Below are 226403 nucleotides of genomic sequence, written 5' to 3'. Positions count from 1 at the left end.
ACGGCGCTTGCGTATCGGCTTTGATCTCGCGCGCCTGCCGTCCGACGCCTTCTTGGCGGCAGCGGAGCGGTACAGGTTCATGAGGTCAATCAGGAGCCGAACAATGGCAATTGCAGTTGCAGCATCGAGCCAGCCCGCAATGCTGTTGAGCATCGGGATTGTTCTCCAAGCTTACGACGTGAAAGCGGTCGAAGGACCTTGGCGGCAGTGCTACTCTTCGCCTAGGCAGGGACTGCCACCTAATCGTTGTGGCACTCAGTTGCCAGCCACCATGACATGAAAAAGGCCTCCGAAGGAGGCCTTTGGATGGTGTGAGCGAGAATCTCCACCTAATAAATTATCCCACATTTTGTGCATGCAGCGCAAGCCGTTCGCTTGGCCAAGGCGCGCTTGGCGCCTTGATGCTTGGCAGCGTGACCGTCACCCCGTTCTTCAGGTGGTCGCTGTCGGCACTTTCAGCAGCCGCAATGCGATGTGATTGTTGGCGCCAAAAACCACCGCTTCACGTCGCTTCCGCGAAATGGATACTTGCAAGCACCAAGCGCAAGCTCATGAGGCAGAGGGTGTCGGACCGAGCGGGGTCTCATATTGTGAAACGCCGAACGGATCCCGGGTCCCTGGAATGGCGGCAGCAAAGGTTAGAGAGCCGCACTTCCAGGGAGGCTGGATCAATAGTCGTTGTTGTAATAGCGATCATCACAAGGCGCCGTGTAGATCCGGCCGCGACGGTCCTGGTAACGGCAAAGCTGTTCGCCGCGGCGCTGCGGCGTGGTCGACTGGCCGATGACAGCGCCGAGCAAGGCACCGCCGGCGGCACCCACGACCGTGCTTTCGGTGTTGCCGCCCAGTGCCTGGCCGGCGAGGGCGCCGACACCGCCGCCGATGAGTGCGCCTGTGGTTGCCCTCTGCTGCTGTTCGGTCTGAGTCGCGCAGCCTGCAAGTGCTGCAGTCATGAGCACGGCGGCAATGGTTTGTCTGATCATCATCTTGGAACTCCTTTGGAGCCCCAAACGCGGATCGGGGCGAATGGTTGCCAGTTGCTGGCGCAATGCGGCCAAACGGCGGCACGCCCGCTCACGAAATGAGACGTGGTTTCTCGGGCCTTGAAGACAATGGTTGCCAAACTGGAAACGGCTTGCGCGAACAGGTCGGTAGCGCCTCGGTTTGAATCCGTTGAGGAGCAGCTAGGCTGGCTCGTCGCGCATCGCCTTTTTCGCGGCGGCGGTCAGGAATCCGGACCGGCTATAGCCATGGCGTTCCTCATATCAATCTATCTGGTCGAGGACATCTTCGGGAATGGTGACGTTGACGCGCACCACCTTTGTGGTCTCGGCTTTGAGTGCTACCAGGACGGCGACCCGGCTGAGATTGTCATTGTTCGACATGACATCTTCCAGGGATGATGGCTCGGGAATGGCTTCGCCATCCTCGACAAGGCCTTCGAGATGGAAGGCCAGGGCCTCTTCGGCCAGGGCGCGGGCGTCGTCCAGGCTGGTGCCGGCGGTGACCACGTTCGGAAAATCGGGAAAGGATACGCCGAAGTCGCTGTCCGCTTGCTTGTGGATCAGTCCGATATAGTGACGCACGGGTCGGTTCCCCCAAGGAGCGGCTTCGAGGCTCGATCAGACATCGAGCCATTCGACACAAACTGTCGAGGTATTCCTAATGGGACGGTAGGAAGCTGCCTAGTAGGTTGGGCATGCCCCAGGCAGACATTGCCTGGGCAACGGTCGAGAGTGTGGGGAAAGTGCCAAAGATAGATGGCGGGAACCAGACTGTGCCTAGAGTTCGCGCCGCGCAGTACGTGCGCATGTCGACGGAACACCAGACCTACTCGATCGACAACCAAGCGGATGCCATTCGCGACTATGCCGATATCATGGCTTACGACATTGTCGCCACTTACGAGGACCTCGGTCGCAGCGGTTTAAACCTTGGAGGGCGCCCCGGTCTTCAGAAGCTGTTGGCCGATGTCGAAAGTGGGCGAGCCGATTTTGAGACGGTTGTGGTCTAGATGTAAGCCGTTGGGGGCGTTTTCAGAACATTGATGAAAGCGCAGCCTACGAATACCGATGCCAGATGGCCGGCGTGCGTATCGAATTTTGCGCCGAGCAATTCGCAAATGACGGCAGCATCGGCTCAGACGTCCTCAAAGCAATCAAACGGAGCATGGCTGCCGAGCAGAGCAGAATGCTCTCGCAAAAAGTCTTCATCGGCCAGGCGAGGTTGATCCGGCTGGGCTTCCGGCAGGGCGGGAAGGCCGGCTTTGGCCTGCGGCGCTTGCTTGTCGATCAACACGGCCGCTCAAAAGGCATCCTTTCATCCTACGAATACAAGAGCCAGCAGGCGGATAGAATAGTTCTGGTGCTCGGCCCGCCTGACGAGATTGCGACAGTGAAGTGGATCTTCAGTCACTTTGTCAGAACACGCAAGACAGAGCTGGAGATGGCAAGACTGCTCAACAAGCGCGGCGTGCTCAGCGATTTGGGGCGACCATGGACGCGGGAATCCGTGCACTCGGTGCTGACCAACGAAAATTACATTGGCAACAGCGTCTGGAACAAGCATTCGGCCCGGCTAAGAAGCCATCAAGTCCGCAATCCCCCCGAACAGTGGGTGCGGGTGGAAAACGTCCTGGAGCCGATCGTCGACAGCAAACTGTTCGATCGGGCGCAGATCGTGCTCAAGACCATCTATCGCCACATGACCAACGACGAGATGCTGGCCGCCCTTAGGGCGCTTCTGGCTCGCCGTGGCGCCTTGTCGTTGGCCATGATCGACGCGGATCCCGGGTGCCCGCCGGCCCAACGCTACCAGTGGCGTTTTGGAACCATTGTCAAAGCATATGAACTGATCGGATACGAGCCATCCAAGAACTACCGCTTCATCGGCGTGAACCGGCACCTGGAATCAATGAGGCTGCAGATTATCCGGGATCTTGTGGGCGCGATTGATAAGCAGGGCGGGGTTGCTGCCCATGACATGGCGATGGACCTCCTGCGGATAAACGAGGAGATCACGGTGGCGATTACAATGGGCCGATGCAGGGTTTCCGGCTTCGGCTATCCTCGCTGGTTTTCCAAGGCCGATAAACGGCCACTACCCGACATTTTCGTCCTGATCCGTATGAATCCCGGCGACCTGACCATTCGGGACTATTTGATTGCGCCTGCCCACGAGATCGCGGGTAAATCGGAACTGCATGCCATCAATGGGATACCGCTGGACAGCTATATTTTTCCCACGCTCGACCCCATTATCAGGTTGGCAGAGCGAGAGCCTGTCGGAGGCGTGGCTTGGTAGTCAAGCGCTTAGCCAAGGGCGCCGCCTACCGTGCGTTGGAAAACGGTGGCGACAGACATGCGAGCAATATTGTTGCTGGCGCATTAGGGTCCAAGAAGAGGCTTCGTTCACACGAATTTTTGGCGACCTACGATACGGAATGCAAACGCATGCGCGATTTCGTAACGCAAGCGGCAAAGTCTGAACAGAGCCTGGACCGGATAGTAGCGGCGCTCCACCTGATGATGCGCGACAAGCAATTCTGCGCCACGCTGGTGTCCGAGGGCTTCAGGACAATGCCAAGCCTACTGGCACATAGGTTGCGTGGCGCGACCCGCGAGCCGCAAATGTTCTGCTCTCCCGGAAAACCCGCTTCCGAGACAGGCGAGAACCGGAAAGCCGTTAACGGAATTTGCCCTGATGTCCTCGACCTGCTTCGGGACGCGCCGGTAAAAACAAAAATCTTCGGGTTGCTCCAGAAGGTGCTGCCAGCCAGGCAATTGGAGATTGCCCGGCTGATGGTGGCGATGGACCGGGTCAGGATCACCTACGCGAGACTACTCGTCGCTCTGACACCGCAAGCCCTGCTGGTCGAGGGTTTTAATCTCTCAACGATCACCACACAGGCGGAAGACCAGCGCGGCGCGATGGTGCTCGATGTCGGCGCGGTAAGCCTTGCGGTTCTCAGCGCCGCGGAACGTCATGGCCAGGTGGGCCTGGAGCTTGTCGCAGCCAACCGCTTTTTCGACCGGTTGATGGATAATTCCAGAGTGGTGCGGTATCTCGCCCGGACCTTTCCGGGGCATTTTGAAGAGTTTCACAGCTTCTCGATGCCATGCCTCGAACAGGGGCGCTAGATGGTCGGACGTCAACTCCTATAGAAACCGATAGCCGTCGCCGGGACGCAAACAACAGAACCAATGTGACTTCTGTCTATGCCTCGAAAAGCCAAACCCGCCGAGCTTGCCGCAGCCAGAATGCTCGCAAAGCGATTTTCGATCGGCTCTCGGCCGCGCGGAATCGCTGTCATGTCTTCGGCAAGCCGGCCCGGTTCGTTGCTCATAGCGGGTTGATCGGCCCAACGAGGCCGGGATGGTCGTTGGGAAACTTGTTGACGGCGCTGGTGTTCACCTCACGTCCAACGCGGTTGAACTGCAGCTGACCGTCGATGTCGTGGCTGAGAATGTCCTTGAGGCTGTCCTTTGGTGTCTCCGGGTCCAGCCAGGCGTCATAATATGCCTGGTCGAGAATGAGAGGCTGTCGATCGTGCAACTGCTTCATCGGTTCTGCGGCAGGCTCGGTGATGATGGTGCAGCTGGTTATGTCGAGATTGGAATTGTAAGCCCAAAGCCCGGCGAACGAGAAAGGCGCGTGGCCTGGCTGGTAGATGTGCCAAGGGTCTTTCTTGCCGTCGGCTGGCGATATCGTCCACTCGTAGAAGCCATCGGCAGGGATCAGGCAGCGCTTGGACTTGTAGGCGTCGCGGAAGGCGGGCGCTGTATCGATGCCCTCAATCCTCGCATTGAACATAGCCGCCTTGGGCATTTCCTTTGCCCAGAAAGGGACCAGCCACCAGCGCCCTTCACGGAGCCTGTGGTTGCCATCCTCACCGGCAGTGACGAATGGGACATCCTGAGTCGGCGCGATGTTGTACCGGGGCTCGTCGTTGCGGCCCGTCTCCGCCGGCGCAGTCAGGCGGTAGAGCCGGTGGATTTCCGACCACGACAGATATTTGGTGTAACGTCCGCACATCGCTCTGCCTCAGTTGCGCAGGAGTTCAGGCACGCTGAGCGGGCCAAGGTCGGAATTCTCCTATACTCGTCGCTGCGGCGCCAGACGCCGCGTATCTTGGCGGCGGTGACCGATTGATTGCCTTCGCCAGTAGCCTTGCGGAAGGCTCTGGGCGACCACAGAGTTCCCCTTGGTGTGCGCCGTGGAGGCAAAAAGGGCAAAGTCGACGACGATCATGCCATGTCCCTCTCACTGCGGACTTAGCAAAGGCTCTCGCAAGGAATGCCGTCCTTGTCGCGGTCGAGCTTGCCGCCCCAAGAGCAGTTGGCCAAATACCAGTTCGCCTCGTTGCATGAGCTGATCTGGGGACAGGTTCGCCGTGGCTGACAAGAATAGCTCTGCGCCACCTGCCCACTACGCATGATACCGAGTGGTTGTTTTGCTGACGGCCTGGTGGTGCCGTTCGCATGCTCTGCGCGCCAATCCCATGGCGCCTGAAACGCTCCAGCCCACAGACCGACCTTCGCCGCCTGGGCCTTCGCCTGCTGTCTTGCGTGGGCTCCGTGGCTGTAGCGCGGCCAATCTAGTGCCAAGCCCCGCTCGACAAGCCAGCTCTGGACGTTGCGACCGTCGGCGCGATCGCAATCCCCAACAAGCCGGCCGTACCGGTCTCGGTTAACAAAGCTGCAATGCAACGGACGCGATGCAGCCAGGAACTCGTCCAAGGCTTGGGCAGCATGGCGCCCGCAGGCGTATTCGAAGCCCTTAGCGTCTTCGCAATATTGCTTACTCTCGGGCGCATCGATGCCGTTGAAGCGGATGCGCTGTCCGTGGATCTCGATCGTGTCGCCGTCGATCACAGACGCGACACCGGCGATCGGCGCCGGCTTCGAGCCGAACCAATTCGATGCATTGATCTCTGGCAAACTTTCGCTGTGCTGGATGGCGGTTTGCGCGACCAGAGCGCCAGCCGCTACCGCAGTCACCAAAATCAGGCGCCGCGGCACATTCGCCCATCGGTGCGCACGGCTATGCTTGGCACCGGTTCGCTTTCGCCAGCGATCAGATCGATTGTCGTATCGGTATTTGTCCACGCCCTCTTCCCCGCAGAGAGGATGCGACTGTTTCAACGAAGAGTCCAGAAGACGAGACGCGCGGAATGCTAGCCCGGAAGCCGATGCGTGCCGACGCCCTCGACTTCGATCTCGGTTAAGGGGGTTCGATGACCTGTTGGGGTGCATTCGGCTGTCGGGCCTGACCGGCGCGCTCCCGAAGGTGCGTTCACGCGGGAAATCCGGCCTTTCTGAAGCCTGACGTGAAAAGCTCGAGGTCGACTTGGTCGGCGAACGGGAGACGTGAAATCAGCCGGATAGTCAGGTCATGTTTCCTCATCAGTGCTTCCTGAACTTCAGCACGCGCCTTCTGCGTCTCGCCCAAATGTGCGTACGCCGCTGCGAGAAAGGCATGAATGAAGAATTGGTCGCCGGCCTTCTGATACGAACCGACGGCCTCCGAGTACCTTCTTAGCAGGAAGAGGGAGCTGCCCTTCACCTCCCAGAACCATATTGGAGGTAACGGGTCGCGCAGCAGCGCAGATTCGAGCACGTTCAGCGCGCTCTCGGCCCGGCCGCCGTAGTTGAGCCAGCTTGCGTAGTCCCCCGCTATGTTCACGTCCAACGGGTTCAATGAGCGCGCTTGCTCGAAATGCACTCCCGCGTCGCTGTGCTGGCGCATGTGCGTAAGCACCAGGCCCATGCTCTGGTGACAGACGCCATCGCTCCTGTCGAGAGCGAGCGCCGTTCGTGCCGAGTCCCAGGCGTTCTGTAGCGTCCGCGGATCGTGGTCGTACCAAAATCTGCCGACGAGCGCCTGCGCGAGGAAGGCGTGGCCTTGAGCGAACGTCGCATCGAGCTCGACACACCGGACGAATAGGGGCTCGGCCATGTCCAGTTCATACCGGTAGAACTGTGCGCGCCCCTGCAGGTAGCAGTCGTATGCATCCCAATCGGCCGGAGGCTTGCGTCTGGTCCTGCTCGTCGAATCGGCCTCCGCTTGGCCTTCGACCATCGAGGCGATGAGAGCCGCAACCTCGTCTTGCAATGCGAAGACGTCGTCGAGGGCCCTGTCGTACCGTTGGGCCCACAGGTGGGTACCGGTGGTAGCGTCAATCAACTGTGTGGTGATCCGAATGCGATCACCGAGCTTTCGTATGCTGCCTTCGACGAGGTAGCGAACTCCGAGTTTGCGATGGACTTCGGCAATGTCCAATGCCGGATAGCGAAACTGAAAAGATGAATTCCGCGCGATGACAAGGAGGGAGCGGAACCTGGCCAGCTCCGTAATTATGTCCTCGGTTATGCCATCGCTGAGATACTGCTGGTCCTGATCGCCGCTCAAATTGGCAAAAGGCAGGACCGCAATCGACGGCTTGCCGGACCCTGGTATCGGTCTGCGGGATGCGCTCGCCACCGGCTCGACAGTCCCGATGAAGCGGTAGCCGACGCGAGGCACCGTGGCGATCCACTCGCCGCCGTTGTCAGCCGGACCGAGTGCCTTTCTCAGTGTCGCTATTTGGACCGTAAGGTTGCCTTCCTCAACGGCGGTTCCCGGCCAGGCAGCGTCCATCAGTTCGGCCTTGGTCAGGATCTCGCCGGGCCGGGCCGTAAGCGCAGCAAGCAGCGTCAGCCCACGATGCCCAACAACGATCGGGATCTGCTCTTTCAGGAGCGTCCCTACGTCGGGATCGAGTACGAACGGACCAAAAGCGATGCGTGTCCCCTGCATCTGGGCATATTAGACGTTCCGGCGGTTTTCGGAACAGTGTCGGCACCCCTTTAATCCCGGGGTCGCTTTCGAGGCCTATGCCCAGAACGCGGCCACCTGTCCATCGATTAGAAGATAGCGATCGGGCGCTGGCCGCTGCGCGCAAATGTCCGGAGTGGCTACCCCGACTGCGTATTGGCCTGCGCCGCTGATCAGAGATAGGGAACCGCAGAACTGACCGGAGCAAGGCTGGCGGTAAAGCATTGATATTGCTGTTGTGAATCTAGGGATTTTGGGAGGTACTCCCCAGCTTCGGAGAAAGATGGGCATTCGGAGAGCAGTTTGGGCGGGAACGTTGTGTCCGCTCTCCCCAGCTTTCGGCCGCACATCCCGCAAACGCCCGGCTTCCGGGAAGCCATGAAGGGATCGGAGAATGGTTAGGACCTCGAAGGTGGTAGAGGATCAAGAGTTCGAACCCTCCGGGATTATCTGCTTTTTAAAGAAATTTCCGCGTCTTCAGCGGCAGGTAGGCGCGGGAAGGATAAGCGACCCACACGGCACTCTCCTGCGCCCCGACGCTGATCTTCCAACCAGGGAGGAGTTGGACAAGCCTTCCGCTCTTGATGTCCTCATCCGCGCACCCTAACCTTTCTTCAATTCACGAAGCAGTAGCGGTTGTGCGGGGGCACGCCAGTATGACAAGCGAACGTCAGCACGAATACGAGTTGGGACATTCGGAAAGAGAACTGAGAAGGCTGGCGACGCAGGCGGCATTGGTTGACCCGATGACCCGGGATTACCTGCGGCGAGCTGGCCTTCGAGCGGGAATGCATGTCCTTGACGTGGGGAGCGGCGCTGGCGATGTCGCCTTTCTCGCGGCTGATATTGTCGGACCCACAGGTCTTGTTATCGGCTCTGACAGGTCGGCGGAGGCTCTTGACGCTGCTCGGGCGAGAGCCGCGCAACGTGGTTTGGAGAATGTAATCTTCCACCAGTGTGATCCTGCCACCTTCACTTTCGATATAGCGTTCGACGCTGTTGTTGGCCGATACGTCCTAATGTTCGCGCCCGATCCGGTCGAGATGTTGAGAGGGGTTGCGCGGCATCTTGGTCCCGGGGGCGTGATGGTATTCCACGAAGTCGACTGGACTGGCGCTGCCTCGTTTCCCTCCGTCCCAACGTACGACAACTGCTTTCGGTGCATTGTGGAGACATTTCGTCGTGTAGGGACCAACCCCAACATGGGCCTGCAGCTCCATGCGACCTTCGTAAAAGCCGGGCTGCCGGCCCCTAGCATGGCGGTAAGTGCTCTCGCCGGAGGTGGATCAGACAGTATGAGCGGCATTGATCTGATCTCCGATCTCGCAGCGACCATGGCTCCGGTCATGGAGCAGATGGGCGTTATCGCAGCTTCAGAACTCGGTCCCGAAACGCTGCAAGATCGAATTCGCGCCGAGGCTTATGCAAGCGGAAGCGTGGTGGTCGGCCGATATGAGGTGGGCGCCTGGTCACGACGAATGTAGGCACCACGGTCATGCGCCCGAGCTTCCCTCGTCCAGCCCGCTCGAGCTGAAATTAACCGCTCAACGATGGAGGCGGAGAAGGCGCACTAGAGCCGTCCGACCGCTGCAGCGATAGCGCCATCAAGACAGCGCTGCTACCTCAGGGCAGCAGGTGAATTGCCACAAGCTCGATGATCAGCAAAACGGCGCACACCACGCCCGCAAGGGCATAGCCTCTCCAATACGCGCGGATGTCCTGATCGGTTTGGAATGCTTCTAGCCAGAGCCCATCGGGGGAGACGCCAATGCAAATGGGGATAGGCATCGCGGCTGGCACGATTGTATTAGGTGCTAAAGCATCTCTGCCCAACATGCAGGCGGCTCTCTGACCGCGAAGCGCTAACTAATGGCGAAAGCCCCTCATGGAAATATCGCCGGCCTGTCCTGATTGTCTCTTTGGTTCTTTCAAACTGGGCAATGGCGTGTCGCCGCAGGAGAGCGGGACAAAGAACAACATCGTCGGTGTACGATCTGGAGCTCGCTGCCGACCAGGTCATAGCTGGCTCCGGCGCTGCCAAGACCTGGTGACACCGGTCTGGCCGCTGGCGAAAATATGCGATGCTGTTAAACTTAGCCCGTGTGAACACGCATGAACGGGGGCTTTGTGCCGGTATCATATGACCTCATTGGCAAGACAGCCGTCGTAACCGGCGGAGCAAAGAGTATCGGCAAGGCAATCGTAGAGCGCCTTGTAGCGTCGGGTGCTGCAGTGCACGTGTGGGATCGAGATCAGATCGAACTGAAGGGTGTGGTGTCTACGAAGGTCGATATTACCAGCCGCGATCAGGTAACCCATGCGATCAACATGATCGTCGGTCGTGGCCAGCGTATAGACGTTCTGGTTAACAACGCCGGTTATCTAGGAACCCTTCACCCGTTTGACCAACACGAACCTGCAGACTGGCGAAGCATCATCGAAACCAATCTGATCGGCACGATGCAAGTGACGCAGTTGGTTTTGCCCCACATGCGAAAATGGGGTGTTGGCCGCATTGTCAATATGGGCTCTTTGGCGGGCAAGGAAGGACTTGCCAACCTTGCCGCCTATTCAGCCTCCAGCGCAGGTATCGTAGTCTTCACAAAGGCGCTTGGGCGTGAGGTCGCCAATACAAACATACGCGTGAACTGCGTCGCTCCTGGGCCAATCGATACGGACATGATCCGAAACCTCGGGGTCGCAGCTGTCGAGACAATGATCGCCGATAGTCCAATGAACCGGCTCGGCCGGGTCGAAGAAGTTGCCCACATGGTGGCCTGGCTGTGCTCGGACGCCAGCAACTTCAATACCGGCGCGGTATTCGACATGTCGGGTGGGCGGGCGCGTTACTAAGCGACGACTGTCTCGGTGCTTTCAGGCGGCCCCGCGTCACCGTGGACCAAATATTCCCAACCCCTAACGCGGACCTATATGATCCCCTCATGGCAACTCTGCGGTACGAGGTAAGGCGGGAACTAGATGGGACGTGGACGGTGTTCGACGTGTTCACCGGGCTGCCGGCTATTGTAGCGGGCCACCCATCTATCGACCTTCCCGACATGGAGTATGCCGAAGAGCTGGCAGCCATCCTGAATGCCAACGACCTGAAGCAGAGGCTATCTCATGGGAGGTTCCCCGGAGGGTTCGCCTGACTAAGGTGGCATGACAAGTTAGCCATTCAACCAGCCTCCGTACTGCTCATCCAGGATGGCTCGTCCGATTCTGAACAAGTGTTTGTTATTGAACTGACGCGTAAATGGAAAAGTTCGTCCGTCGCAGCGCTCGGTGTGGATGGCTTCCCGCTGCCGACAGACGGCAAACGCCTTGGCGTCGAGAATGCCATCATCGACGGCGAAATAGTCATTCTCAACCAAGCCGGCCTTTCGGACTATCAGGCGCTGCGACAAGGCCATAATCCGCCGCCAGCATGAGCTGTACTTCGTCGCCTTCGATCTCCTCCACTTGAATGGTCACGATCTGCGGGACATGGACAGGACCGGCGTAGCCAGAGGCGAGGTAACTATGGACATCGACGAGTTCCGTGCGACCCTTCAGGGAGTAGAGCCCCCGGCGAATCTTGGGATGGCGCTCCACGCTCTATGGTGGGATAGACAGGGCGATTGGGAGCGGGCGCATGAGTGTGTGCAGGCCAACGAATCTGATCCGGCCTCTGTATGGGTTCATGCCTATCTGCACCGCAAAGAAGGCGACCTTTCTAATGCAGCCTACTGGTACCGCCGCGCCGGGCAGCCTGTGGCAACTGACAAGCTAGACGCAGAGTGGGAGTCGATTACAGAATCACTTCTTGCAGGATAGTGAGGGTCGCCCAAGGGGCAGCGTAGCGCCTCATCGCCCCCGTAGAGGCGAAACTCACCTCCGCCCATAGGCGGCGCGATCAACTGAGCCGACGACAGGTTCTCGGTGTTCGGCGAAGCCGTCGCCCCGCACAGGCCTCAAAACTTGGGTGGCAGTCATGCGCTGACTGGCTCACTGGGATTAGCGGGTCAAGTGGTGAGTTGCTCTGCAGCTTACTAGCTGATGTAGATCATCGTTGAACGTCGGCTTTTTGAAGTTGGAGAGCGTGAAGCTGCCAGTCATCTGAGCACACTGCAGGGTCTCATAGGTCGCACTTCAGGGTATACCCCCAGGCGACGTAACTTATCCGGCGCGGTCCAGCGTAACATTTGGGCCCGCCACCGCCCGTTGTGACATGATGGGCCAAGCCTAAACCTCGATGTACAATGGCGATAAGCTGATACCTATGTTCGGCCTTAAGCGACCGTCCGCTATGCGCGCGTCACGTCGGCCATAATGCAACTTCGCCTCTGTCCGGCAGCAGTTAGAGCAGAACAATGCAGTAGGGGCGACTGCGCAGGACATCGCCCTTGACCCTTCTGACTGACTGGTTGAGAAGCGCAAGCAATCAAGGCGCTACCACCGTGCTGCCCTGATCGCAGGGTCGCAGTGCCACCGACCGTCTGCAATTTCTTTAGATCTCGGATAGGTTTTGCCGGTATTTGTCGGGAAAAGGAGCCGAAGTGATGACCGACATCTGGCATTCACTCCTCGCCAACCTTGCCCTGGTCTCCATTCTCGTGGTCGCCTGGGACCTTGTGGCGGATTTCACCGGGCGTCTCTCGCGGCGGATGCAGTCGCTGCTTCTCGGCTTGGTCATGTGCGTTGGCGCGGTCATCTCCATGGCGACGGCCCTGTCCGTCTCCGGCTTCGTCGTCGATCTGCGCGCCGCCTTCATTGCTGCGGCCGCGTTCTTCGGCGGATGGCCGGCAATGCTCATCGCCACGGCCGGCTCCATTGTCTATCGCGCCCATCTCGGCGGGCAGGGTGCAGGTGCTGGTGTCATGGGTATCCTCATCACCGCAATCGTCGGCATCGCGTGGCACCACATGGTCGCGGCCCGATCGCGCACCATGTACGACATATTCGGTCTTAGCGTAACGGTCGCTCTCGCCGGGCTTATCACGCTCCTGGTCATCCCAGCGCAAGCGCTCACCGGTCTTGTGCAGCAGAGCACGTTCCCGTCCCTCGTGTTCCGCTTCCTAAGCACAATCATCATCGGCGTCCTGCTCGACCGGCAGCAGCGCCGGCGGGAGCTCTTGATGTCCAACATGACCTACCGGGCCATGGTTCGCGAACTGCCGGATTGCCTGAATATAAAGGATGTCGACGGCCGCTTCATCGCCGCCAACCCCGCCACCGCCGAAATGGTTCGCGCCGCTTCGGTCGACGATCTGATCGGCAAGACGGATTTCGATTTCTACCCCAGGGATGTAGCCGAGCGCTTCCGGCAAGATGAGATGGGCGCGCTGGAGGCCGGGCAGACGTTGCGGATTGACCAGCCGGCGCTTTTCCCGGACGGCCGGCAAGGTTGGCTCTACACGCTCAAGGCCCCCTTCCGCGACGAGGCGGGCAACATCGTTGGCGTCATCACCTACAATCGCGACATCACCGAGCAGAAGCGCACCGCCCAGCTCAAGAACGATTTCATTTCCACGGTCAGCCACGAATTGCGCACCCCGTTGACCTCCATCCGCGGCTCGCTTGGCCTGATCGCGGCCGGTATTGCCGGCGAACTGCCGCCGAAGGCCGCGAATCTCGTCAACATCGCCCACACCAATAGCGAAAGGCTGGTTCTCCTCATCAACGACATTCTGGATATCGAGAAGATCGAATCGGGCGTGATCACCTTCAAGATCAAGCAGATGTCTGTCCGTCAGGTGCTAGAGCAGGCCATTGCCGCCAGCTCCAACTACATGGCTGACAGCCGGATCAAGATCGTTCTGATCGACGATGCCCCACGCGCTGAGGCCAACATCGATCCGGATCGCCTGCATCAGGTGATGGCGAACCTTCTGTCGAACGCGATCAAGTTCTCGCATGCTGATGGCACCGTCACGGTGAAATTCCAGCGTCGTGACGGCGACATGCTGCGTATTTCCGTCATGGATCAGGGCACTGGCATCCCGGAGGCTTTCCGCGGCCGTATATTCGGAAAATTCGAGCAGGCGGACGCTTCCAGCACCCGTAAGGTAGGCGGCACCGGCCTGGGGTTGAGCATCGTCAAGGCCATCACCGAAAAACTGGGCGGAGCCATTTCGTTCGAAACCGAGGAAGGCAAGGGAACCTCGTTCCACCTCGACCTTGCAGAAGCACGCAGGCACCACCCAAGGCCGTATCCGCCACCGCACCTGACGCGGAAGCCCGATGGCCGCCTACGGGTTCTGATCTGTGAAGACGAATCCGACGTCGCCGCCGTGATTGCGGCACTCTTGGATGCGGAGGGCTTTTCCAGCGACATCGCACCCGATATCGCCACGGCAACGGCGCTTCTGAGGTCCCGCGAATACGTGGCCTTGACCCTCGACATCAAGCTGGCGGGGGAATCCGGTATCAAGCTCTTCCACGACATTAGGGCATCGCCGGTCAATTCCGACATCGCGGTCATCGTCATCTCCGCCGTTGCCGATGAGGCCAGGGGATCGCTGAACGGCAGCGCCGTCGGTATTGTCGACTGGCTGGAGAAGCCGGTGGATTCAAAGCGGCTTCACGCCGCCCTTGCCAAGATCCTTGCTGGCAGGACCGAGCAGAGGCCGAAGATTCTGCATGTCGAGGACGACGAGGGCGTGCTTGCGGTGATGTCGGAGGGGTTGGGTTCGGGTGTCTCAATCAGTTCTGCGAAGACCCTCAAGGACGCCCGGGAGGCGATCGGCCGGCATCGCTTCGATCTGGTGATCCTGGATATTGCACTCCCCGACGGATCGGGGTTGGACCTGCTGGCCGATCTGCCGCTCGAGACTGGGGTAATCGTGTTTTCGGCGGCGGAGCTAGACCAGAAACTAGGTGATCGCGTGCAGGCTATCCTGACCAAGACCAGGGCGTCGGAAATCGATGTGGCAAAGCTGGTCAGGAGCATGTTGGTTTCGTCCCGCACCCAACCTGCCGCGCACCCCAAGGAGTGACGCTCATGCCCGCAAGGATTCTCTATGTGGATGACGAGGACGATATCCGCGAAATCGCCCAGATGTCGCTGGAACTCGAGCCGGAGTTCGAGGTGCTGTCCTGCCCGTCCGGCGCGCAGGCGCTCGCCGATGCCGCCGAATGGCGACCCCACCTTATTCTGCTCGACGTGATGATGCCGGACATGGACGGACCAGAGACGCTGCGGCGCCTGGCCGAGTCTGGGGCGACGGCTTCGATACCCGTGGTGTTCATCACCGCGCGCACCCAGACGCATGAGGTCGAACGCTACTTGGCGATGGGGGCGGTAGGGGTTATCGCCAAGCCGTTCGACCCGCTTGCGCTTGCCGGTGAAGTCAAAAGATTGCTTCGACCGCGCGCCTGAGCCGACCTTTGGCTTGGGCACCGAGCGCAGCGTGGCAGCAGACTGAGCGACGCCGTTCACGGCTCCTATACCATGTCTCCTTATTCATCTACTGATTGTGCCGAGGTGCAGGCGTAGCGAATCAGGCGGTCTATAATCGCCTGGCATCGGCAGACGTCGATGAGAGTTGAGAACTGTTTCTCTGCATGAGCCACGTTGGCGGATGTGGTTCATGGATTGATCACTCCGGGGGGCGACGGAACCGGAGCAAGGCGGTTGAACGGAGCGAAGGCAAGAGTTCTGATTTGCGATGACGATCCCCTCTTGATCGAACTGATGGAATTCAGGCTCAGGGCAAAGGGATACGAGGTCATCAAAGCAGTAGACGGGGCGGAAGCGCTCTTGAAGGCGGAGCATGAGGCGCCCGATATTATCGTGCTCGACGCTATGATGCCCAAGGCCGACGGCCTGGAGGTTCTTGCCCGCATAAAGAGCGACCCGGCTTTGTCGGAAATCCCGGTGGTCATGCTGACCGCCCGCAAGGGCGAAAAAGACATCGTCTCGGCCCTTGAGAAGGGGGCCGACGACTACCTTGTGAAACCCTTCATTCCCGAGGAACTCCTGGCCCGGCTTGCGCGTCTATTGGCGCGGAAGAGCGGGAAGCGCTGATGAGGCGCGGCCGGTGCGCCATGGTTGCAGCATGCGTCTTCGTGGCGGTTGCGGCAGCGCCCGCCGCGACGCTGGCCCAGACGGTCGAGGAACTGTACGCCTCCGGCGTCAAGGCCAGACAGGCCCAGCATTTCGACGAGGCGGCGCAGCTGCTTAGGCGTGCGCTGGCGCTCAAGCCGGACAATGCCGACGCCCTGGTGCAACTTGGCTTCGCCGAACTTGGCCGCAACAATCTGCGGGCGGCGCGTGAAGCGTTTTCCAAGGCGCTTGCGATTGCGCCGGAATATCTGGATGCCAGCTTCGGCATGGCTCAGGTCGAGTTCCGGTCGGGCAATCTGGACGCTGCCCTGCCGCTGGCCGAAAAAGTCTCGCGTGCCCAGCCCGAGAATGCCGATGCGAGTACGCTTGTCGCCAGCATCCACAAGGCCCAGCAAGCCGGTAGCAGCAAAGCGAAGCCTGCGACCGTGAGGAAGAGGCTGCGTCCGCCGCGGCCGGATCCCGTCGCCGGACTGATGGAGAAGGGCCAGAGATTGCGGGCGGCGGGACAATTGCCCGAGGCGCAGAACGCCTACCGCCGAGCGCTGCGGCTGGCGCCGAAAAACACCGACATCCTGGTCGCCATGGGTCTCGTGGCTGGATCCCAACAGAAATTCGACGAAGCCGGGAATTTCTTCGACCGGGCGCTGGCCATCAGGCCCGGACTTCTCGATGCCCGCCTCGGCAAGGTGCGCGTGGCAATCTGGCAGGTCGACGTGCCGCGCGCCCGCACTATGATTGATGATGTGCTTGGCAATGTGCCTGGCAACGCCGAGGCGATCGCTCTCGACGCACGTGTTTCCCTAGTCGAGCAGGACTACACGCGGGCTGAGCAGTCGTTTCAGCGGGTGCTGGCGATCGATCCGCGCAATGCCGAGGCGCTGGTGGGAATTGGCGACCTGCGCCGGGAGCGCGGCGACGACAACGCTGCGCGCGACGCCTACCGGCAGGCGCTTGCTCTCGAGCCTGGCTCACCCGATATCGAGCAGAGGCTGGCCGCGCCACCGCCGCGCAAATGGCGGTTCGATCTGGGCAGCGAAGTGAGTGTGCTCACCGACGGCCTTGGCGAATGGACCGACAGTTTGGCCGGGGTTGCCTATCGGCTCACCCCGCGGATGACCATTTCCGGCCGCACCCGAGTGGCGACCCGTTATGGCCGCACCGACCTTCAGATCGAAGGCCGCATCGACCAGGCCTTTTCGCCGTCGGTTTCAGCGTATGCGCTGGTGGCCGTGACGCCGGATGCCGATTTCCTGGCGCGCTCCTCGATAGGCGCCGGCGCTTCATGGCAGATCCTGGCGGCCGCAAAGAGGTTCGGTCCGTTCTCGCTCAACATCGATACCCGTTATGACAATTTTGCCAACACCGAGATCACCACCATCTCGCCTTGGGTGCAGGCCTATGTCCTGGATGGCCGGCTCGGGCTTGCGGCGCGATGGGTGCACGCGGCCGACGATATCGGCACGCGCGCCGATGGTTATGTCCTGCGAGTCGATCTTGCAGTTACCCCTAGCGTCAATGTTTTTGGTGGTTTTGGGGATGCCCCCGAGATCTCCGACGGCACGCTGGTGCCTACGCGTACCGTCTTTGGGGGCATCTCCTTGGACGTTTCCGACCCGCTGACGCTGCGCAGTAGCTTCGCCCATGAGCAGCGCCCGACATTCGATCTAACCACATTCGGGCTCGGCCTGACTGCGCGGTTCTGATCATGTTGTACGTCTGGTACCTGTCCATCCTGCTCAGTGCCCTTTCCCTGGTGATCATGCTTCTGCTGATCGGGCGCCGGGTGCTGCACGAGCGCCGGGGGACGGCGGGCGCCGATCAGCGGCGCCTTCTTCTAACGGCGCTGATCGCCTTCACCGAAAATCGCGATCGCGAGGCATTGAAGACGGCGCTGCTTGCGGTGCCGGCAAGGGTGGCGATCGATGCCGGCTTCGAGTTTATCTCGCTGCTGCGCGGCGAGGAGCACGACGAGCTGCTTTCAGCCTTCAACGAATGTGGCCTGCCGACCCTTGTCGGCACCCAGCTTGAAAAGGGCAACGGCGCCGAACGCATCCACGCGGCCGAGATGCTGGGGGCGCTGCGTTCGGAGGACGCGGTGGCAAACCTGCTTTCGGCGCTCGATCGCGACCGGTCGCGCGAGGTCAGGATCGCCGTCGCCATTGCGCTGTGCGATATCGGCGCCCTGCCGCCGCTGATTATAACGCTACGCAAGATCGGCGTGGCGGGGCAGCGCTCGAGGCGCGTGATCGAGCTTTTCAGGCGCTTCCCGTCAAAGCGGTTCGACGAGCTTGAGGATTACGGCAGCCGTGAGGACGCAGTGCCTTTTATCAGGGCGGCGGCAATCGATGCGCTTGCTCGCAACGGAGGCCTCCGGTTTGGTGAGTTCTTTGCTCGCGCGGCTGGCGATCCGTCACCGGAGGTCGCCGCAGCCGCATTGCGGGCACTCGGCCTGACGGGACATGCCAATGCGCCGGCCATCCTGGCCAAGGCGATGGAAGATGGCGGCTGGGATGTGCGTGCCGACGCCGCCGATGCAGCGGGCCGCCTCGGCCTGTTTGAACTCGCCGCGCCCCTCGCTCAGCTGATGGACGACGAGGCATGGACCGTGCGCTATGCCGCCGCTAACGCATTGCGCTCGCTCGGCCAGCAGGGAGAACAGGTGCTGCGCGAGATCGCCGCCAGCGAGGTCTCGCGCCGCCAGCGCACGGCCTCACTGATCCTTGCCGAGGGGCCGGCCGCGTGATGTTCGACTGGAGCCAAGAGATCGTCCTGGGTGCCTCCATCCTGTCCTGGTTCATCATTGGGGCAGGGCTGGCGCAGACGGCGGTATACCTCCTGCAACTCATCATTGCCGCCTACGCGCTGTCCAAGCGCCCGCCGGTCGCGCGATCGGCCCTGCTGTGGCACCGTTACGGCGACGTCGCGCCGCCGATCGCGCTGCTGGTGCCTGCCTACAATGAGGAAGTTAACGTAGTCGAGAGCGTGCACTCGATGCTGGCGCTCGAATATCCGAATTTCGAGGTGATCGTCATCAATGACGGCTCGAAGGATCAGACTCTGCAGCGCCTTATCGAAGGCTTCAAGCTGGTGAAATTCCACCGGCCTTATGAGGACGCCCTGGCGCACAAGCCGATTCGTGGGCTCTATTCCTCGTTGATTACCGAACGGCTGTTCGTGGTCGACAAGGAAAATGGCGGCAAGGCCGATGCCCAGAATGCCGGTATCAATGTCTGCCGCGCGCCGCTGTTTTGCGTGATCGATGGCGATTCCATCCTCGAGCCCGATGCGTTGATGCGTGCCGCGCAGCCCTTCATCGACGATCCAGAGCGCACCATCGCCGTGGGCGGCACGATTCGGATTGCCAACGGCTCCAGGATCGAAGGTGGCAGGGTGCGCGAGGTCCGGCTGCCGCGCCGGCTATTGCCGCTGCTGCAGGTGGTCGAATATTTGCGGGCCTTTCTCATGGCGCGGCTTGCGTGGAGCCGCATCAACTCGCTGATGCTGGTGTCCGGCGCCTTTGGTCTGTTTCGCCGCACGGAAGTTGTGGCGGTTGGCGGCTTCACCAGTGGGTCGATGGGTGAAGATTTGGACCTCGTGATCAAGCTGCATCGGCACATGATGGACACCAAGCGAAGATACAGCATCCAGTTCATTCCTGAGCCGGTGTGCTGGACCGAAGCGCCGGAGTCGCTTCGCGTTCTGGCAAGGCAGCGTACGCGCTGGCAGCGCGGTGCGCTCGAATGCTTCTTCCGTTACCGCTCCATGCTCTTCAACCCCCGCTATGGGCGCGTTGGCTTCCTTGGGTTTGGCCACATATTGATTGTCGATGTGCTGGGGCCGATATCGGAGGTGCTGGGCTATGTGCTGATCCCGACCTTCTGGCTGCTCGGCATCCTTTCGACCGAATATCTCTTGGCATTCACGTCGCTGGTTTTCACCTACGGGGTTTGCGTGAGCGTGTGTTCGCTGGTCCTCGAAGAGGCCGAGCTTCGACGTTTTCCGCGCGCGCGGGATCTCGCCTTGCTCACGGCCGTGGCTGTGATCGAGAATTTCGGTTACCGCCAGCTCAACAATCTCTGGCGCGTGAAGGGATGGTGGCAATATCTGCGCGCCGACCAAAGCTGGGGCGAGATGACTAGGACCGGCCTGACTGGGCCGAAGAAGTGAGCCAGCCAGTTGAATCACCGCAGCGTCCGCTCGATTTCAGTTATAAGCGCATCGAGCGCGGCATGCACGGCTCCGTCATCCGCCCGCTCGATCAGCGATGTTTCCAGTGCCGATGCCTGCACGCTGACCTCCGCAAACCCGAAGGTTCCCGCGGCTCCAGCGAGCGAGTGCGCCGTCCCAATCAGCGAGTCGTTGGAGCCCTTCAAAAGGGCTGTGTGACGCGCCGCCTTCAACTCCGCTAATTGAGCGGCGCACCGGGCCAGGAAACGTTGCCGTAGGGGGGCGAAGGGATCTTCCAAAATGGGAGGCGCTCCACGGCAGGTTTCAGAGGTATTCAAGCAGAAAATTCGGTGGAGTGAAACGAGCTGCTTGGCACGTCAGAGCGGACTAGAGTGGGCCGTGCCCCAACAAACGGCAGCTTCGCGCCTCTTGTCGGCCGTTGAGTTGATCTTTGCTCTGCCCGATAGCAGACCTTGCTGGCGACCACCTTGGACATCGCAGTTGCGCAAACACCTGACATTGCTGTTTGCTACTGGAAGGTTGCGATCAAGCCCGCGCAGGCCCTTTGTAGAAGTGCCACCTGATGATTCTGACTACCGGCGACCCGTTCTATTAAAAATGTCGAGAGTCCGGCTGCCGATCTTCCTCGCTGCGAATGGAGGGCGGATCGATTGACCGTCGAGCGACCTAGTATTTCTACTGCCATTCTGCCTATGGTTCGCATCTCGACCTAGTGGGCAGCGCTGCGACCGAGGCCTAGAACCTGCATGCGGCAATCACACGACGAACTCGAAGCTAGGATTGGGCATCTCACGCGGGAGCTCAACGAAGCGCTCGAACGCGAGACGGCCACCGGCGAGCTGCTTCGCGTCATCGCCTCGTCGCCAACTGATATCAAGCCGGTCCTCGACGCCGTGGCGGCTAGCGCCGCCCGTCTTTGCGAGGCCTATGACGTAATCATCCGGCTCAAGAAGAACGATATGCTCCATCTCGGCGCGCATTCGGGCCCAATTGCGGTCGATGAGGCGCCGTGGCCACTGGAGCGAGACCGGGTAATGGCGCGGTCGGTGATCGATGCGAGGACCGTGCAGGTCGAAGACTTGTCCGAGGCTGGGACCGAATTCGCGGCAGGACGGGAAAAGGCCATTCAGTACGGCTTTCGCACCATTCTGGCGACACCTCTCGTGGGGGATGGAAGAGCGATCGGTGCGATTAGCCTGCGGCGAAGAGAGGTGAGACCGTTCAGCGACAGGCAGATCGAGGTTCTGAAGTCCTTCGCCGACCAGGCCGTGATCGCCATCTCGAACGTGGGGCTATTCGAAGAATTGCAGGCACGGACGGCCGAACTGACCGAAGCGCTTGCTCAGCAGACTGCGACCGCCGACGTGCTCAAGGTCATCAGCCGGTCGGCCTTCGACCTTGAACCCGTATTGCAGACGCTACTCGATTCGGCGATCCGCCTGGCAGGCGGTGATATGGGCTCGATCTCACTGCGCGATGGCGATTGGCTACGGGTCATGACCGGGACCGGTTGGACAGATGAACTTCGCGCTTATGAGAAGAGCCATCCACACCCGATCGGGCGTGGGACATTTCAAGGTCGAGCGGCCCTCGAAGGGGCAACCGTCCATGTGCCCGATGTGTCCAAGGATATGGAATACAAAAGGCCGGAAGCGGCGAGCATGGGCCATTTCCGCGCGGCCCTTTCGGTCCCCCTCAAGCGAGGCCGAGACGTGATCGGCGTCTTCGGCATGGCGAGACGGACCGTGGGGCCGTTCTCACAACGCCAGATCGAACTGGTGGAGACCTTCGCCGATCAGGCTGCCATCGCCATCGCGAACGTGCGCCTGTTCGAGGAGGTGCAGGCGCGCAATCGCGAAGTAACCGAGGCGCTGGAGCGGGAGACTGCGACGGGCTCTATCTTGCGCGTCATCGCCGCGTCACCGACCGACATCCAGCCAGTCCTTGACGCCGTCGCCGAAAGCGCAGCGCGCCTCTGCGACGCCTATGACGCGACGATCTACCTGCGACGCGCCGGTCGGCTGGCGGTGGGAGCCCATCACGGGCCGATCCCCGTCGACGACACGGGACTGCCGGTCGCCCGGGACGTGGTCACCGGCCGCGCGGTGCTCGATCGCGCGCCGGTGCATGTCCTTGATTTGCAGGAGGCCGGCAGGGAGTTTCCGGTCGGAGCCGAGTTTGCGCGACGGCTCGGATTCCGCGCGATCCTTGCGGCTCCGCTCCTGCGCGAGGAGGACGTCATCGGAGCGATAATGATCCGGCGCGCCGAGGCAAGGCCATTCACAGACAAGCAGCTCGAACTGCTGAAGACTTTCGCCGACCAGGCCGTCATCGCGATTGAGAACGTCCGCTTGTTCGAGGAAGTGCAGCAGCGGACGCGGGAGGCTACCGAGGCGCTAGAGTACCAGACGGCGACCAGCGATGTGCTTGGCGTCATCAGCCGCTCGCCCACTGATGTGCAGCCGGTGTTCAACATGATAGCGCAAAGTGCCGCCCGTCTGTGCGAAGCGCAGTTCTGCTTCGTCTACAGATATGATGGCGAGCTTCTGCATTTCGTAGCGCATCACGGCATCACCGAAGAAAGCGTTCATATCGTACGCAACACCTTTCCCGTGGCACCTACTCGCGGCAGCGCCGCCGAACGGGCGATCCTCTATCTTGACGTGGCGCAGATCCCAGACCTCACCTTGGACAGTGAATTCACGCACCGCGCCGCGGCGGCTTTTTCGGGCCTGCGCAGCGCTGTCGCCGTGCCGATGCTGCGTGACGGCCTGCCCATCGGTTGCATAGCAGTCGGGCGCGCTGAGACGGGCGTTCTTGCCGCCAAGCAAGTAGAACTTTTGAAGACCTTCGCCGATCAAGCGGTCATCGCCATCGAGAATGTCCGCCTGTTCGACGAGGTGCAGGCGCGCACCGAGGACCTGTCGCGCTCGCTGGACGACTTGCGCAAGGCCCAAGATCGACTCGTGCAGACCGAAAAGCTCGCCTCGCTCGGCCAGCTGACCGCGGGAATCGCTCACGAGATCAAGAACCCGCTCAATTTCGTCAACAACTTTTCCTCGCTGTCCGGCGACCTTATCGTGGAGCTGCGCGAGGCGCTGCAAGGCGCGGCGCTTGACGACAAGACCCGCTCGGAGATCGACGAGTTATCGGACATGCTGAAGGGCAATCTCGACAAGGTGGTACAGCACGGCAAGCGCGCTGACTCGATCGTCAGGAACATGCTGCTCCATTCGCGCTCGGGCTCGGGCGAGCACCGGCCGATCGACATCAATGCGGTCGTGGAGGAGAGCTTGAACCTCGCCTATCATGGCGCGCGCGCCGAGGGGAAAGGCTTCAACATCACCCTGGAAAGGAAATTCGATCCAGGCGCCGGCAAGGTCGATCTCTTTCCGCAGGAGATCACCCGAGTGCTGTTGAACCTGATCTCCAACGGCTTTTACGCGACAACGAAACGACGTGTGGCCAATGGCGAAACCGGCTACGAGCCGGTGCTGGCGGCATCGACGAAGAACCTGGGCGATGCGGTCGAGATCAGGATCCGCGACAACGGCACCGGCATCCCGCCGGAGGTGAAGGAAAAGATGTTCAACCCGTTCTTCACCACCAAGCCGGCGGGCGAGGGAACGGGGCTAGGCCTGTCGTTAAGCCACGACATCGTCGTGAAACAGCACGCAGGCACCATAGAGGTCGACACCGAGCTGGGTTCCTTCACCGAATTCCGCATCGTTTGCCGCGCGGCGCCGCGACGCTCGCCAAAGCTGGAGGAAGCGCTTGAGTCTGCTCATCCTGGTCGTCGACGACGAACCCGACATCGAGGTGCTTTTCCGGCAGCAGTTCCGGCGCGACCTGAGAGCGGGGCGCTTCGACATGGCATTCGCGCTTTCGGCGCCGCACGCTCTCAGCGTGATCGAGGCGGCGGAAAGTGCCTCGCTGATCCTCATCCTATCTGACATCAACATGCCGGGCATGAGCGGCCTCGAGCTCCTGCCGAAAGCGAAGGCGTTGCGTCCCGATGTGCCCGTGATCATGATCACCGCCTATGGCGACCCCGAGACCAAGCGGAAGGCGCTCGAAAACGGCGCCGAGGCGCTGTTGACGAAGCCCCTCGATTTCGTCGCGCTGCGCGGCGAGATCGACGCCCGCGTCGGGCTCGCGGCGTGACGGCGCTGATCCTCGTCGTCGACGACGAGCCGGACTTGGAGCCGCTCGTGCTGCAAAAGTTCCGCCGCCAGATCCGCGACGGGGCAGTGAGCTTTATCTTTGCCCGCGACGGCGTCGAGGCGCTGGACGTGATCGCCGCAAATCCCGGCATCGAAATGGTCGTTGCCGACATCAATATGCCGCGCATGGACGGTCTGTCGCTGCTTGCGAAGCTCCAGGACGCCGAGGAGCGTTTGTCGACCATCATTGTGTCGGCCTACGGCGACATGGCCAACATCCGCATGGCAATGAACCGCGGAGCCTATGATTTCCTTGTGAAGCCGATCGATTTCGCCGACCTGGAGACGACTATCGCCAAGACGCTGAGGCACCTTGCCCTTCTGCGCGACGCGCGGGGCAAGCAGGTGGCGGCCGAGCGCGCGCACGCCTCGCTGTCGCGTTACTTCTCGCCCAACCTCGCCGAGCGGCTCGCCAGCGACGCTGGCGAGCTTGCCGGGCAGCGACGCGAGGTGGCGTCGCTTTTCACTGACATCGCCGGCTTCACTGCGCTGGCTGAGACACTCGACCCGGCGGTACTGGGCGAACTGCTTAACGTGTACCTCGCCGGCATGACCGACATCGTTTTCCACCACGAGGGCACGGTGGCCAAGATCGTCGGGGACGCACTGCATGTGCTCTTCGGCGCGCCGGGCGACCAGCCCGACCGTGCCGCCCGCGCCGTCGCTTGCGCGCTTGACCTCGACGACTTTTCGGAAGACTTCCGCGCCGGCTGGCGCGCCAGGGGCGTGGCGCTCGGCCCCACCCGTATCGGCGCCCACGCCGGGCCGGCGATCGTCGGTAATTTCGGCGGCGCCCGCTTCTTCGACTACACGGCCTATGGAGACACCATCAACATCGCGGCGCGGCTGGAAGCCGCCAACAAACAACTAGGCACCCGTATTTGCCTGAGCGAGAGCGTCGCGAGGCAAGTTATGAATTTCCGAGGGCGGCCGGTGGGTGACCTCGTGTTGAGAGGACGAACGGAGTCGCTGCGCGCTTACGAGCCACTAAGGCCTGAGCAATGCGACGACCTCGCGACGAAGGATTACCTGGCGGCCTTCGCTAAGCTGGAAGCCGGCGACCCTAGTGCGGTCACCTCGTTCGCTGCTGAAGTAGGCAGGCGCGCAGGGGACCAGCTTGCGAGCTTCCATTTGAAGCGATTGCTGAACGGGGCAACAGGTCCGCGGATCAACATGGATTGATCGATTCGATGTTCAACGGCCGCTTCCTCTCCCTTCTATTTCTGAGGCTCGTTCCCAATTCTGCAATACGTGGACGGCACCGGCGGGCGCCTCGATCGTAGGATGACGCGCACCTGTAACATCCTTGGCCATCGATAAGCGACGCTGCAGCCGTCCGACTTGAGTGAGCTTCGGGCTGCCGCCCCTTCAGGCGAATATCTGCCCTTTCCATCTTGGCTGCGCAAACCGGACTGGCAGCCTTCGGCCCCAGAGCCGCCAGTCAGCAATGCGCCTCACCTCGGTCATTAAAGTTAACTGTGCCACTGCCTTTAAGCGGACATTGCCGGCGACCACGCTGGGCGTCGCGGGTGCGGCGATAGTCGCTTCGCGTCTGGGCAGTTTAGAATGGCGTTCCGCAAAGACCCCAAAATTGAATTTTCATGCAATGCGCCGGGGTGGAACAGGATTTTATTATCAGGGGCCACTTTGCGGTGCGTGGGACTTTTTCAACACTATCCGCCATTTGCCGACATTCATCGTGTTACAGAATCGGACGTGCGCCAAAGCACCCGCTTCCCTTCGCCCCGCTGCTTGCCCTCGTTTTGTCGTAACGTTTACTCCACCTTCTCAACGAATTGCAGGAACTCGACAGGTGGAAACAAGTTGAGTTTCTTAGCGACCTTCATGTTTACCAGATAGGCGAACTTCTCCATGGCGACGACAGGCATGTCGCCAGGCTTGGCACCCTCCGCCAGGATCTTGGCCACCTGCTCGCCGGCCAGCTTGCCGACGTCGTAGTCGCGGGCGGCCACCGACATCAGCGCCCGGGATTCGCTGACCAGATGCTCATAGGGGCTGAGCACCGGTAGACCATTTGCCACGGCAGCATCGGTGAAGACGTCCGCATTCTTTTCAAGGAAGGTGCTCGAGCCCAAGTAGACGAATTGCACGCCGGCCGCCTTCAGCTGAGCGACAGCCTGGGGGAGCTTGGCTGGATCCGGAGTTCCATCGGCAAGCGCCGGCAGTGGCAATGCGTCGAATTTGAACTTCATCTTTTCCGACAAAGCCGTCAGTTCCTCCGTCTTTTTCACCGAGTTGGGCTCACTGCGGTCGAACAGGAGGCCGAGATGATCGAAGCTCGGCAGGTAGCGCTTGATGCTCTTAATGTTGACGCTTTCGGGAACTCGGTTTCGGGTACCGGTCACATTGGCGCGGCCAGTCTTTTCGTAGCTTTCGATGATACCCGCACCGATCGGATCGGCTACCACGGTGAACACCACAGGGATGTCATTGAGAAGATCGCTGTTCTGCTGGTCTTTCAACGTGCCGACCATGCCTAGAGTAGTCTTGGTGCCCCAGGTGACCACCACGTCAGCCTTGCGGTCGCGTGCATCCTTGACAAAGTCGGGCAGCTTGCTCTTGTCCTGTGCCGCATCGTCGACGACGAAGCTGACATCAATTTTCTTTTCTTCAAGCGAGTCCTTGAGGCCCTTGCAGACATCCTCGCAGCCCAGCCACGTTATCATCACAACGGTCTTCTCCGCCGCCTCGACCCGAGGCGGAAGAACGAGGCAAGAAGCTAGCGCGGCCCCGGCCAACATAGGGTATGTCAATTTCATGCTTTCCTCCCTGCGATGATCGGCAAGCTGTGGCTTGCCACGTGGTAGATGAGATACGAGCCAACCCCGGCCAGCACCAAGATGGCGATGAAGCCCATTGCGGCGGAATAGCCAAAACTGCCAGCGACGCCGGCGATCGCGAAAAGGCCCACAACGCTGCCAATTCGGTCCATGACCCTGACAGCGCCAAGGACCCTTTCCGAACCGATATGGGCCAGCCTTCCTTCCGCAAGTTCCATCACCGTGGCCGTCTGCGGCCCGCTCACCAGGCCGTAGCCAAGGCCGGTGCCGATTGCGGCAACGACCATTGTCCAGCCGTTGGTAACTGCCGCTGCTGCGAGCAGCGTCACTCCGCCAAGCAATGCTCCGGCGACAGTGATGCCCACTGCCGAGATCCTGCCGGCAGGCAGTCGCCCATACAGTGACCCTGACAGGATCACCATCAGAAAGTAGATCATCATCAGGCGTCCGGTATCGGCCGTGGAGGCGCCTAACGCGTTCATCTGCAGCGACAGGAGATAGGAGATGAAGACCTGATCGAGGATCGTTTGGGGCAAGATAATGCCAAACAGCAGGGTCGCGAACTGGCCATCAGCAATTGTTCCAAGCAACTGCCGCAGCTTAGAGCGGCCGCCCTGCTCGGTGAGCGCCGAAACGTGGGTGGGGCCAGGGAGCATGCGCAAGATCATCGCTGCGGAGATAACGATCAAGACGGCACAAACCAGAAATACGCTGCGCTCGCCCAGACGGTCGGCAACCACGCCTCCCAGTGCCGTTCCAGCATAGAAGCCGCCAAACATCGCCACGTGGAACAGCCCTAGCGCTTGGGCCCGATGTTCCTTTGGGGCAGCGTCGATCACGTAGTCCTGGCAAGAGAGTGAAGCAAAAGCATAGCCAATGCCGCTGAACACACAGAAAAAGATAATTTCGAGCACATTGGTGGAAATGAAGAACCCGAAATTCGAGAGGGCCGCTGGGATGGAAGCAAACAGGAACAGGTTGCGGTGCCCGAAGCGTTTCGCCAGCGGACGCGCATAGGGCGAACCGAAGACAATGGCTGTGAGATAGGCGGCGAGCGGCAAACTGATAACGATGCCCGGGTTGAGCCAAGTCAGCGGATTGTCGGCATCCCGGACATAAAGCGAAAAGAACGACAGTGGAAATGAGTCAGCCGCGGCGATGAGGAAAAGCGGAAGTCGCACATCGCCTAGACTGCAAAATCTCATGATGAGCGGCCGGCCAGCCGGGATAATGAAGTCCGGTTCCAGTTGCACGGCACGGGTGCCCTTGGGTAGCTCCTGGGCGGCTGCCATCATTGCCGCAAGCCGCTCAGCACGCAAGGAAAGGGCTTGGCCCAGCCTATCGACGGCGCTAATCCCGCTCACCAGGATGCGGTGGGAGAAATCGCCGGCCGCCTGAAGCTTCAGGATGTAGTCGAGGCGGGTCAAGGGTCCGGTTAGCGAGTGATTGGTCATCACGGAGACCAGTTCAACCGCCAACAGAATTGTCACCAGCGTCACCACCAGGAGGTCGAGAATGAGATCGCGGAATTGACGCGAAAGGTATCCCGCGTTCTTGATTACGACGACATTGGCCACCAGCTTGTTGTCGACGACGATCGGCACAACGGTCCCTGCCTGTAGCATCACCGACGTCGTGGTGGGCGGGCGGGTGCCCATCTCCAAAATGGGTCGGTTGGTGACCAGCGCGAAGTAGGAAATTTCTGGAAAGTCGCGAAGCAGGGACGAGAAGAATTCGCGTCCACCGACCATCATATCGAGTGGCACACCCGCCTTTAGCGTGCGGGCAATAGCATCATTGGCAATGCTGCCAATAAGCCTCGTGCGCTTGTCGAGTTCGGGAGCAAAGGACTCATCGATGCTGCGGTAGGCGACAGTGCCGAGCGATACGGTGATCCCCAGCACCAGGACGGCTATGAGCGCCGTAAGCCGTCGCGACACCGTGACAGCCATGGGGCTATCGGGAACCGAGATGACGTCGGCACCCTGTGGCCACGCAGGTGGAGCTTCCGCGCGGTCTGCTCCAATAAGCGCAGCAAGTTTTGTCATTGCCAAACGGTATTTTGCGGTGCCTGCGGCGAGCGTCGCTCGAAAATCGGCAAAGTCGCCGGCAGTCAAAGTGCTGTCGTCTTCGGCATGGCTTGCGATATCATCAAGGGTGCGGATGGCCGGACGCAGACGATAGCGCAATGCGGCGTAAGCTAGGGTCGAGAATCCGGTCAGAAGCGCCAGCGCGGACAGCCAGATTTGCGAACTGATAAGGCGATTGTGGTTCCGCAATTCGTTCATCGGGTAGATAACTGCCAATGCAGCGGCCCGCTCGTCGTTCTCGTCCTTTATGGTGGCACCGCTGATCAGCGCGGTCGCAGTCTCAAGACCCCACTGGCTGTTGGAGCCCTCTTCCATCGCGCGACCCATTTGGCGCCCGCTAAATGGAACAGCAGTATCCGGCACAGAAAGGATAACTCCGCCGGCTGCATCAAGCAGAACAATGTTGGAAATCGTGGGGTCGGTCTGCCAAGCCCGGTTCAGCAGCTCTTGGGCATTGCGCACCGTCGCCACCGTGAGACCAAGTTCCGAGACTGACCGGAAGGGGGCGGCGGTTGCCGCTGCAATGACCGAAAGTCGTTGCCGCACAAGCTGCGAATACACCGCCTCGTTCTGTAGCTTAACCAGCACCGCTAACATAGTAACCACAATTGCCAGAACAACCGTCAACGCTAGCCATACGCGCACCAAAAAAGTCATTTGTACCCCTGCCGTTATCGCGGCCCTATGGCTGTTAACTATCCCTCGATACTTCGTCGTGATGTCGTCTTGCTCGCTTTCGAGGCGGCGGGGATCCCCTCAAAGATTACTACTAGATGTTTGCCAGCTCGGCGCCCACGCGCCAGCGATCAAATTTGAAATCGATCTGATCCCAAGCTAGTAAAACATTAGCACACCCTCCATTAGGAAGACAGCGAAGGGCTGGTTGCAAAACCAGGGACCTCGGCCCCGTTGCGGAAGCAAACGTCCGCATTGGGCCGATACTGTTGAAAAAGTCCGATCGCGGCTAACTACGGCATTTGCGTAGCGTGGCGTTCCGAAAAGACCCACAAGTGAATCCTGATTCCATGCAATGCGCCAGGGTGGAACGGGATTCTATTGTCGGTGGTGACTTCGCGGTGCGTCGGACTCTTCAACACAATCGGTCAGTTCACGTCGATGCATGGGGAGCGCCTGAATGTCCGCTTCTCACATTCCAGGCCTCGAAGCCGCAAGTCCGCAATCGGCCCCAAACCTGCCAGTCCGCAATGCGCCTCATTTCGGGCACTCAAGCAGGAATTGAGCACTTCCTGAAAGCTGTCTATCTCATTGGCTGGTTCCCGGTCCCTAATGGTTAGCGGCCCTGGAACCGAGGAGTCTGATGACGTGAGGGACGGTCTGCTACCCGGCCCGAGGGTCCACATTCCTTTGGTCAAGGCGTGCTGGGCGACAGCACCCAGGGAACTGCTATTGGGTTTGTGTGCCGAGCATTCGTAGGGGCGAAGCTGGGGAACCAAATGTGCGAACGGCCGACCGGTGGTTCTCCCGGGCTTGGCTTGGAGACCATTAGAGTGCTTGCTGCATACGGGGCTATCATCTGCGTGCCGCGCTTGACCCAATCGCCGCCCAAGCCGCTTTGAGCGGAATTGAAGGGGTAGAGGTCTGGCCCGTTGACCTGATCGATCAGGTTTCAGTCCAAACCTTTGCCACCACCTTTCGCGATCGCCGAAGACGACTTGATATCCTGGTCCTAAATGCGGGCCGGGCTTCACCAGATTACCGACCGGTCGATTTCGACGATGCGCGCCCGGCCGGTTAGCGCCATTGCCATCTCGAAGTCACGGCGAAGCAGGTTGACGCAGTGGGCTACCCCCTCGGCCCCAGCCGTTGCTAGGGCGTAGACATAAGGGCGGCCAATCATGACAGCGCTTGCCCCTAGCGCAATCGCCTTCAAAACGTCGGTGCCACGCCTAACGCCGCCATCGAGGACGATGGGGATCCGGCCGGCCACCCGTTCCGCGATGGCGGGCAGGGCGTCGATGGCTGCCGGCAGTGTGTCGAGGTTACGCGAACCGTGGTTCGAGACGACGATAGCATCTGCACCAGTTCCGATGGCTTGCTCGGCATCGTCAGGATCGAGGATACCCTTCAGGATAAGCGGCAGGGTTGTCAGCGAACGCAGCCAGGCAATATCCGCCCAGGTCGGCATGGCCCGCTTTTGCGCAGTGCCAACTTTAAGCACGCCGGTGTTCCGGTCCTTGAAGTACGGCGTTGCAATGCTATCGGGCATTTTGAAGCCTGCCCGGAATTGCCTGCGGCGATCGCCTGGCGTTGGCAAGTCGACCGTCACGCTGATCGCCTTTGCGCCCAGTGCCGCCATGCGAGATACGAGTTCGCCATTGAAACTGCGATCGCTTTGCCAATAGAGCAGGAACCATACTGGAGACTGGCTCTCCGCTAAGCAATCCTCGATTGCCGCCGTCGCCGTAGTTCCCACAATGAACACCGCTCCCGCCACTCCGGCGCCGCGCGCCGCGGCCACCTCACCTTCCGGATGCGCCAGCCGCTGATACGCTATTGGGGCCAGGATGATTGGATGGGGCAGCCTTTGCCCGAAGAGTGTGATCGCGGTATCAAGTCTTGTGACATCGCGCAGCACACGCTGCCTCAACTTGATGCGGTCGAATGCGGCTTCATTGTCACGCTTGGTGATTTCGTCGCCAGCACCCCCGGCAATGAACTCGTAAACCGCATGCGGCAACACCTCTCGCGCAGCTGGTTCAAAATCCGCCAAGCCGAGAAACCGGGATTCGATGTCAAGTGGCATTGACCAGTCCGATCGGTATCTCAAAAAAGTCGGCGATTTCACAAGCAACATTGCTGCAAATTGCTGCAATCCGCAAGGCGGCGCCACGACGCGCAGGGTCAGCGAGTTCCCGTCAACGGAGTTTCCGGGACATGATGCACATTTGTTGGCCGCTGGTTCCTCTCCATAAGATGTCGCGGCCAATCAAGACTTAGCGGGCGCTTCCGAGCAGCGGCGTCGCGGACCGTCATAGGAGGGCAGACGGCGCCCCGATGGCTGCCAAACAGGCTCCTGAGCCAACACTTTAAGACCCGCCACAGCTGAAGCGATGCTAGCCGAACGTTCAAGCCGCCGGGTTACACCCCCGGCGGCTTTTGGTGGCTCGACGGAACCACTCAGGGAAATGCGTTACGCAGCGATGAGCCAAGCTCCGTTCACCGGCTTTTTGTACATTAGCGGAACCTGAAATTTGGGAGCATGTTGATAGAACGGCAGCGAGTGGGTGTTCGCTGCCGGTCGAGGTCCCGCAAGACTCGGCCGGGCTCGCACCACCTCGCCGGTCGGTGCGAGCCCACCGTCGCGCGACCAAGCGAGCTTCCCATTCTCCGCCCCTATTTAATACTAGGGGACGGTGGTTTCACCATCACGCGCAATTGCATCTGGTCGATCGTTGCGACGATCGCAGCCGCCAGCGCTTCCGCCTCATCCATGAGCCCCGCCCCATAGAGACCGTTCACCGCTTCCTCGCTAGGCAGCACGCCGGGCGGGCAGTGGTCCTCGATTGTGCGCCGGATGAGCGTCAACGCTGCCCGACATTCGGCGGCTTCGATCTTCATAACCATTGAAACATTCACCTTAGCTAAAATGTTCCGGAACCGATTTCAGGCTGGCGGCTTGAGACGGTGAGGGAAGAACACTAGTCATGCCCATCAGACGAAAAGCCGTGGATGCCGGGATTTTTAAGCCTGCCGAATTGGCCTTGCTAGGGCGCGTTTTCGAGCAGCTTAAACTCGTCGACGACCAATCACCCGATGCGCAGGGCCGGTTGGCCTCTCGGATCATTGCCAACTACATGGCCGGGATAAAAGATGAGGCCGAACTTCTCTCGCTTTCGAAGCAGCCGTTAGGGCGGTAAGGTCGGGAAAGCTAGAGCTTCACCAGCCGCACAACATCAAACGCGACCGTCACCACCGGGCCACTCAGGCTGACCGTTACGGCGTCCTTCTCGACCCGTGTGGCGCTGCCGATCAGTTCGATGGTCTGACCTTTGACCACCTTCGTGGTGCTATCCCGAACGGAATGCGGAAATCCGTAGGTCGGTATCGACACGCTGATCCTGTCGTCAGTGACGCGTCGAATAATGGTGGCGTCGATCGCCACCTCATCGCCGATGTCGAGATCCCTAGCCATGCACTGGAGTCTGGTGCGTCCGTCTCACGGGTCAAGTAGCGGAACCTAATATGCGCTTTGATATCGGCTGATGAGCACACGCGGTATCAATTTCCTCGATCGCTGGATCGGTAACAATCTCCCCGAAACGGCGAAGGCCGACACGGTTTCGATCAGTGAGTACACACACAATTGTATGCCGACGCTAAGGCGCTGGGGATCAGGCGCGAAGAGATCGACGAAGAAGTTGACAGCCTATATCGAACGCTTGTCGATGCTGTGGCGCACTTTGATCCTGGCTTGACCGAATGAGTGTTCGCGGCAGGAAGTTTCGCGACAAATGGGTAGCCGAAAGTTGCCCATTATGGCGCGAGGCGATCCGATCGCCGCCAGCGGATTGGCAGAGGAGGCTCATGCCACCTGTGGGCAGCTGCTCATGCCCGCAGCCGATTTGACTGCCAACTGTGGCAGAAAAACAACTACCCCTAGCGGCGCGCTCTGCTACCAAAGGGCAGGTCAGGAGATGCCTATGAAGACGCTGCTTCTTGGTTTGTCGTTGTCTCTGATAGGGTCTTCGGCGTTTGCTGCCGATGCCGTCCTCGAAGAAGTCACCCCAGTTTTTAGCTGGACAGGTGGGTATATCGGTCTTCAGGCAGGCTACGCCCGGAGCGACGGGAATATACGCCAACGCAGCGGCCGGGGCTTGGTTGAGACAGATCCTGACGGGTTCCTTGGCGGTGTCTACGCCGGTTACAGCTATCAGATGCCGAGCAATATCGTCATTGGTGTGGAACTGGACGTCGTGTATGCGAATGTTGATGGCAGCGGCCAAATATTCGCGGCTCCAGGTCTCCCGGTTCCGGGCGGCATCGCGATCGAGGAACTGAATTGGAGTGGGGCGGCAAGACTTCGCCTAGGGTATGCCGTCGATCGCTTTCTGCCCTATATCGCGGGCGGCGTTGCATATGGCGGCATCGACACAAGCAGTAATACCGTCTCAGGTTCTTTCGGAGATACATTCACAGGATGGACGATAGGCGCCGGCTTGGACTACGCCATGACCGACAATCTTCTCCTGCGGGCCGAGTACCGCTATACTGACTTCGGCACTGAAGCGTTGCCAAATGGGAAGGTTGATTTGAAGACCAACGAAGTTCGCTTCGGCATAGCCTACAAATTCTAGTCCTCGCAATTCCCAATAGAAAAGCCTGCCGCTTGCCGCGACGGGCGTTTCTTTGTGCACCGTTAATTCGGGGGACCGTGGCATCTGCATGAAGATGGCCGGCGCCGCAATGGGAGCATTGCCTGATCAGCGCCGGCCGGGCGGTAAAATCAAATCAGGTCCGCCGCAACTCAATCGATAGCTGATTCTTGACGTTGGTAGTGTGCTGAGAGTTCTGCAAATTCGCTGAGAGAGGGCGGTTATGGCAGGCTGGTGATGTTCAACGTCACCGATTCCCTGGAAGGAACGCCACCATGACCAAGACAGAAGACCGCCAGCGCTGCCGTCAAAGACATTTTGCTTTCGAACCCGGATGGATTGCACGAAGTGCTCCGTGCGGTGATGCAGGAGGTGCTTGAGGCCGAGATGGACGAGGCGCTGGGTGCCTCGAAGAGCGAGCGCACGCCCGAACGGCTTGGCTATCGCTCGGGCTATTACGGCCGCACCCTTGTGACGCGGGTCGGCAAGCTCGAGCTGCGGGTTCCGCAGGACCGGGCCGGGCGCTTCTCCACCGAGCTGTTCGAGCGCTACCAGCGTTCCGAGCGGGCCTTGGTGGCGACACTGGCCGAGATGTATGTCCAGGGCGTGTCGACCCGCAAGGTGAAGGCGATCACGGAAGAACTGTGCGGCCATGCCTTCTCGGCCTCGTCGATCTCGGCCATCAACAAGCGGCTGGACGAGAGCCTCGCTGCCTTTGCCAGGCGCCCCCTTCAAGAGCCGTTTCCTTACCTCATCCTCGATGCGCGCTACGAGAAGGTGCGTGAAGCCGGTGTTGTCATGAGCCAGGCGGTGCTGATCGCGGTCGGTATCGACTGGGACGGAAGGCGCCAGATCCTGGCCGTGGAGATGGCCAATCGCGAGAGCCGCTCGGCCTGGAGGGACTTCCTCGTCGGCCTCAAGGCGCGCGGCCTCAAGGGCGTCGAGTTGGTTGTGTCCGACGATCACGCCGGCCTGGTGGCAGCGATCGGCGAGGTGATCCCCGAAGCCGCCTGGCAACGCTGCTACGTGCACTTCCTCAGGAACGCGCTCGATCATCTGCCGAGGAAGCACGGCGACGACTGCCTGCAGGAATTGCGCTGGCTCTACGACCGGCGCGATCTCGCAGAGGCCAGGGCTGATCTTGCCGCATGGCTTGCCAAATGGTCGGCACGCTATCCGCGCCTGACAGGCTGGGCCGAGGATGCCATCGAACAAACCCTGACCTTCTTCAGGCTGCCGAGACAGCACCACAAGCATCTCAAATCCACCAACATGCTGGAGCGGCTCAACGAGGAAATCCGCCGGCGCACCTATGTCGTGCGCATCTTCCCGAACGCCGAAAGCTGCCTGCGCCTGGTCAGGGCGCTGGCCGTCGAAACCAACGAAAACTGGATGGAGGCCAACCGCTATATCAACATGGATGATCTGCGCGAGCACAAGAAGCTCGCTCTGCGCCAAGCCGCATGACCAGCATCATGATCGCCCATTTTGCAGAACTTGACGCACACAACCTTGACGTTGCGTCAGGTGGGGTTCGGACTACTCCTTCTTCGCCCGTTTCGCCGCCGCCTTAACCTCAGCCTTCCGACCTAGACCAGACGCCTTCGCAAGGGCCGATCGCTTAGCGGCGTAGTTCGGCGCGACCATTGGGTAATCGTGAGACAAGCCCCACTTCTCACGGTATTCGTCGGGTGTCAGACCAAGTAGGCCAAGGTGGCGTTTCATAGACTGGAATTTCCGACCGTCTTCCAGGCTGATGATGTAATCCGGGAACACAGACTTTTTTGGATTTGCCGCAGGCACAAGCTCTTTCGCAGCCGGTGCGATCTGGCTGCTCAAACCTGACAATGAAGCGTGCACAGATGCAATCAGGTCGGGCAAGTTGGCAACCGGTAGTGGGTTATTGGCTACGTATGCGGAAACGACGTCCGCTGTAAGTTCCGCCAGTTCGACAGCATGGTTGTCTTCGTCAGTCATGTGGTGGTCCCTTGTCTTTGAGACCTCTCTAATGATCCAACTCTACGTGCGCAAGCTCACATGTGCCTGCGGTGAAGTTGCCACATTCCACGCTTGGTCACCGTATGAAATAGCGATATTGATGCGCTTATAGGTATCGCTCGCCCTCGTCGCGGTGCTTCAGGCAGAACCAGTGCGATAGCTGCCTCGGTCGGGCGAAGCCGAAGCCTCCATGCTCACCGCAGCCGGGGTGCCCGCACGCATGATTGTCGACCCGCCGTCGATCGCGCGGGGCCGCTGTCATGCCTCGGCAAGCCGTGTTGGTTCGTCGCTCATAGGGGGTTGATCGGCCCGACCAGGCCGGGATGGTCGTTGGGCAATTTGTTGACGGCGCTGGTGTTCACCTCACGCCCAACGCGGTTGAACTGCAGCTGACCGTCGATGTCGTGGCTGAGAATGTCCTTGAGGCTGTCCTTGGGCGACGCCGGATCCAGCCAGGCGTCATAGTATGCCGGGTCGAGAATGAGAGGCTGCCGATCGTGCAACTGCTTCATCGGGTCTGCGGCAGGCTCTGTGATGATGGTGCAGCTGGTTATGTCGAGATTGGAATTGTAGGCCCAAAGGCCGGCGAAAGAGAATGGCGCGTGGCCCGGCTGGTAGATGTGCCAAGGGTCTTTGTTGCCGCCTGCTGGTTCCGCGGGCCCGACTTGACGCTCACATACCGAGCGTTTGAGTGCTTCCGACAGGTCGAGCGGCCTCAGCGAACAACTCAGCCGCTGCCTGGACCTTATCAGCAGCCTCTTCGACCCGATCGAAGCGCGTCAACACACGACATTGGAGCATCGACAACCGCGCAGCGTGGTAGAGCTCACTCCGCTTGTGACCGTCCGAGTCCAAGGGTTGAAACAGCATCGTCATGGCGAAAGCCTCCCTCCGATGCCCGGCTCCCGTCGAAGTCGAGAGGCCGGGCCGTTAGACCGCGATCAATAGTCGGAGTCATAGTCGCTGTTGTCGTCCTGCTGGATGACAACGTGACGGCGGTGATGCATCGGACGGTTGATCGATCCGGTGACCACAACGTCGCTGGACCGATGATGATGCCGGCCCCAAGCGCGCTCGCCATTGTCGTAAAACGCCTGCTCGCCATGATGGCGGCGATGGAGACGGTGTCCGTTCCGATAGATGACCACACGGTCGTTATTGTTGTCGTCCCAAGAATGGCGGTGGTGGTGTCGGTGGGTCTGGATGACGATGCCTTCTTCTGCGGACGCGACCGCAGGGGCAGCCAAGCAAAGCGCCAATGCGCCCAGGATGATGGTCTTCATTCGAGTTCTCCAAAAACCTAAAACGCCCTTCGGTAGGGAAACTTTGCTCAAGGACTTTGGTTCCGACACCCATCGGGGCGTGCCCATGAGCGGCACGTCAGGCGATCGTCTTGAAAGACCTCGCAACCTCGTCAGACGCGCCGCGCTGGCGCCCGCACCTGTATGGACTCGGCAGGAGGCAAGCAAATGAACGCACCATCGAGCAAAGCCATTCACGCATTCGACGGCGCCATGACCTCGATCAATGCACCAGACGCGACTCGTTATGTCCCGCAGGAAGAAATGCGCAGGATGGAAGCTCGCGCCTTGATCGGCCGACATCAGCGCGGCGAGCGCCTCACACCAGACCAGGCAACGAAGGTGAATCGTGCGAGTGCCGGCCGGCAGACGACCTGCGAAGCCTTGATCATGGTCGTGTCCGACGCCACCAAGACGCTAATGGTCCGGGTGATGCTTCGGGTGGAGAACGAGATCTGCCGCAAGCTTTCGAACAACGAGATAGACCTGATCATCTTCGAAGTCGATCGCTGGGTCAAAGGCTGCGAGCCAGTGCTGCACTGATGCCGGGGGGAGAGATCTCAAAAGCTGCATAGAAGGATATGCGGTCTTGCCGCTACGCTCTGCCATGAGGCTCGTAGCACCTTCTCGCTTTTCGCCAGCCGGCCGCGACGGCCTCTGCTTCGCTGCAGAACCAGCGCTCGCCGTACTGAGGACTGATCTTCGTCTCCCAGTAATGCTCCTGCCCTGCGACGTGACAAATCCGCTCGCCGGTATTGATGGAAATGTCCCCCTTGACATCGCAGCTCGCCGCGCCGGCCGTGCGGGTTCCACTCAGCCAGCCAGTTGGGATGAGCCCGACGACCTTGTCGAGAGCTTGTCGGTTAACGGTGAAAAAAGCGGTCAAGGGAACCATCACCAGCGCCGGCAGTATTGCCATCGCCACAACCGCCGCCGCTTGGCGTTCTTGCGCCAGCGGTCGGCCTGGTTAGCCCCTCCATGACGCTGGACTTGCCCACGCCCTCTCTCCCCCCGTGCAAAGAACGCGTCCATTCCACGCTTGAGTCCATACATCAGGAGCCGCTAAACTTCGGGTGTTGTTCACGATCCGGGCTAGGCCATGAAAATACTTCGACCGAGATCCAAGCCTAAGAAGGCTTACCCGAACAGCGATAGGTTCGGTGACGACGGGCGGCGAATTTACAGCGCATACGCGGGTGCGGACGGGAAGAAGCCTGCCAATCGGCGCAAACAGCACCGCCGCCATGCTCATAGCCGGGGCATCAGTCGCTGCGGTTCTTAGCGCATTGTTTTACCTGATCGGGGCCGGCTAACCCGAGATCGCCATTCCGAAGCCAACACCCAGGCCTATGGCAGGCCAAGGAACAGCTTGTCGGCAAGATCAAGGGCCGAAGGCGCGGACAGGGCGCCAAGCATCCTGGCGGGGCTCTCTGAGGGCGTTGGCGATGTCATCGAAGATGGTTTCCATCGGTCGAGTCTAGATCGGAACGCCTCTGTGTATCCCCGGTTTGTTCGTCAAAGTCTAAGGATCGGGGAAGCGCCATGGAAAGCACGTGCAGTAACGGTTGATTCAACCATTGCTGGTAAATTGCGGAATGTGGGTGGCGGCTCCGACAGTTCGGGGTGGAACTCGATGCCAGAGCCGCCTGCGCAGCCAAGGTTGGGGTTGACCGCGCCGTCCTATTCTGGGACAGCGCTGTCAACGATTCGTTAAAACGCTCCGGAACTAATTAAGCACGCGCTAATTGACTGGCGGTCTCGGGAGTCAGTGCATGCGTGAAGTTCATTCCTCCGATGATGGAGCCGATTTTGGCGGGACAAGCCTCCCGAGGGCATTGGACAGCGTCACTTACCGGCCGCCGTTTTCGTCTTCCCTCTTCCTAGAGGTCCGCCATTCGTTAGGCGAGTGGGTTGTTCGCATCATAGGGAGGAACGGTGAAACGTATTCCCGAGCATTCGAAAATGAGGCAGATGCCGTCGCTTTCGCGGGCGATCAGTCTTCTCGTCTAGGATTGGAAGCTCCCCCAAGGCGAGCAACTTGACCGCCCTTCGCTGAACATCGAAAGCGCGGATCTGTGAATCCCCCTTGGAATATCGTCGCCTCGAAACACTTCGGGCGGTCGCACTGTTCCCATATCAGCGTCTCCCAAAACTGCCCACTACCTCAACGGCTGGTGGGCTTTTTTGTACGTTAGCGGAACCTGAAATTTGGGGGCTTGTTGATAGAACGGCAGCGAGTGGGTGTTCGCTGCTGGTCGAGGTCCCGCAAGACTCGGCGGGGCTCGCATCACCTGCCCCGGTCGGTGCGAGCCCACCGTCGCGCGACCAAGCGAGACTCCCCTGTGTCGGTCCCTATTTGATACTAGGGGACGGCGGTTAATCATCACGATGGTTTATGGCACGTTGTGTCGAACATGCCGAGCGCCGGGCTCGGGCTGCAGCAGGTGCTGGTCGATAGCGGCGGCCTTGAACGCCGCAAATGCTACGGCCGGACTGCAGCTTCCATCCTTGGCCTCCGCGATCAATCGGCACGCATCCCTATAGGCCGCCGCACCCTTATTTGGCCACTGCCCCTGGAGCGCTTCCTCGGCCTCACAGATAGAGGAAACCGTCATTGATTTACGGTCTACCAGCTTAACGAACAGCGGTAAAAAGGTGCCCATGGCACAACCTCCCGACCTTTTAGTGCGCCGAACGCAACAAGAGCTTTTTGGTTTCCATGCCTATTTGATTTTGGACCCATTTCAGCACGAGCCAATTGAATCGGCGGTTGGACCCATAGCAATGGCCGGTGCAGCCCCGCCACGTTTCGCCAAAACATGGATTAAAACTCAATTCAGCAGTCGAGCTTTTTGCGTCCTACGCGTCCAGTTCGAGCGGCTCGTGCTGCGGATCGGCATGATAGGTGACCTGGCGAAAATCGCGCATATCGATCTGTTGCCCGCAAACAGGGCAAGGGAGGAAATGCGCGAGTTCGCTCGCGGGCGGGCCTTCATGTCGGTGCCCGATCAGTGGTCTGCCGAGATCAGATAGCCTGGTCATTGTTTCCGCAGCGCCTTGGCTTCCCGCTCCAACGTCTCGCGTTGGTTGCCGTGCTTCGCAATCAACTCTTTGACCTGCTGGGGTGTGATGCCGGTCTTTGTTGCGAAATATTCAACTTCATAATCCTCGTCGGCTGAGACACGGTCCCGATCGCGGAAATCCCGCTTGCTCTTGTCATCGGCCATATCGTTTCCTCCTTCGCTCATCCCGCAACGTCGAGTTGACGTGTTTTGTTGCACCAAAAGCCGATTTCCGGTTTCGGAACCATTTCAGCACAAGCTAATTGAATCGCCGGGTGCGGGTGAGTTCATGCGTCTAAAGTTCGTCGAGCCTTTGCTGCCGACCTTGGTCGAGAAGCCTCCCGAAGGCGACGAATGGATTCACGAAGTCAAGTTCGACGGCTATCGCAGCCAAATCATCATCGATCATAACGTGCGCATCTTCACGCGCAACGGCCACAATTGGACGGCAAAATACAGGGATCTGGCCGGTGCCGCAAAACGCCTTGGCGTCGAGAATGCCATCATTGACGGCGAAATAGTCGTACTCAACGAAGCCGGCCTTTCGGACTATCAGGCGCTGCGCAAAGCCATCACCAGCCGCCAGCATGACCTCTACTTCGTCGCCTTCGATCTCCTCCACTTGAACGGTCACGATCTGCGGGACATGGATCTCGAAGACCGACGCGAAATCCTGGAAGGCCTCATCTTGCCTGATGACCGCATCCAGTTCAGCCAAGCGCTGCCCGGAGACGCTAAAGCCATATTCCACCTGATCGATGAAGCCGGCCTTGAGGGCATGGTATCGAAGCGACGTGACAGCAAATACCGCAGCGGCCGGTCGACAGCCTGGCTGAAGATCAAGAGCTACATGGTGGAAGAATACGACTTGCTCGGAGTCGAGCGGGAACCCGGTAAGCCGGCCTTTGCGCTGATGGCCGCTCGGAAGACCGGGGAGTATGTCGGCTCAGCGTTCATCAACTCCAGCCGGGCAATCCGCGAACGGCTATGGAAGCGCGTCCAGGAGCACGCCGGGCCGGCACCGAAGGGGATGAAGCGGCCGGCGACACAGTGGGTTAACGCCGATCACGTACCGGTCGTGAAGCTCTTCAATCCGCTCGACGAAGGAACCTGGCTCGCAACCGAGCTGAGTGCCGATGGTGACATCATGTTCGGTCTCGCCGGTCTCGGATATCCCGAGCAGGGCAGTTTCTCGCTCTTCGAGATGACGTCGGTCGGGCTGCCTATCCGCGTGGGCATCGAGCGCGATATCCTCTTTACCACCGACCTACCGATTTCGGTCTGGGCAGAGGCCGCCCGCCAGGCCGGAAAGCCTTCGCGACGCGGAACGCATCCTCTACCACGCCGCCCAGTCTGGCCGAGACGGCGCGTGAGATCTCAGCTTGAAATCCCCAATGCCGCAGATGCGCAAAGTCGTGTCTGCGGCCCTGTCGCCCTCCGGATTTTCGGTGTGCCGCGCAGTCCTCAGAGTGAGAGGGCTGCGCCCGTTTCTTTTGACGGGTTTGGAGGTCGAGAGAGTCTCGGCCGCCCGTCGCGGAGACAGTCCACATGGCTACGCCCAAGCAGAAGATCACCCTCAACGCTTCACGTGACATCCCCTTCAACAAGCTGGTGCTGAGCCAGGCCAATGTCCGGCGCATCAAGCGCGGGGAAACGATAGAGGACCTCGCCGCCTCGATCGCACGACGCGGCCTCTTGCAGAGTCTCAACGTCCGGCCAGTGCTGGATGGCGAGGGCAATGAGACCGGCATGTTTGAGGTGCCGGCTGGTGGGCGCCGCTATCGCGCGCTGGAACTGCTGGTCAAGCAGAAGCGCATGATCAAGACCGAGCCGGTTCCCTGCGTCGTCAGCGACGCCCACAGCGGGATCCCGATCGAGGAGGACTCGCTGGCCGAGAATTTTCAGCGCGAAGATTTACATCCCCTGGATATGTTCCGGGCCTTCCAGACCCTGCACGATCAGGGCGCCAGCCATGAGGAGATTGCGGCACGCTTCTTCGTGTCCGCTACCTTTGTCCAGCAGCGCCTGCGGCTCGCAAAAGTTTCGCCCAAGCTGCACGAGGTCTACGAGCAGGAGGGAATGCAACTCGAGCATCTCATGGCCTTTACCGTGACCGACGATCACGCCCGTCAGGAGCAGGTCTGGGAGGCGCTCGAGAACTCCTGGTCGAAGGAGCCGCAGCAGATCCGGCGCCTTTTGACGGAAACCACTGTGCGGGCAAGCGATCGCCGGGCGCTGTTCGTCGGTGTCGACGCGTATGTCGCTGCCGGCGGCATGGTGCTGCGCGACCTGTTCGAGGCCGACAATGGCGGCTGGCTTCAGGACCCCGCTCTGCTCGACCGCTTGGTCCGCGACAAGCTGAAGTCGATCGCCGACGAAATCGCGACGGAGGGCTGGAAGTGGATCGTGGTCGATGTCGATCTGCCTTATGGCCATAATCACGGTCTGCGGGCACTGGCCGGCACCCCCGTCGATCTGACCGACGCGGAGCGGGCGGAACGCGAAGCCCTGCGCGCGGAGTACGAACGGCTGGAAGCCGAGTATGGTGAATCCGACGAACTCCCCGACGCGGTCGATCAACGTCTCGGCGAGATCGAGTCTGTGCTGGAGGCGTTCGAGAGCCGCCCGATGAACTACGATCCCGCCGATATCGGCCGCGCCGGTGCCTTCATCAGCATCGACCGTGACGGTGACCTGGTCGTCGATCGCGGATATGTGCGCCCCGAGGACGAAGCGCCGGAAGCGGTCGACGGCGACGCCGCCGAGCCCGGCGGTGTGACCGGGAGCGAGGAGGGAAGCGACGATCCTTCGGTTCGCCGCGCCACCATCACCATCGGCGCGCAAACGTCCGAGCCCGATGAGGATGACGGCGACGCCATCAAGCCGCTGCCCGAACGCCTGGTGATCGAGCTCACCGCGTATCGCACGTTGGCGCTGCGCAATGCGGTGGCCGAGAACCAGCATGTGGCCATCACGGCGCTGTTGCATCGGCTCGTCCTCGACACCTTCGGTCATCGCTCCGCGACTGGCTGCCTCGAGGCGTTCGTCCGACATGCCCACTTGCCGACGCAAGACGCCGAGCTGAAAGACAGCCACGCGGCCAAGGCGATCGACGAACGCCATGAGGCGTGGAAGGGCGACATTCCGCTCGGTGACGATCAGACTCTGTGGGCTTGGCTCGACAGTCTCGATGAAGCCAGTCAGCACGCACTGCTGGCGCATTGCGTCAGCTATGGGATCAACGCGCTGTTCGAGCGACCTAACCCCTATGGCAGCGGCGTTTCCCAGCACGGGCTGGAGCAGCGCTTGCGCGAAGCCGACCGGCTCTCCCACGCCACCGGGCTCGACATGGTGGATGCGGGCTGGCGGCCGACGGTCGATAATTATCTCGGCCGGGTCACCAAGTCCCGCATCCTCGAAGCCGTGCGCGAAGGTGCCAGCGAGCAGGCGGCTCAACTCATCGACCACCTCAAGAAGGGCGACATGGCCAAGGAGGCCGAACGCCTCCTTGCCGATAGTGGCTGGCTACCCGAACCGCTCCGTCTGATCGATCATGACGCACGGCCCGCGCAGCCGGGCGAGGGCGAGGAACCTGACCTGCCCGAATTCCTCGCCGGCCATGACGAAGACGACTCGGCGGCAGCCGATGAGGTCATCGCACACGCTGTCGCTGCCGAATAGCACCCATCCACGGGGCGACTCCGGTCGCCCCGTTCCCCTTCACCCACCCTCATGGCCCGACGCCCTGTCGGGCCTTTTCGTTTCAGGAGACATCCATGTCCGCCCACATCGTCTATGACAACGCCCCGCTAGGCTCGCTGATTCAGTACTCGGACGGCACCCCCAAACCGCCGGCGCGCTTTACCCGCAAGCTCGCCGACTGGGGCCGTCGCAACGCCTCGGCCGTCTGGTCCGCAAGGCATCGCCGCGCGACCGTCCGACCTACAGCGCACCGGCCTCGATCACGCTCAATGAAGGTAACTTCTCCTCCGGCGGCGTCATCCTCGTGACGGTCATGCGAACCTACTCGGTCGACAGCGACCTCAGCTTCAAGATCGTCGAGCAGCCCGGTATCGGCATGGTCCGGGTCCTGCAGCAGATCGGCGACGACGAAGAGTTGCTGTACCTCGCCGAGAGCCGGGAGGCGGCCGCACTCTGTTGGCCAAGACCGGGTACCGCAATGCGCGTCTTGAAGACGTCACCGCTGACGAAGTCGGCGCCGACGTCGTCGAGGGGCGGGCGGCGGCGTAACACCTGCACGCATGGACATCAACCTCGACCCGCCGGCCGGGGCTCGGAGACGAACGCCGGGCCGCCCTTTTTTTAGGAGCAGCAAATGCCGCAATTCACCATCGAGACGACGTTCCACCTACCAGTGTTCCGGCATTCAACCTATTTGGCTGAGACACCCGACGTCGCGTGCCGATTTGCCATCGAGGACACTGACTGTTCGGGTCAGCGAGAGGATTGCGAGTCCTCGGGCGAAGCCCATGTCACCGGCATATGGGAGGGCGCCGGTGCCGCGTATCGTGGACAGGCCATTCCGGTTCATGCACATTTTGGGGAAGCGGTGCAGCGCAAGGCCGCACAATTCGAACTCATGCTGGCTTGCTCAAGATCATTGTCGGCGATGCTAAGGCCCGCCGACCGACGCCGCCGGGGTGGCTCGGCAAGGCCGAATGGGCGATCGCGCGCGGCGAAGCGATCCTCGCGGGCCGCCCGCGATCCAGTTGAACCCGGAGATGCGAAGGACTTGCCATGAGCATTCCCGACCATGCCCGCAGCAACTTCCAGACGCTGCTTCGTGCCGCCAGCGACGGCAACCTCGCGTTGATGGAATGCGCCGACGCGGCGACCGGGCAGCGCGTTATGTAATCTGCGCGGTCGGGCGGGAGGGCGCGGACTACGTGTTCACCCCGTTCGGTCATCTTGCCGACGGCAATCCCTATGATGCCTACCTGCCGCCCGATCCCGACGACGCCAAAGGTTTGCTACAGAAGTCGGAGCCTGACGGCGGAATATGATCGAGATCGGTTGATACCGGCAAGCGCTCAACCTCATGGCGGGGCGCTTGTTTCATTTTAGCTTCGGCGGGACCTGAGAGGGAGAGGCGGGCCGGGATGGGTTTGGAAACCGTGCGGTCCAGAGAGAGCGCCGCGCGGCTCGGTCCTGTCCCCGCTCTCCCGAGGTTCACACCATGTACATGATCTCGCCCGCCGCGGCGGTTCCAACCGCCGCGCCGCTCCCGCTCGCCCAAACCCGTGCTGCCGGCGCTATCTTCGCCGCCGCCGGCCTGCTGCTTCCCCGTCTCGAACGCGGCGAGTGCATCGACGCGACAAAGCTCCGCTCGGCGATGGAAGCCGCATTCGGCGCCTCCGACGCCGCCGGCGCCTGGGACTGGAAGCAGGCCTACGATGCCTGCGAGGCCGCAACGGTCCTTTTCCTCCGCAAGTACGGAAAGGCGCTCTCCCGCAAAGCCGAATCTCCGGCTGCACGGCTGTCCGCTTTGTCGAAGATCGCAGGGCTGATGCCGACGCATACGCGCCGGTCCGAAGAAGCACAGACCTTCCAGCAGTTCTCGACGCCGATTCCGCTCGGCCTGGTCGCCGCAACGGCCGCCGCCATCACGCCCGGCGACCGTGTGCTGGAGCCTTCCGCCGGCACCGGGCTGCTCGCCATCCTGGCCGAGATAGCCGGCGCCTCGCTCATCCTCAACGAGCTTGCCGAGACGCGCGCGGCACTTCTCTCGTGTCTCTTTCCGGGCGTCTCCGCCAGCCGCTTCGACGCCGCCCAAATCGACGACCATCTCGATCCCGGCGCCGTGCCGAGCGTGGTGCTGATGAACCCGCCCTTTTCGGTCATGGCCAATGTCGAGGGCCGCATGGCCGACGCGGCCTGGCGGCACATCGCCTCGGCGCTGTCGCGCCTTGCGCCCGGCGGGCGGCTGGTGACGATCACCGGTGCGAACTTCGCGCCCGACCATCCGACCTGGACCGCCGCCTTCACTCGCCTGCAGGAGCGTGGTCGCATGGTCTTCTCCGCCGCCATCGATGGCTCGGTCTATGCCAAGCACGGCACGACCTTCCCGACGCGCCTCACCGTCATCGACAGGGTGCCGGCGGACGATCCCTCGCTCTTCCCGGATGCTCCCGGCATCGCTCCGGATGCGGCAACGCTCCTCACGTGGATTGAGGAGCGCCTTCCCGCGCGGCCGCCGGTCGTGATGGCCGCCCTTCCCAGCGCGACATCGGCGGTCGCCGCGGCCCGCAAAGTGCACGGCTATCTCACACGCTCGGCGAGTACCACGCCACGCATGTCGATCGCCGAACCGGAAGCTATCGACCTCGCCTATGAGGCTGTCGACTGGCAGGCCGCCGAGAACGGCAAGATCAGCGACGCCATCTATGAGGCCTACGGGCTTCAGGCGATCCGCATTCCCGGCTCGCGGGCTCACCCCACCAAGCTCGTTCAATCGGCGGCCATGGCCTCGGTAGCGCCACCCAAGCCGGGCTACCGGCCGCGCCTACCGAAGAACGTCCTTGACCTGCTCTCGGACGCGCAGCTCGAGACCGTCATCTATGCGGGCGAGGCTCACGCCGAGTATCTCGCCGGCGCCTGGACGCTCGACGAGACCTTTGACATGGTTAGCGCCGCGGCCGATGACGCGGCGGGGGCCGTGCGCTTCCGGCAAGGCTTCATGATCGGCGACGGCACTGGGGTGGGCAAAGGCCGGGAATCCGCCGCCGTAATCCTAGACAATTGGATGCAGGGCCGTCGTAAGGCGGTCTGGATCTCCAAGTCCGACAAGCTGATCGAGGATGCGCGGCGCGACTGGTCCGCGCTCGGCATGGAGCGCTTGCTGGTCACCCCGCTCTCCCGCTTCCCGCAGGGCAGGCCGGTCACGCTGGCGGAAGGCATCCTGTTCACCACCTATGCCACGCTACGCTCCGACGATCGCGGCGAGAAGGTTTCGCGGGTCAAACAAATCGTCGAATGGTTGGGTCCGGATTTCGATGGGGTCATCATTTTCGACGAGGCGCACGCCATGCAAAACGCCGGTGGCGGCAAGGGCGAACGCGGCGACGCCGCTCCCTCCCATCAAGGCCGTGCCGGCCTGAGGCTACAGCACGCCCTGCCGAACGCCCGCATCGTCTATGTGTCGGCGACTGGCGCGACCACCGTCCACAATCTCGCCTATGCCCAGCGGCTCGGCCTCTGGGGCGGCGAGCATTTTCCATTCTCGACCCGCGCCGAGTTCGTCGAGGCGATCGAGGCCGGCGGCGTGGCGGCGATGGAAGTGCTGGCACGCGACCTCAGGGCACTCGGCCTCTACACCGCCCGCTCCCTCTCTTTCAACGGCGTCGAATACGAACTGCTCGAGCATGAGCTGACGCCCGAACAGGTCCGCATCTATGACGCGTACGCTGGGGCCTTCGGCGTCATCCATAACAATCTCGATGCGGCGATGCAGGCGGCCAACATCACCGGCAGCACCGGTACGCTCAATGCCCAGGCCAAGTCGGCCGCGCGCAGCGCCTTTGAAAGCGCCAAGCAGCGCTTCTTCGGTCATTTGTTGACCAGCATGAAGACACCGACCCTGGTCCGCTCCATCACCCACGATCTGGAGGAGGGCCATGCGGCCGTTGTCCAGATCGTCTCGACGGGCGAGGCGCTCATGGAACGGCGGCTGGCCGAACTTCCGACCGAGGAATGGAACGACGTTCGCGTCGACATCACGCCCCGCGAATATGTCCTTGACTACCTAGCCCATTCCTTCCCCGTGCAGCTCTACGAGCCGTACACCGACAGCGAGGGCAATCTGTCGTCGCGCCCGGTCTACCGCGATGGCCAGCCCGTCGAGAGCCGCGAGGCGGTCGCCCGGCGCGACGAGTTGATCGCCAAACTCGCCAGCTTGACGCCTGTCCCCGGCGCGCTCGACCAGATCGTCCAGCATTTCGGGGTGGACATCGTGGCCGAGGTCACCGGTCGCTCGCGCCGCATTGTCCGGAAGGGCGAGCGCCTTGTCGTTGAAAACCGTGCCGGGTCAGCCAACCTCGCCGAGACGCAGGCCTTCATGGATGACCAGAAGCGCGTTCTGGTTTTTTCGGACGCGGGCGGAACGGGGAGGAGCTACCACGCCGAACTGTCGGCCCGGAACACGCGGCTGCGTGTGCATTATCTGCTCGAAGCCGGCTGGAAAGCCGACACCGCCATTCAGGGCCTGGGCCGCACGCATCGCACCAATCAGGCGCAGCCGCCGCTCTTCCGGCCGATCTCGACCAATGTGAAGGCGGAAAAGCGCTTCCTCTCGACGATCGCGCGAAGGCTCGATACGCTAGGCGCAATCACGCGCGGCCAGCGCCAGACCGGCGGCCAGGGCCTGTTCCGGCCAGAGGACAATCTGGAAAGCCACCATGCCCGCGATGCGCTACGGCAACTCTATCTGCTGATCGTACGCGGCAAGGTCGAGGGCTGCTCGCTCGACCGTTTCGAGGCGGCGACGGGTCTCAAGCTGATGGATGCCAATGGCATCAAGGACGAGTTGCCGCCGATCACCACCTTCCTCAATCGCCTGCTCGCACTGACCATTGCGCTGCAGGGCGTGCTGTTCGGTGCCTTCGAGCAACTGCTGGCGGCGCGCATCGAGGGCGCGATCGCGTCAGGCACCTACGACGCCGGGCTGGAGACGCTGCAGGCCGAAAACTTCGTCGTCACCGATCGGCAGGTGATCTACACCCATCCGCGCACTGGCGCCGAAAGCCGCCTGCTCACGATCACCGAACGCAAGCGCAATCGGCCCGTCACGCTCAATGCGGCGCTCGTTCATCTCCGCGATCCGCGTGCCTTACTGCTCATCAACGAGCAATCGGGCCGCGCCGCCGTGCAGATCCCCACCCCCAGCGTCATGCTCGACGATGGCGAGGTCGAGCGACGTGTCCGCCTGATCCGGCCGATGGAAGGCCAGAACATGCCGCTCAAGGCTATGGGCGAAACACGCTGGATCGAGGCCGACCGCGAGGCGTTCATATCTGCCTGGACGGCCGAAATCGCCGGGGTGCCGGAGTTTTCGGACTCGGTCTTGCACATGGTCACCGGCCTGCTGCTACCGATCTGGAAGCGCCTGCCCAACGAGTCGACCCGCGTTTATCGACTTCAGACCGACGAGGGCGAGCGCCTCATCGGCCGCCGCGTCTCGCCGGCATGGGCCGCCAAGGCCTCTGCGACGAACGTGGTGGTGCTGTCGCCGGAGCAGGCGTTTGCGGTTCTGATGGACGGCCGGACCATCCTCGATCTTGCCGAGGATCTCCAGCTTCGCCGCAGCCGCGTCATGGGCGCATGGCGCATCGAATTGTCCGGCTTCACCGACGCGATGCGCGAGCGCCTCACCGCGTACGGTCTCTTCCACGAGATCATTTCGTGGAAGCTCAGGATGTTCGTGCCGATCGACGCCAACGGGCTCGCCGTGCTGGAGCGCGTGCTCGACCACTTCCCAATCGATCGGGTCAGTGAGCGGGAGGCTGCATGAGTCCGCCTCACGCTGCATGCGACCTGGCACACCGCCTCGGCGCATATGCCGAGGCGGTGTGCCGCCACTACCTCTCCAATGGCCGTCGCCAGGGCAACTATTGGACTGTCGGCGACGTCCGCAATGCGCCGGGCCGCTCGATGTTCGTGCGTCTGCAGCCATCCCCGAAGGGACCTCCAGGCAAATGGACCGACGCCGCTACCGGCGAGCATGGCGACCTGCTCGATGTCATCCGCGAATCCCTCGGACTGGTCAATTTCCGGGACGTCGCCGACGAGGCGCGCGTGTTTCTCGCTATGCCAGATGCCATGCCACCCCGACCGGCCGAGCCGATCACGCAGGTCCCCATTGGCTCTCCGGAAGCGGCTCGCCGACTGGTCGCCATGTCGAAGCCCATTATCGGCACCCTCGTGGAAACGTATTTGCGTGGACGTAGCATTACGACTTTGCACGGAACCACAGCCTTGCAGTTCCATCCACACTGCTACTACCGGCCAGACGATCATGGACCGACCAGGACCTTGCCGGCGATGATCGCTGCTGTCACCGATCTCGATGGACATCTGACCGGCGCGCACCGCACCTGGCTCGCACCGGACGGCGTCGGCAAGGCACTCGTCGACACGCCGCGTCGGGCAATGGGTAACCTCCTCGGTCACGCCGTCCGCTTCGGCGTACCTGGCAGCGTCATGGCGGCAGGCGAAGGCATCGAGACGACGCTGTCGCTCAGATGCGCCTTGCCCGACATGGCGATGGCGGCGGCTCTCTCGGCGGCTCATCTCGCCGCCATCCTGTTCCCGCCGAACCTGCAGCGGCTCTATGTCATCCGCGACAAAGATCCGGCCGGTGACGGTGCCCGCGACAGCCTGCTCGAGCGCGCGATCGACGCCGGGATCGAGGCGATCGTTCTTTCGCCGTTCATGGAGGATTTTAACGAAGATCTCCGCCATTTCGGACTTGCCACCTTCCGCGCCTCGATTGCGGACCAGCTCATGCGCAGGGATCGCATCCGCTATCTGACACGGGCGGCGTGAGGCGGGAAGGGAAGCGCGCGGCGCACGGTGTGGCCGCATCGCATGGATGGGAGCCCGCCGGTAGGGAACCGCGACCCGGCCTTCGAGAGGGCGATCGGCCCACAATCGGGCCGGCCAGGCAATGGCGGGGGCCGACTATTTTCCGCGGCGCGCGACTGCTCGCGAATGGCAGCGATTGGTCGCGACGCCTTTCCATCGCGAGGCAAAATAGCCGGCCGCCGCCATCCTCCGCTACGCTCCGGCCCTCCGCTACGCTGCGGGTGTCGGACCGTCCCGCCCGTGGGCTCTCGTCGCCATGAAGGCCGCGAGGGTCGCGGTCAAACCGACGGGAGCATCCCCATGAGCGAGCACGACGACACCGAACCGCACCACGCCGCTTCTCCGACCGATCACATCCTCACCGAACTCCAGCTCTATGGCTGGCGCCCATTTGCCGACGAGCCCGATCCGCGACCGCTCCCTGGTGGCGACCACGCGGCCGGAGCCGTCGCCGACATCTTTGACGCCCTCATCGCCACCCTGAGCGACACGCGCCTCGAACCCGACCTCGATGACCTCCTCTGGTCCGTCACCAATGTCTTCCACCGAGCTGTACAACGGATCGAGCGGCAACTGGACGACAACGAGCAGGCCCAGCGCCGCCTGCAGCGCGAACAGGACGGCAGCGAGATCAAGGCGGTTGAACTCGAGACACTCACCGCCCAGGGCCAGACCATGATCGAACGGCGCGACGCCTTCGAGCTCATGCGTGACCAGGCCGCCGATCACTACGATCAGCACACCGGCTCGGCCTGGCGACCGCGCACGGGGTCGATGGTCAAGCACCACCATCTCACCGCCGCATTGATCGATAGCCGCGACTTCCTCACGGCCAGGCGGCGCGCGGAAACCGAAATCATGTTACCCGCCGGCCCCAAGATCGCCTTCTCCGGCGGCGATACGGCCGATCACGAGCTGATCTGGGCAAAGCTCGACCAAATCCGCGCCAAGCACCCCGACATGGTGCTGATGCACGGCGGATCACCGAAAGGCGCCGAAAAGATCGCCGCCCGCTGGGCCGATCATCGCAAGGTGCAGCAGGTCGCCTTCAAGCCCGACTGGAGCAAACATGCCAAGGCCGCTCCCTTCAAGCGCAACGACCAGATGTTGGCGGTCATGCCGATCGGCGTCATCGTCTTTCCGGGCAGCGGCATTCAGGAGAACCTGGCGGACAAGGCTCGCAAGCTCGGTATCCCGGTCTATCGGCTAGGCAACGGCGGCGCATAAGCGCCGCCGCAATCAATGCGGTCCTTCACGCCGTCGCCATCGCCATTGAATTGCTCCTGAAGTCTACATCTTCTCAGAGTTGCGACCGGCGATCCTTGGAACCGCCGCCATTTCGGGCACGATCTCGGCAAAGCGGCTCTTTACGCCGAACGAGCTGGATTGGGCCTGCCACCGCGAGTGCACAGCGTCATCGCCCAGCTTCATCCTCATTTTCAGCGTGGCGGCTTCCAACGGGACCCATCGCGATCATGGCCGCCCGGTTTCTCGCTCGACGCCCGCCACATCGCGCGACAGCTTGCTCAGGCTCTCCTGTAGCACGGGCGTCGCGCCAACAACGCCCGCTGCTCCTGACTTGAAGATGACCACACCCCGCGATCCATTGCGCTGATCCTTGGTCCGGCCGACGGCCTGACGCCATCAACCCGCAAGGGGTCGGACTACGCGAAGCGTGCCGCCGCTCCGGCTTCACCTTCGCGGTGATTGCGGCCATCGGCCGAACACATCGGGCGCCTGTCAGCGGGGGAGGGTCCTCCGCTTCAAACAGGAGCCGGATCGATGTCCTTCGCCGACGCACATGCCTTCGCCTTCAGCCTCGCCGCCACTCTCATGGTCACCATCGTCATCTTTCGTGCTGGCGACGGCACTCTCTCGATCGTCCCGGCGAACGAGTATGACGGCGACGACACAGCCATCATCGGCGAAATTGACCCATTCACCCCATGACGGGGCGGACATCGCGCTTGGCGATGCAAGAACACCGGCGGGTTTCGCCCGCGCTTTTCCCTTGCTATGCTGTGCACTGCGCCAGGTGGTGGTGGAAGGCGCAATCACCAGAGTCATTCTCTCGGAGACACCACCATGATCATCCTCGGCATTCTCCTTTGCATCGCGGCCATCGGCATCTTGTGCTGGTTGCTCTTCACGCTTGCTATCGTCGCCCTCCCTTTGTTCGTCGGCGTCAACGCAAGTACATGGGCATTCAACACCGGTACCGGCTGGCTTGGCGCGATCCTTGTCGCCATCCTCGCAGCCGGGTTGACACTCGGCGTCGGCCAAATCCTCCTCTGCGTTATCAGGCCAATGTGGGCAAAGCTGGCGATCGCGATGGTCCTCGTCGCTCCCGCGATCGTTGCCGGATACCATGCCACTCATGGCATCGCGAAGCACATGATGCCTTCGGAAGTCTGGCAGGTCGTCTTTTCCGTCATTGGCGCGATCGCCGTCGGCGTCACGGCATATCTGCGGGTCGCGGGCATGGCCGCCGCCGACCAATCCGGTAGGGACATGGTTCGAGCTTAAACCCGCGCGAGCGAGGCGGGTGGACCAGAGCGATGAAGGCTTGGCCTCCTTGTCATCGGTGGTTGGAGCACTCGGGATGCATGCCATAGATCGAGCAACGGCCACGTGCCGGCGCGGCCCCGTCTGTGGACTTGGACATTCTTCGGTCGATGCCGCATGGCAGGCCGACCAATCGGTGGCAGGACGGCAGCGCGGCCGGTGACTGCCGCGCTGGAGGTGCGTGGGGTTCCCGGCGTTTGGAATGCGTGGACGACGCCAGTGAACTCGCAACGATCTGCTGGAGGCGCGTTGTTCGCCAACGTCTCCGTTGCCAATCTGTCCCAAGAGCGCTCCAAACGGCCTCTTCAATGGGCTGATCTGGCCGAAGGACGGCTGAAGCCTCGACCGCCTAGGCCGCAACGGCGCGTCTCTACTTTCTTCCCCTGCCGGCTCCCACCCCATGCCGCAAGGGCATGGGGACCCCGAGCACCGCCATTCCTCGCGAGACAAGAAAGTCGTTCCTGCGCCGTCCTCCGCGTTGCTCCGGTCGCAAGCGATGCGTCGTCGCTCGCCTCCGGCCAAGTGATCGCCATCGAGGCCGCATGGTGCGGGCTCGGGAACAGAAAATGGAGACTTACAATGGCTACCATCGGCACCTTCAAGAAGTCCGCCTCGAACGAGTTCACCGGTGAAATCGTCTCAAGCTCCGTCAGCTGAAGGTCTTCCGGGAAGTGTTGCGGGCCGGTTCGACTAGGCGGGCGGCGGCTGCGCTCGGGATAAGCCAGCCGGCCGTCAGTCAACATGTGAAGCAGCTTGAGACCACGCTCGGCATCACACTCTTCAAGAGATCAGCCAACCGCATCGTCCCCTTGCAGGAAGCCTGGGAACTCCTGCGAAACGTAGAACTGGCCCTGACGTCGCTGGATCGCCTGGACGCGTCGATCTTCGCTATGAAGAACGAGGAAAAGCAGCGGATTGCGATTGCCGCGCCCTCTGTTTTCGGTTTCGTGACCTTGCCCAAGGTCGTGGCGATTATCCGCTCAAAGACCGCTTCGAATGTCCGGTCGATTTCTGGAAGCTACGAGCAGATCGGCGAACACATCCTGGCCGGCCGCGCCGATCTTGGAATTTCGAGACTGCCTCTGGATCCAGGCTTGTTTGAATGGGCGCCGCTTGGGTCGGCACGAAACGTATGCATTTTTCATCCCGACCACCGCTTTTCAAAACAGACCTGTATTGAGGCGCAAGACCTGGCAGGCGAAACGATCGTCGATATCGATCCCCAGTTTGCCGCCCACCAGATGAACTTCAATGCCTTGCGCTTCGCCGGCGTTGAGCCGGACATACTGGTGGAATTCGATTGCAACGGTCACGAAGCCGGATACGTTTCGGCTGGCCTGGGCATTTCGATCACAAACGAGATCATCGCACGTGAGTACGCGGCGTTTCAGCTGGGAGTAAGGCCAGTGGAACCGTCCGCGCTCTATCACTACGTGGCGATTTGGCAGAGGGGCAGGACCTTTTCCAACGCCTTGAATGTATCGCTCGAGGCGATAATCACAGCGTTTTCGAAGACGCCGACGAGAGAGCAACAGTTTCTCAAGACGTCGTCCTAGCCGGCCATGGTTTATTTCGGTTGGGACGTGCCGCATAAGGCCCAACCGGGAGGCTTTCTGCGAAGTGGCGCGAATGGCTAGCCTGAACGGCCAAACTGATAGCGAGCGCTCCGCGAACGGCTGGATCGACGGCCCCTATCCGGCGCAGATGGTGCCGTTGGCCGTTCCCGAAGCGGTGCAGGAATTGGTGGCTTCCAGTCTAGAAGTCCAGTCTCGCCCAATGGGCGGCCCTACGCCGCCTTAAGCGCAGGCAATTGCGGGATTACGCTCACCAGGCAGGGTGCTGGTCTGGACTGGCACTGGCAATCCGAAAAGCGGACAGACCTCCCAGAGCGCTGGCAGCTTGTTGCAGAGCTTGCGCGCTCCACGCCGTCCTTTCACGCGGCGAAGTTTCTGTGTCGCGCTCGCAGGGCAACAACTCGCCGCTCCCTGGATCCTTGGGGAGCGACGAGCGCGGGTTGCTACCGAACCTTCCGCCGTCGTTGAACTATGCTGGATGAGTCCAGCTACTCCAGATCGATTGCCCGCCGGCTCATGCTGGCGGGCTTTTTGCGTCAGCCGGGAACATTCCCGCTCCAAGGCAGTTCGGTCACACCCGGCTCGTTCTTCAGCGGTCCGGCCGGTGACCAAGATGCGTCCCTCACTCGTCATGGTCGGCCCGCGCAGCCTCGGAAGCAGGCGCGGGCCATCCATCACAAAGCCCGCTGATCCGACCGACGGGCTTCTTCAGTTTCACCACGCAAAGAAAGGCCCGGTCGTGAACTGACCCCATAAAGTTGGACGGTTCATTGAGTTGGTAGGTTTAATGGCTGGTTCCTGTATTGCACAGGGGCCAGCCCTTTCAAGCCCAGATTCCAATTTCCGGAACCATTCAGCGCCATGGATACACGCTCTGCGGGGTGGCTGATCAAGAGCCGATCTGCGCTCACATCATACTTGACGCATCCTCCCTGGGGGGATACCGGTGGGCATGTCCGAAGGCATCCATAGTTCTCATCCGGCTATCGTGAAGCGCTTAAAGCGCGCACAGGGGCATCTTGCATCCGTGCTTGGCATGTTCGAGGCGCAGCGATCCTGCCTGGACCTGGCGCAGCAACTCCATGCAGTGGAGAGCGCCATCAGCAGCGCAAAGCGAGAACTGATCCACGATCATATCGAACATTGTCTGATCGACACGGAAGCGGGAGGCAACTCGCTGGCAGAGCTCAAGCAACTGGCGAAATACCTATGACCAGTATCGGCGCACGCGTCTTGGATTGGTTCGGCTTCGGGTCACATGATCATGACGCGCATGCTCATGACGATGGCTCGCACGGCCATACGCACGGGGTCATCGACGCAACGATTGCAACCACTGACCGCGGCATCTGGGCCATCAAATGGTCGTTCGTCATCTTGGCCATGACGGCGGCATTGCAGATGGCCGTGGTGTTGGTGTCACGCAGCGTGGCGCTGTTGGCCGATACGATCCACAACATAGGCGACGCCACAACCGCCATTCCGCTCTGGATCGCATTCATGCTGGCACGACGCAAGCCGTCACGGACCTTCAGCTACGGCCTTGGCAGGGTAGAGGATCTGGCCGGTATCATTATCGTGCTGATCATTCTGTTCAGCGCCATCGTCGCCGGGTACCAGGCTATCGAGCGCCTGGTCAGTCCGCAGGCAGTGACTCATCTCGGTTGGCTGACCGCGGCGGGCATTGTCGGCTTCCTCGGGAATGAGGCCGTCGCGGTGTTTCGCATCCGTATCGGCAGGGAAATCAACAGTGCGGCGCTCGTCGCCGACGGCTACCATGCCCGCACCGACGGGCTTACCAGCCTTGCAGTGGTCATCGGCGCCATGGGCGTCTGGCTCGGATTTCCACTGGCCGACCCGATCATCGGGCTTCTCATCACGGTCGCTATATTCGGTATCGTCTGGCAATCGGCGCGCTCAGTGCTCACCCGCATGCTCGACGGCGTCGAGCCGGGCGTGATGGCCGAAATTCAGCATGCCGCTGCGCATGTGCAGGGTGCTCGCGTTGTCGACGCCAAGGCCCGCTGGATTGGCCACAAGTTGCATGCCGACATCGCTATTGCAGCCGACGGAACCTTGCCTCTCTCAGAGGCAAACAAGATCACGGCGGCGCTGGAGAACGAACTGTTCGAACACATGCCGGCGCTCGCAGCTGCCAACATCCGGTTTTCGACCGACCAAGGTGAGCACGAGCATCCGCACTCTCATGATCAGGGCGAACATCACGGCCACCAGCACTGACAACTGCCGGAAACCACTCGCTTTTGCCGGTCTCGGCTGATGTTCCAGGCGCTTGTCGAATTTCAGCGCTCCATATACCTGGCGCTCGCAGATCAGATAAAGCTGCTGTCAGTTGGCGGTGATTGGCTTGCGTTCCTTGCCTTTCTGCCGATGGGCCTCCTGTTCGGTGCGGCACATGCTCTGACGCCCGGCCACAGTAAGGCTGTCTTGGCGACTTACCTTGCAGGTTCGGATGCGAAGGTTTCGCGCGGCCTCCTGGTGTCGATTACGCTGTCCTTCACTCACGTGGCGACAGCGGTGCTGATCGCCGTATTCTCCCTGCCGCTCGTCTCGATTGCATTGGGCAGCGTTGGACGCGCACCACTGCTTGAGGGTGTGAGTCGCGGTCTGCTCGGGCTGATCGGCGTCTGGATGCTTTGGCGTTCGGTGAGCCACGGCCACCATCACAAGCATGAGGGCGAGCCGTTGGAGTCATGGCCGGTTTGATTCCGTGCCCGCCGACCCTTTTTGTCATGACCTTCGCGATTTCCAGAGGGGTGCCGGGAGCTGGAATTCTGTTCGCAATCACCATGATGGTGGGCGTGGCCCTAACGCTGTCCAGCGTGGCGGTACTGTCGATCTTGTTTCGGGAGCGCCTGGTGCATTTTTTCGACAGCAGGCCACGGCTGTTCGATACCATATCGCGAGCAATCGAAGGCGCAGCGGGCCTTGCCCTCGCCAGCGTAGCGGTCTGGCAACTTACAGCCGGATAGAGCCACAGCTGTCCACAGACCCTCTCCTTTCTTAGGAAAAGGCGATGAGAAGCTGCGGCACGCAAGGCTGCTGGATTTCTGGGAGGATGATGGAAATGGCCGTGCCTAAGAAATAGCGCGCCACCTACGCCTGGATGTACGGCGCCCAAGCGCGCAAGGATGGCAAGGAGCGTGAGGCGCCAGCTTACTGGCAGGAACATGCCGATGCGTGGCTGCAGGGCTTTGACGGTGTGGCGATGGCTGGTTTTGGTAAGACCAAGACCGTCAAAGACGAGATGGAAGCCGAGGTCGACGAAGCCGCCGTCGAGCGGCCCGCCGAATAGCCATTTTGCCGTATGCCGTATGGTCGTTTTTGATTGAAGAAAGGGCTTCGTTGGGCCTATAGAGATTGCGTTTACCATTGCCTTTTTGGGAGGATGCGATGGTTGCAACGCCCATAGAAATCGCTCAAGCCGCTACTGCGACTACGGCCACCTTGCTGAAGTGGCAGAAGTCCATGGAGGAACGCGCCACGTTTCGCCAGAACATGGATCAATCGCGCAGGGCGATTCAAGCCTCACGCGATCTGCTGAAGCGCCTTCGTCAACGTCATCGCGACGACATGGCGGAAAGTTCGGAAAATGCCAACCCGTCTACTGCGCCGATATCGCAACGCGCCGGCAGCTAGCGGGAGGCGACCAGAGCCGATGTGATGGGTAAAGTTTCACTGGCCGTTCCTTGGGTGGGCAGGCAAGTTAAACTTTGTCAACGAGCGGCCTTTTTCGCGCTCGCGGAAGCGCCACGTGGCTTTCGACCAGGCGCACGTGCTCGGCGTCGACAGTCACCAATGGCCGGAGGCTGACGGTTACCTTGTCCCCGTCGATGCGTGTGACAGGGCCGATCAATTCCATATGCTGGCCAATTACAGCCTTCGAAGTCGAATCGACAACAGAATGCGGGAAGTCGTAGGAGGGGATCGTCACGCTTATGCGATCGGGCGTCACGCGGCCGCGCACAATCGCCGTGACTGCGACCTCGTCGCCAACTTTGATAGTTCCCCGAGCCATGCCCAAGACTTTGGAGCAGCCGGCGCCAGCGTCAAGATGAGGGGGAGCTAATAAAACCCCTCCGCGCCGCGATGCAACATCCAGCGCTAATGCGGATTCCACCTTGAAAGATCGATTCCCCAGGTCTTATAATCCGTAATTAGCCTATTGGAGGTGGAGGGAACTGCGATGGGCGGCACAGTTCAGAACACAAACTCAGACAGTGTGGAGTGGCCGAAGCCTGCTGAGAATGGCTGGTCCGCGTTATAGAGAAGGGCAAGGAAGACAGCTGATCGAGCTCGAATCTTATGCCATGGCCTCTGCGGAAGGCCAACGGATCCGTCTAATCTCGAGAAGTTCGGTCGCGAGGCTTTGCCGGTCCTGTCCCATTCCACTGGATGAACTGCGCGTTCTGGCCGGTGATACGAGCCTTTGAGCTACGGCCGAGTATGGTGAGGCCACGGAGACGATCCGGATCGAAGGGCAAGGAACAGCTTGCCTGCCCCCTTCAGCATTTGGACTTAGGTCTGATTGCTCCGCGTAAATGGCCGAAGCCGGAAACATTTCTCCTTCTACTTTGTTGCAGTGGCCGTGCCGCTGAGGAGAACATGCACAGCGCCTCTATCAAATGAACTGCGCGACGTACCTTTAGAATTCCAATGCCCCTCCTGTTCACGCGCTATGGTGAGAAGGGGATCCTGGCTGAAACGATTGCCGGTTTCAAATGCGATAGTTGCAGGTCCAGAGTGCGGATCGGCTACCAAGAGAAGCTGGCCATATTCGAGCGGCACCTTAGAAAGGTGAGCGCCAGCACAAAGTCAGTGAACAACCGCCCTTGTTAGCGGCCGCTTTAGAGATCGGGTGCAGTGGGTACACGGGCTTTTCCCCGCTATCCTTTTTTCTCCCGGCCCCGCCACCGTCTATTATCGGCGGCTAGGCCGCTATCACCTTCTGAGCGGGCTAGCGATGGAGTGCCTTGGACGGTGAAAACGATTCCGGCATCCTCAAACGCTTTGCGGATGGCGGCGATGTTGTGGGGACGCGGCTTCCTGAATCCGTTCTCAAGATCGCTGATCACCATTTCGCTAAGATTGGCCTTGGCGGCAAGTCGCACACGCGGCCAGTTCAGTAGGGCTCGTGCTGCTCTGACTTGATCTGCTGAGAGGAAGGTTCGGCTGTCCATAGCCAGTCGAACATTTAGTAACGCTAAACTGTTCCTCTTGACCTTCTGCGATTTCTAACGGTGTGAGGCCGGCCTGTCGCAAGCCGTCATCGATTGTGGCTGCAACCTTTCGGACGGTTGTTACCTCGGCTCCAACAAGACGTGCTGCCTGCATTCTTGCTTGGAGATCAGCCAAGCGGGCAGCCAGGGCTTGCGTCCTCTCGAGTTCAGGGTTCGTCATGTTCATTGTCCAGCTGAGTGGCAATTTGAATTTGTCCGGCTGAGTATCGTTTGAATGCACACGCTCGCCACCCAAGGGTGGCGAGCGTGGGTTCGTTCGAAATCTCAGTCGTAAACTTTCACGATCTTGCGGGTGCCCGGATCGACCAGGACCGTGCGGTTGTCGACAACCACGTAACGGTATTTGACGTTCGGGACCTCGTGGATCTCAACAGTTTCCGGCAGAGCTGTCCCGACGTTCAATTCCACGCCGGGAAGGTTCACCGAAGCCAAGGGCTGCTTCTTGACATACTCACGGATGACCGTGTCCTGTTCCGGCTGGATGATAATGTCGTCAGCGGCGGCGGAGCCGATCCCCGCCAAGAGCAACATGGCTGCGGCGGTGTTCACGAAGTGCATCTTCATATCTTCTCTCCTGCAAGGACCGGCACACGACGATCATCGTCCCGCACTGCCCGGCAACCAACTTTGAACCGGGGTAAACGTTCCCGCCTACGCACCTTTGTCTAATCCGATTGGTCTAAAGTCCGACCGTACAACGCAATGGTCTTACCTTTGGACCAGGCGGAACGGATTAGGGCTTCAGCTTGTTGGTTCTCCACAACGGGAGAGAACAAATGGATCAAAGTGTTGGCCAGGCGCGATGGTTGCTCGCACCGATTTTTGCAACAGCCGTTACCTTTCTGGTAATGGCGGTCGTCCTTAGCTGACATGTCTTGGATCGGCGCAGCCAGGTCCCTTCCTGCGCTGATAGGATTCGCGAGTTGCTTGAGCGGCTGGCGAATCCTCTATTTTACCGTGCGCTGGGCCTGCTCCTTCAGCAGGCGGGGCGCTTCGTTCAGCTCATGTAACTTGGGAGGTTTACTATGGATCGGCGATCCTTTTTGACAGCGATATTTGGCGTTGCAGGGGCAGCAGCCTTTGCAAGCGCGGTCCGGCCTATCAACGCATTGGCCGGTGTTCCAGCGGCCAAAAGCGGCATTCTCGAAGAACTCGACGCGCCAGACGCCTTCGACAACGAAGGTACTCACGCGGAAGTGGAGCCGGTCAACCATCGGCGCTACTACGACCAAGATTACGACCCAGACTACGACCCAGATTACTACCACCGGCGCCGCCGCCGCCGGCGGGGCTGGAGAAGAGTCTGCCGTAGTTACTGGCGACACGGGCGCCGTCGGGTCCGGTGCTATCGCCGACGTGGTCCTTCGATCGTCTTGCGATTTTAGCTAGTCGGCTGCTTCTGCCCATGGCCCGTTCCGGCTGACGTGCTGAGAACGGGCCGGTACGATTCCTTTTTCGTGGCAAACGCAATCCATCTGTCCAAGGGCACTCATCAGCAGGGCCGATGGACCTGACTTACAGCTTGGTGGTGTCGCTGTGGTGCGCCAGGAGCGGTCTGACGATCCCTCTTGTGCAGCCCTTCGGCTGCCGCCAGCCTAGGAAGGCTTTTCGGAACGTTTGGTTCTGGCCGTTAGGCCACGGGGCCAAGCTCAGCCATCAGGACACCCCGCAGGCGATGAGCAGCGGGGCCTGGTAAGGCCCGGCGACCTCCTTTTGACATACGGGGAGAAACCAAGAAGGGCGCCGAGCCTTACCGGCGCTGCTTTGAGGGAGCGACGCCGGACGAGATGAGAGTAGGCGATAATGCTAATCTCTGCGGACCATGCAAATGAAGGAAAGCCGTGTGCGATTCTTCGCTATCCAGCCACGAACCTCTGCCTTTCGGACATGGTCGCTCGATCGAAGATGAAGAACGCCTGATGTAGCTGCTCGACTTCGTAGAGCCCGACCCGGATCTCGAACCCTGTCTGGCCGGTGGCATCGAAGTCACCGGGACCGATGACAGGGAAGGCGACGACCATGGCGAAGCGGACGACGAGCGCGAAGCCAACGATGCCGAGTATGGCTTCATAGAGGGAGGGCAAGGCCTCTAATTGTCCGGTCGAGAATGAATAGCCGGCTGCCTGACGGTGGCTGGCTTCAGTTTTTGTGTGGCACGATGTAGCGACTGCTCACCGCACCCGCCCCTGTGCCCCGCGTGACGACAATCGTGCTATACCCGGCTGGAACGGAACCTGTAGCGGAGGGATCGATCGAACTGCATCGCCCCACGATCTCCCCGTTGGGAGCGCCCTCGAGCCTCACGGATAACGCCAACTGGCATGTGTCAAGGGATCCGAACATGGACGGTGATGTATCGAGTGGCTTGCAGACTCCCTGGGCGGGACTGCAAGAAAGCAAAATCATCACAGCTGCAGTTGCCGGATCCATTCGTGAAGCTCCGTTGTTCGACGAGCCTCAACGCAGAATAGCGAGCTTTGTTTCGTCGGTGCTAAAATACGAGTTTTCTGGTCTGGCTCACGGTGGCGGGCTTTCCATTGTCACAGCTTTCGCCTCTCAATTGTCCCGATCCCGAACGGTAAAACAGCGCGATCGGGTCTCAGCCACAGGCCGACGACTATTTCGACCTAATGGTCTCGGAGCGAGCGCGGCTGCCCCATCCACGGTGTAGAGCGTGCTCCAGCTCTACAACTTACAGCGAAGGTTTCGTCTTTGAGATCGTCGAGCGCCGCGGCTGTCGCGGTTACCGGGCTCCCAACGCTCTCTTCCGCATTGCCGGCAGAGGCGAACACTGCGACCAAAGGCATGCCAAGGATCTGACCGTTACGACGTGAGATGGCCACTGGACGGATATGGCAAGGGAACCTTGGATCGATCCTGACCATGCCGGGCCGATGCTGACGCGCATGCCGTTGGCTCATCGAGACCGAGGAATTCGCAGAGACCATTCATGCTCGCTAACTGCGCATCTCCATGTCAGTCGTCGTAGTCGGGAAGAAATCCATTTCGTTGCCGAAGCAAGTTCGTGACCGTGAAATCAGCTAACCGGCGCCGAAGGAGCGTCAGCATGGCGACGCCGCAGGCGAGACGCCGGGCCGCCGCCCCAAACGAGGGTGCCGTTTCAAGGCTGGTGATTTCGCCAGAGCACAGGGTGCGATTCTGACTACGCACAAGCCAGACGCTGTCATGGCGATGCTGGGTTGGCCGGGCGTAGCGGCTTCGAAGCCGCCGATTACTAGTATTCTCGCTCTGTGGCTGCCGATTCTGCGATTAAGGATTGGATGAATAGGCATGGGGGAGAAAGGCCGCTATTCTAAGCCTCATTCCCCCTCGATGCAGGAATAACGAGATCATGGAGTAGGAAAATCTCATGCTATACGGCGGAGGTTCTTACACGGGCGAGATTCACACCCGCCCAACCACAAGGCGCCCATCCGCTGCCCGATGGACGGTGGATAGAGTTTTGGTGCCATGAGCCAAACCCACACATTACAACCGTCATCTATCCGCTTCCCGGTACAACCACGGCTGGTGCCGGCGATCAAGGCGGCGCGTTATCTCCACCTGACGCTGCGGGAATTCATGGAATTGCTGCCCGAGTTGCAGGATCAAGGCTTTCCCAAGGCCTGCCCAATCACCGGCAACTACGACATGGTTGCGATCGACGCCTGGCTCGATCAACGCTCGGGTCTTGCAGGATCAGGATCCGGCGCGCAGTCTAGCATTGACATTGCAAGAGCGAGGCTGGCGACCCTTGGGTAAGATCAAGTTGAAGCACTACGTCATCCGTAAGGGCAAATACGGCTACTGGCTGCCGACGCCGAAGATGGTCGAAGCTGGCTTCAGATGCATTTCCTGTGGAATCGACGGGCCTGAGGCTTGGACGATAGCCCGGGAGTGGGAAGACCGCTGGCAGGAACTCCGCAAGGGCAGGGAGCCGTCGCGCCTGCATGTATGGCCAAAGGATTCCATCGGAGACGCCTTTGCACGCTATCGCCGCATGGATGCATGGAAGCGCAAGCCACCGCGCACCCGCGAGGATTGGGAGCGCGGTTGGACCTTCATCGAGCCGTACTTCGCCGACCTGCCGCCAGCCGACATCACCCTCGAGCTGCTCGACGACTGGTATGGCCGTCTGCTGCGGGTCAAAGGTGTCGACATCGCCTACCGTGCCGTAAAGACGTGGCGTTCGCTCTATAATGTCATGGCCGGCATGAAGCTATGCCCGCCCGGCTCCGACCCATCGCAGGCGATCCGCCGCCAGACGCCACCACCGCGCCACCAGACCTGGACGGCAGGCGAGGCGGTGCGCATGGTCAAGGGCGCCTGGCGCGCCGGCTACCGCGGACTGGCCTGCATCATCGCCGTTGCGTGGGACACGAGCTTCTCACCCGTCGACGTGCGCACGCTCAAACCGGCGCAGGCAATGCAGACAGCACAGGAATGGGGTTTTCTGATTGCACGCAGCAAGAGTGGCGAGGCGGCTTTCGGCACGCTGTCGTCACGCACGCAGCGCCTGGTGCTGGCCTATGTCGAATCACTAGGCGTCACCCTGCTTGACGATGCGCCGATCTTTCGCTCGCGCGGTTTCGCGCCGGGCCTGAAGGGCGGCCGGCCGCGCGCCGGCGTGCCTTACACGAAGGATTCTCTGGTCGACGACTTTGCCGATCTGCGCACGCTGGTATTCGGGACATCGGAGAAGCGGCGGCTGATGGACATGCGGCGTTCCGGCGCGGTCGAGGCGAATGCCGGAGGCGCGTCGGTCGAGGCAATCTCGGCCAAGATGGGCAATTCGATCGACGGGAACAAGGCGCTGCAGAAGACCTATATGCCGGTCAATCTGGCCGCCGTCCGCTCAGCCGATGCCAGCCGCCGCAAAGGCAGAAAGCTGCTTGGCCTGGAACGGAACGAATACAGAAAGTTGAAACTCTCCGGAGAATGAGAGTTGAAACTTTTCAAGGGGCGGTAGCTAACCCCTTGAAATGAATGGCGCGAGTGACGGGGCTCGAACCCGCGACCTCCGGCGTGACAGGCCGGCACTCTAACCAACTGAGCTACACCCGCGCATTGGACGAGCACGTGTCAGCCGTGTTCGTCGTTGGGGCGGTGGATAAGGGGTTCGCCACCGGGTGTCAAGCGCAGCTGGACAGCATAAACGCAAACAGGAGAAGGTTTTTTGACGGGCGGCACTTTGCCCGCGAAAACCACTGTGCGGCTAAGCTCGTACCTGTTCATTTGGCCTTGCGAAGCCGGTTGCGACCGCTTAAAGGTCCGGCCGGAGCGGGCGATTAGCTCAGTTGGTAGAGCGCTTCGTTTACACCGAAGATGTCGGCGGTTCGAGCCCGTCATCGCCCACCAAGATCCCGGATTCCGGGCGCGGCCTCAAAGAGCCGCACCCCCTTTCATGCCGGCACCAGTCTACTTCCTGATGTAGCAGGTCTTCTTCGCACGGGGAGCGGGATCCTCGTCAAAGGCATCGTTGCCGCAGCGCACGCCGTTCCTGAAAACGCCTTGCGTGAACCGACCGCGCGCTCCGTATCTGACCACTTGGCGGCCACGGAAATCACAGAACTGATTCTCCCGGGCGCAGGCCACCCATCTGCCGCGGCCCTGGCCGTAATCATCATCGCCGTAATTGTCGTCGTCGTCATCGTTGTCGCCATAGTCGTTACCGCCGCCGCGCTTCACGATATAGCAAGCCTTGTCGCGGCCAGGCGCCGGGTCCCCAAAGACGCGATTCGTACACGGCACGGAACGACGATCGAAGAAGCGGGAGGTGGTCTGGCCGCGCGCGCCGTAGACCACTTCCGAGGGGTAGGGCAGGCGGCACGTGCCGCCTTCATCGGCGCATTTCTGCATGCGCTGGGCCGACGCGGTGGCGGGGAAAAAGATAGAAACTGACGAGGCCAGGCCGACCAGGCAAATGAATGTAAACGTCATCCGGATCAAAGCAGTGAAGGTTTTTGACATGATTTTGTCTCCCGTTCGATTCGACCAGCATGGTACAGCTGCCTTGTTAAATGCACGATGAATGAAAGCCCTCGCGGAGGCAGCACAATGATCGACCATCCACGGCGGCTGATGTTACAGCTGCTATTGGCATTGACAATCTCTGGTATTGGGCGCTTCGCCTATGCGGGGAATGTGGGCGACGGCGTCGACCAGCCCGCCGCCAAGGCAGCCTTGCTCAAGGCCTATCCCGGCCTTTTCACCATTTCGGGCAATGTCCTGACCTGGACCGACGGCACCACCATGGTGTGGAACGACGGCAAGGCTCGCGACGCCGACGCGCTGCTTGAGAGCCCCGACATCGAAGACATGTTTCGCTACGTCTATCCCAGAGCAGCCGAGGGCGCGCTGGTCCCGGCGGAGGATTTCGATCCCGGCCGTATCCGCAATGAACCTTTCTTCGAGAAGCTCTACGGGGCAAGTGCCGCCGAGGTGGGCAAGCACATCGCCAACGTCAAATGGTTGCCGAAGCTCGGCAAGAAGACCGTGCAGGTCACCAGGATTTTCGGCATCAACGACCGGCTGGGCAAGGTCTCCGCTGCGCTTGAGGCGATGCCCGCGGAGCTGAGCCGTTACGGGCTCAAGCCCGGCGGCGGCTTTGTCTGGCGGCCGATCGCCGGCACCGACCGGTTGAGCGTTCACTCGTTCGGAGCGGCCTTCGATATCAATGTCGGCTTCTCCGACTATTGGTACAACAACAGGAACAAAACCAACCCGAAGGCCCACATTCCCTTCAAGAACCGGATTCCGCTGGAAATCGTGGAATTGTTCGAGAAAAACGGCTTCATCTGGGGCGGGCGCTGGTATCACTACGACACCATGCACTTCGAGTATCGGCCTGAGTTGCTGCTGTACAAGAAATCCGGCTGATCACGGCGGCAGCAGCCGGAAATCCTTGCCTTCGGGCAGCAACTGGCCGCCGTCGACGACGATGGTGGTGCCGGTGATGTAGCTGGCATCGTCGGAGGCGAGGAACAGGAAGGCGTTGGCGACGTCGCGCGGACTGCCGAGGCGTCCGAGCGGGATCGAATCCTCCATGTTCCTGATGTAGGCGGCGCCGCGATGCAGCTCGATCGCTTCGGTCAGGATGTTGCCGGGCTCGACGCCGTTGACGGTGATGCCGTAGCCCGAAAATTCCAGCGCCGCCGAGCGGATGAAGCCGTTGATGCCGGCCTTGCTGGCGGCATAGTGGCCGTGGCCGGGGCTGGTGACGTGCGGACCGGTGATCGACGAGGTGTAGAGCATGCGCCCGTAACCTTGCACCTTCATCGGCGCCAGCGCCGCCAGCGTGGCGTTGAACGTGCCGCGCAGATTGACCGCCATCACCCGGTCCCAGTCGTCCGGGCTGGTGTTTTCGATCAGCTGCCAGGGATAGATGCCGGCATTCTGCACGACGATGTCGAGGCGGCCATGGCGGCTCAGCGCCAGCGCCACCGCAGCTTCTGCATCGGCCATTTGCGAGATGTCGGTGCGAATGAAATCCGCGCCGAGCTCGTCCGCGGTCGCCTGGCCGGCTTCGGCCTCGCTGTCGGCCAGGACCAGCCTTGCGCCTTCCTCGTCAAAGCGCAGCGCAATGCCCTTGCCGATGCCGCGCGCGCTGCCGACGATAAGCGCGACCTTGTTCTCAAGCCGTCCGGTCATGCGAGCCGTCCTCTCATGCCAGTCTTTGGCGAATGGTTTGCTTGAAGGCGTCGAGCAGCACGGCGGCGAGCACCAAAAGGCCGTGGATCACCTGGGTGAAATTGGCCGGCAGGCCCATCAGGTTGATCGCCGTGTTGATGGAGGAGAGCAAAAGCACGCCGGCATAGACGCCGGGCAAGGTGCCGACACCGCCTTTCAGGCTGACGCCGCCGATGACGACGGCGGCAAAGGCGTTGAACAACAGCCCGGTCCCGAGATTGGCGGTGGCGCCCGAGGTGCGGATGGCGAGCAGCCAGCCGGCGAGGCCGGCGATGGCGCCGGCCAGCACGAAGGCGATGATCAGGTTGCGGTTGACGCGGATGCCGGCGCGGAAGGTCGCTGTCTCATTGCCGCCGATCATTACGAGGTGGCGGCCGAACGGCGTCTTGGCCATGATCAGCGAGAACAGGACGAAACAGGCGACGGCGATCCAGGCGGTCAGCGGTAGGCCGGCCAGCCGCTGGATGCCGAACCAGCGGATGGCCGGCGCCAGATCCTGTGCCGAGCGGCCGCCGGAAATCACCAGAACCAGGCCGCGCACCCAGATGTAGGACGCCAGCGTGATGATGAAGGCGCTCATCTTCACCTTGACCACGAGATAGCCGTTGAAGGCGCCGATGAGGCCGCCGAAGGCGAGCGCAACGAGCAGCGAAACCGGAACCATCAGCCACTGCGGATTGAGCTGTATGCCCATGCCGATACCCGACGAGCAGAACAGGATGCCGACCGTCATGGCGCTGAGTGCGGCCACCGATTCCACCGACAGGTCCATATGGCCGGCAATGATGACCAGCGACAGGCCGATCGACATCACGCCGAGAACGCTCGATGCTTCGATGATGTTGGCAAAGATGCCGAGCTGGAAGTAGTTGGGGACGAAGACGGAAAAGACAACCAGCACAAAGATCAGCATGAACCAGACGAGGTTGTCGAGGACGAACTCCAGGGCTTTGCGGCTGCGCGGGTTCATGGGCTGATCCGGTTGGCGCCCCCGAGAAAATCAGGCTGAGAAATCAACTCGATTTCGTCGTGTTCAGGCGCGGGTTTAGGTTCGCCACGGTGTCCTGGGACGCGGCGTCGTGAATGGGCAGGCTCCGGGCCGCAATGGCCCGGAGCGCTTCGCTAGGCGACTATTCGACAGACTTGATCGTGTCCGTCGGCGGCTTCTGGTTGCCCCAGAAGGCCGGATTGTCGACGTTTTCCTTGGTGATGGCGGCGCCCGGGATCTTGATGTTGGGGCCCCAGCTCTCCTTGGTCACGGTCGACTTCAAGCCGAGCACGTCATACTCGCCAGGCTTGATTTCCTGCTTGCCGGCGATCTTGTCCATGAACATCGCCACGGCCGCGGCCTGCGCGTAGAGCGGCTGCTCGACTTCGACATTGAGCCAGCCCTTGCGGATCAGGTCGAGACCGACCGGAGCGCCGTTCGAGCTCATCAGCATGACGTCGCCCGGCTTCTTGCCGGCGGCCTCGAGCGAGGCGACGGCTGCGACCGACAGGTGCGCGGCATGGCTGAAGATCAGGTCGATGTCGGGGTTGGCGAGCATCTGGTCGGCAACGATCGTGCCGGCGTTGCTGGCTTCCCATTGCATGGCCGGCAGCGAGATGATCTTGACGTCAGGAAACGCCTTCAACTTCTCCTCGAAACCCTTCTGGATGTCGAGCGTGTAGGGATCGCCGGGATCGCCGAGCACCTGCAGGATCTTGCCCTTCACAGAACCGTTCTTGGCGGTCAGAAGCTTTTGCGCCTGCTCGGCGGCGACGTAGCCGATCTCGACCGTGCCCGCCACCGAGGTGAAATCGGACGGGGTCGAGGTGATCTGGCGGTCGAACTCGACCACCGGGATGCCGGCCGCACGCGCCGCTTCGATGGACGGCTTCAGCGCGTTGAAATCGACGGCGGCCAGGATGATCGCCGCCGGCTTCAGCGCAATGACGTCGTTCATCTGCGATTGCTGCGCGTCGGTCTTGTTGTCGGCGTTGAGTGTTTTCACCTCATAGCCGACCTGCTTGAGGAACAGCTCCAGCGCGCTCACCGAGCCGGTCTGGAATTCATCGAGCAGGGTCGGGACCATATAATAGACGGTGCCCTTGGTCTGGGACATTGCCGGCGTGAGCGAGGCAAGAGCCAGTGCCAGGATACCGAAGACAAGAACCAGTATTCGCTTCATGTCGTTCGCTCCTCTTTTATACCGGACCCCTCTTTTGTCCCTCAACCTGCCGGTCCGGCACCGGCAAGCGTCTCACCGGTGATCATGTTGATCACCGCATCGGGACTTGTTTTGTTGCGTGCGACATCGCCGGCCACGACGCCTTGCCGGATCACCACGATCCGGTCGGCGACCTGGAAGGCCTGTTGCATGATATGGGTGATGATGACGACGCCGATGCCCTGGTTGGCCACCTGGCGGATCATCTCGAGACCGCGCCTGGTTTGTTCGACGCCGAGGGCGGCGAACGGCTCGTCGAGCAGCACGAGCTTGCCGCCCCAATGCACGAAGCGGTTGAGCTCGATGGCCTGGCGCTGGCCGCCCGAGAGATGCTCGACATTGGTGCGCAGCGACGGGATGCGGGTGCCCGCACTTGCCAGCGCCTTGCCGACCACGGCCTCCATGGCGCGCTCGTCGAGGATGGGGACACCGAGAACCTTGCGGGTGATTTCGCGGCCCATGAAGAAATTGGCGACGACGTCGACATTGGTGCAGAGCGACAGGTCCTGGTAGACGGTCTCGATGCCGGCAGCCTTGGCCTCGGCCGGCGTTTTCGCCAGGAATTCCTTGCCCTCGAACAGCATGCGGCCGGAGCTCGGCTCGAGGCCGCCGGCGATGATCTTGACCAGTGTCGACTTGCCGGCGCCGTTGTCGCCGAGCAGCGCCACGACTTCGCCCTTGCCGATCGAGAAGCTGATGCCCCTCAGCGCATGAATGGCGCCGTAATTCTTGGTGACGTTTTCGAGTACCAGCAGCGGTTCGGTCATGCCGCCACTCCCTTGCTGTGCATGAGGTCGGACCGGCGCTCGCGCTCGGCAATGAACATCTGGCCGAAGCGCGGCGACAGCACGCCCGAAACGGCTAATGCGGCAGCGCCGCGCAGCACCGAATGCTTACCGCCGGTCGCCACCGTCACGCGCGGTGTCTTGCGGTCGCGCCGCGCCGAGACCGAATTGGGAAGCTGTCCCGCCGCGCCGACCAGCTTTTCGAGCAGGTCGGTGGGCGCAAGCCCGCCGAGGATGACGGTTTCCGGGTCGAACACATTCTCGATGGTGACGATGGCGTTGCGGAAGATCGGCGCGATCTCGGCCACCCAGGCGGCGTCGCTGATGTTGCGGCGGCGACGTGCTTCGAGCGAGAGATACCGTTCGAGGCAGCCGCTGTTACCGCATGGGCAAGGCTCGCCACCGGGAACGGCAGGGATGTGTCCGATTTCGCCGGCATTGCCCCAGGCGCCGCGCATCACCGCGCCGTCATGCACGATGACGCCGCCGAGGCCGACGCCGAAATAGAGGTAGTAGTATTCGGAATAACCGGAGCCGAGACCGTAAAGCCGTTCGCCCATGGCCGCCGCCGCCATGTCGGTTTCGAAGAAGGCCGGCAGCCCGGTCGACGCCGCCAGCCGTTCCGGCAGCGCGACATCCTTCCAGCCGGCCATGGTCGTCGGGCCGACGAAGCTCATCGACTCCACGCCGAACGGTCCAGGCAGCGCCATGCCGATGCCGAGCACGCGCCCGCCGGGCCGCAGCGCGGTCAACTCGGGCACCATCGCGCCGATCAGCTCGAAGGCATGGTCGGGCGTCGCATGCGGCGCCTCGCGATGCATGCTCTCGATGACATCGCCGCTGAGATTGATGAGCGCCGCGTCGATCCCCAGCGGGGTGAGGTGGACGCCCACGGCATAGCCACCCTCGGGGTTGATCCTGAGCGTCGCCGGCGGCAACCCGCGTCCGCGCGGCTCCTCGCGCAGCGACAGCACATAGCCATGCTCTTCGAGTTCGCGAACGATGGTCGATACGGTCTGGACGGTGAGGCCGACCCGGCTGGCAATGTCGCCGCGAGCGATGGGACCGTGAAGGCGGATGGACTCCAGCACGATGCGCCGATTGTAAGGCCGCCCGAACTCCTGATTGGTCCCCCGCAGTGCCATGTCCGCGCCCCTTAGGAAGGCCAAGACTTGCACAGGCAATTTATTCAGTCAAATGGAATTCAAAAATAATTCGGAATGGTTCCCGGACGCGGTGCAGGACCTGTCCCATGCGCCGCGCTGGCCGATTGCAGCCGGGCTGAAACCACGCAATGACGAATGACGTCAGGCGGGCGCGGGGCTCGCCGGCCAACAATCCAGCAGGAAAACCGATGATCGAATTGCCTTTTGCGCGCAATGAGTACCAGCGGCGGCTCCAGAAGATCCGCGCCGAGATGGCGGCGCGTGGGCTGGAACTGCTGGTCGTCAACGATGTCGCCAACCAGCATTACATCACCGGCTATGACGGCTGGTCGTTCTACACGCCGCAGGTCGTGCTTGTCCCGATCGAAAACGAGGCCGAGCCGGTCTGGATCGGCCGCGCCATGGATGCGGCAGGCGGCTTGCTGACGGCCTGGATGAAGCCGGAGAATGTGGTCGGCTTCCCCGAGGACCACGTGCAGCGCGCCGATCGCCATCCGATGGACTGGATAGCGGCCTGCATCGTCGCCAAGGGCTGGGGCGCGAGACATATCGGCATCGAGCTCGAAGCCTATTATTTCTCGCCGAAGGCGCATGCCCGGCTCGTCGCCGGCCTGCCCAATGCGAAATGGCACGACGCCGATCTGCTGGTGAACTGGATCCGCGCCGTCAAATCCGCGCCCGAAATTGCTTATCTGCGCAAGGCTTCGACACTTGCCGAATCGGCGGTTTCGCGGGCCTTCGAAGTCATCGCGCCAGGCGTGCGCGAATGCGAAGCGATTGCCGCGATCCAGGCGGCGCAGATTGCCGGCAGTCCAGACTTCGCCGGCGACATCACGGCACTGCCGCCGACCATCCTCGGCGGCGAGAATGCATCGGCTCCGCACATCATGTGGAGCGATCGGCGCTTCGGCAAGGACGAAACGATTGCGCTCGAACTTGCCGGTGTCTGCCGCCGCTATGCCGCAGGCCTCGCCCGAACGATGCAGCTCGGCAAGACGCCGGCCCGTGTCGCCGACACCGCAAAGGCGGTGATCGAAGGCATGGATGCGGTGCTCGACGCGGTCAGGCCGGGGACCACAGCCGAAGCGGTCGAGGCCGCATGGCGCAAGGTTATCCAGCGCTACGGGCTGAAGAAGGAATCGCGCATCGGCTACTCCATTGGCGTCGCCTATCCCCCGGATTGGGGCGAGCACACGATCAGCCTGCGGCCCGGCGACAAGACCGCGCTGCAACCCGGCAATGTCGTGCACTCCATTCTTGGCATGTGGATGGATGGCTGGGGCATCGAGATCAGCGAGACCATTCTGGTGACCGAGACCGGCCATGAGACGCTAACCAAATTCCCGCGAGACATCCATGTCAAATCCTGACCGGCCCGCAGAACCGGGCGGTGCCGCGACCCCGCCATCGATGCCGGAATTCTCGATCGGATGGTCGAGATCCGCCGTCATCTGCACCGCCATCCCGAATTATCGAACCGCGAGATTGGCACGCGAGCTTATCTCAGGCCGATGCTGGCCGGGCAGGGGATATCAGATCCGCGACGTCGCCCGCTACGGCCTGGCCGTCGATATTGTCGGCTCCGGGAGGCCGTCAATCGCAATGTGGCGATAAGGGTGATCCATGCCCGTGGCCATGACGCCCATGCCTCGATGGGCTTCGCAGTGGCCGTGCATGGTCTCAGCCCAGGGACAGTTTTGTCGGCACGGGTCCGCGCTTGGTGCGACCTTGGATCCGGAACCAGCGGGCAGGGCGCGGAGAAGTTGGGCAGCAACAGCCGCCTGGCTTGACCCTACAGATACTGCTCGACCTTCTTGCCGACAGTCAGGAAGCGCAGCGGGTCGATGGCCTCGCCATTGTGGCGGACCTCGTAGTGCAGGTGCGGGCCGGTCGAGCGGCCGCTGCTGCCGGTCTTGCCGATGATGTCGCCGGCCGCGAGTTTTTGGCCGACGGCAACGTCGATCTCGCTCAGATGGCCGTAGCGCGTGGCAAAGCCGTTGCCGTGATCGACCTCGACCATGCGGCCATATCCGCCGTTCCAGCCGGCCTTGGTGACGATTCCGGCCGCGGTGACCTTGGCCGCCATGCCGACCGGCGCGCGGAAATCCATGCCCGAGTGCAGGGCAGCGGTGCCGAGGATGGGGTCGGTGCGCACGCCGAACGGGCTGGTGACGGAGTGGCCCGGCGCCGGGTTGGCGAGCGGCAGCCGCCGCGCCTCTTTCTTCAACTGGTCGAGCGTATCCAGCGCCTCGTCCAGTTCCTTGACCTTGCTGTCGAACATCATCGAGCTGTCAAGCGGGATCAGCGGTCCGCCGACATCGCTTTCGTTCTTGCCGAAATCACTGTCGACCGGCAGACCGGCGGCTTCCAGCGCCTGGGTGATGGCATCGGCGTTCTTGTAGGCGTTGTCGGCCAAGGTTTCGATGCGGGTGAGCTGCTGGCTCTCGATGTTCTTCAGCGATTCGTTGATTGTGACGAACAGTTTGTCGGCACGGTCGGCAGCCGTTTCGCTGGGCAGCGGATCGGAACGTGTCGACCACAGCGAGAATGGCCTCGTGTCGCCCGAACCAAGGCTGGCGACCGAATAGGCGAGTGGCTCGCCGCCGGTCAATTCGGCATGCTCGTCGGGTTTTGCCGCCACATCCGCGGCGGCCGGCGTGCCGACCTCGTTTTCGGCCCGCTCGAGAATCGGGCCGAGGCGGCCATGGCGCTGGCTGAGCTGGCTCTGCCGCTCGATCAATTCGCTGACCTTGGTTTCCATCAGTTTTTGGTCGAGAAGCTGGCGGCTGGTGATGCGGTCGACCTGCGCGCGCAATGCGGAAATGCGATCTTCATAGGCCTGCTGCATGCGCGCCTGCCGGGCCGTGGTGGCGCCGATCAGATCGTCGCGCAGTACGAGATAGGAGGTCGCCAGGAGATAGCCGATGGCGATCGCCGCCAGTGCCGAGCCCAGAAAGGCGACGAGCCACGGCCGGATGGTGAAATGCCGTATTTCATTGCCCCGCGCAATGATGATCGTATGCGGCTCCTTGCGCCTGCCGAAGACCGCTGACTGACCGGTTAGGTTCACGGGACCAAGCTTTCGTTACGACACCAACGAAGCCCGATTACACATTATTAGGGTTAACAAAGTTTTGCCGTCGAGCGGGCGCGCCAGTGACCAGCGGTGTCAGCCAACCGCATATGTGTCTTATTCCCCTAATGCAGGGCGCGGCGTTGGCCAGATCGGTGGGGCCTCAGAGCGCGCGGACCGCCTCCAGCACTGCTTCGGCATGGCCTTTCACCCGGACCTTGCGCCAGATCCCGGCGATCCGCCCGTCCTTGCCGATCAGGAACGTCGCCCGCTCGACGCCCATATAGTTGCGGCCATACATCGTCTTCTCGACCCACAGATTGTAGGCCTCGATCACTTTTCGCTCCTCGTCGGCAACCAGGTCGACGGTGAGATCGTATTTCGTTTTGAACTTGTCGTGCTTCTTCACGCTGTCCGGCGACAGGCCGATCACCACGGCGCCGGCCTTTTCGAACTCCGGCTTCAGCTGCGAAAAGCTGATCGCCTCATTGGTACAACTTGTGGTGTCGTCCTGCGGATAGAAATAAAGTACAACAGGCTTCCCCCGCATCGAGGCAAGGCTGAGTGAGCCGCCGCCGTCGCGCGGAAGATCGAATTGCGGCGCAACGTCGCCAACGTCGAGATCAGCCATATCGATGCCCTTGTTTGAGGTTACGCGGCCCTGAATCAAAGAGATAGAGCATGATGTCGTCCGAAAACCGCGTCACACTTTTCGGCGTCATGCTCTAGCCTGCATCGTTATAGTGTCGGGCGGGGATCCGTCCACGATCGAATTCGCACAACGGAAAATTGCGTGGATCAGGAAGAACCGCAACACGAGAAAATCCGGTTCAGGCGTGACGAGATCACCGACCTGGGGGCTTTCCCGTCCGCTTGCCGCGTGCCGCCACTCGGCAAGGCGCGGATCGGCCGCGGCTTTCGTATTCTTGTTCGCGCATTTGCCGGCATTGGAGCCCTTGTGCTGCTGGCAGCGGCGGCTGTCTACGTCATCGGCGCCACCGGCATCGGCAGCGAACGGCTGCGGTTGGAAGCCGAAACGGCGATCGAGAAACTGGCCGGTTTCGACGTCAAAGTCGCCGTCGGTCCTGCCAGCCTGACACTTGACGGATCGAGCTTCATTGCGCTGCAGGTCAAGGATGTCAGCGTCGAGACCGCCGACGGCAAGCCGATGGCCGATGCCGGGCGCGTCCGCTTCGGCATCCGGTTTATCCCGCTGCTTTCGGGCGAGGTTCGGCTGACCAGCGCCAGGATTTCCGACGCCCATATCGTCACCGCGGCAATGCCGTCGGGTGGTGACTGGACAGCGCGCCTGCGCAATCAAGAAGGTCTCATCGATCCGGAAAAACTGGCCGCCGCCGTCTTCAGTGACGTCAATCGTGCACTCGATGCCGTGCGCGAGGATTCGATGCGCCGCATCGATCTCAAAAATGTCGCGTTCGAGCTGCCCGAGGCCGGATCGGTCAAGCTGGTCACGATCGCCAACGCCACGGTGCTGCAGTCGGGCCCCGGCAGCATGGAGTTCTCGTCCGAGGCGGATGTCGATGGCCGCGCGCTCACCGTCACGGCCACCGCCACCCGCGATACGAGCTCGATGAGCGTCACCGCCTTGAACGCCGCCATCGACATGGCGGATGTCGCGGAGACCACGCCGGCGGCCGGCGGGCGAACCGGCGCGATGGCTTTGAAGCTCACGGGATCCGAAGGCTCGGGCGAGACCGATTCGCGGCTGACGGGCTCGCTGTCGCTAACCGGCTCGGTGCTCGACCTCGGCACACGCGGGCTGTTGCCGGCCGATGTCGATGTCGACGCCGCCCTTGTCTCCGGCTCCAACAAGATCGATGTCGGCAGGCTGGTTCTGAAGACCGGGCGCTCGGCGTTCAATTTCGCCGGCTCGATCGGGCCAAAGCCGTCGACCGGCGCGGCCGGCGAGGAGCCTTCCTATCGTTACGACCTGACCAGCGACGGCTCGACGCTGGCGCCTTCGGAATCGCCCGAGCCGGCGCTGAATTTCTTCGCCCGCATCGCCGGCGTCTATCAGACCAAGAGCCGCAAGCTTGTCGCCGACCAGATCGGCATCAGGTCGGGGTCGGGGAGCGAAGTGCTGGGAACCGCTGCGGTTTCCTTCATCGACAACGGACCGCCGGGTATATCGGTGTCGCTCAACGTCCACGACATGGCGGTCTCGCACGTCAAGCAGCTATGGCCTTGGTTCTCCGCCAAGAACGCGCGGCTGTGGGTGCTGCAGAACCTGTTTGGCGGCCGCGTCGTCGATGCCAGCCTGCAGTTCCAGGTCGTGCCGGGACGTCTCGGCAACGGCGTGCCGCTTTCGGCCGACGAGGTGTTCGGCCGCTTCCAGGTCGAGGGCTCGCGTTTCGACACCGCCGGCCGCATCCCGCCGATACGCGATGCCGTCGGCGTCGTTTCCTTCCACGGCAACGATGTCGACGTCGCGCTGTCCTCGGGCAGCGTCTATATGCCAAGCGGCCGCACCGTGGCGGCAAGCAATGGCACACTGTCGGTAAAGGCGGCAAACCACCCGCCGGTGATCGGCGCGCTCGACATCGACGTCGCCGGTGAGGCGCCGGCCATCGCCGAACTTGCCTCCTACGAACCGATCAACGCCATGCGCCATGTCGGCATCTTGCCGGACGACCTGTCGGGCACGGTGACCGGCCACGTCAAGGCCGACATTCCGTTGCAATCCGGCGTCGATACGTCGAAGCTCGATTGGCTGGTATCGCTCGACTACAAGGACCTGTCGCTCGGCAAGCCATTCGAAGGCCAGATGGTGACCGATGCCGACGGTTCGATCGAAGTCGGGCCTGACAAGGCGGTGATCTCTGCCAAGGCGCGGCTGAACGGCATTCCAGCCGAGCTCGATCTGGTCGAGCCGCTCAGGGATGGCGGCCCGCCGCGCAGCCGCAAGGTGGCGCTTGTGCTCGACGACAAGACGCGCGCCATCGCCATGCCTGGCCTGTCGCCGCTGATTTCCGGCACCATCAAGGTGGCAATCGACAAGAGCGGCGAAGGCGGCAGCCAGAACGTCGACGTCGACCTGACGAGCGCCAGGCTGGACATTCCCTGGGCAGGCTGGAGCAAGGGGCCGGGCATTCCCGCCAATGCCACTTTTACCATGAGCAAGTCCGGCGATACCACGACGCTGTCCGACTTCGACCTCGACGGAAAGAGCTTTTCGGTCGAAGGCGATGTCGTCCTGGTCAAGGGCGCGCTGTCTTCGGCCCGCTTCAGCAAGGTCGCCTTGAACCGTGGCGACGATGTCGCCGTGACGGTGAAGCGGTCGGGCAAGGGCTTTGCCGTCGATGTCAGCGGCAACGCGCTCGATGCCCGCTCGCTGATCAAGCAGTTCACCTCCGATGTCGATACCGCCACCAAAACCACCGGCACGGACGCGGTTTCGGTCAGCGCCGACGTCAATTCGCTAACCGGGTTCCATGACGAGGTCCTGTCCAATTTGAAGCTCGACTACAGTGCCGCCGGCTCCAGGGTGAACAGGCTCAAGGTCAGCGCCGCGGCAAGTTCCGGCGCCGCCATCACCATCAGCAATACGGCAGGCAATGGTGCTCGCGCGCTCACCATGAAGTCGGCCGACGCAGGCGCCATATTGCGCTTCCTCAACATCTACGAGCACATGGAAGGCGGATCGATCACGCTGGCGCTGAGCGGCACAGCCGACGGCCCGATGCGGGGACAGGTCGATTCGAGCAACTTCTTTATCGTCAATGAACCCAAGCTCGCCTCCATCGTCTCGACCACGCCAACCGGCGACAGCCGCAGCTTGAACGAAGCGGTCAAGGGCAAGATCGACACTTCGCGGGTAAAATTCGAGCGCGGCTTTACCGAGATCGACAAGGGGTCGGGCTATTTGAAATTGGCGAATGGCGTGCTGCGCGGCCCGCGCATCGGCACCACCTTCCAAGGCACGCTCTACGACCAGAACAACAATATGGACATGACCGGAACCTTCATGCCGGCCTATGGCCTCAACCGCATCTTCGGCGAGTTGCCGCTGGTCGGCGCTCTGCTCGGCAATGGCCGCGACCGCGGGCTGATCGGCGTCACCTACCGGCTTAAGGGCAACGCCAACAAGCCGGTGCTGGACATCAACCCGCTATCGGTAATCGCGCCGGGCATTTTCCGGTCGATCTTCGAGTATCGCTGAGGATCCCAGAAGACGGCTCAGGCAGGCCGCACAAGCACGTGCTTTTTCTTGCCCACTGAAAGCTTTGCGACGTTTTCCGGACTCAAATCCTGAGGCGTCACCATCCGCCGGTCGTCCGCCACCGGCTGGTCGTTGAGGCGCACGGCGCCACCCTGTATGTGACGCCTTGCCTCGCCGTTGGACCCGGCAAGGCCCCCGCTGACCAGCAGCGACAGGATGCCGATGCCGGCTTCCAGCGCGGCGCCGTCCACTTCCACGGTCGGCAGCGTTTCGGCCGTCACGCCTTCCTCGAACGTCTTGCGCGCGGTCTCCTCGGCTTGTTGCGCCGCCTCGCGGCCGTGCACGATGGCCGTGGTTTCGGTGGCCAGCACCTTCTTGGCCTCGTTGATCTCCGAGCCGCCAAGGGCGGCCAACCGCGCGATCTCCGAAAGCGGCAGCCGGGTGAAGATCTTCAGGAAGCGCTCGACGTCGGCATCCTCGGTGTTGCGCCAGTATTGCCAGAAATCATAGGGCGAGAAGAGGTCGCCGTTCAGCCACACCGCGCCCTTGGCCGATTTGCCCATCTTGGCGCCCGACGATGTCGTCAGCAGCGGCGTGGTCAGCGCATAAAGCTGCGGCGTGCCCATGCGGTGGCCGAGATCGACGCCGTTGATGATGTTGCCCCACTGGTCCGAACCGCCCATCTGCAGCCGGCAGTCGTGGCGGCGGCTGAGCTCGACGAAATCATAGCCTTGCAGGATCATGTAGTTGAATTCGAGGAAGGACAGCGACTGTTCGCGCTCGAGCCGCAGCCTGACGCTGTCGAAGGTCAGCATCCGGTTGACCGAAAAGTGGCGGCCGACATCGCGCAGGAACTCGACATAGTTGAGCTTCATCAGCCAGTCGGCATTGTTGACCATGATGGCGTCATTGCCAGTGTCGCCGAAGCGCAAGATGCGGCCAAAAATTCGCTTGATGCCTTCGATGTTGGTGGCGATCGCCTCGGGCGTCAAAAGGCTGCGCTGGTCGTCACGGAAGGAAGGGTCGCCGATCATCGAGGTGCCGCCGCCCATCAGTGCGATCGGCCGGTGGCCGGTCTCCTGCATCCAGTAGAGCATGGTCGCCGATATCAGATTGCCGATGTGCAGGCTGGTCGCCGTGGCGTCGTAGCCGACATAGGCGGTCACGGTTTCCTTCGCGAAAAGTTGATCCAGCCCGGCCTCATCCGAAATCTGGTGGATGAAGCCGCGCTCGCTCATGACGCGCAGGAAATCGGACTTGAAGGCGGGCATTGTTTCTTCCTGAAAGCGCCGGGTCCGAACGGCCCGGCATGGCCTGAACGCGGGCGTTTAGCATCCAAGCGCGTCAAGCAAAAGTGGTTTCCGATTTTGCGCCGGCATGGACAGCCTATTCTGCACTGCCGCGCATGCTTGCTTCATCCTGTCGGCTGGCGTAATGAGGCGCCGCGCCAACGGGTTCGATCCGCTGGAACGGCACCGCACGGCATCCACCGAATGCCATATCTTGTGACAGAGCCCGACGCGATATGCCGGACGCATTGATATCCATCGTCATTCCCTGCCGCAACGAGGCGGCGAACCTGCCGCTGCTGATCGACGAGATCGAGGCGGCGATGACCGGGCGCGACTTCGAAATCATCGTTGTCAATGACGGTTCGACTGACGACACCGCTTCGGTGCTTGCCGCTGAAGCCGCCACACGTCCGTTTCCGCTTCGGCAGCTTCGGCACGAAAAATCCGCCGGCCAGTCGCTTTCGGTGCGCTCGGGCGCCTGGGCGGCGCGCGGCTCGATAATCGCCACCATCGACGGCGACGGCCAGAACGACCCGCAATATATCCCCGTGCTGGTCGATGCGCTGCGTCGGGCAGGGCCCGATTTCGGCGCCGCGCAGGGGCAGCGGTTGAAGCGCCGCGACAGCAAGATCAAGCAATTGGCATCGCGTTTCGCCAACTGGCTGCGCGGCGCGATCCTGCATGACGACACCCGCGACACCGGTTGCGGCCTGAAGGCCATCCACACCGATATTTTGCGCAAACTGCCGTTTTTCGACGGCACGCATCGTTTCGTTCCGGCGCTGGTCATCCAGGAAGGCTACCGCGTCGTCCATTGCGACGTCGTCGACCGCTCCCGCCGCCACGGCAAGTCGAATTACGGCATCTTCGATCGCGGCCTGCAGGGCGCGCTCGATCTCGCCGGCGTCTGGTGGCTTCGGCGCCGGCGCCGCAGAATGCCAAAGGTAGAGGAAATCACGCATGGCTAACGTGTTTCAGGAATTGGCGACCTGGCTGCACCAGGTTTTCGTCAAGCAGTTCGACGCCTGGGTTCTGCTCGGCTTCGTTGCCCAGTTCTTCTTCACCATGCGCTTCCTGGTGCAGTGGATCGCTTCGGAAAAGGCCAAGCGCAGCGTCGTGCCGATCGCTTTCTGGTTCTTCTCGCTGTTCGGCGGCGGGCTGCTGCTGGTCTACGCCATCCAGCGTGAGGATCCGGTGTTCATCGCCGGCCAGGCCATGGGCATGGTGATCTATGTCAGAAATTTATGGCTCATCGCCAATGAGCGCAAGGCGGCGATGACCAAGGTCGACTGAGCCACCAGTCCCGCCAAATCCAGTCTGTCCGGTGTTGACCAGTCTGTCCGGTGTCGAAATGAGCAGGAACTACATCTTTCTCTTCCTGTTCAGCCTCGTGATGACGGCGTCGGGACTGGCCTCTTTGCCGCCGCTCGACCGCGACGAGCCGCGCTTCGTCCAGGCGACCAAGCAGATGACGGAGACCGGCGACTATGTCGACATCCGCTTCCAGGACGCGTCGCGCTACCAAAAGCCGATCGGCATCTACTGGCTGCAATCGGCGGCGGTGACGCTGAGCGGCGAGGGGGCACAGGCGCCGATCTGGATTTACCGGCTGATCTCGGCGCTGGGCATCGCCATCGCCGTCGTCACAATCGCCTGGACCGGGGCCAATCTGTTCGGCGCCAATGCCGGTCTTGCCGCCGGCCTGGTCATGGCGGCGATTTTCGCTACCGCCTTCGAAGGCCGCGACGCCAAGACCGACGCGATGCTGCTTGCCTGCTGCGTTCTGGCGCAAGGCGCGCTGGCGCAGATTTATCTGGCATCGCGCCGCAACGAGCCTGTCGCCGGCCATCTGCCGTGGATTTTCTGGGCTGCGCAGGGCGCGGCGATCCTCATCAAGGGGCCGATTGCACCGCTGCTGTCGGCGCTGACGGTGCTCACGCTGGTTGCTTTCGAGCGCGACTGGCGCTGGCTGGCGAGGCTGAAAGCCGGGCGTGGGCTGATTCTGGTGCTGTTGATCGTGCTGCCTTGGCTCGCCCTCATCACCTGGAAGAGCAACGGCGCCTTCCTGCAGCAGGCCGTCGGCAAGGATATGCTCGGCAAGGTCGCGCAAGGCGAGGAGTCGCACGGCGTTCCGCCGGGCTTCTACGTGCTGACCTATTGCCTGTTCATGTGGCCGTTCGGCCTTGTGGCGCTCGGCGCTGGACTGCAGGCGCTCAACCGATTGCGCGACGATCCGCGCCTGCGTTTCTGCCTCGCCTGGTACGTTCCGTTCTGGCTCGTCTTCGAATTGATCCCGACGAAACTGCCGCATTATGTGCTGCCGGCCTATCCCGGCATGGCCCTGCTCATCGGCTGGCTTTTGACGCTGACGCCGCAAGAGGCAAATGCGCCGCTCAGGCGCTGGCAGACATGGCTGTGGTGGGCGACCGCATTCGGCACCGTTCTGGTGACAGTCGGTCTCGCCGTGCTTTGCGTCGGTGCGCCGATCTATCTCATGAACACATTTTTATGGTGGAGCGTTCCGGCCGCCGCGGCAGCATTGGGCGCCGGCTACCTCGCTGTTTCGCGCCAGACGCTGGTGCCGCTGGTCCGCATCGGCGGGGCTGCGGTTTGCGCCGGTATAACCTACGCCTTGCTGTTCGGTGACATCGTGCCGTCACTGAAACCGATTTGGATGAGCCGGGAAATCGAGGCGGCGGTTCGCGCCGATCGTCCCTGTGAGATGAGCGTGCTCGCCTCCGCGCAATATCACGAACCGAGCCTGGTATTTCTGGTGGGCACAAAGACGGTACTGACCGATGTCGACGGGGTTGCGCAACATCTGCTTGGCGATCCGGCCTGCGCGCTGGGCCTGGCGCCGGTCGGCGATCAAAAACGGCTGGATGACCTGCTGGCAGGGCAAGGCAAGAAGGCCAGCCGCGTCGCCGAGATCGACGGCATCAACTATTCGTCAGGTGATAAATTGTCGCTCGGCCTGTACCGTGTGGCGAACTGATACCTCTTCGATGATCGCGCCGAGCTCCGCATGTTGATGAAGTCGCCATCACCGGCGCGTGCCGCTATGCCTGCCATGCTCCGGCAGTCTGTCGATAATTTCCGCGATACTTTCGGGATTGTACGGCATCGCCTGGCGACGCGCCCGGCGCGCTACCCGAAAATCCTGTGGTCGGTCTGGGTGGTGGCCTGGCTTTTGCTGACGGTCGCGGTGTCGCTCCGTTTCGACCATCTTGCGGGCACCATGGCGAGGCAGTGGGCTTCAGGCTCGACCAATGTCTTTCGCATCGCCGCGTTTTTTACCTTCTTCGGCCTCGGCGGCTGGTATCTTGTCCCGTCGGTACTGGTGCTGATTGCGGCGAATCTGGCGGATTGGCGCAGCCTTTCCCGGCGCGCGCGGATGACCTTCTACAACTGGACCTGCTTTGCTTTCATGGTGCTGGGTTCGATCGCACTCTCGGCCATGGTCGTCAACGTGCTGAAATATGGCGTGGGCAGAGCCAGGCCGATGAATTTCGACAAGCTCGGCGATCTGTCGCTGCATCCTTTTTCCTTGGAGGCGCGCTTTGCCAGCTTCCCGTCCGGCCATGCCACGACCATGGGCGTCATTTTCGGCATTGCACTGCTGTTGTTGCCCCAGCGCAGATGGGTGCTGCTGGCTGCAACCTTGTCGGTCGCATCGACCCGGATCTTTATCGGCGCGCACTATCCGAGCGACACTGTCGCCGGCTTCGGCCTTGGCTGTGCTGTTGCCATCGTTTGCGCGATGGTGCTTGGCCGGCTGGGATGTATCTTCCGCTACACGGCGTCGGGGTTGCCGGTGGCAAAAACTACGTTCCGCCTATTCCGTCTGGCTCGCAAACCAAACCAAAACGATGCGCCGAGACAGACGAATTTCCGCATTGGAGCAGCGCCGGCAAGCAACTGAATTGCTGACGCCTTTGGAACCATCTAAGACCACCCCAGCTAGCTGTCGATGCCACCCCAGCTCCGCACCAGCCGAGCCATGTCAGGCGCGCCGGCGGCTTCCTTCTCCAGCCCTTCGGCGACACCGACGCGGTCGGCGACGGGCCGGTTCTGGCTGACTTTCCACTTGCCGCTGATTTCGGCGATCTCGATCTCAAGCCCGATGATGCCCTTGATCTGCGACTGGATGAAGGTCGGCGGCGCATCGGTCACCGCCCAGGGTGCCTCGCGGGCGCCTTCCTGTGACAGCGTCAGCTCGGTGATCTGCTGTGCGATCCAGGCGGAATCCTCGATCACTCTGACCGTTCCTCGCACCTGGACAATGGCGTAGTTCCAGGTCGGCACGACCTTGCCGGTCTCGCGCTTGGTCTCGTACCAGGACGGCGTCACGTAGGCGTCGGCGCCCTGGAAGACGACCAGCACCGGCGATGTCGGATTGTCGGCCAGCTGACGCCATTGCGGGTTGGCCCTGGCCAGATGGGCGCGCAGCCGGCCATTCGGCCCAACCTCGGCATCAAGCAGGAAGGGAATGGCATTGGCGACCGGGCCATCGGCGCCGTTGGAGATCAGCAACCCCAGCGGATGCGTCCGGATCAGCCCGTGCAGGACGTCCGGCCGCGTTTCCTGGAAATGGGGAGGCTGGTACATGATCGGTCATGCCTTCTTGCGCTGGCTGAACCGGCATTGTGCACCGTTCAGCCGAGCCGCGCCACATGTCAGGCTGGCTTCACCGTTTGGATCAGCCGAAATGGCATTGTCGCGCCCATGATGGGCACGACTGTGACGGCATCGGACCGGGAGTTTTTGTTTTGACGCAATTCCGGACGGAAAACCCGTTTACACTTTTCCTGGAATTGCTCTTAGCGCAGCCGCTTCGGCCGCGGATCGGACAATTCGCCGGCCAGCCGTCGGTCGAGATAGTCGGCGCATTCCTCGAGCAGCAGATCGGCGTCGTTGGCGAAGAAGTGGTTGGCGCCTGGCAAGGTCTTCTGCGTGATGGTGATGCCCTTTTGCGTGTGCAGCTTGTCGACCAGGCCCTGCACATCCTTGGGCGGCGCCACCTTGTCGGCATCGCCATGGATGATCAGACCCGATGACGGGCAGGGCGCCAGGAACGAGAAATCATAGGTGTTGGGCTGCGGCGCGATCGAGATGAAGCCCTCGATCTCGGGCCGGCGCATCAGAAGCTGCATGCCGATCCAGGAGCCGAAGGAATAACCGGCCACCCAGCAGCTCTTGGAATCCGGATGCAGCGACTGCACCCAGTCGAGCGCTGCGGCGGCATCCGACAATTCGCCGGTGCCGTGGTCGAATTCGCCCTGGCTGCGGCCGATGCCGCGGAAGTTGAAGCGAAGCGTGGTGAAATCGCGCTTCTGGAACATGTAGAAGAGGTCATAGACGATCTTGTTGTTCATCGTGCCGCCGAATTGCGGATGCGGATGCAACACGATGGCAATCGGCGCGCTCTTCTCCTTGGAAGGCTGGTAGCGGCCCTCCAGGCGGCCGGCCGGACCGGTGAAAATGACCTCAGGCATGAACTACTCCAAATGGCATACGAATGCGCGGCGCCCGGAACAACTCTTTACTCTAGCCCCAGCCCTTCCGGGCCTTGACGCAGGGCAAGCGTCTTCTTAGAAGCTAGTTTAGAATTGTTCAAAACTGGATAGCCAGCCGTGACGGCCCGGCCATCCTCGCCGCAAGCCGCGTAAATAGGACGTCTTGCCTTGCAATTTCAAGGAAATAACGCGCTATCCTTGCGGAAAGGGTCTTGACGGGATCGATTGGGTGAAAATGGCCGCAGCACGCGCCTATCTCGACTACAATGCCAGCGCGCCGCTCATTGCCGAGGCGCGCGAGGCGATGATTGCCGCGCTCGATCTCGTCGCCAATCCGTCGTCGGTGCATGCCGAGGGGCGCGCGGCGCGGCGCCTGATCGACACTGCCCGGCGCGATGTGGCAGCACTTGTCGGCGCCAAGGCCGAGCATGTCGTCTTCACCTCCGGCGCGACGGAAGCCGCATCGACGCTGCTGACACCGGATTGGCGGATGGGCCGTGGCACGGTGCGCATGAGCCGGCTCTATGTCTGCGAGGCCGACCACCCTTGCCTGTTGAACGGCGGCCGCTTCCCGGCAACACAGGTTTCGCGGATCGGCGTCGACGCCGATGGCATCGCTGACCTCGCTCAGCTGACAGCCGCTCTGGCCGCGCATGACAAGGCCGAAGGCCTGCCGTTGGTCGCGATCCATGCTGCCAACAACGAGACCGGCGTCATCCAGCCGATTGATCGCATCGCCGCGATCGTCAATGCGGCGGGCGGCATTCTGGTGGTCGACGCGGTGCAGGCTGCGGGCCGTGTTCCCATCGATATGTCAGCGGCTTACGCCGACTATTTGATTCTGTCTTCGCACAAGATCGGCGGCCCCAAGGGTGTCGGCGCCGTCGTTGCGGCAGCCGATCTGATGATGCCGAAGCCGCTGATCAATGGCGGCGGCCAGGAAAAGGGCCATCGCGGCGGCACCGAAAACCTGGCGGCCATCGCCGGCTTTGGCGCCGCGGCGCGGCAGGCTTTGGCTGGACTGAAAGACGTCGAAGCGATCGCGCAACGCCGCGGCGAGGTCGAGAAAACACTCAAAACGCTGGTGCCGGACGCAGAAATCTTCGGAACCGGCGCGCCAAGGCTTGCCAATACGACATTCTTCGCTATTCCCGGCATCAAGGCCGAGACGGCGCAGATCGCGTTCGATCTGGCTGGCGTTGCGCTGTCGGCGGGATCGGCCTGTTCGTCGGGCAAGGTCGGGCCGAGCCATGTGCTGAAAGCCATGGGTCATGGCGACAGCCTGGGCGCTTTGCGCGTGTCCATCGGCCACGCAACGAGTGCCGGGGATATCGAACTGTTCCGTGCTGCGCTGGCCGGTATTGCCCAGCGCCGGGCGGGCAGGGAACAAGCCGCCTGAGGCGGCGACAAAGAATTCAGGCCTCGCGGCCTGGTAGAGCCGTGCGTTTGCAAGTGGCCGGGTGAATTCCCGGCCGAGACGCACTATATGAAACTTACGCCGCCTTCGGCGCCTCATGGGCAGCCCTCGGCGATGCCATAGTTTGAAAACTGTCGGGCCTTGACCCCGGCGTGGATGGAGAACGCTTATGCCTGCTGTGCAGGACACGATCGATCGGGTCCGAAAGATCGACGTCGACCAGTACAAATACGGATTCCAGACAGAGATCGCGATGGACAAGGCCCCCAAGGGCCTGAGCGAAGACATTATTCGCTTCATCTCGGCCAAGAAGGATGAACCGTCCTGGATGCTGGAATGGCGTCTGGAAGCCTATCGGCGCTGGTTGACCCTGGAAGAGCCGACCTGGGCGCGCGTCCATTATCCGAAGATCGACTTTCAGGACCTCTATTACTACGCGGCGCCCAAGAGCACGCCCGGCCCGACCTCGCTGAGCGACGTCGATCCCGAGCTGTTGAAGGTCTACGAGAAGCTCGGCATTCCGCTGCGGGAACAAGAAATCCTCGCCGGCGTGCAGAAAACCGACGTCTCCGATCTCGAGGAGCCCAGCGACAACGTCTACAAATCGGGCCGTGTCGCCGTCGACGCGGTGTTTGATTCCGTTTCCGTCGTCACCACGTTCAAGAAGGAACTGGCGCAGGCCGGCGTCATCTTCTGCTCGATCTCGGAAGCCATCCGCGAGCATCCGGAGCTGGTGCAGAAATATCTCGGCTCGGTCGTGCCGACATCCGACAATTTCTACGCCACGCTGAATTCGGCTGTCTTCACCGACGGCTCGTTCGTCTTCGTGCCCAAGGGCGTGCGCTGCCCGATGGAGCTGTCGACCTATTTCCGCATGAACGAGAAGAACACCGGCCAGTTCGAGCGCACGCTGATCATCGCCGAGGAGGGGGCTTACGTCTCCTATCTCGAAGGCTGCACGGCGCCGCAGCGCGACGAGAACCAGCTGCATGCCGCCGTCGTCGAACTGGTGGCGCTCGACGATGCCGAGATCAAATATTCGACGGTGCAGAACTGGTACCCCGGCGATGCCGAGGGCAAGGGCGGCATCTACAATTTCGTCACCAAGCGCGGCGACTGCCGCGGCCACCGTTCGAAGATCTCGTGGACGCAGGTCGAGACCGGTTCGGCGATCACCTGGAAATATCCCAGCTGCATCCTGCGCGGCGACGATTCCTCCGGCGAGTTCTATTCGATCGCTGTGTCGAACGGCTACCAGCAGGTCGATAGCGGCACCAAGATGATCCATCTCGGCAAGAACACGTCGAGCCGCATCATCTCCAAGGGCATTGCCGCCGGCTTCTCGCAGAACACCTATCGCGGCCAGGTCTCGGCGCACCGCAAGGCGACCAACGCCCGCAACTTCACCAATTGCGATAGTCTCCTGATCGGCGACCAGTGCGGCGCGCACACCGTGCCCTACATGGAAGCCAAGAATTCGACGGCGCAGTTCGAGCATGAGGCGACGACGTCAAAGATTTCCGAGGACCAGAAGTTCTACGTCATGCAGCGCGGCATCCCGGAAGAGGAGGCGATCGCGCTGATCGTCAACGGCTTCGTCAAGGATGTCATCCAGCAGCTGCCGATGGAGTTCGCGGTCGAAGCGCAGAAGCTTATCGGCATCAGCCTCGAGGGCTCGGTCGGCTGACCGGACAATATATCCAGGAAAGAAAAAATGCTTGAGATCAAGAACCTGCATGCCCGCATCGTCGATGACGGCACCGAGATCATCCGCGGCCTGAACCTGACGGTGAAAAACGGCGAGGTCGCTGCCATCATGGGTCCGAACGGCTCGGGCAAATCGACGCTGTCCTACATCCTCGCCGGCCGTGAGGACTATGAGGTCACCGAAGGCGACATCCTCTATAACGGCCAGTCGATCCTCGAAATGGATCCGGCCGAGCGCGCCACCGCGGGCATCTTCCTCGCCTTCCAGTATCCGATGGAGATACCTGGCGTCGCGACCATGGAATTCCTGAAAGTGGCGATGAACGAGCAGCGCAAGGCGCGCGGCGAGGAGCCGCTGAAGATCCCGGAATTTTTGAAGCGGGTGAAAGAGGCGGCAGCCTCGCTCTCGATGGAGATGGCGATGCTCAAGCGGCCGCTCAATGTCGGCTTTTCCGGCGGCGAGAAGAAGCGGGCCGAGATCCTGCAGATGAAGCTGCTGGAGCCAAAGCTCTGCGTGCTCGACGAGACCGATTCCGGCCTCGACATCGATGCGCTGAAGATCGTCTCGGACGGCGTCAACGCGCTGCGTTCGGCCGACCGTGCCATCATCGTCATCACCCACTACCAGCGCCTGCTCGAGCACATCGTGCCCGATAGCGTGCACGTCCTATACAAGGGCCAGGTGATCAAGTCCGGCGACAAGTCGCTGGCGCTCGATCTCGAAGCCAATGGCTATGCCGGCGTGATCGGCGAAGCCGCGTGAGACGCCAGAAGGCCATTTTATGCTGAAAGGCGGGGCAAAACTGATGAATATGCATACACAACCCCAGCGCACGCAGGCCGAAACGGCGTTGATCGACGCTTTCGGCGAGCGTCTGTCGTTGCTGCCGGGTGACGGCGCGGTGATGCTGAAGCGCGACGACGCCATCGAGGCGATCAAGCACGGGCTGCCGACGCGGCGCATCGAATCCTGGCATTACACTGACCTGCGCCGGCTGTTGACCGCGGTGCCGGCATTCGATCCGACGGCCGCCGCCAAAACGCTAACGCCCATCGTCGAAGGTTCCGCCGTGCTGGCGGTTCTGAACGGCGTCTCGAGTGCGAAATTCCCCGCGATCGAGGGCGTGACGATCCAGCGCCTGTCGGAAAAGCTGACCGACGGCTCGATTGCACCCGGCCTCGAGCCCTATGGCAGCGATGACGCCATCGGCGCGCTGAACACTGCTTTCGTCGCCGACGGCTATTTCGTCGACATCGCCGATGGCGCAGCACTGGAAAAGCCGATCGAATTGCAGAACCTGCAAGCCGGCGGACAGACCCATGTGCGCTTTCCCGTGCGTGTCGGCGCCGGCGCCAAGGCTGCGATCGTCGAGCGTCAGGCGGGCGAGGGCGCGGCTCTGGCCAGCTCCGTCAGCCAGCTGGTGTTGGGCGAGGGCGCCGAGGTGACCTGGCTGATCATCCAGGAACAGCCGGAAACGGCCACCCATCTGGCGCAGTTCAAGGCGCATCTCGGCAAGAATTCGAAGCTGACGCTGTTCTTCATGAATGCCGGCGGCAAGCTTGTGCGCCAGGAGATCGTGGTGAAGACCACGGGCGAAGGCGCCGATTTCAAATTGCGCGGCATCAACCTTCTGGCCGGCGACACCCACACCGACGTGACCATGGTGCTCGACCATGCCGTGCCGCATACGACATCGACGGAAGTGATCCGCAATGTGGTGACCGGCAAGGCGCGCGGCGTCTTCCAGGGCCGCATCAACGTCCACCAATACGCGCAGAAGACCAACGCTAAGATGGCCTGCAACACGCTGCTTTTGTCGGATGATGGCGAGTTCTCGACCAAGCCGGAGCTGGAAATCTTCGCCGACGACGTCATCTGCGGCCACGGCGCGACCGTTACCGAGATCGACCACAACCATCTGTTCTACCTGATGGCGCGCGGCATCGACGAGAAGAGCGCCCGTGGCCTGCTGGTCAAGGCGTTCGTCGCCGAAGTGATCGAGGAACTGGACGACGAAACCATCGTCGAGGCCCTGGAAACAAGGCTGGACGACTGGTTCGTGGCCCATGGGTAAGCACCTCTTTCCCTTCTCCCCTTGTGGGGTCCGAAGGACGGGCGAGGCAAGTGACTCGCCCCGGGCGGTGGCCGAGCGAAGCTCGGTCGGATGAGGGGTGCGTGACGAAGTGAGGCGGTGCCTCAAGAGAGCTTGTAATGGACCAGAAGATCGAAACAACCCCATACGACGTCGAGGCGATCCGCCGCGACTTCCCGATCCTGTCGCGCGAAGTCTACGGCAAACCGCTGGTCTATCTCGACAATGGCGCCTCGGCGCAGAAGCCGCAGGTGGTGCTGGATACGATCCAGCACGCCTATTCCCAGGAATACGCCAACGTGCATCGCGGCCTGCATTTCCTGTCGAATGCCTCAACCGACGCCTATGAGAAGGCGCGCGAGACGGTGCGCCGTTTCCTCAATGCGCCAAGCACCGACAACATCGTCTTCACCTCCAACACGACAGCCGCCATCAACACCGTCGCTTACGGCTATGGCATGCCCAATATCGGCGCGGGCGACGAGATCGTGCTGTCGATCATGGAGCACCACTCCAACATCGTGCCGTGGCATTTCATCCGGGAGCGGCAGGGCGCCAAGCTGGTCTGGGTGCCGGTCGACGATCTCGGCATCTTCCACATCGAGGAATTCGAAAAGCGGCTGACCGACAAGACCAAGCTCGTCGCCATCACGCATATGTCGAACGCGCTGGGCACGGTAACCCCGATCAAGGAGATCGTGCGCATCGCGCATTCGCGTGGAATTCCCGTACTTGTCGACGGCAGCCAGAGCGCCGTGCACATGCCGATCGACGTCCAGGACCTCGATTGCGATTTCTTCGTCTTCACCGGCCACAAGGTCTACGGGCCCTCCGGCATCGGCGTGCTCTACGGCAAGAAGGACATTCTGCAGGGCATGCGCCCCTTCATGGGCGGCGGCGAAATGATCGAGGAGGTGACTGAAGACATCGTCACCTACAACGAGCCGCCGCACCGCTTCGAGGCCGGCACGCCGCCGATCGTGCAGGCGATTGGCCTGGGTGCAGCATTGGAATACATGGAAAAGGTTGGCCGCGAGCGCATTGCCGCCCATGAGGCCGATCTCAAGACCTATGCGCATGAACGGCTGCGCGCCATCAACTCGCTGCGCATCTTCGGCGACGCGCCGGACAAGGGCGCCATCATTTCCTTCGAATTGCAGGGCATTCATGCCCATGACGTGTCGATGGTGATAGACAGGCAAGGTGTTGCCGTCCGCGCGGGCACCCATTGCGCCCAGCCGCTGTTGAAACGCTTTGGCGTAACCTCCACATGCAGGGCATCGTTCGGCATGTATAATACCAGGGCCGAAGTCGACGCTTTGGCCGATGCGCTGGAAAAAGCGCGCAAGTTCTTCGGGTGACAGGTTCTTTGGATGACGACCATGGATGATGCGAGCCACACCACCGCGCCGGAAGCGGCCGTCAATCCGGTGGTTTCCGCCTCGGCAATTCCCGCCGACGAGCTGGCGCGGCTGACCGACGACATCGTCTCGGCGCTGAAGACGGTCTATGACCCGGAAATACCGGCCGACATCTATGAGCTCGGCCTCATCTACAAGATCGACATCGAGGACAACCGCGCGGTCAAGATCGACATGACGCTGACCGCGCCCGGCTGTCCGGTGGCCGGCGAAATGCCAGGCTGGGTGGAAAACGCCGTCGGCGCCGTCGAAGGCGTCTCCGGCGTCGAGGTCAACATGACCTTCGACCCGCCCTGGTCGCCCGACCGCATGTCGGAAGAGGCGCAGGTGGCGGTGGGCTGGTACTAGGTTGACTGAGGTTGGTGCACTTGCACCAGTGGTAAAACTTCACCATTTTAGGTGAGGAATCATTCGGCAGGCCTTGAACCTGCATGGAATGGAAGAGGAAAAAGAATGGGACGCTTCGCCGTCATCACGATGACCGAAAAGGCCGCCGACCGGGTGCGCGAGATCGTCGCCACGCGCGACAATGCGCATGGCATTCGCCTCGGCATCAAGAAGGGCGGCTGCGCCGGCATGGAATACACGGTCGACCTGGTGACCGAGCCCAATACCAAGGACGACCATATCGAACGCGACGGCGCGCATGTCTATGTCGCGCCCGAGGCTGCCCTTTTCCTGTTCGGCACCGAGATGGATTTCGAGCAGACCACGCTGCGCACCGGCTTCACCTTCCACAACCCGAACCAGAGTTCGGCCTGCGGCTGCGGCGAATCCGTCGAACTGAAGCCCGCCGACCTGAAGGCGCTGGCTGAAGCGCGCGCTTCCGCCTGATCTTTCCTTCGCCCCGTTCACGGGGAGGTGAGGAATGGTCCGCGCAGCGGGCGAAAAGCCAATTGCTTGGCTTTTCGAATGACGAACGGCCCGAAGGGCCGGATGAGGGGCAGCGCTAACCATCGGAAGTCGCGCTCCGAGTCCTCACTTCACCCACATCTTCGTCCGCTTGTGCCAGTCGGCGATCGATTCCTCGGGATAGACGTCGAACGCATTGTCCTTCTTGCCGATCACCGGCTCGACCCAACTCGCCTTGTATTTCAACATCAGATGCACCTTCTCCGGCGGCTTCGGCAACTCGCTGTCGATTGCCGAGGCGAAGGGGTGGACCAGGTCCGGCCATGTCGGATCGTAGAGCCAGAGCGCCGAACCGCACTTCTTGCAGAAATTGCGCTCGCCCGTCGAAATCTCACACTTTGGATGCTCGTCGTCCGCGATCTCGGCCTGGTAGACGCCGAGATTGCGCTTGCCCTTGATTTTCAGCGTCTTGTAATCGGCGCCGAGATTGATGGCGAAGCCGCCGCCGCCCTGCTGCTTGCGGCAGATCGAGCAGTAGCACAGCATGAACGGCACCGGCGTGTTGCTCTCCACCTCGAAATGGACGGCATCGCAGCGGCAGGATCCCTTGAGCAGCAGCGGCATGACAAAACTCCGACGGATGGCTCTCAACTTGCCAGCATGGTTTTTGGTTGCAGCCATGGCAAGCCCGGTGACATGATTGCGGCATGGACAATGAACGCATCGAAGAGCTGTTCGAAGGCCTCGGCCCGGTCAGTATCCGAAAACTGTTCGGCGGCAAGGGTATCTATTTCGACGGCGTCATCGTCGCTATCGTGCTGCGCGGCGAATTGCTGCTCAAGGCTGACGAGCAAAGCGCGCCCGACTTCGAAGCCGCCGGCTGCAAGCAATGGACCTATACCGGCACCCGCCACGGCAAGCTGGTCGCGATGCCGTACTGGAGCATTCCCGACGACGCGTTTGATGATCCTGACGAGATGAGGGTGTGGGCGCGCCGGGCGTATGAGGCGGGGCGGCGGGCGGGGAAGTGAACCGGGACCGTCGCGTTTCTTCCCACCCCCCTCTGTCCTGCCGGACATCTCCCCCGCAAGGGGGGAGATCAGTTGTCACATTGGTCTTCGCCAATCACCATCGTTGAAAATGGGAGCCTGCGGCTAAGCTGTTAATCTCCCTCCTTGCGGGGGAGATGGCCGGCAGGCCAGAGGGGGGTGCTGTCCCGCCGACGTAGGCGATCCTACAGCGCCTTGGCAATCCTCGCCGCCAGCCGCGCATTGTTCTCGACCAGCGCGATGTTGGTCTTCAAGCTCCGGCCGCCGGTCAGTTCGAGGATTTTGCCCAACAGGAACGGCGTCACCGCCTTTCCGGTCACATTCTGCACTTCCGCCGCCTTCTGCGCGGCCTCGATATAGCCGGCCATCTCGTCGGCCGGGATTTCATCGTCCTGCGGCACCGGGTTGGCGATCAGCGTGCCGCCGACCAGGCCAAGTGCCGCCCTGGTCTTGTAGAAATGCGCGATCTCTTCCGGTCTGTGCAGGGTCAGCGGCGCGCGGAACGGCGAATGCCGCGACCAGAAGGCCGGCATCGTCTCGCAGCCATGGCCAATCACCGGCACGCCGCGCGTCTCCAGCACTTCCAGGGTCTTTTCGATGTCGAGGATCGCCTTGGCGCCGGCCGAGACGACGATGACCGGGGTGCGCGCCAACTCGTCGAGATCGGCCGAGATGTCGAAGCTTTTTTCCGCGCCCTTGTGGACGCCGCCAATGCCGCCGGTGGCGAACACCTTTATCCCGACCATGTCGGCCGCGATCATGGTGGCGGCGACCGTGGTGCCGCCGGTGCGGCCTTGCGCCACCGCAAAGCCGAGATCGGCGCGCGACAGCTTCATGGCGTCGCCGGTCATCGCCAGCGACTCGCGCTCGCCGTCGGAAAGCCCGATCTTGATGCGGCCGGCGACCACGGCGATCGTCGCCGGCACCGCGCCATTGTCCAGGATTATCTTTTCGACATTGGCGGCCATGGCGCCATTGTCGGGGTAAGGCATGCCATGGGTGATGATGGTGCTTTCCAGCGCCACGACGGGGCGGCCAGCGGCGAGCGCCTCGGCCACGGGCGCGTGGAGGTCGATGAAGGGGCGGGCGCTTTGCGGTGTCATGATGGTCTCCGATCCGGAGATCCGCGCGTCCGCTTGGACGTCGCGCTCCGGCAATGGCAATTGGCCGCCCTCATGCCATTTCCTGCGCGTCGGGCACAAGAGCCAGTGCCTCGGTGAAGGTCGCAATCGTGAAGGCCGGAACCGCGTCGGCGCTTTCAATGGCCAGCGTGGCGGCGGCAACGCCCTCGCGCAATGCCTGGCGCAGGGGCAGGCCGCGCAGCAGGGCAGCGATGGTGGCGCCGGCCAGCGCGTCGCCGGCGCCGGTGACGTCGGCGACTTTTCTCGGCGCCGGCGGCAGGATAGAGAAGGCGCCGGCTTCGTCGAATCCCAGCACCGGGCCGTCGCCCGCCGTCACCACGCCACTGGTGAGGCCGCTGCAGCGCAGTCCGTCGACGGTCTCGCGCTCGGTGGCATTGGCATCGACGCCGGCCAGCACCATGGCCTCGCGCCGGTTCATGAAGACCTGCGCGAGTTCCTTCAGCACCGGTATCAGCCGCACCACCTTGGCCGGCGAAATGGCGATGGCGAACACCGGCTTGCCGGCGGCGAGCCCCACCAGCCGCTCCAGCGCCGTTGATGGCAGATTGGCGTCGCAGAGCACCGCATCGGCCTCGGCGACCACCTCGCGCACCTTGGAGCGGCGGATCTGCTTGGGGAACGCCAAATCGTAGAGCGCCATATCGGCAAAGCCGGTGATCAGCTCGCCGTCGCGATCGATCAGCGCCGTGTAGCTCGGCGTGGTGCGGTCGAGGAACACCGCCGACAGATCGGCAATGCCGGCCTCAGTGATGGCGCGCGCAACCGTCTCGGCCGAGGCATCGCCGCCGCGCACCGACAAAAGCGAGGCCGAGACGCCGCGCCGCACGAGGCTGCGCAGCGCGTTGAAGACGCCGCCGCCGACATCCTCGCGCATCGTGCCGGGGTTGGACGCCGCCGGCACGTAAGCACCGGACACCTGACCGCGCCGGTCGATATGGGCGCCGCCCACCGCCAGTATTTTTGCTGATTTCACCATGTAGGCGATATGACCTTTGTTATTCGAACCAGACAAGCGCTAGGCTGTGCGACGGAGCTTCGCAAGCAAGCCAGCGATTCGGGCGGAGCCAAACCGCCGGAGCGCCTGGCCCAATGGTGGATACATCCGGAAACGAAACCATGAGACAAAAAAAGAACAAATCCGGATAAAGATTGCTTTTCAGATATTTGACCCCTCTTGCCAAACGAGAACAAAAAAGGTACAAATAGGGCAGGGATTACGGATTGTCCGGCCTTCATTGACGACCAAGGGGTGATGTATCATGGCTCAGAATACTTTGCGGCTTGTAGAGGACAAAGCGGTGGACAAATCAAAGGCTCTGGACGCGGCGCTGTCGCAAATCGAGCGCGCCTTCGGCAAGGGCTCGATCATGCGGCTGGGCGCCAACGAGCAGGTCGTCGAGATTGAAACCGTGCCGACCGGATCGCTTGGCCTCGACATCGCGCTTGGCGTCGGTGGCCTGCCGCGCGGCCGCATTGTCGAGATCTACGGGCCGGAAAGCTCGGGCAAGACGACACTGGCGCTGCACACAGTTGCCGAAGCCCAGAAGAAGGGCGGTATCTGCGCCTTCGTCGATGCCGAGCATGCGCTCGACCCGGTCTATGCCCGCAAGCTCGGCGTCGATCTGGAAAACCTCTTGATCTCGCAGCCGGACACCGGCGAGCAGGCACTGGAAATCTGCGACACGCTGGTGCGTTCCGGCGCCATCGACGTTCTGGTGGTCGATTCGGTGGCCGCCCTGACGCCGCGCGCTGAAATCGAGGGCGAGATGGGCGATTCGCTGCCCGGTCTCCAGGCTCGTCTGATGAGCCAGGCGCTGCGCAAGCTGACCGCCTCGATCTCGCGCTCCAACACCATGGTCATCTTCATCAACCAGATCCGCATGAAGATCGGCGTCATGTTCGGTTCGCCGGAAACCACGACCGGCGGCAACGCGCTGAAATTCTACGCTTCGGTGCGCCTCGACATCCGCCGCATCGGCTCGGTCAAGGACCGCGACGAGGTCGTCGGCAACCAGACCCGGGTCAAGGTGGTCAAGAACAAGCTGGCGCCGCCCTTCAAGGTGGTCGAGTTCGACATCATGTATGGCGAGGGCGTCTCCAAGACCGGCGAACTGGTCGATCTCGGCGTCAAGGCCGGCGTGGTCGAGAAGTCCGGCGCCTGGTTCTCCTACAATTCGCAGCGTCTCGGCCAAGGTCGCGAAAACGCCAAACTGTTCCTGCGCGACAATCCCGACACGGCGCGTGAGATCGAACTTGCGCTGCGGCAGAATGCCGGGCTGATCGCCGAGAAATTTCTTGAAAATGGTGGCCCCGAGCGCGGCGAAAGCGACGACGGCTTCGAGGAAGAATCCGGCGCCATGTAGGGCACGGCCAGAGTTCGGCCATAAATCCAGTCTATTATCCGATGCTTAAGTAACCGAGTTCTTTAGTATTGCGTTTCAAACCGCCGGCCTTCGCGCCGGCGGTTTTCGTTTTTGGGCAGCGTGAAGCCGGCTTGGCAGTTGCCGGATTGGCCCAATTCCGTGTTTCTGGACAGGGTGGGGCGTGCCCGCTAAAAGGCCAAGTCAATCTTCTAAAAAGCAGAGACCAGTGTCCGCCGGCCGTGCCGGCGGTTTTCGCGAAAAGGCAGCACTCATGAGTGGCGTGAACGAGATCCGGTCGACATTCCTCGACTATTTCCGCAAGGAGGGCCACGAGGTCGTGGCCTCGAGCCCGCTGGTGCCGCGCAACGACCCGACGCTGATGTTCACCAATGCCGGCATGGTGCAGTTCAAGAACGTCTTCACCGGCCTGGAGAAGCGGTCCTATTCGCGCGCCACCACTGCGCAGAAAAGCGTGCGCGCCGGCGGCAAGCACAACGACCTCGACAATGTCGGCTACACCGCGCGCCATCTGACCTTCTTCGAAATGCTCGGCAATTTCTCCTTCGGCGACTATTTCAAGGAGCGCGCCATCGAACTGGCCTGGAACCTGATCACCAAGGAGTTCGGGCTGAACAAGGACAAGCTGCTGGTCACCGTCTATCACACCGATGACGAGGCGGCCGGCTTCTGGAAGAAGATCGCCGGTTTCTCCGATGACCGCATCATCCGCATCCCGACCTCCGACAATTTCTGGGCTATGGGCGACACCGGACCGTGCGGGCCGTGCTCGGAAATCTTCATCGACCGTGGCGAGCACATCTGGGGCGGCCCTCCCGGCAGCCCGGAGGAGGATGGCGACCGCTTCCTTGAATTCTGGAACCTGGTGTTCATGCAATATGAGCAGGTCACCAAGGATGAGCGCATCGACCTGCCGCGGCCGTCGATCGACACCGGCATGGGCCTGGAGCGCATGGCCTCCATCCTGCAAGGGGTGGAGAGCGTCTTCGAGACCGACCTGTTCCGTCATCTGATCGATGCGGCCTCGTCAGCGCTCGGGCAGGGCCCGGACAAGGAGACGGTCGCCTCCTTCCGCGTCATTGCCGATCATCTGCGCTCGTCCTCCTTCCTGGTTGCCGACGGCGTGCTGCCGTCGAACGAAGGCCGCGGCTATGTGCTGCGCCGCATCATGCGCCGCGCCATGCGCCATGCGCAGTTGCTCGGCGCCAAGGAGCCGTTGATGTGGAAGCTGGTGCCGGCGCTAGTGCGTGAGATGGGCCAGGCCTATCCCGAACTGCTGCGCGGCGAACAGCTGATTACCGAGACGCTGAAGCTCGAGGAGACCAGGTTCCGCAAGACGCTGGTGCGCGGCCTCGGCCTGCTCTCGGAGGCGACAGATACGCTGCACGCCGGCGATATGCTGGATGGCGAGACGGCGTTCAAGCTCTATGACACGTACGGCTTCCCGCTCGATCTGACGCAGGACGCACTGCGCCAGCGCAACATCTCGGTCGACCTTGCCGGCTTCACCCATGCGATGGAGCAGCAGAAGGCCGAAGCGCGCAAGCATTGGGCTGGCTCCGGCGACGCGGCCACCGAGACCATCTGGTTTTCTGTACGCGAGAAGGCCGGCGCCACCGAATTCCTCGGCTACGAGACCGAACAGGCGGAAGGCCTCATCCAGGCCCTGGTCAAGGACGGCAAGACAGTCGATAGCGCCGGCAAGGGCGACGCGGTGGCGGTGGTCGTCAACCAGACGCCGTTCTATGGCGAGTCGGGCGGCCAGATGGGCGACACCGGCATCATCTCCGGCGAAGGTTTCTCGATCGAGGTTTCCGACACGCAGAAAAAGGCCGACGGCCTGTTCGTGCATCTGGGCAAGGTGACGAACGGCACGGTCAAGCCAGGTGCAGCCGTCGAGCTGAAGGTTGACCATGCGCGCCGCACCCGGCTGCGTGCCAACCATTCGGCAACGCATCTGATCCATGAGGCGCTGCGCGAGGTGCTGGGCACCCATGTCGCGCAGAAAGGTTCGCTGGTCGCGCCCGAGCGCCTGCGCTTCGACATCTCGCACAACAAGCCGATCTCGGCCGAAGATCTCGAAGAGGTCGAGCGCATGGCCAACGAAATCGTCGTCCAGAACAGCCCGGTGACGACGCGCCTGATGTCGGTCGATGACGCCATTGCCGAGGGCGCCATGGCGCTGTTCGGCGAGAAATATGGTGACGAGGTGCGTGTCGTCTCGATGGGCACCGGCGTGCATGGCGCCAAGGCCAATAGACCCTATTCCGTCGAACTTTGTGGCGGCACCCATGTCCGGGCGACCGGCGATATCGGCCTGGTCCGTGTCGTCTCCGACAGCGCGGTCGCCGCCGGCGTGCGCCGCATCGAGGCGCTGACCGGCGAAGCCGCGCGCAAACATCTCGATGAGCAGGACAGGCGCCTGAAGGCAACTGCGGCCGTGCTGAAGATCTCGCCGGCCGACGTGCCGGCGCGTGTCGAGACGCTGCTCGAGGAGCGCAAGAAGCTCGAGAAGGAGCTGAGCGAAGCGCGCAAGAAACTCGCGCTGGGCGGTGGTGCCGCGGCCGATGCTCCGGCCACCACCGAAACCGTCGCCGGTATCGGCTTCCTCGGCAAAGCGGTTTCCGGCGTGTCGCCGAAGGATTTGAAGCCGCTGGCCGATGCCGGCAAGACATCGCTCGGCTCCGGCGTCGTCGTCTTCGTCGGTGCGGGCGAAGACAACAAGGCAAGCGTCGTGGTCGCCGTGACGGACGATCTCGTCGGCCGCTTCAGCGCTGTCGATCTGGTGCGCGTTGCCTCGGCCGCATTGGGCGGGCAGGGCGGCGGCGGACGGCCCGACATGGCGCAAGCCGGCGGTCCGGACGCCTCGAAGGCCAATGATGCGATCGCCGCGGTGAGGGCGGCGCTGGAGGCAGCCTGAAAGCCACCCTATGTCGTATCTGGTTCGTGTGCGGCTTTCCGGCCTTCGCCGCCGTGCTTGCCATTCTGTGGCTGATAGTGGCAAGCCGGCAATCAGCTCTTAGACGGTCCGTCTAGCTAGTCTAGTTCTTTTCGCCGCCTTCAGGGCGCGCGTCATTCTGCTGGAATCGCCCCAGGTGGACAGCCAGATCAGCACGTCCGTGGCGATCGAAATCAGCGACCGTAAAAAGTTCAGCGCCGGGCCGGGCGATTTCAGCTGCTCTTCGGCGTGATGGAGATGGGCGAGCTCTTCCTCGCGGATCGCCAGGATGATGCCTTGCAAGTCGTGGTCGCGATTGGCGAGGAAAAACAGCTGATCGTCCAGATGGCGATGCACCGCCGCTTCAACCGCCGCCGTGCAGGCCCAGATGCCTTGCGGACCGAGCAGGGCGGTGACAGAACCCAGCAGCCAGCCACCCCAGCTCCAGAATTGCATCACCCGGCACGGTCGCGCCTTCCGCGCCGGCATGGCGGCACGGAAGGCGGCGCAATGCGTGCGCTCGTGCCCGAGCATCTCCGACAAGGATGGCACGCAATCCGGCCAGAAGCGCCTGGCGACAAGAATCTGCGCCGAATAGATCCTGATCGCACCGAACTCACCGGCGTGGTTGACCCTGACAATTCTGGCGATGGTGAGCGCGTCCTGGCGAGATGGGTCAGCCATGGCCCGAACCCATATCAGCCCGCCGCCAGGCTCGGACGTTTTGCGATGCCGTCCCACCAGGCCTGGATGTCGGCGAACGCCGCAAGCAGCTTTTGCCCGTCGGCGACCTTGACGAAATAGGCGATGATGGATGCCGCATGCAGGTCGGCCAGCGTCAGCTGGTCGCCGAGCAGCCACGGCCCGGGAGGCTTGAGTGCGGTGAGCACCCGCAGCACCGTTTCCGCCTGGCGCAGCCCGTTGGCGACCAGTGCCTCGTCTGGCGCTTCCTTCTCAAGCCGCTCGACGGCGACGTCCCAGACCATCGATCTGTAGGCATAGGCGTCGAGCATGCCGATGATCTGGTTCATCGTTGCGCGGGTGCGGGCGTCTTTTGGCTGCAGTGCCGGGCCGTCGAACGCCTCGTCGACATAGCGGGCGATTGCGCTGGTTTCGAACAGGCGAAACCCGTCATGCTCGACGGCCGGAATGCGGCCGAAAGGGTGATGCTCGAAGTACCAGGCGGGAGTGCCCTCGGCGGCAAAGACATCGACCGGCACAAGGTCGTAGTCGATGCCTTTTTCCGCCAGCACGAGGCGGACGATGCGCACATAGACGCTGTAGTCCGCCCCGTAGACGACCGGCTTGGCCATGGCTGCCGGCTTACGCCATCGCCTTCTGCAAATTCTCGTCGATCTTGTCGAGGAAGCCGGTGGTCGACAGCCATGGTTGGTCGGGACCGATCAAGAGCGACAGGTCCTTGGTCATGAAGCCGCTCTCAACCGTCTGGATGCAGACCTTCTCCAGCGTGTCGGCAAATCGCTTCAACTCGGCATTATCGTCGAGCTTGGCGCGGTGGGCGAGGCCGCGCGTCCAGGCGAAGATCGAGGCGATCGAATTGGTCGAGGTTTCCTCGCCCTTCTGGTGCTGGCGATAGTGGCGCGTCACGGTGCCGTGCGCGGCCTCCGCTTCCACCGTCTTGCCGTCCGGCGTCATCAGCACGGAGGTCATCAGGCCAAGCGAGCCAAAACCTTGCGCCACCGTGTCGGACTGGACGTCGCCGTCATAATTCTTGCAGGCCCAGACGTAGCCGCCAGACCATTTCAGGGCGGAGGCCACCATGTCGTCGATCAGCCGGTGCTCGTACCACAGCTTCTTCGCCTTGAACTCGGCCTCGAATTCAGCCTCGTAGACCTCCTGGAAAATGTCCTTGAAGCGGCCATCATAGGCTTTGAGGATGGTGTTCTTGGTCGAGAGATAAACCGGATAATTGCGCAGCAGGCCGTAATTCAGCGAGGCGCGGGCGAATTCGCGGATGGAGTCGTCGAGATTGTACATCGCCATGGCAACACCGGCGCCGGGTGCGTCGTACACGTCGTGCTCGATCACCTTGCCGTCCTCGCCGACGAACTTGATGGTCAGCTTGCCCTTGCCGGGGAAGCGGAAGTCGGTGGCGCGATACTGGTCGCCGAAGGCATGACGGCCGACGATGATCGGCTTGGTCCATCCCGGCACGAGACGCGGCACGTTCTTCATGATGATCGGTTCGCGGAAAATGGTACCGCCGAGAATGTTACGGATGGTGCCGTTGGGCGACTTCCACATCTTCTTCAGCTTGAATTCCTCGACGCGCTGCTCGTCGGGCGTGATCGTCGCGCATTTCACACCGACGCCCCATTTCTTGATGGCATTGGCCGAATCGATGGTCACCTGGTCGTTGGTGGCGTCGCGGTGCTCGACGCCGAGGTCGTAATATTCGAGCTTCAGGTCGAGATAAGGGTGAATCAGCTTGTCCTTGATGAACTGCCAGATGATGCGGGTCATCTCGTCGCCGTCGAGCTCGACGACCGGGTTCGCCACCTTGATCTTCGCCATGAAAAGAATGCCTCGCTTTTGGGGAACTAAACGGCCTTGCCCGCATGGCTTCGGCCGGGGATGCGGAGCGTATATCAAAGCCTATTTGGCCGCGCAAACGCCGATCCGTGCAGAATGGGTCGTCTGTGCCGCGACCGGTGTTTTGCAAAAGCTTCATTTTGCCGAGCGGATGTGGCAGGGAACGCTGAAATGCCGCAAACAGCAGTTCATTGAGATCATGTCCGCCGTCGATCATCCTGAAATCGCATCCGCCGCCGGGCCGGCGATCATCCTGGTCGAGCCGCAGCTCGGCGAGAATATCGGTATGGTTGCGCGCGCCATGGCTAATTTCGGCCTTGCCGAACTGAGACTGGTCAACCCGCGTGACGGCTGGCCGAGCGAGAAGGCGCGCGCCGCCGCCAGCCGCGCCGACCATGTCATCGATGCCGTAACAGTGTTCGGCGACCTGGCGTCCGCCGTCGCCGACCTCAACTTCGTCTTCGCCACCACGGCGCGGGAGCGCGACGGCTTCAAACCCGTGCGTGGTCCGGTCGAAGCGGGCAGGGCGCTGAGGGCGCGTCAGATGGCCGGCCTGCGCACCGGCATCTTGTTCGGCCGCGAGCGTTTTGGGCTCTACAATGACGAGGTCGGGCTGGCCGACGAGATCGTCACCTTCCCGGTGGATCCCGGCTTTTCGTCGCTCAACATCGCCCAGGCCGTGCTGTTGATGTCCTATGAATGGATGAAGTCGGGCCTGGAAGACGAGACGGCGACCAATTTCTCCAGCCCTGAAATGAAGCCGGCAAGCAAGGAAGAGTTGCACGGGCTGTTTGCCTATCTCGAAGGCGCGCTCGAAGCGCGCGGCTATTTCCGCCCGGCGCCCAAGAAACCCAAGATGGTCGACAATCTGCGCGCCGTCTTGACGCGCGCCGGTTTCGCCGAGCCGGAACTGAAAGTGCTGCGTGGCATCATCTCGTCGCTCGACCGGTTTTCGCCGGCCATGCCGCGCGGTGACGGCTCGCCGGGAGACGATCCAAGGCGTTTGCCGGCCGCTGCGCGAAAACGCCAGGCAGACAAAGAAGATTAGAAATCGCTAAGCTTCGAACGGCTGAAGTAACCGAATTTTATTTGCCTCTCGTCCATTGTTGTCAAAACGGTGGGGTGGCAAATGTTCACGTCCAAAATCGGCCGTATGCGCTTCTTCTTCTATTCGCTCGGCGTAGCCCTGCTCGAGGCCGTTCTTGCTGTGCTGTGCATCGTTGGCACGATCGGCTTTGAGGGGCTGGTCAACTCGGCGCCCGGTCCATCGCGGCAAGGCATGGCAGGCGCGGTTCTGGTCGTTTCCCTCCTGGCCGTGGTCATGCCTGCCAACATCGCCTGGCGACGCAGCCGCGACGCCAACGGCAAAGCCTGGATCCTGTGGTCCTACATCGTGTTCTGCGCCATCTACGCCTTTCTGCAGGCAGGCACGCTGCTGGTCATCGATTTCAAGAACCCGGAAAGCACGTCCAGCGGTTTGAACCTGCTGGCGCTGTCGATCTTTGGCCTTTGGTGCACGATCCTGGTGGCTAAGCCGGTGGCGGGCATCAATATCGACGAACTGACATCGGTTTTCGATTTCGATGGCGATACGCCCATGCCTGCGGGATCCGGTCGGATGGCCAGCAGCACGGCACAGTCTTCCATGCGCAACGCCACACCGGCCACGCGCTCGGTGCCGTCCGCCCAGCCTATGGGCCGCCCGAGGCCCGCCGGCTTCGGCAAGCGCGGGCTCTAGACCGAGGCAAGGTCGTCTTCGCCGGCTTTGCATAGAACTTGCTGACATTCGCCACTTCAAGACCATGATGGTTGCAGATAGAAGAACGGCATTGGCCAATGACCGCCAAGCCTTCTGATCCAGCCTCTTTCATGGTCCGATATCAATGAGCCACCGTCCGATCCTGATGTTCGATTCCGGCGTTGGCGGATTGACCGTGCTGCGCGAAGCGCGCGTGCTGATGCCCGACCGGCGCTTCGTCTACGTCGCCGATGACAAGGCCTTTCCCTACGGCGCGTGGGAAGAGCCGGCGCTGCAGGCCCATATAGTCGAGCTCTTCGCCAAGCTGCTCGACCGTTTTGATCCGGAAATTTCGGTCGTCGCCTGCAATACCGCTTCGACGCTGGTGATCGATGCCTTGCGGGAAAAATTCCCTGGCCATCCCTTTGTCGGCACGGTGCCGGCAATCAAGCCGGCTGCCGAGCGCACCCGGTCCGGGCTGGTCTCGGTGCTGGCGACGCCGGGCACGGTGAAGCGCCAGTACACGCGCGACCTGATCGGCAAATGGGCGCAGAAATGCCATGTCCGGCTGGTCGGCAGCAACAATCTCGCCGGACTGGCCGAGGCCTACATGCGCGAGGGCTTTGTCGACGAGGAGGCCGTGCGTGCCGAGATCGCACCGTGTTTTGTCCAGCATGACGATTTGCGCACGGACATCGTCGTGCTCGCCTGCACGCACTATCCGTTCCTGGCCAATCGCATGCGCAAGACCGCGCCCTGGCCGGTCGACTGGATCGACCCGGCCGAGGCGATTGCGCGGCGCGCTCTGTCGCTGCTTCCGGCTGTCGACGGGCCATTGCCGCAAAGCGAGCCCGACATCGCCGTCTTTACCTCGGGAAAGGCGGACTTCGCCATCAGCCGGCTGATGCAGGGTTTTGGATTGAGCGCACGCTAATGCATGTCGCCCAAAAGTGCGCAGCGGTTTTGGGACAAGGACATGCATAAAAACAAAAAAACTAAAGCGCGTCGCCGACGCGCTTTAGACAGGTTCGAAGACAATGACGCGCCGATCCGGATCGGCCGAAACAAGCCTTAGCGTCAGGCCATCGCCCTGCCTGAACCCTGAGGCCTTCACATTCGCAACGACAGGCATGTCCGAGAGCTGAACGCGCGCACGCTGATCACCGACGTCGGTGACGACGGCCTTGAATGTTTCACCCACACGCCCCCTCAGCATCACCGCCTCGGCAAGGTCGATGGCCGCGTGGTTGATCTGCGAGGCGCGGGCGCCTGCGCGGCCCATCACCTTCGGCAGTCTGGAAAACGCCTCGTTAACGACTTGCGGCACCGGCTGGCCGTTGACGATGGCCAGCACGCAGCGCACGACATAGCGATCGGCCAGCCGCCTCAGGGGTGCGGTGGCGTGGGCATAGGTCGCGGCCATCGCCTCGTGCCAGGGGACAACGCCTTCCTCATAGGGCTGGTAGGACGCACCGGAGCCGGCGCGGCGGATTTCCAGCATCAGCGCTGCCTGTTGCATGTTGGCAGGATCGAGGGTTCGCTGATAGTCGGGCAGGCTGGTCGAAGGAGGCCAGGACAGGCCTAAGGCCCGTGCCGCGCTGCGCAGTCTTTGCACTTTGGAAGCATCGGGCGGCGCCATCACCCGGAACAAGCCGGTCCGGTGTGCCAGCATGGCGTCGGCAATCGCCATGTTGGCGGCCAGCGAAAGTGCTGCGTTGTCTTGCTCGGATTGCAGCAGCGGTCTGAACGCAAGCTGGAACGTGCCATCGGCAAGCTGTTCCACCTCCTGCTCGGGCGGGTCGACGCGCGAAGCGCCGCGACGGTCTTCGGCCGCCGCCATGCGCCGCGCGATTTCGGCGAAGCCGACTGGGACGTCGGCGGCCTGCACGCTGTCATAGGCGAGCTTGGCGCGGCTTTGAATGATTGCCCGCTCCGCGCCATCCAGCCTTACCGCTCCGTCGTCGACGATCCGGACCGTGAAGATGACAGCCGGACGCGGACCGCTGGGCAGCAAGCTCGCGGCGCCCTCGGCAAGCACCCGGGGATAGAGCCCGGCCTTGCCGTCCGGCAAATACAGGGTTTCGCCTCGCGCCCAGGCTTCGCGATCCACCGCGTCGCCGTCCGCGACGAACCAGGCTACGTCGGCAATCGCATAGTGCAACAGAAGGTCGCTACCGCTCGCTTCGATCGAAAACGCTTGGTCAAGATCGGTGGAAGCCGCGGGATCGAGCGTCACGAAGGGCATCGCCGTGCGGTCGGCATGCTGGTCGGGCACGCGCCTGGCCGCCGTCTGTGCCATGGCCATTACATCAGGGGGAAATCCCTCCGGCACATGGAACTCGGTGCGGATTTTCGCGAGGCCGGTAGCGAGTGCCTGCGAGGGATCGTTCAACGATTTCATGGCGCCGTCCTACACCGGCGTTGCGGGCACGGGAAGGTGGTTTTGCCGGCAGTTGGCCGACCATGGGCAGACATGAGCGCGGAACGGAAGTTGACCGCCAGCGCTGGAACCGTCGCCGGAGCGCAACGTTTCTTCCTCTGTCAGCAAAGGAGGTGCCGATATGCCTGCAACCTCAAAAGCACAGCAAAAGGCCGCTGGAGCAGCCCTGTCGGCCAAGCGCGGCGAGACCAGGAAGAGCGAACTTCAAGGCGCGTCGAAGTCGATGTACAATTCGATGAGCGAAAAACAGCTCGAGGAATTCGCAGAGACCAAGCGCAAAGGCCTGCCGGAGAAGAATCGGCAGACTGAAACCTTGAACCGAGTCGATAAACAAAGCCCGTGGCCGAAACCACGGGCTTCTTCGGTTCAGGCCAAGCCCGAAACCCCTGACGTCACCAGCAGCGCTTCACCTTGTAGCGGATGACCTTCTTGTGGCCATGCCGCCAGATGACCTTCTTCTTCACCACGACATGGCAGGTCTGACGATGCTTGTGGCCCTGCCAATGCTTGGCCATCGCTGGCTCGGGCACGGCGATCGACATCGTCCCGGCCAGGACGGCTGCACCGACCAACGAGAGGAAAAACTTCTTCATGCGACTTCGGGCTCCTTTGGCTCCAGTCCCTTCCTAAATGCCGTCGGCGCAACAACCTCCCGCCGCATCCGGCACGGCACTCAACGCCAAAGACGTGATATGGTGATATGGTTGCGGGGGCCCAGCGCCAGCGACGCGCTTGACTCTGCTCAAATCTCCGTTTATCGAGCGCACCAACACTGGGCCGCAATGCCCGGTTGTTTCTTTTGCATGGCAAGCTCGGGAAAGCAGGTTTATCGTTTCCTGGGTTTTGTCTAGACTGACGTGTCCCGTGGGTTTTCCGCCGCGTTGCGTGGGAAAACCCTGTCAGGCCTCGAAAACGGAGGCCAGAGGAGGGCGCGTTTCCTTCACCCGGACCATGAGGTTCCGGGTGGTTTGTTTTGAAAGGGAATGCGATGAGCAAGCGCGAATCCGCGAAGTACAAGATCGACCGCCGTCTCGGCGAAAACATCTGGGGCCGCCCGAAGTCCCCGGTCAACAAGCGTGAATACGGCCCCGGCCAGCACGGCCAGCGCCGCAAGGGCAAGCTTTCCGATTTCGGCCTGCAGCTGCGCGCCAAGCAGAAGCTGAAGGGTCACTATGGTGATGTCTCCGAAAAGCAGTTCCGCAAAGTCTATGAAGAGGCTGATCGCCGCAAGGGCGACACCTCCGAGAACCTGATCGGCCTGCTCGAGTCGCGTCTCGACGCGGTCGTCTACCGCTCCAAGTTTGTGCCCACCATTTTCGCGGCTCGCCAGTTCGTCAACCACGGCCACGTCAACGTCAACGGCAAGCGCGTCAACATCGGCTCGTACCGTTGCAAGCCGGGCGACGTCGTCGAAGTGCGCGAAAAGTCGAAGCAGCTGGTCATCGTGCTGGAAGCGGTCGGCCTCGCCGAGCGCGACGTGCCGGACTATATCGAAGTCGATCACAACAAGATGGTCGCGACCTTCTCGCGCATCCCCGGCCTGGCCGACGTACCGTTCGCCGTGCAGATGGAGCCGAACCTGGTCGTCGAATTCTATTCGCGCTGATCGATCGCTTTCTGCGATACCGGAAAGGGCCGCCCGTCGAGGCGGCCTTTTCTTTGTCGGCCATGTCCGCTAATCCGGCACTCTCGGCTATGGAAAGCGACAAGCCATGAACATGCTGGCAGACATCGAAACAGTTGAACCGATTGCTGAAGGCGGCTTCCATCCGCTGTTTGCCGACGTGCCGTCTTCCGTCGAGTTCAACAAACTGCGCAAGCGGCTGTTGCGGTTGACCCGTCAGGCGGTCGAGGATTTCGCCATGGCGAGGCCCGGCGACCGCTGGCTGGTGGCCTTGTCCGGCGGCAAGGATTCCTACGGGCTGCTGGCCGTGCTGCTCGATCTCAAATGGCGCGGGCTGCTGCCGGTCGAGCTGCTGGCCTGCAATCTCGACCAGGGCCAGCCGAATTTTCCGAAGCACATTTTGCCCGACTACCTCGATGCGCATGGCATTGCCCATCGCATCGAGTATCAGGACACCTATTCGGTGGTCACCGACAAGCTGCCTCAGGGCAGCACCTATTGTTCGCTGTGCTCGCGGCTGCGGCGCGGCCATCTCTATCGCATCGCGCGCGAGGAGGGCTGTTCGGCGCTGGTGCTCGGCCACCACCGCGAGGACATTCTCGAAACCTTCTTCATGAATCTGTTCCATGGCGGCCGCCTTGCCGCCATGCCGCCAAAGCTGCTCAACGACGACGGCGACGTCATGGTGCTGCGGCCGCTGAGCTACTGCGCCGAGGTCGATCTGGAAAAATTCGCCGCCGCTATGAAATTCCCGATCATTCCCTGCGATCTCTGCGGCAGCCAGGAAGGCCTGCAGCGCAACGCCATGAAGGCGATGCTGGACGATATGGAAAAGCGCATGCCGGGCCGCAAGGATACGATGCTGCGCGCGCTGTCCAATACCAGGCCGTCGCATCTGCTCGACAGAAAGCTGTTCGACTTTGCCGCCCTCAATGGCAGCCTCAGCACAGGACAAGACATTTCCGATGATATTTGACGACCAAGCGATCGACTGGCTGGCCGAGCTTCTCGCCGATGCAGCCAAGGCCGAAATCATGCCACGCTTTCGCCGGCTGGGCGAGGGCGACATCAGACAGAAGACCTCGGCTGCCGACCTGGTGACCGAGGCCGACATCAACGCCGAGCGGCTGATCACGGCCAGGCTGCGCGAGCGCTATCCCACGGCGATGATCGTCGGCGAGGAAGCCTGTTCCGACAATCCGGCGCTGCTTCAGGGGCTCGGTGATGCCGACCTCGCCTTCGTCGTCGACCCGGTCGACGGCACCTTCAACTTCGCCTCCGGCGTGCCGCTGTTCGGCGTCATGCTGAGCGTCGTCATCAAGGGCGAAACCGTCGCCGGTATCATCCATGACCCCGTAGGCCGGGACTGGCTGATCGGCGCCAAGGGCGCCGGCAGCCATATCCGCCATGCGCATGGCGCGCTGGAGACGGTGCACGTCGCCGATGCCGTGCCGATCTCACAGATGACCGGCTCCGTCTCCTGGCAATATCTGGCGGAACCGCAACGCTCGCTCCTGGCGCGCAACCAGACCAAGACCCTGTCGCAGTTCGGCTATCGCTGCGCGGCACATGAATACCGTCTTCTGGCCAGCGGCCATGCCCATTTCGTCGTCTACAACAAACTGATGCCGTGGGACCATCTGGTCGGTGTGCTGATCCACGCCGAGGCCGGCGGCTACACCGCGCGGATCGACGGCAGCGCCTATCTGCCCTCGCATATCGACGGCGGCATTCTTGTCGCCCCGGACAAGGAAAGCTGGCAGGAGTTGCGCAGGGAACTCTGGGCGCAATAATCGGCCCGCTGCTGGTAGAGGCTTTCGTCAAGTATATTGGCTCTGTTATAGTGTCCAATCTCTCGCGAAGTCGGAAGCTGCGAAATGAAACATCGGTCCGCAATTGTTGCAACGGCGCTTGCACTTGCCTTGGCCGCCGCTGGCGCCACTGAGGCAAGATCGCAGGAACGCGCGTGCGGCAGTCTCGATCCCGTCGATACCATAGACGAGATGTTTTCCGCGATCTTTGCCTGTTGGCAGCCGCCGCCTGGAAGTGCTGGCATGACCCTGACGCTGAGTTTCTCAATTCGCAAAAACGGCACGCTGATGGGCAAACCGCGCGCCACTTTCTCCCATATGGGAGATGATGCCTCGCTCAACCGGGTCTTTGTGTCATCCGTGCTCGAAGCGCTCGACAAGGCTCTGCCGATGCCGCTGTCGGACAGCATGGGTGGCGCCATCGCAGGGCGCCCGCTGTTCCCTCGTTTCACGGCAGTGATTGGCGGCGCATCCTGAAACGCGTCGCTTGAAGGTGGCTGCGGTCTGAGACAAATAAAACTCGTAGCGCAGAACAGTTGCTCAATGCAGGTCGGTGACGTGCCCTGAAATGGGTGGGTTGTGCGGCTGGAACATCTTGCCGCGCTCGGCGATCAGGATCATCAGCAGGGCCGCGACCGAGACGCTGCAGAAGCCGGCGGCAAGCGGCGTCACCGTGCCGTTGAAGGCCTGGCCGATCAGCGTGCCGAGGATGCCGCCGAGAAAAGTCTGCATGAAGCCCAGGATGGACGACGCGGTGCCCGCCAGTTGGCCGAGCGGCTCCATCGCGAGCGCGTTGAAATTCGCGCCGAGCCCGCCGAAAGGCAGCATCGCGGAGGCAAAGAAGGTGATGAACAGCCAGAGCGGCATGTTCATTTCGAGCGAGACGACCAGCCAGGCAAGGCTGATGCACAGGAACAGAAGCAGCGCGCCTTGCGACAGCCGGCGCATGCCGACCCGTCCGACCAGCCGCGAGTTGAGGTAGTTCGAGAAGGCCAGCACGCCCGCAACGCCGGCGAAGATGACCGGGAATAGCTCGCCGACGTGGAAGATGTCGATATAGATCTGCTGCGCGGAGATGATGAAGCCGAACATGGCGGCGAAGATGAAGGTGCTGGCGAAAGCATAGCAGAGCGTGAGGCGGTTTGTGAGCACGATGCGGAAGCCGTCGATCACCGAAGAGACAGTCAACGGCCGGCGATGTTCGGGATGCAGAGTCTCCGGCAGGCGCAGCAGCGACCACGCCGACACGATCAGCGCCCCGACCGCCATGGTGACGAAGATCCAGTGCCAGGTTGCGAACAGCATGATGACCTGGCCGATCCCGGGCGCGATCACCGGGATGGCCATGAACACCATGAAGATCAGCGACATCACCTCGGCCATGCGCCGGCCGTCGAACGTATCGCGCACGATCGAGACGGCGATGACGCGTGTGGCGGCAGCACCGATGCCTTGCACAAGCCGGCACAGCAACAGGATGGCGAAGGACGGGGCGATGGCCGCGGCCGCAGCCGCCACGACATAGATCGCCAGCCCGGCGACCAATGGCGCGCGGCGCCCGAACCGGTCCGAAATCGGCCCGAAGAAAAGCTGTCCGCCGCCGAAGCCGAGCATATAGGCGGTGATCACATATTGGCGGTGGTTTTCATTTTCGACGCCGAGCGTGGCGCCGATCTGCTGCAGCGCCGGCAGCATGATGTCGATGGCCAGCGAGTTCAACGCCATCAGTGCCGCGCACAGCGCGATGAATTCCCAGCGCGGAATAGGCAATTTGCGTGCCTGTTGCGGCGCTTTTGCTGGCTGGTCCACGGCGGGTCCGATCTTCAAAACGAATATGCGCCGGCATGCCGGCGCATAAGTTCGTCCTCACTCGATAGGGGGAGGTAACATTTTGCCGGGGCGAGGCTGCCCCGTCTCAACTCAGAATCAGGCTGTCGCTTTGACGCTGACGCCCTTGTCGACGAGCAACGTCTGCAACTCGCCCGCCTGAAACATTTCGCGGATGATGTCGCAGCCGCCGACGAATTCGCCCTTGACGTAAAGCTGCGGGATCGTCGGCCAGTTCGAATATTCCTTGATGCCCTGGCGCAGTTCAGCCGAGGTCAGCACGTCGACGCCCTTGTAGTCGGCGCCGATGTAATCGAGGATCTGGACGACCTGGCCGGAAAAGCCGCACTGCGGAAAACCGGGCGTGCCCTTCATGAAAAGGACGACGTCGTTGCCCTTCACTTCGCTGTCGATGTAGTCGTTGATGCCGCTCATGAGATATCCTTTCACGCCTGTGGGAGTCAGGCTCGAAGCATAGCCATCAAATAAACCCATAGATGGGCCGAAACAAGATGTTTGCGCCGCCGTCGCGGAAATGGCGCAAAGGATCGCCTGTCTTGGGCCAAGCATCCGAGCCGATTGCAACCTTCGGAACATGATGAAAAGACGATATGGCGCCGCCCTTCCGATCGCCATCCTGCTGGCGGCGATTGCCGTTGTCTGGTGGCCGAGACGCCCGGAGCCGCCGCCGCTGGTCATTGGCGGTGACCTGCCCGCGCCTTGCCGGAATGTCGCCTTCGAGGCGGTGACCTATGTCGTCTGCGAGACCGATCTTCGCGCCGACATCATCGGTGTTTTCCACGCCGGCGCCGATGGCAAGCCTTTTGGTTCGCTCGAAGCCTTCGACAAGGCGGTTGCGGGCGAGGGGAGGCCGGTGCTGCTCGCCATGAATGGCGGCATGTATCACGAGGATTTGTCGCCGGTCGGCCTGCTGGTCGAGGACGGCAGCGAAAAGTCACGGCTCAATCTTGCCGACGGCGAAGGCAATTTCTTCCTGAAGCCGAACGGCGTCTTTCTGGTCGGCAAGGACGGCAAGGCGGCTGTCATGGAAAGCAACGCCTATGCCGCCGCCAAACCCGATGTCGCCTTCGCCACGCAGTCGGGCCCGATGCTGGTGATCGATGGCCAGATTCATCCACGCTTCGAGCCGAACGGAACCTCGCGCTACGTCCGCAACGGCGTCGGCGTGCGCGATGAAAACACCGTTTTGCTGGCGATCTCGCGGTCTGAGGTAAGTTTCGGCAGCTTTGCGCGGCTGTTTCGCGACGCGCTACAATGCCGCAACGCGCTGTTCCTCGACGGCGCGGTCTCCGCGCTGTCGGATGGCGACAGGATGATTGTCGGCGGAAGATATCCGGCAGGGCCGATCATTGCCGTGTTGGCAAGCCAGCCGCCGACGCGCTAGGCCAGCCTGGCGTCAGTCCGGCACACTGGTCTGCAACGCCAGCGCGTGCAGCACGCCGCCCATATTGCCCTTCAGCGCATCATAGACCATCTGGTGCTGCTGGACGCGGCTCTTTCCGCGGAAGCTTTCGGCCACCACTTCGGCTGCATAGTGATCGCCGTCGCCGGCGAGGTCGCGGATCGTCACCTTGGCGTCCGGAATGCCGTCCTTGATCAGTTTTTCGATGTCGTGGGCATCCATTGCCATGGCAAAATCCTGTTCTGGGCGGCTAGGCACGAGTGACTCGGACGGCAGCCTAAAGCCTTTCTGGTCCGGGTTGAAGCCGTTCTGTCGGCGACGCAGTGTCTAAGGGCCATACTGCCGCGGGTGAACCACACCATCTTCGGTAATGTCGTCGCGGGTCGAGAACCCCCGGCCAAGGCTGAACACCAGGACATAGAGCGGGATGTTGAGCGCCAGGGTGATAATCGGGAGATAGCTGGTCATCTGCCACAAGGGCGAAAAGAATGGTTGGCCATAGCCGTCGCAGATCAGCGATGACCCGTATTCCCACAGCGCGCCGGTAATGACCGCAATGGCAAATAGCTTGATGCAGATGGCGACATGCCTTGCGCGCGCCGGGTTCGGCAAAAGGCGGCTCCACAGCACCAGGCAGACGATGGGGATCGCATAGATCAGGCTTTGCAAGGCCAGCATCGGCAGTGTGCCATTGGCCGCCTCAAGGAACTGGTCACGCCTTTCCAGCAGCGGACAGACCTCGCTCGAGATCGTCGACAGCAGGAAAAAGACGAACGGCCCGAGGAACCAGAAGAAGAACAGCGACGGCCAGAAGACGACTGCGATCAGCGTCCGGGCTGCCAGGCTGGTCAAATGGACTTGTCCATGAAGTTCGGGAACCAGCCTTCGTGGGCGGCGGTCAATTCGCTGACCGGGATCGCCCTGGCATCGCCGAGCTTCAGTTCGTTTCCACCGGTCGAGCCGATCCATGGCGCAAAGATGCCGAGCTTGCTCTGTTCCTCGCGGATGGCGTCCCATTCCTTGCTCTGCGGATCGACGGACAGGGTCAGGAGGTACCGGCCCTGGTCTTCGCCGAACCAGACCGGGATCGGGTCGGTGCCGGCGAGCCCCGGAATTGAGGCGCCGATGCCGGACGCCATCGCCATCTCGGCCAGGGCCACCGCAAGGCCGCCGTCGGAAAGGTCATGCGCCGCGGTGACGACGCCCGACGCGATCAGCGCGCGCACATGGTCGCCGACGCGCTTTTCATGGGCGAGGTCGACGGATGGCGGCGGCCCGTCGGTACGGCCATGGATGTCCCTGAAATAGGCGGACTGGCCGAGATGGCTGCCCCAGCTTGCGGGTGCGCCGACCAGCAGGATCATCTGGCCCTCGGCGGCAAAGCCGATACGGGTCATCTTCGACCAGTCGGCAATCAGCCCGACGCCGCCGATGGTCGGCGTCGGCAGGATGCCCTGGCCGTTGGTTTCATTGTAGAGCGAGACATTGCCCGACACGATCGGGAAGCCGAGCGCGCGGCAGGCATCGCCAATGCCTTTCACCGCGCCGACCAGCTGGCCCATGATCTCAGGCCGTTCCGGATTGCCGAAATTGAGGTTGTCGGTGGCCGCCAGCGGCAGCGCGCCGGTGGCGGTGAGGTTGCGCCAGCATTCGGCCACCGCCTGCTTGCCGCCTTCATACGGGTCGGCCTCGCAATAGCGCGGCGTCACGTCGGAGGAGAAGGCGAGCGCCTTGGTCGGATGGCCTTCGACGCGCACCACGCCGGCGTCGCCGCCCGGAAGCTGCAGCGAATTGCCCTGGATCAGCGTGTCGTACTGCTCCCACACCCAGCGCCGCGACGACAGGTCCGGCCCGCCGAGCAGTTTCAACAGCGCATCGGCGACATCGGCCTTCGGCGCATCGCCGGCTGCGAGCGCCGCAGGCTTCTTCGGCTCGACCCAGGGGCGGTCATATTCCGGCGCCTTGTCGCCAAGGTCCTTGATCGGCAGGTTGGCGACCTCGTCGCCCTGGTGAATGACGCGGAAGCGCAGATCGTCGGTGGTCTTGCCGACTATGGCGAAGTCGAGGCCCCATTTGTGGAAGATCGCCTCGGCTTCCTTTTCCTTCTCCGGGCGCAGCACCATCAGCATGCGCTCCTGGCTTTCCGACAGCATCATCTCATAGGCGCTCATGCGCTCTTCGCGCACCGGCACATGGTCGAGGTGAAGCTCGATGCCGAGGTCGCCCTTGGCGCCCATCTCGACCGCCGAACAGGTGAGGCCGGCCGCACCCATGTCCTGGATGGCGATGACGGCGCCGGACGCCATCAGCTCAAGGCAGGCTTCGAGTAGGCATTTTTCGGTGAAGGGATCGCCGACCTGCACGGTCGGGCGCTTCTCGTCGATCTTGTCGTCGAACTCCGCCGAGGCCATGGTGGCGCCGCCGACGCCGTCGCGGCCGGTCTTGGCGCCGAGATAGACGACCGGCAGGCCGACGCCCTTGGCTTCCGACAGGAAGATCGCATCGGTCTTGGCGAGGCCGGCGGCAAAGGCGTTGACCAGGATATTGCCGTTGTAGCGGGCGTCGAAATTGACCTCGCCGCCGACCGTCGGCACGCCGAACGCATTGCCGTAGCCGCCGACGCCGGAAACCACGCCGCTGACCAGGTGCCTGGTCTTGGGATGGTCGGGTGCGCCAAAGCGCAGCGCATTCATCGCCGCAATCGGCCGCGCGCCCATGGTGAAGACATCGCGCAATATGCCGCCGACGCCGGTCGCCGCACCCTGGTAGGGCTCAATGTAGGAGGGATGGTTGTGGCTCTCCATCTTGAAGACGACGCAGTCGCCATCGCCGATATCGACCACGCCGGCATTCTCGCCCGGACCCTGGATGACCTGAGGCCCGGTGGTCGGCAGCGTGCGCAGCCATTTCTTCGAGGATTTGTAGGAGCAGTGCTCATTCCACATCGCCGAGAAGATGCCGAGTTCGGTAAAGCTCGGTTCGCGCCCGACCAGGTCGAGGATGCGCTGGTATTCGTCGGGCTTCAGCCCATGCGCGGCGATGAGTTCCGGGGTGATCGGCACGGAATTGGAAATGGTCATGGGCGGCGATTGATGTCCATGGGAGAGGGGAATTTGAGTCCCCTCATATCGCAAGCTTTGGCGTGATACACCCCATTGGATGACGAAAAACGCCGGAAAACCACAGGGCGACGATGGTAGCGGTGAGCCGCTGGGGAACGCTATGGCATCCCGGCCGTTAGGCCTCAAACCAATCAGGAGATTTCAACATGGCCACCAAGCAAGGCAAGAAAGACAATCGCCTCTCCGACAAGGAGGCCATGCATATTGCCGAGACCACCGACGTTTCGCCCAAGCAGGCCAAGGACCTGGCCGAGAAGCACGGCAAGGACAAGGGCGCGAAGGAAGCCAAAAACTTCAAGGCAGAGGGCTGAACCTGAAGATCGGGATACAGGAGGACCGAGTCAGGACGAACTGTCGTAGCCGGCGCGGCCTTCCTCCAGCAGCCGCCGGATCACCGCGACGCCGCCGGTGATGTCCTCGCGCCGCCTTGGCTGCGAGACGCCGAAACGCACGCCGTGGAATACCTGCTCGGAACGCCCCGCCTTGAACTCGTCCTCGTCGTCGAGGAGCACGCCATTTTCGAGGCATGCGCTCCTGAACGTGCCGGACAGCCAGGGATCGGGCAGCGTCAGCCAGACGAAGGGCACGCTGCCGTGTGACTTGAAGGCGAAACCCGCCAGTGTCTCGCGCACGATGGCGATGCGGGCGGCAATTTCGGCAATGCTGCGTTTGCGGATATCGCCAGCCTGCCCAGACAGCACCAGCCGCGCATTCACCTCCGCTAGCAGGAACGGCATCCCGCCGGTCATCATCTTGTGGGCGACGCGGATGCGATGGCGATAGGCGGGCGGGCAGGAGAGCCAGCCGCCGCGAACACCTGCCGCGACCGATTTCGACAGACCGCCGGCGACAATGGTGCGCTCGGGCGCATATTCGGCAATGAGCGGCGTCGGATCTTCGGTCAGGCCGCCATAGAGATCGTCCTCGATGACGATGACATTGTACGCGCGCGCGACGCGGGCGATCGCCTCGCGGCGCGAAACCGACAGGACCGCCAGCGTCGGGTTCTGCACCGTCGGCATCAGGAAAATCATCTTCGGATGCTTTTGCGCGCAGACGCGTTCGAAATCCTCGGGATCGAGACCTTCCTCGTCCGATGCGACAAGTGCAATGCGCCGCCCGATCAGCCCGGCGCTGCGGGCGATCTGCGAATAGGTGAGGTGCTCAAAGGCGACATAGTCGCCCGGTGTGGTCAGTGCCGCAATCGCCGCCATCACCGCGGCATGGGTGCCAAGCGTGGGAACGATGGTGTCGGCCGCCGGACGGAACGAATTGCGCGACAGCCAGCGGGCGCCGGCCTCGAACCAGCGCTCCGGAAAATCCCTGGTGTAGCTCGAAATCTCGTGCGGATGATCCTGCACGGTGCGCAGCAACATGTCGGCGACAATGGCGCCCTGGCCGATTTCGGGCGCGGCCGTGCTGTCGAAACGCAGCTTGCCGGGCGGTGCATCGACATAGCGCGTGCCTTGCACGGCCGGCTCGGCGAATTCGGGTGACGCCGCTTCCGATTGCTGCGCAAGCACATAGGTCCCGCGTCCGACTTCGCCGCTCACCAGCCCGCGTTCGCGCAGCAGCTGATAGGCCCGGCCGATCGTGCCGACCGTCGTGCCAATGTCATAGGCGAGATCGCGCTGCGGCGGCAATTTTGCCCCGGCATCGATAACGCCCTTGTCGATGTCCGACTCAATGCTGTCGGCAAGGCGCTGGTAAAGCGGGCCGGAGCCGATGGTGAGGTCAGGGAGCCAATTTGTCATGGTCACAATTCTGTATATTGCACCAGATCGGGTGTCAATGCATATCAGAACCGTACCAAGATGGGTACAATTTGCGAGGTTGGCAGAAGACAATGGATACAATTGAGACAATCCGCTGCGCGAGCATTGAATTGGTCGGGCCGTCCAGCCGGCGAGGCTTTGTCGGCCGGATCGTGCATGTGGTCAGATCGCTGGCGCGATGGATCGACGTGCTGATCGAGCGCCGTCGCGGCCGCCTGGCTTTGCTCGAAATGACCGACGAGCAACTCAGGGACATCGGTGTGTCGCGGGACGACGCTCACCGCGAAGGCATCAGGCGATTCTGGGACTGACCCGGAGCCCGGTCAGCGGCGCGCGCCGGATGTTCTTATGCGTGAGACGCCCTTGTCGGCAAGCACGGCGAGGATGCACAGCACCAGGAAAACCCCGGTGACCGCCAGCGCCGCAAGCGCGACGTTGGCGGCGCCGTTTTTCGCAACGTCGAGGAACGGGTAGGGCACTTCGCCTGCGATCGGCGCGCGCGCCAGCGCATAGGCGAGATAGGCGATCGGATAGGCCATCCACCAGGAAATGTCGCTCCAGCGTGTCCTGCCGTCAGCGCCTGCCACAAGCCACCACAGCACGAACAGCACCGGCGTCACATAGTGCAGTAGCACGTCACAGAGCAGGAACAGCCCCTGCGGCTGCCAGAGCTGCGCCAGAACCGTCGCATAGACGATGAAGACAAGCGCGATGGACACGGCGATGCCGGCCCGCATCCGCGGTCCGGCAAAGGCGGGCAGCCAGGCGTAGCCCGAAGGCGACAGCAGCGAGACATGGACCAGCACCGCACCGATGTTGGTCAGGATGGTGAAGAAGCTGAACAGAAAGACGATGGAGCCGAGAAAGTTGCGCCCGGCCTCCATCGATGCCGGGATGGTGATGCATGCTTGCAGGACAAGCCCGGCCAGACCGATGACCAATCCCGCAATCTGCAGGAAGCGGCCCACTGGCGTCAGGCGGCCGCGTTGCAGGAGGGGTTGCCCGTTTGCCAGCGCGCAATGTCGGATCCGATGCGCGCGCCGAGCGGATCGTCCATCAGCGGACCGAACACGTCGACGCGGCTGGAATTGCCTTGCGCCTGGACGACCAGCAGCGGCTTGCCGCCATAATGCATGGCCGGCACCAGCAGGAAGCGGGGCGTGCCGCTGAACGAATTCAGCTCATTGGCCATCTGATAGGATTTGAAGGCGGGATCCTTGCTGGCGATCCAGCATTTGTGGGCCGATATCGCTACCTGTTCCATGGCCAGCAGCGAAGCGCTCTTGCCCGTGGGGACCGGCGCGCTCTTCGGGCTGGACTGGCAGGACGCCAACGCCAAGCCGGCAGCAGCCAGGGGACCTAGGCGAACAATCATCAGTCTCATGGTCAACCGCCCCCGCGTTTTGAAAGGAATTCGAAGAGATATCAGGCGGCGATGCCGAGCGCGCCTTCGAACAGGGCGCGGCCGTCGCTTCCGCCATGCGCTGCCTCGATCAGGTTTTCGGGATGCGGCATCAGGCCGAGCACATTGCCCTTCTCGCTGACGATACCGGCAATGTCGTTCATCGAGCCATTGGGATTGCTGCCCTCGGCATAGCGAAACACCACCTGTCCTTCGCCTTCGAGACGGGCAAGCGTGTCGGCGTCGGCGAAATAATTGCCGTCGTGATGCGCCACCGGCGTGCGGATGATCTGACCCGGCTGGTAGCGGCGGGTGAACATGGTGTTGGCGTTGGCGATTTCGAGCTTCACCTCTCGGCAGACGAATTTCAGCGAGGCATTGCGCATCAGCGCGCCGGGCAAAAGGCCAGCCTCGACCAGGATCTGGAAGCCGTTGCAGACGCCGATGACCATGACGCCCTTGGCCGCCTTTTCCGCCACCGCCCGCATGACCGGCATGCGCGCGGCAATGGCGCCGCAACGCAGATAGTCGCCGAACGAGAAGCCGCCGGGAATGGCGATCAGGTCCACATCAGGGATTTCGGTGTCGGTCTGCCAGACGGTCGCCGGCGCCTGCCCGGAGATCTTGGTCAGCGCCGCAATCATGTCGCGGTCGCGGTTGAGGCCGGGGAGAAGAACGACAGCTGATTTCATATCAAGCGATCTCCACCGCGTAATTCTCGATCACCGTGTTCGCCAGCAGCTTGTCGCACATGGCTTTCAGATCGGCTTCGGCCTTGGCCTTGTCGCTCTCTGAAAGTTCGAGGTCGAAGACCTTGCCTTGCCGCACCTGGCCGACGCCGCCGAACCCCAGTCCGGACAGAGCGTGCTCTATGGCTTTTCCCTGCGGGTCGAGCACGCCGTTCTTGAGGGTGACGGTGATGCGGGCCTTGATCATGCTGGACAGGTTCCTGTTCGAAGACTTAGCAATTCCAGGAAAAGTCTGAAGCGGTTTTTCGTCCGGAATTGCGTCAAGAAATGAAGACTTAGTGCGGCTTGCCTTTGAGGCCATCGGTCGAGGCGACGAGCACCGGGCCGGTCGGGCGCGGCGGCTCGTTCTCGTTCATGATGCCAAGGCGGCGGGCAACTTCCTGATAGGCTTCGACGAGGCCGCCCATATCGCGGCGGAAACGGTCCTTGTCGAGCTTGTCCTGCGTTGCCACGTCCCACAGCCGGCACGAATCCGGCGAGATCTCGTCGGCAACGACGATGCGCATCATGTCGCCCTCGAACAGGCGGCCGCATTCGATCTTGAAATCCACGAGCTGGATGCCGACGCCCATGAACAGTCCGGAGAGGAAGTCGTTGACGCGGATGGCCAGCGCCATGACGTCGTCGATCTCCTGCGGGCTTGCCCAGCCGAAAGCGGTGATGTGCTCTTCCGACACCATCGGATCGTCGAGCGCATCGGCCTTGTAATAGAATTCGATGATCGAACGCGGCAGAACGGTGCCTTCCTCGATGCCGAGGCGCTTGGACAGCGAGCCGGCGGCGACATTGCGCACCACCACTTCGAGCGGAATGATCTCGACTTCCTTGATCAGCTGCTCGCGCATGTTGAGCCGGCGGATGAAGTGGGTCGGAATGCCCATGCGGTTCAGATGGTTGAAGATGTACTCGGAAATGCGGTTGTTGAGCACACCCTTGCCGTCGATGACCTCATGTTTCTTCTTGTTGAATGCGGTCGCATCATCTTTGAAGAACTGGATAAGCGTGCCCGGTTCCGGTCCCTCATAGAGGATCTTGGCCTTGCCTTCATAAATGCGGCGGCGATTTTTCATCTGATTTTTCTCTGGATTTGCGGGCAGGCGGCAAGCGACCAGTTCCTGTCCGTCTGCCTAAATTGGTGCGGCGACGGGTGGGGTTCAATGCCGGGTCTATCCCAATCACAGCGTTTGCTCAATCGGCAAATCCTTTCCATCGACCGCTTTCAGGAATGAAATGCCGCAGCGCAGCAAGTGATGTAGCATATTGACCGGCCCGCGCCCTTTTGGTTTGTGCTGCGGCAACACACATATCCATCGCCAACGCGAATCGATTTCATCGGAGGGAAGCCATGAGCAGCATGAAAGACCGCGAAGAGGGTTTTGAGCGCAAATTCGCCTTCGACGAAGAACTTCGCTTCAAGGCTTCCGCACGCCGCAACAAGGCGCTCGGTCTGTGGGCCGCCGAAAAGCTGGGCAAATCCGGCACTGACGCCGACGCCTATGCCAAGGAAGTTGTGGTTTCCGATATCGAGGAAGCCGGCGATCACGACGTATTCCGCAAGATCCGCAAGGATTTCGACGCCGCCGGCGTCGACCAGTCGGATCACCAGATCCGCCGCACCATGGACGAACTGATGGCGCAGGCGATCGAGCAGATCAAGAACACCTAGAGCGAGTAGCGCTGGACCAATCGACCGCCCGGTCCAGCCGGGCGGTTTTTCTTTGCCTTTTCAGCCTTTTCCGGCTGAAACTGTGCGTAGGCCTGTTACAAGGCTCTACCCAACGAGGAAAGCACCCATGTCCCTGAAGTCACGCCTGGCGGCGGATGAAACGCTGTTCACCGCCTGGTCCGGCGTTCCGGACGCTTTGACGGTCGAAATCATCGCCAAGCAGGGTTTTGACGCCGTCACCCTCGATATGCAGCATGGCGGACACCACGAAGACTCGGTCTTGCGCGGCCTGGTGCCGGTGCTGGCCGCCAACAAGCCGGCGCTGGTGCGCATTCCGGTCGGCCGCTTCGACATGGCCAGCCGCGCCCTCGATTTCGGTGCCGAGGCGGTGATTGCACCGATGGTGAATTCGGTGGCCGATGCAAAACTCTTTGCCGCGGCGATGAAATATCCGCCGATGGGCGAGCGCTCCTGGGGCCCGACCTATGCTTTTCCGCGCCATGGCAAAGGCGACCACGCCGAATGGCTGCGCGACACCAATCAACGCACCATGGCCTTTGCCATGGTCGAAACGCGCGCCGCACTCGATGCGCTGGACGGCATCCTCGACACGCCGGGCATTGACGGCATCTTCCTCGGCCCATCGGATTTCTCCATCGCCTGGTCGAATGGCGCCACCGTCAATTCGACGCTGGAAAGCATGATGGAAACCGTCGCCTCCATCGCCGAGCGGACGCGCAAGGCGGGCAAGCATGCGGCAATCTACGTCGTTGAGCCGGCGATTGCCGGCCGCGTCGTGGCGATGGGCTACCGGCTGCTGGCGATGGGCTCGGACCATGCGCTGATTTCGCTCGGCGCAAAGATACTCATCAAAAGCATGAACGATTCGATCAAGGGCTGAGGCGTGGTGCCTTGCCCGGTCAGGCCTTGAGGTCGGTCAGGAACTTGGCGAAGGTCATCGACCCTTCCGGCCACGGGCCGAAGCCGGCATCCTCATTGAGGTGACCGGTTTCGCCGGCATCGATGAACAGCGAACCCCAGGCGCCGGCAATGTCCTCGGCAACCTCGAAGGCGCAGAACGGATCGTTGCGGCTGGCGATGACGATGGACGGGAAGGGCAGCGGTTCGCGTGCATAGGGGCCAAAGGTCATCAGGTGACGCGGCCTTATCTCCGGGTTGGCGACGTCGGGCGGCGCGACAAAGAACGCACCGGCGACCGGCTTCCTGAACTGCGGAATGGCCTGCACCGCGGCCGCCACGCCCAGGGAATGGGCAACGATCACCACCGGCCGCTCGGCCTCGTTGACAGCGTTCGCCACGCTCGCCGTCCAGTCCTCGCGCACCGGCTTCGACCACTCCGCCTGCTCGACCCGGCGCGCCGTCGACAGTTTCGACTGCCAGCGTGTCTGCCAGTGTTGGGGGCCGGAATTGGTGTAGCCCGGCACGATCAGAATATCTGCGTCTTTGACTTTCATGGCGCTGAGATAGCGAGCGGCCGTGTCTCGTGCAACCCGCGCTGACGCATGCGGTGCATCACAATCGTGAACAACCTGTTCGATTCTTTCCATCTTGTGTGAACGATCAGGATCGACGATTTGAGGCAGGAAGAGATGGACAACAGAATAGACTGGTGGCGCGGCCTGGGATAATGCGCTGAACGGAGAGTTTTATGAGCGAACTGCCTTTTGCCGCGACGACCCCCGTCAGCGTGTCACGCGTGGGCCTGAAGGCGCGCGACGCCGAAGGACTTGCCGATTACTACCGGGCTGTTGTCGGCCTGCAGGAATTGAGCCGCGCCGATGGCGCCATCACGCTGGGCGCTGCCGAGCGCCCGCTGCTGGTGATCGAGCCTGACGCAGCGGCCAAGCCCGACGATCCGCGCAGCGCCGGCCTTTTCCACACCGCTTTCCTTCTGCCCAGCCGCGCCGATCTCGGCCGTTGGATAAACCATGCCGCCGCCAACAAAATCCGCATCGAGGGCGCCTCCGACCATCTGGTCAGCGAGGCTCTCTACCTGACCGACCCCGAAGGCAACGGCATTGAAATCTATAGGGACCGTCTGCCGCAGGAGTGGAAGTGGAACGGCGACAAGATCGCCATGGCGACCGAGCGGCTGAATCTGGCCGCCGTGGTTGGCAGCGTGCCGGCCGGTGACGCCGGCTGGCAGGGCGCGCCGCAAAACAGCATTATCGGCCATGTCCATCTGCGCGTCGGCCGGCCGGAAGATGCCGAGGCCTGGTGGCACGACGAATTTGGCTTCGACACGGTCGCTAAGTATGGAGGGCAGGCGGTGTTCCTGTCGTCGGGAGGCTACCACCATCATATCGGTGGCAATTCGTGGCACAGCGCCGGCGCCGGCCGCCGCGATCCGTCCCGCTCGGGTCTGGCCTGGGTCGAGATGCGGTCGGACAAGACAACCGCTGAAACCACGCGGGAAGATCCGTGGGGCACGGTTATCCGCACCGTGCCGGGCGCCGCCGGCTGAGCGCCCGCTCGGTTCTTACAAGGAATTGGCGGCGTAGCCCGTCAGCAGCCCATGCGCCCAACTGTCGAAGCCGGTGGCTGTCGCGCGGGTGGACGCCTCGGTCCAGTCATAATTGACCACGTGATGGCTGAACGACCATTGTCCGTCCTTGCGCGTAGCGAGGGCGTAGCGGGCATGCGGACTGCCGGTCACGGTCAGGCCGGGGAATGCCTGGACGCCGACGCTGCCCGGATTGAGGATTGTCCGGTTGTCCGACAAGCGCACAACGCGCGGCGTATGTGTATGGCCGCACAAGGTCAGCCCGGCGCCGGCGCTGCCCAGCTTGTGCCTGATCTGCTTTTCATTGGAGGGGTGGAAGTGGCTGCCTCCGTCTTCCTCGAGCAGGAACACGTCGTCGTCACTGGGGCTGCCATGGCAAAGCAGGATGTCCGGGGCAGGCGACAGGGTGACCGGCAAGGCCGAGAGCCAGGTCAGGGATGTCTCAGAGAGGCGTTGGTGGGTGAAAGCATCGACGTCTTCCAACCCGGAAGCAGGCGGCTCGATCAGCACACGGTCGTGATTGCCGCGCACGGTCGGCCAATTCTGTGCCATCAGATAGTGCGCGGTTTCTTCAGGCCATAGCGGCCCGGAAAGACAATCGCCCAGATTGACGATTATGTCGGGAGAAGCGTCTTTGATCTGCGCATGAAGCGCCTCAAGCGCGCGCAGATTCCCATGGATGTCGGAAAGGACGGCCAGCCGCATCGAAAAACCTATCCGAAAACCCGCTTGAAGATCGTGTCGACATGCTTGGTGTGATAGCCCAGGTCGAATTTCTCGCGGATCTCGGCTTCGGGCAGCGCTGCGGTGACTTCCTTGTCGGCCAACAATTCCTCAAGGAAATCAGCGCCATGTTCCCATACCTTCATGGCGTTGCGCTGCACCAGGCGGTAGGCGTCCTCGCGGCTGACGCCGGCTTGCGTCAGCGACAAAAGCACGCGCTGCGAATGCACCAGGCCACGGAACTTGTTCATGTTCTTCAGCATGTTGTCGGGATAGACCAGCAATTTGTCGACGACGCCGGTCAACCGCGACAGCGCGAAATCGAGTGTTACCGTGGCGTCCGGGCCGATCATGCGCTCGACCGAGGAATGCGAAATGTCGCGCTCGTGCCAGAGCGCCACATTTTCCATCGCCGGCAGCGCCATGGAGCGCACCATGCGGGCAAGGCCGGTGAGGTTTTCGGTCAGCACCGGGTTGCGCTTGTGCGGCATTGCCGACGAGCCCTTCTGGCCCGGCGAAAAATACTCTTCCGCTTCCAGCACCTCGGTGCGCTGCAGATGGCGGATCTCGGTCGCCAGCCGCTCGACCGACGAGGCGATGACGCCGAGCGTGGCGAAGAACATGGCATGGCGGTCGCGAGGGATGACCTGCGTCGACACCGGCTCCGGCTTGAGCCCAAGCTTTTTCGCCACATGCTCTTCGACATAGGGATCGATGTTGGCGAAGGTGCCGATCGCGCCGGAGATAGCGCAGGTGGCAATATCCTCTCGCGCGTGCACCAGCCGCTCGCGGCAGCGCGAGAACTCGGCATAGGCCTGCGCCAGCTTGACGCCGAACGTGGTCGGCTCGGCATGAATGCCGTGGCTGCGGCCGATGGTGACGGTGTCCTTGTGCTCGAAGGCCCGGCGCTTCAGCGCGGCGAGCAGGCCGTCGAGGTCGGCCAGCAGGATATCGCTGGCGCGGCCGAGCTGCACCGCAAGGCAGGTGTCGAGAACATCCGATGAGGTCATGCCCTGGTGGATGAAACGCGCATCCGGCCCGACGAATTCGGCGAGATGGGTGAGGAAGGCGATGACGTCGTGCTTGGTGACGGCCTCGATCTCGTCGATCTTGCCGACGTCGAATTGGGCGGCGCCGCCTTTTTCCCAGATGGTCTTGGCGGCTTCCCTGGGAATGACGCCGAGCTCGGCCAGCGCATCGCAGGCATGGGCCTCGATCTCGAACCAGATGCGGAAGCGGGTTTCCGGCGACCAGATGGCGACCATTTCCGGCCGGGAATAGCGAGGGATCATCCGTCAGTCCTGATATGTCGGTGGTTAAGTGCGCCTCCTATCAGAGGCGGACCGAATGCTCAACGCTGCTGGCGTGCAAACCACACGCTGGCGGCGGCAAGCGCGATGAATCCGAGCGGAAAATAGAGCCTGATACCCAGCACCACGAACTGGTAGAGCGCCGTCAGCGAGGTGAAGACCAGTTCGAACGCCCACCGGGCGGTGAAGGCCTCCGCGTGCCATTCGGCATAATAGGAGCGGTATTGCAGCGCAAACAACCCGCCGGTGAAGGCGAGCGTCGTGGCAAGCAGGCAGACGAAGGCGGCGGCGAACGCCACCTCCCAATGCCGGTCGAGCGAGACCAGCCGCGCCGCGAACAACCCGACGGGAAAGGCCAATGCCGCGCCGGTCGCAAACAGCAGGACGACGAAGCGGATCTTTTCCGGGGTCTCCCAACTGTCGAGCCAAAGACCGGTCAGCGCGCTGGCGCCCATGGCCATCGCCCACAGCAAGGCGCCGACAAGCGCCGCGCCCGTCGATGGTATGGCGCGGCTGACGCGATTTCCGGCGCGCTTGCGCCAGCTGGATTGATCGAGCGCTGTCACAGGCGTCCGGTCACGGCGATCCAGCGAAAATCCGGCCCTTCGAAGCCGTATTGGCGCACCGCGATCAGCACCGCATAGGCGCTGATGCTGTCCATCGAGAACGTCTGCACCGCGCCGATCCTGTAGCCGTTCGGGCAGCCACGGCTTTTCGGGATCGAATTATCCTCATGCAGCAGATGGGTCTGGCCGCCATCCCTGGCCTCGATCCGCAGCAGGCGAAAACCGTTGACCTCGCCCTGGCTCTGGCAGCTTTCGGTGTCATTCATGCCGATCTCGTCCAGCCGGAATTCCAGCGGCGGGTCGACCGGCGAAAAGATCGGCCGTGGGTTCACCACCATGCGGAACGGGTCGGCCGACAATTCGGTCACCGGGTTGAAGCCGGCGGTGATGCCGCGGTTTGCGGTGAGTTCGGCCTGCACAACGACGGCTTCGCCCTTTCTGCCTGGCCTGCTGACGGGCCGTATCGAGCGAGGCGGTCTCATCCTCCAGCCGGACCCGGATTGGCGTGCCCTTCAGGAACGTGTCGTCGGCGGTGTTGATGTAGTAGCGATTGGCATAGGGAAAGCCCGAACCGTCTGCCACACCATATTCCTCGAAGGCGAAGACGCCGCCATCCTTGCTGAAGCCGAGGATTTCAAGCTCGGCGACATCGCCCGCTCGGGCGGCGATGGCGGATGCCAGATGGACCAGCAGGCAAACGCCAATCAGGACGAGATTTCGCATCGGGGTTCCGCTCCGCCTGCCGTGGTTCGATCGTTCCCTATCACGAGACAGTCAAAACATCGTGCCATTCAAAAGGCGATGCATCCAATTTCGCCTCTGTTTGTTATCGTCGATCGTTTTCAAAAGGAGAACACCCCATGAATGAGGCCAGCAAGATTCGCGAGCATATGGAAGTGATCGGCGCCGACGGCGTTCACATCGGCACCGTCGACCGGGTCGACGGCGAGCGGATCAAGTTGACCAAGGCCGACAGCGGCGAGGGCGCCCATCAGGGGCATCACCACTACATTCCCTTGAGCCTGCTTGCCGAGGTCGAGGGCCAGAAAGTCTGGCTGTCGGCGAATTCGGATGTCGCGGTCAGCTTCGAGGAAGAAGAGTCCGACCCGACCTGATTGAAAGTCAGCGCGACGACCACACCGCAAACAGATCGCCTTCGGCCGGCGTCGCGGCATGGATGCCGCGGCTGATGGCGCGCGCCATGGTGGCGCCGGCGGCGGCAAAGAAATCGACGGCATCGTCGGCGCTGAGTTCTATGCCGCTCTTGCCCGTCGCCAGCGCGAACACCAGATCGCCGTCAGCCGGCGTGTGCACGGGCCAGATGGCGCGCACGAAGCCGTCATGCGCTGAAATGGCCAGCCGCTTGGCTGCCGCCTTGGTCAGCACGGCGTCGGTGGCGATTACGGCGATGGTGGTGTTGCCACCGGCCTCGGCTTGTCCACCGACACGCTTGTCGCGGTATTTCAACAGGATCCGCCTGGCGTCGTCGGGCATTGGCGAGGGATAGCCAAGCCCGCCGAACTCATCGCCGATCTCGAAGGGTGCCGCCCAGAAATAGCGTGTACGCGCAATCGTCACCGAGCCGGTCGGGTTGGCGGCGGCCAGTGCGCCGATGGTGATGCCGCTGTCGAGCACGGTCGAGGCCGAGCCGAGGCCGCCCTTCACCCCGGAGCTTAGCGCGCCGGTGCCGGCGCCGATTGTGCCGAGCGGAAAGTCGACTGTTGCCGCCTGAGCTGCTTCGTAACCGAGGTCGCGGTAGGGAGGATAACGGCCCCAATCCTTGTCGCCGCCATTGCGCAGGTCAAACAGGATCGCCGCCGGCACGATCGGCACCCGAAAGCCGCCGACATCGACGCCAATGCCTTTTTCACGCAACGCCGCCTGCACGCCCGACGCGGCGTCGAGGCCGAAGGCCGAACCGCCCGAAAGCACGACGGCATGAACCGCCTCGATGGAATTGTGCGGTTCGAGCAAATCGGTCTCGCGCGTGCCCGGCGCGGCGCCGAGGATCTGCACGCCACCGACCGCCGGTTCGTCGCACAATACGGTGGTGACGCCCGATTTCAGCCTGGCATCCGACGCGTTGCCGACGCGCAAGCCGGCGACATCGGTGATCAGATTGCGCGGCCCGGTGCGAAACATCAGTTCGTCTCCGCCGGCACGAAACGCGTCCCGTCGAAGCGGAAGGCGCGATAGAGGTTTTGGCTCAGATCGCCTTTGTCGTCGAACCGCAGCGGCCCGATCGCGGTGGTGAAATCATGCCCGGTTAGCGCGTCGGCCAGCCCCTTGCCCGAGGTCTGGGGCGCGGCCGAGGCCGCCTTGGCAATCTCCACCGCCGCGTAGGCCGGCAAGGCATAGCCATCCGGCGCGATGTTTTTGGCCGTAAACGCCGCCAGCACCTTGGGATCGGCGACATCGGCCCATTCCGGCGGCGCGATCATCAGCGTGCCGACGGCGTAAGGCACGTCGCCCGGTGGCGTGCGCAAATTTTCGCCGCCGGCAAAGGTAATGCCGGCCTCGAGCTGGCCGGCATCGCGGCCCATAATGGCGATGTCGTCGCCGTCGCCGCCGGCAAAGACATGCGTCGCGCCTGATTTCTTCAGCCGCCCGATCAGACCGATCTGGTTGTCGAGCTGCGGACGGAAGGTATCGACAAACACCGGCTTCAACGCCGCCTGTTCGGCCGCTGCCCGCAACGTCTCGGCAATTTCGCGGCCGTAGATGGTGCCATCGTCAACGATGGCGAACAGTTCGCTCTGCCACAGCCGGGTGAGGATGGCGGCCACCGCATTGCGCTCGTCGTCGCCGCGCGGCCCGAGCCGATAGACCGGGCAGCCGGTCTTGGCGCGGCGGTCGGTCAGGCTTTCGGTGCGCACACCGACGGTGATGACCGGAATGTTGGCATCCTTCAGGATCGGCAGCGCCGCCTGGATCGCGTCGGTGCATAGGAAGCCGACGACGATATTGACCTTCGCGGCCGCGAATTCCCTGGCGGCGGCAGCCCCGCCATCGGCGGTGCAGCTATCGTCGACGGTTCTGATCTCCAAGCCATTGGCCTCCGCTGCCAGGGCCGCACCCGCCTCGATCTGCTTGCCGAGGATCGCCGACGGACCGGACAGGGGTGCAGCTACGCCGACAAGCAGCGTCTGAGCGCCGGCGCCTGCAGGCAACAGCCAGAGCATTGCCGCTATTACAGCTGTTAGGGGTCGCATTCCTACGAGAATTCCTCCGTGCCGGTCGCATGCTTCCAGCGTGTCTTGCGCCAAGACCTAAAGGCTGCCCGCCCCAGGCGCAACACGCGAATTTGCGGATTGGCGTCAAGCACTTCGCTTGTGGCCTATTGTGTGCCGCCATATATAACGCTTGGGTTCCCGCTTATGGAAAATCATCAGTGTTGAAGTTGAACGACATAGGGCCGCAGGCCTATCGCGACGCGATGGCGCATTTTGCCGGCCACGTCCATGTGGTGACCACTGACGGTCCCGCCGGCAAACGCGGCACGACGGTGATTGCGGCCTGTTCGGTGTCGGACACGCCGCCGACGGTTCTCGTCTGTCTCAACCGCGAGAATGCCAAGAACGAGCTCTTCGTGCAAAACCGCCGGTTTGCGCTGAACACGCTGGCTTCGCACCAGCAGCCCCTATCGGTGGCGTTTTCAGGCCTGACCGGGCTGTCTGCCGATGAGCGTTTCGCGCTTGGCGAGTGGGACGTCATATCGACCGGCGCGCCTACCCTGAAGGGCGCTCTTGCGGTTTTTGACTGCGAATTGATGGACACCAAGGATCTCGCCACCCATCGTGTGCTTTTTGGCAAGGTGACAGGCCTGCGCATGGGCGATAATTTGCGGCCGCTGATCTACCACGCCCGCGACTACCACGTGCTGCAGAGCGGAGCAGAGGCGGCAACGGAGAAAGAATGACCGAGCTGAAACCGCGCCCCGCGCCGCGGACGATCGACGAAACGCTCGATCTCCTGACCGGCGCGGACTACGTCGCGGACCGCTCGCTGGCAACGGTGCTGTTCCTGTCCCTGCGCATGCAGCGGCCGCTGTTCCTTGAAGGGGAGGCCGGCGTCGGCAAGACCGAGATCGCCAAGGTGCTGGCGCAGGCACTCGGCCGCCGGCTGATCCGCCTGCAATGCTATGAAGGGCTCGACGTCTCGTCCGCTGTCTATGAGTGGAATTACGCCGCGCAGATGATAGAGATCCGCATGGAGGAGGCGGCAGGCTCGGTCGACCGCTCCGACATGGAGCGGAATGTCTTTTCCGAAAAATACCTGATCCGCCGCCCGGTGCTCGATGCGCTGACCGGCAAGGCGGGTGCGGCCCCGGTGTTCCTGATCGATGAGCTCGACCGCACCGACGAGGCTTTCGAAGCATTCCTGCTCGAAATCCTGTCCGATTTCCAGGTGACGGTGCCCGAGCTCGGCACGATCAAGGCGGAGGAACCGCCGATCGTCATCATCACCACCAACCGCACGCGCGAAATCCACGACGCGCTGAAGCGGCGCTGCCTCTATCACTGGGTCGACTATCCCAATGCCGAGCGCGAGCTGGAGATCGTGCGGCGCAAGGTGCCGCAGGCCAACAGCCGGCTTTCGGCCGAAGTGGTGTCGTTCATCCAGAAGCTGCGCCAAGTCGAACTATTCAAGGCGCCGGGCGTTGCCGAGACCATCGACTGGGCCGGCGCGCTGACCGAACTCGACAAGGTGGCGCTCGATCCCGAAACCGTCTCCGACACGATCGGCGTTTTGCTGAAATACCAGGACGACATTGCCCGCATCGGCGCGGGCGAGGGCCGGCGTATCCTCGACGAGGTCAAGGCCGAGCTGGCGGCGGCGGAGTAGGGCAAGTGAAGGCGCCCGAACCCAGAGAGGCGACGGAAGACGGGCGCATCGCCGACAACATCGTCTATTTCGCCCGCACCTTGCGCAAAGCGGGCATGCGCGTCGGGCCGGCTTCGGTCAAGGATGCGATCGAGGCGGTGCTGGCCGCCGGCATCGGTTCGCGCGACGATTTCTACTGGACGCTGCATGCCGTGCTTGTGTCGCGGCACGAAGATCACCCTGTTTTCGACGAAGCCTTCCGGCTGTTCTGGAAATCGCGCGAGCTGATCGAGAAACTTCTGGCGATGTTCTCGCCGGTGGCTCCTGACACCAGGGAGAAGCAAAAGCCGCGCGCGGCAGAAAACCGCGTCAGCCAGGCCATGTTCGAAGGCCACGAGAAGAATCGGCCGGTCAGGGAAATCCCGGAGATCGAAGTCGACGCCCGGCTAACCTTCTCCGGGAATGAAGTGCTGCGCGGCAAGGACTTTGCCCAGATGAATGCCGACGAGATGGCAGACGCCAAGAAGGCGATTGCCCGGCTGCGGCTGCCGTTCGACATGGTCCGTACCCGACGCTTCAAGGCAGACCTGCATGGCCGCCGTATCGATCCACGCGCCATGATGCGCTCGGCCGCGCGCACCGGCGGCGAACTGATCCTGCCGAAATTCCGCTCAGCCCGCGAAGTGCATCCGCCGCTGGTGGTTCTCGCCGATATCTCCGGTTCGATGAGCCAGTACACGCGCATCTTCCTGCACTTTCTGCATGCGCTGACCGAAAAACGGCGGCGCGTGCACACCTTCGTCTTCGGCACGCGGCTGACCAATCTCACGCGGCAGATGCGCCATCGCGACCCCGATGCCGCCCTTGCCGACTGCTCGGCGGCGGTCAAGGACTGGTCGGGCGGCACCCGCATCGGCGATACGCTGGCGGAGTTCAACAAGCACTGGTCACGCCGCGTGCTCGGGCAGGGCGCGGTGGTGCTTTTAATCACCGACGGTTTGGAGCGCGACGATGTTTCCGGCCTGTCGGAGGAGATGGATCGCCTGCACAAATCCTGCCGGCGGCTGATCTGGCTCAACCCGCTTCTGCGCTTTGGCGGCTTCGAGGCGCGGGCCCGCGGCGTCAGAGCGATGCTGCCTCATGTCGACGAGTTCCGCTCGGTACACAATCTCGATGCGCTGGCCGACCTCTGCGCCTCGCTGGACAAGAAATCGGCCGCTTCGGTCGATCCGCGTCGCTGGCTGGACGCTGGTGTCAGGCGCGCCGCATAGCCATATTGGATTCCGAAAAACAGGCTCCCAGAGAAAAACAGACTTTGAGGCAAGCGATCATGGACAACAGCATCTATCTCGATGAGGCCCGCGACCCCTTGATCATCGCGGAAGGCTGGATGAAGGACGGCAAGGATGTCGCCATCGCCACTGTGGTCGAGACCTGGGGTTCGGCGCCGAGGCCGGCCGGCAGTCATCTGGTCATTGACGCCGAAGGCAATTTTCACGGCTCGGTCTCGGGCGGCTGCGTTGAGGGTGCTGTGGTGAGCGAGGCGATGGACGTTATCGACTCGGGGAAAGCGAAGATGCTGGAGTTCGGCGTTGCCGACGAAACCGCCTGGCAGGTCGGCCTGTCCTGCGGCGGCCGCATCAAGGTCTATGTGGAGCGGCTCGGTTAGGCATGGATCCCTACGCTCTCAAAGCCCTCAATGCCGAACGCCGTGCCCGCCGTGCGGCGATCCTAGTGACCGATCTCGGCGACGGCCGCGACCGTATCGTGCGTGAAGGCGATCCCGTCGCCGGCGATCTTGGAGCAGCGATCGCCAAGGCGTTTCGCACTGGCAATTCGGGTTCGGTCGAGGCGGAAGGGCGAACCTTCTTCCTCAACGCGCATTTGCCGCAACCGCGCCTGGTGGTGATCGGCGCCGTCCATATCAGTCAGGCGCTGGCGCCGATGGCCAGGATCGCCGGCTATCCCCTGGAGATCATCGATCCGCGCACCGCCTTCGCCACCCCGGACCGTTTTCCCGATGTAGCCCTGCATGCCGAATGGCCGGAGGATGTGCTGAAGCGCCAGCCGCTCGACAGCTATACGGCGCTCGCCGCCGTCACCCATGATCCGAAGATCGACGATTTCGCACTGAAGGCCGCGCTCGACGCCAACTGTTTCTATGTCGGCGCACTCGGCAGCCGCAAAACACACGCCAGGCGCGTCGAGCGCCTACTGGCGCTCGGCGCCAGCGCCGACCAGATCGCCCGCATCCACGCACCGATCGGTATCGACATTGGCGCGGCGAGCCCGGCCGAGATCGCCGTCGCCATCCTGGCGCAGACGATCCACGCCTTTCGCTCGCGCGGTCTCGAAGCCAAAGGCGCGGCGGCGTGAAGTTCGGGCCGATCCCGATCGATCAGGCGCAAGGCGCGGTGCTGGCGCATGCCACGACGGCGGGCGAGCGGCGTTTCCGCAAGGCGCACAGGCTGAGCACGCAGGACGTGGCGGTGCTGAAGGCGGCCGGCATTACCGAGATCGTCGTGGCGGTGCTTGCCGCCGATGACTTCAGCGAGGATGCGGCGGCCGAAAAGATTGCTGCCAGCATGGCCCACCGCAACATCGAGGCAAAACCGGCCGCGACCGGCCGCGTCAACCTCCATGCCAAGGCCGCCGGTCTCTTCACCGTCGATGCCGCCATGATCGACGCCATCAATGCGGTCGACCCGACCATCACCATCGCCACGCTGGCGCAGCACGCGCCGGTTGAGCAGGGCCAGATGGTGGCGACGGTCAAGATCATCCCGTTCGCCGTTGCCTCGGCCCTTGTCGATGCGGTGACAAAGATCTGCGCCGGCGGCGAGATCTTCGCCGTCAACGCCTACCATCCGGTGCGCATCGGCGTCATTCAGACGATGCTGCCCGGCATCAAGCCCAGCGTGCTCGACAAAACGCTGCGCGTCACCGAGGCCCGGCTGGCACGCTCCGGCGGTCGGCTGACGACGGAGCGCCGCACGCCGCACGAGATCGCGCCTGTAGCCGAGGCAGCGGCCGCGCTGGCGCGCGACAACGACATGGTGGTGATCTTCGGCGCCTCGGCGATGAGCGATTTCAACGATGTCGTTCCGGCGGCGATCGAGGCAGCAGGTGGCACGGTGATCCGCGCGGGCATGCCGGTCGATCCCGGCAATCTGCTGGTGCTGGGCACGCTGGACGGCAAGCGCGTCATCGGCGCGCCCGGTTGCGCCCGCAGCCCCAAGGAGAACGGTTTCGATTGGGTGCTCGACAGGCTGATCGCCGGTCTCGACGTCACCGCCAAGGACATCGCCGGCATGGGCGTTGGCGGCCTCTTGATGGAAATCCCGACCAGGCCGCAGCCGCGCGAGCCGCTGCCGGCGAGAGCCGGGCTGAAGGTCGAGATCGTGCTTCTGGCCGCCGGTCGCTCCAGCCGCATGGGCGGGCCGAACAAGCTTCTGGCGCTGTTCGACGGCAAGCCGCTGGTGCGCCGCACCGCTGAACGGGCGCTCGATTCCAAGGCTTCTGCCACCGTTGTCGTCACCGGCCATCAGCGCGAGCGGGTGCACGCCGCGCTCTCGGGCCTCGACGTGATCTTCGCCGACAATTCGGATTTTGCCGACGGCCTGTCCTCGTCTCTAAAAGCCGGCATTGCCCGCGTTGGAGCCGAGGCGGCCGGCGCCATGATCGTCCTCGGCGACATGCCGGGTATCTCATCGGCCGATCTCGACCGGTTGATCGAGGCCTTCCGTAGGGACGGCGGCCGCTCAGTGGTGCGTGCCGCCCATGACGGCCGCCGCGGCAATCCGGTGCTGCTGCCACGCGCGCTGTTTGGAGGCATCGCTCACCTCGAGGGCGACACCGGCGCCCGCCATCTGGTCGAGGCCGAGGGACTGGATGTCATCGACGTCGAGATCGGCGACGGCGCGTCGGTCGACGTCGACACCCGCGAGGCGCTCGAAGACGCCGGCGGCGTGCTGCAGGATTGACAAAGCGAAGCCGAAAAACGCATGCCTTTAGCATGGCTCTCTCTTTACTTGCCTCAGCGCTTCTACCCCCCTCTGGCCTGCCGGCCAGGCCGGCAGGCCAGAGGGGGTAGCCGCGTTCCATACCCTTCTGGTTTCACTTCTTTTCTTGTTCTCCGCCGCCCACGCGGACGCGCTCGAACTAAAACCCTACAAGGATGACCTCTTCGCCTATCCGGCGACGCTCTCGTCCACGGACAAAGGCGCCTACACCGTCATCGACTATCGCGAGATGCGCGACATCAACGACCGCGACGAGGTGCCGGAAAAGCGCGTGCAGGCTAAGTATACCGACACCGGCGTGCGCAAGGTGCAGCGGGATTTGATGCTGAAAACCGATGCCGGCGATGTCAGGCATGTCGCCGTCGGCAAGACCGAAGGCGCCGGCATCATCGTGCTTTACCTGCACGGGCAGGGCGGCAGCCGCAAGCAGGGCGTCGACGACTTCACCTTCGGCGGCAATTTCAACCGCATCAAGAACCTGATGGCCGGCAATGGCGGCCTCTACCTCTCACCGGATTTCACCGATTTCGGCGACAAGGGCGCGGCCCAGGTCGCGGCGCTGATCGGCCACTATGCCGAGGCTTCGCCGGACGCGAAAATCTTCGTCGCCTGCGGCTCGATGGGCGGCATGCTGTGCTGGAAGCTGGCCGGCCGCAACGATACGGGACGGCGCATAAACGGGCTGCTGCTGCTCGGCTCGCTATGGGATGACAGTTTCCTGTCGAGCCCCGCCTACAGGCGCCATGTGCCGGTGTTCTTCGGCCAGGGCAGCAAGGACCCGGTCTTTCCCGTGGAGAAGCAGGAAGCCTTCTTCCGCTCCATCATTGCGAACTCGAAAGCCTATCCGACCCGGTTCGTCCGGTTCGAGACCGGCACCCATGGCACGCCGATCCGCATGGTCGACTGGCGCCAAACGCTGAACTGGATGCTGTCGAAAGCGCCCTGACGCATATCGCCCAGAGGTGCCCGTTGGTTTTGGCGATCATGGTTCGGCCGATATCCTTACTGGTGTAGGCTGATATGATCCAACAGATCGGAAGCACAGCGATGGACGCTCACCCCTTCAAGATCCAAATTCCGAACGAACAACTTGAAGATCTCCAGCGCCGGCTTAGCGCAACAAGATGGCCAATTCCGCTAAGCGAAGCGGGCTGGAACGATGGGGCCGAGCTGCCGTTCATCAAGCGCCTTGCGGATTACTGGCGAGACCGCTTCGACTGGAGAGTGCAAGAGGCGCGGCTGAACCGGCTGCCGCAATATCTGACGAGGCTGAACAACCTAGATGTCCACTTTGTCCACCAGCCAGGCAACGGACCGGCGCCGCTGCCGCTGATCATAACGCATGGCTGGCCCGGCTCGTTCATCGAAATGGAACACGTCATTCCATTGCTGGCAGACCCAGCTGCCCATGGTGGTGACCCGGCCGACGCTTTCCACGTGGTAGTTCCCTCTTTGCCCGGATACGGCTTTTCGCAGGCGCCGACGGAACCAGGCTTCCATTCCGGCCGCATCGCGGAGTTATGGGTACAGTTGATGCGCGGGCTCGGCTACGACCGCTTCGCTTCCCAAGGAGGCGACATCGGCGCAGGCGTTTCCGCCTGGATGGCACGGCTCCATTCCGAAAGCGTGCTTGGCGTCCACGTCAATTACATTCCCGGGAGCTATCGGCCACCCTTGGGTGCAGGTCTGCCACCTGTCACCGTTGAGGAGCAGGCCTTTCTGGAAAAGGCCGCGGCCTGGACGGCAACGGAGGGCGCCTATGCCCATCTGCAGGGCACGAAGCCTCAGACGCTTGCTTATGCGCTGACAGACTCGCCGATCGGTCTCGCAGCCTGGATGATCGAGAAGTTCCGTAGCTGGAGCGATTGCGACGGTGACGTGGAGCGCACCTTCGGCATGGACACGCTCCTTACGGATGTTTCGCTCTATTGGTTCAGCAACGCGCTCACCTCGTCCTTGCGGCTCTACAAGGAGAATCGACTGTTCCCTCTTGCGTTCGAGACGCTGGAACGCGTTTCGCCGCCATTTGGGGTAGCGCTTTTCCCTCGCGAGTTGCCGATGCCGCCTCGATCCTGGGTGGCGCGGGTCTTTGACGTTCAGCGATGGACATCGATGCCGCGAGGGGGCCATTTCGCTGCGCTGGAGGAACCGAGTCTTCTGGTCGAGGACATTCGCGCCTTCTTCCGGCCGATGCGTTCCCGGCCTGAAACGAGAAGGCGAATGTGAAGGACTGCTTGAGCGCGGCGGTTCCTGATAAGATCCCTACGGCGCGGTGTTGTAGTCGACCACCGTCTGCGGGTTCTCCTCGCCATCGTAAGACGCGTCCACATCATATTGGACGAGGGAAAAATCGCCGTTACGGAACAGGTATATCCCCTTGTCCGAGGCGTCGCCGATGCCGCGCCATTTGTTGAACGTGGTCAGCGTCTTGGCGTCTTCGTCATATTCGGAATTGGCCGCCCAGCCGGATGTGCGGAAGCCGATGATATCCATGCCCAGCAGTTTGCCGTCGCTGTCATTGTTCTCGTAACGGATATCCATTTCGGGCTCGGTGAACTGCAACTGCCGCACGCCCGATACTTCGTCGGTCATGTAGTAGACCGAACTTGCGTTATAGGCTGCCGCTTGGCAGTAGAACTCGAAAAGCCGCGTTTCCTTGTCGGGATCGCTGGCAGCCGCGTCCTTTGCCTTGTATTTGATCGAAAAGATGTTCGGCTCCTCGCCGAGAAATTGCTTGTCACACTGATCGCCATAATCGGCGGCGAACAGTTTCTTCACCTGCTCGAGTGCGGTGTCCTTCTTCGGCGGCGGCGGCCCGTCACCACAGCTTGGCGGCAGAGCCTCCTCGAAATCGGCCTTGGACGGCTTCAGCGCGCCCTTGTCGATAAAGATCGGGCGGAATGGCGGGGCCTGGATCTGAGCGCTGACCTGGCGCAGCGTGTAGCAGCCGGCGAAGACCGCCTCGTTGCCGTCCTTGCCGGTGGCGCGGATGGCGACCGGAACGCTGTAATAGATGCTGCCGGCTGCGCCCTCGTCGGAAACAGCACCGGTTTCGACGTCGACCCTGCCGGTGCCGTCATAGCCCTTGACGAAGGTATCGAAATCCTTTGCCGGCTTGGTATCGCCGTAGTAAGCCCAGGCGCGGGCGAATTCGTGCCGGTTGATGGCGCTGTAGAGCGAGCGGATGACGGCCTCGGCGTCTGACCTGTCATCGACGTAAGGGGCCTGGTCATCGGCTGCCGGTTCATCGTCGGCGAACACAGCCTGGCCGGATGCGGCAAGGGAGCAAAAGGCGGCCGCTGCCAGAAAGACGCGTCTCATCGGAGAATCTCCACCACGAAGGAGTCTATCATAGAGATTGCGGCGACGTGGTGACGCTTGAAAAATCCTCCGGGAAGGCGCTACGTCCCGCCGTCGGCGCTTCAGCCGCAATGGAGATTTGAACGTGACACTATCGATGTATGAAGCCTCGGTGCCGGTGTTTTCGGCCAGGCTGAAGGCGCTGTCCGGCGTGCTGTCGGCGGCCGAACAGAATGCAACCGAGCGCAAGATCGACCCGCAGGTGTTTTTGACCGCGAGGTTGGCGCCCGACATGTACGCGCTGGTCAGGCAGGTGCAGGTCGCCACCGACCACGCCAAGGGCGCGCCATCACGGCTGGCCCGTCGCGAGGTGCCGAAATACGAAGACAATGAAGCGACCTTCGCCGAGCTTCAGGCGCGCCTGACCAAGACGCTCGATCTGCTGGCGTCATTCTCGGCCGCCGAATTCGATGGTTCGGATGAAAGGGTGGTCGAACTGAAGTTTGGCCAGCGCGAAGCCTCGATGCCCGGCATGCAGTATCTGCTGCATGTCGCCATGCCCAACTTCTATTTCCACGTGACCACGGCTTACGACATCCTGCGCCACAATGGCGTGCCGCTGACCAAGGGTGCCTATCTCGGGAATCGTTGACGAATTCGGCATTCCGAGGTTTCCCGGTCGCTGCCGGGAAACTTCGTTTGACGCTGGTTCGGCGCCAAGGCCTTGATCAACGCGGTGACATTTCGCGGGCTATGCGCGGGAAGTCGGCCGGCTTGATGCCGATGTCGGCGCGGTCGGCATTGCTCATCGAATGCAGCAACGCCAGTGCGGAACGATAACGCAGATGCTCCTGCGGACGCGGACGGGCAAACATTTCAGTGAAGAACCCCATGATTCGGCCCCTTGTTGATCCTCCACGGCGCCGAGTATAGGAAAATTGTGAAGATTGTGCAGTGCAGCATTTGCATGGCAGCCATTCCAAGCGAATTTTTTTCGGCACAATTGCCGCGTGCGCTGAAACTTGTGGCGCATCCCCACCGTATGCATAGACGCTGGCACATGGCCGGCTTTTCCTCGCCACTCCTGGCGAATTTCCGGACTGCATGCAAATGCAGTCCGGCTTTTTGTTGGGTCTTGCACATCGCCAACCGGGCCCGCGCAAGCCTCGCAAACGCCTAAACTGGTTAAGATCAGCGGCATTCATTTTTAACGAGCCGGTTCTATGCTGCGACCGGCTCTGTTCGCACGCTTAAACGAGGGGGAGGCTGACATCGGCGCCAAGCGGGATTTCGCTTCCTTGCTCGACGATCTGTTCGTTGCCTCCGACAAGGATGAGGCGGCGGAAGAGACGAGCGCCCGGCCGTCGATCCCGTTCGACTATCTCTCCGTGGCCGACGAGCTTCATTCCGGCCGCATCAAGGTCTCGGGCGAAACATTCGCCGCCGAATACCGCGAGGCGGGAGCCGATCTGGCCGCAGAATTTGCCGCCCTTCTCGATCATGCCAAGCTGGCGCTGGCCGGCGAGGAGGCAAAGCCCGAGGAAAAGCTGCCGCCGATCGACCCTGACGCGATCGCCGTCGAGCTCGGCCTCGATCATCCAGTCAAGAACGCCGATCTCGGCCGCATGCGCCGCAGCTTCGCCTTCGCCAACCACCCCGACCGCGTCGCGCCGCATCTGCGCCAGCGCGCCATGATCCGCATGCAGGTGGCCAATATGCTGATCGATGAGGCCAAGCGGCGCGCGCTGGCCGGCGTCCGGCGCTGACTTTTCCAGGGTTCACGCAAAAGTCGGGTTCCCTGAGGGTTGGAGAGCGGCGCCGCTTTCCCTATACATGCGGCTTCCTTCCCGCGTAGCCGCGCAAACCTCCCGCCGGAGAAACCCCATGCACAAACGCCGTCTCGGTCGGACCGATCTTCTTGTTACCCAGATCTGCCTGGGGTCGATGACCTGGGGCCAGCAGAACACCGAGGCCGATGGCCATGCGCAGATGGATCTGGCCTTTGCGCGCGGGGTCAATTTCATCGACACGGCCGAGCTCTACCCGATACCGCCCAAGGAGGAGACGCAGGGGCGGACGGAGAAGTTCATCGGCAGCTGGATGAAGGCCAAGGGCAATCGCGACAAGGTCATCCTGGCCTCGAAAGTGGTCGGCCGCACCGCCAACCGCTGGTTTCGTGGCGACCGGCCGTCAAAACTGGTGCGCGCCGACATCTTTGACGCCATCGACAAATCGCTGGCCAAGCTCGGCACCGACTATCTCGACCTCTACCAGATCCACTGGCCGGAGCGCGACATCCCCTGGGGCGCCAACCCGACCCGCGTGGGTGCTGTGCCGCGCCGTGCCGATGCCGTTGGCGCGCCGCCCGGCGAGACGCCGATCGCCGAGACACTCGCCGTCTTCGAGGAACTCGTGAAGGCGGGAAAGATCCGCCATCTCGGCCTGTCGAACGAAAGCTCCTGGGGCGTCATGCGCTTCATCGCCGAGGCCGACAAGGGCGTCGGCCCGCGCGTCGTTTCGCTGCAGAACGCCTACAATCTGGTCAACCGCACGTTCGAGGTGAACCTCGCCGAGGCCTGCGAACGCGAGGATGTCGGCTTTCTCGCCTATTCGCCGCTGGCGCAGGGCTATCTCACCGGCAAATACGACCACGGCGCACGGCCGCAGGGTTCGCGCTCGCAGCTGTTCAACCGCGGCCAGCGCTACGAGACGCCAAATGCGGCGGAGGCGCAGCTCGCATACAACAAACTGGCGCGTTCCTTCGGCCTTGAACCGGCGCTGTTTGCCAACGCCTATGTCGCCAGCCGGCCTTTCGTCACGTCCAGCATCATCGGCGCGACGACGATTGCCCAGCTTGAGATGGCGCTGTCGTCAGCCGACGTGACCTGGACCGACGAGATGCAGAAGGGCGTGGATGCGATCCACCAGCGCGTCGGCAATCCGTGCCCATAAGCAGACCGTTTGGCCGGGATTGCCGAGCAAAGACAAGGGGAAGGGGACAGCCATGGATTTTCCGATCGAGACCGTCAGGGGAAAATTTCCGGCGCTGGACCTGACCGACAAGGGCCGCCGGCGCATCTATCTCGACAATCCGGCCGGCACCCAGGTGCCGCAAGCGGTTGCCGACGCGGTGGCGCGCTGCCTCCTCACCACCAACGCCAATCTCGGCGGCTATTTCGAAACCACGCTTGCCGCGCAAAAGGTGTTCGACGACGCCCATGCGGCGATGGCCGATTTCCTGGGTGCAGCGAGCGCGGAGGAAATAATCATCGGCGCCAACATGACGACGCTGACCTATCACATGTCGCGTACGCTCGGTCGCGACTTCAAGCCCGGCGACGAGATCATCGTCACCCGCATGGATCATGAGGGCAACGTCTCGCCCTGGCTGCAGCTGGCCGAGGACCTCGGCCTTGTGGTGCGCTTCCTGCCCTTCGACGAGAACAGCTGGCAGGTCGAGGAGGCGGCGCTCAGCGCTCTGCTTACCGACAGGACAAAACTCGTTGCGCTGAACTATGCGTCGAACCTCACCGGCTCGATCAACCGGGTCAAGGCGCTGACGGCCATCGCCAAACAGGCCGGCGCGCTCGTCTATGTCGATGCCGTGCAGTTCGCGCCGCACGGGCTGGTCGACGTGCAGGACCTCGGCTGCGACTTCCTGATCTGTTCGGCCTACAAGTTCTTCGGCCCGCACATGGGGATATTGTGGGGAGGTCGAGACATCATCGATGCGCTGCAACCCTACAAATGCCGTTGCTCGTCCAATGGCCTGCCGGAGCGCTTCGAGCTCGGCACGCCACAGATCGAACTGATGGCCGGACTTACCGCAGCGGTCGATTACTTCGCCGAACTCGGTGCTTCGGCCGGCGAGGGCGGTTCGCGAAGGCAAAAGATCGCAAAGGCATACGAAGTGTCGATCGCCTACGAAAACCCGCTGGCGCTGAGGCTGATCGATGGGCTGTCCGCCATTGAGGGCCTGACCATCCGCGGCATCACAGATCAGAAGCGTGTCATTGAGCGCGTGCCGACCGTGTCCTTCACCGTCGACGGCATCGTGCCAGAGACGATCGTGCGGCAGATGAATGCCGAGAACATTTTTCTATGGTCGGGTCACAACTACGCCTGGGAGATCGTCCACCATCTCGGCATTCCGGCCGAGCAGGGAGTCGTGCGCATCGGTATTGCGCACTACAACACGGCGGCAGAGATCGACGAGACGTTGGAAAGCGTGCACCGGGTGATCGCCATGCTGAGGCAGCAGCGCTAGTCAGCTATCGCTGTTTGCCGCCGAAACCGGTGAGGAACGCCGTGAGATTGTCGCCGAGCGCGTCGCAGAGATAGCCGCCTTCCTGGACGATAATCGTCGGCAGGCCAAGCTTGGCAATTGCCTCGCCGATCCGCGAGAAACCGGGCGTGGTCACCGCAAGCCCGCCGAACGGATCGCCCTCGAACGCATCGAGACCGAGCGCCACGACCAGCGCGTCCGGCGAAAAGGCGCGGATACGCTGGAACGCCACTTCGAGGGCCTTCAGAAACTCCGCGTCGGCTGATTTGCGCGGCAATGGCAGGTTGAAATTATAGCCGAGGCCCGGACCTTCGCCGCGCTCATCGGCATGGCCCCAGAAGAACGGATAGAAGCGCACCGGATCGGCGTGCAGCGACACCGTCAGGACGTCGGAACGCGTATAAAAGATGCCTTGCGTGCCGTTGCCGTGATGCAGGTCGACATCGAGGATCGCCACCCGCGCCGCCTGCTTGCGCAACACCTGGGCTGCGACCGCCGAGTTGTTGATGAAGCAGAAGCCACCGGCGACATCGGCAAAGGCATGATGGCCGGGCGGCCGGCAGAGCGCATAAGCGGCAGGCGCGCCCGATATCACCGCTTCGGCTGCCTCGACTGCACTCCAGGCGCTCCACAGCGCGCTGTGCCAGGTTTCGGCCGAGATCGGGCAAGCGGTGTCGGCCATGTGGTAGCCGGCCTGGCCGACCGCCGAGGCCGGATAGGACCCTGTGCGGGCCAGTGGATGGATGTTGGGGATGACTTCCGCGGATGCGCCCTCGATGCGCTGCCAGCGCGCAAAAATGTGTTCGAGGAAGGCGAGATACTCCGGCGTATGCACGGCCGCCACCGGGCCTAGGCCATGTTCCCTGGGCCGCTCGATCATCAATCCGGCGGATTTTGCGCCGGCTAACAATCGCTCTACCCGCTCCGGCTGTTCGGGATTGGGCTGCGGCGCACCGCTGGACAGAAAGGCCTTCGGGTCGTGGCGTTTCTGCTCCTCGGCAAAGAAGGCTTTCATTCCGCGTCCCCATCCTGCGCTGCATCGGCAAAGGCGAAAAAGGCATCGCCAACAATCTTCTGCGTCTGCTCGTAGCTCGACCAGGCGATGCCCAGCCGCTCATAAAAAGCCTTGGCGCCGTCATTGTCGGTGTCGACGGACAGCCTGAGATAGGCGCCGCCATCCCGGCGGCAGTCGCGCGCGACCCGGCGCAGCAGTCTTTCGCCGATCTTGCGGCCGCGAAACCGGTCCTCGACATAGAGGTCCTGGATATAGACGCCGGGCCGCCCCATCCATGTCGAGAAGATCGGGAAATGCAGGCAGAGCCCCGCAAAATCGCCGCCGATCTCGGCGATCAGGGTGGAGAAGGCGGGTTTGTCGCCAAAGCCGTAGCGGCGGAGATCGTCGGCAGTGGACGTGATCTCCTGATGCGCGCCGATATGGGTGCCGAGCTTGAGCAGCGCGGCATGGATGGTGTCGACGTCGTCGATGGTGCCGGGGCGGAGGGTGACTGTACTCACGATAGGCAAGGCACCCAGGCACCCCCCTCTGTCCTGCCGGACATCTCACCCTCAAGGGGGGAGATTGGCAGCTTTGGCGCTGCCATCCATTTTGCAACGATTGAGATTGGCGAAGGCCGCAGTGACATCCGATCTCCCCCCTTGAGGGGGAGATGGCCGGCAGGCCAGAGGGGGGTGTGCCAGAACGCCATCATCGCAGATCAATCATCTCAAAACGCCACCCTATCGCCACCCTTCAGCGCCAGCATCTCGCGCGCCTCGGTCGGCGTTGCGACTTCCAGCGACAACCCGTCGAGAATGGCGCGTATCCTGCGCACCTGATCGGCATTGGATTTCGCCAATTGCCGTCCATCGTAGAGACTGTCCTCCAGCCCGACGCGGACATTGCCGCCCATCGCCGCCGCGATCGAGATCAGGGGCATCTGATGGCGGCCGGCGGCGAGCACCGAGAACTGGTAGCTGTCGCCGAACAGCTTGTCGGCGATGCGCTTCATATGGATGAGATTGTCGGGATCGGCGCCGATGCCGCCGAGAATGCCGAGCACGAACTGGATGAACAGCGGCCCCGACACCAGCCCGCGGTCGCGAAAATGCGCCAGCGAATAGAGATGGCCGACATCGTAGCATTCGAACTCAAAGCGCGTGCCGCAGCCCTTGCCGAGCTTTTCGAGCACGCCTTCCATATCGGCAAAGGTGTTCTTGAAGATGGTGTCGCGCGTGGCTTCGAGCAGCTTTGGTTCCCACTCGTGCTGCCACTCCCTTGGCTTGTCGAGCATCGGGAACAGCGCGAAATTCATCGAGCCCATGTTGAGCGAGCACATTTCCGGCTCGGCCCGCAGTGGTGCCGCCAGCCGCTGGTCAAGCGTCATCAGCGACGAACCGCCGGTGGTGATGTTGATCACCGCATCGGTCGCTTGCTTGATGCGCGGCAGGAACTGCATGAACACCTCAGGATCGGCGGTCGGCCGGCCGTCTTTGGGATCGCGGGCGTGGAGATGCAGGATTGAGGCGCCAGCCTCGGCCGCCGCGATGGCGTCGGTCGCGATCTGGTCCGGCGTCACCGGCAGATAGGGCGACATGGACGGGGTGTGCACCGAGCCAGTGACCGCGCAGGTGATGATGACTTTCCTCGGCGCCATTCTTTAGCCCTCAGCCTTCGACCGGCAGGTCGAGTTCGGCGGCCAGAACTTCCAGCGAATCGCCGATGATGGAAATGATCTCGCCGACCTCTTCAGCCGTGACGATCATCGGCGGCGCCACCATGAAATTGTCGCCGTCTACACCGCCCTTGACCCTGCGGCCGTAGATGATCAGCCCGCGCTCGTAGGCGAGGTCGAGCAGGCGCTGCGTGGCTTTCTTGCCCTGTTCGATCGGCCGTAGAGTTTCGGGATCGGCAACCATCTCGGCGCCGGTGAGCAGGCCTTTGCCTCGGACATCGGCGATGAACGGAAAACGCTTCGCCAGCCCTTTCAGCCCGTCCATCAGCACGTCGCCCATCGCGGCGGCATTGGCGATCAGGTCGAGGCGGTCCATCTCGCCGAGCACGGCGAGCCCGGCCGCGCAGGCGAGCGGATTGCCAGCATAGGTGTGGCCATGCTGGAAGCCGCCCGACGCCAGCAGCGGCTCGACCAGCCGCATCGGGGCGGCCAGCGCGCCGAGCGGCGCATAGCCGGAGCCAAGCCCCTTCGACAGCGCGACGATGTCGGGCTTGCAGTTCCAATGGTCGCCGCCAAGGAATTTTCCGGTGCGGCCGGCGCCGCTCATCACTTCATCATGGATGAGCAGGATGCCGTAGCGGTCGCAGATCTCGCGTATACGCGGATAATAGCTGTCCGGTGCGACGAGGGCCGAAGTCGCCGCACCGCCGATCGGCTCCATGATGAAGGCGAGCACGCTGTCCGGGCCCTCGGCCTGGATCTTCTCCTCCAGCATGTCGGCATAGCGGACGCCGCGCTGCTCCATCGAAAGATTGTCGCGGTCGCGCCATGCCGTCGGCGCCGGCACGGTCGGCATCACCCGCATCATCGGTGTGAACGTTTCGGCCAGCGCATCGTCGCCGGTTATCGAAAGCGAACCCAGCGTGCCGCCATGATAGGAGGGAAAACGCGTGATAACCTTCCAGCGCTTCGGCTGGCCGGTCGCGACCGCCCATTGCCGCGCCAGCTTGATGCAGGATTCCGTCGCCTCCGAACCGCCGGAGACGAAGAAGATTCGGTCCATGCCCTCCGGCAGTTTGCCGGCGAGTTCCCGCGCCAGTTCTTCCGCCGGTTCGTTCTCGAAATGCAGCCGGTAGGCGAAGGTGGCGCGGTCCATCTGCCGCTTCATGGCGTCGAGCACGTTGCGGTTGGAATGGCCGATATTGGCGACCATCGGCCCGCTCGATCCGTCGATGAAGCGGCGGCCGTCCTGCGTCCACATATAAATGCCTTCGGCGCGGTCGATCAGCGGCCGGCGCAGGCTGGAGAGGTAGAACAGGTGCGAGGGCGCGCGCGTTTCTGAACCAGTTGATGAGGGCTTCTGCATGTCAGGACTTTCCGAGGTAGCGATCGATTACATTCCTGGTTACGCGCTCGACCATCGGGTCCTGCCTGAGCAGGCCGGCGACCCATTCGCAGCTTCCGGCGTGGAAAACCTCGCCCTTGCCGCGCGGGAAATTGACGATCATGCCGTTGCCGCGTTTGACCTTTTCCAGATTGGCGTCGGTCGCCTCGCCAAACAGCGTTTCGGCCGTAAAGCGGCCATCCTCGTCGGTGAGAAACTGGTCCTCGATCGGGATATCGGCGCTTTCCTCGACCTGGCTCGCCATGCCGACGGCCAGCACCTGCAGCCCGTCAGGCGCACCGCTGTCCGGTGTCGGATAGGGCAGGCCGCCGCGGATCTCGAAATCGAGCCCGTCGACCTCATAGCCATAGACATGACTGTCGGCGCCAAGCAGGTCGCCATAATAGATTCCGGTGCCGGCAAAGGCCCAATGCTCGGGCCGATAGACCGGAAAGCCGCGCACGCCGCGCGGCGCGCAGCCGCCCCAGCCGGCATAGACGCCCCTCGTTGCGTTAAGGCCGAAGGTCAGAGCGCCGGGACGGCCGATCTCCGGCGCTTCCCAGGAGTTGGTGGCGCGGGTGACGTCGCCGCCATAGGCCGGGTCTTCGGCCCGCGCGCGGTATTTGTAACAGACCTGCCGGCGGCCTTCGTCCTCGAGCCTTGTCTGCCACATGAAATTGCCGGCAAAGCGCGCCGCATGGCCGCCGCGCTCGACGTAGCTGTCGACGGCGTCCCGCATCTCCCAGGTCCAGTACTCGTCATGGCCGACGAAGACCACACAGTCATAACCATCGAGGATTTCGGGCGAGAAGTGCAAATCGTGCTGGCTGGCGAGATCGACGCCATAGCCGGCGCGCTCGGCAAAGCGGAAGAAGTGGCTGTCATAGCTCGCCCAGCCGGAGGAGGTGTATTTCTTCGAATGTCCCGTGGCGTACGCCCATTCCATGTGCGGATAGCGCGGCACTGTTTTCGGCGGCACGGCAACCTCCAGCGGCACGCGCGGCGCGTCCTTGGGCAACACCACGAAGCCACGGCACCAAGGCCGCTGCGTCGACACCATGCGCGCATACTGGTCGCGGCCCGGGCCGGTGATGCCCTGATAGGCGTTGGAGCCGCCCCATGTGTTGTAGGACAGCCAGGTGCCGGTCCCCGCCACCTGCAGCACGCGACCGGGTTTTCTGCCGGGCAGGGGCGCGACGATGATGAGGTGATGGCAATGGATGGGCTCGCGCCCGTCCGCCGTCAGCGTCAGCCGATAGGCGCCGGATGGCCAATCGTCGCCGATGCGAAATTCGAAAGACGCCTCCCAGCCGCAGCCTTCGACCGAGCACTGGTCGGGCGTATCCTGCCAGCGCGCCGAAAGCCCCGTTTGCTCGAAGACCTTTGTCTCGCTGCCGCCGTCGCGGACAATGACAATGCTGAAGCGCGGCGCCGTCGAGCTGACATGCAGCGTCACGGTCTCGCCGGCGCGGTAGGAAAATCGATCAGAATAGCACCAGATCTCGCCCCGCTCGCCGTCCATTCCCGGCCATTCATAGTAATGGCCGCGCACTGCCTCGCGGCGCTGCTCGGGCGTCAGTCCGAAATCGGGAAATTCGGTTGGCAGATGGGTCATGAACACCGGAAAAGTGACAGGCCGCCATTTCGGCCATCTGCCGGCCAAGCGTCAAATGGAAACGATCGGGCCAGCAATTGCATACGACACAATTGCTTGGCCGCTCTTGGCCGCACCCGGCAAACCGACTATCTCAGGCGAGGCGGTATGTTCCGCCTCGGGAGCCGGCATGCTGAGAGTGCAGAAGGTCAAGGTCGACGACATCTACGTGCCGACGGCGCGCAAGAAGACGCTGCATCCCGAAACGGTCCGGCACCTGGCCGAAGACATACTGGAAAACGGCATGAAGACGCCGATCCAGGTTCGCAATGACGGCAAGCGCCACATCCTGGTCGAGGGCCTGCACCGGCTGGAAGCCGCCAAATGGCTCGGCGAGACCGAGATCGACGCCTATCTGGTGCAGGCCAAGCGCCACTGAGGCGCGCGACCCGATCGAAAACAGCCAAACCGGTCATTCTTCCGCGGATTTTTTCGCAGGGCATGTCGGCATGCGGCGTGCTCGCTCGTCCTTGGGGCGGAACCCGAGGAGACCGACATGTCCAGACCAATCTATTTCGCCATTCTTGCCTCGGTCGCTGCCTTGTTTGCAGCGCCCGGCCCAGCCAATGCAGTGGAGACCAAGCCCGCCATGACCACCGAAGCAACAGCCATGCCGAAGCCGGAAAAGTCCGGCCTGCTGCCGATCGACGGCCTGAATTACTACTATGCCGTCTACGGCGAGGGCGAACCGCTGCTTCTGCTGCATGGCGGCCTTGGCACGTCGGACATGTTCGCGCCGTTGCTGCCTAGACTGGCGGAGAACCGCACCATCATTGCCGTCGACCTGCAGGGCCATGGCCGCACCGCGCTCGGCGAGCGACCCTTCAGCCTTGAGGGGATGGGCGACGATATGGCTGGTATCGTCAAGGCGCTCGGCTATGACAAGGTCGACGTGCTTGGCTATTCGCTGGGCGGCGGCGTCGCCTTCCGTATGGCCGTCCAGCATCCCGAGACGGTGCGCCGGCTGGTCCTGGTCTCGACCGGCTTCGCCGCCAATGGCTTCTATGACGAGATGCGTGGCCAGCAGGCGCAGGTGAGCGCGGCCGCCGCCGATTTCATGAAGGACACGCCGATGTACAAATCCTACGTCGCCGTCGCCCCACGTCCCGACGATTTCCCCAAACTGCTCGATGCGCTGGGCAATTTCATGCGCAAGGATTACGACTATTCCGCCGATGTGGCGAAGCTGAAGATGCCAGTTATGCTGGCCTATGGCGACAGCGACATGTACAAGCCCGAGCACGAGATCAGGTTCTACCAGATGATCGGCGGCGGGCTGAAGGATGCCGGCTGGATGCGTGAGAACCTGTCGCAGAACCGGCTGGCCATCATTCCCAATCGCACCCACTACGACGTATTCTTCGCACCGGAGCTGACGGCCGCGGCACTGCCCTTCCTCAATGGCGAAACCAAGGTGAAGACCTGGGACGAAGTCCTCAGCGAAACGAAATAGCTTGCCTGAAAATACATGCCGGCCGTCTCGAAGAGGCGGCCGGCTTTTTTGTGCCTGCGAAACCACGAAGCCCTGGCGCAGCCATTAGTCCTATCGGCGCAATCGATGGCGCCATCAGGGCTTTTCAATTGACCGAAAGGTACCTGTCGATATCATCAAGAGACCTTCAGTGTGATGGGTTCGAATGATGACGAAATACCAGGGCGGATGCCATTGCGGGGCAGTGCGCTACGGCACCGAGGCGGCGCCGCTCAACCAGCGCGTCTGCCACTGCCGGCGCTGCCAGAAGGTCATAGGCGCGGCCTTCAACGCCCGCCTTTTGTTTCGCATCGACGATGTCACGGTCGAGGGAGAGGTGGCGACGGTCAACACCTCTCCGGACCTCAAGCGCGGCTTTTGCGCCGCTTGCGGCACCACGCTGTTTTCCCGACGCGACTCCGCCGGCATCGTCGGCATCACCACCGGCTCGCTCGACGATCCCTCGCTGTTCAAGCCGGAAATGCATATGTGGACCGCCTCGAAGCAGCCCTGGCTGCAGCTCGATGACGGCCTGCCGCACCATGAAGGCGCGCCGCCTCCGAACTGACGCCGGCCTTACCGGAAATTAATCCCGAAACCACGACATAGCCGGCAAAGCGTCATTGGCGGGCCATGATTGCCTGCCTATCTGTCGTCTGCGGGCCGGTATCGAGGAGACGACCGATGAGCGACAGAATCAGCACCCTGGACGAGCTTTTGAGCGATCCGATGGTCCTCCTCGTGATGGAGCGTGACCGCGTGCGCCCCGAACAGGTTCGCCTGCTGCTCGAACGTGCCCGCCGCCCGGCCGCCGACGAACCGTCGGTGCCGCCGGCGCATGTGGTGGCCAAGACCTGTTTGCAGCAATGGCTGGGAAGGTAAGGCTATGATCCTTCGTCATCCTCGGGCTTGACCTGGCTTGACCCGAGGATCCACGCCGTGACGTCGGCCGAAGTATGTCGCGGTCGAGAATGGCTTCCTTGCTCGACCCGTTTCGCCCAAACTCAATCTTGAACCGTCTTCATGCCATGGATGTAACGGCATGGATTTCCAGGGTCTGCGCGACGTCGCTTCGCGACTGCTTCGCCCTAGAATGACGAAGGTAGGTTATGGCCGCCGAACATACCCCGGCCAATTCCTAACAACTTGATTCAAACTTTGTTGGTAATTTCTCGTTAGTAATCGAGGCCGGTTTGTCCGGCGGCGTCTGTTTGCCTTCGGTCTGTTGTGTTTTGCGTACAGGTCCAGATGCGGATTTCAGGCGTCGTCAGTTTCATGTTGGCATCGCTGTGGCTTGCCGGCTGTTCGTCCACAGCGGGCGTCGATGGCTTGCAGCCGTCGAACGAGACGACCAGTTCGGTCGTGCGTCCGAGCGCGCCGGTCACCGCGGCTCCGGCGGGGACCGCCGACCTCGCGCCGATGCGGTCCGACATGGTGGCCGACAACGCTGTGGCCGACAATGCGCCGCCCTTTTCCATGGTCGAGGAAGAAGAGGCCATCGTCGCGGGCACGCCGCAGGGGAGCACCAGACCACAGCTCGAGCCCGCCGCTCTGATGTCTGCGCCGAAGCGGTTGACGCGCGCGGCGCCGGCCATGCTGGCCTCGCCGGTCACCCGCTACGGTTTCCGCGACGCCAAGCCGATCAATTTCGGCAAGGCTTCGCCACGCTACCTTGCCGTCCACGGCGTCGACGTCTCGCGCTGGCAGGGCAATGTCAACTGGGGCAAGCTGCGTGCCCAGGGCGCCAACTTCGCCTATATCAAGGCGACCGACGGCGGCGACCATCTCGACCCGATGTTCATGAAGAACTGGCGCAATGCCGACGCCGCCGGGCTGAAGCGCGGCGCCTATCATTTCTTCTACTGGTGCCGCACCGCGGGCGAGCAGGCCGACTGGTTCATCCGCAATGTGCCGAGGGTCGAAGGCGCGCTGCCACCGGTAATCGATGTCGAGTGGAACGGCGAATCTTCCTGCAAGCGGCGGCCGTCGCGGGCCACCGTGCTGGAAAAGATGAAGGTGTTCATGGACAAGCTGGAGCGCCATTACGGCCAGCGGCCCATCATCTACACCGCACCGGATTTCTATCGCGACAATCTCAAGGGTGCGTTTCTCGATTATCCGTTCTGGCTGCGCGCCGTGGCGCGGCATCCCTCAAAAGTCTATCCCGGCCGCAAATGGCTGTTCTGGCAGTACTCCGGCTCCGGCCTGTCGCACGGCGTGACCGGCCGCATCGACCTCAACGTCTTCCATGGCGACGAGCGCGCCTGGCGGGCATGGGCAGGCGGGCAGACGACCGTCGCCGACGCCGACTGAACGTCAGGCCGGTGCCGGTGCGCCTGCGCTGCCTGCCGCTGCGCCTTGGGTTGAATTTTCAGCGTCTCGCTAACGATCCGCTCACTGTGTCCTTTAGCGGTATCGCAACAGCCTTCCGGTAACGTGCCCGTGATCGGGTTTCGGAGGGGTCCATGCGCAATCCAGTTGTGGCTGTCGCTCTTGCCGCCGCTGTCGGCTACGGGTTTTTCAGCTCGCTCGGCCACATGCCGGGCGGAAGTGGCACTTCGCTGGCCGAGTCGAAGCAGAACGTCGTGTCCTATTCCACCGAGGACAATGCGATGCAGGCCGCCAAGGACAGCGGCCGCTCGACCCTCAAGCGCTTCCACGAACTGATGGACGCCGGCACACCCGGCACCTACACGGTAAAATTCCCGCTGACCCAGAACGGCGCCACCGAGCATATCTGGCTGCAGCTGGTCGGCTACAGCGACGGCTCCTATATCGGCCTGCTCGCCGACGTCCCGGTCAATGGCAACAAGTACAAGATGGGCGACAGGATGACGGTGACCGAGGCCGACGTCGAGGACTGGATGATCAAGAACGGCAAGGTGATCTATGGCGGCTACACCACGCGCCAGGCGCTTGCGGATATGCCGAAGGAACAGGTTGCAAGATACGGGTTGACCTTCAAGGACTGAGGGTTGAGGCGGGGGCGAGTTTTATCGCGGTGCCTAGAGGGCTGTCGCGCTTTTCGCGTTCGCGTATCTCTGCCGTCTGCGCCAGCACCCAGTCGCGAAACACCTTGATTTTGGGCGCGTTGCGGCGGCTCTCCAGATGCACCAGCCAATAGCCGTCGCCGTCCGATCCAAGCACGCCGAATGGCTGTATCAACTGGCCCTTTTCCAACAGGGCGCTGTAAAGGTTTTTGGTCAGGATCGCGGCGCCCTTGTCGGTCAGCGCCGCCATCGCATCATAGGCCTGCGTACCCAGTTTCGGGCCAGCGATGACGCGATCGGGCTCGAACGGCACGCCGGCAGCCTTGAACCAGATTTCCCACCAGGGATCGTCGGCACAGCATAGCGGCAGTTGGTAGAGATCCTCGGGGCGGTGGATGCCGCCGACGCTTTCGGCGAGTCTCGGGCTGAGCATCGGCGTATAGTCCGCCTTGAACAGATAGTGAGCCGTCAGGCCCGGCCATTTTCCACTGCCGGTGCGAATGCCGACATCCATGTCGCCGCGCGTGAAATCGACCAGCCCGTGCGATGTATTCACCTTCACGGCAAGATCGGGATGCATCAGCTGGAATGTTCCAAGCCATACGGCCAGCCAGTTCGATGCGAAGGTTTCCATGGTCGTCACCGACAGCACGCCGGTCGCTCCACCCTTGGTGGCGACCCATGCGTCGGCCAGGGTCGAGAACGCGCCTGTTGCGTGCGGCGCCAGCTGCTGTCCGGCCTCGGTCAGCGCGATCTGCCTTGTTTTTCTTATGAAAAGCGGCGTTCCGGCACGTTCTTCCAGCACCTTTATCTGATAGCTGGCAGCTGATTGGGTCATGCCGAGTTCTTCGGCTGCCTTGGTGAAACTGCCCAGCCGGGCCGCGGCTTCAAAGACTCTGATGGCTCCTAATGGTGGTAGTTCCCAGCTCATGACGCATCAATCCCGCTGATGCATACTACGCGACGTTCGATTGGAAACCAAGCCCGGAAAACGGCATGCTGCATTCATCGGATCAAACTGGAGCATACGGCAATGACCACCGCCATCGCTCTCTACAACACGCTTCGCCGCCCGGTGCTCGACCTCTTCACCGCGCCGTTCAGGCCTCGCAAGCGCGGCCTGCTCGACCGCCGCTCGCTGTCGGACCATTTCCTCAGGGATATCGGTATGCTTGACGGACGCGTGCCTCCCGGCACCATTGGCTAAGCAAGCTCTTTGACCAGGGGAGGGAAAGATGACTGTGTTATCCGAGGATCTGGCGAAGAGCCGACAAACGATCAACGCCTATGAGGACTATGCCGAACGCTACGACGCTCTGGTGCGGCACGTTCCGAACCAAAGAGAACAGAACTGGCTAAAGCGCCTGGTGAAGATCGCCGGCAAAGGTGGCCGGATTCTGGAAGTCGGTTCGGGACCCGGATACGATGCGGACTTCGTTGAAGGGCTCAGTGTCCAGGTTCGGCGCACAGACGCAACGAAGCGGTTTCTCGAGTTGCAGGCCGCACGCGGCAAGCATGGTGAGGTTCTCGATCTCATCACCGACGATCTCGGCGGCCCCTACGACGCGGTGCTCGCATTGTGCGTCCTGATCCACGTGCCGCGCGAGCAGGCCGACCAGGTGCTTGCCAAGATTGCCGGGTCGCTGCGGCCGGGCGGCGCCTTCCTCGTCTCGATGCGCATTGGCGATGGCGAGAAGAGCGGCGAATATCATACGGTCTACTGGCGCAGGGACGACTTCGCGGCCCGCCTTGAAAACGCCGGGCTGGTCCTTGTCGGAGACGAATTCAACGTCGGCCGCGATCGCGAAGAGTGGACCACCTTTCTGGCTGTGATGCCGTCATGACGCGCCGCGGACTGTTTTTGTTCGTGCTGCTCAGCCTCCTGTGGGGCATTCCCTATTTGTTGATCAAGCTGGCGGTTGCCGAGGTGTCGGTGCCCTTCCTGGTCTTTGCCCGAACAGCCGTCGGCGCCCTGGCGCTGCTGCCCTTCGTCCTTGTCCAGCGCAGTTTCGGATGGCTGAAGACACATTGGCGGGCGGTCGCCGCATTCTGTCTGGTCGAGATGATCCTGCCATGGGGGCTGATCACCCATGGCGAAGTCAGCATCGACAGTTCCACCGCCGGACTGCTGATTGCCATGACGCCGGCCGTAACCGTCGCGCTCTCAAAGCTGATGGGCTCGGATGAGCGGCTGGGGATACGCCGCTGGACTGGCCTTTTCCTCGGTTTTGCCGGTGTCTTCGTGCTGGCGCTGCCGACCTTGGGTGGCGGACTTCTCGCGGTCGTCGAGATTCTCATGGCCGCAGCCTGCTATGCCTCGGGTTCGATCATCGCGTCGCGCTGGCTGAACGATGTGCCGGCTACCTCGCTGACGGCAGTCTGTCTGGCAGGGGCCGCGCTGATCTACGCCGTGCCGGCGGCGTTGGCCTGGCCGGCGGCCAGGCCGTCGACAACGGTGGTTGGCGCAATCCTCGGTCTTGGCGTGTTTTGCACGTCGATTGCCTTCGCCACCTATTTCCTGCTGGTGCGGGAGATCGGCCCCGAACGGGCGGTCGTCATCACTTATGTGGCGCCCGCCGTCTCCGTGGCAGCCGGCGTGCTCGTCCTTTCGGAGCCGCTCGATATCGGCATTGTCGCGGCCTTCGCGCTCATCCTGTGCGGATCATATCTCGGCACGTGGCGCGCTCCGCCAGAACCGTCCGTGTCCGCGACCTCGGCAAGTTGACTGGCGGCCGCCAGCCGCCGTCAGAAATAAGGGCGCAGGTTCTCGCGAATGCGGTCCAGCACCGTCTTTCCCGATCTATCAGCGGTGAAGGTCTTGCCGGTGATGGTCTCAAAGGCCTGCGTATAGACACGCGACGTCTGCTCGATGAGTTCGGCGGGGATTTTCGGAATACGGTCCTTGTAGGGATCGCAGCGCGCGGTCACCCAGGCGCGAATAAAGTCCTTGTCGAAACTTTGCGGCCGCTCGCCTGCCTTGAAACGCTCTTCATAGCTTGCCGCAAGCCAGTAGCGGCTTGAGTCGGGCGTATGGATTTCATCGGCAAGGATGATGGCGCCATCCTTGTCCGTGCCGAACTCGTATTTGGTGTCGACCAGGATCAGGCCGCGCTTGGCGGCCAACGCTTTGCCGCGCGCAAACAGCGCCAGCGCATAGCGCGAGACGGTGTCCCATTGCTCTTCCGACAACAGGCCGCGCGTCAGGATCTCGTCACGCGTCAAGGGCTCGTCATGGCCGCCATCGAGCGCCTTGCTGGTCGGCGTGATGATGGCCTGCGGCAGCTTCTCATTGTCGCGCAGTCCGTCCGGCAGGCGGATGCCGTACATATCGCGTTCGCCGTTCTTGTATTTCGTCAGCACCGAAGTGCTGGTGGTGCCGGCGAGGTAGTCGCGAACAACGATTTCCACCGGCAGAATGTCGAGCCTGGTGCCGACGACGACATTGGGGTCGGGATAATCGAGCACATGGTTGGGGCAGATGTCCGCCGTTTCCTCGAACCAGTAGCGCGCCGTCTGGGTCAGCAGTTCGCCCTTGAGCGGGACAGCGGTCAGGATCACATCGAAGGCGCTCAGCCGGTCGGTGGCGATGATGATGCGGCGGCCATCCGGCAGATCGTAATTCTCGCGGACCTTGCCTTTGTAGTGGTTCGGGAGTTCCGGAATGAAGGCATCCGAGAGAACGCGCAGTGCTGTCATCCTGGTCTCATGGCTCCTAACAGTTTGGGCGACTCTTAACAAAGTTGGCGGGGCTTCGATACCCGAGGAAGGGCGGTTCGTCCTTTGCGAATAATCAAGACATTGCCTTCGCCGTGCTATCTATTTGCAGCTTCCGGCACTCCTGGGGGACGCGGTGGACGTAGAGCTCAAATTTCTGATTGTCGGATTTGCCTGCGCGATCGCGGGCGGTCTGTCGTTCATCACCTTCGTCAAATGGCGCGAGGTGCAGGCGATGAGCCACTGGCTGCCGGCGCCGGGCAAGATCATCTCGTCGCGCGTCGAGGCGCGTGAAGTCAGAAGGTCGGGCGTCGGCTCGGACAGCAGCGACACCACCGAGATGCGCAATTTTCCGGCGATCACCTTCGAATACAAGGTCGGTAAAAAGAAATTTCAAAGCTCGCGCTACAGCGTGAAGGAGAATCTGGGGAATTTCGAAGTCACCGAAACCCTGGCGCAGTTTCCCACCGGCGCTGAAGTGACCGTCTTCTACAATCCGGCCGATCCGGGCAAGGCCGTGATCGAACGCACCCTGCCGGACGGCGCCTTCAAGTTCATGGTCAAGCTCTCGGCCGGGCTGGTGATCGGCACGGTGGTGCTGGTGTTTTCGCTCGGTGGCGTGCTGGAGGCGATCCGGCCGCACCTGCCCAAGCCGCAGAACCTCGGCGCCGGAGCGCTGCTGCTGTTCATGGGCCTGATGATCCTGCGCATGGCCTTCGTCCAGAAGTCGCTTGCCGAGCAGGCGGCAAAATGGCGGGTCGCGCCCGGCCGCATCGATTCCTCCGGTCTGCAGGCGCTACGAAACTACAGCGGCCATCGACGCTGGAGCACCGTCTTCAAATCCCGCATCGTTTACAGCTACGGCGTCGCCGGCCAGCGCTACACCTCCGATCGCGTAACCTTCGGCGCCACGGTCACCGCTTCAATGCCCGGCCTCGTCAGCGGCCAAGGGCGCAGCTATGCCGAGGGCAGCAAGGTCGACGTGCATTCTGACCCGGCCAACCCGGCCTCGGCAGTGCTGGAATGCCGGGTGCGTGGGCTCTGGCTGCTGTGGGTCTGTTCGGCCGCGTTTCTGGGCGGCGCGGCGTGGCTGGTCGGTTTTATCTGAGGCGCCACTTTCATGACGAGACATCCAATGATCGTCCGCAGGCTGGCCGTCGTTTGCCTGGCTCTGCTCGACGCTGTGCAGGCAGCGAGCGCAAAGGAATGTCTGCTCAGCCATGCCACCTACCGCGAGCCGCGTTCGGGCGCGGTGATGCAATTCCGGCCGCTCGACAATGAACCGGCGGCACTGACGGCCGAAGCGTTTTCGGTGACCGTGCCCAACACCGACACGCGCTTGCCGGCCGACATCGCCTGGACCAATGGCAAAAATTCGTTTCCGCTCGGCACCATCCGCCATGCCTGCACCGACGACGACCGCGAAGCGGGGCTGGAGGACGGCAGCGGGATGTGCCGGATATGGATGAGCCAGGTCTATGCCTTGACCGGAGGCGGCGCCGAGCAGCTGAATTCGCGCGAAGCGACACCGGCGCCGAAAGGGCTGTTGCTGCCCGATTTCGGCGCGGGCTTCACCGAATTTGCCGATTTCGCCAATGCCAATCCGGACGGCTCGGCGTGGGACGCCTTCACATTGACAGGATGCAGCGATGAATAGCGCCATGAGACCGATTGTCTGGATTTGCCTGCTGTTTGCCGCCGCGGCGATATCAGCCGCTGCATATGCGGACGAGCCGTCGCCGTCCCGCCCGCCGATCGACAAATGCGTCTGGGAAAAACTGGCCGACAAGACGGTTGGGCTGGCCGCTTGGGCGCAGCGCTGCGATTTCGGCTTCCGCCAGATCCATTTCGAGTTCGCCGGCAATGCGCTCGCCATCAAATACAGCGATGGCGGCACGCCCGATCCGCTGGTCGAGGTGTTCGACATTCAATCCGGCGAAACCGCAGAGGCCGCAGTGCTGCGACTGTTGCTGGAAAAGACCGACAAATCAGTCAGCGCCCGCTGCGTGCTGACGCCCTACACCGAGGGCACCGTGCCCACCGGCGTCAAACGCTACACATTCAGCCCCGATGCCGACTATGCAAAAGAACTGAAAGCGCTCGCCAATGATGAGGTCCCCGAACCGCCCTGCGGCGACTGGGGCGAAATGCCGGATGGTATTCAGTATTTCGAGGCGCCGGCGGGTGAGGGGCGGAGGGTGCTGTTCGTTCGGGCGGGGCAGGACGAGCCGCTGTTTGATGAGCAGACGTTGCGGGTGTTGCCGGCTAGCCAAGAGCCAAAATAGATTGAGCAGATGGCCGATCGCCATCCGACTAACTAACTCTGCCAAAGTGATTTATGACCTGCGGCGTTCAAAATTATATCGAGATACCGGGCCTTATCCTCGCGACTTTCCATATTGAAAGATTCGATTGCTTCCCTTTGGGCTATTTTGAGCGCAGGGCCGACTGCTCTTTCTACCAAGGCGGTGGCAGAAAAAACCAAGTAACAATTAATCCCTACGTTGGAAAGCGTGTCTTTTGCATGTTGAAAAGTTACGCTAGCTAAGGCGGCATTCTTAATTTCAGCGGATCCTGCGTGATCAGAGTTGGTGAAATCTATGGTCTCGGTCGCATGATATCTAGAGTTCTTCAGCATAAAGTCGATATGAAGCTTTCCAGATGGGCCAACCGGCAGGTTGGCCACAACGCGATGCCTATCAATATCTTGAATATCTCCGCTAAAGAGATCGTATTCCTTGAATATCTTGCGAAGATCTTTAGATAGTTTACTGCCGGGCTTCTTCTTGATCGATTGCCCTTTTGGCTTCTCAACGTATTCGGAGATTATGTCCGATATCCTTTGTTCGTATTGACTATCTGAATCGATCGTAAACCACCCAATCTCTGAAAGGGTGTAGCCCGTAGCCTTCGAGAGCCGAGCAACTCGTGCGTCCAGTTCGATTGATGAATCGTCGGACTCCCTGAGGTGCGTCGCAATCCACTCAACCGCCCGCGAGCTGACATTGAAGTAGTTCAACAACTGGGGAGAAGCGTTCAATCTCACGTCAAGGCGATCCGACTTGAACACGACTAGGCCTACGTTCAAAACGTCGCCCCGGTGCGCGAATGGCACCAAGCGAATTAGAGCGTAGTTAAAGATATGCACCACTGCGGATTCCTTCGCCCACTTCGTCGATTTGGCGTCCAAATTCCGGACTCAAGATTCTAGTTATCAGCGAAGTTCGTGCATTTTTTGACAACCATTCCGTTGGTAGCCCTATCATTGCATTGTCGCAGATAAGCGCACGACCTTTATGAAACCGGTCCAGGAACGATCTGGCAAATTCCACAGAGAAGCCGTGTACTTTCCGTATCTTTTTACCGACCTGCACCGTGGGCATGCCTTGAGCAAGCCCAACGATGGAATTGTCATTCAAGATTGTTGAGCTGCCGAAGTCAATTATGTGCAGATTGGCGATCTCTTGACCGTCAATCAAGCCCGCCCGCTGGAACAGAAAATTATGATCGTGCCGATCAGGGTTGTAGATCAACTGATCAAAAGCATAGGTGGCTGAAAGCAAATTGCGGATGCCTGGCACGTTGAGATTGCCGGGACCATCAAGAAGCAGCATGCTGGCTTCCAAGTCGCTCATGCAATGCGTGATCGCCTGTGAGGCGAACACAAGTGCTCCACCAGGAGTCTGAAGCACCTTCATAGGAGGAACCGGCAGGTTCAAAGACCTTGCGAACGACGTACATATCCACTCGGTGGCGCAAACGTCGACCTCACCACCCATCCCTTTAACGAAATACCTCAACCCATCGTCACAGAGCGCCACACCAGTTTGGTGCTGCGTAGTCTGACGGGGATTTGGCTTGTACTCAGTTATTCTGAGAGGAATAAATTCCAATTGCGTCATAGGTTGACATCCAGCGTCCCAAAAATCCCCCTGTCATATTCCGCCCCTGCTCGTTGAATCCCGAGGCCACTTCAAGTCACTCAAATTTTAAGGGCGTCAGGGAAAAAAGTCCACAAAAATCAACATAGTGGTGTCGGTTAATAAAAGAGAACCACATATAGTGCTGGCTTGCTTGGGCAAGGTTGTTGCCGGCCGCAACTGGGCGACCGGCAAACCCAACCTTGGGCGCTACTTTTTGCGCGGCGGCTCGTTCTTTGTGTCGCCGAAGCCGGGCTTGGGCACACGCTCGACCGTGGTTGTGTTCGGCCGGCGCTCTGCTTCCTTCACAGGAATGAATTGGCCGCTCTTTGAGCTTCGTCCAATGTCGAAAGTCTTACGCTCGTTGGTGGTCATTTGGATATCTTTCTTCTCGAACTGCCTGAGCTACCTCGACTCCGAGAACCGACTCCCCATATGATCACCTTGCTAGAGGAGATGGGATTTCGATCTCGTCGCCCCGCGTGGGCTCCGGCTTATTCGCGGTATCAAAGCCGACCCAATTTGGGTCGGCTTTGGTGTTTCTGGCGTGAGCATGCAGTCTAAATTTTTAAATCGTTTTCTTCTTTTGTTCCGGTTGCCATTTTCGGCCCGATCTTACGACCGGGCCGGTGATGTTACGCTTTTGCGCTCAGTTTCCTCAGCTGCATCCGCTCGTCGATCCACAAGTATCGCACTTCTCGCAGGTGCCGTTCCGCACCATGGTGAAGTTGTGGCATTCCGAGCATTCGTTGCCGGTGTAGCCTTGCATCAAGGATTGCTGACGCCGCGTAGAGGCAAGCGCCTTTGCCTCGGCCGCTTCTTTCGCTGCTTCGTCGGTGAACAACCCGGTGGGATCGGCTGCCTCCTCGGAAACAATATCTTCGACCAATTCCTTGGCTCGCTCCTCATAGTCGCGCTTGTAGGCGATGGCTTCGTCGCTTGCTGGTTTAAGCGCCAGCACATTGGAGCCTGAGAACGCAGTTGGGGTGACCCGGGCAGGGGCCGCGGCAGGTGATCCGGCAAAACCCTTGGGTTCGCCACCTAGGCCAGACACCAACTTGACCGGCGAGGCGCCGCGGGTAAGGCCCTTCGAGAACGGCGTCGCCTTGCCTTCGTTGATGCCGCGTCCGAGCGCCGTCTTGTCGAAATCCGACTGGTCGACATGGGCGAGGTCGTGGCGGCCGAGGTAGGACACGGCGAGTTCGCGGAACACGTAGTCGAGGATCGACGTCGCATTCTTGATCGCGTCGTTGCCCTGCACCATGCCGGCCGGCTCGAATTTGGTGAAGGTGAAGGCCTCGACAAATTCCTCGAGCGGCACGCCATATTGCAAGCCAAGCGAGATGGCGATGGCGAAGTTGTTCATCATCGCCCGGAAAGCGGCGCCTTCTTTGTGCATGTCGATGAAGATCTCGCCGATGCGGCCGTCGTCGAATTCGCCCGTGCGCAGGTAGACCTTGTGGCCGCCGACGACTGCCTTCTGGGTGTAGCCCTTGCGGCGATTCGGCAGTTTTTCACGATCGCGGTAGAGGCGTTCGATGACGCGCTCGACGATCTTCTCGGTGACCTGCACGGCACGCTGTGAAGCGGGCGCCGCGATCAACTGCTCGACCGCATCGTCCTCGTCGTCCTCGCTGTCGGCGAGCAGCGACGAATTGAGCGGCTGCGACAGCTTCGAGCCGTCGCGATAGAGCGCGTTGGCCTTCAGCGCCAGCTTCCACGACAGCATGTAGGCGCCCTTGGCGTCTTCCACCGTCGCATCGTTGGGCATGTTGATGGTCTTGGAGATGGCGCCGGAGATGAAAGGCTGTGCCGCCGCCATCATCTGGATGTGGCTGTTGATGGACAGCGAGCGCTTGCCGATCTTGCCGCACGGGCTGGCGCAGTCGAACACCGCGAGATGCTCGGCCTTGAGGAAGGGCGCGCCTTCCAGCGTCATCGCACCGCAGACATGGATGTTGGCGGCTTCGATGTCCTTCCTGGAGAAGCCGAGCGCCGGCAGCATCTCGAACGAGAAGTCGTTGAGCTGCTCATCGGTGAAGCCGAACGTCTCCTTCACCCAGTCGGCGCCGAGCGTCCACTGGTTGAAGACGAACTTGATGTCGAAGGCCGACTTCAGTGCTGCATTGAGCGCCGCGATCTTGTCGTCGGTGAAGCCCTTCGCCTTGAGCGAGCCGGGGTTGACCGCCGGCGCCTGGTTCATGTTGCCGTGACCGACCGCATAGGCCTCGATCTCGGCGATCTGGCTTTCTGAGTAACCCAGTGTGCGCAGCGCTTCCGGCACGGCGCGGTTGATGATCTTGAAATAGCCGCCGCCGGCAAGCTTCTTGAACTTCACCAGCGCGAAGTCGGGCTCGATGCCGGTGGTATCGCAATCCATGACGAGACCGATCGTGCCGGTCGGCGCAATCACGGTCGCCTGCGCGTTGCGGTAGCCATGCTCCTCGCCGAGTTCGATGGCGCGGTCCCAGGCAGCCTTGGCGTGCGCGGCCAGTTCCTGCTGCTTCAGGTCGGACGCGACCAGCGGCACCGGATTGACGGCGAGCTTCTCGTAGCCCTGCTTTTCGCCATAGGCGGCACGGCGATGGTTGCGCATGACGCGCAGCATGTTCTGCGCATTGCGGTCGTAATCGGCGAAGGCGCCGAGCTCGCCGGCCATCTCGGCCGAGGTGGCATAGGCAGTGCCGGTCATGATGGCGGTGAGCGCTGCGCAGATGGCGCGGCCCTCGTCGGAATCATAGGGGATGCCGGACGTCATCAGCAGGCCGCCAATGTTGGCATAGCCGAGGCCGAGCGTGCGGTATTCGTAGGACTGCTTGGCGATCTCCTTCGACGGGAACTGCGCCATCATCACCGAGATTTCGAGGACGACGGTCCACAGCCGCACCGTGTGCTCATAGGCGGCGATGTCGATCGTGCCGTCGGCATTGCGGTAAGGCAGCAGGTTGATCGAGGCCAGGTTGCAGGCCGTGTCGTCGAGGAACATGTATTCCGAGCACGGGTTGGAGGCCCGGATCGCACCGGCCGAAGCGCAGGTGTGCCAGTCGTTCATCGTCGTGTTGAAATGCAGGCCCGGATCGGCCGAAGCCCAGGCGGCGTAGCCGATCTTTTCCCAGAGGTCGCGTGCCTTCAGCGTCTTCAGCACCTTGCCGTCCTTGCGGGCGGTCAGATGCCAGTCGGCGTCGTCCTCGACGGCGCGCAGGAAGTTGTCCTTCAGCGACACCGAATTGTTGGAGTTCTGGCCGGAAACGGTGAGGTAGGCGTCGGAATCCCAGTCGGTGTCGTAGGTCTTGAACGACATCGCGGTGTAGCCCTGCTTGGCGAACTGGATGACGCGGTAGATGTAGTTCTCCGGCACGGCCGACTTCTTGGCCGCCTTGATCTCGCGCTTCAGCGCGGTGTTGATCGACGGGTCGAAGCAATCGTCATCATGGCCTTCGCAATTGATGCAGGCCTTCATGATCGCTTCGAGATGTTTTTTCACGATCTTGGAGCCGGTGACCAGCGACGCCACCTTCTGCTCTTCATTGACCTTCCAGTCGATGAATTCCTCGATATCGGGATGGTCGGCGTCGACAATGACCATCTTGGCCGCACGACGCGTGGTGCCGCCCGACTTGATTGCGCCCGCCGCGCGGTCGCCGATCTTGAGGAAGCTCATCAGGCCGGACGAACGGCCGCCGCCCGACAGCTTTTCGCCTTCGCCGCGCAGCATGGAGAAATTGGAGCCGGTGCCCGAGCCGTATTTGAACAGGCGCGCTTCGCGCACCCACAGGTCCATGATGCCGCCTTCGTTGACGAGATCGTCCTGCACGCCCTGGATGAAACAGGCATGCGGCTGCGGATGCTCGTAGGAGGACTTCGACTTGGTCAGCTTGCCGGTAAACGGGTCGACATAATAGTGGCCCTGGCTCGGACCATCGATGCCGTAGGCCCAGTGCAGACCGGTGTTGAACCATTGCGGCGAGTTCGGCGCAACGCGCTGGGTGGCGAGCATATAGGCGAGTTCGTCGCGGAAGGCGCTCGCGTCTTCTTCCGACTTGAAGTAGCCGCCCTTGTAGCCCCAATAGGTCCAGGTGCCGGCCAGCCGGTCGAAGACCTGGCGGGCGTCGATTTCGGAACCGTAGCGCTCGGCTTCCGGCAGCTTGGCAAGCTCGGCCTCGTCGGCGACGGAGCGCCACAGGAAGGAGGGGACGTCGTTCTCCTCGACCTTCTTCAGGCGCGCGGGCACGCCGGCCTTGCGGAAATACTTCTGCGCCAGGATGTCGGCGGCAACCTGCGAGAACTGCGCCGGCACATCGATATTGTCCAAGCGGAACACCACCGAGCCGTCCGGATTCTTGATCTCCGAAAGCGCCTTGCGGAATTCGATCTCCGCGTAAGCTGATTGGCCTGGCTTGGTGAAACGACGCTCGATGCGCATTGGTCCGGTCCCTTTTGTCTATATATAGCGCTTTTCCCCGGGGATTTCTGCCCCCAATGCGAAACGCGCATGTCCGCCGTCTGCCGGCGTTCGAAAACACCGGCTCTCCTTGTGGCAGTCTTCGTCGCCTTGCTGGTCGAGCTTCTTACGATGCCGCTGTTCCAACTCTGCGCCGAACCCTGCGGGTCCCTCAAAACTGAATTTTTCCTCGATTCCCTCGACCGAGGGAAATTCACACTATCTAGCGTCGAACCTGCCTGCAAACACTAAATATAGTGTTAACAGACAATTTATTCCAGTCCGACAAATCTCCCTTTTCGCTCCCGAAGCCCCCACGATCCAACGCTTCCGCCAGCCTCGTAAACAGGCGGAAATCATGGCCAAAACGCACAAAATCCGGGAAAATGACCGGGCTCGAAACTCTCCGGTCGCGCCCTCAACAAGAGCACATGGCACATAAAAGGCGACTCGGTTTGCGTCGTCAAGGATTCGTTTGCGTAGCTTTTGTGACCCCAACATCTTGTGTGTCACATATGTGGATAACGGGGACAAAAAGCGGCTGAGGAAAGCCCGATTCTGCCGGCGTGGACCGCTGGTGAGCGGTTCACCCGAGACAGGCCCGGCCGGATTCTGGCTCACAGCCTTTTCATTTTAGCTGGCGTGCATTATGTCTTTGGCGTCGCGCGGGGGCGCGTCTTGTCAATTCCAAGAGCATCCGTTACGCCCCGCCCATGACAGTTACCGTCCGTTTTGCCCCCTCACCAACCGGCCGCATTCATATCGGCAATGCCCGCACCGCCTTGTTCAACTGGCTGTTTGCCATGAACAACAAGGGCCGTTTCATTCAGCGCTTCGACGACACAGACATTGCCCGCTCGAGGCAGGAATTTTCCGACGCCATCCTCTACGACCTGCACTGGCTGGGGATTTTTCCCGACGCCACCGAATACCAGTCGCGGCGCTTCGAAACTTACGACGCGGCAGTGGAGCGGCTGCAGAGAGCCGGCGTTGTCTATCCCTGCTACGAGACCCCCGAAGAACTCGACCTGCGCCGCAAGGTGCGCCGCACGCGCGGCCTGCCGCCGGTCTATGGCCGCGAGGCGCTGGCGCTTTCGCAGCAGCAGATCGCCGAATACCGCTCCGATGGCCGCCGGCCGCACTGGCGCTTTCTGCTGCCGAATTTCACCAGCGATCCGCTGCAGCCCGAACGCACCGAAGTGCACTGGAACGATCTGGTGCGCGGCGAGGAAACCGTCGATCTGGCCTCACTGTCCGATCCGGTGCTGCGGCGCGAGGACGGCACTTATCTCTACACGCTGCCTTCGGTCGTCGACGACATCGAGATGGGGGTCAGTCATGTCATCCGCGGCGACGACCACGTCACCAACACCGGCGTGCAGATCGCGCTGTTCAAGGCATTGGGCGCCGAGCCGCCTGTCTTCGGCCACCACAATCTCTTGACCACGGCCTCGGGCGAGGGCCTGTCGAAGCGCAGCGGTGCGCTGTCGATCGAAAGCCTGCGCGAGGAGGGCATCGAACCGATGGCTGTGGCTTCGCTGGCCGTCCTTGTCGGCACCTCGGAAAATGTCGCAGCGGTGCATGACATGCCGGCACTGGCCGCGCGCTTCGATCCCGCCGCCACGTCGAAATCGGCGGCCAAATTCGACCCGGACGAGCTGTTCGTGCTCAATCGTGCGCTCATGCACCACATGCCGTTTTCCGAGGCGCGGGATCGGCTGATCGTGCTCGGCATCTCCGGCGACAAGGCCGAGCCGTTCTGGCTGGCGGTGCGCGGCAATCTCGACCGGCTGAGCGACGCGGTCGGCTGGTGGCGCATCCTTGCCGACGGCCCGCAGCCCGCGCCGGAATTTTCCGACGAGGATCGCGACTTCCTGCAGCAGGCCTTCGACCTGTTGCCGGAAGAGCCGTGGACCGGTACGGTCTGGAAAGACTGGACGGCCAGGATCAGGGAAGCCAGCGGCCGCAAGGGCAAGGCGCTGTTCATGCCGCTCAGGCTGGCGCTTACCGGACTTGCTTCCGGGCCGGAGCTTGCAGATCTATTGCCGCTGCTGGGTCGGGAAGGAACGCTGGCCCGACGACCCTGACCTTGCGCTGGTCCGGCGGGATCAGCGACACCGGCGACACCACCGGCTTGACGGCAAGGCGCTTGATGGCGGCGCGGTCGAGCCCGCCTTGTACGTTCGCCAGCGTCTCCGGATCCGCGCCCGGATCGGGTTTGGCCGCCGGCACCGGAATGAACGGCGTGGTCTCAATATCGGGCTGAAACTGCTCGGGCGGTGGCGGGTTACCGCCGATGATCTTGAAATTTCCGGCCTGCGCGTTGCAGCCACATGCCTGCGGCCGCGACTGGTTGGGTTGTTTGTAGAGATAAGCGGTAGGCAACTCGCTGTAGGGCCTCCCGGTCACCGACGACGTCATGTTGGCCGAATCGTCTTCCATGCCGCGCGAATAGAACACCTGCATTTCGGTGCCGGGGCAGCTCGATTCGCAATTCTTCTGGTCGCGCTCGAAATCGCCGAGCGAAGCCGAGTTCGACATCGGGAAGAAATAGCCGTCGCAGGTGCGCACGCAGCTCGTATGGAACTCGCCGCCGACCGTCGGGAAATCCGGCACGCCGGGCTGATTGAGCACCCGGCGCACATTGCGCTCCTCGCCGGGATCATCGGGCTGATCGAGCGTGTCGATCTGCCGGTTGCCGCCGAAAAGCTGGTCGAACAGATTGCCGTCGTCGGGTTCGCGGCTGGCTTCCTGCAGCGGCTCCCGGCGCGGCGCGGGCTCGTCACGGCAGCCATTGGCGTCGAGCGCGGCCAGGATGCGGCCGCGGTCGCGCCGCGAGCCGCCGCCGGCAAGCTGCGCGCGCTTGGCTTGCAACGCATCGAGATTGGCGTTCATGCGATCGATGCTGCTGTTCAGCGCAGCACATTGGCTGACATTGCGCGAAAACAGCGAAAACCCGCAATTCGCATCGCTCGCACGACCGCGCACCTTTGATAGCTGTTCGAACTGGCGGGAGATGGCCTTGTCATACTTCCGCACCATGCTGGAATTGCCGCCGCCATTCGATGAAGAAGCAAGCTCGGCTTCCAGTTGACGGCAAACGCGGGAGGCGGCCTGCGGTTCAGTGGTGGCGACGGCCGAAAGCACAAGCGCTCCGAGCAGCGCAGCCAGGTGCTTCAGCCTCCATCGTCCGCCCGTCATTGCCCGAACCCCGCTTGCCTGCCTGTCTACCGGATTCGCCGTTAACCGTTCCCTCAATCTACAACCAAAGATGGTCTTAGCCCATAGACGCGTTGCAGGAGGCGTTTGGATAGGGCGGCAACTGTGCGATCTCACCGCTGCATGAAAAAGGCGCAATCGCCCCGGAATTATCCCACGATCCAGCAATGCCCCGGGGAGCTGGCATGATCGCGATTACCCGTCGAACCGCGCTGCAGTTCGGTCTGTTGTGCCTGGCGGCGCCCGCCGTCCGGGCGCAGGAAAATCCAGCCGCTCCGGACTGGCGCAGCAAATTGGTCGAAGCCGGGCGTGAGCAGATCGGCGTCACCACCTTCTACGACCCGGCCTATGTCCGCCTCGGCTATCCCGGCGGCGACGTCGCGCCGGATAGGGGCGTGTGCACGGATGTCATTGTGCGCGCCTATCGCCGCGCCTTCAATCTCGACCTGCAGAAACTGGTGCATGAGGATATGGCCGCCAATTTCGCCGCCTATCCCAAGACCTGGGGTCTGAAAGCGACCGACCGCAACATCGATCACCGACGGGTCGGCAACCTTGCCGCCTTTTTCGGGCGCAAGGGTGCTTCCTTGGCCGTAAGCGAGGATCCTGCCGACTTTCAGCCGGGCGATCTTGTCACCCAGATGCTGCCCGGCAACCTGCCGCACATCGTCATCGTCTCATCCGAACGCTCGGCGGACGTGCCGGGAAGGCCGCTGGTCATCCACAATATCGGGTCGGGCGCCCGCGAGGAGGACACGCTGTTCGCCTTCAAGCAGACCGGGCATTACCGTTTCGTGCCTGCCTGACGGCGTCAGTTGAAATGAACCACCGCCTGTGCCTTGTGCGCCGCCTCGACCACCGCAAGCGCCGTCATGTTGACGACGCCGCGCGAGGTCACCGACGGCGTCAAAATATGCGCCGGCTTGTCGGTGCCAAGCAGGATCGGCCCGACATGCAGCGCGTCCATCATCGTGCGCAGCGCGGTCAGCGTGATGTTGGCGGAGTCGAGGTTGGGGAACACCAGGAGATTGGCTTCGCCCTTCAGCCGCGAATGCGGATAGACGCGCTGGCGCAGATGCTCCGACAGGGCTGAATCGGCATGCATCTCGCCGTCGCATTGCAGGTCGGGCGCAACGCGCGCCAGGATCGCCGCTGCCTGCCGCATCTTCAGCGCGCTGGGAGAATCACGCGAGCCGAAATCCGAATGCGACAGCAGCGCTGCCTTCGGCTCGATGCCGAAGCGCTGGATTTCCTCCGCCGCCAATATGGTCATTTCGGCGATTTCCTCGGCCGTCGGGTCGACCGAGACATGGGTGTCGGTGAGGAAGATGATGCCGCGCTGCGAGATCAGCATCGACAGCGTCGACAGGTCGCGGTCCTTGACGCCCGCGCGTGGTCCGATGACCAGCGTCACATTGCGCAGATGCCGCTCGAAACGGCCCTCGAGGCCGCAGATCATGGCGTCGGCATCGCCGCGCTTCAGCGCCAGTGCCGCAATCACCGTATTGTCGGTGCGCACCATGGTGCGCGCGGCCTCCGTCGTCACGCCGCGCCGGCCGGCAAGCTCGATCAACAGGTCGACATAATGGCGGTAGCGCGGATCGTCTTCCGGGTTGATCAGGCCGAAATCGACGCCCGGCTTGATACGCAGGCCGTAGCGCTTCAGCCTGACCTCGATGACATGCGGGCGGCCGATCAGGATCGGCTCGGCAATGCCTTCCTCCAGCACCACCTGGGCTGCGCGCAGCACGCGCTCGTCCTCGCCGTCGGCATAGATGACGCGCTTGGCGGTCGACGCCTTGGCCGAGGAAAACACCGGCTTCATCACTAGGCCGGAGCGGAAGACGAAGCGGTTGAGCTGGTCGATATAGGCGGCGAAGTCGGTGATCGGCCGGGTCGCGACGCCGGTGTCGCAGGCAGCCTTGGCCACCGCCGGCGCGATGCGCAGGATCAGGCGGGGATCGAAGGGCGAGGGGATAAGGAAGTCGGGTCCGAAGATCGGCGTCTCGCCGGAATAGGCGCGGGCGGCGACGTCGGACGGTTCTTCGCGGGCAAGCGCGGCGATCGCCCGGACCGCGGCCATCTTCATCTCCTCGTTGATGGCGCTGGCGCCGCAGTCCAGCGCACCGCGGAAGATGTAAGGAAAACAAAGCACGTTGTTGACCTGATTGGGAAAATCGGAACGGCCGGTGCAGATCATCGCGTCCGGACGAGCGGCGCGCGCGACCTCCGGCATGATTTCGGGATTGGGGTTGGCCAGCGCCAGGATCAACGGCTTAGGCGCCATATGATCAAGCAATTCCGGCTTCAGCACGCCGGCGGCCGACAGGCCGAGAAAAACGTCGGCGCCAGGGATCACATCGGCCAGCGTGCGCGCCTCGGTGTCCTTCACATAGGGGTCTTTCCAGCGATCCATCTCGTCGGTGCGGCCCTTGTAGGCGACGCCGAAGCGGTCGGTGACCCAGATGTTCTCTACCTTGGCGCCAAGCGAGACCAACAGGTTGAGGCAGGCGAGCGCTGCCGCACCGGCGCCTGAGGTGACGATCTTGATGTCGGAAATGGTCTTGCCGGCGAATTCCAGCCCGTTGAGCACGGCGGCGGCGACGATGATGGCGGTGCCATGCTGGTCGTCATGGAAGACGGGAATGCCCATGCGGGCCTTCAACTGCGCCTCGACCTCGAAGCATTCGGGCGCCTTGATGTCCTCGAGATTGATGCCGCCGAAAGTCGGCTCCAGCGCCGAGATCGTCTCGACCATGCGCTCTATGCCCGGCGCGTCGATCTCGATGTCGAAGACGTCGATGCCGGCGAATTTCTTGAACAGCACCGCCTTGCCTTCCATCACCGGCTTGGAGGCGAGCGGGCCGATATTGCCGAGCCCGAGCACGGCCGAGCCGTTGGAGACGACGCCGACCAGATTGGCGCGCGCTGTATAATCGGCCGCGGTTGCCGGATTGTCGCGGATTTCGAGGCAGGGCGCGGCAACACCCGGCGAATAGGCCAGCGCCAGATCGCGCTGGTTGCCGAGCGGCTTGGTTGCCTGAATCTCGAGCTTTCCCGGCCTTGGATGCTTGTGGAAGTAGAGGGCGGCTTCGTCGAGGTCCGAACGTGCCGTTTTCTTGTTCTCGCCTTCCATGCGGCCGCTCCCTCAAACCTGCTTTGCAGCCTTTTAGCACGCAAAAATGGTTTTTCGCGACGCCAAATGACGCAAGGGCGGCTAAAACAACCCGGTCCGGAAAGATCGAACTATTTCAGATGATTGCGCTGAAATCCTGCCGATTATCCATCGAGCCCTTCAGAACGCGCTGACATAGAGGCCGCCATCGACCGGGATGTTCTGGCCGGTGAGATAACCGGCATGGACCGAGCACAGAAAGGCGCAGATCTGGCCGAACTCTTCCGGCGTGCCGAGCCGCTTGGCCGGAACGTCGGCGCTGATGCGGGTCTTGCGCGCTGCGGCCGCTGCCGGGTCTTCCATCGTGCCGGCCTCATGCGGGCCGCGCAGCCGGTCGGTGTCGAGCTTGCCCGGCAGCAGGCTGTTGATGGTGACGTTGCGGTCGATCACCGTTCGTGCCACGCCGGCGAGGAACGAAGTCAGCCCGGCTCGCGCGCCGGACGACAGATCGAGGCCGGGAATCGGGACGTAGACCGACAGCGAGGTGATGTTGACGATGCGGCCGAAGCCGCGCTTGGCCATGCCGTCGATCACGGCCTGCACCAGTTCGATCGGCGTCACCATGTTCTGCGTCACGCCTTCGAGGATCTTTGCGCGGTCGAGCTCGCGGAAATCGCGCAAGGGCGGGCCGCCATTGTTGTTGACCAGGATATCCGGGTCGGGGCAGGCGGCAAGGAGCGCGTGCTGCACGTCGGGTTTCGAGACGTCGCCGACGATCTCGGTCACCTTCACGCCGTAGCGTTCGCGCAGTTCGGCTGCGGTTTTTGCCAGCAGCTCGGCATTGCGGCCGTTGACAACGAGATCGCAACCGGCCTCGGCCAGCGCCGTGGCGCAGCCGCGGCCAAGCCCTTTGCTCGATGCGCAGACGATGGCCTTCTTGCCCTTGATGCCAAGATCCATGACGATTTTCTCCTGTGAATGGCGCGGCACGCTAGCCCTTTGGCTGGCCCAATCGCAACCGTCATACGGTTGTTGCATGAATCGGGGCATAGCCTGCGCGAAAGCAACGGTGACGATCTGATGTCCGGTACAGAAACCCGCACTTTCCGCAGCATGTTCATATCCGACCTGCATCTCGGATCGAAGGCGGCCAAGGCCGAGTTCCTGATCGATTTCCTGCGGTATCACGACGCCGATATCATCTATCTCGTCGGAGACATCGTCGACGGCTGGCGGCTGCGGCGCAGCTGGCATTGGCCGCAGAGCCACAATGACGTCGTCCAGAAACTGCTGCGCAAGGCGCGAAAGGGCACCTCGATCACCTATATCGCCGGTAATCACGACGAATTCGCGCGCCAGTTCCAAGGCGTGCATTTCGGCGGCATCGTCGTTGCCGACCGCGCCATCCACGAAACCGCCGATGGCAGGCGCCTGCTGGTCATCCACGGCGACCAGTTCGACACCGTCGTCCACAATGCACGCTGGCTGGCCTACCTCGGCGACTACGCCTATGACGCCGCGATGATGGTCAACCGCGTGGTGACGAAGCTCCGCCATTTGCTGGGTCTCCCTTACTGGTCGTTCTCGTCCTGGGCCAAGGTCAAGGTCAAGAACGCGGTCAACTTCATCGGCTCGTTCCAGACGGTGCTGACCGAGGAGGCCCGCCGCTCGCATGTCGACGGCGTCATCTGCGGCCACATCCATCACGCCGCCATCGAGACTTATGAGGATGTGCAGTACATCAACACCGGCGACTGGGTAGAGAGCTGCACGGCGGTGGTCGAACATTTCGACGGCAAGATGGAGATCATCCACTGGGCGCTGGTGCTGCCCGAAGTACCGGACGAGCCGTTCATCCCCTTGCTGATCGAAGACAGGGTCGTCGAAGCGGCATAACCCTCCTGTTAATCGACTGGTCCAGGCAGTTTCGGACCGCTTTCGCGCATGTTAAGGGATCGATCTGCGTTGCAGCCTTTTGTGCAGCGTAATTGGATCGATTCATGTCGCTGCCGCCGCTCTCGCCCGAACAACTCGTCAAGCCGCGCCATTTCGAACTGCGCATGAGTCTGATCTTCGCGACATTATTCGTGTCGCTGGGAACGCATGTGCCTTATTTCCCGCTGTGGCTGCATGCCCAGGGTTTCCACGCCGAGCAGATCGCCATCATCCTGGCGGCGCCGATGTTCCTGCGCGTGGTGACAACACCCCTGCTGACCGCGCTGGCCGACCGGGCGAAGGACAGGGCGGATGTCTATATCGCGCTGGTGGCCGCGACGATGGTGCTTTCCGCCGGCTATTTCCTCAACCCGACCTACGCCATGGTGCTTGCCGTATCGCTGGCGCTGACGGTGGTGTGGACGCCGCATTCGCCGATCGCCGATTCGCTCGCGCTGTCGGGTGTGCGCCGCTTCGGCTCGAACTACACCGCGATGCGCAAATGGGGCTCGATATCCTATCTCTGCGCCAATGTCGCAGGCGGCTTTATCCTCGCCTGGACGAGCCCGCAGGCCGTGCCGGTAATCATCTTTGCGGCATTGTGTGCCGCGCTCGTCGCCGGATTGCTGGCGCCGCGGCTTGGCCGCCCGCGCCGCGCTTCGCCGCTATCTGCCGCCGATATCCAGCATCAGGCGCCGAGCCTTCTCAATCCGTATTTCCTGTATTTCACCCTCGGCGTCGGCATCATCACCGCCAGCCATGCCTTCCTTTACGGCTTTGTCTCCATCTACTGGAAATCGGTCGGCATCAGCGATTCCGTCGTTGGCCTGCTGTGGGCCTGGGGCGTAGTGGCCGAGGTCTGCATGTTCGTGTTTTTCAACCGTATTTTTGCCTCCGTCTCAGTCGTCAAGGTGATGCTGATCGCCGGCGTCGGCTCCATCGTGCGCTGGATCGCCTTTCCGTTGATCTGGCCACTCGGGCTTGGCGTCGCCGGCTTCTTCGGCGTCCAGACCCTGCATTCGGTGTCGGTGGCGATGGTGTTGATCGGCCTGCAGAAGATGATCGGCGAAACGGTTTCGGAAGAGCGCACTGGTGCCGCGCAAGGCATTGCTTATTTCTTCAACGGCTTCTTCATGGCGGCGGTGACGCTGGCGTCCGGCCCGCTTTATGAGCGCTACGGCGTCGACGGCTTCCTGGCGATGATCCCGATCGCCATCGTCGGCCTGGCGCTGATCGGGCTCGCCGCGCGTTCAGCCCCACAGCATCCTGTCAGGCGGTGACACCAGCGACCCCTGGTACACGAGGCCGGGCTGGCGGTCGCGGGCAAGCAGCAGCGGACCGTCGAGGTCGACGAAGTCGGCGCCTTGCGCCAAAAGCACTGCCGGCGCCATCGCCAGCGACGTGCCAACCATGCAGCCGACCATCACGCCGAATCCCAGCTCCCGGGCGCGGTTGCGAAGGGTAAGGGCGGCGGTCAGGCCGCCGGATTTGTCGAGCTTGATGTTGACGGCGTCATAGAGGCCGACAAGCGCTTCGAGGTCCTTCGCCTCGTGGACGCTTTCGTCTGCGCAGATCGGCACCGGATGCGCGATGTGGCGCAGGATGGCATCATGGCCGGCGGGAAGCGGCTGTTCGATCAGGGCTATGCCATGTTCGGCGGCGAAAGCGAGATTCTCGATGATGTTGGCATCGGTCCAGCCTTCATTGGCGTCGAGGATGATGCGGCTGTCGGGCGCCGCTTCGGTCACGGCGCGGATGCGGGCCATGTCGTTGTCGCCGCCGATCTTGACCTTGAGCAGCGGCCGCCCGGCATTGGCGCGGGCTTGCGCCGCCATTGCCTCCGGCTCGCCTAGCGACAGCGTGTAGGCCGTCTCCAGCGCCGACAAGGGCACAGCGTGGATGGCGTCCGCGACCGCAACGCCGCTGATCTTCGCCTCCAGGTCCCACAAGGCGCAATCGATGGCGTTGCGGGCAGCACCCGCCGGCATCGCATCGAGCAGGTCCTTGTGGCTGATGCCGCCTTCTATCTGCCGGCGCATGGCCTCGATGGCGTCGCGCACCCCCTCCATGGTCTCGCCATAGCGCTTGTAGGGGACGCATTCGCCCCATCCGCGATTGTCCCCATCACTGATCGTGCAGCTAATGACTTCGGCTTCGGTCTTCGACCCGCGCGAGATGGTGAAGGTGCCGGCAATGGGAAAACGCTCGGCCTCAACCGAAATGACACGCGCCATAATTTTCTGCTCCGGCTATGCGACAACGCGTCGTCGGCAAATCGACAGGTACGACCCGTCAGGCTAAACAGGACGCCATGTTGACCATCGGCAAACGCGACGCAAGCGGCAACGCCGCCAAGGAGGCCGACCACCAGCCCCGCGTTGCGGTCGGCGAGGAGGGCGGCGTCCTCGGCTGCGCTTTCTCCGGCATCTGGACGACGACGACAGTGGCGCTGATCGACGCCGAGATGCGCAAGATCGAGCAGCGCAAAGGCTTCCAGACGCTCGCTTTGGATCTTTCCCACATCGAGAAGATGGACACCGCCGGAGCCTGGCTGATCGATCGCCTGGTCAGTGTCTTCGAAAAGAAGGGTGTCGAGATCAAGATGCAGGGGCAAAGCGATGTCGCCTCGATCCTGCTCGGCGCCGTTGGCGAAGCTGTCCGGCGCGAGCCCGAATCGCGCGGCGTCCGGCGCCCCAACATCATCCTCCGCGGGCTGGAGGCGGTCGGCCGCCGCATCTATGAGATGCGCGACGATTTCCTCGCCTCGATGAACATCCTCGGCGCCACCATCGGCGGCGCCCAGATGAAGCTCGGGCGCGGCCATGCCATCAATCCGGCGGCGATCTTCAACCAGATCGATCGCATGGGTGTCGGCGCCATCCCCGTGGTGGTGCTGATGTCGGCGATCGTCGGCGCCATCGTCGCCCAGCAGGGCGCCTACCAGCTCAACTATTTCGGCGCCAACATTTTCGTTGTCGATCTGGTCGGCGTGCTGATCCTGCGCGAGCTCGGCGTGCTGATGACCGCCATCATGATCGCCGGCCGTTCCGGCAGCGCCATCACCGCCGAGATCGGCTCGATGAAGATGCGCGAGGAGGTCGACGCGCTGAAGGTCATCGGCCTCAACCCGATCGGCGTGCTGGTGTTTCCGCGCCTGGTGGCGCTGGTGATCGCGCTGCCCTGTCTCACCATCGTCGCCAATTTTGCCGCTCTTGGCGGCGGCATCCTAGCCGCCTGGCTTTATTCCGGTATTGCGCCGACGGCCTTCATCGACCGGCTGCGCGGCGCGATCGATATCAGCACCATCTTCGCCGGGCTGATCAAGGCGCCGTTCATGGCCATGATCATCGGCACCATTGCTTCCGTAGAAGGCATGAAGGTCGGCGGCAGCGCCGAATCGCTGGGTCTGCACGTCACCGCCTCGGTTGTGAAATCGATCTTCGTTGTCATCATCCTCGATGGCCTTTTTGCCATCTTCTACGCATCGATCGAGTTCTGACATGATGCGCAGAAACTCAAAGGCGACCAAGGCTGTGCAGGGAATGGAAGAAGACGATATCGTGCTGTCGGTGCGCGACATCACCGTTGCCCTGGACGACAAGCTGATCCTCGACAAACTGGCGCTCGACATCAAGCGCGGCGAAATCCTCGGTTTCGTCGGCGCCTCGGGCGCCGGCAAATCGGTGCTGCTGCGCACGATTCTCGGCCTGCTGCACAAGCAGTCCGGCACGATCAAGCTGTTTGGCCTCGACCTCGAAAAGGCCAGCGACATCGAACGGTTGCGCATCGATATGCGGCTTGGCGTGCTTTTCCAGCACGGCGCCCTGTTTTCGGCGTTGACCGTGCAGGAAAACGTGCAGGTGCCGATGCGCGAATATCTCGATCTGCCGAAGAAACTGATGGACGAGCTGGCCTTGCTCAAGATCGAACTGGTCGGCCTGCCGCCGGACGCCGCGCAAAAATTTCCCTCGGAGCTTTCGGGCGGCATGATCAAGCGCGCCGCCCTGGCGCGGGCGCTGGCGCTCGACCCCGACATCGTCTTCCTCGACGAGCCGACTTCCGGCCTCGACCCGATCAGCGCGTCCGAATTCGACGAACTAGTGGTCAAGCTGCGCGATACGATGGATCTGACGGTCTATATGGTGACGCACGATCTCGACACGCTGTTTACCGCTTGCGACCGCGTGGCGGTGCTCGGCAACAAGAAAATCCTGGTCGAAGGCACGATCGACGACATGCTGAAAAGCGAAGAACCGTGGGTCAAATCCTATTTCCGCGGAAAACGCGCTCGGCAACTTGATCTTGCCGCGCGCGCATAGACATAAGTGGGGCAATGGAAACCAGAGCCAACTACGTAATTGTCGGCATTTTCACCCTGGCTGCAATCCTGGCGGCGTTCGGGTTCGTCTATTGGACCGCCCAGATCGGTGATCGCGGCGAGACGGCGGAGCTGCGCGTGCGCATTCAGGGTTCGGCCTCCGGCCTCGGCCCCGGCAGTCTGGTGCTGTTCAACGGCGTCAAGGTCGGGGTGGTCAAGCGCGTCTATTTCGACCGCAATGACCCCAATGCCGCCATTGCTACGACCGAGATCGACCAGACAACGCCGCTCACCAAATCGACGCAGGCCGATATCGGCATCGCCAGCCTTGCCGGCCAGGTCAACATCGAATTGAAGGGCGCCGATCCAAAGGAACCAAATCTCCTGGAAGAGGCGGCAAAGGAAGGCAGGACCGCCGAGATCGTCGCCAATCCATCGGCGGTCACCAACCTGCTGCAGACGGCGCAGAATATCTTCACCCGTGCCGACAAGGTGCTTTCCGAACTCGAAGGTTTCACCAGGGATGTGCGCGGGCCGCTGACCCAGACCGTCAAGAACGCCCAGACATTTTCCGATGCGCTGGCCAGGAATGCCGACGGCATCGACAAGTTCCTGACCGCCGTCAGCGCGCTGTCGGATGAGCTGAAGGGTGTTTCCGGCAAGCTCGACGGCACGCTGAAGGCTGCCGAAAGCCTGCTCAATGCCGTCGACAAGGACAAGATCAAGAGCATCGTCGCCAATGTGGACGCCGTCACCGCCAATCTGAAGGAGACCAGCGAACAGCTCGACGGCGTGATCAAGAACGTCGATACCGCGGTCGGCTCGGTCAACGATTTCGCCACGCGCACGCAAGGCACGCTGGCCAAGGTCGACAATGTGCTCGACGGCATCGATCCGGCGCAGGTGCGCGTGGCGCTCGCCAACATTCAGAAGGCCAGCGAAAATGCCAACAAGGCCGCCGCCGACATCGCCAAGGTGACCGACAAGTTCGCCGACCGGGCCGACGACATCGACGAGACGATCAAGGACGCCAAACAGCTTGCGTCGCGCCTCAACGATGCCTCGGTGCGCGTCGACGGCATCCTGAAAAGGGTCGATACGCTGCTCGGTTCGGGCCAAGCCGACGGCGTCATGGCCGATGCCAGGGACACGCTGAAGTCGTTCAAGCAGGTCGCCGACACGCTGAACGCCCGGCTTGGCACGATCACCGACAATATTGCGCGCTTCTCGGGCCAGGGCCTGTCGAATGTCGAGGCGCTGGTCCAGGACAGCCGGCGTTCGATCAGCCGCATCGAAGAGGCGGTGACCGATCTCAGCCGCAACCCGCAGCGCATCCTGTCGGGCGGCGACGGCGAGGTCCGGCAGTTCGATGGCAGGGCACGGCGTTGACTTCCGTGCCCGCCCGCAGCAATTACATGGACCGCGGATGCGGATTCATCATACGATCCGGGGACAGTGGGGATCACGCGTGACGTTCGGGTTGGGTGGGTATAGATCGGCAGTCGTTTTGCTTGGCCTGACGCTGGCTGGTTGCGCGGCATTGGGAGGCAAGCCGGCGCCACTCGATACGTTCGAGCTGTCCGCCCCGTCGATCGACGCGCATGGCCACAGCCGCCGCCAGATCCTGATCGCCCAGCCATCCGCGCTCAAGGCGCTGGACAGCCAGAACATCGTCATCAAGCCGTCAGATCGCTCGATCCAGTATCTTAAGGGCGCGCAATGGGCCGACCGGCTGCCGCTGATCGTGCAGGCGAGGCTCGCCGAAACCTTCCAGCGCTCCGGAAGCTTTGCCGGCGTCGGCAAGCCGGGCGAGGGGCTGGCGATCGACTACCAGGTGATCGTCGAGATCCGCTCCTTCGAAGTCCGCGTCAATGGTGGCGAGCATGCCGAGGTCAATCTCTTCGTGCGCATCCTGAACGACCGCAACGGCGAGGTGCGCGCCTCGAAGAGCTTCACCGCATCCGCTCCCGTCTCGGGCAGCGGCAATCCGGCCTATGTCAACGCGCTCGACAGCGCCTTCGGCGAGGCGGCGAAGGATGTTGTGGGCTGGACGGATTCGGTGATCTGACCGAACCCGGCGAGGCGCTTGAGACCCAGGAATCTTAGCCGCCTGCCAGACGGTTGGTGACCAGTTCTGCCCTTCATCCAGTGGGTTTCACTCTGGACATGTCCTGCCCGTACATATTTGCCCATGCGAATGGGCATGTCTGCCTCAGCAAATGCTTTGGCAACCCTAGCCACAAAGCCTTCTTGCTTGGCCTTATCCAGGGACGCAGCCAGATCATCGAAGAGGTTGGGGCTGAAAGGCCCACGATAGAGCGTGGGAACAGGAGTGATGCCCAGTTCCTCAAACCGGGCCAGGGTCAAATCCCACGGTTGAATCTCGGTCCCGATGATCCATGCAAAGCCAAGAAAAAATGACGGCAGCGCATCATACGCAACCGAATGTCGGGCATAGAGGTTCTCGCCGACAATCCGTTCATCGTCAGCAAGTTGCGGTGAAACATTTGCTGCAAATGCCTTCAGCCAGTCTCGGGATGGATGATAACGGCTATCGGGACTGCGCGCGTGAGAGCCATCGCGATGAAGGGTTGTGTTCTCTCGATCCATCTTCTCGGTGACCACAAGATCAGCCACCCTTAGTCCTTCAAGCGACGCCATGACCTTGTCGTCGCTGGTGGCTCCGACCGATATCGGCAGATGAAAGGTGCGACCGTATTTCCTCATGCTGGAGGCATAGCTTGCAGCCCATCGCGCCAGCAAGGGCAGCCTGAGTTCTTTGCGCTCGTCATTGTTCGATCCATGACAAACGAAAAAGGCGGGAAATTTCCCGCCTTTTTCATTTTGATGCAGCAATCCTAGCTAGTGCAAACGGCCGCTCGCATGGGCCAGCATGGTGTAGACCTTGCCGGTGTCCGACGTCAGGTAGGTCTGCGCCATGATGTTGTCGCGGTCGTTGCGCGAGACGTCCTTGAGCAGCTTCTCGAAATCGTCGCAGTAGCGGTCGACGGCGGCGCGGAACTCCGCCTCGGCCTGATATTTGCGGCGGATTTCGTCAAAGGTCTGCTGGCCCTTGAGCGTGTAGAGGCGGCGCGTGAACACGTCACGCTCGCCGCGCCGGTAGCGGTTCCACAGCTCGATCGAGGCGTCGTGGTCGATCGCCCGGGCAATATCGACCGAGAGCGAGTTGAGCGACTCCATGACATGCAGCGGCGAGCGCTGGGCGGGAGTTGCGCGCGGTGCTTCCGCGGGCGCAGCCGGCCTGGCGACTTCCTCCTCGCGCGATGCCCCGGTCAGGAGATCGCGCACCCAGCCGCCTTGCGGCGTGCGGGCGTTGGCGTCGCGCTGGCGCGGTGCTTCGGCGGGGCGTTCGATATCGAGCGTGCCACGCAGGCCGCCCAGCGGCGCCTGCGGAGCAGGGCGTTCCGGCTGTGGCGCCGGCGGCGGGCGGCGTACCGGCTCGGCCGGGCGCTGCACTGGCGCCTGCGGCGCCGGGCGCAGGGCGCGCGGTTCGGCATTGTCGCCGCCGCGTCCCGATTTCGCAACGATATCCGAAAGTTCCTTGAGCGCGTTGATCTGCTCGGCAACGGCACGGCGGATCGCCGAGGTCGATTCCTTGGCCTCTTCCGGCATCTCGATGACGCCCTTCTTGAGCTCGGCGCGGGTGAGGTCGAGCTCGCTCTTGATCGAGCTTGCGGTGCGCCGCATCTCCTCGGTCGCATCGGCGAACCGGCTGGTTGCCGAATCGACCACTTCCGTTATGGCGATGCGGATCTTGTCGGCTGATGCCAGCGTCTTGCCTTCGGCATTCTGCATCGTCTGGCCGACAAGGTTTTCGAACGAACGCATCACCTTCTCGAGGTCTTCCGACTTCTTGACAAGGCCGACGGCGAGATCTTCGAGCGACGATTGCCGCTCAAGCGTGTGCTCCAGATTGCTCTGCGCCGAGCTCAACAGATCCGAAGCCGAGGACAGCAAGCGGCTGTGCTCGTCGAACTTGGTGGCGATCGAGGCCACTTCGCGCAGGGTCGACGACGACAGTTCGGTAAGCCGCGTCGTGTTCGAATCGACCAGGCGTGCCGAGCTGGCGAAGGTCTGCGCGGCCTTTTCGGTGGTTGCCGCGAAGCTTTGCGTGCTGCCGCTCAGACGTTCGTCAACCTGGCCGAGGTTGATCGCCGCCTGTTCGATCAGCTCACCAAGCTGCGAGCTGGAGACGCTCATGCGGCCGATGAGGTCGGCGACGCTATCGGCGAGCGACGAGCGCGCGCCTTCGACGGCCGACAGCGTTTCGGCGGTGCGGCTGGCGAGCGCGTTGACGAGGGCGGCATTTTCGCTGCGCAGCTTCTCGGTCGCGCGTTCGGTGACCTCTTCCATGCTCTTTTGCAGTTCCGAGCCGCCCTGGGCGAAGCGCTCGACCAGCGGCCGCGCGGTTTCGTCCAGGATCTTCGCCATCTCGGCCGAACGCGCCGCCAGCATCGTGTTGAGCTCGCGGGTATTGGTGCCGATGGTCTTGGCAGCGTCGTTGGTGCTCTGGCCGATGTGCTGGCCGACTGCGGTAAAAGTCTCCGCAATCGTGTTGGCGCGCGAGATCAGCTGAGCTTCTGCGCTGGAAACCTGCTCGTTGAGCTTCTGGCCCATCGTCTCCGTCGTATAAAGAAGGCGGTTCTCGACGCTGGCGACCTGTTCCTCGACGCGCGAAGCTGCAGACGCAACGCTCGCGGCCAGCCGCTCGTCGGCGCCGGCAAGAGCCTGCTCCATCTCGCGGGCGTGGACGGCAAGTTCTTGGCCGGTCTGGCGTGCGCGTTCGGCAACGCGCTGCTCGGTGCTGGCGAAGGCACCGACGATGTTGTCGGCATGCTCGCCGATCGTCGACGTGGAGTCGGCGATGCGCGACACCAGGCGGTGATCGGCCTCGTCGAAGATGCGGCTGATCTCGGTGGCGCGTGCCGACAGCGCGTCCGAACCCTCGGCAATGCGCGAGATCAGCTGCTGGTCGGCGGCGTCGAAGATGCGGCCAAGGTCCGAGGCGCGGGCGGCCAGCGCTTCGGCGGATTCGCCGATGCGCATGCTCAGCCGCTGGTCGGCGCCCTCGAAGTTACGCAGGATGTCGCCGGCGCGGTCGGCCAGCGACTGCGCCGTCTCCACCGCGCGCGCGACCAGCTTCTGGTCGGCGGCGTCGAACGTGCCGGCGATCTCGCCGGCGCGGGCAGCCAGCCGTCCGGCCGTTTCTTCGGCGCGGGCGAGCAGCGAGTTCGACGTCTCGTCATGTCGGGCAAGCAGCACGCTCGTTGTGTCTTCGGCGCGAGCAAGCAAGGCATTCGTCGTATCCTCGGCGCGAGCAAGCAGGACGCTCGATGTGTCCTCGGCACGTGCGTGCAGACGGCGATCCGCGTCCTCGAAGGTGCGGGCGATGTCCTCGGCCCGGGCCAAAAGGGCGGCCGAGGTCTGCTCGGCACGCTCGGCGATCTTGCGGTCTGCGTCGCTGAAGGCAGCACCGGCCTGTTCGTGCAGCGCGCTGGTGACTTCCATGACCTTCTCGCGGAGCGCGCCGGCAACGAAGACGGCGCTCTTTTCAAGCACGCTGCGGACATTGTCGACACCCACCGACAACGCGCGCTCCATGGTTCCGGCGCGCTCTTCGATGATGCCGGTCTGCTTGCTGAAGGCCTGCTCGATCTTCTCGACATCGGCAGCGATTGCCGCCGAGATATCGGTGCTTCTGCCGGCAATCTGGTCGATATGGCCCGACAGCGAGCGGTCGACATCCTTACGTATGTCGGCGAGCTTTGCCAGATCGTCTTCCAGCGCCTGGGTCAACATGTTGCGGCCTTCGGCCAACTTGCCGACATGGCCGGCGATGATGTCGTCGACCTCACCGCGGCTTGCCGACAGCTTCTGCAGGTCGGCTTCCAGCGCACGTTTCAGGATGTCTCGGCCCTCGGCCAGCTTCTCGACCTGGCCTGCGACCAGTCCGTCGATGCTCGACCGGCTCTCGGCCAGCTTGGCGAGGTCGTCCTCGAGAGCCTTCGACAGCGTCGCGCGATCCCGGACGAGCTTGTCGCTGTGACCCTCGATCAGGCTGTTGACATTTTCCAAATCCGCTTCCAGCACCCGTGCGAACTCGCCACGGTTTTCGCTCAGCTTCTGCGACTGGTCGGCAATGGCGCTCCTGATCGCATTGAGATCGGCTTCGAGCGCCCGTGTGAGGATGTCTCGGCCCTCGGCGAGCTTCTCGACCTGTCCGGCGACCAGCCCATCGATGTTGGAGCGGCTCTCCGCCAGCTTGGCGATGTCGTCTTCCAGTGCCTTTGAGAGCGCCGAACGGTCCTGGACGAGCCTGTTTTGATGATCGGCCATGATGCCGCTGACATTGTGCAAATCGTCCTGAAGCGCCTGGGATAGCGTCGAACGATCCTGGACAAGCCGGCTCGAGTGGTCGGTGATCAGGCTGTTCACATTCTGAAGGTCATCCTTAAGCGCCTGGGATAGCGTCGAACGATCCTGAACAAGCCGGTTCGAGTGGTCGGCGATCAGGCTGTTCACATTCTGCAGATCGGCCTCCAGTGCCTTGGAAAGCTGACCGCGCTCTTCCGCCACCTTGTCGGAATGACCCGCGATGGCGCCCTTGATGGTGTTGAGGTCGGCTTCGAGCGCGCGCTTGAGGATATCGCGGCCCTCGGCCAGCTTCTCGACCTGGCCGGCGACCAGCCCGTCGATGCTCGACCGGCTCTCGGCGAGCTTGGCGAGGTCGGCCTCGAGCGTCTGTGACAACAGGCCACGATCGTCGGCAAGCCGGCTCGAATGGTCGGAGAGCAGGCCTCTGATGCCGGACAGGTCGTTCTCCAGCGCCTTGCTGAGTTCGGTGCGATCCTCGGCCAGTTTCGCAGAGTGGTTCTCGATCACGCCCTTGATGCCGATAATGTCGTTTTCGAGCGCCTTGGTCAGGATGGCGCGGCCTTCGGCGATCTTTTCAACCTGGCCGGCGACCAGCCCGTCAATCGAGGCGCGGCTGTCGGCGAGCTTGCCGAGATCGGCTTCCAGGGCGCGCGACAGAATGTTGCGGCCTTCGGCCAGCTTACCGACATGCCCGGCGACCATTTCGTCAATGATCGTACGGGCTTGCACAAGTTTTCCGGAGTCTTCATGCAAAGCCTGGTTGAGCCGGTTGCGGCCTTCTTCAAGCCGCTCGAGATGGCTGCCCAGCGACGCGTCGATGGCGGCGCGCGACTCGTTGACCTTGCGCAGATCCTCTTCCAGGGCGCGCGAGATCAGGTTGCGGCCTTCGGCCAGCTTCTGCACCTGGTTCGTTACGGCCGCATCGATGCCGGCGCGGCCCTCGGCGAACTTCGCCAGGTCCGCCTGCATGGCAGCCGCCATGCGTTCGCGGCTTTCGGACAGCTTGCGGCTGTGGTTTTCGACGGCGTCCTCGATGCCGACACGGGCATCGGCAAGACGCTGGATGTCGGTGTCGAATGAGCGCGACACGACATGGCGGGCGGCTTCCATCCGGCCGGCGAAATCGCTGGCGCGGGCTTCGAGCATCGACGAGGTCGACGAGACGATGTCGGCCATGTCGGCGCCGATCTGGGTCTTGCCCTGATCGATCATGGCCGACAAATGATCCTTGCTCTCGGCAAAGGTGTGGGCGATCTCGCGGGCGCGCTCGACCAGCGTTTCGTTGATCTGGCGGGCGCGCGCCTCGAGCGCGGCGTTGAGCTTCTGCGTGCCGGTATCGAGTGCTTCGGCGCGGGTCTGGAATTCGCTGATCAGCGCCTGGCCGCGCTCGGCCAGCGTCCGCTCGATGCCGTTCAGGCTGGACTCGAATTCCGAGCTCAGGGTGCGGGCGGCGCCGCCGAGCAGCGACACCATACCGGTGGTGCGGTCGTCGAGCAGGTCGGTCAGCGACCGGGTCAGGCCGTCTGTGGTGTCCGTCAGCTTGGCGATGCGGGTGTCGAGCAGCGAAGCAAAGGCTTCGCCCGATGTCGACAGCCTGTCGGTGATCGAATCCAGCCGGGTTTCGACGGAATCGAAGATCGACATCGAGCTTTCATTGATGCGGTCGATCAGCGTGTCGCCGGAATTCGTGATCGTCATCGACAGCTTGGTCGACGCGTTGAGGATAGAGTCGCGAATAATGTCGGAGGCCGCGCCGATCTCGTCCTTCAGCGTTTCATGCGCGCCGGTGATCGAGGCGCGCACGCGCTCGGCATGAGTGACGACGGCTTCGCGCTCGCTGCCCAGCCCGTCGACCAGCGACCGGATGCGCGATTCATTCTCCGAATAGGAGCGTTCGATCTGGTTGACCTCGCTGTGGACCAGCGTTTCGAGTTCGACGGCGCGCGCCAGCGTGCGCTCGATGCCTTCGCCCATCGCCGCCACTTCACGGCGAACGGCCTGGCCGATCATCATCACGCGATCCTGGGCGAGGTTTTCCGGCTCCGCCAGACGGAAAGCCACTTCCGTCATCGACTGCGCGGCAATGCGCATTTCCTGCGCGCGGCGGATCATCGCCGCGAAGGCCCAAAACAGGACGACCGGTATGATTGCCGCGATCGCCAGGCCGATCAGTTCAGGGCGGGCCAGGATTTGATCGAATGTACGAATTTTCCAGATGCTGGGGCCAAACAGCAGATTGGCGAGGCCGCCGGCGCCGGCGATCCAGGCCAGCGACACGAACGCCACGACCCAATAGATCGTGCTAGACGCGCGCCGGTTGAGGCTGTGCAGCAGCGTCTTGTAATCTTTCTGGCGGTCATCGTTTGCCGGCTTGAAGCCGGCTGGCTGCGCGCTGTTGCGCGATTCGACCGGGCGCAGCTCGGCGGGCTTGGCTGCCGGCTTCGCACTCTGGTTTTGTTGGACGGGCGCATTTTGAGCGGGGGCGGGCTTCTGGGGGCGGCCTTCGCGCGCCAGTTCGTCCGCGGCCTGCGATATCTGCGCTTCCAGATCTTCCATCGACGCCGCGATATCGAGATCGCCGCTGCCGTCTCCGCTGAGATCGAGGTCTAGTGCCTTTTCGAGTTCCCTGGCTACGTCGCTGTCGAGAGTTCTGGTCGTCGTTGGTTTCTTCGCCATGCCTTCGCTACCCTGTACTAGCTGCCGAGGGACTTCTTATTTTTGCCTGATTCTGGCTCGTCTTATCCCACGCAGGAGGCTGAAAATGGACCTTCGTATCGTAATGACACACAGGGGTAAAGAAAACATGCATTCCGCGAGATACGTAAAACTTTAAATATAAGGTTAACGACAACGTGATCTAACCGCCTCAACGGCAACAATTTTCCAGCCCATTCATTAACGCGTTGGCGACGGAAATCGCCTAGTTTTTTCGGCGATCGGCACAAGGAGTTTCAAATTGGTACGCGGTGAAAGCGGCATTGCCTTCTCAATGCCGGGCGGCGATGCGTCGGGACCGGCCCGTTCGCGCCCAGTGGATCTGGCCCATCTGGCCCGTCAGACTATGGGCGATCGCGCCCTCGAACAGGAGGTATTGGCGCTGTTCGTACAGCAGGCGCTTTCCGTCCGCGACAGAATAGTCGATGCCGATGTCAGGGAGCGACTGCTTCTGGCGCATGGGCTGAAAGGTTCGGCGCGCGGGGTCGGCGCCTTTGCCATCGCCGACTGCGCCACCTCGATCGAACAGCAGCCGGAAGATGCGCGCATCCTCAAGCGCCTCGGCACCCTGATCGAGGAAGTGCGCGATTTCATCGCCGCCATCAGCCGGTAATGGCTGCCGCTCGGCAGCGGCCACCGGGATGAATCGACGGGGCCAGGGCGTGCTTTGGCCAGCTTTCCGAAAAAACGTCACAAAGCGGCGCTTTCGCGCCGCAGTTGACTTGTCCGGTGGAGTGATTATCTCGGCTGGGACTCCCTTCAGGTGATAAATGACCAAGCTGACCTTCATTGCCCATGACGGCACTCCTTTCGATGTCGAGGCCGAAAACGGCTCGACCGTCATGGAGAATGCGATCCGTAGCGCGGTGCCGGGCATCGAGGCAGAATGCGGCGGCGCCTGCGCCTGCGCGACCTGCCATGTCTATGTCGACGAAGCCTGGACGGCCGAGGTCGGCGAGCCGGAGGCGATGGAAGAGGACATGCTGGACTTCGCCTATGACGTCCAGCCGAACTCGCGGCTGTCCTGCCAGATCAAGGTGCGCGACGCGCTTGACGGCCTGGTCGTGCGCGTGCCGGCTCGCCAGGGTTGATCTCCCGTACCATCTGATTTTTCCCGCCGCCGCTTGGCAGCGGGCCAATGCTCATGCAGTCTCGCGCCAGTTTCGCCCCAGTCTGACAATGAGGCTCGCCTGGCATGACCGATGTAATCAAGACGGACGCACTCATCGTCGGGGCGGGTCCGGTCGGCCTGTTCGCCGTGTTCGAACTTGGCCTCTTCGACATGAAGTGCCATCTGATCGACATCCTCGACCGACCGGGCGGCCAATGCGCCGAACTCTATCCGGAAAAGCCGATCTACGACATTCCAGGCTGGCCATCGATCTCGGCGCAAGGCCTGGTCGACAGACTGCTCGAGCAGATTCACCCGTTCAAGCCGGATTTTACCTTCAACCGCATGGTCTCCAGCCTGGAAAAGCTTGACGACGGCTCATTTCGGGTCACCACCGACGAGAACGAGGTGTTCGAAGCCAAGGTGGTGGTGATCGCCGCCGGTGGCGGCTCGTTCCAGCCCAAACGGCCGCCCATTCCCGGCATCGAGGCCTATGAGGGCAGGAGCGTCTTCTATTCGGTGCGCCGTATGGAGGAATTCCGCGGCCACGACCTCGTCATCGTCGGCGGCGGCGATTCCGCACTCGACTGGACGCTGAATCTGCAGCCGGTGGCAAAAAGCGTCACGCTGGTCCATCGCCGGCCGGAATTCAGGGCGGCGCCCGACAGCGTCAACAAGATGTACGCCATGCAGGAGATGAAGCAGCTGGAGTTCCGGGTCGGCCAGGTGAGCGGCCTGACCGGCGCCGATGGCGAGCTGGCCTCTGCTACCATCAAGGGCGGGCCCGACGGCGACATCGAGGTGCCGTGCACGCGTATGCTGCCGTTCTTCGGCCTGACCATGAAGCTGGGCCCGATCGCCGAATGGGGGCTCAACCTTCATGAGAACCTCATTCCGGTCGATACCGAGAAATTCCAGACCTCGGTGCCAGGCATCTTTGCCGTCGGCGATATCAACTGGTACCCAGGCAAGCTGAAGCTGATCCTTTCGGGTTTTCACGAGGTGGCGCTGATGGCGCAGGCCGCCAAGCGCATCATCAGCCCCGGTGAGCGCATCGTCTTCCAGTACACGACGTCGTCGACCAGCCTGCAGAAGAAGCTCGGCGTCGTGGAGTAGGTCCTACAGGGCTTTCCGGATCACTCCACCAGAACGACTGGCGCCTCGGCGTCGTCGCGGCCGCGCAGTGACTTCTCCGGCATCAGCGCCAGCGTCATCAGCGCCAGCACGAGCGTGACGGCCGCGGCAAGGAAGATCATCATGAAGGGCGTCGCCGAGACGATCTGTCCGGCAGCCGGCGCGCCTTCGCCGGCAAGCGGCAGGCCATAGCCGAGCGCGACGGCGCCGAGCATGGCGACGCCGAGCGCGCTGCCCAGCGAACGCAGGAAGGTCAGCACGCCGGTGGCAACGCCGAGATGCGCGCGGTCGACGGCGTTCTGCACCGATACGGTGGCGACCGGGAAAGTGGTGCCGCTTCCAAGGCCGATGCAGATGGTCAAGAGCTCGACCACCAGCAGCGAGGCGCGGCCGGCGACCAGGCTGAGCACGCCAAGGCAGATAATGGCGAAGAGAACGCCGACCATGGCTATACGCTTGTAGTGGAAGAAGCGCGGTATCGTGCGGCCGCTGAAGGTCGCGCCGGCGACCGTTCCGAGCAGCAGGCCGAGCATGGCAAGGCCCGACTGGCTGACCGACAGGCCGATGATCGACTGCAGATAGACCGGCAGGTACACCGACAGGCCGATATTGGCGGCCTGCAGCAGGAACATCGACGCCGTGCCGGCAAGCACGATCGGATTGCTCAGCACTTCAAGCGAAATCAGCGGCTCGGCCGCACGCATCAGCCGCAATGCGAACGCACCCCAGAAAACCGCCGAACAGGCGAGCAGCCCGACGATCTCGCGCGAGGCCCATGGATAAGCGCTGCCGCCCCAGTTGAGGGCCAAAAGCAGCAACGCAGTCGCCACCACCAGAAGCAGCGCGCCCAGCGCGTCGATGCGATGCCGCTTTGCGGCGACCGGCAGTTTGCGCAGCGGCTTGTTGATGATTGCCATGGCCACGATGCCAAGCGGGATGTTGATCCAGAAGATCAGCGACCAGTGCAGATGTTCGGCAAAACCGCCGCCGAGCAGAGGTCCGGCGATGCTGGCGACCGCCCAGGTGCCCGAAATCCACGCGGCATAGCGCGCCCGTTCGCGCGGCGGCACAAGATCGCCGATGACGATCTGCGCCAGGGCGAACAGGCCACCGCCGCCCGCACCCTGGATCGCCCGGCCGATGACCAGCACGAACATGTTGGGGGCCATGGCGCTGACCAGCGATCCCAGAAGGAAGATCAGGATCGCCGCATAGACGGTCGGCCGGCGGCCGTAGACGTCGGAAATCTTGCCGTAGAGCGGCGCCATGGCCGTCGCCGTCAGGAGATATCCGGTCACGATCCACGGCAGGTAGTCGGCGTGGCCGAGCGAACGGCCGATGGTCGGCATGGCCGGCGCGACGATTGTCTGGTCAAGCGCTGCCAGCAGCATTGACAGCAGGATGCCGGCGATGATGACGTTCTTCTCGCTTTCCGTCAGCGGTGCGGCGGGAGGCAGCCTAGCCGGCTTGTCGACAGCTTGGTCCATATCAGTTCATCCATAAAGTTTGAGAGCGATTGCGCGGCGCCAAATGGCCGCTCCGCTACGCGCCGCCTCAATTGGTCTTGATCTGGTGTTTCGAAGCTCGCGCCTTGCCAGCCTGACATATCTTGCGAGCCTGACATATGTCGTCCCGTATAGGCCGATTTCGACCTATGCCCGAAAATTTTCTGGGGCTGGCCTCATGTTTCGGCAGAATTGGCTTGGTATCGCCGTGTTTCAGCCGGGCGGAAGCTGGCCGTTCTCGACGCGCTGCATGCGGTAGCGCAGCAGCCGCAGGATGCGGCTTTCGAAATTCACGCCTTCCACGCGGTCGAAGCGCAATTGGTCCTGGTCATGCCTGGCGAGTTCGGCCGCGGTGATCTGCGCCGCCTTCGCCTTTGCCCCGGCGCAGGTCTTTTGCGCAAAGCTCGCGTTCAGCGCGTCTTCGAGCAGACGGCCGTGGTTCTTGGCGATCTCGACATGACGCTCCTCATGGCGCTTGATATCAGCCGACAGGGTGTCCCAGAACAGCCTGACATCGGGATCGGCCTTGCGCGGCCTGCGCCACTCCGGAAGGATGACCTTGACCTTGACGGTAACGGCGGCCTTGGCGATGCGGCAGGTGTCTGCGGTTTGCGCGTAGCTGATGCGGGTGGTGAACGCCATCTGGGTGGCGCCTGGATGCCGCATCCCGGTGCTTTTCACCTCGGGTCCATGCTTCGACAATTGCGTCTCGATGTCATCGAGCGTGCTGCCGCCGATGGCAAAATAGCTGTAGGTCTTCACCAGATTGGCAGCATTCGCCGGCAGGACGGTCAAAGCCAGCATCAGGGCGCAGAGCAGGGGTCGTTTCATCATGTTGCCTCTTCACTCACCTTGCTTTACGGCCGTTGCCGGCGCAACGGAATTGATCTTCCACCGATCACGCATCGTTGATGGATTGCAAGCGCTCGATGAGCCACATGCCAATGAGCCACATGCCAATGAGACACATGGTTGAAGGACAATGACGACAAGGCGATGGCAACTGGCGCATAAGTGCCATCTCGACCTTGGCGAGAAAGCCATTGTGGTCGGCATTCTCAACGTCACGCCCGACAGTTTTTCGGATGGCGGACTGTTCATCACGCCTGACCAGGCGGTGGCGCAGGCGCACCGCATGGTGGAAGAAGGCGCCGCCGTCGTCGATATCGGCGGGGAATCGACGCGCCCCGGCGCCTCGCCCGTGACGCCTGAAGAAGAGCAGACCCGCATCCTGCCGGTGATCGCAGCACTTGCCAGTTCAGGCGAAGCCCTGATTTCGGTCGACACCTATCGCGAGGAAACCGCGCGCTTGGCCGTCGCCGCCGGCGCGCATATCGTCAACGATGTCTGGGGCTTGCAGCGTGAACCCGGCATCGCCCGCGTCGCCGCCGAGACCGGCGCCGGACTGGTCATCATGCATACCGGGCGCGGGCGGCAAAAACTGCCCGACGTCATCGCCGACCAGTTTTTGTTCCTCAAGGCTTCGCTGGAAGACGCCAGGCGCAGCGGCGTTGCGGACGATCATATCGTACTCGATGCCGGCTTCGGCTTCGCCAAGGAGACGGCTGAGGAAAACCTCGACCTGATGGCGCGGTTTTCCGAGCTTAAGGAGCTCGGTTTTCCCTTGATGGCCGGCACCTCCAGAAAACGCTTCATCGGCACCGTCACCGGCCGCGAAGCCGGCGCGCGCGCCGCCGGGACGGTAGCCACCAGTGTCATTCTGAGGCTGAAGGGCGCCGATCTGTTTCGCGTCCACGATGTCGCAATCAACGTGGACGCACTGGCGGTCGCCGATGCTATGCTGGCGCGCGAAAAGCCAGGACGCTGAGCCCAGGACACTAAGAAATGTACGTCATCCGCATGAAGAACTGCGCCTTCTTTGCCCGGCACGGCGTGCTGGATGAGGAAGAGGCGCTTGGCCAGCGTTTTTATGTCGATGCCGAGTTGACGGTCGAGCCCAGCCGCCCGCTGGAGGATGATTCCATCGAGGACACCGTCAATTACGGCATCGCCTTCACGGTGATTGAAAAGATCGTCACTGGACATCGCCGCTTCCTGATCGAGGCGCTGGCGCTCGAAGTGGCGAAGGCGCTGACTTCACGGTTCCCGCAGATCAGGAAGGCCGAGATCACCGTGCGCAAGCCCAACGCACCGGTGCCCGGCGTGCTCGATTATGTCGAGGTGACCGTTGTCTGGCCAGAGTAACAATAACACGGTCTATCTCAGCCTTGGCGGCAATCTTGGCGATCCCTCGGCCTCGATGGCGGCGGCGCTGCGCCTGCTCGACGCCGACGAGAGCACGCGCGTCGTCGCCGTCTCCTCACTTTACCGCACGCCGCCCTGGGGCAAGCTCGACCAGCCGGATTTCCTCAACGCCGCTGCCGAAATCTCGACCTCGCTGGCGCCAAGGGCGCTGCTCGACCTCTGCCTCGAGGCCGAGCGCAAGCTGAAGCGGGTGCGCGAGGAGCGCTGGGGTCCGCGCCTGATCGACATCGACATATTGGTGTTCGGCGACCGCACAATCCACGAAACCGGGCTGGAGGTGCCGCATCCCCGAATGGTGGAGCGCGCCTTCGTGCTGGCGCCCTTGGCAGAGATCGCGCCGGATCTGGCGGTGGGCGGCAGGAGCGTGACCGAGCGGCTCAGCGCCGTCGATACGTCAGGCATAGAGCGGCTGGCTTCCGGCCGCGATTGGTGGCTGGGTTAACCGGAGAAGCCGCCGCCATCGAGAAATGCCTGTTCGTCCGCCGTCGTCTCGCGGCCAAGCATCTTGTTCCTGTGCGGAAAGCGGCCGAAGCGCTGGATGATGTCGCGGTGCTCGATGGCGTATTTCACATACTCCGGCGCCCTGGCGGTGGTGAGCTCGACCGATCTGTCCTGGTCGGCGGGCAGTTCCGAATGTTCGTAGGGCAGGTACAGGAAGACGCGCAGGTTTTCTTCCAGCGAAAGGTCATGGCCGGCCGCAATCGCCTTGGCGGCAAAGTGCCGTGCCAGCGGATCGGTGGCGTACATATGGCCTGAGCCGCGAAAGCAGTTGCGCGGAAACTGGTCGAGCAGGATCATCAGCGCCAGCGAACCCTCGGCATGCTCCGACCATGCGTCGCACTCGCGCCGCGCGGCGGCAAAGTGCAGGTCGAGAAACCTGCTGCGGAAATCCGCGTCGAAGACGTCGTTCTTCTCGAACCACGCGTCTTCGCCGGCCTCGCGCCAGAATTTGGTGACGGCGAGCGCGCGCTCATCCGATGCGGTCATCAGCTTTCCCCCTGATCGGCGGGCTCGGGCTTGTGCAGCACGCCGGCCGTCTCTTCGTTCAGCGCCTGGCCGGGCCGGCGCGGTTGCGTCAGCGGCGTCGGGATCGGCGTGCCGGTATTGCCCCTGAGGAAACGTTGCCCGGCGCGGACGCCTTCGGCCAGTTGCGTCTCCAGTCGGGCATTGTCGCGCCGTCGCACATCCTCGATGACATCGGCGACATCTTCCGGCTCGACGCCCAAAACCTCGAGCGCGGAACCGCCGAAGACGAGGGCCGATTCGAAGGTCTCGCGCAGCTGGAAGTCGACCCCGGCGCGGATGAGCGACAGCGCGGTGCCACGATCGAAGGCACGCGCCAGGACAGTCAGCAGCGGGAACTCCGCCTTGATCAGTTCCGCCATGCGCACGGCGGCGTCCGGCTTGTCGACGCAGATCAGCACGGCGCGGGCGCGGCCTGCACCTGCGGCGCGCAGAATGTCGAGCCGCGTGCCGTCGCCATAATAGACCTTGAAGCCGAAATCGGCGGCCGCCTGGATCATTTCGACATCATTGTCGATGATCGACACGTCGATGCCGCGCAACAAAAGCGGCTGGCTGGCGATCTGGCCGAAACGGCCGAAGCCGATGACCAGCACACTGCCGGTAAGGCCGTCGGCGATGTCGACGCCTTCAAGCGACTGCTCGTCGCGCGGCGTCACATATTTGAGCGCAATGATGGCCAGCGGCGTCAGCACCATGGAGATGATGATGATCGCGGTCAGCGTTGCGTTGGCCCGGCTGTCGATGATGCCAACCGCCGCCGCGGCCGAATAGAGGACGAAGGCGAATTCGCCGCCTTGCGCCATGATCACGGCGCGTTCCAGCGCTTCACGATGACCGCTCTTCAGCAAGCGGGCGACGAGGTAGATGCCGAGCGCATTCATCGCCATGTAGGCGACGACATAGACGGCGATCAGCCGCCAGTTGTCGGCCACCACATGTAGGTCGAGCGACATGCCGACGGCGAGGAAGAAAAGGCCAAGCAGGATGCCGCGGAATGGCTCGACGTCGGCCTCCAGCTGGTGGCGGAAGGTCGATTCCGACAACAGCACGCCGGCGAGGAAGGCGCCCATCGCCATCGAGAGGCCGGAAAGCTGCATGACCAGCGCCGACCCCAGCACGACCAGAAGGGCTGCCGCCGTCATGACTTCGCGCGCCTTGGCGTCGGCCAGGATGCGGAAGAACGGGTTGAGCAGATAGCGGCCGGCCACCACCAGCCCGACGATGGCGCCAAGACCGATGCCGATTTCGGTCAGCCTTTGCTGCAGGGTCATCTCGCTGCCGCCCGGCGCCAGGAAGGCGACCAGCGCCAGAAGCGGCACGATTGCCAGATCCTCGAGCAGCAGGATGGACACGATGCGCTGGCCCTTGGGGCTGGCCATCTCGCCACGCTCTTCCAGAAGCTGCATGACGATCGCCGTCGAGGTCAGGACAAAGCCGGCGCCGGCAACGAAGGATTGCGCGATCGGAAAGCCGCCGGCGAGACCAACACCGGTGAGCAGCAAGGCGCAGACGCCGACCTGCAGCGCGCCGAGGCCGAAAATCTCGCGGCGCAGGCCCCATAGCCGCGACGGCTGCATCTCCAGCCCGATGATGAACAGGAACATGACCACGCCGAGTTCGGCGACATGCAGGATGGCTTCCGATTCGGAAAAAATGCCAATACCGAACGGGCCGATGACCACGCCCGCGGCGAGATAGCCTAGGATCGAGCCCAGCCCCATGCGTTTGAAGATCGGAACGGCGACGACGCCTGCGGCAAGCAGCGCCACCACCTGAATGAGATCGCTGCCCGATGCTTCCGCTGCCATGCCTCTTGTCCCTGTGTCCGACAGCACTCCTTGCATGCACCGGGAGCGGGAGGCAAGGGCGGGAAGCCTGCCAGGATGGGTAGGGTGCCGTGGCAGCGATTCCCCGGTGGAACAACAGTCTGCGCTTGCCTGTCGGACGGCCGGTATCTATATCTGACAAATGCCTGATTATTCGTCCCGGCCGTCGCCGCTGCCACATATCCCGATGGATGCGCTCAGCGAAGTTCTGCAAGACTTTCGCTTGAGTGGCGTCAACTATGGCCGCTGCGAACTCCGGCACCCATGGAGCATAGACTTTCCGCAACAACAACTGCTTCGTTTTCACTTTGTCGGCCAGGGTCCATGCTGGATTCACACCGAAGCGCAAGGCTGGCAGGAGTTGCGCGATGGCGATCTGGTGCTGCTGCCGCAAGGCATCGCCCATCGGCTGGCGAGTGCGCCGGACGTGGTGGGCGATTCGCTCGAGGGCTGCCAGGTGATCAAGTTGGGCGGCAACGTTTGCGAAGTGATACGGCAGGGAACGGGCGCGACAAGCACCCTTTTCTGCGGCTCCATGTCTCTCGGCTCCTATGCGCTCAATCCGTTGATCACGTTGATGCCGCCTCTCATCAAGGGTTGCGACGTGGCCGGCAATGACCCGATGGTCGGCCCTTTGCTGGCGGCCATGACGGTGGAGGCCGCGCAACCGCAGATGGGCAGCGCCACCATCCTGTCGCGTATGGCGGATTTGCTGACAGCCAGGCTCATCCGGTGCTGGGTCAATTGCAACGGCGCATCGACCACCGGTTGGCTCGCAGCCATCCGCGACCCCCATATAGGCCGCGCTCTGGCGGCCATGCACCGCGACCCCGGCCACAACTGGACGCTGGGAAGCCTCGCCGGCGTGGCAGGCCAATCGCGTTCGATTTTCGCCGAGCGCTTCAGCGCGGTATTGGGGGAGGGTGCCGCACATTATCTCGCCCGCCTGCGAATGCAGCTTGCCCGCGAATTGCTGGGCCAAAACGGCTTGTCGGTTGCCGAAGTCGCTACCCGTTTGGGCTATGATTCCGAGGCGTCCTTCGCCCGCGCGTTCAAGCGCATCACCAATGTCTCGCCAGGCGTTGTGCGTCGCACAATTCCCGGACGAATGGATATGAATTTCGGATTTTAAGGTACATAACATCCGGGCGGACTCGCCTATCTAAGATCTCCAACTGTGGAGATCTTTCCGTGACGGACACAACATTACAGCTTGAAGACGCCGCAATCGGCCTTGATGCCGATGCACCAGCCGCGTGGAGCGCGGCCACATGGTTTGCGGTCCTATCATTGGCGGCCACCAGCTTTGCCCTGGTGTCAGCCGAGTTCTTGCCGGCAGGTCTGTTGACGCCGATGGCGCGCGATCTCGGCATCAGCGAGGGAACTGCCGGACAGGTCGTCACCGCCACCGCTTCCGTTGGCGCCGTGACGGCCATGTTGAGCAATGTTCTCATCGGCCGATTGAACCGCAAGGCGGTGCTGGTTGGCCTCATGGCCCTGGCGGTCGGTTCCAATATTCTTGCGGCGCTGGCGCCCAATTTCTGGCTGCTGTTGCTGGGCCGGGCCGGGTTGGGGATCGCTCTTAGCGCTTTCTGGGCACTTTCCGTTGCCGTCGTGGCGCGGCTGGTCGGCGCCAATGCGACAGGTCGCGGCATGGCGATCGTGACCCTCGGCGTCTCGCTCGCGACCATTGCCGCGCCGTCGATGGGTGCGTTGATCAGTGACTGGCTGGGATGGCGCAGCGCGATGGCCATGACGGCGGGGCTGGCCGCGCTTGCCATGCTGCTGCAGCTTCTCAGCCTGCCGACCTTGCCTGCGGCGGCAAGCAACAGCCTTGCAGACGTCTTTCGGCTGACACGGCGGCGTGGCATCCAACTCGGCATGCTTGCCATTGTTCTGCTGATGACCGGGCATTTTGCCGGCTCGGTCTATGTGCGCCCGTTCCTCGAACAGGTGACGCTCCTCACAACCGGGCCGATTGCCCTGGCGCTGCTCGGGTTCGGCATCGCCGCTGTGATCGGCAATATTGCCGGTGGCCGCCTGGCCGACACCAACATCCACATGGCCCTCGCAGTTACCGCCGCGTTGATGGCGTTTGCGGCACTCGCTTTGGTGCTTTGGGGCGCGCAAACCGGCGTTGCCTTCGGCTTTGTTACGCTGTGGGGCTTCGCCTTCGGCATGGCGCCGGTGGTGCTGCCGACCAATATGTCTCGCGCGGCACCTGATGCGCTGGAAGCAGCAGGCAGCCTGATGGTCACTTCCTTCCAGGTTGCCATCACCGTCGGTGCGGTTGTCGGCGGCTATGTCGTGGACACCTATGGCGCTACGGGACCTTTGACCCTAACCGCCGTCCTTGCCGCGGCGACGGCCGCACTGGCGCTGCTGCAGCCTCGTGGCTGAAACCTCGCTTCGTCTGACACGGGCGGCCTCAATCAGGCCGTCCGCGCCGTTGCAGCAGCGCTGCACAGGTTTATGCGCCGCACACGTTGCGTTTTGCCGCAATCGGCGGCTATGGGACGCCAGGCTTCGGCCGTTGGAAGGCAGCGACGATCAAGTTCTGCCTTCGTGAGGAGAATGACTGACATGAAGAAGTTTTTGCTCGTCGGCGTGGGTGTCGCCATGCTTGCCGCATCGGCCTGTTCGAAGGCGCCTGAATGCACGCAGGAAATCGCGGCCAAGAAGGCGCAGGAAATGACCGCCGCGCTGCAGGAAGCGATCACCAAGGATCCGACCAAGGCCGCCGACCTGACCGCCAAGGTGCAGGCTGTGACGACCAAATATCAGGGCGCCACCACGCCGGCCGACGCCTGCAAGGCCTATGACGATCTGACGGCCGCCATCAAGGGCTGATTCTTCGTTCGGAAATTGAGGAAGGCGGTGGCTCGAGTAGCCGCCGCCTTTTTTGCTGGTGTTCTTAAAGCGCATCGCGCTGACACGGAGGACCGCCGGCACGCACAGGACCATGACACGTTGGCCTTGCTGTGGCTTGGGCCATCGGAGACGCTGACATCGTCGGTTGCGCGCCACATGTCCGGTCGCGGCAGAAAGGTGCGGCCCGAGCGGCCCGTGCTTGAGGAGCGCCAACCTGGCCGCAAGGTGGCGTGTCCTTCCCGACATCGAGCTGAGCGGAACAGCTCAGCTAACGCGCAGTGCAACCCCGTTCCGCGCTTTTTTCGGGGAACCGCTTGAGAGTCAGTTTTTGGCGATGGAGCCGACTTCGACGGCGTCGACGCGCTTGAGGCTCATGCCGATGACCGGCACCAGCTGCTGGTCGACGCGCACGGCGATGGTCACCGTCATCGAATTGTCGTCGGGAATGCGGGCCTGCATGACGCCGCGCAGCTGGTTGCGGTTGATGGTGAAGACGACTTTGCGGGCATCGACCACGTTGCCGCCGATGATGTCCAGGCCCGACCCCGCGGCGCCGCCCATGAAATTGCCCTTGTAGTCGCGGCCCTTGCGCTCGACGGTCGCCGACATTTTCTGGGTGAAGACACCGACGCGGCAGTCGCCATCGAGCGTCATGCCGGTCTTGTTGTCCGGCGTCGAGCCGTCGAAGCTGCAGGTGAACTTCGTGCCCTTGTATTTGCCGGCGATGATTTCGCCCGGGCCGACCCATTTGCCTTCGACGGTGCGGAAGAACTGTTTGTCGGGCTCGGCTGCAAAGGCTTTCCCGGTCGGGCCCAGAGGTGCTGCAAGCGCGACCAGGGGCAGGACGCAGGACAAGATTACGCTTTTCATAGACGACACCCGGCAACAAGGAGGCTGTTGTTGGACGACCATGAACAAGATTGGTTAATGCTTGGTGACCGCGAGGGGGCGTTCACTTGGTCGAGGCGGGTGCTTCATTCTCTTTTCTGGCCGCAAACGAGGTCAGCGCCGACAGGAAATCGCCCATACCCGGCCGCCTGCCGGCAATGAAGGGCAGGGGCCGCGCCGTCTCCATGGCAGCAATGCCGATACGCGCCGTCATCATGCCGTTGACCACGCCTTCGCCGAGTTTCGCCGAAAGCCGTGCGGCAAGGCCATGGCCGACGATCTGCTGGACAAAGCTGTCGCCGACGGCGATCGAGCCGGTCACCGCCAGATGGGCAAGAACGCTGCGCGCCAGCCGGAAAAAGCCCAGCGTGCCCGGCCTGCCGCCGTAGAGTTCGGACAAGCGGCGGATCAGGCGCCCGGCCTCGAACACGACATAGGCAACGTCTACGAGTGCGCGGGGGCTGACGGCGGTGACCAGCGACACGCGTTTGGCTGCTTCGAGGATCATCACCTTGGCTCTCGCATCGAGCGGCCCGAGAATCTCGGTCTCGGCCAGTCGCACCAGATTGCCGCCATCGATGATCTCGCCGCGCAATTCGGCCAGGGAGCGCCTGCCGGCCGCGGTTTCGGGTTTCGCAGCGACAAAGGCCGAAAGCTCTTCGACGACGGCCCTTGCAGCCTTCGGATCGTCGCGCGCCATGGCATCGAGCGCCCGCTTTTGCAGTTTTTCGACCTCGGCCAGCCGGGCGATAGCCAGGAATTCGCGCACCAGCACGACTGCGAGGGCCAACACGGCAATTGCGGCCATTCCCGCTGCCAGCCACCCCAGCCACTCTGCGCGCTCGAACAGGTCGCGGATGAGCTGGTCGGTCCACAGGCCGACGGCGAGCGAAACCAGCACGCCGACCGCGCCGAAAAACAGGCTGGCAAACAGCGAGCGCCTGCGCGGCGCGGTCGCCGGCGGCGGTTCGGCGGCGACAATGTCCGGCTCATCGAAGACATCGATCTCGGCCGGCACGACGACGGTGCGCGACTTGCGTGCCGGCGGCTCGGCATGGGGGCGGCGCGTTTCCTGCTTCGGTTCGGCCTCCGGCTCGATGCGGAAAGCTGCCGGTCTGCGGGGCGCGGTCATGCCAGATGGTCTCCGATCAGGAACTGCAAGGCGCGGTCGAGCCTGATATGCGGCAGCGACAGCGTGACGCCTTCAGCGGTGCGTTCGAGCTTTGGCGGGCGAAAGCGCACGAAACGGATCGCCGGATCGTCGCTGCTCTGCCGGTGGTCGGCTTCCGAAACGTCGAAAACCGCGTCAATTTTCTCCGGCAAGTCCCCGGGAAATATGGCGGTTTCGGCTTTACCATCAAAGGTTTCGCCGTTGATCTTCTCGCCCTTCAGCGGCGTGCCGATGATCACCGGCAGGGTTTCGCGGCCTTGCTTGACCGTGCCTTCGCGCGTCGCGCGCACCGCCGCCATGGCGACCACGTCGACATCGGCGCCGGTGAAATTCGCCCGCGCCACGGCGCGGTCGGCAAGCCGCCGCACGATTGCCTGCAGGCGGTCATGGCTTTCGTGATGCAGATGGTCGGCCTTGGTCGCGGCAACCAGGATGCGGTCGATGCGGCGTGAAAACAGGTCGGTGAGGAAATTGCCTCGGCCAGGACGGAAACAGGAGAGGATTTCGGTCACCGCGCGTTCCAGGTCGGCCATCGCGCCGGGGCCGGCGTTCAACGCCTGCATAGCGTCGATCACCACGATCTGGCGGTCAAGGCGGGTGATATGCTCGCGGAAGAACGGTTTCACCACATGCGTCTTGTAGGCTTCGTAGCGGCGCTCCATCATCGCTTGCAGCGAGCCGGAGCGCGGCCGTTTCTCACCCTTGAGCAGCAAGGGCGCGAAGGTCAGCGCCGGCGATCCCTCGAGGTCGCCAGGCATCAGGAAACGGCCGGGCGGCAAGGTCGAAAGCGCCCGCTCGTCGAGCTTGCAGGCCTTGAGGTAGGCGGCAAAGCTCTCGGCGAGGCGTCGCGCCGTCATCTCATCGGCATCGGCATTGGGGTCGATGGTCGCCGACAGCGTCCGCCAGTCCTGCGACAGGTCGGCCCGCACCGGCAGCATCGCCATCTCGAACGCCTCGCGCGAAAAATCGGCGAAGGATTTGCCGAGCAGCGGCAGGTCGAGCAGCCATTCGCCGGGGTAGTCGACGATGTCGACCGACAATCGGCCGCTGGAAAACATCCGGTTCCAACCGGAGGCAGACTCATATTCGATGGTGAGCCTGAGTTCCGAAATGGCGCGCGTCGAGTCCGGCCATGTGCGGTCGTTGACCAGGGCGGAGATATGGTCCTCGTACTGAAAACGCGGCACGGCATCGTCCGGCTGTTCCTCGAGGAAGGCGCGCGCGATCCGTCCCGACTTCTGCGCCTCGAACAGCGGCAGGCGCCCGCCATGGATGAGATTGTGGACGAGAGCCGAGATGAACACCGTCTTGCCGGCCCGGGACAGGCCGGTGACGCCCAGCCGAAGCGACGGCGAAAAAAGCCCGCTCGCACGCCCCGACAGCGTATCCAGGGCAATTCTCGCTTCGTCGGTGAAAGTGGTCAGCGATGATGCCAAAATCTGTTCTCTCAGGCGTGCTCTTGCGCCCGATATAGGCTTTGCGGTTCAAGTTTGAAATGGCGCCCGGCCTCGGCCGGCTCGGCTCAGAGATCGACGGGCGTCAGGAAGGCTTCGAGGTAGCCCGCCCCTTGCGCAGCCTCGGTGAGGGTGCCGTCGAAGCGCACGACCGCAAGGCCGGAGGTCGGGAAACCATGGTTCATGATGGCCCGAGCAGCCTCGTCGCCGTCGCCCGAGACCGCCATGGCAAGGTCTTCCGTCATCGGATTGTGGCCGATGACCAGCAGCGAGCCGGGGCCGCCATTGCTGCGGATGATGGCGAGGTAGCCGGCGGCATCCTCGCTGTAGAGCGTGTCGAAGAACAGCACCCGGCCGGTATCGGTGTGGCCGGCGATGCCTTCCAGCGTCTGGCGCGCCCGCTTGGCGTTGGAGCAGAGCGTGATATCGGGGATGTAGTTGCGGGCACGCATCGCCGTCCCCATCATTTCGGCATCGGCAATGCCGGATGCGTCGAGCGGGCGATCGAAGTCGCGCACGCCGGGCAGGGCCCAGCCAGCCTTCGCATGCCTCAACAGATACAGTCTGCTCACCGGACCCCCAATGGTGCGCTGCCCACCAATGACACAACTGGATTAGCCACGAGAAAGGCCTGAGGCACAATGGGCGGCGACGCCCAAGCGCAGCGAATCATGTGCGAATTCGCCCGCGCCCTTCCTATGGAAGGCTTTGCTGAGGATCGCCCGCGCGGCATTAACAATTGCGTGAAACGCGCGCGGATTACGCTTGTGCAGCCTTCTCTGCGCGAATATATAGGCGCCAAATTTGGGGTTGTTGGGTGAGTCGAATGAACGATATCGTTACAGCCAATTACGTACCCTCCGAAGACGAGCCGTTCATGAACGAACGGCAGAAATCCTACTTTCGCCTGAAGCTCGTCACCTGGAAGACCGACATACTGCGCGAAGCGCGCGAAACCCTCGAAATCCTGCAGCAGGAAAACGCCAACCATCCCGATCTCGCCGATCGCGCTTCCTCGGAAACCGACCGCGCCATCGAGCTTCGGGCCCGCGACCGCCAGCGCAAGCTCATTTCAAAGATCGATTCGGCGCTGCAGCGCATTGATGAAGGCACATACGGCTATTGCGAGGAAACCGGCGAGCCGATCGCGCTGAAGCGGCTGGATGCGCGTCCGATCGCGACCTTGTCGATCGAAGCGCAGGAGCGCCACGAACGCCGCGAGAAGGTCTATCGCGACGATTGAGCCGCTGCCGTCAGGCAGGACTGTTTCATCAGAAATGGCCGGGTTTCCCGGCCATTTCTGTTTTTGGCCGAAGGGTTTAGTCCGCCCCCAAGTTAAAGCGCGTCGCGTTGAAACGGACGAGACGCTTAAGCGGCGTCGATCGGGAATCGGCAAGATGTGACGGTTCGCCGGGCTTTATCGTTTCTGGCTGGCGAGTTCGCCGAGCAGCTTGGTCATCTCGTCGTCGAGAGACTGCGGTGCCTTCGCAGCCGGCTTGCTTGCCGGTTTGGGGTGCGAATCGTCGAGCGAGACCTCGAGTTCCCGCATCAGCGTATCGTCGATGGACTCATGCTTCGGTGGCGGGGCCTGCCGGGCAGTATTGGCGGCGGAGCCATAGGCCGGCAGCGGTGTCACATTGCTCGCCTGGTAGATTTGAGCCGGTTTCGGCGCCGGTGCGGCCTGGCGCGGCGGAACGGCGGCTGGAGCAGCCCTTACCGGTTGCGGCGGTGGCGCCTGCCTTGCGGGCGCGGTGGGAGCGGGTTGTGCTGCGCGCGGCCGCGGCGCCTGTTGCTGCTGGCCAACACCGCCATCGCCGGTCAATGCCGGACGGCGTGGCGCTGCAAGTCTGATATCGCGCTCGACGACAACGTCGGTCGGGCCGCCGATCAAAAGCAGGTGTTCGATGTCGTCGCGACGGATGAGCACCAGCCGGCGGTGGCTGTCGACCGCCGTGGCGTCCATGACCGCCAGCCGTGTCTTGCGGTTCCTGCCGCCGGCAACGAAGGTGCCGAAGGTCAGGTTGCGGACCAGCCTGATGATGATGAGCACGATGACCAGCAGGACAAGGGCAGCAAACGTCCACAGCAGCGCTGCGGCATATCCGGGACCCGCCACATTATCCAGCCACTGCATCGGTGCCCCCAATCGGCTTTTGAAGTGGAGGGACACTAGACCGTTGCGGCCAGCCACCGCAAGTTGCCTTCACGCTTCGTGAACAGCTTGAAAACACCGACGCGTCATTTTTATCCGACATTTGCCGCCAAGGCCTTTTCCGGATTAGGAGAATGTGATTCAACCGGCCGGGGGCGGTGTCGGACAACTCACGAGCAGGGGGCATATGGCCAGGGAAACGCGCGGCGATTTCTATCCGGTACCGATCGTCGATCAGAACACGCGGCCAGGCGCGGTTACCCGGCTCATCGTGTTCATCATCGTCCTGACTGGGGCCGCGATCGTTTTCGGCATTTTCCGCGAGCGTCTTGGCGATCCGTTCCTGCTCGGCATGCTGGGCGTGCTTGCCATGATCGGCGTCGGCTTCCTGTTCGCCACGGCCATCGGCTTCGTGCAGATCGCGCCGCGTTCGACCGGGGACGAACTGTCGAAGGCCTTCGTCGATTCGATGTCGCAGGGCCTGATCGTCACCGACACCAAGGGCCGCGTCGTCTACGCCAACCGGGCCTACGCCGAGATGACCGGTGCCGCGTCGGCCGCCGATCTGAAGACGGTCGAAGGCCTGCTTTCCGATGTCCCCGAAGCTTCGGTGACCATATACCGGCTGGCCTCGGGCTTGCGCGATGGCCAGGCCGGCGACGGTGAGTTCCGGCTAGCACAGTCGATCCGGCCGGGCGCCGAACCCGGCGCGCGCTGGTACCGGGCGCGGGCCCGGACCTTCAGCGTTCCCGGTCAGCGCCTGCCGATGCTTGCCTGGCAGCTTGCCGATATCTCGCAGGAGCGGGCCGAGCAGGAGCGTTTCTTCCTCGACTTGCAGAAGGCCATCGACCATCTCGACCATGCGCCGGCCGGTTTCTTCTCGGCCGACCAGGAAGGCCGTGTCACCTACATCAACGCCACGCTCGCCGAATGGCTGGGCATCGATCTGGCGAGCTTCACCCCTGGCGCCGTGACACTCCCGGAAATCGTCGCCGGCGACGGCATGGCGCTGGTGCGCTCGGTCAAGGCCGATCCCGGCACCACCCGCAACGCCGTCATCGATCTCGATCTGACGACGACAACCGGCGAGGCGGTGCCGGTGCGCTTCATGCATCGGGTCTCGGCCAGCCGAGAGGGGACCAACGGTCCGACCCGCACCATTGTGCTCAACCGCACCCAGGGCGAGGACGCATCGGCCGACCTTCGTGCTTCGGAAGTGCGCTTCACCCGTTTCTTCAATTCGACGCCGATGGCCATTGCTGCCGTCGACAATGGCGGCCGCATCCTGCGCACCAACGCGCCGTTCCTGTCGCTGTTTTCCTCCGTCGTCGACGGCGACGCGGTTGACCGCCGCGTGCGGCTGGACACCGTGATCCATGAGCGCGACCGGCCGGCCTTTGCCGCCGCCTTCGAGAAGGCGCGGCTGAGGCAGGCCGACATCGAGCCGATCGACACGCTGCTGCCCGGCAATGAGGAGCGTCACATCCGCTTCTACGTCAACGCCGTCGCCGACGGCACCGGCGAGGGCGCCGAGGAATCGGCCATCGTCTATGCCGTCGAGACCACCGAGCAGAAGGCGCTCGAGGGCCAGATGGCGCAGAGCCAGAAGATGCAGGCAGTCGGACAGCTCGCCGGCGGCATCGCCCACGACTTCAACAATGTGCTGACCGCCATCATCATGGCGTCGGATCTTTTGCTGACCAATCACCGGCCGTCGGACCCGTCCTTCCCCGACATCATGAACATCAAGCAGAATGCCAACCGGGCGGCCTCGCTGGTGCGGCAGTTGCTCGCCTTCTCGCGCAAGCAGACATTGCGGCCGGAAGTGCTGAACCTGACCGACGTGCTTGCCGATCTCCGGATGCTGCTTGCCCGCCTGGTTGGCAACGAGATCAAGCTGAAGGTCGACCACGGCCGCGATTTGTGGCCGGTCAAGGTCGATATCGGCCAGTTCGAGCAGGTGGTGGTCAACCTGGCCGTCAACGCACGCGACGCCATGCCGGCTGGCGGCGACCTCACCGTGCGCACCCGCAACGTCACCGCCGAACAATGCAAGAGCTTCTCCTACCGCGAGCTCACGCCTGCCGACTATGTCGTGGTCGAGGTCGAGGATAGCGGCTCGGGCATTGCCCCGGACGTGCTGAAGAAGATTTTTGAGCCGTTCTTCACCACCAAGGAAGTCGGCAAAGGCACCGGCCTTGGCCTGTCGATGGTCTATGGCATCATCAAGCAGACCGGCGGTTTCATCTTCTGCGATTCCGAAGTCGGCAAGGGCTCGACCTTCCGCATCTTCTTGCCGCGCCATATCGTGGAGGCGAAGAAGCCCGGCGACGTCAGCGAGGCGCCGGCTGCGCCGGTGAAAGCCGCCGACAGCGCCAAGGACCTGTCGGGCTCGGCCACTGTGCTCCTCGTCGAGGACGAAGACGCCGTGCGCATGGGCGGCTCGCGGGCGCTGACCTCGCGCGGCTATACCGTCCATGAGGCCTCCTCGGGCGTCGAGGCGCTGGAAGTCTTCGAAGCGCTCGGCGGCAAGGTCGATATCGTCGTGTCCGACGTGGTGATGCCGGAAATGGACGGACCGACGCTGCTCGGCGAACTGCGCAAGCGCCAGCCCGACATCAAGTTCGTCTTCGTGTCCGGCTATGCCGAAGACGCTTTCGCCAGAAACCTGCCGCCGGACGCGCAATTCGGCTTCCTGCCGAAGCCGTTCTCCCTCAAGCAGCTGGCCACCGTGGTCAAGGATGTGTTGGAGTCTTAGGGCGCCCTAATTCAAAGCTTGCGCAATGACGTGACGCTGCCATGATTGCAGGCGAAACGGGCGGCGGGTATTGGGGAGCATGTCGTGACGCCGCACAACGAGGCTGCCAGGGGCGACTATGCCGCAACGGTGCTGTTACCGGGCGATCCGCAACGCGCCGAGTGGATGGCAAAGACATTTCTTGAGGCACCGCGCTGCGTCAACCGCCGCCGGGGCGCACTCGGCTTCACTGGTCTCTATCGCGGCCGTCCCATCAGCATCCAGGCCACCGGCATCGGTGTCCCGTCCTTCCTGGTCTATGTGCATGAACTCCTGGATGTTCACGGCGTCAAAACGCTGATCCGCACAGGTACCTGCGGCGGCCTGACACCCCGCGTGCCGCTGCGCTCCTTGGTGATCTCGCAGTCGGTGCGCGCCGAAAGCGACCAAAGCGGCCAGGTCTTCGGCCTCTACGATGCTGCCGCCGGGCCCGATCCCGGCCTGTTCGCCCACGCTTTGGCCTGCGCCGCCCAGCTCGGCATCGACCACCAGGCCGGGCTGACCATCTGCAGCGATGTCTTCTACCACCCTGTAGGGCGCGACCGCTTTGCCGAAGCGCAGGCGCTTGGCGCTCTCGCTGTCGATATGGAAACCAGCGCACTCTACCGAATCGCGGCGCATTTCGGCGCCCGCGCGCTGTCGCTGCTGACCGTCGTCGACAACATCGTGACCGGCGAACAGACTGCCTATTCCGAACGTCAGGCGCTGTTCACCGATATGGCGCGGCTCGGGCTCGACGTTGCGGCGGAAGGCTAGCTTCCTCAGGCCGCTTCGCGCTTCGGCGTCAGCTCATCCATGTCTGGCCGGTGACCGCGCAGATAGAGCGCGCAGGTGGTACGCAGCATCGACGCGAAGTTGGGAATGGCGCCGTTGATCTCGATCGCCTCGTCATAGAGTTTTGAGATGAACTTCGGCGTCGTCAGGCCCTGGCTGTCGGCAATTTCGTCAAGCAGCGCCCAGAACGTTCCTTCAAGCTGGATACTCGTAGAGTGACCGTCGATGCGGATCGACCGGTTGATCTGTCGATAGCCTTCCGGATCCTGCCCGGCAAAAACCCTGCACATCCTTACCTCCCGATATTGTTGGTTTTGGGCGCAGCGTGTCGCGCCTTCAAGTTGTGGTTGTCCCTGCATGTTCGGCCTTGTGGGCCGAATCGGCAATCGGACTTTCGTCTTTAGGCGCTGGCATAGCAGCGATTGCAAATTTAGCCGTGGTAACCGGCTGCCACCACCTTTCGCGCGTGCCGCCCATAATCGCCTCCAACATGCAGCGGCGGAGACTGATTTGGCGAAGGCAATCCATTCCATGATCCGGGTTCTCCAAGAGGCCAGATCCGTCGATTTCTACAGAAACGCTTTCGGGCTCGACGTCGCCGACAGGCTGGATTTCGAGACATTCACGCTGATTTACCTTGCCAACGCCGAAACGGGGTTCGAGCTCGAACTCACCGTGAACAAGGGCCGCACCGAGCCTTATGGGCTTGGCGACGGTTACGGCCATCTGGCGGTCTCGGTGTCCGATCTCGACAGCGAACACGACCGGATCGGCGCGCTCGGCCTCAACCCCAAGAAGATCGTCGAATTCAACCGCGACGGATCGCTGATCGCCCGCTTTTTCTTCATCGAGGACCCCGACGGCTACAAGATCGAGGTTCTGCAGCGTGGAGGGCGCTTCCAGTAGGGGATTATCAGCCGCATTCAGCCGCGCGGCGCCAGCAACGGCGCTGTTCAAGGGCGCAAACAGCAAGCAGGGAGGAACAAATGGTCACGATCTATGACGCGAGGCTCTCACGTCGTGAACTTCTCAAACGCGGCGGCATCGGCGCGTTGCTCGTCATTTCCGGCAGCGCCGTCATCAGCCCTGAAAATGCCTGGGGGCTCGAGACATCGGCGCTCAAGCCCGAAACCATGGCGACGCTGATCCAGATGGCGCGCGACATCTATCCGCACGATCAGGTGCCCGACAAATACTACGCCATCGCCGTAAAAGGGCATGATGAGCAGGCCGGCAAGGACGCTGCCTACAAGGCGATGATCGAAGACGGCATCGCCGACCTCGACAAGAAGTCGGGCGAGGGCGGCTATCGCGGCCTCGGCTGGGAGGAGCAGCGCGTTGCCGTGCTGCAGCAGATCGAGGCGACGCCGTTCTTCCAGTCCATCCGCGGCGGCCTCGTCGTCAGCCTCTACAACCAGCAGGAGGTGTGGCCGATCTTCGGCTACGAGGGCGAATCCTACTCCAAGGGCGGCTACATCGCGCGCGGTTTCGACGACATAGAGTGGCTCTGAGCCCTCCGTCGTTTTGAAACCCCGCAAACAGGAATTCATGGGAGGAAACCATGGCAGCTTCATTTGATCTCAACAACGACGGCGTGGTCGTGATCATCGGCTCCGGCGCCGGCGGCGGCACGCTCGGCAACGAACTCGCCCAGAAAGGCGTCGATGTCGTCATCCTCGAGGCCGGCGCGCGCCACGAATACGAGGATTTCATCAACGACGAGTGGGGTTCCTTCAGCCAGCTCGCCTGGACGGACAAGCGCACAACCTCAGGCGACTGGCGGGTGTCGAAGGATTTCCCCAGTTTGCCGGCCTGGATCGTCAAATCGGTCGGCGGCTCGACCACCCACTGGGCCGGCGCCTCGCTGCGCTTCCAGGAGCATGAGTTCAGGACGCTCTCGACCTACGGCAAGCTGGAAGGCGCCAACCTGCTGGACTGGCCGGTCACATTGGCCGAGATGGAGCCGTACTACGCCAAGGCGGAAGCCAAGATGGGCGTCACCGGCACCAATGGCTGGCCGCGGCTGCCCGGCAACAACAATTTCAAGGTGCTCAAGGCCGGCGCCGACAAGCTTGGCTACAAGGAATGTCATACCGGCAACATGGCAATAAATTCGGTCGAGCGCGACGACCGCAACTCCTGCCAACAGACCGGCTTCTGCTTCCAGGGCTGCAAATGGAGCGCCAAATGGTCGACGCTCTACACCGAGATTCCCAAGGGTGAGGCGACCGGCCATCTCGAGGTCCGGCCAAACGCCATGGCGATCAAGATCAACCATGGCGCTAGCGGAAAAGTGACCGGCGTCGTCTATGCCGACAAGGACGGCAATCTGCAGGAGCAGAAGGCCCGCATCGTCGCCGTCGCCGGCAACTCGATCGAAAGCCCGCGCCTGCTGCTGAACTCCGAGTCAGCGAAGTTTCCGCAAGGGCTTGCCAATTCGTCGGGGCAGGTCGGCAAGAACTACATGCGCCACACCACCGGTTCGGTCTACGCCATTTTCGACCAACCGGTGCATATGTATCGCGGCACCACCATGGCCGGCATTATCCGCGACGAGGCGCGGCACGATTCCTCACGCGGCTTTGTCGGCGGCTATGAATTCGAGACGCTGTCGCTCGGCTTGCCCTTCATGGCCGCCTTCCTCAATCCCGGCGGCTGGGGCCGTTCATTCACCACCGCGCTCGACCACTATGATCACATGGCTGGCCTGTGGATCGTCGGCGAGGACATGCCGCGCGCGGAAAACCGCGTCACGCTGCACAAGGACGAGAAGGACGCGCACGGCATGCCGATCGCCGACGTGCATTTCGATGATCATCCCAACGACACGGCGATGCGCAACCATGCCTACAAGCAGGCCACAGCGCTTTACGATGCGGTCGGCGCGACGCGCTCCTTCCCGACGCCGCCCTATCCCTCAACCCACAATCTCGGCACCAACCGGATGAGTGAAAAGGCGGAAGACGGCGTCGTCAACAAGCACGGCCAGGCGCACGACATCAAGAACCTGTTCGTGTCGGACGGCAGCCAGTTCACGACCGGTGCGGCTGAAAATCCGACGCTGACGATCGTGTCGCTGGCTATCCGCCAGGCCGAATACATCGCTTCGCAAATGTCGGCCAAGACGATCTGAGCCGTCCTCCCGGATCGCTACGCGGAACGCGCATGGCGCGTTCCGCCTTTTTCACTAGGACTCACTATGCGCCGACCGGCTGTCCGTCCCTGCGGCGGATGGCGACGACGGAAGGTCGCGGCAACTGGCCGTCTTTGAAATCGGGCCATAGCGTCTGCGCCTTGTCGAGCGTCTCGGCATCTTCCGCAGGGTGCTGCACCGACAGGAACAAAGTCGTGCCGTCCGGCGTGAAGCACGGGCCGGTCGCTTCGGCGCCGTGCGGGCAGGTGAACAGCAGCTTCGGCAGGCCGCGCGCCGCACCTTCGGTGTCGACGCCATAGACGCCGTCCGGCAGGTCGAAATCATTGGCGCCGTCCGTCGCCACCCACAGCCGCCCCGCCGGGTCGAAGGTGATGTTGTCGGGGCAGACGAACCAGCCATTGTCCGACGTGTCCGGATGAAAAGTGGCGCCGACCTTGGCATCTTTCGGGTTGCCGCAGAGCACGAACAGGTCCCAGGCATACTTTTCCGCCGTGTGGTCGGCATCCGCGCCGCGGCCGCCGGGCGGGATCAGTTCGACAATATGGCCCCAGAGATTTTCCGGCCGCGTGTTGGCCGGATTGACCTTTGACTGGTCGCGCTTCTTGTTCTTGGTCATCACCGCATAGACGCGGCCGGTCACCGGATTGGTCTCGATGTCCTCGGGCCGGTCCATCGGCGTGGCGCCGAGCGCATCTGCCGCAAACCGCGTCTTCAACAGCACCTCGGCCTGGTCGGCAAAACCGTTCTCGACGGTAAGCTTGCCCTGGCCGTGCACCAACGGCAGCCACGTCATCGAGCCATCGGCATCGAAGCGGGCGACCGACAGCACGCCATCGTCGAGCAGATCGGCGCCGGAGGCCGGGTTGGCCTTGTCATAGGCCTTGGCCGAGACGAAGCGGTACATATATTCGAAATAGTCGTCGTCACCCATATAGACGACAACGCGGCCGTCCTTGTTGAGGACCACGGTCGAGGCCTCATGCGACATGCGGCCAAGTGCCGTGCGCTTCACCGGCCTGGACTGAGGATCGTAAGGGTCGATCTCGACCACCCAGTCGAAGCGGTTGGCCTCGTTCGGTTCCTTGTCGAGGTTGAAGCGGTCATGGAAGCGGCCGCGGCCATAGATGTCGGAGCCGTCGAAGCCGTAACGGTCGAGCAGGTCGGCAGTCGGCGCCTTTTTCGGGTCGCCGCCGAAAATATCGGACACGCCTTCCTCGCAGGTCAGCACCGTACCCCAGGGGGTGAAACCGCCGCTGCAGTTGTAGCTGGTGCCGAGCACTTTGGTGCCAGTCGCGTCGGCCGAGGTCTTCATCAGCGCATGGCCGGCAACCGGTCCGGAAACGGTCATTTCGGTGTTGGCGGTGATGCGGCGGTTCAGCGGACTGTCGGCTACGGTTTCCCACTTGCCGTCCTTCAATTGCACCTCGACGATCGAATGGCCCATCGCGGCCATCCCGAGATCGACCTGTTCCCTGGTCATCGTCTTGCCGGCATCGCCCTCGGTCATCCCCGGAAACATCACATTGGGCGAGATGTATTCGTTGTTGACGCAGAGCAGGCCATGATCGGAATTCACCGTGCCCTTCGGCAGCGGCATGAAGGCGATGTAGTCGCAATTGTAGCCGAAGCGCTTTTCCTGTTCCTCCGCCGCGACCTTGTTGCCGTCGAATTCGGCGAGGCCGGCTGCAAGCGGATCTCCCCAGCGCGCGACGATGGTCGTCTCATAGCCTTCGGCGGCGGCATGGGTCTTGTCGTAGACCCGCTTCAGCTCGGGAAACCCGAGCGTCGACTGCGCTGCGGCGGCATGCGTTTCGCCGGCAAACAAGGAGCCGACAAAGCTGCCGCCGGCAATCAGCGCGCCGGAGGCGAGGCTGCCTTTCAAAAGAGACCGGCGCGAGACGCGCTCGGCAATGATTTCGCGGATGACGGGGGAGGATGAAGACGGTGTATTGGCCATGGTGTCTGCCTCTCAGGGTGGATGTTACGGCGCACCGTTGCCCTAGTCTGCTTAGGCAACATTCACATGACATAAGAGGAAGGTTTTGCCGCAACTGGGCGCGGCACTACGCATCGCTCAGCCCTTGGTGCAGGTCGAGGCGGTGAAGGCGCCGTCGGGCTGCTTCAGAATGATGTCGAATGACGGGGCGGTCTCGCCGTCCAGTGTTGCCTGTGTCATGGAGACGGAGTTGCCACCGGTGGTATAGCCGCCCAGCGGCCCGAGCCAGGTGATCTCGCCATTGGCATTCATCTGATAGTTGTAGCCTTGCGTCGCGGTGCCGAATGTCACCGGACCACTATAGACATTGCCCTTGATGGTGATGTCGCCGAGGTTGAGGAAGGCGCCGAGCAGGTAGACCTCGCAATGATAGTTGCCGTCCGGAAGCTTGCCCTCGCTGAAATCGGCGCGCGCGGCGCCGCTCGTTGCCATCAGCAGCAGGATGCCGGAAATGCATGAGGTGCGAGATGTCATGACGTCACTCTTTTGAAGGGCGAGCTTGCCCTATTTTTGCGCGGTACCGCAACATTGTTAGCCCGGAACACACGGCCGGAGATCAAAAACTAGGCATTTGTCTCAATTGGGCAACAATTAGGCAAAAGCCATGTGCGCTGCGCAAATTTGCCTCAATCAATTTTCGCCGGCTACCACTGTTTTCTCGAGGCTAATATACCAACCGGCTGATAACGCTCGGCTATTCCATCTTCGTGAGCGGCGCCTTTGCGTTTGGCACGGCAGTTGCATTGCATTATCGCGGTGCAATCAAACAGCTTGGGAGTCTTCGGTATGAGGGGTAATTTCTCCACAATAACAAAAATGTTTTCGGCCGGCGTGGTCGCCGCCGGCCTGTCGATGTCGTCTCCGGCCCAGGCCGCCGAAGACACGATCAAGGTCGGCATTCTGCATTCGCTGTCGGGGACCATGGCGATTTCGGAGACGACGCTGAAAGACGCCATGCTGATGCTCATCGAAGAGCAGAACGCCAAGGGCGGCCTGCTCGGCAAGAAGCTTGAGGCGGTCGTTGTCGATCCGGCCTCCAACTGGCCGCTCTTCGCCGAGAAGGCGCGTGAGCTGATCTCCAAGGACAAGGTCGCCGCCGTGTTCGGCTGCTGGACTTCGGTGTCGCGCAAATCGGTGCTGCCGGTGTTCTCGGAACTCGACAACATCCTGTTCTACCCCGTCCAGTATGAGGGCGAGGAAAGCGAGCGCAACGTGTTCTACACCGGCGCCGCCCCGAACCAGCAGGCGATTCCCGCTGTCGATTATCTCATGAGCGAAGACGGTGGCTCGGTGAAGCGCTGGGTGTTGGAAGGCACCGACTACGTCTATCCCCGCACCACCAACAAAATCCTCGAGGCCTATCTGAAGGCCAAGGGCGTCGCCGCCGAAGACATCATGGTCAACTACACGCCGTTCGGCTTCTCCGACTGGCAGACCGAAGTCTCCGCAATCAAGAAATTCGGCTCGGCCGGCAAGAAGACCGCCGTCGTCTCGACCGTCAATGGCGACGCCAACGTTCCGTTCTACAAGGAACTCGGCAACCAGGGCATCAAGGCCGAGGACATCCCGGTCATGGCCTTTTCGGTCGGTGAGGAAGAACTGGCCGGTCTCGATACCGCGCCGCTGGTCGGCCATCTCGCTGCCTGGAACTATTTCGAGAGCGTCGACACACCCGAAAACAAGAAGTTCATCGCCGACTGGCACAAGTTCATCAAGAATGACAAGCGCACCACCAACGACCCGATGGAAGCTCACTATATCGGCTTCAACATGTGGGTGAAGGCGGTCGAAAAGGCTGGCACCACCGATCCCGACAAGGTCATCGACGCCATGGTCGGCGTGTCCGTGCCGAACCTCACCGGCGGCTATTCGACCATGATGCCGAACCATCACATCACCAAGCCGGTGCTGATCGGCGAGATCCAGGCCGACGGCCAGTTCGAGACCGTGTCGCAGACGCCCGGCCTCGTGATGGGCGACGAATGGTCCGACTATCTGCCCGATTCCAAGGACCTGATTTCGGATTGGCGCGCGCCTCTGTCCTGCGGCAACTTCAACGTTGCCACCGGCAAATGCGGCGGCAAGGGCACGAACTGATCCCTCCCGGGACTGACCGATCGTGGACGCGTCCACGATCGGTACCGCCAAGCGTCCGGGCGCTTCAGCCCGCCCGGACGCGGAATTTCCCCACAGAAGAGTATCTGAACGGATGATCCTGTTGCGCACTCTCGGCCTCATGCTGGTGTTCCTGGTGGCAAGCCTATTGCCGTCGAACGCAGCCGAAGCCGATCTGCGCGCCATCGTCGCCAAATTCGCCACGGGCACGGGCTTTGCCACCACTGAGGCTGTTGTGCGCGAACTTGCCGCCACCGGCGATCCGCTGGTTGAACGGCCGCTTGCAGCCCTCGCCGAAGGCAATCTCTACATTCGTAAAGCCGATTCAGCCGTCTTCGTCGGCAGTGAGGCCGCCGACAGCGTCACGCTGCTCGACCCGCTGAGCGGCGAGAAAGCCGGCGACGCCGCCAAGGCCGACATCACCAAGATCAAGGTCAACAACACGCTGCGCCGTGTCATCCGAGATGCGCTGGGAACGCTGACGTTGCGCGCGAAAGATCCTTCTGTCCGCATCGCCGCCGCCGACACCATGTTCAAGACCCCCGATGCCGCCAATATCGAGCCGCTCGATGCAGCCATCGCCGCCGAGACCGACGCCAAGGTCAAGGCATTGTTCGAACAGGCGCGCGCGGCATCGGTGCTGGTCTCCGATAAGCCGGAGGCCGACAAGCTTGCCGCCATTGCCCTGATCGGCGCGCGCGGCGACCGCGACGCGGTCTCGCTGCTCACCGCGGTCGAGGCCAATGCGCAAGGCGCGGTCAAGGATGCCGCGACGGCGGCAATCGCCAGCATCAATTCGAGCCTGGCGCTGTGGGATGCCGGCCAGAACATATGGTACGGCATCTCGCTTGGCTCGGTGCTGCTGCTGGCCGCCATCGGCCTCGCCATCACCTTCGGCGTCATGGGCGTCATCAACATGGCGCATGGCGAGATGGTGATGCTCGGCGCCTACACCACCTTCGTCGTCCAGCAGGTGATCCGAACCTCATTCCCCGGCCTGTTCGACTGGTCGCTGGTGATCGCGCTGCCGCTCGCCTTCCTGGTTGCCGCTTCCGTCGGCCTGATCATCGAGCGCGGCGTCATCCGTTTCCTCTACGGCCGGCCGCTGGAAACGCTGCTCGCAACCTGGGGCGTCTCGCTTGTCCTGCAGCAGGCGGTGCGCTCGATCTTCGGACCGACCAACCAGGAGGTCGGCAACCCCTCCTGGATGTCGGGATCGTTCGATGTCGGCCAACTCGCCGTCACCTGGAACCGCCTCTGGATCCTGGTCTTCGCGCTCACCGTCTTCGGCGTGCTGCTCTTTGTTATGAAGCGCACGCCCTGGGGCCTGCAGATGCGCGCCGTCACCGCCAACCGCCGTATGGCCGCCTCGATGGGCATCAGGACGCCTTGGATCGATGCGCTGACCTTTGCGCTCGGCTCCGGCATTGCCGGCATTGCCGGCGTCGCGCTCAGCCAGATCGACAATGTCTCGCCCAATCTCGGCCGCGGCTACATCATCGACAGCTTCATGGTCGTGGTCTTCGGCGGCGTCGGCAATCTCTGGGGCACGCTGGTCGGCGCCTTCTCGCTCGGCATCGTCAACAAGGTTCTCGAACCCTATGCTGGCGCGGTGCTCGGCAAGATCGTCGTGCTGGTGCTGATCATCCTGTTCATCCAGAAGCGCCCGCGCGGCCTGTTCGCGCTCAAGGGCAGGGCGGTGGAAACATGATCACGGGACGCTTCTTCGCCGCGGGTGCCGACCGTCGCATCGCCATCACTATTTTCATCCTGCTGACGGCCGCCATTATCGTGCCGCTGCTCAACCTCGCAGTGTCGCCGCAAAGCGCGTTCTATATTCCGTCCTACATCGTCGCGTTGACGGGCAAGTACCTCTGCTATGCATTGCTTGCCTTGGCGCTCGATCTCGTCTGGGGCTATTGCGGCATCCTCTCGCTCGGCCATGGCGCCTTCTTCGCCCTCGGCGGCTATGCGATGGGCATGTACCTCATGCGCCAGATCGGCTCGCGCGGCGTTTACGGCAATCCGATCCTGCCCGATTTCATGGTGTTCCTGAACTACAAGGAATTGCCCTGGTTCTGGACCGGTTTCGACCACTTCTGGTTCGCCGCCATCATGGTGCTGGCGGTGCCCGGCCTGCTCGCCTTCGTCTTCGGCTGGTTCGCCTTCCGCAGCCGCGTCACCGGCGTCTATCTCTCCATCATCACCCAGGCGATGACCTACGCGCTGCTGCTCGCCTTCTTCCGCAACGACATGGGTTTCGGCGGCAACAACGGCTTGACCGATTTCAAGGATATTCTGGGCTTCAACGTGCAGGCCGACGCCACCCGCTCGGCCCTGTTTGCCGCCAGCGCCATCATACTCGCGCTCGCCGTCTTCATCACCTGGGCGATCGTCGGCTCCAAATACGGCAAGCTGCTGATGGCGGTGCGCGACGCCGAGAGCCGCACCCGCTTCCTCGGCTGGCGGGCGGAGAACGTGAAGCTGTTTGCCTTCACCGTCTCGGCTGTCATGGCCGGCATCGCCGGCGCGCTCTATGTGCCGCAGGTCGGTATCATCAATCCCGGCGAATTCGAGCCGTCCAATTCCATCGAAGTCGTGATCTGGGCAGCCGTCGGTGGGCGCGGCACCATTGTCGGCCCGATCGTCGGCGCGCTGCTGGTCAACGCCGGCAAATCCTGGTTCACCGGCCTGCTGCCGGAGTTCTGGCTGTTTGCGCTCGGCGGCCTGTTCGTCGCCGTAACCCTGTTCCTGCCCAAGGGCATCGTCGGCATGTGGGATTCCTGGCGCGGTAACGCTCGGGCGATGCGGGCTGCAGCGATTGCAGAGGAAGCGGGCACAGACCCTGATGCCGCGCCGCCATTGAAGATCGTGCGCAGCGCAGCAACAACGCCCGGTGCCTGGTCCGCGTCCGGGCCTGAACCGCAGCCGGCGGAATAGAGCGATGTCGAAGTCCAACACCATCCTCTATCTCGACGGCGTCTCGGTCTCCTTCGACGGTTTCCGCGCCATCAACAATCTGTCGCTGGTGCTCGACAAGGGCGAGATGCGCGCCATCATCGGTCCCAACGGCGCCGGCAAGACGACGATGATGGACATCGTCACCGGCAAGACCCGGCCCGACGAGGGCGAAGTGTTCTTCGACGGCCAGGTCGATCTGACCCGGCACGACGAGGCGGAGATCGCCATGATGGGCATCGGCCGCAAATTCCAGAAGCCGACCGTCTTCGAAAGCCACAGCGTCGAAGACAATCTGATGCTGGCGCTGAAGGGCCCGCGCTCGATCTTTCCGGCGCTGTTCCATCGCCGCTCGGCCGCCGAAGCCAGACAGATCGACGACATCCTCGGCATCATCCGGCTGGGCGACAAGCGCCACGATCTGGCAGCCAATCTCAGCCATGGCCAGAAACAGTGGCTGGAGATCGGCATGCTGCTGGCGCAGGACCCGAAGCTGCTTTTGGTTGACGAGCCGGTCGCAGGGATGACCGATGCCGAGACCGAGGAAACCGCGCGGCTGCTCAAGGACATAGCGCGCGACCATTCGGTCATCGTCGTCGAGCACGACATGCATTTCGTGCGCGAACTCGGCGTCAAGGTCACCTGCCTGCATGAGGGCTCGGTGCTGTCGGAAGGCTCGCTCGATTTCGTCTCGGCCGACGAGCGGGTCGTCGAAGTTTATCTCGGGAGATGAGCATGGTCTGGCGGGTGCAATTCCATCGCTTCGACTTTTCGTTCCTCCGCTTCTGGAGAAGGCGCTGACATGCTCGAAGTTTCCAACGTCACGCTCCATTACGGCGCTGCTCAGGCGTTGCGCGGTGTGTCGCTGACGGCGGGTGCCGGCAAGATCACCTGCGTGCTCGGCCGCAACGGCGTCGGCAAGACCAGTTTGATGAGATCGATCGTCGGCCACCACCGGCTGACGAGCGGAAGCGTTGCCTTCGAGGGGAAGGCGCTCGACCGGAGCGCGGCGTATGATCGCGCCCGGTCGGGCATCGCATTCGTACCGCAGGGCAGGGAGATCTTTCCGCTGCTGACGGTGCGCGAAAACCTGGAGTCCGGCTTTGCGCCGTTGAAGCGCGCCGACCGCAACGTGCCGGCGCATGTCTTCGAACTGTTTCCGGTGCTGAAGCAGATGCTGGGGCGGCGCGGCGGCGATCTCTCAGGCGGCCAGCAGCAGCAGCTCGCCATCGGCCGGGCGCTCGTCATGCGGCCGAAACTGCTGGTGCTCGACGAGCCGACCGAAGGCATCCAGCCCTCGATCATCAAGGACATCGGCCGCGCCATCCACTATTTGCGCGATCAGGCCGGCATTGCGGTGCTTCTGGTCGAGCAATATCTCGATTTCTGCCGCGAGCTCGCCGACGAGGTCAACATCATGGACCGCGGCCAGATCGTCCACACCGGCCCGGCCGAAGATCTCGACCGGGCGGACGTCAGGAAGTTTCTGACGGTTTAACGCAGGTCGACGGCTGCACGGATCGTACACGTCGAAGATTGGCTGAAATGCCCACAATCACTTCGTCATTCTAGGGCGGAGCCAAGGAGCGGAGCGACGCGCGCAGACCCTAGAATCCATGCCGCGACATCAGCCAAAGAGTGCCGCGATGCAGAACAAGATCGCTTCTGCGGCACATTGGCATTCCACATTCTGCACCGTTAATGACGCTTCTTCATCCCGGCATGGATCCCTGGGTCTTCGCTCCGCTTCGCGTCGCTACGCCCAAGGATGATGAAGTCGGGAAGGTCCGCACCCGTTGCGTCGGACTTTCGTCCGAGGCCGCCACACTCTGGCACGCCGAATACTGCATGCTAGTCTTTCCTAGGCCTCGGTGAGTCGGCCGCTTCCGTATCAGTCTGGTTCTGTAGCAGATCGAGGGAATATGCTGGCTCAGCCTGCAAGTTCCACGCAAGCAAGCCACCCTAGCTTCCCTCGCAGTTCTGATTGTCGGTCGATGCGTTCAGATAATCTTGCCAGGAGAATAGGGCTATGGAACGGTTCGTCGAGGACCACCAGAAACGACGGCTGACAGAGCGTGTCGACATCATCACCGCCATCAACATTCTGCGCTCGCAAGGCTACCAGCAGGATGAGCTGATCGGCGAAATCACCAAGGTTTTCTACGTCGACCTCGACACTTACAACGAGATCGTCATAGCGGCCTAAAAGCGCGTCGCGCCTGAACGGCCTCATGCGACGCGCTTTGGGGTGTTGTTTTACGTGTGGTGAGGTTCAGGCCGGCTGAATATCAGCCCAACCTACCCGGCGCGCCGGAAGGCGAGCACACGGTTGCGGCCGCCGCGCTTGGCGCCGTAAAGCGCTTTGTCGGCGGCGCTGAGCACCTTGTCGAATTTGGTGCCGCCCTCGCTGCCGAAGGCGTAGCCGGCGCTGACCGTGCAGGAGAGCAGGCGGGTCTCGGTATCGATCCGGCGCATGGCAAAACTGGCCCGGATGCGCTCGGCTATGAATTCCACCTTTTCAGGCAAGGTGCGATCGAGCACCAATGCAAATTCCTCTCCGCCCATGCGCGCGGCGACATCGCCTGGCTGGAGATTGGCGGTCAAATCCTTGGCGAACAGTTTCAGCACCTCATCGCCGGTGGCATGGCCGAACTCGTCATTGATGGCCTTGAAGCCGTCGAGATCGAACACGATCACGGCGGTGAAGGACCGGACCGGTGTTTTGCCGTGAAGGTCGAACAAAGCGCGCCGGTTGAGCAGTCCGGTCAGCGGATCGGTCAGCGCTTCGCGGCGATGATGCTGCGCCAGGCGTCCTTGGTTGAGCGCCAGCGAGAGCGCGCCGATGCCGGTCATGCAGGCGATGACGACGATGAGGCTGAAATCCTCGGCCCAGTTGCTCGGCGCATGGCCAAGCACCAGCCTGCCATCCCAGACAAGTGCACCGGAGCACAGCACGAAGGAAATTCCGGTGGCGGTGTAGAGCCCGGCAATGCCGAGGATCGGGGCAGGGAATTCCGTACGACCCTTCCAGTATTCATAGGCCGTCGCAAACAGGAGCAGCGCGGCAAAGGCATTCTCCAGCATGAAGCCCAGCCCGTCATAGCCAAGCGCTATCGGCGGCAAGGCGACTGCCAGCGAGACGCCGGCGCCGACAGCAATGCGGGGCAGCGGTGACCTCCCTGTCGTGAACTGATGGGCAGCGCCCAGCATGGTCGCGAAGCCGAGCAGCAGGAACGTGAAGCTGGCGAGGCCGAGCAGGCGTCCGGGCGCGTCGATATAGGCCTGGTAGGCGAAGACGTCGGCAACGATCAGAAGCACGCTGACCGCCCAGGTCAGCAGGAATTTTTCCGAGCGCGCGGTAAGCCAGATGCCGAACAGCGTCAGGCCGAGGCAAGCGGCGGAAAACCCGACAGCCAACAGAAGGGAACTGTAGTCGAGCGACATGCCCTCGTCCTTGCGCGCGGCGGCCGGCCTATAGAAAGGACCCGCACCGGATTTATGCAGGAAGGAGGTATCGATAAGGTTACGATGCGCATAAGCTATCACGCTTCGGTTGATCGTAGCAATTCTGGGTTGAAACCCTTTTCAAGGGAAAGCGCTACCCGGATTTCCGGGAAAACCGGTCCGCACTCTTCCTGGAATTGCTCCTAATGCATGTCGCCCAGAAGTGTGCCGCGGTTCTGGGACAACGGCATGCATCAGGACAAAGACTTAAATCGCGACGTATGATCCGGTTCAGCGCGACGCGCTTTAACCGATCAGCTCACCCGCTTCATCAGCGCCATGGCGCCGAACGGCGCGCGCACCTTGCCCTCGGTGATGAAGTAGACGAACACGTCGCGCGGTTTCACCGGCGCGTCGAAAGTCGGATCGGCGCGCCGCAGATCTGCCGGCTGCTTGCCTTGCGCCCAGGTCTTCACCCGCGCTGCCCATTCGTCCAGGCCCTTCGGCGTATAGCAATCCGGATTGTCGTCGCTGCCGGTCTGCAGCCGCGCATAGATAAAATCGCCGGTGATGTCGGCGATACCAGGATATTTGGCATGGTCGGCATAGACGATCGCCGCCTTGTATTTGCGCGCCAGGCTCACAAATTCCGGCACGCTGAAACTGTCGTTGCGCACTTCCAGCGCATGGCGCAGCGCGACGCCATCCTGCTTTTCCGGCAGCAGCTTCAGGAAGGCCTCGAAATCGTCGGCGTCGAACTTTTTCGTCGGCGCGAACTGCCACAGGATCGGGCCCAGCTTGTCGCCCAGCGCGGCAATGCCGGAGCCGAGGAAGCGCGTCATGGACTCGCCGGCTTCGCCAAGCACGCGCCGGTTGGTGACGAAGCGATTGCCCTTCACCGAATAGACGAAACCGTCCGGCGCCTCGCCAGCCCATTTGACGAAGGTCGGCTCCTTGAAGCTGGAATAGTAGGTGCCGTTGACCTCGATGCTCGGCACCTGGCGGCTGGCATAGTGCAGCTGCTTGGCCTTCGACAGTTTGTCCGGATAGAAGGAGGTATCCCAGGGTTCGAAAGTCCAGCCACCCATCCCGGCGCGGATTGTTCCTTGGCTGATCATCGTCTTCCTCCCAGTTCTAAAAATGCGGTCAGGCTATTTTTCCAACCGGTTTGATCATGTCGACCACGGTCCATCCGGGACGGTGGGGATTGGCTCGGCGGCCCGTTTCGTGGAAGCCATAGGCTGTATAGATCTCGATGTTCCGCTCCATGCGCGAATTGGTGTAGAGCCGCACCTCCGGCACACCCCATAGCCGCGCCTGTTCCTGGGCGAAGTCGAGCAGCGCGGTGCCGAGTTTCCTGCCCTGGAAAGCGGGGGAGACCGCGACGCTGAAGATCATCGCATGATCGGGATGGCGCTCAATAACGATCAGCCCGGCGAGTTCCGCGCCGCTCTCCAAGAGCCAGACCTCGCCACGCTCGATGCGTGGCGCATAGTCCTCGGTGACTGGGAGCGGCGGCGCGCCTAACAGGGGCGTGTAGTGCTCATAGGCGGTCTGCGTCAGCGAGACGACTGCGTCGAGATCACCGGCAAGCGCCTGTCGGACTGTCATTCAAAGCTCTCCAGGCGCCCGACCGGTCTGTCAGTTACTCCGCCGCTTCGCGCTTGCCTCCGGGCCGCCGCTCCAAAAGCTCCTTCAGGAACTGGCCGGTGTAGCTGCGCTTTTCGCGCACGATCGCTTCCGGTGTGCCTTGGGCAACCAGCTCGCCGCCGCCATCGCCGCCTTCGGGGCCGAGGTCGAGCACCCAGTCGGCGGTCTTGATGACTTCGAGATTGTGCTCGATCACCACCACCGTGTTGCCCTGGTCGACCAGTTCGTGCAGCACTTCCAGCAACTTGGCGACGTCGTGGAAGTGCAGGCCGGTGGTCGGCTCGTCGAGGATGTAGAGCGTCTTGCCGGTCGCCTTGCGCGACAATTCCTTGGCGAGTTTTATCCGCTGCGCCTCACCACCCGACAGCGTCGTCGCCTGCTGGCCGATATGGATGTAGCCGAGGCCGACCTGCTTCAGCGTGTCGAGCTTGTCGCGCACCCCGGGCACGGCGGCAAAGAAATCGACGCCTTCCTCGACCGTCATGTCCAGGACGTCGGCGATCGACTTGCCCTTGAACACGACGTCGAGCGTCTCGCGGTTGTAGCGCTTGCCGTGGCAGACGTCGCACGTGACGTAGACGTCGGGCAGGAAGTGCATCTCGATCTTGATGACGCCGTCGCCCTGGCAGGCCTCGCAGCGGCCGCCCTTGACGTTGAAGGAGAAGCGGCCCGGCTGATAGCCGCGGGCCTTGGCCTCGGGCAACCCGGCGAACCAG

The 226403-nt window shown here is 62.4% G+C and carries 213 protein-coding genes, 2 tRNA genes and 9 pseudogenes (2 of these 224 only partly in view); 127 read left to right on the top strand and 97 right to left on the bottom strand.

From position 1 onward, the window contains the following. The 3 genes and pseudogenes from NLY43_RS03155 to NLY43_RS03145 all read right to left on the bottom strand — a co-directional run. Positions 1–153 carry the 5' portion of a hypothetical protein gene (locus NLY43_RS03155; RefSeq protein WP_023713678.1) on the bottom strand. It extends 15 nt beyond the left edge of the window, so 153 of the gene's 168 nt are visible here — the first part of the coding sequence; it begins with the start codon at positions 151–153; its stop codon lies beyond the left edge, outside the window. 515 nt (positions 154–668) lie between these two features. Continuing rightward, positions 669–986, bottom strand: coding sequence for a YMGG-like glycine zipper-containing protein (locus tag NLY43_RS03150; RefSeq protein ID WP_023708438.1), 318 nt, complete (start codon positions 984–986; stop codon positions 669–671). Between the two features lie 282 nt (positions 987–1268). Next, positions 1269–1586, bottom strand: a pseudogene (locus tag NLY43_RS03145) (type II toxin-antitoxin system HicB family antitoxin); the annotation flags it as partial. A 113-nt stretch (positions 1587–1699) separates the two neighbouring features. Here NLY43_RS03145 and NLY43_RS03140 point away from each other — a divergent pair. From NLY43_RS03140 to NLY43_RS03130, 3 genes are all read left to right on the top strand, one after another. Continuing rightward, positions 1700–2014 carry a recombinase family protein gene (locus tag NLY43_RS03140; RefSeq protein WP_245264072.1) on the top strand — a complete coding sequence of 105 codons (315 nt, stop codon included), beginning with the start codon at positions 1700–1702 and terminating at the stop codon, positions 2012–2014. 65 nt (positions 2015–2079) lie between these two features. Continuing rightward, positions 2080–3303, top strand: a complete 1224-nt coding sequence (locus NLY43_RS03135) for a recombinase family protein (protein WP_023713675.1) — start codon at positions 2080–2082, stop codon at positions 3301–3303. Continuing rightward, the gene (locus tag NLY43_RS03130; RefSeq protein ID WP_050590316.1) at positions 3297–4139 is read left to right on the top strand and encodes a plasmid partitioning protein RepB C-terminal domain-containing protein; all 843 of its coding nucleotides are present in this window, start codon (positions 3297–3299) and stop codon (positions 4137–4139) included. Before NLY43_RS03135 ends, NLY43_RS03130 begins: the two co-directional genes overlap by 7 nt. 202 nt (positions 4140–4341) lie before the next feature. Here NLY43_RS03130 and NLY43_RS03125 read toward each other — a convergent pair whose 3' ends face one another. The 3 genes from NLY43_RS03125 to NLY43_RS03115 all read right to left on the bottom strand — a co-directional run bounded on the left by NLY43_RS03125 (position 4342) and on the right by NLY43_RS03115 (position 7797). Continuing rightward, entirely contained in the window at positions 4342–5034 is a 693-nt protein-coding gene (locus NLY43_RS03125; protein ID WP_023713674.1) for an SOS response-associated peptidase, read from the bottom strand. A gap of 239 nt (positions 5035–5273) precedes the next feature. Then, the gene (locus NLY43_RS03120) at positions 5274–6107 is read right to left on the bottom strand and encodes a thermonuclease family protein (RefSeq protein ID WP_245264071.1); all 834 of its coding nucleotides are present in this window, start codon (positions 6105–6107) and stop codon (positions 5274–5276) included. Between the two features lie 187 nt (positions 6108–6294). Beyond that, the gene (locus NLY43_RS03115) at positions 6295–7797 is read right to left on the bottom strand and encodes a winged helix-turn-helix domain-containing tetratricopeptide repeat protein (RefSeq protein ID WP_023713672.1); all 1503 of its coding nucleotides are present in this window, start codon (positions 7795–7797) and stop codon (positions 6295–6297) included. Between the two features lie 674 nt (positions 7798–8471). Here NLY43_RS03115 and NLY43_RS03110 point away from each other — a divergent pair. From NLY43_RS03110 to NLY43_RS03060, 11 genes are all read left to right on the top strand, one after another. Then, a complete protein-coding gene (locus tag NLY43_RS03110; protein ID WP_023713670.1) occupies positions 8472–9299 on the top strand; it encodes a methyltransferase domain-containing protein in 828 nt (275 codons plus the stop codon). A 628-nt stretch (positions 9300–9927) separates the two neighbouring features. After that, positions 9928–10668 (top strand): SDR family NAD(P)-dependent oxidoreductase, encoded by a 741-nt coding sequence (locus NLY43_RS03105; RefSeq protein WP_023699925.1) that lies wholly within the window; start codon positions 9928–9930, stop codon positions 10666–10668. Positions 10669–10757: 89 nt separating this feature from the next. Continuing rightward, complete coding sequence (locus tag NLY43_RS03100; RefSeq protein WP_023713668.1) at positions 10758–10967, top strand: hypothetical protein; 210 nt, start codon at positions 10758–10760, stop codon at positions 10965–10967. 78 nt (positions 10968–11045) lie between these two features. Beyond that, the gene (locus tag NLY43_RS03095; protein WP_023713667.1) at positions 11046–11246 is read left to right on the top strand and encodes a hypothetical protein; all 201 of its coding nucleotides are present in this window, start codon (positions 11046–11048) and stop codon (positions 11244–11246) included. Positions 11247–11337: 91 nt separating this feature from the next. Then, entirely contained in the window at positions 11338–11631 is a 294-nt protein-coding gene (locus tag NLY43_RS03090) for a hypothetical protein (RefSeq protein WP_023723446.1), read from the top strand. A 725-nt stretch (positions 11632–12356) separates the two neighbouring features. Further along, on the top strand, positions 12357–14792 hold the full coding sequence (locus NLY43_RS03085; RefSeq protein WP_023713665.1) for a hybrid sensor histidine kinase/response regulator: 2436 nt from the start codon (positions 12357–12359) through the stop codon (positions 14790–14792). Positions 14793–14797: 5 nt separating this feature from the next. Continuing rightward, positions 14798–15175, top strand: coding sequence for a response regulator (locus NLY43_RS03080; protein ID WP_023723445.1), 378 nt, complete (start codon positions 14798–14800; stop codon positions 15173–15175). A gap of 255 nt (positions 15176–15430) precedes the next feature. Next, positions 15431–15823: a response regulator transcription factor gene (locus NLY43_RS03075; protein WP_023713663.1), complete on the top strand. Its 393-nt coding sequence runs from the start codon at positions 15431–15433 to the stop codon at positions 15821–15823. Beyond that, on the top strand, positions 15823–17565 hold the full coding sequence (locus NLY43_RS03070; protein ID WP_023713662.1) for a YaiO family outer membrane beta-barrel protein: 1743 nt from the start codon (positions 15823–15825) through the stop codon (positions 17563–17565). The genes NLY43_RS03075 and NLY43_RS03070 overlap by 1 nt, the downstream gene beginning before the upstream one ends. 2 nt (positions 17566–17567) lie before the next feature. After that, entirely contained in the window at positions 17568–18605 is a 1038-nt protein-coding gene (locus tag NLY43_RS03065) for a HEAT repeat domain-containing protein (protein ID WP_023713661.1), read from the top strand. Further along, complete coding sequence (locus NLY43_RS03060; protein ID WP_023713660.1) at positions 18605–20029, top strand: glycosyltransferase family 2 protein; 1425 nt, start codon at positions 18605–18607, stop codon at positions 20027–20029. The genes NLY43_RS03065 and NLY43_RS03060 overlap by 1 nt, the downstream gene beginning before the upstream one ends. A gap of 14 nt (positions 20030–20043) precedes the next feature. Here NLY43_RS03060 and NLY43_RS03055 read toward each other — a convergent pair whose 3' ends face one another. Continuing rightward, positions 20044–20328, bottom strand: coding sequence for an Hpt domain-containing protein (locus NLY43_RS03055; RefSeq protein WP_023713659.1), 285 nt, complete (start codon positions 20326–20328; stop codon positions 20044–20046). A gap of 477 nt (positions 20329–20805) precedes the next feature. Next, complete coding sequence (locus tag NLY43_RS03050) at positions 20806–21030, bottom strand: hypothetical protein (protein ID WP_286461060.1); 225 nt, start codon at positions 21028–21030, stop codon at positions 20806–20808. Between NLY43_RS03050 and NLY43_RS03045 the strand changes: the two are divergent. The 3 genes and pseudogenes from NLY43_RS03045 to NLY43_RS03035 all read left to right on the top strand — a co-directional run. Continuing rightward, positions 20944–23721 (top strand): annotated as a pseudogene (locus NLY43_RS03045) (GAF domain-containing protein); the annotation flags it as partial. The gene NLY43_RS03050 and the pseudogene NLY43_RS03045 sit on opposite strands and share 87 nt — an antisense overlap. A 103-nt stretch (positions 23722–23824) precedes the next feature. Continuing rightward, a complete protein-coding gene (locus NLY43_RS03040) occupies positions 23825–24214 on the top strand; it encodes a response regulator (protein ID WP_023723443.1) in 390 nt (129 codons plus the stop codon). Then, positions 24211–25455 carry an adenylate/guanylate cyclase domain-containing protein gene (locus NLY43_RS03035; RefSeq protein ID WP_023713656.1) on the top strand — a complete coding sequence of 415 codons (1245 nt, stop codon included), beginning with the start codon at positions 24211–24213 and terminating at the stop codon, positions 25453–25455. The genes NLY43_RS03040 and NLY43_RS03035 overlap by 4 nt, the downstream gene beginning before the upstream one ends. A gap of 593 nt (positions 25456–26048) precedes the next feature. Here NLY43_RS03035 and NLY43_RS03030 read toward each other — a convergent pair. The 4 genes from NLY43_RS03030 to NLY43_RS03015 form a co-directional block, all read right to left on the bottom strand. Further along, positions 26049–27053 (bottom strand): ABC transporter substrate-binding protein, encoded by a 1005-nt coding sequence (locus tag NLY43_RS03030; RefSeq protein WP_081731694.1) that lies wholly within the window; start codon positions 27051–27053, stop codon positions 26049–26051. Beyond that, positions 27050–29821, bottom strand: a complete 2772-nt coding sequence (locus NLY43_RS03025; RefSeq protein ID WP_286459651.1) for an MFS transporter — start codon at positions 29819–29821, stop codon at positions 27050–27052. The genes NLY43_RS03030 and NLY43_RS03025 overlap by 4 nt, the downstream gene beginning before the upstream one ends. Positions 29822–30869: 1048 nt before the next feature. Next, positions 30870–31928, bottom strand: a complete 1059-nt coding sequence (locus NLY43_RS03020; RefSeq protein ID WP_023723442.1) for an alpha-hydroxy acid oxidase — start codon at positions 31926–31928, stop codon at positions 30870–30872. 590 nt (positions 31929–32518) lie between these two features. Next, on the bottom strand, positions 32519–32749 hold the full coding sequence (locus NLY43_RS03015) for a hypothetical protein (RefSeq protein ID WP_023713652.1): 231 nt from the start codon (positions 32747–32749) through the stop codon (positions 32519–32521). A gap of 80 nt (positions 32750–32829) precedes the next feature. Here NLY43_RS03015 and NLY43_RS03010 point away from each other — a divergent pair, with 80 nt between their 5' ends. After that, the gene (locus NLY43_RS03010; protein ID WP_023713651.1) at positions 32830–33042 is read left to right on the top strand and encodes a hypothetical protein; all 213 of its coding nucleotides are present in this window, start codon (positions 32830–32832) and stop codon (positions 33040–33042) included. A gap of 11 nt (positions 33043–33053) precedes the next feature. Here the strand turns inward: NLY43_RS03010 and NLY43_RS03005 are convergent, their stop codons facing one another. Further along, positions 33054–33317, bottom strand: a complete 264-nt coding sequence (locus tag NLY43_RS03005) for a hypothetical protein (protein WP_023713650.1) — start codon at positions 33315–33317, stop codon at positions 33054–33056. A gap of 70 nt (positions 33318–33387) precedes the next feature. Between NLY43_RS03005 and NLY43_RS03000 the strand changes: the two are divergent. The 3 genes and pseudogenes from NLY43_RS03000 to NLY43_RS02990 form a co-directional block, all read left to right on the top strand. Continuing rightward, positions 33388–33608 (top strand): annotated as a pseudogene (locus NLY43_RS03000) (DUF768 domain-containing protein). Between the two features lie 217 nt (positions 33609–33825). After that, entirely contained in the window at positions 33826–34479 is a 654-nt protein-coding gene (locus NLY43_RS02995; RefSeq protein WP_502882148.1) for an outer membrane protein, read from the top strand. Between the two features lie 306 nt (positions 34480–34785). Then, positions 34786–35964 (top strand): annotated as a pseudogene (locus NLY43_RS02990) (IS256 family transposase); the annotation flags it as partial. 72 nt (positions 35965–36036) lie between these two features. Here NLY43_RS02990 and NLY43_RS02985 read toward each other — a convergent pair. From NLY43_RS02985 to NLY43_RS02975, 3 genes are all read right to left on the bottom strand, one after another. After that, positions 36037–36474, bottom strand: a complete 438-nt coding sequence (locus NLY43_RS02985; RefSeq protein WP_023713618.1) for a Ros/MucR family transcriptional regulator — start codon at positions 36472–36474, stop codon at positions 36037–36039. Positions 36475–36785: 311 nt separating this feature from the next. Continuing rightward, positions 36786–37199, bottom strand: a complete 414-nt coding sequence (locus NLY43_RS02980; protein ID WP_460221881.1) for an SOS response-associated peptidase family protein — start codon at positions 37197–37199, stop codon at positions 36786–36788. Between the two features lie 237 nt (positions 37200–37436). Then, on the bottom strand, positions 37437–37778 hold the full coding sequence (locus NLY43_RS02975) for a hypothetical protein (protein ID WP_023713615.1): 342 nt from the start codon (positions 37776–37778) through the stop codon (positions 37437–37439). A gap of 186 nt (positions 37779–37964) precedes the next feature. On the opposite strand from NLY43_RS02975, the gene NLY43_RS02970 reads away from it, so the two are divergent. Further along, positions 37965–38339, top strand: coding sequence for a hypothetical protein (locus tag NLY43_RS02970; RefSeq protein WP_031202286.1), 375 nt, complete (start codon positions 37965–37967; stop codon positions 38337–38339). Between the two features lie 52 nt (positions 38340–38391). Here the strand turns inward: NLY43_RS02970 and NLY43_RS02965 are convergent, their stop codons facing one another. Beyond that, entirely contained in the window at positions 38392–38715 is a 324-nt protein-coding gene (locus NLY43_RS02965) for a sunset domain-containing protein (RefSeq protein WP_023713613.1), read from the bottom strand. Positions 38716–40189: 1474 nt separating this feature from the next. Further along, entirely contained in the window at positions 40190–40459 is a 270-nt protein-coding gene (locus NLY43_RS02960; RefSeq protein ID WP_023713612.1) for a DUF982 domain-containing protein, read from the bottom strand. On the opposite strand from NLY43_RS02960, the gene NLY43_RS02955 reads away from it, so the two are divergent. After that, on the top strand, positions 40458–40829 hold the full coding sequence (locus NLY43_RS02955; protein WP_023731570.1) for a hypothetical protein: 372 nt from the start codon (positions 40458–40460) through the stop codon (positions 40827–40829). The two genes, NLY43_RS02960 and NLY43_RS02955, sit on opposite strands and share 2 nt — an antisense overlap. A gap of 5 nt (positions 40830–40834) precedes the next feature. Here the strand turns inward: NLY43_RS02955 and NLY43_RS02950 are convergent, their stop codons facing one another. After that, positions 40835–41023: a DUF3606 domain-containing protein gene (locus NLY43_RS02950; protein ID WP_023823908.1), complete on the bottom strand. Its 189-nt coding sequence runs from the start codon at positions 41021–41023 to the stop codon at positions 40835–40837. 124 nt (positions 41024–41147) lie between these two features. Between NLY43_RS02950 and NLY43_RS02945 the strand changes: the two genes are divergently transcribed. From NLY43_RS02945 to NLY43_RS02870, 16 genes and pseudogenes are all read left to right on the top strand, one after another. Beyond that, positions 41148–42476: a DUF2958 domain-containing protein gene (locus tag NLY43_RS02945; RefSeq protein ID WP_286459639.1), complete on the top strand. Its 1329-nt coding sequence runs from the start codon at positions 41148–41150 to the stop codon at positions 42474–42476. Then, positions 42407–44539, top strand: coding sequence for a ParB/RepB/Spo0J family partition protein (locus NLY43_RS02940; RefSeq protein ID WP_023713799.1), 2133 nt, complete (start codon positions 42407–42409; stop codon positions 44537–44539). The genes NLY43_RS02945 and NLY43_RS02940 overlap by 70 nt, the downstream gene beginning before the upstream one ends. Before the next feature lie 95 nt (positions 44540–44634). Continuing rightward, positions 44635–45109, top strand: a pseudogene (locus tag NLY43_RS02935) (UCP036055 family protein). Between the two features lie 85 nt (positions 45110–45194). Beyond that, positions 45195–45620, top strand: a complete 426-nt coding sequence (locus NLY43_RS02930) for a hypothetical protein (protein ID WP_245264084.1) — start codon at positions 45195–45197, stop codon at positions 45618–45620. Beyond that, positions 45617–45882 (top strand): annotated as a pseudogene (locus tag NLY43_RS02925) (DUF6117 family protein). Before NLY43_RS02930 ends, NLY43_RS02925 begins: the two are co-directional and overlap by 4 nt. Positions 45883–46055: 173 nt before the next feature. Continuing rightward, positions 46056–50384 (top strand): strawberry notch family protein, encoded by a 4329-nt coding sequence (locus tag NLY43_RS02920; protein WP_023713794.1) that lies wholly within the window; start codon positions 46056–46058, stop codon positions 50382–50384. Then, positions 50381–51418, top strand: a complete 1038-nt coding sequence (locus tag NLY43_RS02915) for a DUF7146 domain-containing protein (RefSeq protein ID WP_023713793.1) — start codon at positions 50381–50383, stop codon at positions 51416–51418. Before NLY43_RS02920 ends, NLY43_RS02915 begins: the two co-directional genes overlap by 4 nt. 339 nt (positions 51419–51757) lie before the next feature. After that, entirely contained in the window at positions 51758–52684 is a 927-nt protein-coding gene (locus NLY43_RS02910; RefSeq protein WP_023713792.1) for a DUF2493 domain-containing protein, read from the top strand. A 555-nt stretch (positions 52685–53239) separates the two neighbouring features. Continuing rightward, entirely contained in the window at positions 53240–53407 is a 168-nt protein-coding gene (locus NLY43_RS02905) for a hypothetical protein (protein ID WP_023713790.1), read from the top strand. A 135-nt stretch (positions 53408–53542) separates the two neighbouring features. Next, entirely contained in the window at positions 53543–53983 is a 441-nt protein-coding gene (locus NLY43_RS02900; RefSeq protein ID WP_023713789.1) for a hypothetical protein, read from the top strand. A 692-nt stretch (positions 53984–54675) separates the two neighbouring features. Then, positions 54676–55578, top strand: a complete 903-nt coding sequence (locus NLY43_RS02895; RefSeq protein ID WP_050590340.1) for a LysR family transcriptional regulator — start codon at positions 54676–54678, stop codon at positions 55576–55578. 970 nt (positions 55579–56548) lie between these two features. Further along, positions 56549–56809 (top strand): metal-sensing transcriptional repressor, encoded by a 261-nt coding sequence (locus tag NLY43_RS02890; protein WP_023684828.1) that lies wholly within the window; start codon positions 56549–56551, stop codon positions 56807–56809. Continuing rightward, on the top strand, positions 56806–57837 hold the full coding sequence (locus tag NLY43_RS02885; RefSeq protein ID WP_023694080.1) for a cation diffusion facilitator family transporter: 1032 nt from the start codon (positions 56806–56808) through the stop codon (positions 57835–57837). The genes NLY43_RS02890 and NLY43_RS02885 overlap by 4 nt, the downstream gene beginning before the upstream one ends. 39 nt (positions 57838–57876) lie before the next feature. Then, positions 57877–58589 (top strand): annotated as a pseudogene (locus NLY43_RS32680) (HoxN/HupN/NixA family nickel/cobalt transporter). 134 nt (positions 58590–58723) lie between these two features. After that, positions 58724–58912 (top strand): hypothetical protein, encoded by a 189-nt coding sequence (locus tag NLY43_RS02875; protein ID WP_023699951.1) that lies wholly within the window; start codon positions 58724–58726, stop codon positions 58910–58912. Between the two features lie 98 nt (positions 58913–59010). Continuing rightward, a complete protein-coding gene (locus NLY43_RS02870; RefSeq protein WP_023723634.1) occupies positions 59011–59256 on the top strand; it encodes a hypothetical protein in 246 nt (81 codons plus the stop codon). Positions 59257–60503: 1247 nt separating this feature from the next. Here the strand turns inward: NLY43_RS02870 and NLY43_RS02860 are convergent. The 4 genes from NLY43_RS02860 to NLY43_RS02845 all read right to left on the bottom strand — a co-directional run bounded on the left by NLY43_RS02860 (position 60504) and on the right by NLY43_RS02845 (position 62941). Continuing rightward, positions 60504–60797 carry a helix-turn-helix domain-containing protein gene (locus NLY43_RS02860; RefSeq protein ID WP_081726963.1) on the bottom strand — a complete coding sequence of 98 codons (294 nt, stop codon included), beginning with the start codon at positions 60795–60797 and terminating at the stop codon, positions 60504–60506. Between the two features lie 324 nt (positions 60798–61121). Next, positions 61122–61421 carry a DUF1236 domain-containing protein gene (locus tag NLY43_RS02855; RefSeq protein ID WP_023669226.1) on the bottom strand — a complete coding sequence of 100 codons (300 nt, stop codon included), beginning with the start codon at positions 61419–61421 and terminating at the stop codon, positions 61122–61124. A 383-nt stretch (positions 61422–61804) separates the two neighbouring features. Next, positions 61805–62071 (bottom strand): hypothetical protein, encoded by a 267-nt coding sequence (locus tag NLY43_RS02850; protein WP_155923348.1) that lies wholly within the window; start codon positions 62069–62071, stop codon positions 61805–61807. 642 nt (positions 62072–62713) lie between these two features. Next, entirely contained in the window at positions 62714–62941 is a 228-nt protein-coding gene (locus NLY43_RS02845) for a hypothetical protein (protein WP_023713545.1), read from the bottom strand. Positions 62942–64328: 1387 nt separating this feature from the next. On the opposite strand from NLY43_RS02845, the gene NLY43_RS02840 reads away from it, so the two are divergent. Both NLY43_RS02840 and NLY43_RS02835 read left to right on the top strand, forming a co-directional pair. Further along, positions 64329–64619: a hypothetical protein gene (locus NLY43_RS02840; RefSeq protein WP_023731498.1), complete on the top strand. Its 291-nt coding sequence runs from the start codon at positions 64329–64331 to the stop codon at positions 64617–64619. Next, the gene (locus NLY43_RS02835) at positions 64612–65799 is read left to right on the top strand and encodes a site-specific integrase (RefSeq protein WP_050589311.1); all 1188 of its coding nucleotides are present in this window, start codon (positions 64612–64614) and stop codon (positions 65797–65799) included. Before NLY43_RS02840 ends, NLY43_RS02835 begins: the two co-directional genes overlap by 8 nt. A 45-nt stretch (positions 65800–65844) precedes the next feature. On the opposite strand, the gene NLY43_RS02830 is transcribed toward NLY43_RS02835, so the two are convergent. Next, positions 65845–65921: transfer RNA gene (locus NLY43_RS02830), tRNA-Asp, on the bottom strand. A gap of 218 nt (positions 65922–66139) precedes the next feature. On the opposite strand from NLY43_RS02830, the gene NLY43_RS02825 reads away from it, so the two are divergent. Continuing rightward, positions 66140–66215, top strand: a tRNA-Val gene (locus tag NLY43_RS02825). 60 nt (positions 66216–66275) lie between these two features. Here the strand turns inward: NLY43_RS02825 and NLY43_RS02820 are convergent. Continuing rightward, positions 66276–66827, bottom strand: coding sequence for a hypothetical protein (locus NLY43_RS02820; RefSeq protein ID WP_027049537.1), 552 nt, complete (start codon positions 66825–66827; stop codon positions 66276–66278). An 87-nt stretch (positions 66828–66914) separates the two neighbouring features. Here NLY43_RS02820 and NLY43_RS02815 point away from each other — a divergent pair, with 87 nt between their 5' ends. Continuing rightward, positions 66915–67736, top strand: a complete 822-nt coding sequence (locus NLY43_RS02815) for a M15 family metallopeptidase (protein ID WP_023711514.1) — start codon at positions 66915–66917, stop codon at positions 67734–67736. Here the strand turns inward: NLY43_RS02815 and NLY43_RS02810 are convergent, their stop codons facing one another. The 5 genes from NLY43_RS02810 to NLY43_RS02790 all read right to left on the bottom strand — a co-directional run bounded on the left by NLY43_RS02810 (position 67737) and on the right by NLY43_RS02790 (position 72686). After that, positions 67737–68507, bottom strand: coding sequence for an SDR family oxidoreductase (locus NLY43_RS02810; protein ID WP_023711513.1), 771 nt, complete (start codon positions 68505–68507; stop codon positions 67737–67739). It lies immediately after the preceding gene. A gap of 13 nt (positions 68508–68520) precedes the next feature. Next, positions 68521–69516 (bottom strand): ABC transporter permease, encoded by a 996-nt coding sequence (locus tag NLY43_RS02805; RefSeq protein WP_023711512.1) that lies wholly within the window; start codon positions 69514–69516, stop codon positions 68521–68523. A 160-nt stretch (positions 69517–69676) separates the two neighbouring features. Beyond that, positions 69677–70717, bottom strand: coding sequence for a sugar ABC transporter substrate-binding protein (locus NLY43_RS02800; RefSeq protein ID WP_023684845.1), 1041 nt, complete (start codon positions 70715–70717; stop codon positions 69677–69679). Between the two features lie 41 nt (positions 70718–70758). Further along, on the bottom strand, positions 70759–71523 hold the full coding sequence (locus NLY43_RS02795; RefSeq protein ID WP_023669142.1) for an ATP-binding cassette domain-containing protein: 765 nt from the start codon (positions 71521–71523) through the stop codon (positions 70759–70761). Then, positions 71520–72686, bottom strand: a complete 1167-nt coding sequence (locus NLY43_RS02790) for an ROK family transcriptional regulator (RefSeq protein ID WP_023697545.1) — start codon at positions 72684–72686, stop codon at positions 71520–71522. The genes NLY43_RS02795 and NLY43_RS02790 overlap by 4 nt, the downstream gene beginning before the upstream one ends. 209 nt (positions 72687–72895) lie before the next feature. Here NLY43_RS02790 and NLY43_RS02785 point away from each other — a divergent pair, with 209 nt between their 5' ends. Beyond that, positions 72896–74077 (top strand): M24 family metallopeptidase, encoded by a 1182-nt coding sequence (locus NLY43_RS02785; protein WP_023711510.1) that lies wholly within the window; start codon positions 72896–72898, stop codon positions 74075–74077. Positions 74078–74499: 422 nt separating this feature from the next. Here the strand turns inward: NLY43_RS02785 and NLY43_RS02780 are convergent, their stop codons facing one another. Beyond that, on the bottom strand, positions 74500–75777 hold the full coding sequence (locus NLY43_RS02780; protein WP_023684850.1) for a M23 family metallopeptidase: 1278 nt from the start codon (positions 75775–75777) through the stop codon (positions 74500–74502). A 166-nt stretch (positions 75778–75943) separates the two neighbouring features. Further along, positions 75944–76411, bottom strand: a complete 468-nt coding sequence (locus NLY43_RS02775; protein WP_023697549.1) for a peroxiredoxin — start codon at positions 76409–76411, stop codon at positions 75944–75946. A gap of 162 nt (positions 76412–76573) precedes the next feature. Between NLY43_RS02775 and NLY43_RS02770 the strand changes: the two genes are divergently transcribed. Next, the gene (locus NLY43_RS02770) at positions 76574–79960 is read left to right on the top strand and encodes a YhdP family protein (RefSeq protein ID WP_023711509.1); all 3387 of its coding nucleotides are present in this window, start codon (positions 76574–76576) and stop codon (positions 79958–79960) included. A 17-nt stretch (positions 79961–79977) separates the two neighbouring features. Here NLY43_RS02770 and tyrS read toward each other — a convergent pair whose 3' ends face one another. Continuing rightward, positions 79978–81231: a tyrosine--tRNA ligase gene (gene tyrS, locus NLY43_RS02765; RefSeq protein ID WP_023711508.1), complete on the bottom strand. Its 1254-nt coding sequence runs from the start codon at positions 81229–81231 to the stop codon at positions 79978–79980. 254 nt (positions 81232–81485) lie between these two features. Between tyrS and NLY43_RS02760 the strand changes: the two genes are divergently transcribed. From NLY43_RS02760 to NLY43_RS02745, 4 genes are all read left to right on the top strand, one after another. Then, positions 81486–82220 carry a glycosyltransferase family 2 protein gene (locus tag NLY43_RS02760; RefSeq protein WP_023694104.1) on the top strand — a complete coding sequence of 245 codons (735 nt, stop codon included), beginning with the start codon at positions 81486–81488 and terminating at the stop codon, positions 82218–82220. Further along, positions 82213–82545, top strand: coding sequence for a lipid-A-disaccharide synthase N-terminal domain-containing protein (locus tag NLY43_RS02755; protein WP_023669132.1), 333 nt, complete (start codon positions 82213–82215; stop codon positions 82543–82545). The genes NLY43_RS02760 and NLY43_RS02755 overlap by 8 nt, the downstream gene beginning before the upstream one ends. A 58-nt stretch (positions 82546–82603) precedes the next feature. Next, positions 82604–84247: an ArnT family glycosyltransferase gene (locus tag NLY43_RS02750; RefSeq protein ID WP_023711507.1), complete on the top strand. Its 1644-nt coding sequence runs from the start codon at positions 82604–82606 to the stop codon at positions 84245–84247. Between the two features lie 66 nt (positions 84248–84313). Continuing rightward, a complete protein-coding gene (locus tag NLY43_RS02745; RefSeq protein WP_245264041.1) occupies positions 84314–85174 on the top strand; it encodes a phosphatase PAP2 family protein in 861 nt (286 codons plus the stop codon). 38 nt (positions 85175–85212) lie between these two features. Here NLY43_RS02745 and NLY43_RS02740 read toward each other — a convergent pair whose 3' ends face one another. Beyond that, positions 85213–85860, bottom strand: a complete 648-nt coding sequence (locus NLY43_RS02740; RefSeq protein WP_023697554.1) for an FMN-binding negative transcriptional regulator — start codon at positions 85858–85860, stop codon at positions 85213–85215. 212 nt (positions 85861–86072) lie between these two features. Then, positions 86073–86747, bottom strand: coding sequence for an alpha/beta hydrolase (locus NLY43_RS02735; protein ID WP_023669128.1), 675 nt, complete (start codon positions 86745–86747; stop codon positions 86073–86075). A 256-nt stretch (positions 86748–87003) separates the two neighbouring features. Between NLY43_RS02735 and NLY43_RS02730 the strand changes: the two genes are divergently transcribed. The 7 genes from NLY43_RS02730 to sufA all read left to right on the top strand — a co-directional run bounded on the left by NLY43_RS02730 (position 87004) and on the right by sufA (position 94240). After that, the gene (locus NLY43_RS02730) at positions 87004–88167 is read left to right on the top strand and encodes a cysteine desulfurase family protein (RefSeq protein WP_023711505.1); all 1164 of its coding nucleotides are present in this window, start codon (positions 87004–87006) and stop codon (positions 88165–88167) included. Positions 88168–88354: 187 nt separating this feature from the next. Beyond that, complete coding sequence (sufB, locus tag NLY43_RS02725; protein ID WP_023706434.1) at positions 88355–89872, top strand: Fe-S cluster assembly protein SufB; 1518 nt, start codon at positions 88355–88357, stop codon at positions 89870–89872. Positions 89873–89899: 27 nt separating this feature from the next. Beyond that, the gene (sufC, locus tag NLY43_RS02720) at positions 89900–90655 is read left to right on the top strand and encodes a Fe-S cluster assembly ATPase SufC (protein ID WP_023711504.1); all 756 of its coding nucleotides are present in this window, start codon (positions 89900–89902) and stop codon (positions 90653–90655) included. Between the two features lie 43 nt (positions 90656–90698). Further along, positions 90699–91967 carry a Fe-S cluster assembly protein SufD gene (gene sufD, locus NLY43_RS02715; RefSeq protein WP_023700862.1) on the top strand — a complete coding sequence of 423 codons (1269 nt, stop codon included), beginning with the start codon at positions 90699–90701 and terminating at the stop codon, positions 91965–91967. A gap of 137 nt (positions 91968–92104) precedes the next feature. Further along, the gene (locus tag NLY43_RS02710; protein WP_023711503.1) at positions 92105–93346 is read left to right on the top strand and encodes a cysteine desulfurase; all 1242 of its coding nucleotides are present in this window, start codon (positions 92105–92107) and stop codon (positions 93344–93346) included. Between the two features lie 21 nt (positions 93347–93367). Continuing rightward, positions 93368–93754: an SUF system Fe-S cluster assembly protein gene (locus NLY43_RS02705; protein ID WP_023684865.1), complete on the top strand. Its 387-nt coding sequence runs from the start codon at positions 93368–93370 to the stop codon at positions 93752–93754. 105 nt (positions 93755–93859) lie between these two features. Further along, positions 93860–94240 carry a Fe-S cluster assembly scaffold SufA gene (gene sufA, locus NLY43_RS02700; protein WP_013532156.1) on the top strand — a complete coding sequence of 127 codons (381 nt, stop codon included), beginning with the start codon at positions 93860–93862 and terminating at the stop codon, positions 94238–94240. Positions 94241–94384: 144 nt separating this feature from the next. Here sufA and NLY43_RS02695 read toward each other — a convergent pair whose 3' ends face one another. Further along, positions 94385–94882: a GFA family protein gene (locus tag NLY43_RS02695; RefSeq protein WP_023669121.1), complete on the bottom strand. Its 498-nt coding sequence runs from the start codon at positions 94880–94882 to the stop codon at positions 94385–94387. A gap of 83 nt (positions 94883–94965) precedes the next feature. Between NLY43_RS02695 and NLY43_RS02690 the strand changes: the two genes are divergently transcribed. Continuing rightward, positions 94966–95289 (top strand): TfoX/Sxy family protein, encoded by a 324-nt coding sequence (locus tag NLY43_RS02690; RefSeq protein WP_023669120.1) that lies wholly within the window; start codon positions 94966–94968, stop codon positions 95287–95289. 203 nt (positions 95290–95492) lie between these two features. Here the strand turns inward: NLY43_RS02690 and NLY43_RS02685 are convergent, their stop codons facing one another. Together NLY43_RS02685 and NLY43_RS02680 are read right to left on the bottom strand one after the other, a co-directional pair. Further along, on the bottom strand, positions 95493–96410 hold the full coding sequence (locus tag NLY43_RS02685; protein WP_023684866.1) for a pseudouridine-5'-phosphate glycosidase: 918 nt from the start codon (positions 96408–96410) through the stop codon (positions 95493–95495). Positions 96411–96480: 70 nt separating this feature from the next. Then, on the bottom strand, positions 96481–97425 hold the full coding sequence (locus NLY43_RS02680) for a carbohydrate kinase family protein (protein WP_023684867.1): 945 nt from the start codon (positions 97423–97425) through the stop codon (positions 96481–96483). Positions 97426–97708: 283 nt separating this feature from the next. Between NLY43_RS02680 and recA the strand changes: the two genes are divergently transcribed. After that, complete coding sequence (gene recA, locus NLY43_RS02675) at positions 97709–98812, top strand: recombinase RecA (RefSeq protein ID WP_023684868.1); 1104 nt, start codon at positions 97709–97711, stop codon at positions 98810–98812. A 271-nt stretch (positions 98813–99083) separates the two neighbouring features. Then, a complete protein-coding gene (gene alaS / locus NLY43_RS02670; RefSeq protein WP_286461055.1) occupies positions 99084–101750 on the top strand; it encodes an alanine--tRNA ligase in 2667 nt (888 codons plus the stop codon). 99 nt (positions 101751–101849) lie between these two features. Here the strand turns inward: alaS and NLY43_RS02665 are convergent, their stop codons facing one another. The 3 genes from NLY43_RS02665 to NLY43_RS02655 are packed head-to-tail and all read right to left on the bottom strand — an operon-like array spanning position 101850 to position 104303. After that, positions 101850–102452, bottom strand: a complete 603-nt coding sequence (locus tag NLY43_RS02665) for a demethoxyubiquinone hydroxylase family protein (protein ID WP_023684870.1) — start codon at positions 102450–102452, stop codon at positions 101850–101852. Between the two features lie 14 nt (positions 102453–102466). Further along, positions 102467–103081, bottom strand: a complete 615-nt coding sequence (locus tag NLY43_RS02660; RefSeq protein WP_023684871.1) for a glutathione S-transferase family protein — start codon at positions 103079–103081, stop codon at positions 102467–102469. A gap of 10 nt (positions 103082–103091) precedes the next feature. Next, on the bottom strand, positions 103092–104303 hold the full coding sequence (locus NLY43_RS02655) for an NADP-dependent isocitrate dehydrogenase (RefSeq protein ID WP_023669114.1): 1212 nt from the start codon (positions 104301–104303) through the stop codon (positions 103092–103094). A 217-nt stretch (positions 104304–104520) separates the two neighbouring features. On the opposite strand from NLY43_RS02655, the gene NLY43_RS02650 reads away from it, so the two are divergent. From NLY43_RS02650 to murI, 3 genes are all read left to right on the top strand, one after another. Then, complete coding sequence (locus NLY43_RS02650) at positions 104521–105369, top strand: RNA methyltransferase (protein WP_023684872.1); 849 nt, start codon at positions 104521–104523, stop codon at positions 105367–105369. 81 nt (positions 105370–105450) lie between these two features. Then, on the top strand, positions 105451–106059 hold the full coding sequence (locus NLY43_RS02645) for a DUF805 domain-containing protein (RefSeq protein WP_023711501.1): 609 nt from the start codon (positions 105451–105453) through the stop codon (positions 106057–106059). Positions 106060–106204: 145 nt separating this feature from the next. After that, on the top strand, positions 106205–106993 hold the full coding sequence (murI, locus tag NLY43_RS02640; protein WP_023684874.1) for a glutamate racemase: 789 nt from the start codon (positions 106205–106207) through the stop codon (positions 106991–106993). A gap of 84 nt (positions 106994–107077) precedes the next feature. Here the strand turns inward: murI and NLY43_RS02635 are convergent, their stop codons facing one another. Then, positions 107078–108460, bottom strand: a complete 1383-nt coding sequence (locus tag NLY43_RS02635) for an RNB domain-containing ribonuclease (protein WP_023711500.1) — start codon at positions 108458–108460, stop codon at positions 107078–107080. Positions 108461–108620: 160 nt separating this feature from the next. Here NLY43_RS02635 and NLY43_RS02630 point away from each other — a divergent pair. After that, a pseudogene (locus NLY43_RS02630) lies at positions 108621–108794 on the top strand (DUF3008 family protein); the annotation flags it as partial. A 97-nt stretch (positions 108795–108891) separates the two neighbouring features. Here NLY43_RS02630 and NLY43_RS02625 read toward each other — a convergent pair. After that, positions 108892–109092, bottom strand: a complete 201-nt coding sequence (locus tag NLY43_RS02625) for a hypothetical protein (protein WP_023690200.1) — start codon at positions 109090–109092, stop codon at positions 108892–108894. Positions 109093–109487: 395 nt separating this feature from the next. Here NLY43_RS02625 and rpsD point away from each other — a divergent pair, with 395 nt between their 5' ends. The 4 genes from rpsD (at position 109488) to NLY43_RS02605 (ending at position 112411) form a co-directional block, all read left to right on the top strand. Continuing rightward, the gene (rpsD, locus tag NLY43_RS02620) at positions 109488–110105 is read left to right on the top strand and encodes a 30S ribosomal protein S4 (protein ID WP_023669107.1); all 618 of its coding nucleotides are present in this window, start codon (positions 109488–109490) and stop codon (positions 110103–110105) included. A 106-nt stretch (positions 110106–110211) separates the two neighbouring features. Next, positions 110212–111099, top strand: coding sequence for a tRNA 2-thiocytidine(32) synthetase TtcA (gene ttcA / locus NLY43_RS02615; RefSeq protein WP_023669106.1), 888 nt, complete (start codon positions 110212–110214; stop codon positions 111097–111099). Then, positions 111089–111916, top strand: coding sequence for an inositol monophosphatase family protein (locus NLY43_RS02610; RefSeq protein WP_023711499.1), 828 nt, complete (start codon positions 111089–111091; stop codon positions 111914–111916). The genes ttcA and NLY43_RS02610 overlap by 11 nt, the downstream gene beginning before the upstream one ends. Positions 111917–112000: 84 nt before the next feature. Further along, entirely contained in the window at positions 112001–112411 is a 411-nt protein-coding gene (locus NLY43_RS02605) for a UCP034077 family protein (protein ID WP_023711498.1), read from the top strand. Between the two features lie 63 nt (positions 112412–112474). On the opposite strand, the gene NLY43_RS02600 is transcribed toward NLY43_RS02605, so the two are convergent. Together NLY43_RS02600 and grxD are read right to left on the bottom strand one after the other, a co-directional pair. Further along, positions 112475–113743, bottom strand: a complete 1269-nt coding sequence (locus NLY43_RS02600) for a multidrug effflux MFS transporter (protein WP_023711497.1) — start codon at positions 113741–113743, stop codon at positions 112475–112477. Positions 113744–113860: 117 nt separating this feature from the next. After that, positions 113861–114196 carry a Grx4 family monothiol glutaredoxin gene (gene grxD / locus NLY43_RS02595; protein WP_023669102.1) on the bottom strand — a complete coding sequence of 112 codons (336 nt, stop codon included), beginning with the start codon at positions 114194–114196 and terminating at the stop codon, positions 113861–113863. Positions 114197–114356: 160 nt separating this feature from the next. On the opposite strand from grxD, the gene NLY43_RS02590 reads away from it, so the two are divergent. Beyond that, a complete protein-coding gene (locus tag NLY43_RS02590; protein ID WP_023711496.1) occupies positions 114357–115166 on the top strand; it encodes a phosphodiester glycosidase family protein in 810 nt (269 codons plus the stop codon). 12 nt (positions 115167–115178) lie between these two features. Here the strand turns inward: NLY43_RS02590 and NLY43_RS02585 are convergent, their stop codons facing one another. From NLY43_RS02585 to purL, 3 genes are all read right to left on the bottom strand, one after another. Further along, positions 115179–115412 (bottom strand): BolA/IbaG family iron-sulfur metabolism protein, encoded by a 234-nt coding sequence (locus tag NLY43_RS02585; protein WP_010909092.1) that lies wholly within the window; start codon positions 115410–115412, stop codon positions 115179–115181. A 99-nt stretch (positions 115413–115511) separates the two neighbouring features. Continuing rightward, positions 115512–116036, bottom strand: a complete 525-nt coding sequence (locus NLY43_RS02580; RefSeq protein ID WP_023711495.1) for a hypothetical protein — start codon at positions 116034–116036, stop codon at positions 115512–115514. Beyond that, on the bottom strand, positions 116033–118264 hold the full coding sequence (purL, locus tag NLY43_RS02575; RefSeq protein ID WP_023711494.1) for a phosphoribosylformylglycinamidine synthase subunit PurL: 2232 nt from the start codon (positions 118262–118264) through the stop codon (positions 116033–116035). Before purL ends, NLY43_RS02580 begins: the two co-directional genes overlap by 4 nt. A 188-nt stretch (positions 118265–118452) precedes the next feature. Between purL and NLY43_RS02570 the strand changes: the two genes are divergently transcribed. After that, positions 118453–118617, top strand: a complete 165-nt coding sequence (locus NLY43_RS02570; protein WP_023669098.1) for a hypothetical protein — start codon at positions 118453–118455, stop codon at positions 118615–118617. Between the two features lie 30 nt (positions 118618–118647). Here NLY43_RS02570 and NLY43_RS02565 read toward each other — a convergent pair whose 3' ends face one another. Further along, positions 118648–120060 (bottom strand): aminotransferase-like domain-containing protein, encoded by a 1413-nt coding sequence (locus NLY43_RS02565; RefSeq protein ID WP_023711493.1) that lies wholly within the window; start codon positions 120058–120060, stop codon positions 118648–118650. Between the two features lie 92 nt (positions 120061–120152). Here NLY43_RS02565 and NLY43_RS02560 point away from each other — a divergent pair, with 92 nt between their 5' ends. After that, entirely contained in the window at positions 120153–120392 is a 240-nt protein-coding gene (locus tag NLY43_RS02560; RefSeq protein WP_023711492.1) for a DUF1127 domain-containing protein, read from the top strand. A gap of 12 nt (positions 120393–120404) precedes the next feature. On the opposite strand, the gene NLY43_RS02555 is transcribed toward NLY43_RS02560, so the two are convergent. The 6 genes from NLY43_RS02555 to NLY43_RS02530 all read right to left on the bottom strand — a co-directional run bounded on the left by NLY43_RS02555 (position 120405) and on the right by NLY43_RS02530 (position 123530). Beyond that, on the bottom strand, positions 120405–121049 hold the full coding sequence (locus tag NLY43_RS02555) for a Pr6Pr family membrane protein (protein ID WP_023711491.1): 645 nt from the start codon (positions 121047–121049) through the stop codon (positions 120405–120407). A gap of 5 nt (positions 121050–121054) precedes the next feature. Next, positions 121055–121465 carry a hypothetical protein gene (locus NLY43_RS02550; RefSeq protein ID WP_023711490.1) on the bottom strand — a complete coding sequence of 137 codons (411 nt, stop codon included), beginning with the start codon at positions 121463–121465 and terminating at the stop codon, positions 121055–121057. Between the two features lie 41 nt (positions 121466–121506). Then, on the bottom strand, positions 121507–122175 hold the full coding sequence (gene purQ / locus NLY43_RS02545) for a phosphoribosylformylglycinamidine synthase subunit PurQ (protein ID WP_023711489.1): 669 nt from the start codon (positions 122173–122175) through the stop codon (positions 121507–121509). Position 122176: 1 nt separating this feature from the next. Beyond that, positions 122177–122419, bottom strand: a complete 243-nt coding sequence (gene purS / locus NLY43_RS02540) for a phosphoribosylformylglycinamidine synthase subunit PurS (protein ID WP_023711488.1) — start codon at positions 122417–122419, stop codon at positions 122177–122179. Between the two features lie 88 nt (positions 122420–122507). Next, a complete protein-coding gene (gene purC / locus NLY43_RS02535) occupies positions 122508–123302 on the bottom strand; it encodes a phosphoribosylaminoimidazolesuccinocarboxamide synthase (RefSeq protein WP_013532127.1) in 795 nt (264 codons plus the stop codon). Positions 123303–123407: 105 nt separating this feature from the next. Continuing rightward, a complete protein-coding gene (locus NLY43_RS02530; protein WP_280790911.1) occupies positions 123408–123530 on the bottom strand; it encodes a hypothetical protein in 123 nt (40 codons plus the stop codon). A gap of 47 nt (positions 123531–123577) precedes the next feature. Between NLY43_RS02530 and NLY43_RS02525 the strand changes: the two genes are divergently transcribed. Both NLY43_RS02525 and NLY43_RS02520 read left to right on the top strand, forming a co-directional pair. Continuing rightward, positions 123578–123898 carry a DUF1476 domain-containing protein gene (locus NLY43_RS02525; RefSeq protein ID WP_023669091.1) on the top strand — a complete coding sequence of 107 codons (321 nt, stop codon included), beginning with the start codon at positions 123578–123580 and terminating at the stop codon, positions 123896–123898. Positions 123899–124025: 127 nt separating this feature from the next. After that, on the top strand, positions 124026–124799 hold the full coding sequence (locus tag NLY43_RS02520; protein ID WP_023669090.1) for an HpcH/HpaI aldolase family protein: 774 nt from the start codon (positions 124026–124028) through the stop codon (positions 124797–124799). A 19-nt stretch (positions 124800–124818) separates the two neighbouring features. On the opposite strand, the gene NLY43_RS02515 is transcribed toward NLY43_RS02520, so the two are convergent. Next, positions 124819–125373 (bottom strand): RBBP9/YdeN family alpha/beta hydrolase, encoded by a 555-nt coding sequence (locus tag NLY43_RS02515; RefSeq protein WP_023694132.1) that lies wholly within the window; start codon positions 125371–125373, stop codon positions 124819–124821. Positions 125374–125567: 194 nt separating this feature from the next. On the opposite strand from NLY43_RS02515, the gene NLY43_RS02510 reads away from it, so the two are divergent. Beyond that, a complete protein-coding gene (locus NLY43_RS02510) occupies positions 125568–126383 on the top strand; it encodes a VOC family protein (protein ID WP_023669088.1) in 816 nt (271 codons plus the stop codon). A gap of 15 nt (positions 126384–126398) precedes the next feature. Here NLY43_RS02510 and NLY43_RS02505 read toward each other — a convergent pair whose 3' ends face one another. The 4 genes and pseudogenes from NLY43_RS02505 to NLY43_RS02490 form a co-directional block, all read right to left on the bottom strand. Beyond that, positions 126399–127127, bottom strand: a complete 729-nt coding sequence (locus NLY43_RS02505; protein WP_023711487.1) for a metallophosphoesterase family protein — start codon at positions 127125–127127, stop codon at positions 126399–126401. 8 nt (positions 127128–127135) lie between these two features. After that, complete coding sequence (purB, locus tag NLY43_RS02500; protein WP_023711486.1) at positions 127136–128437, bottom strand: adenylosuccinate lyase; 1302 nt, start codon at positions 128435–128437, stop codon at positions 127136–127138. A gap of 59 nt (positions 128438–128496) precedes the next feature. Further along, the gene (locus NLY43_RS02495; RefSeq protein WP_023711485.1) at positions 128497–128961 is read right to left on the bottom strand and encodes a hypothetical protein; all 465 of its coding nucleotides are present in this window, start codon (positions 128959–128961) and stop codon (positions 128497–128499) included. A gap of 56 nt (positions 128962–129017) precedes the next feature. Continuing rightward, positions 129018–129744 (bottom strand): annotated as a pseudogene (locus tag NLY43_RS02490) (DUF2259 domain-containing protein). A 137-nt stretch (positions 129745–129881) separates the two neighbouring features. Between NLY43_RS02490 and NLY43_RS02485 the strand changes: the two are divergent. Next, positions 129882–130136, top strand: a complete 255-nt coding sequence (locus tag NLY43_RS02485) for a DUF2171 domain-containing protein (protein ID WP_023711484.1) — start codon at positions 129882–129884, stop codon at positions 130134–130136. 7 nt (positions 130137–130143) lie between these two features. Here NLY43_RS02485 and NLY43_RS02480 read toward each other — a convergent pair whose 3' ends face one another. Both NLY43_RS02480 and NLY43_RS02475 read right to left on the bottom strand, forming a co-directional pair. Further along, complete coding sequence (locus tag NLY43_RS02480) at positions 130144–131163, bottom strand: P1 family peptidase (protein ID WP_023711483.1); 1020 nt, start codon at positions 131161–131163, stop codon at positions 130144–130146. Continuing rightward, on the bottom strand, positions 131163–132233 hold the full coding sequence (locus NLY43_RS02475; protein WP_023711482.1) for a branched-chain amino acid ABC transporter substrate-binding protein: 1071 nt from the start codon (positions 132231–132233) through the stop codon (positions 131163–131165). The genes NLY43_RS02480 and NLY43_RS02475 overlap by 1 nt, the downstream gene beginning before the upstream one ends. 179 nt (positions 132234–132412) lie before the next feature. Here NLY43_RS02475 and NLY43_RS02470 point away from each other — a divergent pair, with 179 nt between their 5' ends. The 8 genes from NLY43_RS02470 to NLY43_RS02435 all read left to right on the top strand — a co-directional run bounded on the left by NLY43_RS02470 (position 132413) and on the right by NLY43_RS02435 (position 140093). Next, positions 132413–132940, top strand: coding sequence for a flavin reductase (locus tag NLY43_RS02470; RefSeq protein WP_023711481.1), 528 nt, complete (start codon positions 132413–132415; stop codon positions 132938–132940). Beyond that, positions 132937–133866 (top strand): AAA family ATPase, encoded by a 930-nt coding sequence (locus tag NLY43_RS02465; protein WP_023711480.1) that lies wholly within the window; start codon positions 132937–132939, stop codon positions 133864–133866. Before NLY43_RS02470 ends, NLY43_RS02465 begins: the two co-directional genes overlap by 4 nt. Before the next feature lie 5 nt (positions 133867–133871). Further along, positions 133872–135116 (top strand): vWA domain-containing protein, encoded by a 1245-nt coding sequence (locus NLY43_RS02460; RefSeq protein ID WP_023711479.1) that lies wholly within the window; start codon positions 133872–133874, stop codon positions 135114–135116. A 59-nt stretch (positions 135117–135175) separates the two neighbouring features. Next, positions 135176–135514 carry an XdhC family protein gene (locus tag NLY43_RS02455; RefSeq protein WP_023711478.1) on the top strand — a complete coding sequence of 113 codons (339 nt, stop codon included), beginning with the start codon at positions 135176–135178 and terminating at the stop codon, positions 135512–135514. 2 nt (positions 135515–135516) lie between these two features. Next, positions 135517–136221, top strand: coding sequence for an XdhC family protein (locus NLY43_RS02450; RefSeq protein ID WP_023711477.1), 705 nt, complete (start codon positions 135517–135519; stop codon positions 136219–136221). After that, positions 136218–137828, top strand: coding sequence for an NTP transferase domain-containing protein (locus NLY43_RS02445; RefSeq protein WP_023711476.1), 1611 nt, complete (start codon positions 136218–136220; stop codon positions 137826–137828). Before NLY43_RS02450 ends, NLY43_RS02445 begins: the two co-directional genes overlap by 4 nt. A gap of 145 nt (positions 137829–137973) precedes the next feature. Beyond that, the gene (locus NLY43_RS02440; protein ID WP_023711475.1) at positions 137974–138813 is read left to right on the top strand and encodes an alpha/beta hydrolase; all 840 of its coding nucleotides are present in this window, start codon (positions 137974–137976) and stop codon (positions 138811–138813) included. A gap of 74 nt (positions 138814–138887) precedes the next feature. Then, positions 138888–140093, top strand: coding sequence for an epoxide hydrolase family protein (locus tag NLY43_RS02435; RefSeq protein WP_245260293.1), 1206 nt, complete (start codon positions 138888–138890; stop codon positions 140091–140093). A gap of 36 nt (positions 140094–140129) precedes the next feature. On the opposite strand, the gene NLY43_RS02430 is transcribed toward NLY43_RS02435, so the two are convergent. After that, positions 140130–141188, bottom strand: coding sequence for a DUF1176 domain-containing protein (locus NLY43_RS02430; RefSeq protein WP_023711474.1), 1059 nt, complete (start codon positions 141186–141188; stop codon positions 140130–140132). 124 nt (positions 141189–141312) lie between these two features. On the opposite strand from NLY43_RS02430, the gene NLY43_RS02425 reads away from it, so the two are divergent. Then, the gene (locus tag NLY43_RS02425) at positions 141313–141819 is read left to right on the top strand and encodes a DUF1993 domain-containing protein (RefSeq protein WP_023669071.1); all 507 of its coding nucleotides are present in this window, start codon (positions 141313–141315) and stop codon (positions 141817–141819) included. Between the two features lie 76 nt (positions 141820–141895). Here NLY43_RS02425 and NLY43_RS02420 read toward each other — a convergent pair whose 3' ends face one another. After that, a complete protein-coding gene (locus tag NLY43_RS02420) occupies positions 141896–142060 on the bottom strand; it encodes a hypothetical protein (protein WP_023711473.1) in 165 nt (54 codons plus the stop codon). A 330-nt stretch (positions 142061–142390) separates the two neighbouring features. On the opposite strand from NLY43_RS02420, the gene NLY43_RS02415 reads away from it, so the two are divergent. From NLY43_RS02415 to NLY43_RS02405, 3 genes are all read left to right on the top strand, one after another. Then, positions 142391–142933, top strand: a complete 543-nt coding sequence (locus NLY43_RS02415; protein ID WP_023706484.1) for a hypothetical protein — start codon at positions 142391–142393, stop codon at positions 142931–142933. 118 nt (positions 142934–143051) lie between these two features. After that, positions 143052–144119 (top strand): aldo/keto reductase, encoded by a 1068-nt coding sequence (locus tag NLY43_RS02410; protein WP_023711472.1) that lies wholly within the window; start codon positions 143052–143054, stop codon positions 144117–144119. 52 nt (positions 144120–144171) lie between these two features. After that, positions 144172–145434, top strand: coding sequence for a cysteine desulfurase-like protein (locus NLY43_RS02405; RefSeq protein WP_023711471.1), 1263 nt, complete (start codon positions 144172–144174; stop codon positions 145432–145434). 4 nt (positions 145435–145438) lie between these two features. Here NLY43_RS02405 and NLY43_RS02400 read toward each other — a convergent pair whose 3' ends face one another. The 5 genes from NLY43_RS02400 to NLY43_RS02380 form a co-directional block, all read right to left on the bottom strand. Beyond that, positions 145439–146467 carry a histone deacetylase family protein gene (locus NLY43_RS02400; protein ID WP_023711470.1) on the bottom strand — a complete coding sequence of 343 codons (1029 nt, stop codon included), beginning with the start codon at positions 146465–146467 and terminating at the stop codon, positions 145439–145441. After that, complete coding sequence (locus NLY43_RS02395) at positions 146464–146967, bottom strand: GNAT family N-acetyltransferase (protein WP_031196820.1); 504 nt, start codon at positions 146965–146967, stop codon at positions 146464–146466. The genes NLY43_RS02400 and NLY43_RS02395 overlap by 4 nt, the downstream gene beginning before the upstream one ends. 209 nt (positions 146968–147176) lie before the next feature. Then, positions 147177–148106 carry a 3,5-dioxohexanoate:acetyl-CoA acetone transferase gene (kce, locus tag NLY43_RS02390; protein WP_023711469.1) on the bottom strand — a complete coding sequence of 310 codons (930 nt, stop codon included), beginning with the start codon at positions 148104–148106 and terminating at the stop codon, positions 147177–147179. A 10-nt stretch (positions 148107–148116) separates the two neighbouring features. After that, positions 148117–149490, bottom strand: a complete 1374-nt coding sequence (locus NLY43_RS02385) for an aminotransferase family protein (RefSeq protein WP_023690163.1) — start codon at positions 149488–149490, stop codon at positions 148117–148119. Between the two features lies 1 nt (position 149491). After that, complete coding sequence (locus tag NLY43_RS02380) at positions 149492–151123, bottom strand: N,N-dimethylformamidase beta subunit family domain-containing protein (RefSeq protein WP_023711468.1); 1632 nt, start codon at positions 151121–151123, stop codon at positions 149492–149494. 169 nt (positions 151124–151292) lie between these two features. Here NLY43_RS02380 and NLY43_RS02375 point away from each other — a divergent pair, with 169 nt between their 5' ends. The 6 genes from NLY43_RS02375 to NLY43_RS02350 all read left to right on the top strand — a co-directional run bounded on the left by NLY43_RS02375 (position 151293) and on the right by NLY43_RS02350 (position 155605). Further along, the gene (locus NLY43_RS02375; protein ID WP_023694150.1) at positions 151293–151541 is read left to right on the top strand and encodes a ParB N-terminal domain-containing protein; all 249 of its coding nucleotides are present in this window, start codon (positions 151293–151295) and stop codon (positions 151539–151541) included. 117 nt (positions 151542–151658) lie between these two features. Next, on the top strand, positions 151659–152615 hold the full coding sequence (locus tag NLY43_RS02370) for an alpha/beta fold hydrolase (protein WP_023711467.1): 957 nt from the start codon (positions 151659–151661) through the stop codon (positions 152613–152615). Between the two features lie 187 nt (positions 152616–152802). Beyond that, entirely contained in the window at positions 152803–153201 is a 399-nt protein-coding gene (locus tag NLY43_RS02365) for a GFA family protein (RefSeq protein ID WP_023684918.1), read from the top strand. Between the two features lie 116 nt (positions 153202–153317). Continuing rightward, complete coding sequence (locus NLY43_RS02360) at positions 153318–153515, top strand: hypothetical protein (protein ID WP_023711466.1); 198 nt, start codon at positions 153318–153320, stop codon at positions 153513–153515. A 366-nt stretch (positions 153516–153881) separates the two neighbouring features. Then, a complete protein-coding gene (locus NLY43_RS02355) occupies positions 153882–154946 on the top strand; it encodes a glycoside hydrolase family 25 protein (RefSeq protein WP_023711465.1) in 1065 nt (354 codons plus the stop codon). Between the two features lie 152 nt (positions 154947–155098). Then, the gene (locus tag NLY43_RS02350) at positions 155099–155605 is read left to right on the top strand and encodes a DUF2314 domain-containing protein (RefSeq protein WP_023711464.1); all 507 of its coding nucleotides are present in this window, start codon (positions 155099–155101) and stop codon (positions 155603–155605) included. Here the strand turns inward: NLY43_RS02350 and NLY43_RS02345 are convergent. Next, positions 155595–156554, bottom strand: coding sequence for a LysR family transcriptional regulator (locus NLY43_RS02345; protein ID WP_023711463.1), 960 nt, complete (start codon positions 156552–156554; stop codon positions 155595–155597). The two genes, NLY43_RS02350 and NLY43_RS02345, sit on opposite strands and share 11 nt — an antisense overlap. A gap of 102 nt (positions 156555–156656) precedes the next feature. Between NLY43_RS02345 and NLY43_RS02340 the strand changes: the two genes are divergently transcribed. The 3 genes from NLY43_RS02340 to NLY43_RS02330 are packed head-to-tail and all read left to right on the top strand — an operon-like array spanning position 156657 to position 158348. Then, on the top strand, positions 156657–156830 hold the full coding sequence (locus tag NLY43_RS02340) for a hypothetical protein (RefSeq protein WP_023711462.1): 174 nt from the start codon (positions 156657–156659) through the stop codon (positions 156828–156830). 28 nt (positions 156831–156858) lie between these two features. Next, on the top strand, positions 156859–157467 hold the full coding sequence (locus tag NLY43_RS02335; RefSeq protein ID WP_023711461.1) for a class I SAM-dependent DNA methyltransferase: 609 nt from the start codon (positions 156859–156861) through the stop codon (positions 157465–157467). Beyond that, on the top strand, positions 157464–158348 hold the full coding sequence (locus tag NLY43_RS02330; RefSeq protein ID WP_023711460.1) for a DMT family transporter: 885 nt from the start codon (positions 157464–157466) through the stop codon (positions 158346–158348). Before NLY43_RS02335 ends, NLY43_RS02330 begins: the two co-directional genes overlap by 4 nt. A gap of 20 nt (positions 158349–158368) precedes the next feature. On the opposite strand, the gene NLY43_RS02325 is transcribed toward NLY43_RS02330, so the two are convergent. Beyond that, complete coding sequence (locus NLY43_RS02325; protein WP_023711459.1) at positions 158369–159310, bottom strand: phosphoribosylaminoimidazolesuccinocarboxamide synthase; 942 nt, start codon at positions 159308–159310, stop codon at positions 158369–158371. Between the two features lie 163 nt (positions 159311–159473). Between NLY43_RS02325 and NLY43_RS02320 the strand changes: the two genes are divergently transcribed. From NLY43_RS02320 to NLY43_RS02310, 3 genes are read left to right on the top strand one after another with little or no spacing between them, the layout of a single operon-like run. Next, complete coding sequence (locus NLY43_RS02320) at positions 159474–160445, top strand: DUF3592 domain-containing protein (RefSeq protein ID WP_023711458.1); 972 nt, start codon at positions 159474–159476, stop codon at positions 160443–160445. 12 nt (positions 160446–160457) lie between these two features. Next, positions 160458–160994, top strand: coding sequence for a hypothetical protein (locus tag NLY43_RS02315; protein WP_245264039.1), 537 nt, complete (start codon positions 160458–160460; stop codon positions 160992–160994). 4 nt (positions 160995–160998) lie between these two features. Then, positions 160999–161622 (top strand): hypothetical protein, encoded by a 624-nt coding sequence (locus NLY43_RS02310; protein WP_245264038.1) that lies wholly within the window; start codon positions 160999–161001, stop codon positions 161620–161622. 32 nt (positions 161623–161654) lie between these two features. Here NLY43_RS02310 and NLY43_RS02305 read toward each other — a convergent pair whose 3' ends face one another. The 4 genes from NLY43_RS02305 to NLY43_RS02290 form a co-directional block, all read right to left on the bottom strand. Further along, positions 161655–162488, bottom strand: coding sequence for a DUF3037 domain-containing protein (locus NLY43_RS02305; protein WP_023711455.1), 834 nt, complete (start codon positions 162486–162488; stop codon positions 161655–161657). Further along, on the bottom strand, positions 162472–163239 hold the full coding sequence (locus tag NLY43_RS02300; protein WP_023713539.1) for a HipA family kinase: 768 nt from the start codon (positions 163237–163239) through the stop codon (positions 162472–162474). Before NLY43_RS02300 ends, NLY43_RS02305 begins: the two co-directional genes overlap by 17 nt. A gap of 228 nt (positions 163240–163467) precedes the next feature. Next, on the bottom strand, positions 163468–163632 hold the full coding sequence (locus tag NLY43_RS02295; RefSeq protein ID WP_023711453.1) for a hypothetical protein: 165 nt from the start codon (positions 163630–163632) through the stop codon (positions 163468–163470). 283 nt (positions 163633–163915) lie between these two features. Next, on the bottom strand, positions 163916–167680 hold the full coding sequence (locus NLY43_RS02290) for a vitamin B12-dependent ribonucleotide reductase (protein ID WP_023711452.1): 3765 nt from the start codon (positions 167678–167680) through the stop codon (positions 163916–163918). Positions 167681–168411: 731 nt separating this feature from the next. Here NLY43_RS02290 and gltX point away from each other — a divergent pair. Then, complete coding sequence (gltX, locus tag NLY43_RS02285; RefSeq protein WP_023684934.1) at positions 168412–169785, top strand: glutamate--tRNA ligase; 1374 nt, start codon at positions 168412–168414, stop codon at positions 169783–169785. On the opposite strand, the gene NLY43_RS02280 is transcribed toward gltX, so the two are convergent. Further along, on the bottom strand, positions 169703–170899 hold the full coding sequence (locus tag NLY43_RS02280; RefSeq protein WP_023711450.1) for a DUF2865 domain-containing protein: 1197 nt from the start codon (positions 170897–170899) through the stop codon (positions 169703–169705). The two genes, gltX and NLY43_RS02280, sit on opposite strands and share 83 nt — an antisense overlap. Before the next feature lie 203 nt (positions 170900–171102). Here NLY43_RS02280 and NLY43_RS02275 point away from each other — a divergent pair, with 203 nt between their 5' ends. After that, positions 171103–171723, top strand: coding sequence for a DUF1287 domain-containing protein (locus NLY43_RS02275; protein ID WP_023711449.1), 621 nt, complete (start codon positions 171103–171105; stop codon positions 171721–171723). Positions 171724–171728: 5 nt separating this feature from the next. Here NLY43_RS02275 and NLY43_RS02270 read toward each other — a convergent pair whose 3' ends face one another. Beyond that, complete coding sequence (locus tag NLY43_RS02270; protein ID WP_023694169.1) at positions 171729–174053, bottom strand: NADP-dependent malic enzyme; 2325 nt, start codon at positions 174051–174053, stop codon at positions 171729–171731. A 159-nt stretch (positions 174054–174212) separates the two neighbouring features. Further along, positions 174213–174992, bottom strand: coding sequence for an SDR family oxidoreductase (locus NLY43_RS02265; protein ID WP_023694170.1), 780 nt, complete (start codon positions 174990–174992; stop codon positions 174213–174215). A gap of 120 nt (positions 174993–175112) precedes the next feature. Here NLY43_RS02265 and NLY43_RS02260 point away from each other — a divergent pair, with 120 nt between their 5' ends. Both NLY43_RS02260 and NLY43_RS02255 read left to right on the top strand, forming a co-directional pair. Beyond that, positions 175113–175928, top strand: coding sequence for a UDP-2,3-diacylglucosamine diphosphatase (locus NLY43_RS02260; RefSeq protein WP_023694171.1), 816 nt, complete (start codon positions 175113–175115; stop codon positions 175926–175928). Positions 175929–176032: 104 nt separating this feature from the next. Beyond that, complete coding sequence (locus NLY43_RS02255; protein ID WP_023711448.1) at positions 176033–177247, top strand: MFS transporter; 1215 nt, start codon at positions 176033–176035, stop codon at positions 177245–177247. Here the strand turns inward: NLY43_RS02255 and dgcA are convergent. Beyond that, the gene (gene dgcA, locus NLY43_RS02250) at positions 177218–178201 is read right to left on the bottom strand and encodes an N-acetyl-D-Glu racemase DgcA (protein ID WP_023711447.1); all 984 of its coding nucleotides are present in this window, start codon (positions 178199–178201) and stop codon (positions 177218–177220) included. The two genes, NLY43_RS02255 and dgcA, sit on opposite strands and share 30 nt — an antisense overlap. Before the next feature lie 77 nt (positions 178202–178278). On the opposite strand from dgcA, the gene NLY43_RS02245 reads away from it, so the two are divergent. Genes NLY43_RS02245 through NLY43_RS02230 form a run of 4 tightly spaced genes read left to right on the top strand, consistent with a single transcriptional unit; the run spans position 178279 to position 182353 of the window. Further along, positions 178279–179466: an MlaE family ABC transporter permease gene (locus tag NLY43_RS02245; RefSeq protein ID WP_023708615.1), complete on the top strand. Its 1188-nt coding sequence runs from the start codon at positions 178279–178281 to the stop codon at positions 179464–179466. Between the two features lies 1 nt (position 179467). Continuing rightward, positions 179468–180286, top strand: a complete 819-nt coding sequence (locus tag NLY43_RS02240; RefSeq protein WP_023684944.1) for an ABC transporter ATP-binding protein — start codon at positions 179468–179470, stop codon at positions 180284–180286. Between the two features lie 14 nt (positions 180287–180300). After that, a complete protein-coding gene (locus NLY43_RS02235) occupies positions 180301–181674 on the top strand; it encodes an MlaD family protein (RefSeq protein ID WP_023699351.1) in 1374 nt (457 codons plus the stop codon). Between the two features lie 37 nt (positions 181675–181711). Continuing rightward, on the top strand, positions 181712–182353 hold the full coding sequence (locus NLY43_RS02230) for an ABC-type transport auxiliary lipoprotein family protein (RefSeq protein ID WP_444849013.1): 642 nt from the start codon (positions 181712–181714) through the stop codon (positions 182351–182353). On the opposite strand, the gene NLY43_RS02225 is transcribed toward NLY43_RS02230, so the two are convergent. Beyond that, positions 182278–183141: an RNA ligase family protein gene (locus NLY43_RS02225; protein ID WP_245264037.1), complete on the bottom strand. Its 864-nt coding sequence runs from the start codon at positions 183139–183141 to the stop codon at positions 182278–182280. The genes NLY43_RS02230 and NLY43_RS02225 overlap by 76 nt on opposite strands. Positions 183142–183147: 6 nt before the next feature. Next, positions 183148–189357 carry a kinesin gene (locus tag NLY43_RS02220; protein ID WP_286459569.1) on the bottom strand — a complete coding sequence of 2070 codons (6210 nt, stop codon included), beginning with the start codon at positions 189355–189357 and terminating at the stop codon, positions 183148–183150. A gap of 313 nt (positions 189358–189670) precedes the next feature. On the opposite strand from NLY43_RS02220, the gene NLY43_RS02215 reads away from it, so the two are divergent. The 3 genes from NLY43_RS02215 to NLY43_RS02205 all read left to right on the top strand — a co-directional run bounded on the left by NLY43_RS02215 (position 189671) and on the right by NLY43_RS02205 (position 191623). Then, positions 189671–190009, top strand: a complete 339-nt coding sequence (locus NLY43_RS02215; RefSeq protein ID WP_023688665.1) for an Hpt domain-containing protein — start codon at positions 189671–189673, stop codon at positions 190007–190009. A gap of 157 nt (positions 190010–190166) precedes the next feature. Next, positions 190167–190487: a 2Fe-2S iron-sulfur cluster-binding protein gene (locus NLY43_RS02210; protein WP_023673507.1), complete on the top strand. Its 321-nt coding sequence runs from the start codon at positions 190167–190169 to the stop codon at positions 190485–190487. A 104-nt stretch (positions 190488–190591) separates the two neighbouring features. Beyond that, positions 190592–191623 carry an NAD(P)/FAD-dependent oxidoreductase gene (locus tag NLY43_RS02205; RefSeq protein WP_023712402.1) on the top strand — a complete coding sequence of 344 codons (1032 nt, stop codon included), beginning with the start codon at positions 190592–190594 and terminating at the stop codon, positions 191621–191623. 20 nt (positions 191624–191643) lie between these two features. On the opposite strand, the gene NLY43_RS02200 is transcribed toward NLY43_RS02205, so the two are convergent. Both NLY43_RS02200 and NLY43_RS02195 read right to left on the bottom strand, forming a co-directional pair. After that, entirely contained in the window at positions 191644–193128 is a 1485-nt protein-coding gene (locus tag NLY43_RS02200; RefSeq protein ID WP_023712401.1) for an MDR family MFS transporter, read from the bottom strand. Between the two features lie 231 nt (positions 193129–193359). After that, entirely contained in the window at positions 193360–193980 is a 621-nt protein-coding gene (locus NLY43_RS02195) for a DUF922 domain-containing Zn-dependent protease (protein ID WP_023728091.1), read from the bottom strand. Positions 193981–194128: 148 nt separating this feature from the next. On the opposite strand from NLY43_RS02195, the gene folP reads away from it, so the two are divergent. Genes folP through folK form a run of 3 tightly spaced genes read left to right on the top strand, consistent with a single transcriptional unit; the run spans position 194129 to position 195853 of the window. Beyond that, the gene (gene folP, locus NLY43_RS02190) at positions 194129–194974 is read left to right on the top strand and encodes a dihydropteroate synthase (RefSeq protein WP_023712400.1); all 846 of its coding nucleotides are present in this window, start codon (positions 194129–194131) and stop codon (positions 194972–194974) included. A gap of 17 nt (positions 194975–194991) precedes the next feature. Continuing rightward, entirely contained in the window at positions 194992–195351 is a 360-nt protein-coding gene (gene folB, locus NLY43_RS02185; protein WP_023673502.1) for a dihydroneopterin aldolase, read from the top strand. Continuing rightward, positions 195335–195853, top strand: a complete 519-nt coding sequence (folK, locus tag NLY43_RS02180) for a 2-amino-4-hydroxy-6-hydroxymethyldihydropteridine diphosphokinase (RefSeq protein WP_023685987.1) — start codon at positions 195335–195337, stop codon at positions 195851–195853. Before folB ends, folK begins: the two co-directional genes overlap by 17 nt. Here the strand turns inward: folK and NLY43_RS02175 are convergent. Together NLY43_RS02175 and NLY43_RS02170 are read right to left on the bottom strand one after the other, a co-directional pair. Then, the gene (locus tag NLY43_RS02175) at positions 195850–196398 is read right to left on the bottom strand and encodes a DUF924 family protein (protein WP_023673500.1); all 549 of its coding nucleotides are present in this window, start codon (positions 196396–196398) and stop codon (positions 195850–195852) included. The genes folK and NLY43_RS02175 overlap by 4 nt on opposite strands. Next, positions 196398–198245: a monovalent cation:proton antiporter-2 (CPA2) family protein gene (locus NLY43_RS02170; RefSeq protein WP_023673499.1), complete on the bottom strand. Its 1848-nt coding sequence runs from the start codon at positions 198243–198245 to the stop codon at positions 196398–196400. The genes NLY43_RS02175 and NLY43_RS02170 overlap by 1 nt, the downstream gene beginning before the upstream one ends. Positions 198246–198405: 160 nt before the next feature. On the opposite strand from NLY43_RS02170, the gene NLY43_RS02165 reads away from it, so the two are divergent. From NLY43_RS02165 to NLY43_RS02155, 3 genes are all read left to right on the top strand, one after another. Next, positions 198406–199395, top strand: coding sequence for an AraC family transcriptional regulator (locus NLY43_RS02165; RefSeq protein WP_023673498.1), 990 nt, complete (start codon positions 198406–198408; stop codon positions 199393–199395). A 59-nt stretch (positions 199396–199454) separates the two neighbouring features. Next, positions 199455–200663, top strand: coding sequence for an MFS transporter (locus NLY43_RS02160; protein WP_023688655.1), 1209 nt, complete (start codon positions 199455–199457; stop codon positions 200661–200663). A gap of 183 nt (positions 200664–200846) precedes the next feature. Continuing rightward, positions 200847–201113: a hypothetical protein gene (locus tag NLY43_RS02155; RefSeq protein ID WP_023685989.1), complete on the top strand. Its 267-nt coding sequence runs from the start codon at positions 200847–200849 to the stop codon at positions 201111–201113. A 342-nt stretch (positions 201114–201455) separates the two neighbouring features. Here NLY43_RS02155 and NLY43_RS02150 read toward each other — a convergent pair whose 3' ends face one another. From NLY43_RS02150 to NLY43_RS02135, 4 genes are all read right to left on the bottom strand, one after another. Further along, positions 201456–202004 carry a hypothetical protein gene (locus NLY43_RS02150; RefSeq protein WP_023673495.1) on the bottom strand — a complete coding sequence of 183 codons (549 nt, stop codon included), beginning with the start codon at positions 202002–202004 and terminating at the stop codon, positions 201456–201458. A gap of 82 nt (positions 202005–202086) precedes the next feature. After that, positions 202087–203154 carry a YcjF family protein gene (locus NLY43_RS02145; RefSeq protein WP_023712399.1) on the bottom strand — a complete coding sequence of 356 codons (1068 nt, stop codon included), beginning with the start codon at positions 203152–203154 and terminating at the stop codon, positions 202087–202089. Beyond that, complete coding sequence (locus NLY43_RS02140; protein WP_023712398.1) at positions 203151–204629, bottom strand: YcjX family GTP-binding protein; 1479 nt, start codon at positions 204627–204629, stop codon at positions 203151–203153. The genes NLY43_RS02145 and NLY43_RS02140 overlap by 4 nt, the downstream gene beginning before the upstream one ends. Before the next feature lie 86 nt (positions 204630–204715). Next, positions 204716–205219 (bottom strand): SixA phosphatase family protein, encoded by a 504-nt coding sequence (locus NLY43_RS02135; protein ID WP_023693370.1) that lies wholly within the window; start codon positions 205217–205219, stop codon positions 204716–204718. A 254-nt stretch (positions 205220–205473) separates the two neighbouring features. Between NLY43_RS02135 and dksA the strand changes: the two genes are divergently transcribed. Further along, positions 205474–205890 (top strand): RNA polymerase-binding protein DksA, encoded by a 417-nt coding sequence (gene dksA, locus NLY43_RS02130; protein WP_023673491.1) that lies wholly within the window; start codon positions 205474–205476, stop codon positions 205888–205890. A gap of 174 nt (positions 205891–206064) precedes the next feature. On the opposite strand, the gene NLY43_RS02125 is transcribed toward dksA, so the two are convergent. Beyond that, a complete protein-coding gene (locus NLY43_RS02125; RefSeq protein WP_023693371.1) occupies positions 206065–206781 on the bottom strand; it encodes a flagellar biosynthetic protein FliO in 717 nt (238 codons plus the stop codon). A gap of 205 nt (positions 206782–206986) precedes the next feature. Here NLY43_RS02125 and cckA point away from each other — a divergent pair, with 205 nt between their 5' ends. Beyond that, the gene (gene cckA, locus NLY43_RS02120; protein ID WP_023688649.1) at positions 206987–209557 is read left to right on the top strand and encodes a cell cycle histidine kinase CckA; all 2571 of its coding nucleotides are present in this window, start codon (positions 206987–206989) and stop codon (positions 209555–209557) included. Positions 209558–209641: 84 nt separating this feature from the next. Continuing rightward, positions 209642–210352: a purine-nucleoside phosphorylase gene (locus NLY43_RS02115; RefSeq protein WP_023712397.1), complete on the top strand. Its 711-nt coding sequence runs from the start codon at positions 209642–209644 to the stop codon at positions 210350–210352. Positions 210353–210357: 5 nt separating this feature from the next. On the opposite strand, the gene NLY43_RS02110 is transcribed toward NLY43_RS02115, so the two are convergent. Next, positions 210358–210660, bottom strand: a complete 303-nt coding sequence (locus NLY43_RS02110) for a ribbon-helix-helix domain-containing protein (protein ID WP_023670924.1) — start codon at positions 210658–210660, stop codon at positions 210358–210360. 220 nt (positions 210661–210880) lie between these two features. Here NLY43_RS02110 and NLY43_RS02105 point away from each other — a divergent pair, with 220 nt between their 5' ends. The 3 genes from NLY43_RS02105 to NLY43_RS02095 all read left to right on the top strand — a co-directional run bounded on the left by NLY43_RS02105 (position 210881) and on the right by NLY43_RS02095 (position 213503). Continuing rightward, a complete protein-coding gene (locus tag NLY43_RS02105) occupies positions 210881–211276 on the top strand; it encodes a VOC family protein (protein WP_023684616.1) in 396 nt (131 codons plus the stop codon). 80 nt (positions 211277–211356) lie between these two features. Next, positions 211357–211881 (top strand): twin-arginine translocation pathway signal, encoded by a 525-nt coding sequence (locus NLY43_RS02100; RefSeq protein WP_023712396.1) that lies wholly within the window; start codon positions 211357–211359, stop codon positions 211879–211881. 50 nt (positions 211882–211931) lie between these two features. Next, positions 211932–213503, top strand: coding sequence for a GMC family oxidoreductase (locus tag NLY43_RS02095; RefSeq protein WP_023712395.1), 1572 nt, complete (start codon positions 211932–211934; stop codon positions 213501–213503). A gap of 64 nt (positions 213504–213567) precedes the next feature. Here the strand turns inward: NLY43_RS02095 and NLY43_RS02090 are convergent, their stop codons facing one another. Together NLY43_RS02090 and NLY43_RS02085 are read right to left on the bottom strand one after the other, a co-directional pair. Continuing rightward, on the bottom strand, positions 213568–215481 hold the full coding sequence (locus tag NLY43_RS02090; protein ID WP_023713237.1) for a PhoX family protein: 1914 nt from the start codon (positions 215479–215481) through the stop codon (positions 213568–213570). Positions 215482–215598: 117 nt separating this feature from the next. Continuing rightward, positions 215599–215994 carry a hypothetical protein gene (locus NLY43_RS02085; RefSeq protein ID WP_023712393.1) on the bottom strand — a complete coding sequence of 132 codons (396 nt, stop codon included), beginning with the start codon at positions 215992–215994 and terminating at the stop codon, positions 215599–215601. A gap of 312 nt (positions 215995–216306) precedes the next feature. Here NLY43_RS02085 and urtA point away from each other — a divergent pair, with 312 nt between their 5' ends. The 6 genes from urtA (at position 216307) to NLY43_RS02055 (ending at position 222799) form a co-directional block, all read left to right on the top strand. Beyond that, on the top strand, positions 216307–217617 hold the full coding sequence (urtA, locus tag NLY43_RS02080) for an urea ABC transporter substrate-binding protein (protein WP_023688643.1): 1311 nt from the start codon (positions 216307–216309) through the stop codon (positions 217615–217617). A gap of 112 nt (positions 217618–217729) precedes the next feature. Beyond that, on the top strand, positions 217730–219346 hold the full coding sequence (gene urtB, locus NLY43_RS02075; RefSeq protein ID WP_023712392.1) for an urea ABC transporter permease subunit UrtB: 1617 nt from the start codon (positions 217730–217732) through the stop codon (positions 219344–219346). Beyond that, positions 219343–220575, top strand: coding sequence for an urea ABC transporter permease subunit UrtC (urtC, locus tag NLY43_RS02070; protein WP_023688641.1), 1233 nt, complete (start codon positions 219343–219345; stop codon positions 220573–220575). Before urtB ends, urtC begins: the two co-directional genes overlap by 4 nt. Before the next feature lie 4 nt (positions 220576–220579). Beyond that, on the top strand, positions 220580–221326 hold the full coding sequence (gene urtD / locus NLY43_RS02065; protein ID WP_023696501.1) for an urea ABC transporter ATP-binding protein UrtD: 747 nt from the start codon (positions 220580–220582) through the stop codon (positions 221324–221326). 69 nt (positions 221327–221395) lie between these two features. After that, entirely contained in the window at positions 221396–222091 is a 696-nt protein-coding gene (gene urtE, locus NLY43_RS02060) for an urea ABC transporter ATP-binding subunit UrtE (protein WP_023712391.1), read from the top strand. A 531-nt stretch (positions 222092–222622) separates the two neighbouring features. Continuing rightward, complete coding sequence (locus tag NLY43_RS02055; protein ID WP_023670936.1) at positions 222623–222799, top strand: hypothetical protein; 177 nt, start codon at positions 222623–222625, stop codon at positions 222797–222799. A 92-nt stretch (positions 222800–222891) separates the two neighbouring features. Here NLY43_RS02055 and NLY43_RS02050 read toward each other — a convergent pair whose 3' ends face one another. The 4 genes from NLY43_RS02050 to uvrA form a co-directional block, all read right to left on the bottom strand. Beyond that, positions 222892–224037: a GGDEF domain-containing protein gene (locus NLY43_RS02050; RefSeq protein ID WP_023706183.1), complete on the bottom strand. Its 1146-nt coding sequence runs from the start codon at positions 224035–224037 to the stop codon at positions 222892–222894. Positions 224038–224351: 314 nt separating this feature from the next. Continuing rightward, positions 224352–225155, bottom strand: a complete 804-nt coding sequence (locus tag NLY43_RS02045) for a DUF72 domain-containing protein (RefSeq protein WP_023706184.1) — start codon at positions 225153–225155, stop codon at positions 224352–224354. A 28-nt stretch (positions 225156–225183) separates the two neighbouring features. Continuing rightward, entirely contained in the window at positions 225184–225648 is a 465-nt protein-coding gene (locus tag NLY43_RS02040) for a GNAT family N-acetyltransferase (protein ID WP_023706185.1), read from the bottom strand. Positions 225649–225682: 34 nt separating this feature from the next. Next, on the bottom strand, positions 225683–226403 hold the 3' end of the coding sequence (gene uvrA / locus NLY43_RS02035) for an excinuclease ABC subunit UvrA (protein ID WP_023706186.1). It continues 2201 nt past the right edge of the window; only the last 721 of its 2922 coding nucleotides appear in the window; its start codon lies off the right edge, out of view; it ends in the stop codon at positions 225683–225685.

The sequence above is a fragment of the Mesorhizobium sp. C416B genome, from assembly GCF_030323165.1.
In the GTDB taxonomy this organism is placed as follows: Bacteria; Pseudomonadota; Alphaproteobacteria; order Rhizobiales; family Rhizobiaceae; genus Mesorhizobium.
This window is presented reverse-complemented; position numbering and strand designations above follow the sequence as displayed.

Coding starts and splice junctions, on each gene's coding strand:
- NLY43_RS03150 (WP_023708438.1), bottom strand. CDS start 986: ATGATGATCAGACAAACCATTGCCGCCGTGCTCATGACTGCAGCACTT.
- NLY43_RS03140 (WP_245264072.1), top strand. CDS start 1,700: ATGCCCCAGGCAGACATTGCCTGGGCAACGGTCGAGAGTGTGGGGAAA.
- NLY43_RS03135 (WP_023713675.1), top strand. CDS start 2,080: ATGGCCGGCGTGCGTATCGAATTTTGCGCCGAGCAATTCGCAAATGAC.
- NLY43_RS03125 (WP_023713674.1), bottom strand. CDS start 5,034: ATGTGCGGACGTTACACCAAATATCTGTCGTGGTCGGAAATCCACCGG.
- NLY43_RS03115 (WP_023713672.1), bottom strand. CDS start 7,797: ATGCAGGGGACACGCATCGCTTTTGGTCCGTTCGTACTCGATCCCGAC.
- NLY43_RS03110 (WP_023713670.1), top strand. CDS start 8,472: ATGACAAGCGAACGTCAGCACGAATACGAGTTGGGACATTCGGAAAGA.
- NLY43_RS03105 (WP_023699925.1), top strand. CDS start 9,928: ATGAACGGGGGCTTTGTGCCGGTATCATATGACCTCATTGGCAAGACA.
- NLY43_RS03100 (WP_023713668.1), top strand. CDS start 10,758: ATGGCAACTCTGCGGTACGAGGTAAGGCGGGAACTAGATGGGACGTGG.
- NLY43_RS03090 (WP_023723446.1), top strand. CDS start 11,338: ATGGACATCGACGAGTTCCGTGCGACCCTTCAGGGAGTAGAGCCCCCG.
- NLY43_RS03085 (WP_023713665.1), top strand. CDS start 12,357: ATGACCGACATCTGGCATTCACTCCTCGCCAACCTTGCCCTGGTCTCC.
- NLY43_RS03080 (WP_023723445.1), top strand. CDS start 14,798: ATGCCCGCAAGGATTCTCTATGTGGATGACGAGGACGATATCCGCGAA.
- NLY43_RS03070 (WP_023713662.1), top strand. CDS start 15,823: ATGAGGCGCGGCCGGTGCGCCATGGTTGCAGCATGCGTCTTCGTGGCG.
- NLY43_RS03065 (WP_023713661.1), top strand. CDS start 17,568: ATGTTGTACGTCTGGTACCTGTCCATCCTGCTCAGTGCCCTTTCCCTG.
- NLY43_RS03060 (WP_023713660.1), top strand. CDS start 18,605: ATGTTCGACTGGAGCCAAGAGATCGTCCTGGGTGCCTCCATCCTGTCC.
- NLY43_RS03050 (WP_286461060.1), bottom strand. CDS start 21,030: ATGCGCGCCGAGATGGAGCATATCGTTCTTCTTGAGCCGGATGATTAC.
- NLY43_RS03030 (WP_081731694.1), bottom strand. CDS start 27,053: ATGAAATTGACATACCCTATGTTGGCCGGGGCCGCGCTAGCTTCTTGC.
- NLY43_RS03025 (WP_286459651.1), bottom strand. CDS start 29,821: ATGACTTTTTTGGTGCGCGTATGGCTAGCGTTGACGGTTGTTCTGGCA.
- NLY43_RS03020 (WP_023723442.1), bottom strand. CDS start 31,928: ATGCCACTTGACATCGAATCCCGGTTTCTCGGCTTGGCGGATTTTGAA.
- NLY43_RS03015 (WP_023713652.1), bottom strand. CDS start 32,749: ATGGTTATGAAGATCGAAGCCGCCGAATGTCGGGCAGCGTTGACGCTC.
- NLY43_RS03010 (WP_023713651.1), top strand. CDS start 32,830: ATGCCCATCAGACGAAAAGCCGTGGATGCCGGGATTTTTAAGCCTGCC.
- NLY43_RS03005 (WP_023713650.1), bottom strand. CDS start 33,317: ATGGCTAGGGATCTCGACATCGGCGATGAGGTGGCGATCGACGCCACC.
- NLY43_RS02995 (WP_502882148.1), top strand. CDS start 33,826: ATGAAGACGCTGCTTCTTGGTTTGTCGTTGTCTCTGATAGGGTCTTCG.
- NLY43_RS02985 (WP_023713618.1), bottom strand. CDS start 36,474: ATGACTGACGAAGACAACCATGCTGTCGAACTGGCGGAACTTACAGCG.
- NLY43_RS02975 (WP_023713615.1), bottom strand. CDS start 37,778: ATGAAGACCATCATCCTGGGCGCATTGGCGCTTTGCTTGGCTGCCCCT.
- NLY43_RS02970 (WP_031202286.1), top strand. CDS start 37,965: ATGAACGCACCATCGAGCAAAGCCATTCACGCATTCGACGGCGCCATG.
- NLY43_RS02965 (WP_023713613.1), bottom strand. CDS start 38,715: ATGGCAATACTGCCGGCGCTGGTGATGGTTCCCTTGACCGCTTTTTTC.
- NLY43_RS02955 (WP_023731570.1), top strand. CDS start 40,458: ATGGCACAACCTCCCGACCTTTTAGTGCGCCGAACGCAACAAGAGCTT.
- NLY43_RS02960 (WP_023713612.1), bottom strand. CDS start 40,459: ATGGGCACCTTTTTACCGCTGTTCGTTAAGCTGGTAGACCGTAAATCA.
- NLY43_RS02950 (WP_023823908.1), bottom strand. CDS start 41,023: ATGGCCGATGACAAGAGCAAGCGGGATTTCCGCGATCGGGACCGTGTC.
- NLY43_RS02945 (WP_286459639.1), top strand. CDS start 41,148: ATGCGTCTAAAGTTCGTCGAGCCTTTGCTGCCGACCTTGGTCGAGAAG.
- NLY43_RS02940 (WP_023713799.1), top strand. CDS start 42,407: ATGGCTACGCCCAAGCAGAAGATCACCCTCAACGCTTCACGTGACATC.
- NLY43_RS02930 (WP_245264084.1), top strand. CDS start 45,195: ATGCCGCAATTCACCATCGAGACGACGTTCCACCTACCAGTGTTCCGG.
- NLY43_RS02920 (WP_023713794.1), top strand. CDS start 46,056: ATGTACATGATCTCGCCCGCCGCGGCGGTTCCAACCGCCGCGCCGCTC.
- NLY43_RS02915 (WP_023713793.1), top strand. CDS start 50,381: ATGAGTCCGCCTCACGCTGCATGCGACCTGGCACACCGCCTCGGCGCA.
- NLY43_RS02910 (WP_023713792.1), top strand. CDS start 51,758: ATGAGCGAGCACGACGACACCGAACCGCACCACGCCGCTTCTCCGACC.
- NLY43_RS02905 (WP_023713790.1), top strand. CDS start 53,240: ATGTCCTTCGCCGACGCACATGCCTTCGCCTTCAGCCTCGCCGCCACT.
- NLY43_RS02900 (WP_023713789.1), top strand. CDS start 53,543: ATGATCATCCTCGGCATTCTCCTTTGCATCGCGGCCATCGGCATCTTG.
- NLY43_RS02890 (WP_023684828.1), top strand. CDS start 56,549: ATGTCCGAAGGCATCCATAGTTCTCATCCGGCTATCGTGAAGCGCTTA.
- NLY43_RS02885 (WP_023694080.1), top strand. CDS start 56,806: ATGACCAGTATCGGCGCACGCGTCTTGGATTGGTTCGGCTTCGGGTCA.
- NLY43_RS02875 (WP_023699951.1), top strand. CDS start 58,724: ATGTACGGCGCCCAAGCGCGCAAGGATGGCAAGGAGCGTGAGGCGCCA.
- NLY43_RS02870 (WP_023723634.1), top strand. CDS start 59,011: ATGGTTGCAACGCCCATAGAAATCGCTCAAGCCGCTACTGCGACTACG.
- NLY43_RS02860 (WP_081726963.1), bottom strand. CDS start 60,797: ATGGACAGCCGAACCTTCCTCTCAGCAGATCAAGTCAGAGCAGCACGA.
- NLY43_RS02855 (WP_023669226.1), bottom strand. CDS start 61,421: ATGAAGATGCACTTCGTGAACACCGCCGCAGCCATGTTGCTCTTGGCG.
- NLY43_RS02850 (WP_155923348.1), bottom strand. CDS start 62,071: ATGGTTGACCGGCTCCACTTCCGCGTGAGTACCTTCGTTGTCGAAGGC.
- NLY43_RS02840 (WP_023731498.1), top strand. CDS start 64,329: ATGAGCCAAACCCACACATTACAACCGTCATCTATCCGCTTCCCGGTA.
- NLY43_RS02820 (WP_027049537.1), bottom strand. CDS start 66,827: ATGTCAAAAACCTTCACTGCTTTGATCCGGATGACGTTTACATTCATT.
- NLY43_RS02815 (WP_023711514.1), top strand. CDS start 66,915: ATGATCGACCATCCACGGCGGCTGATGTTACAGCTGCTATTGGCATTG.
- NLY43_RS02810 (WP_023711513.1), bottom strand. CDS start 68,507: ATGACCGGACGGCTTGAGAACAAGGTCGCGCTTATCGTCGGCAGCGCG.
- NLY43_RS02805 (WP_023711512.1), bottom strand. CDS start 69,516: ATGAACCCGCGCAGCCGCAAAGCCCTGGAGTTCGTCCTCGACAACCTC.
- NLY43_RS02800 (WP_023684845.1), bottom strand. CDS start 70,717: ATGAAGCGAATACTGGTTCTTGTCTTCGGTATCCTGGCACTGGCTCTT.
- NLY43_RS02795 (WP_023669142.1), bottom strand. CDS start 71,523: ATGACCGAACCGCTGCTGGTACTCGAAAACGTCACCAAGAATTACGGC.
- NLY43_RS02790 (WP_023697545.1), bottom strand. CDS start 72,686: ATGGCACTGCGGGGGACCAATCAGGAGTTCGGGCGGCCTTACAATCGG.
- NLY43_RS02785 (WP_023711510.1), top strand. CDS start 72,896: ATGATCGAATTGCCTTTTGCGCGCAATGAGTACCAGCGGCGGCTCCAG.
- NLY43_RS02775 (WP_023697549.1), bottom strand. CDS start 76,411: ATGGCTGATCTCGACGTTGGCGACGTTGCGCCGCAATTCGATCTTCCG.
- tyrS (WP_023711508.1), bottom strand. CDS start 81,231: ATGCCCGCCTTCAAGTCCGATTTCCTGCGCGTCATGAGCGAGCGCGGC.
- NLY43_RS02760 (WP_023694104.1), top strand. CDS start 81,486: ATGCCGGACGCATTGATATCCATCGTCATTCCCTGCCGCAACGAGGCG.
- NLY43_RS02755 (WP_023669132.1), top strand. CDS start 82,213: ATGGCTAACGTGTTTCAGGAATTGGCGACCTGGCTGCACCAGGTTTTC.
- NLY43_RS02750 (WP_023711507.1), top strand. CDS start 82,604: ATGAGCAGGAACTACATCTTTCTCTTCCTGTTCAGCCTCGTGATGACG.
- NLY43_RS02745 (WP_245264041.1), top strand. CDS start 84,314: ATGCCTGCCATGCTCCGGCAGTCTGTCGATAATTTCCGCGATACTTTC.
- NLY43_RS02740 (WP_023697554.1), bottom strand. CDS start 85,860: ATGTACCAGCCTCCCCATTTCCAGGAAACGCGGCCGGACGTCCTGCAC.
- NLY43_RS02735 (WP_023669128.1), bottom strand. CDS start 86,747: ATGCCTGAGGTCATTTTCACCGGTCCGGCCGGCCGCCTGGAGGGCCGC.
- NLY43_RS02730 (WP_023711505.1), top strand. CDS start 87,004: ATGGCCGCAGCACGCGCCTATCTCGACTACAATGCCAGCGCGCCGCTC.
- sufB (WP_023706434.1), top strand. CDS start 88,355: ATGCCTGCTGTGCAGGACACGATCGATCGGGTCCGAAAGATCGACGTC.
- sufC (WP_023711504.1), top strand. CDS start 89,900: ATGCTTGAGATCAAGAACCTGCATGCCCGCATCGTCGATGACGGCACC.
- sufD (WP_023700862.1), top strand. CDS start 90,699: ATGAATATGCATACACAACCCCAGCGCACGCAGGCCGAAACGGCGTTG.
- NLY43_RS02710 (WP_023711503.1), top strand. CDS start 92,105: ATGGACCAGAAGATCGAAACAACCCCATACGACGTCGAGGCGATCCGC.
- NLY43_RS02705 (WP_023684865.1), top strand. CDS start 93,368: ATGGATGATGCGAGCCACACCACCGCGCCGGAAGCGGCCGTCAATCCG.
- sufA (WP_013532156.1), top strand. CDS start 93,860: ATGGGACGCTTCGCCGTCATCACGATGACCGAAAAGGCCGCCGACCGG.
- NLY43_RS02695 (WP_023669121.1), bottom strand. CDS start 94,882: ATGCCGCTGCTGCTCAAGGGATCCTGCCGCTGCGATGCCGTCCATTTC.
- NLY43_RS02690 (WP_023669120.1), top strand. CDS start 94,966: ATGGACAATGAACGCATCGAAGAGCTGTTCGAAGGCCTCGGCCCGGTC.
- NLY43_RS02685 (WP_023684866.1), bottom strand. CDS start 96,410: ATGACACCGCAAAGCGCCCGCCCCTTCATCGACCTCCACGCGCCCGTG.
- NLY43_RS02680 (WP_023684867.1), bottom strand. CDS start 97,425: ATGGTGAAATCAGCAAAAATACTGGCGGTGGGCGGCGCCCATATCGAC.
- recA (WP_023684868.1), top strand. CDS start 97,709: ATGGCTCAGAATACTTTGCGGCTTGTAGAGGACAAAGCGGTGGACAAA.
- alaS (WP_286461055.1), top strand. CDS start 99,084: ATGAGTGGCGTGAACGAGATCCGGTCGACATTCCTCGACTATTTCCGC.
- NLY43_RS02665 (WP_023684870.1), bottom strand. CDS start 102,452: ATGGCTGACCCATCTCGCCAGGACGCGCTCACCATCGCCAGAATTGTC.
- NLY43_RS02660 (WP_023684871.1), bottom strand. CDS start 103,081: ATGGCCAAGCCGGTCGTCTACGGGGCGGACTACAGCGTCTATGTGCGC.
- NLY43_RS02655 (WP_023669114.1), bottom strand. CDS start 104,303: ATGGCGAAGATCAAGGTGGCGAACCCGGTCGTCGAGCTCGACGGCGAC.
- NLY43_RS02650 (WP_023684872.1), top strand. CDS start 104,521: ATGTCCGCCGTCGATCATCCTGAAATCGCATCCGCCGCCGGGCCGGCG.
- NLY43_RS02645 (WP_023711501.1), top strand. CDS start 105,451: ATGTTCACGTCCAAAATCGGCCGTATGCGCTTCTTCTTCTATTCGCTC.
- murI (WP_023684874.1), top strand. CDS start 106,205: ATGAGCCACCGTCCGATCCTGATGTTCGATTCCGGCGTTGGCGGATTG.
- NLY43_RS02635 (WP_023711500.1), bottom strand. CDS start 108,460: ATGAAATCGTTGAACGATCCCTCGCAGGCACTCGCTACCGGCCTCGCG.
- NLY43_RS02625 (WP_023690200.1), bottom strand. CDS start 109,092: ATGAAGAAGTTTTTCCTCTCGTTGGTCGGTGCAGCCGTCCTGGCCGGG.
- rpsD (WP_023669107.1), top strand. CDS start 109,488: ATGAGCAAGCGCGAATCCGCGAAGTACAAGATCGACCGCCGTCTCGGC.
- ttcA (WP_023669106.1), top strand. CDS start 110,212: ATGAACATGCTGGCAGACATCGAAACAGTTGAACCGATTGCTGAAGGC.
- NLY43_RS02610 (WP_023711499.1), top strand. CDS start 111,089: ATGATATTTGACGACCAAGCGATCGACTGGCTGGCCGAGCTTCTCGCC.
- NLY43_RS02605 (WP_023711498.1), top strand. CDS start 112,001: ATGAAACATCGGTCCGCAATTGTTGCAACGGCGCTTGCACTTGCCTTG.
- grxD (WP_023669102.1), bottom strand. CDS start 114,196: ATGAGCGGCATCAACGACTACATCGACAGCGAAGTGAAGGGCAACGAC.
- NLY43_RS02590 (WP_023711496.1), top strand. CDS start 114,357: ATGATGAAAAGACGATATGGCGCCGCCCTTCCGATCGCCATCCTGCTG.
- NLY43_RS02585 (WP_010909092.1), bottom strand. CDS start 115,412: ATGGCAATGGATGCCCACGACATCGAAAAACTGATCAAGGACGGCATT.
- purL (WP_023711494.1), bottom strand. CDS start 118,264: ATGACCATTTCCAATTCCGTGCCGATCACCCCGGAACTCATCGCCGCG.
- NLY43_RS02570 (WP_023669098.1), top strand. CDS start 118,453: ATGGCCACCAAGCAAGGCAAGAAAGACAATCGCCTCTCCGACAAGGAG.
- NLY43_RS02565 (WP_023711493.1), bottom strand. CDS start 120,060: ATGACAAATTGGCTCCCTGACCTCACCATCGGCTCCGGCCCGCTTTAC.
- NLY43_RS02560 (WP_023711492.1), top strand. CDS start 120,153: ATGGATACAATTGAGACAATCCGCTGCGCGAGCATTGAATTGGTCGGG.
- NLY43_RS02550 (WP_023711490.1), bottom strand. CDS start 121,465: ATGAGACTGATGATTGTTCGCCTAGGTCCCCTGGCTGCTGCCGGCTTG.
- purQ (WP_023711489.1), bottom strand. CDS start 122,175: ATGAAATCAGCTGTCGTTCTTCTCCCCGGCCTCAACCGCGACCGCGAC.
- purS (WP_023711488.1), bottom strand. CDS start 122,419: ATGATCAAGGCCCGCATCACCGTCACCCTCAAGAACGGCGTGCTCGAC.
- purC (WP_013532127.1), bottom strand. CDS start 123,302: ATGAAAAATCGCCGCCGCATTTATGAAGGCAAGGCCAAGATCCTCTAT.
- NLY43_RS02525 (WP_023669091.1), top strand. CDS start 123,578: ATGAGCAGCATGAAAGACCGCGAAGAGGGTTTTGAGCGCAAATTCGCC.
- NLY43_RS02520 (WP_023669090.1), top strand. CDS start 124,026: ATGTCCCTGAAGTCACGCCTGGCGGCGGATGAAACGCTGTTCACCGCC.
- NLY43_RS02515 (WP_023694132.1), bottom strand. CDS start 125,373: ATGAAAGTCAAAGACGCAGATATTCTGATCGTGCCGGGCTACACCAAT.
- NLY43_RS02510 (WP_023669088.1), top strand. CDS start 125,568: ATGAGCGAACTGCCTTTTGCCGCGACGACCCCCGTCAGCGTGTCACGC.
- NLY43_RS02505 (WP_023711487.1), bottom strand. CDS start 127,127: ATGCGGCTGGCCGTCCTTTCCGACATCCATGGGAATCTGCGCGCGCTT.
- purB (WP_023711486.1), bottom strand. CDS start 128,437: ATGATCCCTCGCTATTCCCGGCCGGAAATGGTCGCCATCTGGTCGCCG.
- NLY43_RS02485 (WP_023711484.1), top strand. CDS start 129,882: ATGAATGAGGCCAGCAAGATTCGCGAGCATATGGAAGTGATCGGCGCC.
- NLY43_RS02480 (WP_023711483.1), bottom strand. CDS start 131,163: ATGTTTCGCACCGGGCCGCGCAATCTGATCACCGATGTCGCCGGCTTG.
- NLY43_RS02475 (WP_023711482.1), bottom strand. CDS start 132,233: ATGCGACCCCTAACAGCTGTAATAGCGGCAATGCTCTGGCTGTTGCCT.
- NLY43_RS02465 (WP_023711480.1), top strand. CDS start 132,937: ATGACCGAGCTGAAACCGCGCCCCGCGCCGCGGACGATCGACGAAACG.
- NLY43_RS02455 (WP_023711478.1), top strand. CDS start 135,176: ATGGACAACAGCATCTATCTCGATGAGGCCCGCGACCCCTTGATCATC.
- NLY43_RS02450 (WP_023711477.1), top strand. CDS start 135,517: ATGGATCCCTACGCTCTCAAAGCCCTCAATGCCGAACGCCGTGCCCGC.
- NLY43_RS02435 (WP_245260293.1), top strand. CDS start 138,888: ATGATCCAACAGATCGGAAGCACAGCGATGGACGCTCACCCCTTCAAG.
- NLY43_RS02430 (WP_023711474.1), bottom strand. CDS start 141,188: ATGAGACGCGTCTTTCTGGCAGCGGCCGCCTTTTGCTCCCTTGCCGCA.
- NLY43_RS02420 (WP_023711473.1), bottom strand. CDS start 142,060: ATGGGGTTCTTCACTGAAATGTTTGCCCGTCCGCGTCCGCAGGAGCAT.
- NLY43_RS02415 (WP_023706484.1), top strand. CDS start 142,391: ATGCTGCGACCGGCTCTGTTCGCACGCTTAAACGAGGGGGAGGCTGAC.
- NLY43_RS02410 (WP_023711472.1), top strand. CDS start 143,052: ATGCACAAACGCCGTCTCGGTCGGACCGATCTTCTTGTTACCCAGATC.
- NLY43_RS02405 (WP_023711471.1), top strand. CDS start 144,172: ATGGATTTTCCGATCGAGACCGTCAGGGGAAAATTTCCGGCGCTGGAC.
- NLY43_RS02400 (WP_023711470.1), bottom strand. CDS start 146,467: ATGAAAGCCTTCTTTGCCGAGGAGCAGAAACGCCACGACCCGAAGGCC.
- kce (WP_023711469.1), bottom strand. CDS start 148,106: ATGGCGCCGAGGAAAGTCATCATCACCTGCGCGGTCACTGGCTCGGTG.
- NLY43_RS02385 (WP_023690163.1), bottom strand. CDS start 149,490: ATGCAGAAGCCCTCATCAACTGGTTCAGAAACGCGCGCGCCCTCGCAC.
- NLY43_RS02380 (WP_023711468.1), bottom strand. CDS start 151,123: ATGACCCATCTGCCAACCGAATTTCCCGATTTCGGACTGACGCCCGAG.
- NLY43_RS02375 (WP_023694150.1), top strand. CDS start 151,293: ATGCTGAGAGTGCAGAAGGTCAAGGTCGACGACATCTACGTGCCGACG.
- NLY43_RS02370 (WP_023711467.1), top strand. CDS start 151,659: ATGTCCAGACCAATCTATTTCGCCATTCTTGCCTCGGTCGCTGCCTTG.
- NLY43_RS02365 (WP_023684918.1), top strand. CDS start 152,803: ATGACGAAATACCAGGGCGGATGCCATTGCGGGGCAGTGCGCTACGGC.
- NLY43_RS02360 (WP_023711466.1), top strand. CDS start 153,318: ATGAGCGACAGAATCAGCACCCTGGACGAGCTTTTGAGCGATCCGATG.
- NLY43_RS02355 (WP_023711465.1), top strand. CDS start 153,882: ATGCGGATTTCAGGCGTCGTCAGTTTCATGTTGGCATCGCTGTGGCTT.
- NLY43_RS02350 (WP_023711464.1), top strand. CDS start 155,099: ATGCGCAATCCAGTTGTGGCTGTCGCTCTTGCCGCCGCTGTCGGCTAC.
- NLY43_RS02345 (WP_023711463.1), bottom strand. CDS start 156,554: ATGAGCTGGGAACTACCACCATTAGGAGCCATCAGAGTCTTTGAAGCC.
- NLY43_RS02340 (WP_023711462.1), top strand. CDS start 156,657: ATGACCACCGCCATCGCTCTCTACAACACGCTTCGCCGCCCGGTGCTC.
- NLY43_RS02335 (WP_023711461.1), top strand. CDS start 156,859: ATGACTGTGTTATCCGAGGATCTGGCGAAGAGCCGACAAACGATCAAC.
- NLY43_RS02330 (WP_023711460.1), top strand. CDS start 157,464: ATGACGCGCCGCGGACTGTTTTTGTTCGTGCTGCTCAGCCTCCTGTGG.
- NLY43_RS02315 (WP_245264039.1), top strand. CDS start 160,458: ATGACGAGACATCCAATGATCGTCCGCAGGCTGGCCGTCGTTTGCCTG.
- NLY43_RS02310 (WP_245264038.1), top strand. CDS start 160,999: ATGAGACCGATTGTCTGGATTTGCCTGCTGTTTGCCGCCGCGGCGATA.
- NLY43_RS02300 (WP_023713539.1), bottom strand. CDS start 163,239: ATGACGCAATTGGAATTTATTCCTCTCAGAATAACTGAGTACAAGCCA.
- NLY43_RS02295 (WP_023711453.1), bottom strand. CDS start 163,632: ATGACCACCAACGAGCGTAAGACTTTCGACATTGGACGAAGCTCAAAG.
- NLY43_RS02290 (WP_023711452.1), bottom strand. CDS start 167,680: ATGCGCATCGAGCGTCGTTTCACCAAGCCAGGCCAATCAGCTTACGCG.
- gltX (WP_023684934.1), top strand. CDS start 168,412: ATGACAGTTACCGTCCGTTTTGCCCCCTCACCAACCGGCCGCATTCAT.
- NLY43_RS02280 (WP_023711450.1), bottom strand. CDS start 170,899: ATGACGGGCGGACGATGGAGGCTGAAGCACCTGGCTGCGCTGCTCGGA.
- NLY43_RS02275 (WP_023711449.1), top strand. CDS start 171,103: ATGATCGCGATTACCCGTCGAACCGCGCTGCAGTTCGGTCTGTTGTGC.
- NLY43_RS02270 (WP_023694169.1), bottom strand. CDS start 174,053: ATGGAAGGCGAGAACAAGAAAACGGCACGTTCGGACCTCGACGAAGCC.
- NLY43_RS02265 (WP_023694170.1), bottom strand. CDS start 174,992: ATGGATCTTGGCATCAAGGGCAAGAAGGCCATCGTCTGCGCATCGAGC.
- NLY43_RS02260 (WP_023694171.1), top strand. CDS start 175,113: ATGTCCGGTACAGAAACCCGCACTTTCCGCAGCATGTTCATATCCGAC.
- NLY43_RS02255 (WP_023711448.1), top strand. CDS start 176,033: ATGTCGCTGCCGCCGCTCTCGCCCGAACAACTCGTCAAGCCGCGCCAT.
- dgcA (WP_023711447.1), bottom strand. CDS start 178,201: ATGGCGCGTGTCATTTCGGTTGAGGCCGAGCGTTTTCCCATTGCCGGC.
- NLY43_RS02245 (WP_023708615.1), top strand. CDS start 178,279: ATGTTGACCATCGGCAAACGCGACGCAAGCGGCAACGCCGCCAAGGAG.
- NLY43_RS02240 (WP_023684944.1), top strand. CDS start 179,468: ATGATGCGCAGAAACTCAAAGGCGACCAAGGCTGTGCAGGGAATGGAA.
- NLY43_RS02235 (WP_023699351.1), top strand. CDS start 180,301: ATGGAAACCAGAGCCAACTACGTAATTGTCGGCATTTTCACCCTGGCT.
- NLY43_RS02230 (WP_444849013.1), top strand. CDS start 181,712: ATGCGGATTCATCATACGATCCGGGGACAGTGGGGATCACGCGTGACG.
- NLY43_RS02220 (WP_286459569.1), bottom strand. CDS start 189,357: ATGGCGAAGAAACCAACGACGACCAGAACTCTCGACAGCGACGTAGCC.
- NLY43_RS02215 (WP_023688665.1), top strand. CDS start 189,671: ATGCCGGGCGGCGATGCGTCGGGACCGGCCCGTTCGCGCCCAGTGGAT.
- NLY43_RS02210 (WP_023673507.1), top strand. CDS start 190,167: ATGACCAAGCTGACCTTCATTGCCCATGACGGCACTCCTTTCGATGTC.
- NLY43_RS02205 (WP_023712402.1), top strand. CDS start 190,592: ATGACCGATGTAATCAAGACGGACGCACTCATCGTCGGGGCGGGTCCG.
- NLY43_RS02200 (WP_023712401.1), bottom strand. CDS start 193,128: ATGGACCAAGCTGTCGACAAGCCGGCTAGGCTGCCTCCCGCCGCACCG.
- NLY43_RS02195 (WP_023728091.1), bottom strand. CDS start 193,980: ATGATGAAACGACCCCTGCTCTGCGCCCTGATGCTGGCTTTGACCGTC.
- folP (WP_023712400.1), top strand. CDS start 194,129: ATGACGACAAGGCGATGGCAACTGGCGCATAAGTGCCATCTCGACCTT.
- folB (WP_023673502.1), top strand. CDS start 194,992: ATGTACGTCATCCGCATGAAGAACTGCGCCTTCTTTGCCCGGCACGGC.
- NLY43_RS02175 (WP_023673500.1), bottom strand. CDS start 196,398: ATGACCGCATCGGATGAGCGCGCGCTCGCCGTCACCAAATTCTGGCGC.
- NLY43_RS02170 (WP_023673499.1), bottom strand. CDS start 198,245: ATGGCAGCGGAAGCATCGGGCAGCGATCTCATTCAGGTGGTGGCGCTG.
- NLY43_RS02165 (WP_023673498.1), top strand. CDS start 198,406: ATGCCTGATTATTCGTCCCGGCCGTCGCCGCTGCCACATATCCCGATG.
- NLY43_RS02155 (WP_023685989.1), top strand. CDS start 200,847: ATGAAGAAGTTTTTGCTCGTCGGCGTGGGTGTCGCCATGCTTGCCGCA.
- NLY43_RS02150 (WP_023673495.1), bottom strand. CDS start 202,004: ATGAAAAGCGTAATCTTGTCCTGCGTCCTGCCCCTGGTCGCGCTTGCA.
- NLY43_RS02145 (WP_023712399.1), bottom strand. CDS start 203,154: ATGACCGCGCCCCGCAGACCGGCAGCTTTCCGCATCGAGCCGGAGGCC.
- dksA (WP_023673491.1), top strand. CDS start 205,474: ATGAACGATATCGTTACAGCCAATTACGTACCCTCCGAAGACGAGCCG.
- NLY43_RS02125 (WP_023693371.1), bottom strand. CDS start 206,781: ATGCAGTGGCTGGATAATGTGGCGGGTCCCGGATATGCCGCAGCGCTG.
- cckA (WP_023688649.1), top strand. CDS start 206,987: ATGGCCAGGGAAACGCGCGGCGATTTCTATCCGGTACCGATCGTCGAT.
- NLY43_RS02110 (WP_023670924.1), bottom strand. CDS start 210,660: ATGTGCAGGGTTTTTGCCGGGCAGGATCCGGAAGGCTATCGACAGATC.
- NLY43_RS02100 (WP_023712396.1), top strand. CDS start 211,357: ATGGTCACGATCTATGACGCGAGGCTCTCACGTCGTGAACTTCTCAAA.
- NLY43_RS02095 (WP_023712395.1), top strand. CDS start 211,932: ATGGCAGCTTCATTTGATCTCAACAACGACGGCGTGGTCGTGATCATC.
- NLY43_RS02090 (WP_023713237.1), bottom strand. CDS start 215,481: ATGGCCAATACACCGTCTTCATCCTCCCCCGTCATCCGCGAAATCATT.
- NLY43_RS02085 (WP_023712393.1), bottom strand. CDS start 215,994: ATGACATCTCGCACCTCATGCATTTCCGGCATCCTGCTGCTGATGGCA.
- urtA (WP_023688643.1), top strand. CDS start 216,307: ATGAGGGGTAATTTCTCCACAATAACAAAAATGTTTTCGGCCGGCGTG.
- urtB (WP_023712392.1), top strand. CDS start 217,730: ATGATCCTGTTGCGCACTCTCGGCCTCATGCTGGTGTTCCTGGTGGCA.
- urtC (WP_023688641.1), top strand. CDS start 219,343: ATGATCACGGGACGCTTCTTCGCCGCGGGTGCCGACCGTCGCATCGCC.
- urtD (WP_023696501.1), top strand. CDS start 220,580: ATGTCGAAGTCCAACACCATCCTCTATCTCGACGGCGTCTCGGTCTCC.
- urtE (WP_023712391.1), top strand. CDS start 221,396: ATGCTCGAAGTTTCCAACGTCACGCTCCATTACGGCGCTGCTCAGGCG.
- NLY43_RS02055 (WP_023670936.1), top strand. CDS start 222,623: ATGGAACGGTTCGTCGAGGACCACCAGAAACGACGGCTGACAGAGCGT.
- NLY43_RS02050 (WP_023706183.1), bottom strand. CDS start 224,037: ATGTCGCTCGACTACAGTTCCCTTCTGTTGGCTGTCGGGTTTTCCGCC.
- NLY43_RS02045 (WP_023706184.1), bottom strand. CDS start 225,155: ATGATCAGCCAAGGAACAATCCGCGCCGGGATGGGTGGCTGGACTTTC.
- NLY43_RS02040 (WP_023706185.1), bottom strand. CDS start 225,648: ATGACAGTCCGACAGGCGCTTGCCGGTGATCTCGACGCAGTCGTCTCG.